This window comes from Saccharopolyspora hordei, from assembly GCF_013410345.1.
Taxonomy (GTDB): Bacteria; Actinomycetota; Actinomycetes; order Mycobacteriales; family Pseudonocardiaceae; genus Saccharopolyspora; species Saccharopolyspora hordei.
Window position 1 is genome coordinate 5402844 of record NZ_JACCFJ010000001.1, and the last position, 229244, is coordinate 5632087.

A 229244-nucleotide genomic window follows, 5' to 3' on the forward strand; every position below is an offset into this window, starting at 1 on the left:
GCGGTGCTGGTGGTGCGGCTGTTCAGCCGGATGGTCCGCTCCGGCGGACCGCGCACCGGCCTGGCCGCGCTCTCCTCCGGTGGCGGTCTCGGCGTGGCGACGATGTGGGAGCGAGTGGGTTGATCGAGTTCGAAGGTGTCGGGCACGACTACGACCAGCGCACCGTGCTGGACGGCGTGGACCTGCGGCTGGCCGAGCAGCGGGTGGCGTTCGTGGGGGCGAACGGGTCCGGCAAGTCCACGCTGGCCCGGATGATCAACGGCCTGGTGCACCCGACCCGCGGCCGGGTGCTGGTCGACGGCGTCGACCCGGCCCGGGACGGCCGCGCGGTGCGGCGCCGCGTCGGGTTCGTCTTCACCCACCCGGACAGCCAGATCGTGATGCCCACGGCCGGGGAGGACGTGGCGTTCTCGCTGCGCAAGCAGGGCCTGTCCAAGGCCGAGCGGCAGCGCCGGGCGGCCGAGGTGCTGGCCCAGCACGGCCTGGCGGGCTACGCCGAGCACCCCGCGCACCAGCTCTCCGGTGGGCAGAAGCAGCTGCTGGCGCTGTGCTCGATGCTGGTGCTGGACCCGGACGTGCTGGTCTGCGACGAGCCGACGACGCTGCTGGACCTGCGCAACAAGCGCCACTTCGCCGAGGTGCTCGCCGGGCTGCGCCAGCAGGTCGTGCTGGTCACCCACGACCTGGACCTGCTGGCGGACTTCGACCGCGTGGTGGTGCTGGAGGCCGGCAAGGTCGTCGCCGACGACGAACCGGGCCCGGCCGTCCGCTACTACCGGGAGCTGGCCGGATGAACCCGCTGGGCCTGTACGAACCGGGCACCAGCCCGGTGCACCGCGCGCCGGCGGGCGGGAAGCTCGTCGCGCTGCTGGTGTTCGCGGTGGTGACCTTCGTGCTGGGCTCCCCGGCGGTGCTCGGCGGCTGCGTGCTCGCCGTGGTCCTGCTCCACGGGATCGCGCGCGTCCCGGCCCGCCGCTGCTGGCAGATCGCGCGCGTGCTGGTCCCGCTGGTGCTGGTGGTGTTCCTGCTCCAGTGGTGGATGCTCGGCCTCGACAGCGCGGCCGTGGTCTGCCTGCGCCTGCTCGCCGCCCTCGCCGCGGCCAACCTGTTCACCCTGACCACGCGGGTGGACGACGTGGTCACCGCGGTGGAACGCGGCCTCGGCCCCACCCGCCGCCTGGGTGTCCGCCCGGAGCGGATCGGCCTGCTGGTGGGCCTGACGCTGCAGGCGGTCGCGGCCCTGTCCACGATCGCGACCCAGGTCCGCGAGGCCCAGCGCGCCCGCGACGCGGACCGCTCGCTGGCGGCCTTCGCGGTCCCGTTCCTCGTCCGCACCCTCCGCCACGCCGACGACCTCGGGGAAGCCCTGGCCGCCCGTGGTGTCGGCGACGACTGAGCGCCGACCTGCGGGAACAGGGACTTCCTACCCTGGTGCGAGCCGCGCTGACCTGGGCATGGTGGTGGTACCGGGAAAACCCGGCGACCGGCCCGAAGGTGCAGTGGCCTTGACGACCGAGAGGCCGCCAGAGACCTCGCGATCGAAAGATCGCACAACACCTTCGGGCTCGGCCTGTGTCTGGGGACGGTTCCCCCCACCTGCGCGGCGCACCACGCGCCCGGGTGGGGTTGCGAACGGACCGCGTTCACCCACTTCGGGGGTTCGGACGGCACAGCGCTGCCACGGAGGAAGGCCGATTCATGTTCGGGACCTCGATCCCGATGACGTCGCCGCGCTCGAGGAGGGGGCGGCACGGTCGGGCACCGCGCTGAACCGGCTCGCCGCCGATGTCGTGCACCGGCGAGCGCGCACGGCTCGTGGTACGCCGCGCTGATCTGGCGCCAGGTCTGACACCGCGGACGTCTGCAGTCGTCCCAGGACCTCACCGACCCGCTCGGACTGCCCCGCCGCCCGCCGTCAGCGCCACTGGGCGAGCACGGTGACCGTGCCCGGGTCGACCTCGGTGAAGCCGGCGTCGCGCACCACGGCCACGCGGGACTCGCGCCAGGCGCGCTCCGGGTCGTCGCGGGGGTGCAGGCGGGACCAGGTCTCGGCGTCCGCCGCGCGCACCGAGCAGCGGAAACCGGTCGCCGCCCACTCCGCCAGCTCGCGGTCCATGCCGTCGCCGTGCAGCAGCGCCGCCAGGATCATCGTCGCGTGGCCGACCTGGGCCGCCGACTTGCCCGCGCTCATCGGCGCGTCCGGGTTCAGCCACAGCACCGGCGCGTCCGGCAGCGCGGGGCCCGGCTCGTCGGGCTCCAGGTCGCTGCCGGAGATCTGCAGCCGGCTGAGCTCCTTGGGCATGTCCGCCACCCGCATCGGCAGGAAGGCGCGCACCTCGGCGCCGCCGACCTCGACGGTGCGGCCGGGCAGGTCCTGCACCGCCTCCCAGTGCGACCCGCGCGCCCGCCGCGCGACCTTGCGGATGCGGCCGGAGACCCAGGTGCTCATCGCCTCGTGCCACTCGCCGCCCGGCTTGCAGCGCTCGTCCAGGCACACCGCCAGCGCCGCCGACGCCGCCGCCTCCAGCAGGGCGGTGCGGGCCGGCGGGTCGCGCCGCTCGATCCGCAGCACCATCGGCATGAGCACCACGTTCTCCGGGTCCTCGTCCGAGGTGTCCGCGGTGGCCGCGCCGGGCAGGGCCAGCCAGGAGGCGTAGCGGGCGATCAGCGGGTCGAGCACGTCGACGACGGAGTCCAGCACGTCCCGGTCAACTGCTCCCGCAGCGCCGTTGTTCCCCGGCTCCATCACGAGTCCAGCGGCACCCGCCGCAGCACCCCGTCCTCGGCGTCCGCGGCCTCGATCTCGGCGCGGGTGACGCCCAGCACGAACAGCACGGTGTCCAGGAACGGGTGGGACAGGGCGGTGTCGGCGACCTCGCGCAGCGCCGGTTTCGCGTTGAACGCCACGCCCAGGCCGGCCGCGGAGAGCATGTCGATGTCGTTGGCCCCGTCGCCGACCGCCACGCACTGCGCGGCCGGGACGCCGAAGGACTCGGCGAACCGCCGCAGCGCCTTGGCCTTGCCCGGCCGGTCCACGATCTCGCCGATGACCCGGCCGGTCAGCTTGCCGTCGACGATCTCCAGCTCGTTGGCGGCGCTGAAGTCGAGCCCGAGCTCGTCCACCAGCTGGTCGATGATCTGGGTGAACCCACCGGAGACCACCCCGGTGTGGAAGCCCAGCCGCCGCAGGGTGCGGACCGTGGTCCGCGCACCCGGGGTGAGCTGCAGCTCCGCGGCGACCTCGTCGAGCACCGACGCCGGCAGCCCCTCCAGCACCGCGACCCGCTGCCGCAGCGACTCGGCGAAGTCCAGTTCGCCGCGCATCGCCCGCTCGGTGACCTCGCGCACCTGCTCCTCGCACCCGGCCCGCGCGGCCAGCATCTCGATGACCTCGCCCTGGATGAGCGTGGAGTCGACGTCGAAGACCACCAGCCGCTTCGCCCGCCGCGACAGCCCGGTGCGCTCCACCGCCAGGTCCACCCCGGCGCGGGCGGCGATGTCCGCCGTCGCCCGGGTCAGCTCCGTGTCGTCCTCCCACTCCGGCGCGCTGACCTGCAGCTCCAGCCCGGTCACCGGGTAGTCGGCGACCCGGCGGATGGAGTCGATGTTGATCCCGATCTCGGCCAGCCCGCGGGCCACCTCGCTGAAGTTCCGCGCGGTCATCGGCTGCCCGAGCACCACCACGACGTGGCTGGAGGCGAGCTTGCTCGCACCGCCGTCCTCAGCACCGATCGCCACCTCGACCGACATGCCGACGGTCGCCATCGCCTGCTCCACGGCCTCCTGGAGCTGCTCCGGGTCGTTCTCGGTGGCCACCAGGACGCCGAGCGTGAGCCGCCCCCGGATCACCACCTGCTCGACGTCGACGATGTCCACCCCGTGCCGGGTCAGCGCGGCGAACAGCACTGACGTGACGCCCGGCTTGTCCTTCCCGGTCACGGTGATCAGCACGGTGGTCCCATTCGCGGTGCTCACGACAGCGGTTCATCCTCTCCTCGTGTGAAGCGGCGCGGCCGCCCGTCCCGCTCGCCCCCGTCGAGGGGCCCGGCAAGCAGAAGAGCCCCGGCGAGCACAGCCCGCCGGGGCTCTTCGTCGAGCTGGCCCCACCCTGGCACAGTCGCGCCGTGCGGGGCTAGCGCGCAGATCACTTCTCCGTGGTGTCGTCCCTTTCGGACTCGTCCTTGGTGACCGGCTTCTGCTTGAGCGCCGTGGCGGTGCCACCGCCCTCGTGCTTGTGAGCCAGCGTCTTGCCGGTGAGGCTCAGGTGGGCCTCCAGCCGCATCCGCTCGGAGACGTGCGGGTAGTGCAGCTCGAACGCCGGGCGCTCGGAGCGGATCCGGGGCAGCTCGGTGAAGTTGTGCCGCGGCGGCGGGCACGAGGTGGCCCACTCCAGCGAGTTGCCGTAGCCCCACGGGTCGTCGACCTCGGCGACCTCACCGTAGCGGTAGCTGCGGAACACGTTGTAGAGGAACGGCAGCATCGAGGCGCCCAGGATGAACGCACCGATCGTGGAGATCGTGTTCAGCGTGGTGAAGCCGTCGCTGGCCAGGTAGTCGGCGTACCGGCGCGGCATGCCCTCGGCCCCCAGCCAGTGCTGCACCAGGAAGGTGCTGTGGAAGCCGATGAAGGTCAGCCAGAAGTGCAGCTTGGCCAGCCGCTCGTCCATCATCCGGCCGGTCATCTTCGGGAACCAGAAGTAGATGCCGGCGAAGGTGGCGAACACGATCGTGCCGTAGAGCACGTAGTGGAAGTGCGCGACCACGAAGTAGGTGTCCGACACGTGGAAGTCCACCGGCGGCATGGCCAGCAGGACACCGGTCAGACCACCGAAGAGGAAGGTGACCAGGAAGCCGACGCTGAACAGCATCGGGGACTCGAAGGTCAGCTGGCCCTTCCACATGGTGCCGATCCAGTTGAAGAACTTGACACCGGTCGGGACCGCGATGAGGAACGTGGTGAAGGCGAAGAACGGCAGCAGCACCGCGCCGGTGGCGTACATGTGGTGCGCCCACACCACGACCGACAGGGCCGCGATGCCCAGCGTCGCGTACACCAGGCCGGAGTAGCCGAACAGCGGCTTGCGGCTGAACACCGGGAAGATCTCGGACACGATGCCGAAGAACGGCAGCGCGACGATGTAGACCTCGGGGTGGCCGAAGAACCAGAACAGGTGCTGCCAGAGGATCACGCCACCGTTGGCCGGGTCGAAGACGTGCGCACCCAGGTGCCGGTCGGCCATCAGGCCCAGCAGCGCGGCGGTCAGGATCGGGAACGCCATCAGGATCAGCACGCTGGTGACCAGGATGTTCCAGGTGAAGATCGGCATCCGGAACATCGTCATGCCCGGCGCGCGCAGGCAGACCACCGTGGTGATCATGTTGACGGCACCGAGGATGGTGCCCAGACCACCGACGGCCAGACCGGCGAGCCACATGTCAGCGCCGTAGCCCGGCGAGTGCAGGGCGTCCGACAGCGGGGTGTAGGCGAACCAGCCGAAGTCGGCGGCACCGCCCGGCAGCAGGAAACCGCTGACCACCATCAGACCGCCGAACGAGTACAGCCAGTACCCGAAGGCGTTCAGCCGCGGGAACGCGACGTCCGGGGACCCGATCTGCAGCGGCAGGATGTAGTTGGCGAAGCCGAACAGGATCGGCGTCGCGTACAGCAGCAGCATCACCGTGCCGTGCATGGTGAACAGCTGGTTGTACTGCTCGTTGGACAGGAACTGCAGTCCTGGGACGGCGAGCTCACCGCGGATCAGCATCGCCATCAGGCCGCCGACGAGGAAGAACGCCATCGACGTGACCAGGTAGAGGATGCCGATTTGCTTGTGGTCCGTGGTGCGGAACATCCGCGCCATGAACGAACCCTTGACCGTTTTGCGCACCGGATAGGGGCGCGTGGCGATCGGCTGTGGCGCGACGGCCGTCACGGTGCCTCCTGCACTCCCTTGAAGCCTTCGTCAGACCCGGTTGGATCCGCCCCGGCCCGGGTGGGCCGGGTGACAGCACGCGACACCCCGCAGGGCGACTGCCGGACAGCAAGTCGCGATGCCTGCCGAGTGCGGATACTAGCCCTGACGTCACGACGTGGTTCGGCCGGGCCGTAGCCACCCTAGTCATCGGCCCGCGGTCGGTCACCCGGAGTGAGATGGATCAGACAGGGCGCGATCACCGCGGGCGGGTGATGATGTCGCCCGCAGGGTGCCCTGAGGCGCCGGTTAGCCTACGGGCAACAGGTCCGGCAGCCCACCTGCGATCAGTGCGACGGGCCGCCCTGGGACGACGTCCACCAGATTCCTGGAGGGGAAGCACGTGCGGAGGAGCACGATCATCGGCGCTGTGCTGATCGGCGGTCTCGCGCTGGCGGGCTGCACGCCCGCTGAGGGGCCGAGCGACCAGCCCCCGGCTCCCGGTACCCCGCCGCCGGCGACCGCGCAGCAGAGCGGTCAGGACGGGGTCGGTGAGCACAGCGAGACGGACCGCGAGTTCGCCGAGCAGCTGCTCGCCAACCGCCAGCAGGTGGTGCAGCTGGCGGAGCTGGCCCAGACCAACGCGCAGAACGAGGCGGTCAAGACCCTCGCCGGCGAGCTCCAGCAGGCGGCGCAGCTGCAGATCGGCCAGCTCAACGCGTTCCTGACCTCGGTGGCCGGCCAGCAGTCCGGCAGCGCCCCGGAGGACGCCACCGGCGACGCCCAGGGCGTCGACCAGCCGGCTGGGCCGCAGCTCGACCAGCTGCGGCAGGCGACCGGCCCGCAGTTCGACCAGCAGTGGAAGCAGGCGGTGCGGGCCCTGGAGGACAGCGCGGGCCAGCTGGCCCGCGCCGAGCAGGAGGAGGGCCAGGCGCCCGCCATGCGCTCGCTGGCCGAGGACTTCCTCAGCGCCCAGCAGGACGTGCTCACCAAGCTCAACGCCCTCTGACCCGAGGCCACCGGACGGGGCCGCAGGCGATCTGCCTGCGGCCCCGTCCTGCGTTCGGAACCGTGGGAGTCGCCCTCTTCCGCGCAGCCCCGGCGGAACCTACTATGAGTAGGCTACTGTCGAGTAGATAGGCTGACCGAGGGAGTGCTCATGCCGAACGTGTCCGGCAAGGTCGTGCTGATCACCGGCGCCGCGCGGGGGATCGGCGCGCAGACCGCCCGGGAGCTCGCCCGCCGCGGTGCCACGCTCGCCCTGGTCGGCCTGGAGCCCGAGCAGCTCGCGGCCGTCGCGGCCGAGCTCGGCGACCGCCACTTCTGGGCCGAGGCCGACGTCACCGACGGCGACTCGATCGCGGCCGCCGTGGACGCCGCCGCGGAGCAGCTCGGCGGCATCGACGTGGTCATCGCCAACGCCGGGATCGCGCCCATCGGCACGGTGCGCACGAGCGACCCGCGCGCCTTCACCAAGACCATCGACGTCAACCTCAACGGCGTCTTCCACACCGCCCGCGCCGCCCTGCCCCACCTCATCGAGCGCCGCGGCTACCTGCTCGTCGTCTCCTCGCTGTCGGCCTTCACGCCGATCGGCGGCATGGCCGCCTACACCGCGAGCAAGGCGGGCGCGGAGGCGTTCGCCAGCGCGCTGCGCAGCGAGGTGATGCACCTGGGCGTGGGCGTGGGCAGCGCGCACCCGTCGTGGATCGACACCGACATGGTCCGCGACGTGGCGCAGGACCTGCGCGCCTTCGAAGCGATGCGCAAGCGCCTGCCCTGGCCGATGCGCGCCACCACGAGCGTGCAGGACTGCGCCAAGGCGTTCGCCGACGGCGTCGAGCGGCGCGCCCGCCGGGTGTACGTGCCGCGCGCCATCGCGCTGGTGCACTGGCTGCGCAACCTGCCGTCGTCCCGGCTCGTCGAGACCCTGATGCGGCCGACCGTGCGCCGGCTCATCCCCAAGATGGAGCGGGAGGTCGAGGCCCTCGGGCGCTCGCTCAGCGAGCGCAACCAGACGCTCCAGCGCTGACTCGGTGGGGCCGGTGGCCGGGTGTCTGACGCGGCGCGCTGCCCGGCCACCGGGGTTCACCGCGAGCGCGACTCCGTGAGCACCCTGCGCTCCGCGAGCACTCGGCGCTCTGGGAGCACCCGGCGCGCTGGGAGCACCCGGCGCGCAGGCAGCACCCTGCGCTCCGCAAGCACTCGGCGCTCCTGGGGCGTCCTGCGCTCCTGCTCGACCTTGGCGATCAGCGCCCACACCGTGTGCTCGCTCCGGCCGGTGGCGCTGTGCTGCGGACGGCTGCCCAACCAGTGCGGCATCCGCGCCAGGATCCCGCCGACGGCCGCACCGAGGGTGTTGCACACGACGTCGTCGGTCGCGGCGACCCGGCCGGGGACGACGAGGAACTGGGTCAGTTCGATGGACACCGACAGCAGCAGCCCGGCGAACGCGACCTTGACCACACTGTCGAACCACGGCATCCGCTGCGGGACGAGCACCGCCAGCGGAACCAGCAGGAGCACGTTGCCGACCAGCTGCAGCCACGGCAGCAGGTCGCCGGGCCCGGCGGTCAGCGCCATCGACACGTCCCGGCCGAGATCGGTCCGCACGGGTTCCACGGCGGGCGGCTGCGGCATGAAGACGAGGAACCCGACGCACAGCAGCGAGCAGACCAGCGCTCCGTCGAGCACCGGCTCCCGCGGGTCACAGCCGCGACGCAGCACGGCCGAGCCGATCCCGACCGCCACCGAGATCGGGAGCAGGACGGTCACCACCGGGACGAATCCGTCGAATGCCACGAGAACCTGCTGCACGTGCGCCGCACTTCCTCTGGCCGCCATCGCCAGGAACACCCGAGCACCCCGGACAGATCCACAGTGGATCCGACCGGTGACCCGGAAACCGTTGGGAATCCAGCAATTTCCAGCGGTCGGCGTTGACCGGGGAACCGTTGAGCGTCAGGTCTCGGCAGCGGCCGGGCGGCGCCCGAAGGCCGCCACACCCCACCGCCGACGCGGGACGGCCGAGCGTTCCCGCAGGTGGGACGGTGCGCTGTCACCCCTCCAGGGCTCGCGGCACACCCACCTCCCGGCTCGACCCGCGTCACTCCTCGGGAGATCCGATACCGTTCAGGTCGCGCTCGAACATAACGAAGGGAGAACGGAACGGAAGCGCCCTGACCAAAACCCGCCAGGCGCTCTCGAATGTCCACTAGGGACGGTCAAGCGCATCGATCACCGGCCCACCAGTCGTTTTCACGCAGTGGACCACCGCGTGAGACATCCCGTTCACACGATTCACACCGGACGTGCAGAACCGGTGGTGTGAAGATCTGTGGAAAGAACGGTGAATTCCTCGCGTCGCGCCGATGTCCTCGCGTCGCGCCGACGCATCGGGTCCGCCGGCGCTCGACCCGAGCCGGGACGGCGCTGCTACGAGCGCGTACACCCGATCCCCTTCAGCGGCCGGCCGAGGCCTGTCCGGCGAAAGCTTCCGTACCGCCGCAGCAGGGGACGAGAGCCGCGGTTCGCGGGTGCGGCTAGCGACCGAAGAACGTGGCGGCTTCGTTGCGTGGGCCACAGCATCGTGCTGCTCCCACCGACCGAGCTCACGTTCGGCGATAGTGCGGCGAGATCGTGTCGGGTCAAGACAGCTAACGGTAGGTCACAGGACGGCAGTGGCGTCAGGTCAGGTGTTCTCCGGGGAGAGCCTTCCCGCTTCCAGAACCACCGCGTCCTGGACGCACCGCTCCACTGGCCGCGCCTGACGAGCTCAATCTGCTCTCGAACCTTTTTGCTCGGCGCGAGACGTGGGCGCGCCCCACCTCGCGGACGCTGCACAAGATCAGTTGGTGAATGCTTCCCGGCCTGGCCGCCGCACCGGCCGTCTCGGTCTCAGCCCCTGGAGCAGCAACACCGCTTCGCTGCTCCACTCGAGCGAACTTCTGTTGAACTCGATCAAGTGAACTGAAACCGGAGTCATCCGCTGGCACACTTACTGTGCGTGACGGGACTGACGCATCAGGTACGAGAGTGGCTGATTTCGCTCGACGAAGTTGAGCTGGGCACCGTTCTTACCGTGTGCGATCGACTGCGCTCCGCCGCGAAGCTGCCCCAAGCTCCCAAGCGGTCCTCAGCGACGTCGCGCGACCAAGCCGCATGCCGCGTCTGGGCGCGGCGAGCCTCCGGACCTGAGCTCGAGCACGTCGTCACCAGCACAGTGCCCGCTTTAGCCAAGTTGCTCACCGAGCACTACGGCTGGCCTCCTGAGGACGTCACAAACCCGGATCTCGAGCAGCTCACCGAGATGCTGACCACGCTGGGCCGCCCGATCGGCATGCTCGGTCTCTACGCCCTGCTGCTGGCGGACCAGCCAGCGAGCCAAATGGCCAGAGAACATCGCGGGACCTTGGAGAAGTCGCTGCAGACAGCGAGCGTGAAAGGGGTCCCCGAGGAGAAGAACGACTGCTCACAAGCACGAACTCCGCACCTCGTCGCGAACGACGGTGGATCATCTGCGGACTTCGTCCGAGCACGTTGCGAGTCGACCGAGCTCGATGAAGCAGCGCTCGACCACCTGACGGAGATCTTGGCCAACCTGCGAGAAGCTGCCGCGGTCTTAGCGAATCGTCTGCGTGCAACTGCTGTTGAAGTCGAAGCCGGAAACGCTGTTGATCCGGAACTAAACGCCTCGCTCTCCGAGTACGACGAATTACGTGCGAGCTTGGCGTCGAAACTGGTCAGATACGACCCCGCATGCACCACTACCAATTTCGACGACGTCGAGCAGCGGCTCGAAGTGTGGCGCTCCGACCTCACGAGCCGAAATCTCGAACGAAACGGAATCACCGAGAAGATCGACAGACTTCGAGAAACGATAGCCAACCTCGATCAACTGATCGCGAGCAACCCGGTGTCTGGACTACTGGACGCCCGGGCGCAGTACGAGAAGCAATTGGAACAGCTGGAGCGGTCCCGCGCAGGAGTCGCCAACTGCACCGACACCGTCGCCAAAGACAACCAGCCACTAGTAGACGGGAACGACGACACTCCGTCGCCAGCCGAGGAAAACAACCCTTCTACCGTCGAACGAGAGACTGCACCAGAACAGCGAGACGCGGCTGTCACCCCACGCCGGCCCGCCGGGCATGACCTCACAGTGGCGGAGCCGAAGCCGGAGGCGGGGCCCGAGGTCACTGGGATGACCGAAGATGCCGCCCCCTCGGCAGAATCACCGCTCAACTCCCCGTGGGAGGAAGGTACGCCACCTGTGGCCGTGGCGTTGGTGGAATCGGGTCGGCTCGCCGAAGCGTACTGGGTAACCGCGATGTCTGCCGAACCGGACCGCCGCAGCGACGTCCTGCGCTTCGCCACCGCTGCCTACGGGGCACACAGCAGCGAAGACGCAACCGCTGTACTGGGATCGATCACGCTGAACGCTCAGGAACTCAGCCGAGACACCGACGCTGCCGTCCTCGCCCTCACCGGCCTTCTACGCGCTGGCTTGGTCGCTGGTTGGGGTCCCCAGCTCCTCCCTCAACTCGAAACAGCACTCAGTGCGCTGTCCGTTCCTTGGCAGGAGCTGCTCAAGACTGCCATCCGCGCGACGCGGCACCAGTACAAGATCGAGCCTGGCGTGGGCCTGCGCGCGACTGCTGACACCGACGAAGTCCGCACCGAGTTGGGAAGACGCGCCGCGAGTCTCGCCGCCGACCTCCCGCATCGGAAGAACGCCTACCAAAGGGGCACGCGGGTACTGCAACGCTTGACCCGCGAAGGCCAGCCCTTGCACGAGGGTCTACAGGCGGTGATCTCCTGGTCCAATGGCACCGGGAGCAGTGAGCAACTCGCCTCCATGCTGGCAAAACTCACCGGAGAAGACGCGGCCGACGACCTGATCGATGAAGCCGACGCCGCAGTCCGCACACCGAAGCAAGCGAGGGAGCCCATCATCGCTGGGGCCCGGCGTGGGCTTCGACGGGCGATCGAAGAGGTTGCCACCCTCGTTCGGGAAGCACACGCCGTCAGCGTCCGGATCAACTCGTCGGGTCCTTCTGACAGGGACATCGACGCCGCACTCGCGAGTGCTCTTTCGCGTGTCCTGGATGAACCGGCTCCACCAAGCATGGCCGGTAGTGCGCTCAAACTGCTGCGGGAGTGGCTGACCGAACCCAACAGGGTGCCCGCCTCCCCGAGCCGTCAGATGGCAGCGACCGGCGACGACGGCACGGCTGAACCGACGACTGATGTCTTGCTCCCACTCACCGACCTGCCGTGGACCGCCGACGGTCGTCCTGATCACGATCATCCCGACACCTCTGCGGTGCTCGCTCGGCTGACCGAGCCGTTCGACATCGAAAAGGCTGTATCGGAGTATTGCGAGCGCGGCGACCTACCCAAAGCTAGACGCATACTCGAGCTCCACGGACTGAACTGCTGGGATGCGGAGATCGACGAGACGCGCCTGCGGCAAAAGATTGCAGCCGCCAAGCACGATTGGGCTGATCGTCACCGCAAGGAGATGACCGAGGCCCGTGACCTGTTCGCTCGCGTCCGCGCACAGAACCTGCTGACGCCAAGCGAGGACAGCACCGTCAGCGGGCGGATCGAAGCCCTCTCCGCAGTTCCGGACGACGATTACTGCGCAGCATCTCGCCAGCTCACCGACCTCGTCGGTGAGCTGACGAACCGACAGCAAGCCCGTATCGAGGAGATCGGCGCACAATTGCACGATCTGCAGGTGTCTGATGTGGATCGCGGTCGAATTCGCCGTCTGCTCGACGAGGGCGATACCGTCACCGCGACCGAGTTCCTTTCGTTCGTCCGGGAAGGCAAACCGCTGCCCGACCACTCCGATCCGGGCACTGACGACCTCAGCCAGTTCACGGAGTTCCTCGGAGAGGGGTTCCGGAGGAAGTTGGACGCTCCTCTCACGAGCGCGCACCGATGGGCCGAGCTGGCCACGCCGGACACACCACTGACCGACGCCGCTAGCAACGGGATCGACGCGTGGGACTTCCTAGCCGACCCGACTGGGCGTGGCAGGAACAGCCTTGCAGACGGCGTTCGGAGCATCCTCTACACACTCGGCCTGAACTGCACCTCTCGTCCTATCGCACTCACACCTCGAGCTCGACGTGGTTACCGTACGTTCCGTGCGTCAGCCACGCCGAACGACGGTTCCTACATCTCCGAACTCGGCTCCTCAGCGAACGAATACACGGTCACCGTCGTGCTCGACGAACGCCGAGGACGCTCGGTACTCAGTGTCCTCGACCCGGAAAACGCATCACGCACCAACATCATCTTGTACCCGCACGCGATGGATCTCACAGCTAGGCAAGCACTCGCCGCCCGTGCTGTGAACGACAAAACGAAGGCACTCGTCATAGATCCGGCGGCTTTCGGCTGGATCGCGGCGAGAACACCGAATTCGTGGCGTTCCACACAACGCATCACGCTACCCTGGACGATCTACGAGCCCTACAAGCCGTTCGTCGCGGGCCTGGTACCTCCCGAGTTGTTCGTGGGCCGAGCAACGGAGATGGCCCAAGTCATCGATCCCGATGGCGGCCTGTTCGTCTATGGCGGTCGTCAACTCGGCAAATCAGCGTTGTTGCGACGCGTCCAGGCAACGTTCGACAATGGCGACACCAAACACGCGATCTATCTCGACTTGAAGGCCAAGGGGATCGGTGAAGCGGAGCCGGCCTCACGGATCTGGCGGACACTGACGGTCGAACTTAAGAACCGCGGAGTGCTGGGCCCCAAGGTGTCCGACGAAGCGCCACCAGACACCGTGATTAACAACGTCAAGGCGTGGCTCTCCGAAGATCCGAGCCGTCGGGTGCTCATCTTGGCAGATGAGGCAGACGCGTTCCTCACCGCTGATTCCCGCGGGGAATCCACACCTGGCGGCGTCTCGCACTTCAGGAACGTGTTGGGCCTCAAAGAGCTCATGGAGTCCACCGAACGCCGGTTCAAGGTCGTCTTCGCCGGCCTGCACCAGGTCCAGCGCTTTGGCCACATCTCCAACGTCCCGCTCGTGCACGGCGGACCTGACATCCTCGTCGGTCCGCTCGAGCCACTGGACGCCCGCAAGTTGGTGGTGGAGCCGATGGCTGCACTCGGATACCGGTTCGAACGGCCGGAACTGGTGTGGCGACTGCTGTCGGCCACGAACTACCAGGCGGGTTTGATCCAGATCTTCTGTCAAGAGCTCGTTCGCTCGTTGCACAGCCGACGGGGACACAGCCAAACGGTGCCGGTCGCGGTCACCGAGGACGACGTGGAAGCGGTAGCCGCGAGCGATTCGGTACGCAGCAGGATCGCTGAGCGACTGCGCATCACGATCAACCTGGACGACCGCTACCGTGTGCTCACACTGGTGATCGCACTGCTCAGCCTGAACGATTCGTACGGCACCGATTACGGCCCCGAGGAACTGCTCGAAGAAGCCCGGAACCGCTGGCACGCCGGCTTCGCCGAGCTCACCGCCTCACAGCTGAGCATCTACCTCGACGAGATGGTCGGTCTGGGCCTGTTGAGCCGACTTCCGCACAAGAAGCGGTACGCCGTGCGGAGCCCCAACGTCATCAACATGCTCGGCACCAAAGCGGATCTGGAGCGGGAGCTGTCGGAGACCGACTTCGACCGCCCCTACGAGTACAACCCGCGGGAAGCACGTCGCTTGTTGTTGTGCGACGATCGAGGCCGCGAGTACCACAGCCCCCTCACCGACGGCCAACTCCACGACATCACTTCCACCTCAAGCATTTCAGTGATCACGGGGAGCTCGGCTCTGGGCATCGAACGCGTGCCGGACGCAATCCACAACTACGCCGAGATGCGAGGCACTCGGGTAGAGACCGTCAGTTCCACTCAAGACCTGAAGAAGACGGTGACCGACGCTGTGCGTCGACGGGGCTCCACGACGATCGTCATCGTGGATGCGGTGAAGATGCCTCCTGAAGAGATGAATCCAGCGATCGGCTGGATCGTCGACAGGTTTTCGAAGAAGACATCACCGCAGAACGTGACGGCCCTGCTCCTCGTCACGCCGGCGGTCGCTCAGGAAGCAGCAGCCAAGGTCGGCACAGAGCCCGTCCGGCTCGAGCGGTGGACCGCTAGAAGCATCCGGAGCTGGCCGGAATGCCCGTTCGACGTTCCCGAAGCGCGGGAGAGTTTGATCAAGGCAACCGGAGGTTGGCCCGACCTGGTCGAGCGAACGATATCGTGGGTCGTCAACGGGGGATCCACCTTGCCGAATGCGGTTCGCCGGGCGGAGGAAAAGCTGAATGAGCCGCAGGCCAGCCGAGCCCACCTGTCAGCTTGTGGCCTTGACGAGAACCTCGTTCAGCAGCTCGGGAACTGGGTGGAGTACTTCGAGCCAGGTGAGGTCGTTCCCCCAGAGGACGTGGAAGCCGCTCTCGAAACTGAACGAGAATCCAGCCGGGCGTTGCTACGGCATCTGTCCATGCTCAACGTGCTCGACGAGGACGGGGGTGGCGTGGCGTTGGACGTGGTTGTACACCGCTGTCTTCTTTCCCTCCGTGGTGCGTCGTGAGCGAGCCGTGGACCCTGTTGGGCCTTCCCGGCCCTGGTGGACACCTCGAATCGGTGAATGCTGACCTCGCCGAGGGCATGAGCTGTGTGTGGCTGTTGCCGGACGAGTTCGTCGACAACGGCTTCGCCGACGCGTTGGTGGACGAGGTCGCCAACAACCACGACAGCTTGCCCGTTCCTCCTCCAGAAGGAACGCCCTGCAGTGCGTGGGAAGAAGCGGTTCCCCCGCCCCGCGTTGGCCAGCCGACGAATGACCTCCCTCCATGGGCGCGGGATGCGTTCAGCGCGCTCGCCGACTTCGACGCACCGACGTCTCCCGTCGCCGTTGCTACGCTCCCACGGACGACGTCGGTAGCAGAGCGGATCGCTCAGCAACTCGACTTGGACGTCGACGGATGGTCGGACGAGATCCGCGCGATTGTCACCGAGCCACAGTTGCGAGGCAGAGTTCTCGTCGTTCGTGGGTGGCGCGAGTGGGACCGAGACTCGCTGGCGAGTGTGCTGGCACGTCTGACTTCGCAGGTAAAGGAAGAAGGGTTGCAACCTGCGGACCGACCGCGTCTACTGCTTGCTACCCGTGAGCGCGACCTCCCGCGGACGGCGTTGGACCGACTCGACCAGATGACCACTCGCGTCCGATGGTGGTGGGGAGTCGTGGGGAGGTTGGACACAGCAGTCGTGGTCGCGACCGCACGACCGGGATCGAGGAGAGCCACGTCCTCCACCCGCAAGGCCGCGCTCCGCGAAACGGTGGCCATCGAGGTGATCACCGAGGTCGCCGGCCCCGACCTGCGCTTGGCAGAACACCTGGCTACGACGTGGGACGGCCTGATCGCGTCACTCGATGACATCATCGAGGACTGGGCGAGTGCTCTTGGAGTCGACTGCCGACCAGTACCAACACTGCCACGCCCCACGACCAATCACCCACCACACGAACTGCGCCCCGCTTGGCGTCTCGGGATGGCCGACTTGTGGGAGCACCAGCTGCGGATCAGTCCCGCTGCAGTTCGTCCGGCACGTGGCGGCCTCGGGCTGGACAAGATGATCTGGCGCGGACAGAACAGGGCACTGATGCCCGTCGTCGACGAGTACCGCGAACTCCTCGAGAAGACCTTCCGCGAACGAGTCTCGAGGACCGTCCTCGACGACCTGACGCAACAGGAGCGAGCGCGCGGGACCGCCTCACTTCCCCGCAGGTCGGTCCTGGAACTCGGTGACATGGCTTGGGCCGTCCAGAACGGGAAGGTTCAGTTGCCGCGGCCCGAGAAGAAGCTGCTGTTCATCCTGCGGGAAGTACGCAACGCCCTCGCCCACCTCCAGCCGATAAGCGACGAGATGCTCGAACACCTGGCAAGAGCATTACCGCGAGACGGTTGAGCAATCGGGAGCTCAGTCCCGCTTGCGGCGGAAGAGGCGGAGGATCGGGTCGTAGCGGCGGTCCGCCACCCGCTCCTTCAGCGGGATCAGGGCGTTGTCGGTGATGCGGATGTTCTCCGGGCAGACGTCCGTGCAGCACTTCGTGATGTTGCAGAACCCGAGCCCGTGGTCGCCCCGGGCCTCCTCAGGCCGGTTCTCCGCCTGGTCGAGCGGGTGCATCTCCAGCTCCGCCACCCGCATCAGGTAGCGCGGCCCGGAGAAGGCCTCCTCGTTCTCGCTGTGGTCGCGGATGACGTGGCAGGTGTTCTGGCACAGGAAGCACTCGATGCACTTGCGGAACTCCTGCGAGCGCTGGACGTCCACCTGCTGCATCCGGTACTCGCCCGGCCCCAGCTCGGCCGGGGGCTTGAACGCCGGCACCTCGCGGGCCTTGGTGTAGTTGTAGGACACGTCGGTCACCAAGTCCTTGACCAGCGGGAAGGTCCGCATCGGGGTGACCGTGATCGTCTCGGCGCGGTCGAAGGTGGACATCCGGGTCATGCACATCAGCCGGGGGCGACCGTTGATCTCCGCCGAGCACGAGCCGCACTTGCCCGCCTTGCAGTTCCACCGCACCGCCATGTCCGGGCACTGGGTGGCCTGCAGCCGGTGGATGATGTCGAGGACGACCTCGCCCTCGTTGACCTCCACCGTGTAGTCCCGCAGCCCGCCGTCGTCGCCGCCGCGCCAGACCCGGAAGTGCGCCTGGTATCCCATCAGATCTCCCCAACCCGGACGTCTGCGAGCTCTTCCTCGGTGTAGTACTTGCGCAGCTCCTCGAGCTTGAACAGCTCCAGCAGGTCCGCGCGCATCGGCGGTTGCAGCTGCTCGGTCACCTCGACCCGGTCGGCCACCAGCTCGCACACCAGCAGCTTGCGGCGCCACCGGGCGTCCATCGCCGGGTGGTCGTCGCGCGTGTGGCCGCCGCGGCTCTCGGTGCGCAGCAGGGCCGCGCGCGCCACGCACTCGCTGACCAGCAGCATGTTCCGCAGGTCGAGGGCCAGGTGCCAGCCCGGGTTGAACTGGCGGTTGCCCTCCACCGCGAGGTGCTGCGCGCGGGCCTTGAGGTCGCGCAACCGCTCCAGGGCCTCCCGCATCTCCGCGCCGCGGCGGATGATGCCGACCAGGTCGTTCATCACCTGCTGCAGCTCGGCGTGCAGCGAGTACGGGTTCTCCCCCACCGGCTCGGCCGACGCGGTGAACGGGTCCTGCGCGCGCCGCGCGGCGTCATCCACATCGGACTCGGAGACGCTCGGCCGGATGCCCAGCCCGGACACGTAGTCGGCGGCGCCGTCGCCCGCCCGGCAGCCGAACACCAGCAGGTCGGACAGGGAGTTGCCGCCCAGGCGGTTGGAACCGTGCATGCCGCCGGCCACCTCGCCCGCCGCGAACAGGCCGGGCACTCGCGAGGCCGCGGTCTCCGGGTCGACCTCCACGCCGCCCATCACGTAGTGGCAGGTCGGGCCGACCTCCATCGCCTCGGCGGTGATGTCCACATCGGCCAGTTCCTTGAACTGGTGGTACATCGAGGGCAGCCGCTGGACGATCTTCTCCGCGGGCAGCCGCGTCGCCACGTCCAGGTACACGCCGCCGTGCTCGGACCCGCGGCCCTCCTTGACCTCGTTGTTGATGGCCCGTGCCACCTCGTCGCGGGGCAAGAGCTCGGGTGGTCGGCGGTTGTTGTCCGGGTCGTCGTACCAGCGGTCCGCCTCGGCCTCGTTGTCGGCGTAGTTGTCCTTGAAGACCTCGGGGATGTAGTCGAACATGAACCGGCGGCCCTCGGAGTTGCGCAGCACGCCGCCGTCGCCGCGCACCGACTCGGTGACCAGGATCCCCTTCACGCTGGGCGGCCACACCATGCCGGTCGGGTGGAACTGGACGAACTCCATGTTGATCAGCGAGGCGCCGACGCGCAGCGCGAGCGCGTGCCCGTCCCCGGTGTACTCCCAGGAGTTCGAGGTGACCTTGAACGACTTGCCGATGCCGCCGGTCGCCAGGATCACCGCGGGCGCCTCGAAGAGCACGAACCGCCCGGACTCGCGCCAGTACCCGAACGCGCCGGCGATCCGGCCGTCGTCCTTGAGCAGCTCGGTGACGGTGCACTCCTGGAACACCTTGAGCCGCGCCTCGTAGTCGCCGAACTCGGCGCGGTCCTCCTGCTGCAGCGAGACGACCTTCTGCTGCAGCGTGCGGATCAGCTCCAGCCCGGTGCGGTCACCGACGTGCGCCAGCCGCGGGTACTCGTGACCGCCGAAGTTGCGCTGGCTGATCCGGCCGTCCGGGGTGCGGTCGAACAGGGCGCCGTAGGTCTCCAGCTCCCACACCCGCTGCGGCGCTTCCTTGGCGTGCAGCTCCGCCATCCGCCAGTTGTTCAGGAACTTCCCGCCGCGCATGGTGTCGCGGAAGTGCACCTGCCAGTTGTCGCGGGAGTTGACGTTGCCCATCGAGGCGGCGATCCCGCCCTCGGCCATCACGGTGTGCGCCTTGCCGAACAACGACTTGCACACCACGGCGGTGCGCAGGCCCTTCGACCGGGTCTCGATCGCCGCGCGCAGACCCGCGCCACCGGCGCCGATCACGACCACGTCGTACTCGTGCCGTTCGATCTCCACGATTGACGTCCTTCTAGTTGAACAGCCTGGGGTCGGCGATCGCTCCGCTGGCGACCAGCATCACGTAGAGGTCCACGAGGGCCACCGAGACCAGCGAGGCCCACGCCAGCTGCATGTGCTTGCCGTTGAGCCAGGTGACCTTGGTCCAGAACCAGTAGCGCACCGGGTGCTTGGAGAAGTGGTTGATCCGCCCGCCGATGAGGTGCCGGCAGGAGTGGCAGGACAGCGTGTAGGCCCACAGCAGCACCACGTTGACCACCATGAGCAGGCTGCCGAGCCCGACGCCGAACCCGCCGTCGGCGCCGCGGAACGCGATCACCGTGTCGTAGGTGAGCACCGCCGCCACGACCATCGCCGCGTAGAAGAAGTAGCGGTGCACGTTCTGCATGACCAGCGGGAAGCGGGTCTCCCCGGTGTAGCGGCGGTGCGGCTCGCTCACCGCGCAGGCCGGTGGCGACGCCCAGAACGCCCGGTAGTAAGCCTTCCGGTAGTAGTAGCAGGTCAGCCGGAAGCCGAGGACGAACGGCAGGACGAAGATCGGTGGCGGCACCAGCGGCCCCAGGTCCGGGGCGGGCTGGCCCCAGTGGCTGGCGCCCGGCACGCACGCGGCGGACAGGCACGGCGAGTAGAACGGTGCCAGGTAGTGGTACTCGGGGACCCAGTACCACTGGTTCATGAAGGTCCGGATCACGCCGTAGACCACGAAGGCCAGCAGCGCGACGAAGGTGACCAGCGGGGGCAGCCACCACCGGTCGGTGCGCAGCGTGCGCACGGACATCCGTGCCCGGCCGGAGGTGGTGGGGGGAGCGGACATTCGAGACCTCGTTGTCGTGATGTGTCCGGCGGTGCTCTCCTTGAGGTCGCTCATTCTGGATCAGGGAGGCGGGGGCAGGTAGTCCCCGAACCGGTGCACCCGGCCGGTCCACCCGAACCGGCGAGCCCGGCCGGGTGAACTCCGGTGATCAGGAGCGGTGGCCGCCGAGCCCCTCGTCGTCGGCGTCGCGCCACAGCGAGGGGTCGTAGGGGGTGTCGGGAACGACCACGACGTCGCCGGCCACCTCGGTGCCGCGCCGCTGGGCGGGCAGCGCGCTGGCGAGCTCGGCGACGTCGATGTCCAGGCGTTCCACGTCGTTGTGCAGGCGCCGCACGGCCGGGGCGTCGCCGTAGCGGGCGCGGAGGACCCCGACGCTGCTGCGCAGTTGCCCCAGGACGCGCTGCAGCTCGGCCAGTTCGGTGGCGGTGGCCATCGGCGAACACCTCTTCCGCCTCGTGGTGGCTCGTTACCGCCTCGACTCTGCCCCGAACAGAGAGGTGTGACAAGTGCCACACTGACGATCTCGGCGAGTTTCCCCCGCGCGGGGTCGGCGCGCCTCGGCGACCGGGGGGTCAGGAGCCCGTCCCGGCCATCGCCGCGAGCCCGGCGAGCAACGGCCGCAGCCCCAGCTCGAACTGGTCGTCCAGGCTGAGCCCGCGGGTCTCGCGGGCGGCGGTGACCACGTGCGGGAACCGCTCCTCCGGGAGGCCCTCCAGCGGCGACACCGCGCCGTGCGGGGAGTCCTGCGCGACCTGGTCGACCTGGGCGAACCCGATCGCGTAGCTGAAGACCAGGCGGGCACCGCCGACGAGCGCCGGGCCGCGCAGACCCGCGTCGTGCAGCGCGGCCATGACCGCCTCCGGCACCCGCAGCGAGGCCGGGTCGCTGTACTCGCGGAGCGCGATCAACGGGGCGGCGTTGGGGTGGCGGACGACCAGCGACCGGACGCTGCCCGCCAGCTCGGTGATGCGGTCGCGCCACGGCAGCGCCGGGTCCGGCACGTCGAGACCGGCGAGCAGGCGCTCGATGACCAGCCGCTCCAGCTCGGCGCGGTCCGCCACGTGGTGGTACAGGCTCATCTTCCCGACGCCGAGCCGCTCGGCCACCGCGCGCATGGTCAGCCCGCCGTGCCCCGCCCCGTCGAGGACCTCCAGCGCCGCGCTGAGCACGGCGTCCCTGGTCAGCTTCGGCGGGCGGCCGCGTCGCCGCGGGGCGTTCGTCGTGGTCACGTCCCCAACCTAGACGACTCCGCTCGACGCCCCGGGACTCCGCTGCTACTTTTTCGTACCAAAGACGAAAAAGAAGGGGGTCACCATGCGCACCCAGTACGGGCTCGTCCTGTTCACCGACTCGTTCGGCGCAGCGGACAGCCGCGGGACCTTCGGGTGGGCGCTCGAGCACGCGCGCGAGGCCGAGCAGCACGGCTGGGACGAGCTGTGGACGACCGAGCACCACTTCCTCCCCCGGTTGCAGAACTCCTCCGCCCTGGCGATGGCGGCGTTCCTGCTCGGCCGCACGCCGCTGCGGGTCGGCACCGCCGTCGCCGTGCTGCCCCACCACCACCCGGTCGCGCTCGCCGAGCAGACCGCGGTGCTGCAGCACCTCTCCGGCGACCGGTTCACGCTGGGCGTCGGGCGCGGGCAGCCGTTGATCGACCAGGAGGTGTTCGGCACCGGGATGACCGGGTTCCGCGACATCGCCGAGCCGCTGGCGCTGCTCGAGCGGGCGCTGCGCCACGGGCGCGCGGCGGGCAGCGGCGAGCGGTACCGGTTCGACGAGGTGACCCTCTCCCCGGAACCGCCGGCCCGCCGCGCGCCGTTCGTGCTGGCCTCGTCGTCACCGGAGTCCGCGCGCCTGGCCGGGAGCCACGGCGTCCCGGTGCTGCTGGGCCCGTTCATCGACGTGCCGACCAAGCGCGCCGTGCTCGAGGCGCACGCGGCCGCGGCGGCCGAGCACGGCCACCAGGTGGACCCGCGCGACAACATCGACTCGGCGTACTTCGCCATCGCCGACGACACCCCGACCGCCGAGGAGCTGCTCACCGCCGGGATCGCCGAGGTCGAGCTGCAGGCGGCCCGGTTCGGCACACCACTGGTCGAGCGCCCGGCACCGACCCCCGAGGAGGCCCGCACCGGGGCCGCGAAGCTGGCCGACTGCCACATCGCGGGCGACGTCGCGGAGTGCCGGCGGCGCCTGGCCGACCGGGTGGCGGCGCTGGGCGTCGGGCGCGTCCTGCTCATGCCCGAGGGCGCCGGGTCGCACGAGGCGACGCTGCGCACGGTCCGCGAGGCGCAGCGGGTCTTCCACCCCTGACCGGACCACGGGGTGTCCGCTGCGGACGCGGCGGGGCGCTGCCGCTCCGCCGCGTCCCGCCCCCCCGAGCACGGTGGGCCGGCACGACCGGGCGGCCGGAAAGCCTTGTGGATCGGCATCCGCCGCAGCAGACTGACTGGTCGGTTCCCGACACTGAACAGTTCAGACTGCGAGGCAGCATTGAGCATTCTCGGCACCCGGGTCGAACGCCGCGAAGACCCACGACTCCTCACCGCCGGCGGGACCTACGTCGACGACCTGCGAGAGCCCGAGCTGACCGGGGCGCTGCACGTGACCTTCGTGCGCAGCCCGATGGCCCACGCGAGGATCACCGAGATCGACACCAGCGAGGCCGCGGACATGCCCGGGGTGCTCGGCGTGTTCACCGGCGCGGACGTCGACCTGCCGCCGTTCCCGCCGGACTCGGGCATCAGCGGGCCGCCACCAGCGGAGATGCAGCGCCCGCACCTCGCCCGGGACGTGGTGCGCTACGTCGGTGAACCGGTGGTCGCGGTGGTCACCGAGACCCGCGCGCAGGGCGAGGACGCCGCCGAGGCGGTGTCGGTCGACTACGAGCCGCTGGACGTCGTCGTGGACGTCGACGACGCCCTGCGCGGCGACGTCCTGCTCTTCCCCGGGGCCGGCACCAACGTCACCGGCACCAGCGGCGAGCTGGACGACTCGCTGTTCGACGACTGCGAGGTCGTGGTCACCAAGCAGATCGAGAACCAGCGGGTGGCCGCCGCTCCCCTGGAGGTCCGGGCCGCGGCCTGCACCTGGGACGGCGACAAGGTCACCTTCTGGCTGTCCAACCAGAACGCGCAGAGCTGCCGCGACGCCCTGATGGCCAACCTCGGCCTGCCCCGGGAGCAGGTCCGCGTGATCACCCCCGACGTCGGCGGCGGGTTCGGCGCCAAGATCGGCGTCGAGCAGGAGGCCGCGCTGCTGGCCTTCCTGTCCAAGCGGGTCGGGCGCCCGGTCAAGTGGGTGGAGAGCCGCAGCGAGAACCTGGTCGGCATGACCCACGGCCGCGCGCAGCGGCACGTGGTGAAGATCGGCGGCCGCCGGGACGGCACGGTGCTGGCCTACCAGCTCGACATCGTGCAGGACGTCGGCGCCTACCCGCGGATGGGCGCGTTCCTGCCGATGTTCACCCGGTTCATGGTCAGCGGCGTCTACGACATCCCGAAGGTGCAGTCGCGGGCCCGGGCGGTGGTCACCAACACCACCCCGATCGGCGCCTACCGCGGCGCGGGCCGGCCGGAGGCGACCGCGGCGATCGAGCGCGCGATGGACCTGTTCGCCGCGGAGATCGGCGTCGACCCGGCCGAGGTGCGGCGCCGCAACCTGGTGCGGCCCGAGCAGTTCCCGTACAAGACGCCGGGCGGGATGACCTACGACACCGGCGAGTACGTCAAGGGCCTGGACGCGGTGCTGGAGGCGGCCGACTACCGGGCGCTGCGCGAGGAGCAGGCCAAGCGCCGGGCCGAGGGCGCCACCCGCCAACTGGGCATCGGGCTGTCCAGCTACGTGGAGATCACCGCGCCGAACAACACCGAGGGCGAGACCGGGCACGTCGAGGTCCGCCCCGACGGCAGCGTCCTGGTGCTCACCGGCAGCTCCCCGCACGGGCAGGGTCACTGGACCTCCTACGCGATGCTGGTGTCCGACCAGCTGGGCATCGACCTGGACAAGATCGAGGTCGTGCACGGGGACACCGACCTGATCCCCGAGGGCGTGGGCACGATGGGCTCGCGGTCGCTGCAGCTGGGCGGGTCGGCGGTGCACCGGGCCGCGGTCGACGTCAAGGAGAAGGCCCGCAAGCTGGCGGCGGAGCTCATCGAGATCGACGAGGCGGACCTGGAGCTGGTCGAGGGCCGGTGGCAGGTGCGCGGCACGCCGAACGTCGGGCTGTCCTGGGCGGAACTCGCGGCGAAGGCCGAGGACGGGCTCGCCGCCGACGTGCACTTCACCGAGGACCGGCCGACCTTCCCGTTCGGGTCGCACCTCGCCGTGGTCGAAGTGGACACCGAGACCGGCAAGGTGGACTACCTGCGCCACGTGACCGTCGACGACGCGGGCGTGATCATCAACCCGGTGCTCACCGAGGGCCAGCGCCACGGCGGCATCGCCCAGGGCGCGGCGCAAGCGCTGCTGGAGGAGGTCTCCTACGACGCCGACGGCAACCCGCAGAACGCCACCCTGGCCGACTACGCCTTCATCACCGCGGCCGAGCTGCCCAGCTTCGAGCTGCTCACGATGGAGACCCCGACGACGCTCAACCCGCTGGGCGCGAAGGGCATCGGCGAGGCGGGCACCATCGGCGCCACCCCGGCGGTGCAGAACGCGGTGGTGGACGCGCTCTCCCACCTCGGCGTCCGGCACATCGACATGCCGACCACGCCGGAGCGGGTGTGGCGCGCCATCAACGAGGCGTGAGGACGTGCCCGCCGCGGTTCCCCGATCGCAGTGCGGGTGGCCGGCCGGTGTGCCTAGGCTGGGCCGTCCTCGCCGGGCGAACGAGGAGCCGCAGTGCCGGGCGCTCCGGCGTCCCACAGACCAAGACCGAGTTCCGTGACAGGTCCAGAGGAGTCCGTTCGTGCAAGTTTCGATCAACGTCAACGGCGAGCAGCGCAGCCATGAGGTCGAAGACCGCACCCTGCTCGTGCACTACCTGCGAGAAGAGTGCGGCTTGACCGGCACCAACATCGGTTGCGACACCACGTCCTGCGGGGCCTGCACGGTGCTCCTCGACGGTGAGTCGGTGAAGTCGTGCACGGTCCTCGCGGCGCAGGCCGACGGGCGCGAGGTCACCACCATCGAGGGCTTGGCCGACGGCGAGGAGCTGCACCCGGTGCAGCGCGCGTTCCAGCAGAAGCACGGCCTGCAGTGCGGGTTCTGCACCCCGGGCATGGTGATGGCCTCGGTGTCGCTGGTCGAGGAGAACCCGAACCTGACCGAGGCCGAGGTGCGCGCCGGGCTGGAGGGCAACCTCTGCCGCTGCACCGGGTACCACAACATCGTCGAAGCCGTGCTGACCGCGGCGAAGGAGAAGCAGGGGGCCGCCGAATGATCCCTGCCGCGTTCACCTACAAGAAGGCCGGATCCGTCGACGAAGCGCTGAGCCTGCTCGCCGAGCACGGTGACGACGCGAAGCTGCTGGCCGGCGGGCACTCGCTGCTGCCGCTGATGAAGCTGCGGCTGGCGGTGCCGGAGGTGCTCATCGACCTCGGTGGCCTGCGCGAGCTGTCCTACGTCCGTGAGGAGGGCGACGAGGTCCGCATCGGGGCGCTGACCCGGCACCACGACCTGGAACACTCGGAGCTGCTGCAGCAGCAGGTCCCGCTGCTGGCGCACGCGGCGGGCACCATCGGCGACCCGCAGGTCCGCCACCGCGGGACCATCGGCGGTTCGCTGGTGCACGGTGACCCGGCCTCGGACCTGCCCGCGGTGGCCCTGGCGCTGGACGCGGTCCTGGTCGCGCAGGGCCCGTCGGGCACGCGGGAGATCCCGGCGACGGAGTTCTTCACCGACTTCTTCGAGACCGCGCTCGGCGAGGACGAGCTGCTCGTCGAGGTCCGGGTGAAGAAGGCCCCGCAGCAGGGCTGGGACTTCCAGAAGTTCACCAAGCGCGCGATCGACTGGGCGGTGGTCGGCGTGGCCGTCGCCGGGCAGCGCGTGGCGCTGGTGAACATGGGTCCGACGCCGATGCGGGCCCGTGGTGTCGAGGAGGCCCTGGCGAGCGGCGCGAGCCCGGCCGAGGCCGCTGAGCGCGCCGCGGAGGACACCTCGCCGCCGGACCAGGCGGGCGCCAGCGCGGAGTACCGCGAGCACCTGGCGAAGGTGCTGGTCCGCAGGGCCCTGGAGAACGCAGCGAACCGGGGCGCATGACGGAGCGAGGGCACCCGTGACGCGGTCACGGGTGCCCTCGTCCATCCCCCGCACCCGGCGGCTCCGGTGCTCGCCTCCACTGCGGCACAGTGCTCGTGGTGCGTGAGCGCCACGCACTCTCCTCGCTCGCGATGTTCTGGTCGTCGCGCTCCGGGCTGCCGACGCACCGCTCAGTCTTCGCGCTCCGCGTGCCCGGAACACCAGCTGCGCGACGAGGAGGACCGGCTCACCGAGGACGAGCTGACCTCGGCGGCGTTCCTGGTGCTGTTCGCCGGGTACGAGAACACGGTGAACCTGCTGGGCAACGGTCTCGTCGCGCTGCTGACCGACCCGGCTGCGCTCGCCCGCGCCCGCAACGGGATCACACCGACCACTGTGGACGAACTGCTGCGCTTCGACCCGCCGCCGCAGCTGGCCATCCGCCGGTTCCCGAAGGAGGACGTGGTGATCGGCGGCGTGACCGTCCCGAAGGGCGAAACCGTCCTGCTGTCGCTGGTCTCCGCGCACCACGACCCCGACCGCTTCGCGGCCCCGGAGCGGCTGGACCTCGACCGGACGGACAACCCGCACCTGGCCTTCGGCCACGGCCCGCACTACTGCCTCGGCGCCTCGCTGGCCCGCGTGGAGGCCGAGATCGGGCTCGGCACGCTGCTCACCCGCTTCCCGAACGTGGCCCTGGCGGTCCCGGAGTCCGAGCTGCAGTGGCGCGGCTCCTTCCGCAACCGAGGGCTCCGCACCCTCCCGGTCACGCTCTGACGCCAGCGACGGCGCCACCTGCGTGGGTGAGGGGCGAAGCCGCGGTGCACGGCAGGATGGACGGAGGTGATCGCGGTCCGCCGTGGGTACTCCGGAGGGTGTGATGGCGACTGGCGGGAACCCGCACCGGATCCTGATCGGCACGTCCGGTTGGGTCTACAGCTCGTGGCACGGCCCGTTCTACCCGCGCGACCTGCGCCGCGGCGGCGAGCTCGAACACCTGTCCCGGCGCCTGGGCTCGGCGGAGATCAACGCGTCGTTCTACTCGCTGCAACGCCCGGAGCACTACCGCCGCTGGGTCGAGCAGACCCCGGACGACTTCGTGTTCGCGGTCAAGGGGAGCCGCTTCATCACGCACATGAAGAAGCTGCGCGACGCGGAGACCGCGCTGGCCAACTTCTTCGCCAGCGGCGTCCTGGCGCTCGGGCGGAAGATGGGCCCGCTGCTCTGGCAACTGCCGCCGTCGCTGCCGTTCGACGCCGACCGCCTCGAAGCGTTCTTCCGCCTCCTCCCGCGCAGCACGGCCGAGGCCGCCGAGCTGGCCGCCCGGCACGACGCACGCCTGGCCGGCCGGGCGCTCACCGAGACCGACGCCGACCGCCCCGTGCGGCACGCCCTGGAGGTCCGCCACCCGAGCTTCGCCGCCCGCGAGCCGGTGGAGCTGCTGCGCGCCCACGACATCGCCCTGGTGGTGGCCGACGCCGCGGGCGACTGGCCGCGCCTGGAGGACGTCACCAGCGACTTCGTCTACCTCCGCTTCCACGGTGCGGAGGAGCTCTACGCGAGCGGCTACACCGCGGAGGACCTGGACCGCTGGGCGGAGCTGGTCCGCGCCTGGCACGCCGGGCGGGCTCCCACGACCGAGCACACGGTCGCGCCGCCGGCCCCGAAGGCGACGGGCCGCGACGTCTACGCCTACTTCGACAACGACATCAAGGCCCACGCTCCGGAGGACGCCCTAGCCCTCGCCAAGCGCTGCGCTTGAGCTGCCGGGCAGTTCCTGCCGGTCGCCGAAGCGGTCGCGCACCTGCTGCGCCAGTTCGCGGTGGCCGTGGGCGGCCAGCACGTCGGCCATCCGGTGGCTGAGCGCGGCCCGCTCCTCGCCGTCGGCGAGGCGTTCGATGGCGGCGAAGACGTGGTGCTCCGCGCCGGCCTCGACGTCGTCGACGACGAAGGAGTGCACCGGGTGGATCCAGGTCGGCGCGTCGCTGTCCGGGTCCGGCACCCGCCGGTCGTGCGCGGCGGCGGTGAGCTTGCGCAGGTTGCTGATCTGCCGCACCGCCTCGTCGAGGTCGCTGTCCTCGCGCCGCGCGAGCCACCAGACCAGCGCGCTGCCCGGGGACTGGAGCACGTCGTCGGCGAAGTAGGCCCGCTTCTTGCGCTCGAGGGCGCGCCTGCGTTCCCAGACGTCGTCGTCCTTGCGCGCGGCCGCGAGCTCCCGCAGCCGTTCCGCGTCGTCGTCCGGCAGCGTGAGCCGGACGTCGGTGGCCCAGGCGACGACGTGCCCGGTCGCGTCCGTGCGCGGCGCGCCGAGCAGGGCGTTGAGCCGGTGCTGCGCCAGGTCCGCGTCCTCGGGCGAGGTCTCCTCGACGAGCTTGCCGGCCTGCTCCAGCACCAGGTCCACCGCGAGTCCCGCCGGGTTGGCGTGCGGCAGCCCCGGCGCGTCGGGCTTGGGGTACCAGAAGACGGTGGCGGAGAAGGAGAAGCGGTACTCGGGGTGCGCGGTGCGCAGCAGCGTCCCGGGCACCGGCAGCTCGCGGGGCTGCGGCGGCGCGGGCGGTTCCTCGACCGGGGTCTGTTGCGGTGGCGCGGGTTTCTGCCCCACCCGACCCAGCAGCCACCAGCTGACCACCCAGGGGCCGGCGATCGTCAGGACCACCAGCGCGATCCACAGCCAGGTGGGCCAGCCGAAGCGCAGCCCGAGCACGACCCAGATCAGCGCAGCGATCACCGACACGATCTTGACGGCGGTGCGTTGATCCTGATTCATACCGCTCCTCCACACACCGGTTCGATGCCACTCCCCTGACTACCGGGTGTCGGGAGCTCTGCGAACGGTCCGGGCGGTCCTTCGCTCGAACAGAGCACTAGAACGACAGGAACACCGCGGTGGCGTCGTCGTGGTGCTTGCCGCGGCGCGGTCCCGGGCCGGTGGCTTCCGCCGCCCGCACGCGGCGGAGGAGCTCGGTCGGGCCCCGGGTCTCCAGCAGGTCCAGCAGGTCGGTCCAGTCACCGAGGCCGAAGGCGTCGACGTAGCGGGAGGCCCCGTCGCTGAGCAGCGCGGCTCGGCGCACGCCGCTCCGGGTCCCGTGCAGGGCCTCGTGCGCGGCCTCCGGCTTCGTGCTGGCGACCCAGAACCCGCCGGGCTGGTTGCGGAGGTCGCGCACGGCTTCGACGGTGTGGCTGGGCAGGTGGTCCAGGCGGTCGTCGACGACCACGCCGTCGTCGAAGACGACCGGGCTGTCCGCGAGCACCAGGTACTCGACGTCCGCGCCGGCGCGCAGGACCGCCACCGTCGACGAGGGGCTGGCGGGGTTGCCCAGGTCGCAGGTGTCCGCGTGCGCCGCGCAGGTCGCGTCGATCGCCTCGGCCAGCAGGTCCGGCAGCCGCTGGTCGGACACGGCGAGGCGGCGGGCGAGTTCCGCCCCCAGGTGGTGCACCAGCCACGGGACGTCGTGCACGCAACCACTGTCCACACCGGACGGCGCGGTGGCCCCGTCCAGGACGAAGGCCCAGTCCGGGCCGACCACGTGGAAGTCCTCGTTGACCCGGCCCGGCGTGGGGAGCGTCGCCGAGGCGGCCCGCACGATCACGGGCTCGGGAGCTGGTGCAGCGCCGACACCAGCGGCGCGAGCTCCGGGACCTCGCAGGCTTCGGCGAGCGCCTTCTCCAGGACCGCGTCGTGGGTCGGCCGCGCCTCCTCCAGCAGCTCCCGGCCGCTGCTGGTGAGCTCGGTGTAGATGCCGCGCCGGTCGTCCTTGCACAACACCCGGGTGAGCAGGTCCCGGTCTTCCAGCCGGCTGACCAGCCGGGTCGTCGCGCTGTTGCTCAGCGCGGTGGCGCGGGCGAGCTGCTGCATCCGCATGTGCCAGCCGTCCTGGCGGCTGAGCGCGTCGAGCACGGTGTACTCGACGACCGACAAGCCGTGCTCGGCCTGCAGCGCCCTCTCCAGCGCCGTCTCGAGCCGCCCGTGCAGGGCCGCGAGCGTGCGCCACCCGCGTGCCCGGACCTCGACGGCGTCGTCGGCGATGCCCATCGGCCCACCTCCCACCCGGATGTTACCAGCACACGCAGCTAGCAGGCGTGCACAAGCATCGGGGCGGACACCCGCTACGCGCCCAGGCGGTGGAAGCCGGCGAGGTGCGGGGTGAACGTCACGTCGGCACCCAGACCTGCGCGAACTCGGTCGTCCGGGTCGCCGAAGACCTCGAAGTCTCGGACCACGCAGTGCTCCATCACACCCCGGATGTGGGGGTCGGCGAGCTCCCAGTGGCGCAGCACCGCGTCAGAGTCGGCGTAGAGCTGGAAGCTCGTGCACTCCATCCGCTCCTCGTCGAGGAAGACCTGCACCGCCAGCTGCGGCCCGTGCTCGGTGGCGAAGTCCACCGCCCTCCGGATCGCGGCTCGGTACTCCTCGAGGTGGCCGTCGGTGATCCGCATGGTGTTCCGGAACAGGATCGGCGCCTTCGTCTCAGCCATGAGGCGAGCATGAGACCTCCACCGTGCTGGAGGTCAACGGCGCGGGTCAGTGGTCGTCGCCGCGGAAGAACATCTCCTCGAGGTGGTCCGCTGTTTCGGCGACGAAGTTCAGCGGGTCGACGAACTCGTTGATGTCGAGGTTGAGCAGTGGCACCGAGTGGCGGAGCACGACGTGGTCGCCGATGATCACCGCGCCGCACACCACCGAGCACTGGCCCAGTTCCGTGAGCAGCTTCTGCAGGTCGACCTCGGCCGCGCGGCCGATCACCGAGACCACCTGCACCCAGTCCTCGCGGCCGTCGAGGACCTCGCGGCAGATGATGACGATCTGGCTGCGGTCGTCCTCGTACTCGACGAGCACCCGGATCTCGTCGTCGCTGTCCTCGATGATGCGGTACTCGGTCTCGGTCTCCACGTCCTCGGCCACCGCGTACTCGGCCTGGATGAACGCGGCGAGGTCTTCCCAGGTCGCCACGGAACCTCCCCAGTCACACAGCGCACTCGCGCGATCTCCGAACGCGATCGTGCCACGACAGCCCGCGTCGCGAAGCCATTTCCGCACAACCGGCAGGCAGCGCGTCGCACCCCCGACCGCGTCGGCCCCGCCGCACGTCAACCCCGATCTTTCCAATGACCATTGACACGATCGTCGATGTCAACGATGCTGGTCCTCGCGCGCACCACCCACCCACCGGGTGGGGACCGCCACCGTCGTCACCCCGCAGGGAGCGTCCCATGACCACCAGCACCACCAAGGGCGACGAGACGCCGCAGGCCACCGACCGCGAGGAGTTCGCGGACCGCTTGCTGCGCTCGTCGGAGATCCTGTCCTACGACCCGCTGCAGGAAGTGGACTGGGAGACACCGCTCGACACCGACTACCACGGCACCAGCCCCGAGTGGAGCACCCTGTACGGGACCGCGTACTGGGAGGAGATGACGCCGGAGCAGCAGCGCGAGCTCACGCGCCAGGAAGCCGCTTCGGTGGCCTGCACCGGCATCTGGTTCGAGATGATCCTGCAGCAGATGATCCTGCGGGACTTCTACGCCAAGGACCCGACGGACCCGGCCTTCCAGTGGGCGCTGACCGAGATCGCCGACGAGTGCCGGCACTCCATCATGTTCGCCCGCGGCGCTGCGAAGTTGCGCGCCCCCGCCTACCGGCCGCGCCGGCTGGCGGTCGAGCTGGGCCGGCTGTTCAAGACGCTCGCCTTCGGCGAGGCCGCCTACGCGGCGATCCTGGTGGCCGAAGAGGTCCTCGACGTGATGCAGCGCGACTGGATGCGCGACGAACGGGTGGTGCCGTTCGTGCGGACGGTGAACAACATCCACGTCGTGGAGGAGTCGCGGCACATGAAGTTCGCCCGCGAGGAGACCAAGGCGCGGCTGGCGAAGGCCGGGTGGCTGCGGCGGCAGGTCCAGGCCATCGTGGTCGCCGGGGCGGCCCACGTCATCGTCTCGAGCATGTGGAACAAGAAGGTCTACGAGCGGGCGGGGCTGGACGTCAAGCGCGCCGTGCGCGAGGCGAAGGCCAACGAGCACCACAAGTCCATGCTGCGCTCCAGCTGCGCGGGGCTGATGGAGTTCCTCAACTCGGCCGGCCTGCTCACCAAGGCCTCGCACTGGTTCTACAAGCGCGCGAACCTGCTCTGACCTCCCCCTCGCGTCGCGCGACCGGCCCGCAGCGACGTCACGGACCCTCAGGCGCCGTCCGGTGTCCCGACCTTCCCCGCCGGACGGCGCCTGAGCACTCCCCGCGCGGGCCGTGCGGCTCGGCCGCATCCCGGAAGGACTCCCCGACCCCATGCCGTACGCGATCACCCAGACCTGCTGCAACGACGCGACCTGCGTGAAGGTCTGCCCGGTCAACTGCATCCACCCGACGCCGGACGAACCGGACTTCGGCACCACCGAGATGCTCTACATCGACCCGGCCAGCTGCATCGACTGCGGTGCGTGCGCCGACGCCTGCCCGGTCGACGCGATCTTCCCGGTGGAGCGCCTGACCGCGCAGCTGCGGCCCTACGCCGAGGTCAACGCCGCCTACTACGCGGACCGCGTGACCGAGCCGGGCGACCCGTCGCCGAACTTCCACCGCTGGTCGCCGCCGGTGTTCCACCGCAACATCCCCAGCGACTTCGCACCGCTGGACATCGCGGTGGTGGGCACCGGCCCGGCGGGGATGTACGCGGTGGAGGACCTGCTGCTGCACACCAACTGCCGCATCACGCTCATCGACCGGCTGCCGGTGGCCGGCGGCCTGGTGCGCTACGGCGTCGCGCCCGACCACCCGTCGACGAAGAAGATCGGCGAGGCCTTCAGCCGCTTCCACACCCACCCGCGGCTGCGCATGCGCCTGGGCGTGGAGGTCGGCAGGGACATCACCGTCGACGAGCTCGCGGCCGAGCACGACGCGGTGATCTACGCCGTGGGCGCGTCCTCGGCGCGCAGCCTCGGCATCCCCGGCGAGGACCTGCCCGGCAGCGTCCCGGCCACCCGGGTGGTGGCCTGGTACAACGGCCACCCGGACGTCCCGGGCGACGCGGTCGACCTCTCCGCGGAACGGGTGGTCGTGGTCGGCACCGGCAACGTCGCGCTCGACGTGGCCCGCATCCTGACCACCGACCCGAACGCGCTCGCCGGCACCACGATCTCCCCGGCCGCGCTGGCCCGGCTGCGGTCCAGCCAGGTCCGCGAGGTGGTGCTGCTGGCCCGCCGCGGCCCGGACGCGGCCGCCTACACCTCCCCGGAACTGCTCGCCCTGCTCCAGCGGGGCGACGTCGAGCTGGTCGTGGACAGTCACGACCCGCAGATCGCCGCGACCATCGACGCCGCTGCCCCGGGCACGAAAGCGGCGCTGCTGCGGGACGTCCGGCGCGAGGCGGTCGACTGGTCCGCACCCCCGCGCCCCGGCAAGCGCCGCATCGTGCTCCGGTTCTGCTCCGCGCCGCAGGAAGTCCTCGGGGACTCCGAGGTCCGCGGGCTGCGGGTCAGCGGCGACGTGGAGATCGTCGCGGGGCGGGTGGTCCGCGCGGTCGGCTACCGGGGCACCGAGCTCCCCGGCCTGCCCTTCGACTCCGAGACCGGGACCGTCCCGCACGAGGCGGGCCGGGTCCGGCCGGGCACCTACGTGACCGGGTGGATCAAGCGCGGACCCTCCGGCGGCATCGGCGCCAACCGCACGTGCGCGCAGGAGACCGTCGGTTCCCTGCTGGAGGACGCGATCGCCGGTCGGCTGCGCAAGGCGGTCACGGGGTCGCTGCGGGCCAGGTGACCGCACCCCAGCCGTCGAGCCGCACGTCGGCCCGCTGCGCCGTGCCCTCCGCCCGGTGGACGGCGCGCTCGGTGACCATCCACGCCCGCAGGTGCTCCTCGGCGCCCTCGCCGTCGCGCGCCACGGCCCGCGCCAGGCGCACCTCGTCCGGCGCCTCGACCCACACCAGCAGCGTGCAGAGCTCGTCGAACCGCCGCGCCCCGGCACCGCAGCCCTCCACCACCAGGTAGGGCGCGCGCGGGACGTCGTGCCACTCCGCGTACGCCCCGGCGTGCCAGTCGTAGCGCTGGTAGCGGCCGTGCTGACCCGCGGCCATCGGCGCGAGCACCTGCTCGGCGAGCCGGTCCACGCCCGCGAGCAGCCCGTCCCAGCCCTCGTAGAGGTCGTCCATGTGCACGACCTGCGCGGGCAGCGCCTCGCCGAGCTGGGCGGCCAGCGTCGTCTTCCCCGACCCCGACGGCCCGTCGACGAGCACCAACCGGGTCGTCCCGAGCCGCGGCACGCCCTCGCGCACCCGCCGCACGAGCCCCGCCAGGACGTCCGCTCCCACGCTCACCGGCACCCCTCCCCACACCGGACCGACCCCCACCACCCCACCACGCCCGCGACGGACGCCCGGCACAGGGGGCGTCCTGCCGCGCCCCTGCTGCGCACCCGGCCGATTCCCCCGAAGAGGGCACGCCAGTTTTGCCTATGACTGACACCCCACACCCACGCTGGAAGGACGCCAGTTTTGCCTATGACTGGCGCCTCGGGCCGGTCCACGCCCGCGGCGAAGCCTCGGCACGGGGGGGCGTGCGCGGCCCTGCTGCGCGAGGGTGCTGAGCCGGGGTCCCCGGCGGGGCGCCGCCGCGGTCGCCGGCGGGTCTTCCCGTCCGCTCGGTTCGACGCCGGACGACGCCCCGGTCCCGGGGGTTCAGCACGTGACCTCACGGCGGAAGCCGGCGGGGACGACGAGGTCCTCGGGGACGAGCTCGCGGACCGAGGACTTGCCCAGGCCCAGCAGCGCCGAGTCGATACCGCTGCGCAGGATGTCGAGGACGTTCTGCACGCCGGCCTGCCCGTTGGCCGCCAGCCCCCACAGGTAGGCGCGACCGATCATGACCGCGTCGGCGCCCAGTGCCAGCGCCTTCACGACGTCGCTGCCCCGGCGGATCCCGCCGTCGAAGAGGATGTCGAGCTGGTCGCCGACGGCCTCGGCGATCGCGGGCAGCAACCGGATCGCGGCGGGCGTGGAGTCGAGGTTGTTGCCCCCGTGGTTCGACACCGAGATGGCGGTGGCCCCGACGTCGACCGCACGACGGGCGTCGTCCGGCCGCGTGACCCCCTTGATCGCGAAGGGCCCGTCCCACTGCTCGCGCAGCCACGCCACGTCCTCCCACGTCGGCGGCGGGGTCTGCATCCACTCGCCGTACGCGCCGAAGAACGTCGGCGCCGCTTCCCCCTCGAGCGCCATGTTGGGCGTCGTCAAGTCCGGCAACCCGTGCCGGAGGAAACCCCACAGCCAGCGCGGGCGGAGCAAGCCCTGTGGTGCGAAGCGCAGTTTCGCCCGGAGGTCCAGGGCCTGCGGGATCGGTGGGCTGCCCCAGTCCCGGGCGGTGGCGAAGGACCAGTCCAGGGTGATGATCAACCCCTTCGCCCCGGCGGCGCGGGCGCGCTCCAGGCGCGCCAGCAACCGATCGCGGTCTCCGGCCCAGTAGACCTGGAAGAAGGTCTTCGGGTTGGCCGCCACCACGTCTTCCACCGACCGGCTGGCGAAGGAGCTGAGTCCCATCGCCGTCCCGGCGGCGGCCGCGGCCCGCGCGACCGCCACCTCACCCTCCGGGTGCACGGCCTGGACCCCGGTGGGCGAGATGATCACGGGCAGGGAGATCTCCTGGCCGAGCACCGTGGTGGACAGGTCTCGCTTCGCAGGCAGGTCCGCGATGTGCGGCGCGAACCCGAGCTCGCCGAACGCGCTGATGTTGTCGTCGAGCGTCAGCCCCCGCTCGCTCCCCGCGACGAGTGCTTTGTAGACGGACTTCGGCAGCCTCTTGCGGGCGAGCCGATGTGCCTCGGCGACCGTTTCGAACCACTGCACCATCGCTGGTCCTCCTTCCTCTGGATCGTCATCGATCTCGTGCACCCGGCCGCCGCGCGAGGCGGGGCAGCAGCGGCGCGACCGCTCGGTGGCGAACCGCTCCCCACCACAGCCCGGCGCCGTAGCACAGGTCGTCCAGGCGACGCACGAGCACGTGCGCCACGGGGTGCAGCGAGCTGCCGCTGGTCCGGTGGTCCAGCAGGCCGTCCACGACCGCTGCCGCGACGAGGGCACGACGCGCCCGCCTGCTCACCAGTGCGGCGACGACGCTGATCGGCCAGTGGTGGCGCATCGCGGCGCGCACGAGCTGCCGGACTGTGCCGTGCACGCCGCCCAGCGCCAGCAACGTGGCCGCGCGGGCCGGCGCGTCGGCGTCCGGCATGCGGCGAGCCAGCCGCGCAGCGGCGAACGCCACCAGCACCACCGCCAACGGAGCCGAGCGGCGATCCACCAGCAGCGCCGCGGCCGCCAGCGACCACGGCGCCGCGTGCAGGGGCGGGACCTGACCGGGATGGCGGAGCGCGAGCGGCGCCGCAGAGGTCCCGTAGCACGCGCGTTGCGCCATCCACCTGCGCACATCGGTGCGGTGCTCGTGCGCCACGCGGGCGGTCGGGACGTAGCGCAGGCGCCATCCCGCTGCGTGCATCCGCAGGCACAGGTCGACGTCTTCGCCGACCCGCATGTCCGCCGCGAAGCCCTCGACGGCCTCCCGCCGCACCACGATGGCGGTCGAAGGCACGTAGGACAACCTGCTCAGTGGGGCGACGAGGCCCTCCTCCTGCCCCATGTCCAGCGGGGAGCAGGTCTCGTCGAACCTGGCCAGCCAGTTCCGCCCGGGTGGCCGCAGGGCCACGACGCGCGGTGCCGCGAGACCGACGGCGGGGTCCTGGAACTGCGCCAACAGCGGGCCGAGCCAGCCGGGCAGCGGGACGACGTCGGAGTCGACGAACGCCACGAACCGCGTGACGCACCCCCGCAGACCGGTGTTGCGCGCGGCGGCCGGGCCACGACTGCGCTCGTGCCGCAGGACTCGTGCGCCGAGCCGGCGAGCCACCGCCGAGAGCCGGAGCGGGTCCCGGGAGCCGTCGTCGACCACCACGACCGGCAGGTCCGCGGTCTGCCGGTCGTCGCGCAGCGCGGTCAGCAGCCGTTCGAGCATGTCGATCCGGTCGCGGACCGGGATCACCACAGTCGTCCCGGTCACCGGCACTCCGGCTGGGCGCGGGTTGGTGACCCCGGCGTCGAGGAGCCTGCGGGCGAGTTCGGCGGTTCCCGGCCCGGACACGGTGAACTCGCCGCGCGCCAGGAGGTGCGCCGCGCGTCGGCCCAGTCGCAGCAACCGCGGCGGCGAGCCGCCGAGCAGCAGTCGCCCGTCGCGCGAGCGGTGGACGTCGTCGGCGAGCCGGACGGTGAAACCGTCGGGAAGGCGGGTTCCGGACGGTCCGGTCGACCAGGCGGTGGTCATGCGCCGCCCCTCCCGTCGACCGAGACCGCTGCCGCCGAGGACAGCAGCCGACGCGCGAGGCGCGTCGGCGCACCGGTGCGCCCGCGGAGCGGTGCCGCGCGCAGCGTCATGGTGCGACCCCCACCCCGGCCCGCAGTCGTCCGGCGCTGTCGACCTGCCAGCGGCACACGGCGTCCGCGAGCGCGCTGGCCATGCCGGCGAGCAGTTCGGCACCTTCGGCAGCGGTGGCCCCCGCCGGATCACCGAGCACACCGTTCGGGCTCACGCCCCGCACGCCCACGGCCACGAGGCGGTCCAGCAGACCGTCGTCGGACGGCGAGGGGCCCGTGGCGATCCGGCCGCGACGAACGCTCTCCGGCCGCAGCGCGTGCATCAGGGACGTCTCCGACCGCCCGGCATGCGCGTTGGGTTCGCCGGTCCCGCACGCCCACCACGCGACGTCGCGGCCCTCGTCGCGCAGCCGGCGCACCGCGCCGACCAGGCTCTTCAGGTTCCCGCCGTGACCGTTGACCACGACCAGGCGGTCCGCCCAGCGGAGCACCGAACGCCCGAGCTCCACGACGAGGTGGTGCAGGGCGGCGTGCCCGATGGACGCGGTCCCCGGGAAGCTCTCGTGCTCGCCGCTGGCGCCGTAGTTCTGGGTGGGCGCGACCACCACGTCCACAGTGGACGTGAGCTGGGCGAGCGCGCGTTCCGCGACCGCGGTCGCCACCGCCGCGTCGGTGTCCAGTGGGAGGTGCGGACCGTGCTGCTCGCAGGACCCCAACGGCAGCAGCACGACCGGTCCGCGCCGGTCCAGCTCGGTCCACGTCAGCTCGGCCAGGAACTCGGCCACGACTCACCTCCAGCCCCGCCGCGAGCCGCCGGGACGCGGCGGGGCGGACAGATCCGCGAGCCTCCTCATGGCAGGTCCGCGAGCGGGCTCTCGTCGCACGGCCGCTGCGGCGCCCGCACGGCGGGCAACCCGAGCAGCACCCCGCGGCGGCCACCGCGCCGCGAGTGGTCCTGCGTGGCACGCGGAACCGAGTCCTGGTCCACGGTCGCCAACAGCTCCTGCCCCCGCCCCTTGACGCACTCCGGGTCCGGCCCGTCCAGGGGGAGGCCGGTGAAGAACTTGGCGGCCATGCACCCGCCCTGGCAGGCGTCGAAGGCCGGGCACGCGGTGCAGGCCCCACCGCTGGACGGCGTGCGGAGCTCGGCGAACAGGCTCGAACCCCGCCACACCGGGCCGAACCCGGCGGCGCGCACGTTGCCCGCTTTGAACACGTCGTGGATCGCGAACGGGCAGGCGTAGACGTCGCCCACCGGGTCGATGAGGCACACCACCCGGCCCGCGCCGCACAGGTTCAGCCCCGGCAGGGGACTGCTGCCCAGCGCGTTGAGGTGGAAGAACGAGTCCCCGGTCAGCACGTGGTCGCCGTGCTCGAGGAGCCAGTGGTAGATCCGCAGCTGCTGCTCGGCCGTCGGGTGCAGTTCGTCCCAGACGTCGGCTCCGCGCCCGGACGGGCGGAGCCGGGTGATCCGCAGCTGCGCGCCGTGGGAGTCGGCCATCGCCTTGAACTCGTCGAGCTGGTCGACGTTGTGGCGGGTCATCACCACGGAGATCTTGAACCCCTGCACGCCCGCGGCGGCGAGGTTGTCCATCGCCCGGCGCGCCATGTCGTAGGAACCGGGGCCGCGCACCGCATCGTTGACCTCGCGGGTGGCGCCGTCCAGCGAGATCTGGACGTCCACGTAGTCGGTGGCCGCGAGCCGGCGCGCTCGCTCCGGGGTGATCCGGAGGCCGTTGGTGGAGAACTTGACGCCCACGCGGCGGGACACCGCGTGGTCGAGCAGTTCCCAGAAGTCCGGGCGTACCGTGGGCTCCCCGCCGCCCACGTTGACGTAGAAGACCTGCATCCGCGCGAGCTCGTCGATCACCGACTTGATCTCCTCGGTGGTCAGCTCGTCCGGGTCACGCCTGCCCGAGGAGGACAGGCAGTGCTCGCAGGCGAGGTTGCACGCGTAGGTCCACTCCCAGGTCAGGCAGATCGGTGCGTCGAGGCCGTGCTTGAACTGCTCGACCAGCGGCGGCACCCGGTGCGGTCGTTCGGCAGTGGTCATCGGGACTCCTCCGCGGTTCGGTTCGGGCGCCGGGGGACGATCATGTCGGCCTGCGCGAGCGAGGCCAGGGCGCGCAGGTAGCTCGGGCGTTGCTGGTCGACGACCCGGCAGGCTCGGAGCGCCTCGTCCACCGAGCTGTGCTCGGCGAGCCGCTCGACGACGTCGACCAGCCGCCGGTCCTTCAGGAACGACAGCCGCCGGTTCCCGAAGTGGTAGGCCAGCGCGCCGAAGGGTTCCGGCCGCAGCGCCACCTGCGGGTTGCGCCGGTACGGGAGGTCGGGCCGGAACACCTGGCCGCCCATGTCCACCACCGTCCTCAGTAGACGCCGCACATGCCGTCGATGGACACCTCTTCCACCAGCAGGTCCTCGACCACGTCGAGGTGCGGGTCGTGCTCGGTGCCGTCGTGCTCGATCACGGTGTTCTGCTGTTCCACCACTGCTCTCCTCTCGCGGTTGTCCGGGAAGCGCCGCAGTCGCGTGCGGCAAGAGCACGCTACGAACGCGGCGGCCCGCGGCTCGCCCTGCGACCGGGCCCTTCCGTCCCCGTCCGATCGAACGGGGCGCGGCTCCCGCGTTCGCGCCGCCGGCGGGGGACCCGTCCGATCGAACAGGTCCGCCCCTCGCCGATCGTTCCGACACCGGTTCCGGAGGACGGGTCTTCGCGCTCGGAGGGTTATCCGGGGTGATGCAGCGCACTACTTTCCGGGCACGGCCGGGCTCGGTGCCGACACCGCCCGGCCCAGCCACAGCCGGTAGGCAACGCGCGCCGCGCGTGGAAAGGACTGCAGATGCAGGTCGACGAGCTGCTCAAACCGTTCCCCATCAAGGAGTTCCACCCGTTCCCCCGCGCTCTGCTGGGGCCGGGGTCGCACGAGCTCATCGGTCCGGAGGCCAAGAAGCTGGGCTTCCAGCGGACGCTGGTGATGACCTCGGGGCTGCGCGGCACGGACATCGTGCACAAGATCGTCGAGTCCATGAAGTACCACGGCCTGGAGGTCGTGCTGTACGACAAGGTCGAGTCCAATCCCAAGGACTACAACGTCATGGACGCCGTCCAGCTGTACCAGGAGCACTCCTGCGACTCGTTCGTCTCCATCGGCGGCGGCTCCTCCCACGACGCCTGCAAGGGAGCGCGGATCTCGATCGCGCACGACGGCCGCAACATCAACGAGTTCGAGGGGTTCAACCAGTCGGAGAACCCGAACAACCCACCGCACATCGCGGTGTCCACCACGGCGGGCACCGGGTCGGAGACCTCCTGGGCCTACGTCATCACCGACACCACGACCGACCCGGACAACCCGCACAAGTACGTGGCGTTCGACGACGCGTCGCTGACCACCCTGGCCATCGACGACCCGGTGCTGTACTACGACTGCCCGACCGACTTCACCGCGCAGTGCGGCTTCGACGTGCTGGCCCACGGCGCCGAGCCGTACGTCTCGCGGCTGAACTTCGAGCCGTCGATGGGCAACGCGCTGCACGCGATCAAGCTGACCGCGCAGCACCTGCGGCAGGCGGTGTGGAACGGCCAGGACCTCAAGGGCCGGGAAGGCATGATGTACGCCCAGTACATCGCGGCGCAGGCGTTCAACTCCGGCGGCCTCGGCATCATCCACTCGATCTCGCACGCGGTCAGCGCCTTCTACGACACCCACCACGGGCTGAACAACGCCATCGCGCTGCCCCGCGTGTGGGCGTTCAACATGCCGGTGGCCTACCAGCGGTTCGCCGACATCGCCGAGGCGATGGGCGTCGACACGCACGGCATGACCACCGTGCAGGCCGCGGACGCGGCGCTGGGCGCGGCGATCCGGCTGCTGCGCGACGTCGGCATCCCGGAGCGGTTCGTCGACATCCGCCCCGACAGCTACTCGAAGAACCGGCTCGGGCAGGGGCCGACGAAGTTCTACGAGCGGGCCAAGGAGATCAAGGGCGACGCCGCGGACATCGACCGGATCACCAACCACGTGCTCGGTGACGCCTGCACCCCGGGCAACGCCAAGGAGTGCACGTTCGACACGGTGCGGCCGGTGGTCGAGCACTGCATGACGGGCGACCTGGACGACCTGCTCAGCTGACCCGGCGAGCGGTGGTGCCGCGCCGAGCGTGCGGCACCACCGCTGCCCCCACCACCGGAGGTTCTCGTGCCCGACACCACACCGCAGCCGTCAGCCGGCGCGCCCTTCGCCTCGGTCGAGGAGGTGATCGCGAAGTTCGCCGAGTGCGGCTACATCGCCGACCGCCGCCTGGCCACCACCGTGCTGCTCCAGTCCAGGTTGGACAAACCGCTGCTGCTGGAGGGGCCGGCCGGGGTCGGCAAGACCGAACTGGCCAAGAAGCTCGCCGAGGTCACCGGCCGTCGGCTGCTGCGCCTCCAGTGCTACGAGGGGCAGGACGAGAGCAAGGCGCTCTACGAGTGGGACTACGGCAAGCAGCTGCTCTACACCCAGCTGTTGCGGGACAAGATCGGCGAGATCATCGCCGACGCACCGGACCTGGACGCGGCGGTGGCCCGCATCAGTGCCCAGGACAGCGTGTTCTTCTCCGACCGGTTCCTGGCACCCCGCCCCCTGCTGGAAGCGATCCGCGGTGCGCAACCGGCGGTGCTGCTCGTCGACGAGGTGGACCGGGCCGACGAGGCGCTGGAGGCGGTGCTGCTGGAATGCCTGGCGGAGTTCCAGGTGTCCATCCCCGAGATCGGCACCTTCACCGCGGCCACACCCCCGTACGTGGTGCTGACCTCGAACAACACCCGCGACCTGTCCGCGGCGCTGAAACGGCGGTGCCTGCACCTGTTCCTGGACTACCCCGACCACGAGCGGGAGCTGGAGATCGTCCGGTCCAAGCGCACCGGCCTGCCGGAGGAGCTGGCGCGGCAGCTGGTGGCCGTGGTCCGCCGGCTGCGCGAGCTCACACTGCGCAAAGCCCCGAGCATCTCCGAGACCGTCGACTGGGCGCGCACGTTGGCCGTGCTCGGCACCGACGAGCTCGACGAGCGGGTGCTGTCGGAAACCCTGAACGTGGTGGTGAAGTACGAGCGCGACCTGCACCGAGCGCTGGAGGCCCTCCCTCGCCTGGTAGACCCGGACCAGCAGGTCCCGGAGAGCGCGGAAGCTGCTCCCCCGCACCACGCCGGCGACGAGGTCGACGGCCGGGCGGTCCGGGCCGCGAAGGACCTGCCCGGACGCTTCGACGACGCCTACTACGGCGCCCGGGGCACCGCAGCCCGTCCGCCGCAGCGGGCGACCGGCCAGGGCCACCGCGCGTTCAGCGCCGTCACCCGGCGCCGCGCCTGAGCAACAGCAACCCGGACGCCGCCCCGCACCGGGGCTGTCGAGGAGGGTCCGTCATGGAATCCGCGGTGCACCGGTTCGTCCGCCTCCTCCGGCTGTGCGGCCTGCGCATCTCGGTGTCCGAAGCCACCGACGCGATGCGCTGCGCCGCCCAGCCCGGCATGCTCGGCAGCCGGGAGGCGCTGCACGACGCGCTCAGCGTCGCCCTCGTCAAGGACCGCCGTGACCAGGAGGTCTTCGACGAGGTGTTCGCCGCGTTCTTCTCCCTGCGCGCTGTCGGCACGGACCCGCAGCCCCCGCCGGAACCGGAGGCCCGCACCGGCCCCGGGGACCCGGGGTCCTTCGCGGCCGCCGAGGAAGCGGCGGACGCCCCGGAACTGGGCGGCTCCGGCACCGCCTCCACCGACATCGGCGACCACTTCGACCCCGACCACCGCACGCAGCGCAACGACCTGGACGAGGACAGTGCGGAGGTCAACCTCGCGTCGATGACCGACGAAGTCGTCTTCTCCACCGACGGCAGCGGTGCGGTGCTCGGGGCGATGCCCTCCTTCCAGCTGGAGACCGAGCGGCTGCCCGGGGCAGGAGTTCCGGGGCAGCTCGCCGAGCACACCGGCCGCCGGCTCGACGCCCAGCTGTCCGCCGCCGAGGAGCGAGCGCTGCTGGACTGGCTGGCCGGCGAGGAGGACGCCGACGAGACCGCGGCCGCGCGCGGCCAGCTCACCGGTGTCCTCGAGAACCTCCCCGACCTGCTCAAGCGCCACCTCGCCGAGGTCGCTGCGCTGGTCGCCGGGGAGATCAGCGGCCCGGTGGAGCACGTCGACGAGCAGGAACGCCGGCAGCTGGAGGAGTCGCTGCACCGCATCGCCCACAGCCTGCGCGGCGCACGGACCAGCCGGCACCGCACCACCCCCCGCGGCCGGGTGCACCCGGCCCGCACGATGCGGCGGAACATGCGCTACGACGGCGTCCCGTTCCGCCCGGTCACCACCACCCGCGCCGAGGACAAGCCGCGGCTCGTGGTGCTGACCGACGTCTCGCTGTCGGTGCGGTCGACCGCCCGGTTCACCCTCCACCTGGTGCACGGGCTCCAGTCGCTGTTCGGGCAGGTCCGCACGTTCGCCTTCGTCGACGAACCCGTCGAGATCACCGACCTGTTCGCCGACCACCCGCTGGAGCGCGCGCTCGGGCTCGTCTTCGACGGTCTGCCCCGCGGCGGGGTGCTCGACGTCGACGGCAACTCCGACTACGGGGCCACGTTCGGCACCTTCCTGGACGAGCACAGCGGCGCGCTGGACCGGCGCACCACCGTCCTGGTGCTCGGCGACGCGCGGGGCAACGGCAACCACCCGAACTCCGAAGCGTTCGCCGAGATCGCCAGACGGGTCCGGGAAACCATCTGGCTCACCCCCGAACCCCGGTACTCGTGGCCGCTCGGGAAGTGCGACCTCCCGCTGTACGAGGAGCACTGCGACCGAGTGCACGTCGTGCGTGACCTGTCCGGTCTGGAGCGCGCAGCGCGGGCGATGGCGGTGGAGGTGACCGGGCGGTGAGCGCTCCCGACCCGGTGCGGACCGCACGGCGCGCGATGGACCCGCTCGCCCCGCGCTCGGAACACCGCACCGACCCGCTGATCAGGGTGGTCCGGAGCCGCGGTGCACCGCCCGGCCGCGGTGCGCCGGTGACCCGGACCCGGCACTTCTGGCTGCACCGGCACGGCGACCGCGTCGAGGTCTTCCACCGGATCGGCCCCGAGCAGCTGGACAACGACCTCGCCGGCATCCTCGCCGAGGAGCTGTTCGCGCCCGGTTGGCTCAGCGGCGCGGAGACGTTCGAGGTCGTCTTCGCCGAGCTGGTCCGCTCCGTCATCGACGACCCGCTCCAGGCCTGGACGACCTTCTACGCCAACACCCTGGCCCGCATCGAGGAGTGCTGGGAGCGGCCTCCGGCGGGTCCCGCACCGTCGTCGACAGCCGACTTCGCCCCGGTCTACCGCCGGGCCGTGCGACTGGTGCCGCCAGGCCGGGTGCTGGACGTGGGGTCCTGCTTCGGGTTCCTGCCGCTCCTGCTGGTCGAGCGCGGTCGGCACTCGGTGATCGCCTCGGACCTGGCACCGGGCAGCATGCGGCTGCTCGGCGCCGTCGCCCGGGAACGCGGACAACGACTGCGCACGCTGGTGTGCGACGCCGCCCAGGTGCCGTTGCCCGACCGGTCGGTGGACGCGGTCACGGTGATCCACCTGTTGGAACACCTGGAACCGGCGCGGGGCGAGGCGGTGCTCGCCGAGGCGCTGCGGCTGGCCCGCCGCCGGGTCGTGGTCGCCGTGCCCTTCGAGGACGAGCCGACCGCCGCCTACGGGCACGTGCGCACGTTCACCCGCCGGGACCTGGTCGAGCTCGGGCGCGCCACGGGGTTCCCGTTCGAGGTCGACGAACACCACGGCGGCTGGCTGGTCGTCGACACCGGGGCCTGAGCCCAGGGACTCCGCTGGGCCGCTCGGACGCAGCGCGTCAGCGAGCGGTCAGATCAGCCCCCGCTTGCTCGCCTCGTACACGGCCTCGGCCCGGCTGGCCGCTGCGAGCTTGCGCATGATGTTGCGGACGTGGAACTTGACCGTGGTCTCCGAGATGAACAGCTTGCTCCCGATGTCGCGGTTGCTCAGCCCGCGCGCCAGCTCTCGGAGCACGTTGAGCTCCCGCTCGGTGAGGGACGGTCCGCTCGCCGGTGCGTTCATGGACTGGACCATCGCCGCCGCGGACCGCGAGTCGAACGAGCTCTCCCGCCGCGCCACCGCCCGGATCGAGCTGACCAGCTCCGTGGTGTCGACGTCCTTCACCACGTAACCGCGGGCGCCCCGGTGGATCGCGTCGACCACCAGACCGCCGTCCAGGAACGTCGTCAGCACCAGCACCCCGAGGTCCGGGTGCTGGCGGGTGAGCTCCTCGCACAGCACCAGCCCCTCGGTGTCGTCCCCGCTGGACAGCTTGAGGTCCAGCAGGACGATGTGCGGACGGGTCCGCGCCACGACCGCCAAGGCCTCGGCCGCGGTCGCCGCCTCCCCGACCACCTGCAGGTCGTCCTCGCGCTCCAGGATCGACCGCAGGCCGTGCCGGACGATCGCGTGGTCGTCGACCAGCACGATGCGCACGTGCTGCGAGGCGCCGGTCCGGTCGGCACGCCGCGCCGGGACTTCCTCGTCCACTTCGATCACTCGGTCACCTCCGAAGACGTCGGCGCGGGCAGCGGGACGCGCAGCTGCAAGGAGATCCCGCCCAGCCTGGAGCGCCGGATCGTCAGCGTTCCGCCCAGCTCGCGGGCCCGCGCCGCCATGTTGGCCAGCCCGCGGTGCCGTCCGGCCAGGTCCGCCGCCGAGGACAGCCGCAGCGATCGCCGCAGCGTCGCCGGATCGCCGATCCCGTCGTCGGACACCGTGAGTCGCAAGTGGTCGCTCCGGTAGACCAGGTGCACCAGCGACCGGGTCGCCTGGGCGTGCGCGACGGTGTTGAACAGCGCCTCTCCGGTCAGCCGGAGGATCGAGTTCTCGGCTTCCGGCGGCAGCGGCGCCGGCGCGCCGGCCACGCGCACCTCGACCTTCAGATCGCTGGGCAGGTGGACCGTGGACAGCTGCTTCAGCAGCACCGGCAGCGAACCCGGGGGTTCGTCGGAGCTGTGGTGCAACGCGTAGATCGCCGCGCGGAGCCGCTCGACGGCCTGCTGGGTGAGGTCCCGCGCCGGGGCCAGCCGTTCCGCGACGCTCCGGGCCTCGGGGCCCATCCGCTCCAGGTCGGACCGGCACACCTCGATGGTCATGCCGGCGCTGAGCACGTACTGGGTGACCGTGTCGTGCAGTTCCCGCGCGATGCGGTGCCGCTCGTCGTCGAGCGCTTGGCGCTGCATCGCCTCGACGAGGCGCCGCTGGGTCTCCTGGAGCTCGGCGTTGCGGGCGGCCAGGTCGCGCGCTTGCTTCGCGGCGGCCTCGGAGAGCTGCTCGGTGCGCCCGCGCAGCTGCGCGGCGGCGTGGAAGAGGAAGGAGTTGTGCAGCGCGACGGCGGCCTGGTTGGCCAGCACCCGGAGGATGGCGAGGTCGGTGTCCGCGACGGGCACCTCGCTGCCCGGCCAGCCCACGATCCCGCCGACCGGTTCGCCGTCCAGGGTCATCGGCGCGCGCACCCACCCGGGTCCGCGCGGCTCCCGCGCGACCTCCCACGGGCGCGACCGCACCGCGTCGAGCTGCTCGCCGACCACCGTCGGCAGCCTGTCCTCGTCGTCGATCAGTTCCCCGCCGCGCAGCAGCAGGAACCTGGGCCGCGCGGCGCGCAGCGCACCATCGGCGATCGCCAGCAGCAGCCAGTCCGCCTGCAGGTGCTCCGCGGCTGCCCGGACCACCGCCTCGACGAGAGTGCGCGGCCCCTCGACGGTGCGGACGAGCGCGCGGGAGATCCGGTCGAGCGCCTGCACCGCGTGTTCCAGCCGTTCGGCCGAGCGGACGTACTCCGGGTAGAACGAGCGCTTCCCCGAGCGCAACCCGGTGAGCGCGCCCAGGTCGGCCCGGGCCGGGGTGCTCCGCTCGTCGGACATCTCGACCTCGTTCCGCCCGCTTCCGCTCCGCTCGGGGTCCGGGGTCACAGCGCCGCCCGGAACAAGTCCTCGATGTCGGCTGCCGAAGCGTCTCGGGGGTTGGTCGTCAGGCAGGCGTCCTTCAAGGTGCCCCTGGTCAGCAGCGGTATGTCCACTTCGGTCACGCCCAGCGAGCGCAGCCCGCGCGGAACGCCGACGACGTCGGCGAGCACCCGGACGCGATCGGCCAGCGCGTACGCCACGTCGCGAGCCGGCACCCCCGTGGTCTCGATGCCGACCACCGCCGCCAGCGGCACGTAGCGCTCGGGGTTCGTCTCGGCGTTGAACCGGATCACGTGCGGCAGCAGCACGCCGTTGATCACGCCGTGCGGGGCGTCCAGCAGGCCGCCCACCTGGTGGCTCATCGCGTGCGTGGCGCCGAGGATCGCGTTGGTGAACGCCATCCCCGCTTCCAGCGCGCCCTGCGCCATCGCCACGCGCGGTTCCGCCTCGGTCGGCCGGAACATGGTGCGCGCGAGGTTGTTGGTGATCAAGTGCGCGGCGTGCAGGGAGTGCTGGTCGGTGAGCGTGTTGTGAGCGCGCGAGACGAAGGACTCGACGGCGTGCGTGAGCGCGTCCAGCCCGGTCGCGGCGTTCAGCCAATCCGGCATCGTGACCAGCAGCCGCGGGTCCACCACGGAGATGTCCGGGACGAGCGTCCTGCTGAGGATGGTGATCTTGGTGGCGGCGGCCGTGTCGGTGATGATCGCGAACTGCGACACGTCCGCACCGCTGCCGGAGGTGGACGGGGCCATCACCAGCGGCGGGATCGGGTGCACCACCTTGTCCACGCCCTCGTAGTCGAGGATCCGACCGCCGTTGCCGGACAGGATCGCCACGCCCTTGGCCGCGTCGATCACCGATCCCCCGCCGACGCCGATGATCACGTCGCTGCCGCTGTCCACGTAGCGCTCGTAGGCGGCCTCGACCTCGTGGTCCTTCGGGTTGGGCGTGACGGCGTCCCACACGACCGCGGACAGCCCCACCTGCCGGAGGTGACCGGCCGCTTCCGCCGCCCAGCGAGCTTCGGTGAGACCTGGATCGGTCACGAGGAACGGCCGCCGCGCGCCCAGCCGCCGGGCGCAGTGCCCGAGCTCGGCCAGGGCGCCGGGGCCGAAGACGATCTCCGGGACGTGGAACTTGGCGAGCCAGTCGGCGTGCTCCGCACGCCGCACCGGACGTTCCCCGGCGGCCTGCGGCCCCGGGAGCTCGGCCCCTGGGACCGAGTCGACCTGCGGACGGGGCACGCGGCTTCCCACGGTCATCGGGGCACCCTCCAAGCACCACGGCGGGGCGGGCCCGCACGGCTCAACGGCATGCGGTGTCCGGCGATCTCCCGTGCCCAGCCGATGGCCACGCTTCGTTGCCGGCCCCATGGTAGCCATCCCAGTGATGTAGGACACAGAGCCAGGTTAGGGCGCACGCCTGCCGGTACGACCGTCCGACGGGGCGGGGCGACCTGTCCGAACGGACAGGTCGAGCCGCTACGCACCGGCTCCGTCGAGCCCGAGCGGGCGCTTCGGACGCGCGGCCTGCCGGACGCTCCGGGATCGCCGGAGCTCGGGCGTCGCCGCCAGGGCCGGGTCGGCCACCCCGTGCCTCGCGGGCGGCCGCCCGGCCGGTCAGGTCGGGGAGGAGGGCGGCGCTGCTGGGCGAGCCTGGCGCGGTGCGCGTCATCTGCCGCCCTCCTCGTCACGAGATGGGGTGGATCACACACCAGCGTGCTCGAAGCGACGTTGCACCGGCGTTGCACCGCGAGGACGCGGTCGTCGCCGCGCGAGCCCGCGCAGGTCGGACACGCTCCGAGCACCTGACGCCCCGCAAGGGGCACCCGGGACGAGGTTCCGCTGCCGGTCAGTCGTCGTTGCTGGTCTTCAGGCCTTTGGAGATGAGGTCCATGACGCTGGAGTCGGCCAGCGTGGTGACGTCACCGATCTCGCGGTTCTCGGCGACGTCGCGGAGCAGGCGCCGCATGATCTTGCCGGAGCGGGTCTTGGGCAGCTCGGGCACGACCATGATCTGGCGCGGCTTGGCGATCGGGCCGATCTCGCGGGAGACGTGCTCGCGCAGCTCCTTGAGGGCGGCCTCGCCGGAAGCGGCGTCGTCGACGCCGCCGCGCAGGATCACGAACGCGACGATGCCCTGCCCGGTGGTGGGGTCGGAGGCGCCGACCACCGCGGCCTCGGCGACGTTGGGGTGCGACACCAGGGCGGACTCGACCTCGGTGGTGGAGATGCGGTGCCCGGAGACGTTCATGACGTCGTCGACCCGGCCCAGCAGCCAGATGTCGCCGTCGTCGTCGTACTTGGCGCCGTCACCGGCGAAGTAGTAGCCGAGGTCGGCGAACTTCGACCAGTAGGTCTCGCGGTAGCGGTCGTCGTCGCCCCAGATGCCGCGCAGCATCGACGGCCAGGGCTTGTCCAGCACCAGCAGCCCGCCGCTGCCGTGGGGCACCTGCTCGCCGGCCTCGTTGACGACCTTCGCCGAGATGCCCGGCAGCGGCCGCTGCGCCGAGCCCGGCTTGGTGGAGGTGACACCGGGCAGCGGCGAGATCATGATCGCGCCGGTCTCGGTCTGCCACCAGGTGTCGACGATCGGCGTGCGGTCGCCACCGATGTGCTTGCGGTACCAGATCCAGGCCTCGGGGTTGATCGGCTCACCCACGCTGCCCAGCACCCGCAGGCTGGACAGGTCGTAGCGGGCGGGGATCTCCGCACCCCACTTCATGAACGTGCGGATCGTGGTCGGCGCGGTGTAGTAGATCGTGACGCCGTACTTGGCCACGACCTCCCAGTGGCGGCCCTCGTGCGGGGTGTTCGGCGTGCCCTCGTAGATCACCTGCGTGGCGCCGTTGGCCAGCGGCCCGTAGACGATGTAGGTGTGGCCGGTCACCCAGCCGATGTCAGCGGTGCACCAGTAGACGTCGCTCTCGGGCTTGAGGTCGAACACGGTGCGGTGGGTGTAGGCGGCCTGGGTCAGGTACCCGCCGGAGGTGTGCAGGATGCCCTTGGGCTTGCCGGTGGTGCCCGAGGTGTAGAGGATGAACAGCGGGTGCTCGGAGTCGAAGGCCTCCGGCGTGTGCGTCTCCGGCTTGCCCTCCACCACGTCGTGCCACCACTTGTCGCGGGAGTCGTCCCAGGAGACCTCACCGCCGGTGCGGCGGACCACGATCACGTGCTCCACGCTCGGGGTCTCCTTGACCGCCTCGTCCACGTTGGCCTTCAGCGGCAGCGCCTTGCCGCGCCGGTACTGCCCGTCGGAGGTGATGACCACCTTGGCCTGGGCGTCGTTGACCCGGGAGCGCAGCGCCTCCGCGGAGAACCCGCCGAAGACGACGCTGTGCATCGCACCCAACCGGGCGCACGCCAGCATCGCGAACACCGCCTCCGGCAGCATCGGCAGGTAGATCGCCACCCGGTCACCCGCACCCACACCCAGCTCGGCCAGCGCGTTCGCGGTCCGGCACACCTCCCGCTGCAGCTCCGCGTAGGTGATGCGCCGCGAGTCCCCCGGCTCGCCCTCCCACAGGATCGCCACCCGATCACCATGACCGGCCTCGACATGCCGGTCCACACAGTTGTAGGCCACGTTCAACCGGCCGCCCACGAACCACTTCGCGAACGGCGCCCCGGACCAGTCCAGGACCTGGTCCCACCCGGTCTCCCAGTGCAACTGGGAGGCCTGCTCGGCCCAGAACGCCTCCCGATCGGCATCCGCCTTCTCGTACAACTCGGCAGACGCGTTCGCCTGCGCGGCGAACTCCTCCGAAGGCGGGAACGTCCTGCTCTCGTTCAGCAGGTTGCTGAGCTCGTTGTGCTCGTACTCGCCCACATCCGGCCCTTCTCGAACGTTCGTGGTGCTCCACTCCACATCCTTCCCAGCGCACGTTGCGACGCCGTTGCAGGCACCGGCCGGCCGACGAGGTCCTCCACGCCGGGTGATGGGGTGACCTGCCCGAACAGACGGTCTTCGGCATCTGAGCGGGCCGTGGTCTTGTCCCGGCCGGGTGTGGTGGTCATCATTTCCGCACGCGCCGTGTCCGGCGAAGGCGACGGATGTCATCACCAGGAGGCCCAGGGTGCCCCTCGACGAAGAGTGCGGGACCTCGCAACTGCTCGCCGACCCGATCGAGTACGCCTCGCTGCTGGAGCGGGTGTGGGACGCGGTGTTGCAGGGCGGGCGCGCGCCGATGCGCCCCAGACCGCTGGTCTCCGAGTCCTGGCACCGCTCGCTCGCCGCGCGGGTCGACCCGGACGCGCGGGAGGCGCCCGTGCTGTGGGACTCCGCCGAGGTGCGCGACATCCGTGCCGACCACCCGCTCGCGCCGGTCATCCCCGTGCTGCGGCACACCCTCCTCGACGTCGCCGACGAAGCGGTGCACGTCATGATCGTCACCGACCGGGACGGCCTGATCCTGTGGCGCGAGGGCAACGCGGACGTCGCCCGCCGGGCCGACCGGGTGCGGCTCGCCGAAGGCACCCGGTGGTCGGAGGACGCCATCGGCACCAACGCGATGGGCACGGCGCTCGCGGTGCGGAAGCCGGTGCAGATCTACTCGGCGGAGCACCTGGTCCGGACCTACCACGACTGGACCTGCGCGGCGAGCCCCATCCACGACCCGGACACCGGTGACCTGCTCGGCTCGGTGGACATCAGCGGCCCGCTGCGCACCGTCCACCCCGCGATGGTCTCGCTGGTCAGCGCCGCCGCCCAGCTCGCGGAGAGCCACCTCCGCGCCCAGCTCGCCGTCCGCGACGAGCGGTTGCGCGCCAAGAACCTGCCGCACCTGCGGAGCCTGCGCGGCGAGGAGGGCGCGCTGCTCACCCCGACCGGTCGCGTGCTGGCGACCGAGCCCGGGGCGCGCTCGTGCCTGCCGGACCGCATCGACGTGAGCACCGGCCGGGGCCGCGTGCTGCTCCCGGACGGCCGGGAAGCCGTGCTGGAACGCCTCGCCGAGGGGTACCTGCTGCGCCTGCCCGCGACCGCCCGGCGCCACCGGAGGCCGCGGCCGGCGCTCTCGCTGTCCTTCCTCGACCCCTCCGGACCGCGAGCGGTGCTGGACGGGCGGGAGGTGCCGCTCACCACGCGGCACGCCGAGATCCTCGCCCTGCTGGCGATGCGCCCCAACGGGCTCACCGCGGACCAGCTGGCCCTCCAGCTCTACGGCGAGCGCGGCAACCCGGTGACCGCCCGCGCGGAGATCCACCGGCTGCGCACCCACCTCGGCGAGCGCGTGATCAGCACTCGGCCCTACCGCCTCGAGGCCTCGGTCGACGCCGACTTCCTGTCCGCGCGGGCGGCGCTGCGCGCGGGAGACGTCGCGACCGCGGTCCGGCGCTACCGGGGACCGCTGCTGGGGTGCAGCGAAGCCCCGGCCATCCGCGACGAGCGGGCGGAGCTGTTCGCCGCGCTGCGCGGGGCGGCGCTGTCCCACCCCGACGTCGAGCCACTGTGGACGCTGTTCTGCCGCCAGCCCGAGGACGACCTGGAAGTGCTCGACCAGCTCGCGCGCCGGCTCCCCCAGCACGACCCGCGCAGGCACGACGTGACGGCCCGGATGCAGCGCATCCTCCTCGAGGAGGCACCGCTGGCCTGACCCCGCTGCGTCATCCCGTCGGCCGCAGCGCGTCCATGACGAGGTCGAGCAGCCGCTCGGTCTGCTCCTCGTCCTCGTCGACCGCGGCGCTGAGGCAGATCCCCAGCAGCATCACGGCGATGTCGATCGGCTCCACGTCGGCGCGCAGCGACCCGGACTCGACCCCGCGGGCCAGGATGGTGCCGATGGCGGTGGTGATGCGCTCCCGGGTGCCGGGTGTGGCGATCTGCCCGGAGGCCCAGCCGGCGCGGAGGGTCTCCGCCATGCCGCGCTTGGTGGCGACGAAGGCGGCGTAGCGCCGCATCCACGCCCGCAGCGCCTCGTCCGGTGGCAGCTCCTCGAGCAGGGCGGTCGCGCTGCCGGTGACGTCGTCGAGCTCGGCGGCGTAGACGGCCTCCACCAGGGCCTCCCGGGTCGGGAAGTGCCGGTACAGCGTGCCGATGCCGACGCCGGCGTCCCGCGCGATGCCCTCCAGCGAGACGGTGTCGGTGGCGGAGGCGAACGCGGCCCGCGCGGCCTGGAGGACCTTCTCGCGGTTGCGCAGCGCGTCGGCACGCGGGGCGCGCGCCTTCTTCCCGGGTTCGGACTTCAATGTGGAGGCACCTCCGGAACACTGCTACGCTCGAAGCGGAGGACACTCCGCTTCTTGTGTCGTCCCGTCTCGAAGGGTTCCCATGACCACGGACAGGGCGGTTTCGGGGGGTCGTTGCAACGCGGTTGATCAATTGGTTTGGGTCAGGAGTTTAGTCAGGCGCTCGGCTGGGGTGTCCCAGCCGAGCGTTTTGCGTGGTCGGCGGTTGAGTTGGGCGGCGACGGCGGCGAGGTCGTCGGGGGTGTGGACAGAGAGGTCGCTGCCTTTGGGGAAGTACTGGCGGAGCAGGCCGTTGGTGTTTTCGTTGCTGCCGCGTTGCCAGGGCGAGTGAGGGTCGCAGAAGTAGACCGGGATGTTGGTGGCGAGGGTGAACTCGTGGTGGCGGCTCATCTCAGCGCCTTGGTCCCAGGTCAGGGACCGTTTCAGGTGGGTGGGCAGTGTCTGGATGGTGGTGATGAGGCCGTCGCGGACGGTTTCGGCGTCGTGTCGTTCTGGCAGGTGGACCAGCAGCACGTAGCGGGTGGTGCGCTCGACCAGTGTGCCGATCGCGGATGCCCCGCCGGCACCGAGGATCAGGTCACCTTCCCAGTGGCCGGGCACGGCCCGGTCCGCGACCTCGGCCGGGCGGTCGCTGATCATCAGCATCGGTGCGGTGAAGCGGGACTGGCGTTGCTCGGTGGTCCGGCGGGGTCGGCGCACCGTACGGCCGGTGCGCAGCGCCCGGGCCAGTTCACGACGCAGTCCGCCGCGACCTTGGACATAAAGGGCCTGGTAGATCGTCTCGTGGGTCACGTGCAGCTCCGGGCGGTCGGGATGGTCCCGGCGCAGCCGATGGCTGATCTGCTCCGGGCTGTACCGGTCGTCGAGCATGCCCTGCACCCGTTCACGCAATTCGGGATGGGCGGCGATCTTGCCGGTCTTCGGCCGGGCGCGGCGCGCCTCGGCGCGAGCCTGAGCGGCATAGGGCCGGTAGTCACCGCTACCGGGATGACTGTTGCGCCGCAGCTCCCGGCTGATCGTGCCAGGATCACGCCCCAGCTCGCCTGCGATGGCCCGCACACCCAGGCCGGCCCGACGCAGGTCAGCGATCACCAGCCGCTCGTCCTGAGACAAAAACCGGGACGACACCTCGGGCCGGGCACGAGCCGGAGGTGACGGCGGGGCGCAAGAACACGTGGTCCCACGCCCCGCCCGTCGGCCGAATCGCCACCGATACCCGGTCGTGCGGCTGACCCCCACGATCCGGCATGCCTCAACCGTGCCCACACCCCGCGCCACAAGATCAAAATAGACCTCGCGCTCAGCAAGCAACTTCTTACACCCCTGAGGCGACCTGTCCTGACGGATCTCGAACACCGCAACCCCTGAACAAATCAGGCGTTGCAACCACCGCTAGAACCCGAGCAGCTCCCCCTCGACCTCGAACGGCACCCCGCGCGCCGGGGGCGCCGGGACGCTCGCCGACCGCACAGTCTCCCGCATCGGCTTCGGCGCGATGCAGCTGGAGCGCCTGCACACCGACCGTGACGCGGCGATCGGGCTGCTGCGCCGCGCGGTGGAGCTCGGCGTCGACCACGTCGACACCGCCCAGTTCTACGGCGGCGGCTTCGTCAACAGCGTGATCCGCGACGCGCTCACCCCGGAGGACGGTGTCGTGGTGGTCAGCAAGGTCGGCGCCGAACCGAACCCGGGCGGCCCGGTCCCGCTCCGCCCCGCCCAGCGGCCGGAGCAGCTGCGGGCGAGCGTCGACGCCAACCTCGCCGCCCTCGGTCTCGAGCAGGTCCCGGTGGTGAACCTCCGCCGCCTGGACACCGGACCGGGCCTGCGCGCCGAGGGCGACCAGGACGTCGACCTCGACGACCAGCTGGCGGTGATGACCGCGCTGCGGGACGAGGGCAAGATCGGCGCGATCGGCCTGAGCTCGGTCACCCTGGACGTGCTGCGCCGCGCGCTCCCCGCCGGGATCGCCTGCGTGCAGAACTCCTACAGCCTGGTCTCGCGCGCGGACGAGGAGCTGCTGCGGCTCTGCGTCGACGAGGGCATCGCCTGGGTCCCGTTCTTCCCGCTGGGTGGCGCCTTCCCCGGCCTGCCGAAGGTGACCGACGAACCGGCCGTCGTCGCGGCGGCGCAGGCGCTCGGCCGCACCCCCGCGCAGGTCGGTCTCGCCTGGTTGCTGCACCACGCGCCGAACGTGCTGCTCATCCCCGGCACGGCGGACCCCGCCCACCTCGAGGACAACGTCGCCGCCGGGTCGATCGCCCTGGACGCCGCGACGATGTCCACACTGGACGCCGTTCCGCCGCGGGGCGGTGACGTCGTCCTCGGCTGAACCGCGGTCAGTGGTGGTCGCCGGTGGTGGCCGCGCCCACGAAGGCCATCGAGCCGGGTCCCGGTCGCCGGACCCGCAGCCGGCGTTCCGGGTGACCGACCCGGCGCGGTGCCGGCGGCGTTCCGCTCCTGAGGGCCGGCACCCGGCTGGACGACCTCCTCGCCCGGCGCCCGGCCGCCGCCGAGTGGCGACCGTCCTGGCTCACTGGGACTGCTGCAGCTCCTGCATGATCGCGAGCTGGGCCTTCTGGCTGGACATCATGTCCTGGGCCATCTGGTTCAGCTCCTGGTCGCTGCCGTGCAGGATCACGTCCTGCAGCATCCGCACCGCGCCCTCGTGGTGCGGGATCATCAGGTCCAGGTACGTCCGGTCGAAGTCGGGCCCGGACAGCGTCGCGAGCTGGTCCATCTCCTCACGGGTGGCCATGCCCATCTGCTCGATCATCTCCGGCATGCCGAGCAGCTCCTCGTACGCCGCGGGGGCGTCGGTGACCGGCAGGCCGTTGCGTCCCTGCCAGCCCTGCAGCATCTTGATCTCCAAGCCCTGCTCGGTGCGGATGCGGTCCGCCAGGGACTGCAGCTCGGGGTCCGACGCGCGGTCCGGCGCCAGCTCGGACATGAGGATCGCCTGGTAGTGGTGCGGGACCATCATGGCGGCGAACTCGGCGTCGACGTCGTCCGACGTCTGCGCGACCGCGGTCCCCGCTCCGAACAGGCCTGCCAGCAGCAGCGCCACCAGCAGGGCGAGCTTCCGTGACATCGTTCGCCGTCCTTTCCGAACGGCCGAGCGCCGGGCCCGCGGGCCCGGCGCTCAGGCGGATCACTCGGGGTACGCGTACTGCGTCTGCGGGTTGAGGATGTCGAGCTTGACCTTGTCGGCCTCGTCCATGCCGGGCCCGGTCACCTTCATGACGTCCAGGCCGCGGGTGATGTCGCTGGAGTAGACGTAGCCGTTGTAGTAGTACGCCGACCACGACCCACCCAGGACCAGGTTCTCGTCCACCGGGCCGCGGTCGAAGTAGCCGATCTCGACCGGGGCCGTGGTGTCGGTGAAGTCGAAGATCGACACCCCGCCCTGGTACCAGGACTGCACGTAGACGTTGCGGCCCGGGATCGGGATCAGGTTCCCGTTGTGCGCCACGCAGTTCTCGGCGTCGGTCTGGTAGCGCGGGATCTTGAAGTAGCTCTGGAACTCGAGCCCGCGCTCGGCGCCGGAGCCGGTGATGGTGTAGATCGCGTCCGCACCGTGCGTCGGCCCGGTCTCCTCGTTGCAGGTCGGCGCGCCACCGCCGCCCAGCTCGTCGGTGAAGATCAGGCCCGTGCCGTCGTTGGTGAACGTCGCCGAGTGGTAGAAGGCGAAGTTCGGGTCCTGCACGGTGGCCAGCACCTTCGGCGCGACCCGGTCGGAGATGTCCAGCAGGACACCGTCACCCATGCACGCCCCGCCGGCGAGGTCGAGGTCCGGGTACACGGTGATGTCGTGGCAGCCCGCGGTGCCTTCCGCGCCGCCGTCCGGGAACAGCACCGGTTCCGCGACCACCTCCGCGGCGGCCGGGTCGCCGGCCGGAACGCCGATGATGGAGATGGAGTCGTGCGGCGGCTGGCAGTTCGGGAACGCCGGGTCCGGGTTGTAGGACGAGACGTAGACGAAGACCTCACCGGGGTTCTTGCCCGGCACCATGGTGTTGGTGTGCGAACCGCACGAGGTCTTGACCCCCTTGACGTAGCGCGGGTTCGCCACGTCGCTGATGTCGAAGATCCGCACGCCCTCCCAGGAGTTCGGGTCCTCGTAGGACCCCTCACCGCTCTGGCAGGTGTCGTCGGTGCGCGCGTAGTCCACCGACATGAACAGCAGCTTGCCGTCCGGGCTCACCGACACGTCGCCCTGCCCGCCCGGGCAGTGCGTCTGCGAGACGATCTTCGGGTCCTGCGGGTTGCGGATGTCGTAGATGGTGAACCCGTCGTAGGCGCCCTGGATCGCGTAGTCCTTGTAGAACGCGAGGTCGGTGTGGGTCGACTCGGCGAGCGGCCCCTGCCGCGGGACGTTCGCCACCGGCCGGACGTTGTCGCTGTGCTCCACGTCGTCCCCCGGCGGCTGCGCCCCGGCGGACGGCACCGCCAACGCCAGTCCCGCCACCGCAGCGGCCACGCCGAGCACGAGCGGCCTGCGCAACCGCCGCCGCCAACGCAACTCCGACATCCGTCAACCTCCCTGTACACACCGGGCGATCCCGGAAAGCGGGATTTCCGGCGAGAGCCTGTCACGCTGAAGGGTGATCCAACAGGGAGAGCCGTCCGGTTACGCACAACGCCCACCCACGACGAGCAACCGCCGCAACATCGGTTGCTCCGAACGGTCGCACGGCGGGTACGGGAGGGCCTGCGACGTCACTGCTCGGACGGCGCAGCGGTGGGAGACCGGACTCGCGCAACCCGGCACGGCTCGCGCGTCCCGTCGAGCGGGCGAGCGTCCGTGCCCAACGGACGATCACAGTGGACGGTCCACGGGAGCGCACCGTCTGCGCAGTGCTCGCTCCGCGACCTGGTCCGGCGTCTCCCGGGCTCGATGGTCCCGCCGGGGAGCTCCCCGCTCCACACGTCCGGGGTGGAGCGGTGCCACCAGCCAGGAGCACGCGCTCGCCGGTGTCGTCGAAGAGCACGGTCAGGCCGGGGCCGGGAACCAGTTGACGTGGTGCTCGGACCGTGCCCCGGCGGGCCGGGAGACCTCCGCCCGCCCGACGCGCACCCACTCGCTGTCGCGAGGGGAGCTCCCCGCGTGATGCTCGCGCTCGTCACCCCGGCTGAGGCCTCCGCGGCCGCGGGACTCGACCGGGCACCGGGCGATCGGATGACGACCTCCCAGACCGGACCGCCGCCGGCGCCGCCGAGGGTCGTGAGTGCGTGAACCGGCTGGAGCCGGTTGTCGTGTCTCAGGTCCTCATGGACGGTTGTGTCTCATGACGTCGTGGACAGTTGTGGTGTGAGTCGTTGGTAGCGGACGCTGCGGTTGAGGGTCAGCGTCCGTACGACCGTGTCGTTGATCATGATGCTGACGCGGTCGCCTTGCCAGTGCAGGGTAGCGGTGTGTCCGGCCCATCGGCGGCCGATGACGATGGAGCAGTTGGAGAAGGCGACCACGCCGGTGCTGGTGACCGGGCGTTGAGTGGTCCCGGCCGGTGGCCGGGCGGCTTTAGTGGGGGTGGCTTTGGGGGTGGCGTGGTAGCGCTGCTGGGGTGTGTGGCCACCGATGCCTTGGTGGCGGCGGTTGTTGTACATCGCCCGGTACTGCTCCAGCAGCTGTTGTAGCTGCTCAAGGGTGGCCGGTGGGGGTTGTTTGGCCAGCCATCGGCGCAGGGTTTGGTGGCTGCGTTCGTCCTTGCCGCAGGTCTGGGGGTGGTAGGGGGTGGAGGCGATGGCCTGCACCCCGGTGGCGGCCAGGCGGCGTTCCAGCTCGGCCATGCCGCCGCGGTGCCGGGATGAGAACGCCAGCCCGTTGTCGGTGAGGATCTTCACCGGCACCCCGTAGCCGGCGAAGGCCTGCTGCAGCGCCGCCCAGGTCTCCTCACCGTTTTCGCTGGTGGCGGCGTAGGTGCCCACATCCAGCCGGGAATGATCGTCCAGAATCTGCAGGATGCAGACCTTCTCGCCACCGGCGAGGTAGAACTCCATCCCGTCGATCTGCCACAGCCCGTTGGGCTCGGCGTATTCGAACCGGCGCCGACAGCGGGGGCGTTTACGCGGCTGCGGCACCACGTGGCCTTCAGCGACCAGGATGCGGTGGATCGTGGCCCGCGAGGGCACCGGCACCACCCCGAGCTCTTCCAGCCGCCACCCGATCGAGATCGCCCCGTTGTCCCGGCCCTCCTCGGCCAGCTGTTTGCGGGCCCGCACGATCGCCTCCCGCACCCGCGGCGGGGTCGTCGTCGGCCGCCGCCGCGGGGCCGACGACCGGCGCAGGAACCCCGCCGCCCCTTCCTTCCTGAACCGCGCGAGGTACTTGTAGAACACCGTCCGCGACACCCCGTGCTCGGCACAGAACCGCGAGATGTTCAGCTTCTCCCCGCCTGCCACCGCGGCCACCGCCGCGACCAGGTCCGGATCCATCGAAAACCCAGTTCCGCCCACCACTGATCATCATCAGCACCAGGCCAGCCAGTGTTCACGAGGTCCCGAAACACCAACTGTTCACGAGGTCCTGAGCAACAACAACCGGCTGCAGCCGGTCTGCGCACTCACGACCCGCAACGGGCTCGAAGCCGCGGCGCCGGACACGCGGACAGTCACTCAAGAACGGACCAGGGCCGACGCTCGTTCGCGTCGGCCCTGGTCATCCGGGTGGAGGTTGGAGGAGCTTATTACAACCCCGGGCTCCACGTGAAAGACCAGGTCGTGGCGCTAGAAGCACTGCGGCAGAAGCTGCCGGACCTGAATGCGCCCGCCCAACCGACACCCAAGCGGGCAAAGCCTGGCCGCGCCCGGCAGCTCGACAGCGACCAGGTGCGGCAACTGATCGCCGGCTACCAGTCCGGCGCCACCGTCTACGAGCTGGGGGGTCAGTTCGGCATCGAGCGCCGCACCGTGTCCGCGATCCTGCATCGCCACGGTGTCCCGATGCGCCGCCGCGGCCTGTCCGTCGAGCAGATCGACGACGCCGTCCGGCTCTACAACCAGGGGTGGTCGCTAGCCCGGATCGCCGCACGCATGAACGTTGCCGCCGGCACCGTCCGCCAACGCTTACACGAGCGTGGCGTCCCGATCCGCGACACCCAGGGAATGCCTCGGGCGGGTGACGCCCGATGACCGGCACGCCATCCACACCGAGCGCCGGCCCCGATCGATCGCTGCACCTGCAGTGCGCGTGCACCCTGTTAGTGGCCGTGGGGGCGGCCTACGTCTCCTACCGACACGGCCGCGCCTTCGCCCTGCGATTCGGCGCCGATGCCACCACCGCCACCCTCTGGCCACTCATCGTCGACGGGTTGTTGACGATGGCCACAATCGAGCTGTGGAAGGCTGGCCACCGTCATGGCGCCACCGGGCGGTGGAAGGCATGGCTGTCGTTCACTCTCGGCATCGGGCTCTCGCTATGCGCCAACATCGCCTCCGCACCCGAGCACAACGCCTTCTCCATCGCCGTCGCCGCCTGCCCACCCCTGGCACTACTGCTGTCCGTCGAACTCCTCAACCAAGCACTCAAACGCCACCGCGCGGAAACGGTACGGGACACGGTTCATGACTCCGGCGAGTCCGCACCCGAACAGACGCACCCGGGCCAGGCCAGCCCGACACCGGAGCCTCCCGAAGAGGCCAAGGAGATGCCAGTGCTGCGCACGGTGGTGAACAACGTGCCTGGTCAGCCCCCTGCCAGCACGGATACAGCCACAAATAACGGCCCCGGCTTCAACGACCCCTTACGGGACAAAGCGTTCCGGCTCGACGCCGAACATTGGCACCAACACCAACGCCCGATCTCCGCGGACACTCTTCGACGAAGGCTCGGCATCGGCTCGGCCCGAGCCCGCGCCCTCATCCACCAGATCCGACGACACCGCACTCCAGCACCGCAGCAACCCGCGCCCACACCCTAAACACACGGCCACGATGCCAACACAGGGTGTGTACTGCGTCACACAGAGACAGTTCGATCGTCTCACCCGGGCACGCCGCGCTCGCCTCTGCGGCGATTCCTCAGCACGACATCCCCTGTCCGCCTTGTCGGGAGAGATGCTCACTGGCTCGAGGTCGACCAACAGCGAATCGACCGGTTCGCCGAGGCCACGGGCGACCACCAGTGGATCCACGTCGACCCCGAACGCGCGCACAGCGGCCCGCACGGGTCCACCATCGCGCACGGATTCCTGACGCTGTCGCTCGTCGTTCCGCTCACCTCCGGAATGATCAAGCTGGTCCCGGCGACGATGAAGCTCAACTACGGCCTGGACAAGGTCCGCTTCGTCAACGCGGTCCCCTCCGGATCACGCGTGCGCGCCACCGCCGAGCTCCTCGCCGTCGAGCGGACCAAGGCGGGGATGCGGATCAAGCAGAACGTCGTCGTCGAGCTCGCAGGCAGCCCACGGCCCGCCTGCGTCGCCGAAACCCTTGGCGTGTTCGTGCTCGGCGAAGCGTGAACATCGCAGCGATTCTCCTCAACTACGAAGGTTTGGCCGAACATGAACATCGTCCTCCTGGTTAAGCAGGTGCCCGACACGTATTCCGAACGGAAGCTGTCTGCTGCGGATCACACGTTGGACCGCGAGTCGGCGGATGCCGTGTTGGATGAGATCAACGAGCGCGCCGTGGAGGAGGCGCTGTTGATCAAGGAGGCTCAGGGCGGCGAAGTGACCGTCGTGTGCATGGGCCCGGACCGCGCCACGGATGCCATCCGCAAGGCGCTGTCGATGGGTGCGGACAAGGCGGTGCACCTCGCCGACGAGGCGTTGCACGGCACGGACGCCCCCGCCACCGCCAAGGCGCTGGCGAAGGTCATCGGCACCGTCGAGGGTGTCGACCTGGTGATCGCGGGTAACGAGGCGACCGACGGTCGCTCGGGCGCGGTGCCGGCGATGGTCGCCGAGGTGCTCGGCTGGCCGCAGCTGACCTTCGCGCGCAAGGTCGAGACCGATGGTTCCGCGGTGAAGGTCGAGCGCGAGACCGACGCGGGCATCCTGACCGTCGAGGCCGGTCTGCCGGCCGTCGTGTCGGTCACCGAGAAGATCAACGAGCCGCGGTACCCGTCGTTCAAGGGCATCATGGCCGCGAAGAAGAAGCCGGTGACCGCGCTGTCGCTGGCCGATGCGGGCATCGACGCCTCCGAGGTGGGTCTGGCCAACGCCGGCTCCCAGGTGGTCGAGTCCGCTCCGAAGCCGCCGAAGTCCGGTGGTGTGAAGGTCACCGACGAGGGCGAAGGCGGCGTTCAGGTCGCCGAGTTCCTGGCCGGCGAGAAGCTGCTCTGAGTCGTTCACGATTTTCGAGGAGGCATTGATTCATGGCTGAGGTTCTGGTCCTCGTCGATCACGTGGACGGCGAGGTCAAGAAGGTCACGTACGAGCTGCTGACCGCGGCGCGTCGCATTGGCGAGCCGTCGGCGGTCGTCGTCGGCGAGCCGGGCACCGCGGGCAAGCTGTCCGAGGCGTTGGGCTCCTACGGTGCGGCGAAGGTCTACGCGGCCGAGTCCGCCGAGGCCGCCGAGTACCTGGTGACGCCGCAGGTCGACGTGCTGGCCGCGCTGGCCGGTTCGGCGAGCCCGGCGGCGGTGCTGGTGCCGGCGTCGGTCGACGGCAAGGAGATCGCCGGTCGTCTGGCGATCCGCCTGGGCTCGGGTCTGCTGTCGGAGGTCGTGGACGTCGACGCCGACGGCGTGGCGTCGCACTCGCTGTTCGGCGGCACCTACGACGCCAAGGCGAAGGTCACCCAGGGCACCCCGGTGATCACCGTGCTGCCCGGCAGCATCGAGGCCGAGCAGGCCACTGGTGCCGCGGCGGTCGAGCAGGTCGAGGTTCCGGCGGCGTCCGGTGCCAAGATCACCGGTCGGCAGCCGGCCGAGGCCGGCGACCGCCCCGAGCTCACCGAGGCCAGCATCGTGGTCTCCGGTGGTCGCGGTGTCGGTTCGGCCGAGCAGTTCGAGGTCGTGGAGAAGCTGGCCGACACGCTGGGCGCCGCTGTGGGTGCTTCGCGTGCCGCGGTGGACTCCGGCTACTACCCGCACCAGTTCCAGGTCGGCCAGACCGGTAAGACGGTCTCGCCGCAGCTCTACATCGCCCTGGGCATCTCCGGTGCGATCCAGCACCGGGCGGGCATGCAGACCTCCAAGACGATCGTCGCGGTGATCAAGGACCCGGAGGCGCCGATCTTCGAGATCGCCGACTACGGCGTCGTGGGTGAACTGTTCAAGGTCGCCCCGCAGCTCACCGACGAGGTCACCAAGCGCAAGGGCTGACCCCTGACGAGAAAAGCGGCCGCGCTCACCCGCAGGCCACATGAGACCACGCCCGCCAGGCCCGAGACCGTCCAGCGCATGCGCGCTAACCGCATCGCTGGCACGGCTCAGGCGTTGGGTGTCAGGGCGTAGCGCACGGTCTGGGCCTGGATGAGGCCGTCGCGGATGACGAAGGTGTCGACGCCGTGCGTGGCGTTGTTCTTCGACGATGTCGCTTCCCACTCCAGGAAGACGATGTCACCGGCGAGTTCGGTGGTCTTCATGTCCCACTGCGCCTGTGGCAAGTCGGTGAACAGTTGGACGAAGTTCTCGCGGGCTCCTTCCTTGCCGCGCTTCACACCGGCCGGGGTGATGATCACAGCATCATCGGCGAAGTTCGCAGTGAGTGCGTCGAGGTCTTCGGCTCCGAGCGCCTCGCCGTGGCTGGCGAAAACCTCGGCGGCTGTGCGTGCGTCCTTCATGTTCGGTCGCCTCTCCTTCGATTTGATCTCTGTTTTGGAGCAAGAAGATGCCGCTCATTGTGGAATGGTGACCAGCACGCGGCCTCCTCCCCCGGAGTCGACTCGTTCGTGGGAATCGGCGATCTGCTCCAGGGGGAAGCGCTGGGCGATGTCGACGCGCAGGGCACCGACGGCAGCGGCGGCGGTCAGGTCGCGGGCGGCCTGCCGCTTGGCGGTAACCGGGACGTCGTCGCTGCCGATCAGCCGCAGCGTGACGTTGGCGAACAGCAGTGGCCAGAAAGGGATTTCAGTGCGGTCTTGGCGGGTGGCGTAAGCGGCGATGACAGCATTGTTGGCCACGACCTCGACGTCGAGGTCGGCGTTGTCCGACATCGAGACTTCGACGATGCGGTTGACCCCGTCCGGTGCGAGGTCTCGAATGGCGCCGATCGCATCGTCGTCGAGCGCGACTGCGTGACTCACCGACAACGGGTCGACGCGCGGCAGGTCCGAACTCCTTCGGACCGTGCCGATCACGGTCGCACCCGCCCAGCGCGCGAGCTGCGCGGCCATTGACCCCACGCCGCCGAGCACGCCGTGCACCAGCACCACCGCTCCGTCGACGGGCCCGTCGACGAACACCGCGCGGTGAGCGGTGATCCCCGGAATCCCCACGCTCGCACCGAGATCGTCGGAGACGTGGTCCGGCAGCGGCACCGCCATGTACTCGGGAACCGCGGTAAACTGCGCAGCCGTACCGAAGGCGCGGTAAGACTGAGCGCCGTAGACCCAGACGCGCTCACCGATGCGGCCTTCGTCGACACCGTCGCCGACCGCGTCGATCACGCCCGCAGCGTCGCTGTGCGGGATGACCAGCGGGAACGGCATCGACGAACCCAGCCAGCCGCGCCGCTTCTTGGTGTCGCCCGGGTTCACCCCGGACACGGCCACCTGCACTCGCACCTCGCCTGGGCCCGGCTGCGGTTCCGGCAGTTCCCCTACCCGCAGGACATCGCCCGCCGGGCCTTGCGCGTCGTACCAGGCCGCCAGCATGATCCGCCCCTCTCGGCTATGCCTGTTCGCCATCGTCGAGGACTTCGCACAGCCACGCGCGCTCAGCACTGCTGGTGGCGCGCGCGATCCGCAGCATCCCCTGTCGGTAGCGGTCTGTCAGTTCGTCGCTGCGCAGAGGACGGTCCCCGTCGTAGAAGAAGCTCGCCGGTTGTTCCAGGAACTCCAGCCGCCGGCGCAGCACAGCACGCCGTTGCCGCTCGTCGGGCAGCAACGACAAAAACGCCAGGATCGCGAAGAACCGGCTGTTGTCGGTGATCTCGTGCTCGGCGGGCTCCCGCAACCGGTTGAGCAGCTCCTCGCGGCCAGCGTCGGTGAGGTGCAACACGTTGCGCTGCGCGGCGACAGCACCCGGTTCGACCGTGCGCTCCAGCAGTCCCCGCTTCACCAGCCTCTTGATCGCCGGGTAGAGGCTGCCGTCGCTGACCGGCCTGGTGTAGCCGGACAGCTGCGCGACCAGGCGCCGCAGCTCATAACCGTGCAACGGCCCGTCGGCGAGGAAACCGAGGATCTGCAGCTCGAGCATGCTGCTATTGTTCCACATCGAAACGATGTATGTCGTACCGATATATACCGAACCGAGGTGTCACCTCTCACTAGTGCTGATCGCGGCCAGAGACGTCCGCCCTCCCCGCCGCCTCCCTGGAAATGGATCATGGTTTCGCACGTCTCCCCCGCGCCTACGCAATTGCCACACTCCTCCATCGCGATCGCCGCGTTCTCGACGGTCGTCAAGTGGTACGACTTCACGCCCCACCTATTCATGACCACCGTTCTGTCGCGCGTGTTCTTCGGCGGCGGGGACGCCTCGGTGCTCACCGCGCTAGCCGTCTTCGCCATCGGCTACCTGCTGCGACCGCTGGAGGCGCTGGTGTTCGGCCACATCGGCGACCGCTACGGCCGACGGACGGTGCTGCTCGGGTCGATGGCAGTGATGGCACCGCGATGCTGGCCACCGCCCTGCTTCCGACCCGCGCCGCAATCGGCCCGGCCGCCGGGGCTCTGCTGCTGGGATTGCGTTGCGTGATGAGCTTCTCCGTGGGCGGCGAGTACACCGGCGTGCTGACCTACCGGGTCGAAGGTGCCGCGCCGCGACGTCGCGGGCTGGTGGCCTCGCTCGCCGCTGGCGCCCCTCGGCGAACCCGGAGCAGTTCACAACGGGCAGCCGCCTCAGCGGTCTGGCCGTGGGCACCGTCGCCACGAGCGTCTTCGGCGGGCTCACGCCCTACCTGTCGCAGTTCGTCGTCCACTCAACCGGCTGGACGACGGCTCCGGGTGCTCTGGTGGCGGCGGTCGCGCTCGCGGCGCTGCCGGTGCTGCTGCGGCTGCCTGAAACCGCACCGTCCAAGCTCGTGAACACCACGTCGTGAACCGAAATGCGTTGTCCGACAGGCAGGAAGGAAGGCAGATGACCGAGACCGCCGGTACCGTCCACCATGTCCCCTCCACGGACGGGACCAGGATCGGGATCACCAGCACCGGTAGCGGACGACCGATCGTCGTCGTGCACGGCTCGCTGAACACCGCACAGGACTGGCAGCCTCTCGCCGACCGGCTCGCGCCGCACGTGACCACCTGGGCGGTGGACCGGCGCGGGCGCGGGACCAGCGGCGACAACACCGAGCACAGCCTGAAGCAGGAGCAGGACGACATCGCGGCCGTGCTCGACCTCGTCGGCCCGGAGGCCATCCTGGTCGCGCACTCGTTCGGTGCGAGCGTCGCGCTCGACGCTGTGCTCGGCCGACCGCTGGCGGGCGTCGTGCTCTACGAGACCGGGATGCCCGGCGAGGACCACTTCCCCGAATCCACGATCGGGCCGTTCGAAGACGCGGCGCGGCGCGGAGAGCTGGACGTGGCCTTCGAGATGGGGCTGCGGAATGTCATGCGCCTGGACGATGCCGGGGTGGAGGCCTTCCGGTCGAGCCCGGTGTGGTCCGCGCGGGCTGTGCTGATGCCGACCTGGGGCCGAGAACTGCGGGCGCTCAACGACTTCGATCCCGATCTGGGGCGCTTCGCCGCCATCACCGCACCGGCTCTGGTCGTGGTAGGCGATCTCAGTCCCGGCTGGATCGTAGACAACTCCCGTCGGCTGCAGCGGAACCTGCCGAACTCGCGCCTGGTCGAACTCCCCGGCCAGGGGCACGAGGCGTACCTGACCGGGACCGAGCAGTTCGCCGAGGTGCTCCTCGGTTTCGTGCGCGAGATCGACTCCTGACAGCAGTGAGAGCGCCGCATCTGGGGGTGCGGCGCTCTCACGTCTTCAGGTATTCAGAGCCAGCGGCCGAGTTCCGGGAGGTCTCCGGAGTCCGCCTTGAGCCGGCCGGGCCCGCGCCCGGAGATCCAGCGAACGAGGTCCACGGCGCTACCGCGCACCACGTGTGGGGTCTGACCGTCGATGTCGACGCGGTGCTCGGCATCCCGGTCGTCCGGACGCAGGAGCAGGGCAGGGCCTTGACCCTTGCGTTGCCACAGGCCGGTGATGTCGGCCAGCAGCGCGTCGACGAACTCGGGCGGGAAGTCGATGAAGCTGCCGCCGTTGCCCAGGTCGACGGCGTGGATCCAGACCTCTCGGGCCCGCATCCACGGCGTCTCGCTGCAGGGCACGATCCGGCCTTGAGCCGTGCGCACCTCGTGCTGCCAGCGCTCGGCGGGCAAGTCCCGCCAGGAGACGTCGAGGTGGACCGCCGCGTGCTCGGCCAACGCGCGCAACGCCGAGACGCTCAACGTTGCTCCCTCCTCGATCTCCCGGGCCCGCGCCTCCGGCGAGGAGTACATCGGGTTCTCCACCCCGGTCGCGGCCCAGTCGACCAGCCTGGCGATCGCGCGAGCGTTGTAGCCCACGTGCGCCACCAGGTGCCGCCTCGACCACCCCGCCAGCGCGGTGGCCTCGTCGAACTCCGAGTCGCGGAGCTCGGCGAGTTTCCGGGCGAAGTACGCCGAACCCCGCCGAGCCCACTCCAACCGCTGCGCCAACTCCGTCACGACGGTTCCTTGGCGATGTTGACCAGCTCGCCGAGACCACCGATCCGGGTCACCATCTTGCTGCCGGCCTGCAGGTAGCGCGGGGGCTTGCGCGCGTGGCCGACGCCACCGGGGGTGCCGGTGGCGATGACGTCGCCCGGGTTAAGGGTGACGATCTCGGAGATGTAGGCGACCAGGTCGGCCGGGTCGAAGACCAGGTCCTTGACGTTGGAGGACTGCATGACCTCGCCGTCGACCTCGGTGACGATCTCCGCGTCCACCGCGAACTCGTCCGGGGTCACCAGGTACGGCCCGAACGGAGTGGTGGCCTCGAAGGTCTTGCCCTGCAACCACTGCTTCGTCCGGTACTGGTAGTCCCGCACGGTCACGTCGTTGAGCACCGAGTACCCCGCGATGGCCGCCTCGGCGGTGGCGCGGTCGGCGCTGCGGACCTTCGTGCCCACGACCACGGCGAGCTCGGCCTCCCAGTCGATGGCGTCGGAGACCTTCGGCAGCACGATGTCATCGGACGGGCCGATCAGCGCTTCCGGGTACTTCGCGAACAGCGTCGGGTACTCCGGAAGATCGCGACCCATCTCCAGGATGTGGTTGCGGTAGTTCAACCCGACGCACACGATCTTGCCCGGAGCCGGCACGACGGCATCCAGGTCCACTTCGGACAGCCGGTGCCGGGTTCCGTCCGAAGCCGCGGTCTCGCGCCAATCCGAACGGGCCAGCAGGGCGCCCACATCAGCGACCGGGAGCTCCACGGCCTCCTCGCCCTCGACGCGGGCAGCGGCGGTGCGACCGCCCGGCAGGCGCAGCGTGGCCAGCTTCATTCTTCACCTTCCTCGACGAACACTCGCGACTGGTTCAGCCGCTCGAAAATGGGCTGGTCCGAGAACCGGAACAGGTCGAACCCGTCGTCCGAGCGCAGCGACCACTTGGCCCACGACGGCACCACGAACAGATCGCCCTTGGCGATGCGCTGCTCGCGGCCGTCGATGACGACCTCGCCATCGCCCTCGAACACCTGCCACACCGAAGAACCGACCTCGCGGCGCGGACGGGTCCAGGCACCGGCGCGCAGCCGGTGGAACTCGGCGCGGATCGTGGACATGACATCCCCGCCGGTGGTCGGGTTGGTGTAGCGCACGGCCGCGTGGCCGGGCTCCACCGTGGCCGGCTGGCCTTCGTCCTCCAGCAGCAGCTGCTCGCGCAGCGCGGCGTCGGTGTGCTCCCACCGGTAGGCCGCGATGGGCGAGTTGGGCAGGTCGTCCAGGCCCGACAGCGGGCGCAGGCCCGGGTGCGCCCACAACCGCTCCGAACGCGAGATCCGCGGCGTGGCGGGGTCGGTAACCTGCTCGGACCCGAACTCGAAGAACGACGTGTCGGTGTAGTGCACGAACGGGATGTCCAGCCCGTCGATCCACGCCATCGGCTCGTCGGTCTCGTTGTGGTGGCCGTGGAAGTTCCAGCCCGGCGTCAGCAGGAAATCGCCTCGCCGCATCGCCACCGGGTCACCGTTGACGACGGTCCACACGCCCTCGCCCTCCACCACGAAGCGGAAGGCGTTCTGGCTGTGCCGGTGCTCGGGAGCGACCTCCTTCGGCCCCAGGTACTGGATCGCCGCCCACAGCGTCGGCGACGCGTACGGCGCACCGCCCAGGCCCGGGTTGGCCAGCGCGATCGCCCGGCGCTCGCCGCCGCGGCCCACCGGGACCAGGTCACCGGCGCGCTGCGCCAGCGGGTACAGCACGTCCCAGCGCCAGACGTGCGGCACCGCCTTGGGGTTGGGCTGCTGCGGCATCAGGTCGCCCAGCTGAGTCCACAGTGGGTTGAGGTGTTCGGTGGCGAAGTCGGTGTAGAGCTTCTGCAGCTCGACCTCTTCGGTGCTTTCGGTGGCGGTCATTGCATGCCTCCTCGAATCTTTCACGCACCCACCGCGTCAGCGGCGGATTGCTGGTGCTCATCGGCCAGGCGCCGGGCGACGTCGAGGCGGAGCTCCTTCTTGTCGATCTTGCCGACCTTGGTCGTGGTGATCGCGTCGACGATGATCAGCTTTTCCGGGAACTTGAACTTGGCGACACCCGCGTTCTCCATCACCTGGTGCACGTCGGACAACCCAACGTCGTAACCGGGCTTGGGCACGACGTAGAGGCAGACGCGTTCGCCGAGGTCCGGGTCGGGCATCGCGATGGCCGCGGCGAGGCTGACGCCGTCGACCTGGTAGGCGAAGTTCTCGATCTCCTCGGCGGAGATGTTCTCCCCGCCTCGGTTGATCATGTCCTTGTCGCGGCCCTCGACAACGAGATTGCCATCCGGGCGCAGCCGGACGATGTCGCCGGTGCGGTACCAGCCTTCGGGGGTGAAGGCGCGGGCGTTGTGCTCGGCGGCCTTGAAATAGCCGCGCGGCGTGTAGGGACCGCGGGTGAGCAGCACGCCGGGTTCACCGATGGGCAGTTCGTTGCCCGTCTCGTCGACGACGAGCAGTTCGTCGTCGGGGCACATCGGGCGTCCCTGAGTCGTGCAGACCACGTCGTCGGGGTCGTCGAGGCGCGTGTAGTTCAGCAGTCCCTCGGCCATGCCGAACACCTGCTGCAGGGTGCAGCCGAGCACCGGACGGACCCGGCGCGCGACCTCGTCGGCCAGCCTCGACCCGCCGACCTGCAGCAGTTTCAAGGAGCTCAGGTCAGCGGTGCTGTCCTCGGCGCGGTGGTCCAGCCAGCGTTGCGCCACCGCCGGCACGACCGCGGTGGCCGTCACGCCCTCGCGCTCGATCAGCGGGAATGCCTTGGCCGGGTCCGGCGAGCCCACGACCAGTCGGCCGCCGCACAGCAGCGCGCCGAGCAGGCCCGGGCAGGCCAGCGGGAAGTTGTGGCTCAGCGGCAGGGACGCGTAGTAGACGGTGTCGGAGTCGAAACCGCAGACCTCGGCGCTGCGCTTGGCGTTGTAGGCGTAGTCGTCGTGGGTGCGGGCGATGAGCTTGGGCAGCCCGGTGGTGCCACCGGAGAGCAGGAACACCGCCACCGCGCGGCTGTCCGGCCGGTGCCGGTTCAGCTCCGCGCGGTCCGGAGTGGACTCCGGCGCGGCGCACAACGCGCCCAGGTCGATGTTGCCCTCCGCGACCGACTCGCCCAGCACGAGCAGGTGGCGCACCGAGTCGGACTGCTCGGCGATCTCGCTCGCCATGGCCTGGTGGTCGAAGCCCTTGAGCACGTCGGGAACGGCGATGGCCACCGCCTCGGAGTGCTCGGCGAGGTAGGTCATCTCGTGCTTGCGGTGCCCCGGAAGCGCCATCACCGGGATGACGCCGATGCGCAGGCACGCGTAGGTGAGCACCACGAACTCGAGGACGTTGGGCAGCTGCACCAGCACGCGGTCGTCAGGCCGCAGGCCGAGTCCGAGCAGTCGCTCGGCGGTGGCGTCGGCCCGCTCGGTCAGCTCGCGGTGGGTGAGCCTGCGCTCGCCATCGACGAGCGCGAGCGCGTCGGGCACCTGGCTGGCGACCTCGGCGAGGTGATCGGCCAGGTCGCGTCCCTCCCAGTAGCCCTTCTCGACGTAGCGCTGGGCGAACTCGTCCGGCCACGGCACCACGTCGTGCCAGGTCGGTTCAGGCATTTCGGTCCTCCTCCGTGCGGACGACGACCGCGTCGAGCGCGACGAGGCCGTCCGTGGTCAGGCGGAGCGGGTTGATCTCGATCTCTGTCACCTCGGGGTGCGAGGTGAGCACCGCGGCCAGCGCGGCGACGACCTCGCCGAACTCATGCGGGTTCAGCTCGGGGCCACCGCGCCAGCCGCGCAGCAGCTCCTTGCCGAGCAGTTCACCGGGCATCTCGGCGGCTTCGTTGGCCGTGACCGGGGCGAGCCGGACCGCGACGTCGCCGAGCGCTTCAGCGGCCGTGCCGCCGAGGCCCACCAACACGACCGGTCCGAACACCGGGTCGCGGTGCGCGCCGACGACCAAGTCGACGCCGCCGGGTGCCATCGACTCCACCAAGTACCCGGTCGCTCCGGTCGCCGCATGGATGGCCTCCAGCGCGGCGTCCAGCTCATCCGGGGTGCGCACGCCTAGGTGCACTCCACCCACGTCGGTCTTGTGCAGCACGGTGGCGTCGAGCAGCTTGACCGCCACCGGGCCTCCCAGTTCGGTCAGCGCGCGCTGCGCTTCCTCCCGGCTCGCACATGCCCGCCGAGGTGGAGTGCGGATTCCCAGTTCTGCCAGGTAATTCTTGGCCGCGTGCTCGTCCAGGAGCCCGCCCGGCAAGGCCGGGGCCTGTCGCTCGGCGGCTGTGCCGGTGCGGAACCGCCGCCGGGAATCGGCGACGAGCGCGCGCAGGGCATTGGCCGCGGCCGTCGGTGTCGCGAAGGCAGGAACGCCGGTCTTGTGCAGCTGGATGCGCTGTTCGGCTGCCTCGTCATCCAGCCCGCCCAGCGCCACGACAGCGGGCACGTCGGCCGGCAGGTCGGCGTCCTGCAACGCGGTCACCAGGTCGACGCTGTCGGGTTCGGTGAGCGCGTAGACCACGACCGAGTCGATCGCGTCGTCGCCCGCCACGGCACCCAGCACGGCCGGGAAGCTCTTGTCCGGGCGGCCGGTGTCGACCGGGTTGCGCTGGAAGGTCAACGGCGGCAGCAGTTCCGAAAGCCGGGCCTGCGTCTCGGCGGCCAGCTCGGGCGTGGCGATCTCGTCGGCGCCCGCCCGGTCGGCTAGCAGCAAGCCGGGTCCGGCCTGCGCGGTGACGATGCCCAGCCCGGGGTCGGCCGCAGGGCGAAGCCGCACGCGCGAGAGCGCGGTCAGGGCGTCGACCAGCTCGCGCTCGTCGTCGACGACCACCGCTCCGGCCTGCGCGACCGCGGCCCGGGTGGTGCGCCACGAGGTCGCCAGCGCACCGGTGTGCGACTGGGCGAACTCCGCGACGTCGCTGCGCCCGACCACCAGCGCCACAACGGGTTTCACCTCGGTCAGCCGCCGCAGCGCCCGCACCAGGCGCGGGCCGTCGGGCACCGACTCCAGGTGCAGTGCCACAGCCGTGGTCTGCGGATCGTCAACCAGGTACTCCAGGACGTCGGCGGCGGTGACGTCGACACCGGCGCCGATGCCCACGCCCAGGCTCACGCCGTTGCCCGCGTTGGTCAGCTCGAACGACAGCGCGTGGTTGATGCCGCCGCTGGCCGCCACCACCGCCACTCCCCCAGCGGGCAACTGCCGGGCGCCGGGCACGAAACTGGCGGTCAGCCCGCGGTGCGGCACGAAGAACCCGGAGGTGTTGGGACCCAGCAGCCGAATGCCGGTCTCCTCGGCGACACGGCGCACCGCGTCCTCGTGCGCCTGACCCGCCTCGCCGGCTTCGCCGAACCCTCCGGCGCAGATCAACGCCGCTCGGCACCCAGCCGCAACCGCATCGGCGAGCGCGTCCGCGCACGCCGCAGCAGGCACGCACAGCACGGCGAGGTCCAGGCGCGTCGAGCTGTGCTCAGCGGCTTCGCGCACCGAGGCGTGCAGTCCCGATTCGGGGTCGGGGTTGCGGGAGTTGACCAGCGCAAGACCACCGGTGAAACCGGTCAGCGAGCGGCTCATGACTGCACCCAGCTTGGCGCTCTGCCGCGATGCGCCGACCACCACGATCCCAGATGGCGCGAAAAGCGGTGACAGGTCGGTCGTTTCGCTCATGACTTCGTCTCCGTCGTGGAACCGACCAGATCCGCTCGGCCGGAAAGCAGCAGGGTCTGCGCGCGGTCCTCGTCCAGCTCGTCCTCGACCACCAGCGCGGGCACCTGGTGGTGCAGCCGCGCCTGCTCGGCCAGCAGCGCACGGGTGAGCTTGCTCCCGGACCGCACGGCCACCAGGGACGGCGGCTGATCACCGCGCAGCGCCTCGGCAAGCTCGGTGAAGCGCTCCGGCAGTCCCTCTTCGGTCGCTGGAGCGCTCAGCCACAGAGCCCACTCGCCGTCGCCGGGCCGCGAGGGCAGCGACACCGAGCCGTCCGCCCCTTCGACCACGGGTCCGGTCGGAGTTTCGCGGATTTCGACGCGGCGACCACTGAAGGTCTGGTTCCCGACGCGCAGCGGGGTCACCATCGGGTCGGCGCCGTTGCGCTCACGCCAGTCGCGCTCGACGCGCTCGACGAACTCCGGGTCACGGCGAGCAAGCTTGTCGCGGCCAATGCTGCGGGAGAAGAAGTGGAAGCCGAACTGCGTCGGGTGGAACGCGTCGTGGTAACGGCCGAAGTGCTCCCACCAGGACAGGCTCGGGCGGGCCGCGCCCTGAATCTTCTCCACCGACGGCCTGCGCACCGATTCGTACTCGTCGAGCGCGGTCTCCAGATCGTCGGAGTACTCAGTGACGCTGCGGGCGAGCACGATGGCATCCTCCATGGCCATCTTGGTGCCCGAACCCACCGAGAAGTGCGCGGTGTGGGCGGCGTCGCCGAGCAGAACGACGTTGCCGGAGTGCCAGCGCCCGGTGCGCCAGGTGCGGAAGTTGCCCCAGCGCGAGTTGTTCACCAGCAGCCCATGCCCGTCGATCTGCTCTGCGAAGAGCTTCTCCAGGTATTCCCGGGTCTTCTCGTCGCTGGCACCGGGCGGCTGGCTGACGTCGAACTCGTCGAGGCCGGCCGCGCGCCAGGTCTGCTCGTCGGTCTCCACGATGAACGTGCTGATGTCCTCGCTGATCGGGTAGCCGTGCACCGCGAACGTCCCGTGCGGACCGTGCTCGTGGACGAAGGTCAGTCCGTCGAACATGTAGTCCGTGCCGAACCAGATGAACTTGGCCGTGGCCACGTCCACCTTCGGCGCGAAGGCGTCCTCCAAACCGGCCCGGAAGCGGGAGTTGGCGCCGTCGGCGGCGACGATGAGGTCGTAGTCCGCCAACTGCTCGGCGTCCGAGATCTCGGTGCTGAAGCGCAGGTCCACACCGACCTCGGTGGCGCGGTCGCGCAGCAGGGCGAGCAGCTTGCGGCGGTGGATGGCGGCCATGCCGTTGCCCCCGAAGGACATCCGCTCACCCTTGAGGCGCACCTCGATCTGATCCCAGTGCCTGCCGTGCTCTTCAAGCCCGTGGCGCAGCACCGGGTCGGCCTCGTGAATGCCCGCCAGCGTCGCGTCGGAGAAGACGACGCCGAACCCGAAGATGTCGTCGGGACGGTTCCGCTCGAACACGGTCACGTCGACGGTCGGGTCGGCCTGCTTGATCAGCGTCGCGAAGAACAGCCCGCCGGGGCCGCCTCCTACGCACGCGATCCGAGAAACCATGGAAACCTGCCTCCACCTTGAGGGCATCGATTGGCCACATTATGTGCCATTTGTTTCACGACCGTCAACACTGTGACACGTATTTTTCGGATGGCCGCGGCGCCAGCCCGCGCCCGCAGCGGGCCGGCGCCGGACTCATGCGGCCTGTTCGGCCCGTGTCCGCAATCCTGCCCCGGATGCGGCGCCACGGCTCGGCAGCAGCAGCACGACCAGCGCGCCCACGGCGGCGGGAATCGCGAAGGCGTAGAAGTTCCACGCGGCATTCACCCCGGAGGACATCAGGATGCCGCCGAACGTGGGGCCGATGATGGCTCCGATGCGACCGATTCCCAGCGTCCACCCGAGCGCGGTGGCGCGGACCTCCGCCGGGAAGTGCATGGCCACGTAGGCGTTGACCAGGATCTGCGTGCCGACGGTCCCGAACCCGGCCACGGCCACCAGCGCGTACATGACAGGTGCCGAACTCGGCACGCTGAGCAGGTAGATCGACACGGATGCCGCGAGGAACGCCGCCAGCGTCACCGGGCGCATGCCGATGCGGTCACCGATCGGCGCCACCAGGATCGTGCCCACGATCGCCCCGGCGTTGAGCACCACCAGGAACAGCAGCGAACTCGACAACGGGTACCCGGCGGACTTCATGATCTGCGGCAGCCACGTGTTGAGCCCGTAGACCAGCAGCAGCCCGAGGAAGCTGGTCAGCGCGAACAGGATCGCGGGCACCACGTACCGTCTGCCGAGCAGCGTGCGCACCCCGGAGCGCCCCGGCTCCCGCTGGCCACCAGCCTGCGGCAGCGCCACGCCCAGGCGCTCGGCGGTGCGCGCCGCCTCGGCGTCGCGCCCCTTGGCGACCAGGAACGCCAGGGACTCGGGCAGGGCGCGCATGAGTACCGGAACCAGCAGCAGCGGCACCGCGCCGATCCAGTACATCAGCCGGAAGCCATACGTGGGCATCAGGCTCAGCGCGAGCACGGCCGCCAGCACACCGCCGACCGAGTAACCGGAGAACATCAGGGCATTGTTCAGGCTCCGCCGGTGCGGAGCCGAGTACTCCGCGGTCAGCGCGATCGCGGTGGGCATCACGCCACCCAGGCCCAGACCGGCCAGCAGCCGGAACACGCCGAACAAGGTCGCGTCGGGAGCCAGGGCGCAGCCCACCATCGCCAACGAGAAACCGGTGACGCCGAACAGCAGCACCTTACGCCTGCCGACCAGGTCGGTGACCGCGCCCGCGATCAGCGCCCCGGCGAGCATGCCCACCAGGGCGTAGCTGCCGATCGCGCCCGCAGACGCGGGCGTGAGACCCCACGCGTCGTGCTGCAGCAGTGCCGGCAGCGTGGCGCCGTAGACGATGAGGTCGTAACCGTCGAAGACGATCACGGAGAAGCACAGGCACAGCACCGAGAGCTCGGTGCGACGGGTGCCCGGCGGGGATTGCGGCGTCATTGCCTTCTCCAACCTGTCGGGATTGTCCGGAGGGGATGGCGCCGAGTATGTTTCGCTTATCGCACGCCCGTCAATAAACTGGCACTAATGAATCGAATCCGGCTCGCTGCCCGCGCACCGCGCGCGAATCGAGGACGGTCGTACTGTGAGATAGTCGGCCCGCCGGGCTGACCAGCAGGAGGAGGAGCGGTGAGACCGAGGTCGATCGTGTTTGACCTGTTCGGCGACTACGTGCGCTACCGAGGCGGTGCCGCTCGTCTGCGGACGCTGAGCGAGCTCATGTCCTGCTTCGACGTCGGCGAGAGCACCGTGCGCGTGGTCCTGGCCCGGCTGCGCAAGGAGGGTTGGTTCGACTCCTGGCGCGAGGGCCGCGAAACCGTGTACGGGCTCAACGACAAGAGCCTGCACCTGCTCGACGAAGGGCGCTCGCGCATCTTCGACCGGGTCCGCAGCGAGTGGGACCGGCACTGGTACATGGTCATCTACTCGGTGCCGGAGTCCGACCGCGGCGTGCGCGACCGGGTCCGCAAGGAGCTGGCCTGGCTCGGATTCGGCCCGTTGGCCCCGTCGACCTACGTGTGCCCGCACGACCGCCTGCAGCAGGTGCGCGAAAGCCTCGCCGACGAGCCGGCGCTGCGGCTGGACACCTTGCGCTGCCAGTCCGGCGGACTGCCGGTCGACCGCGAGATGGCAGCCCGCTGCTGGGACCTCGATGAGCTCAACGAGGACTACCGGGAACTGCTGCGGACCTACCGCAAGCGCATGCCCGCCTACCGGGCGGGGCGACTCAGCCCGCAGGACGCATTGGTGGAACGCATGCAGTTGACCTATGACTACCGAAAGTTCCCCTTCCGCGACCCGGACCTGCCCACCGAGCTGCTGCCCGCCGGCTGGCTCGGGCGCGAGGCCCACGACCTGTTCCTGGAAGCCCACGACCTGCTGCGCGGGCCCGCCGAAAAGTTCTACGACTCCATCGCGGAAGCCCGCGCCGCTCAAGCTCGCGGAGCCTGACGCACCGTTTTCACCTGCGCCGCGGCGACCCCCGAACGGACGGTTCGCCGCGGCGCTTCTTCGCACGCGCAGCACGCCCCACGAGGTGACCGACCGCAGGGCCAGAGCTTCAACCCGATTGGGTACATCCTATCGACGACCGTGTGTGTATTGACACATCCACGGGCGGTCTGCATGCTTACAGCGCGTTCTACTTCCGAACCCCGCCGCACAGGCGTTCGGTCCGACCCGCCGCCTGGACTGCTGCCACGCGGAACCGCCACATCGGCGCCGCATCACCGCGGGGATTCCCCAAAGGTCAACACGCTTCGAACAAAGGAGTTCCTGATGAGTTCGACCGCCACACCGCGCGTGGGGCACCTGATCGGCGGCGAGACGTCCGCGGCCGACGTGCGCGCCGTGCACGACCCGGGCAAGCTCGACGAGGTCGTCGCCGAGGTCGCCGTGGGAACCGCCGACGACGTCGACCGCGCCGTCCGCACCGCGCACGCCGCGTTCGCCGGCTGGAGCGCCACCCCCGTCGCCGAGCGCGTGCAGAAGGTCTTCCAGGCCGCCGACGTGCTGGCCGCCAGCGCCGAAGAGCTGGCGCCGCAACTGGTCCGCGAGCACGGCGGCGTCCTCTGGGAAGCCCAGACCGACTTCGGCCTGGGCACCGGGATCCTCCAGCACACCGCCAGCCTCGCCGAGGAGTTCTTCACCCCGGTCACCTTCGACGACGAGCAGAGCACCATCAGCGTGGAGAAGGTGCCGCGCGGTGTGGCCGCGGCGATCGTGCCGTGGAACATGCCGGTCGTGCTGACCATGATGAAGCTGGCTCCGGCGCTGACCACTGGCAACACTCTCGTGCTCAAGCCCTCCCCGTTCGCTCCCGCCGCGCTGACCCTGGCGCTGCAGAAGATGGCCGAGGTGTTCCCGCCCGGTGTCATCAACGTGGTGCACGGCGAGGGCGACGTGGGCGCCGCGCTGTGCTCACACCCGCTGGTGCGCAAGGTCGGCTTCACCGGCGGCACCGAGACCGCGCAGAAGGTCATCGGCGCGACCGCGGACACCATCAAGAACGTCACGCTCGAGCTGGGCGGCAACGACCCGGCGATCGTGCTCGACGACGCCGACATCGACGCCACGCTCGACCGCATGCTCAAGGGCGTCTACACCCGCACCGGGCAGATCTGCTTCGCGGTCAAGCGAATCTACCTGCCCCGCTCGATCTACCAGCGCTTCGCCGACGCGATGTGCCAGCGAGTCGACGAATACGCCGTCGGCCACGGCCTCGACCCCGAGTCCAGTTTCGGGCCGCTCAACAACGAAGCCCAGTACAAGAAGGTCCTCGACCTGCTGGACAAGACCCGCAACTCCTCGGCCAACCTGGTCGAGCTGGGCCGCAAGGTCGATCCGTCCACGTGGGACAACGGCTACTACGTGCTTCCGCACGTCGTGCGCGACACCGAGCACACCGCACCGATCTCCTGCCAGGAGCAGTTCGGCCCGGTCGTGCCGCTGATCGCCTACGATGATGAGCAGCAGGTCGTCGACTGGGCCAACGACTCCGACTACGGCCTCGGCTCGTCGGTGTGGACCAGCAACCCCGACCGCGGCTTCGCGATGGCCCGCCGCATCCACGCGGGCAGCACCTTCATCAACACGCACTCCTTCGAATCGCTCGACCCGCGGATGCCCTTCGGCGGCATCAAGCAGAGCGGCATCGGCCGCGAGTTCGGCGCTGCGGGCATGACGGCCTACGTCGAGGAACACTCGATCCATCACCTGAAGTAGTCCCAGCCCGGTGCCGGGGGACGCCCAGCTCTCCCCCGGCACCGTCCCCATCGCGTCGGCACGAGGAACACATCATGACCACGATCACCGCTGCGGTCGCGCGCGAGCACGAAGCACCGCTGAGCATCGAAGAACTGCAACTGGATTCGCTCCGGGCCAACGAGGTCCGGGTCAAGATGGTCGCGACCGGCATCTGCCACACCGACGCGATCGTCCGCGACGGCGTCTACCCCACTCCCCTGCCCGCCGTGCTGGGGCACGAGGGCGCCGGCGTCGTGGAAGAGGTCGGCGAGGCCGTCACCACCGTGCGCCCGGGCGACCACGTGGTGCTCTCCGCCGCCTACTGCACGCACTGCAACGAGTGCCGCGCCGGGCGGATGGCCTACTGCGAGAACCTCTTCGCCGAGAACTTCGGCGGCCGTCGTCCCGACGGCACCACCGCGCTGACCGCGCCCGACGGCTCGGCGGTGTCCTCGCACTTCTTCGGGCAGTCTGCGTTCGGCGCCCGCGCCAACGTCGTGGAGAGCAGCGTGATCCGCGTCGATCCCGAAGCTCCGCTGGAAAAGCTGGCGCCGCTGGGCTGCGGCATGCAGACCGGTGCCGGTGCGATCCTCAACGAGCTGCGCCCGCCGGCCGGCTCGTCGGTGGCGGTGTGCGGAGCCGGCGCCGTCGGACTGGCCGCGATCATGGCCGCCCGCGTCGCCGGGTGCACCACCATCGTCGCGGTGGACGTGCACGACAACCGCCTGGAGCTGGCCACCGAGCTCGGCGCCACCCACACCATCAACAACCGCAACGGCGACCTGACCGAAATGCTGCTGACGGCCACCGGCAACAAGGGCCTCAACTACGTCCTGGACACCACCGCCATGCCCGCGGTGCTCGCCTCCGCCGCGAACGCGCTGTCGGTGCGCGGCACGCTCGCGCTGGTCGGCGCCGCCAAGCCGGGCACAGAGGTGCCGTTTGAGATCGGCGCCTCGCTGGTCAAGGGCTGGACGTTCAAGACCATCGTGCAGGGAAGCTCGGTGCCCCAGGTGTTCATCCCCAGGCTCGTGGAGCTGTGGGAGCAGGGCCGCTTCCCCTTCGACAAGCTCATCCGCACCTACAAGCTCGACGACATCAACACCGCGTTCGAGGACTCGGAATCCGGCAACACCGTCAAGCCCGTGGTCATCTACTGACCGCGCCCGATCCGACGGCCGTTCCCGCTCGGGGACGGCCGTCGCGGTGTTCCGGAATCAGCTGGAACGAGCGGATGTTCAGGTCGGAGAGGATCCCAATGGCCGCGTCCACATCGGACTCGAAGGAGTCGGCGTCCTGCTCGGTGCAGGTCGAAGGCGGGCTCGCCTGCCTCAGATTCAGCACGACTCCCCGGCCTCGTGCCGCGATGGCCAGTATGGCCGCGTCCGTCTGGCGTCCGCACGGGCACGCCTGCGGGCCGAGGGCCTCGCGGGCCAGGCAGGGGCGGCGCAGGTGCACCGGCACGTCGACGCCGTCCTCCGGCGTTCCGGCCAGCAACGCGGTGTGGACCTCGCCGGACGGCGTGGTGTAGTCGAGGGTGTCGAAGCGGCCGTAGGCGGTGGTCACCGACGAACGCCTGCCGCGCCGGAGTCCGGGAGCGCAGCGTCGGCGATAGGCCACGAGGTCACCGATCGACAGCAGCGCCAGGCCGTGCTCGGCGGCGAACAGCCCGGCCTCGTCCGGGCCGGAGATGCCCAGCGGGTCCTCGGCCGACACGAGTTCGCAGAAGGCGCCCGCAGGAGCCGAACCGGCCAGTTCGGCGAGGTCGGAGGTGGCCTGCACAGTGCTGTCGTCCAGCAGAACTCCGCCCTCGCGTGCCAGCACCGGGACCACGTGTCCGGGACGGGTGAACAGCTCGGGCGTGCTCGACGGGTCCGCCAGGGCGGCGATGGTGGCGGCCCGGTCGGCGGCGGAGATCCCGGTGCCGTGGCCGTCGAGATCCACCGTCACGCGGTGGATCTCGTCGCTGCCGTACATCGGAGGCAGATCCAGCCGGTCGCACGTCTCGGCGCGCAGGGCGACGCGGACGAAACCCGACGTGTGCCGGACGGTGAAGGCCAGCAGACTCGTGGTCGCGTGACCGGCCGCGAACGCCAGCACGCCGTGCCCGTCGCGATCGACGAGCACCACCGGTTCTCCCGCCGCCACCGCGGACAGCGCGGATTCAGCGCGTCCAGTGTCGGTTCCCATGTCGCCCACCGTCATCTCCTCCTGCTCGCAAGATCTCTCAGACCTCCGCCAAGCGGCGGAAGCGGCTGCCGTGGAACACCAACGGCGGGTTGTCAGGTGCGGCGCACAGCGCGTGGATCTCCAAGAGCGCGATCATGTGGTCGCCAGCAGGGACTTCCTCGTACAGCGAGCAGTCCAGCCAGGCACTGGCGTCGTGCACGAACAGCGCGCCGTCGGAGCTTGCCTCCCAGTGCAGGTCGGCGAAGCGGTCTCCGCCCTTGCTCGCCAGGCTTCGGCAGGCCGCGTCCTGGCTCTGCGCGAGCACGCTCAGCCCTAGTCGTGCGCGCGAGCGCAACCGCGGCCAGGTCGTCGAGGTGTTCTGCACGCACACCGAGACCAGCGGCGGTTCGACGGACACGGTGGTGAACGAGCTCGCAGCCATCCCGGCCGGGACGCCGTCGATGAGCGCGCACACAGCCGTCACACCCGACGGGTAGCATCCGAAAACGCCGCGCAGGTGCTCTCCACTGCTCACCGGCTGCAGGTCGATCATCCCGAGGCTCCTTTCGCTCCGAGAGCGGATTGGCTCGAATACGACGTTAAGAGCGTGTCTCACTTGGCTTGTTTGAGCTTCTTGAAGCAGGTCAGTGCGGCGGCGAGGGCGAGGAAGCCTTTGAAGGCATCGGCGCGGCGTTCGTAGCGGATGGTCAGGCGTCGGTAACCGGCCAGCCAGGCGATGCTGCGTTCGACGACCCAGCGGTGGCGGCCCAGTTTCTGGCTGGTCTCGATGCCGATGCGAGCCAGGCGGGGCGACAATTCCCCGTCGCTGCAACCAGACTCGGCGTTCGGCACTGTTGTATGCCTTGTCGCCGTGCAGCTTGCCGGGCTTGCGGCGGCGAGGTCCGCGGCGGGACCGGATCGCGGGGATGGCGTTGACCAAGGGCTTGACAGCGAACCCGTCCGGGGTGTTGGCCGCGGAAATGCCGGTGGCCAGGGGCAGTCCGCCCCGGTCGGTGAGCACATGCAGCTTCGAGCCCGGCTTGCCTCGGTCGACCGGATTCGGTCCGGTCATAGCGCCCCCCTTTTCGCCCGCACCGCGGCGGCATCCACCACGGCCCGGGACCAGTCGATCAGCCCTTGACTGCCCAGCTCGTCGAGCACCCCCCGGTGGATCCGGGCCCACAATCCGGCCTCGGTCCATCGCAGAAACCATCGATGCGCGGTGGGCACTTTCACCCCGAACGACGGCGGTAACCACCGCCAGGCACACCCGCTGGTGAGCACATACACGATCGCGGTGAACACCTTGCGTGCATCCGCCGGTGCCCGCCCACCACCCTGCGGGCGCTCTCCAGCCTGTGGAATCAGCGGCTCGACCAGCTCCCAGAGCTCGTCGGGAACCAACCGCTGTGACAACGCATCAACCACAGACGATGATCTTGCCCTGAACACCGATCAAGATCCAAACGAGACACGCTCTAAGCCCACCGAGCACTTCCCAGATGTTTTCAAAATCGGTCACTCCGATACCGGCGGCGAGACATCGCATTTCTCCTCACGCGAGCGCAATTATCCACCGCAACAATCGGTTTCGCGGCGGGAGAAAGCGTATTGCTTCAGCGCAGGCGGTATTCGCGCATCTTCCGGTACAACGAGGAACGGGAAATGCCCAGCTTCGCCGCGGCCGCCGCCTTGTTGCCATCGCATTCGCGCAGTGCCGCGGCGATGGCGTCGGCCTCCGCGGCCTGGATGGCCGTCAACCGCGCGCGGGCGGCTTCTTGCGACCAGCGGGGCGGCAGGTCCTTCACCCCAATCACCGGCCGGTTCTGCCGACTCAGCCACCTCCGGAACTCCTCGAGTTGGCGGTGGTTGCCAGGCCAGGGGTGACTCTTGGCCTGTTCGACCGCCTCGGCCGACAGGCTCGGCATCCCCGGGCCCTGGTCGACGACCCTGCGCAGCACGTCGGCCGGCCGCTTGCGCAGCGGCGGCACCTCGAACGGCTCGGAGGTGAACCGGTCCAGCAGCGCCCGGACGGCCGGTTCCACATCCGCATCCCCGCACGGCGTCCACGTCCCGGCCACCACGAGCCCGCTGCGGTCGCGCGGAATCCGGTCCAGCATGCCGCCGAGGGCACGGCACATCAAAGTGCCCAGAGCCTCCAGGTGCGACAGCAGCACCACGTCCTGCTCGCCGTCATCGTCGAGCAACGCCGATCGCGCCATCGCCAGCCACCGCTCCGCGCCGACCTCGTGCGCGGCCGCGCAGTCCAGCTCCTTCACCGATCCATCGAAAGCTTCACGCACGAGAGCCCGCTTGCCCACACCGACTTCGCCTGTGACCAGCACCCGGTCACTCCCAGCCGCATTGGTGCGCAGCAGCTCCGGCAGCTCCGACCACACCGGGGTCGTGCCGGAGTCGACCTCGGCAGCCGGCCGCCGCCCGGTGCGCTGCGGCTCGTCGGACTCGGCGACGATGACCAAGCCCATCACCGAATCGGCGTACCCGATCGTGCGCCACCGCACCTGCCCGGTCACCTGGGAGTCGTCCAACCGCACATCGGTGCCGTCCCGGCAACCGCTCTCCACCTGGTTCCACAGCGCGCGGTGGTCGATCGGCAGCTGCGCACCCGCCCGGTTGGCGATCACCACGTCCTCGTTGACCGCGATGACCGCGTTGCGGTTGCCACGCCGTTCGGCGAGGAAGTGCTGCAGGAGTTCGCGCTCGCGCAGCGTGCTGTCGCTGTAGAGCTGCTCCTCCACCTCACGAACGAGTTTGAGCAGGGTGGGCCCCATCAGCGGGCTGGCGTGCTCGACGAGGCTGGTCACGCTGAGCACTCCGGCGACCCGGCGGGTGACCGGATGCCTGATCGGCGCTCCGGCGCAGGTGAACGGATGCAGGGCCTCGCTGAAGTGCTCCTCGCCGTTGATCATGATGGGTTTGACGGTCTCCAGCGCCGTGCCGAGACCGTTGGTGCCCATGAACTCCTCGTTCCACCGGGTTCCGACCACGGCGGAGCGACGGTCCAGCAGCGCCTTGAGCCTGCTGTTCTCCGTCCAGCGCCACAGCATCGTGCCGTCGGGGGCGCTGAGCAGCAGACTCGTGTTCGCGCCGATCAGCACGTCGGCCATCGCGCTGAGCACCGGAATCGCGACTCGCGCGATCTTGCAGTCCCGGGTCGCCTCACCGGGCACGATCGTGACGTCATCGGGATTGACCCCGCTCATCTGAGAGCGGCGCCAGGACTCGACGATTTCCGGGCGGGCGATGCTCGCGCGCTCGCCTCCGCCCTCCAGCCATTCGCGATCCTCGTTGATCATGGAACTCGGCCTTCGTCCGGGGCCAGCTCGTGGGGACGCGGCGACGTCCCCACGGGCTCAGCCTAACTGCCAACCGCCTCGAAACCCACGGTTGAAACGCGGATCAGCTCGCGGCGACCCTCTCCTTGGCGTGCCGGTCGGTGGCCTCCTGGATGGCCGCACCGGAGCGCTTGTCCAGCTCGTCCCAGCGCGAGATGCCGTAGTCGCGCGCCGCTTCCAGCCGCCCGGTGGCGCGCTGGAACCGCGGTTTGACGTGGTTGGCGAACAGTTCGTAGCTCTTCATCGTTGCCTCGTGTCGCGCCCATTCGTGGTGGATGAGCAGGTAAGACCCGAACCCACCGGACTGTTTGACCAGGCGTTCGATCTGCGCGATCGCGTCGTCAACGGTGCCAATGACGCCCAGACCGCTCTCGTTCACCCACTCCACGCGCTCCTCGAACGTGGTGCCCGCGGCGCGGAAGTGCGGTGCGGCGAGCACGTGCTGGGTGTAGTCGCACCACGCGTCCAGGCCGTAGCGCACGTCCTCGATGGCCTGCTCGCGCGTCTCGGCGAGGTGCATCGGACCGCACAGCCGCCAGCCGGCGCGGCTGGGGGTGTGACCGAACTGCGGCGCCCGCTCCTCCATGACGTCCCAGTGCAGCGCGAGAGCGTCGAAACCTCCCTTGGCGGTGGCGCCCACCGACAGCAGGTCGATGCCGTTCTTCGCGGCGGTCCGCGGCCCCGTGGGCGAAGCGATCGCGGCGACGGCGACGTCGAAGTCGCTGTAGGGCTCGTACTGGGTGCGCGCGTCGACCAGGTTGTAGCGGTTGGTCTTGGCGTTGACGGTCTCGCCGCGCAGCAGCGCCATCAGGACGTCCACGTCCTCCTCGAGCGCGGTGCGCTGCTCCTCCGGCCCGATACCGATCATCGTCGCGTCGGTGGGCAGCGCACCCGGCCCGAGGCCCAGCATGAATCGGCCGCGCAGCAGCCGGTCGGCGAACAGCGCGCGGTCGGCCACCCACAGCGGATTGTGGTAGGGCAGCGACACGACGCCGGTACCGAGCTTGATGTGGCGGGTCTGCGGCGCGGCGTAGGTGATGAACATGAACGGGTCCGGGATCAGTTCGTGCCCGCACGAGTGGTGTTCGCCGATCCAGGCCTCGTCGAATCCCAGCTTGTCCATGTGCTTGATGACGTCGAGGTCCCGCTCGTACGCCGCGGTCGGGTCCTGCCCGACCGGGCAGTGGAACGGGGCCATGAACGTTCCGAACTTCAGCGTCATGTCAGCTCCCTTGCTGGTCATGCGGGGTTTTGTTGCGATGCGCTTGAGCGCTTGAGATCACTGTCACACGGGGTCGCGTTGGTCGGGTGTTCATTTCTGGGACACTCTGCTGACGGCCTTGACGTGCTGGAACTCGTGCATCCCCTCGAGGCCGCCGTCGCTGCCGTAGCCGCTGTCCTTGATGCCGCTCAGCGGGGTGTCGCGGTGCACGATCGTGCCGGTGTTGACGCCGATGGTTCCCGCCTCGACCGCCGACACCAGCCGCCGCGCCCTGTCTTCAGATCGGGTGAAGACGTACGCGGCGAGCCCCACCGGGAGCCGGTTGGCCTCGGCGATGGCGTTCTCGTCGGTGTCGTAGGGGTTGATGACCGCAACCGGACCGAAAGGTTCCTCATTCATCACCGCGGCCTCCGTCGGCGCACCCGTCAGCACGGTCGGCTCCACGAACCAACCCGGACCCGACTGTGCGCTGCCACCGGTGCGCAGCGTCGCGCCTGCGGCTACCGACCGTTCGACGATGTCCAGGAGCCCCGTTCGCCGTCGCTCCACGGCGAGCGGTCCCATGCGGCTGCCCGTGTCCAGTCCCGGCCCGACCGGCAGTTCGGTGGACAGGCGCGCGAAGTGGTCGACGAACTCCTCGTAGACGCTCCGCTGCACCAGGAATCGCGTCGGTGAGATGCACACTTGCCCGGAGTTGCGGTACTTCGTGGTCGCCAGCACCTGCGCTGCGGCGGCGACGTCGACGTCCTCGGTGACGATCACCGGCGCGTGCCCGCCGAGTTCCAGCGTGACGCGGGTGAGCGCCCCGGCGGCCAACCGCGCGATCTCGCGACCGACCGGCGTGGATCCGGTGAAGCTCACCGTCCGGATCGACGGGTGCTCGACGAGCTCGCGGGAGAGGCGCACCGGATCGCCGTTGACGACGTTGAGGACCCCGTCGGGCATGCCGGCCTCGGCCAGCGCTCGCGCGACGGCCAGGAAGGACGCCGGGGTCTCGGGTGGTGGCTTGACCACGGCGGTGCACCCAACCGCGAACGCCGCGGCGAGCTTGCGCGCCGCCAGCGACGCGGGGAAGTTCCACGGGGTCAGGATCGCCACCGGTCCGATGGCCACGCGCTCCACCGCCACGTCGCCACCGCTGACCGAGCCCGGCTCCATCCGGGCGGTGGGCCGCTCGGCCTGTTCGGCGTACCAGCGGAACAGCTCGATGATCGAGGTCATCTCGGCGCGCGATTCGGCGAGGGTCTTGCCGTGTTCGAGCGTCATCGTCCGCGCATCGGCCTCGATCGTGCGCTCCAACGAATCCGCTGCGCCCAGCAGCACCTCCGCCCGCTCTCGCGCGGGTTGTCGGGACCACTCGCCGAAGGTGCGCTGCGCAGCCGTGATGGCGGCTTCGACTTGTCGGTCGCTGGCTCCGGGCGCTCTGCCGATGCGGCCTCCGGTGGCGGGGTCGACCACGTCCGGATAGTTCTCGTCGTCGGCCTCCCCTGAAACCCACGACCCGTCGATGAGCAGCTTCGGCGGTGGGTACTCCGCGCCTGGCGTCGTTCCGGTGCGTGTCACTGGCTCCCTCTTTTCGTGCCCTCGTTGGGGTTTGAGGTTCCGGAGGGTATGCGCGGTGCGAGACACCGGTCCCGGTGAAGCCGCGAGTGTGTGTCAAGAACGAACACTTCGGGAGTTGCGGCCTGGGACACACTCCCCGGAGAGCACCCACCTCAACGATGAGCGGAGGAGCCCCATGAGCGATATCCAAGGGTCGACGGACTTGGTCACTGGTGCGGCGCAGGGAATCGGCAGGGCGATCGCGCTTCGACTCGCCTCGGACGGCGCGGACGTGGCGTTGGTGGACCTCAACGAGGACAAGCTCGGCGTAGTGGCCGATGAAGTCGCCGCGCTGGGGCGCAAGGCGATCTCGATCGGTGCCGATGTCAGCGACCGCGACCAGGTGCACGCCGCCGTCGAGCGGGCTGATCGCGACCTCGGGACGCTGCGCACCGTGGTCAACAACGCCGGGATCGTGCAGGTCAAACCGATCTCCGAAGCCACGCCAGCGGACTTGGATGCGATCGTCGGCGTCAACGTCGCCGGCGTGGTGTGGGGTATCCAGGCGGCGGCCAAGACGTTCGTGGAACACGGCACGAAGGGCGCGATCATCAACGCCTCGTCGATCGCCGGGCACGACGGGTTCGCCCTGTTGAGCTTGTACTCGGCGACGAAGTTCGCGGTCCGCGCGCTCACCCAGGCGGCGGCCAAGGAACTCGCACCTCACCACATCACCGTCAACGCTTACTGCCCGGGCGTGGTCGACACCGACATGTGGATCACGGTCGACCGGGAGATGGCCAAGCACACCGGAGCCGAGCCCGGCGCTACCTACGCGCAGTACGTCGACGGGATCGCTCTGGGACGCGCCGAGACCCCGCAGGACGTGGCCGGGTTCGTCTCCTACCTCGCCGGTCCCGATGCTCGGTACATGACCGGGCAGGCACCGCTGATCGACGGCGGGCTGGTGTACCGGTGACCGCCGGAGCGGGTCGGGTGCGCAACGTGCTGCATCCGGTCGCCGACGTCGCAGCCGCGACCGCCTTCTACGCCGACACTCTGGGTTTCGGTGCGAAGTTCACCGACGGCACGCGGTACGCGGCGCTCGACGCGGGCGACGTGACGCTGGCCCTGGCCGGCCCGGGTGAGGACATCACCGATGGGGTGGCCGCTGCCTCGGTCAAGGTCGCCGACGTCGAGGCCACCGTCGCCGTCTTCACCCGCGCGGGCGGGACGCTGGTGCGGCCGCCGGAACCAGGACCGCACGAAACCCGAGCGGTGCTGCGCGATCCGTGGGGCAACACCCTCATCGCCTACGCGCCGCGCTGACCAACCACGAGCCCCCAACACATTTCCGGCCCAGGAGGTAAGACATGCGCGCCGCTGTCTACTACGGCAACCAGGACCTGCGTCTTGAGGACGTTCCCGAGCCCGAACCAGGCCCGGGGCAGGTCAAGATCCGGGTCAGCCGCAACGGAATCTGTGGCACAGACCTGCACGAGTACTACGACGGACCCATCTTTATCCCCACTGAACCGCACCCGCTCACCGAGCGGAAGGCACCGATGGTGCTCGGCCATGAGTTTGCCGGTGTGGTCACCGCCGTGGGCAGCGGAGTCACCGATGTCGCCGAGGGTGACCAGGTCGCGGTCGAGCCAATCTACCGCTGCGGCCAGTGTCGACCTTGTACCACCGGGCGCTACAACCTGTGCCAGTCCATCGGTTTCCACGGGCTGATGGCCGATGGCGGGATGGCCGAGCACACCGTCGTGCCCAGCTTCCAGGTGCACAAGTTGCCCGACGGCGTCCCGCTGGAGCTGGGCGCACTGGTGGAACCGATGGCGGTCGCCCACCATGCAGCGGTGTTGGGAAACGTCGGCGACCAAGATCGGGCACTGATCTACGGAGCCGGCCCGATCGGCATCGGACTGTGGTTCGCGCTGCGCTCGATGGGACTGACCGAGATCGACGTCGTTGAGCCCTCGGAGACGCGCCGCAAGTCGATCGAGGCCCTCGGCGCCCGCACCCTGGACCCCACCAGCCAAGACGTCCCCGGCCTGATCGCCGAGCGCACCAAGGGCGACGGCGTCGACGCAGCCTTCGACGCCGCCGGTGTGGAACCCGCCGTCGAATCGGCTCTCAACTGCGTCGGCGAACGGCGGCCGCTGGTCAGCGTTGCGATCTACGACCGTCCGCTGTCCACTCCGCTGATCAACCTGGTGCTCCGCGAACGACGCATCCAGGGCACCATCTGCTACACCAGCGAGGACTACCGAGCGGTACTGGACCTCATGGCCCGCGACCATTACGACTTCACCGGCTGGGTCGACACCGTCCCCCTCAGCCAGGTCATCGACCAGGGCTTCGAGGAGCTGCGCGCCGGACGAAGGATGAAACTGCTGGTCGATCCCACCGCCTGAGGCAACCTGTGAGGTTGGTGTCCCACAATCCTTCTGCGGGACACCAACCTCACGCGCACGTGCGGCTCGGCGACGATCGCCCGTCATTCATGCCAGCTCGCGCTAGTCGCGCCCCGGTAGCAGCAGCACCTTGCCAGTGTTGCCACCTTGCAGATCGAGAGCCTCTTGGAACTGGGACAGCCCCATCTTGTGGGTTACAAGCATGTCCAAGTCCAACCTCCCTCGCGACACGAGAGAACTGAGCACGTCCCACGTCTGCCAGAGAGAGCGCCCGAAGCTACCTTTCAAGGTGAGACCTTGCTTGATCACGTACTGAGTGACGTCCAGCGTGAACGGCTGCTTCGGCACCCCGACGCAGACCGCGGTGGCCTCTCGCGGCGCAACGCCCTCAAGACGACCTCGAGCGCGCCCGGAGCCCCGGTGCAATCGAACCCCACGTCAAAACCGCCGCGATCTTCCGATTCACCCTGGCACCAGTCCGCCACGCTCTCATCAGGTTCGAACGCCACTGCCCCGAGCGATTCGGCGACATTCCGGCGGAACGCGTTCGGCTCGACCACGACGGTTCGCCGGGCGCCGGACAACTGCGAAAGCTGAACTAGAGCGAGCCCGATCGGTCCGCCTCCTGCGATCAGCACCGACCGTCCGGCGAGATTGACCTGGCTGCGCTGAACCGCGTGCACGGCGACCCCAGCCGATTCGAACAGAGCTCCCGTCTCAGTCGAAACGTTCTCCGGCAGGGGAAAGCAGGCATGCTCGGACACGACGAGCCGCTCAGCGAATCCACCGTCGACATGCAAACCCAACAGCTTTATGTTCAGGCAGTTGTGTCCCTCGCCGACGCGGCAGTGATAGCACCGCCGACAAGCGATGTGCGATTCGAGCGCGACTCGGTCGCCGCACCTCAGAGTGTCCACGCCCGGTCCGGTCTCGACGACCGTTCCAGCCACCTCGTGCCCGAGGACCACAGGGAATGCAAGGCCGAACGCCCTCGCCGCAGCGCTGTACGCGACGAGTTCCTTGTCGGTACCACACAACGATGCCGCGGCGACCGCGATGCGCACTTGCCCGAAGCCGACCGGCGGCTCCGGATGATCGGTGGCGTAGTTATATCCGTTCGCGGGTGTGGTTTTCACGACGGCTTTCACGGGTGCCCTCACAATTTCAGGTGCCGGGTTCAGACCTGCGCAACTCCTACGGTCAGTCCGCCGCAGACGTAGACGGTCTGCCCGGTGACGAAGCCTGCCCGCTCGTCGAGGAAGTATCCGGCTGAGTGGGCGATGTCGTCCGGCGTACCCATCCTTCGCACCGGTACGGCTTCCACGATCTGCCTGGTCCGCTCTTCGTCATTGGCCTTGGCGAACAGTTCAGTAGCGATCGGTCCAGGACCGATGGCGTTGACGGTGATGCCGAGCGGGCCGAGCTCGAGCGCCCACACCCGGGTCAGCCCGATCAGCCCCGCCTTCGACGCGGCATATGCGGTGCGCAGCTCCTTGCCGAGAGCGGCTCGCGAGGCCATGTTGACGATCCTGCCGAAACCGGCCTGCGTCATGCCCGGGAGCAGCGCCTGCGCGCACTGAACCGCGCACCGCAGGTTCAACTGGTATGCGGCGTCGACCTCGGCCAACGACTGCTCCTGCAGAGCCCCGGGGAACACTGCTCCCACGTTGTTGACCAGCCTGGTGATCGGCCCGGCAGCAAGCGCTTCTTCGAGTGCGGCCCTGGTCGAGTCCGCATCCGCGAGATCGGCCTTCACCCCGGTTCCCACCGGAGCTGCTTCGCGGTCGATCACCACCACGTCCCAGCCGCGCGCGAGGCCTTCCTCTGCAATGGCGCGCCCGATCCCGGAGGCACCGCCGGTCACGAGCATCCTCTGGTCCTCAGTCGGCACGTCACACCGTCGCAATCGGGGTCAGGGGCGACCCGGTTGCCCCGGGCAGCCGTAACGGAGGAGCGGTCAGCAGGAACCGTGAGCGCCCCCGTTTTCGCAAGTGTTCGGCCAGCTCCGACAACCACCACAGTTCGCCCAGGTGGACGCCGAGGCGGAACAGGCACAGTTCGTGCAGCGGCAGCGCCGGCTGTCCTTGTTCCTGCTGCACGGGTGGAAAGGCCTCGACCGCGTAGTTGTCGGCGGCGATCGCCGCCACACCGCTATCAGTGATCCACTTCTGCAATTCGAGGTCGGAGCCGTCCAGAACCGCCCCGACGTAGAGCTGCTCAGCCGTCGGCCGCGTATCGGCTTCCACCAACCCACGGGCGAAACCGGTGTGCAGCACCAGAATGTCCCCGGGCTCCACGACGATCCGGTCGGCCTGGAGCACCTGGGCGAACTCCTCGAACCCCACGATGGCTCGCTGCCCACCTAGATGTGCTTCGAGGTCGACGAGCACAGCGCGTCCCTGCACACCGTGCCGAGCCATGTGGCTGATGTCCACCGGTCCGGCGTCCGAGGTCGACGCCGCACCCTCGGACGCTCCCTCGACCCGCCCCAGACTGGAAATCCCCGCGGAATCCGGGCTTTCCGGGCCGACGACGTCGGTCCCAGCACGCCAACCGTTGTAGTAGACCTGCTCCGGCTCCCCATCGTCGTCGGCGTCGAACAGCGCACCGGCGTGCCCGAACGCATCCCACTGCGTCGAGTACTGGGTGTGCAGCACGACGAGGTCGTCGCTCATGACGTCCGAAGCACCGGGGATCGCCACGGACATCGAGCAGTTGAAGTTGACCTCGCCGGATCGCAGCGACGGCCGCACCACCGGCGGAAACCGGTTCGGGTTCAGCACCGTGCCGCCAGGACGGTCCAGCGGCAACGACAGGCTGAAGACACGGCCCTCCTCCACGGCGTCGATGCCCTTGCGGACCTGCTCGGCGCCGATCAGGTTGAGCCGCCCCAGCACGTCGTCGCCGCCGAAGTCGCCCCAGTTCGATCCGGGAGGGCGTTGCTGCCAGCGCGGCATCACCACGTCCTCCTCCACTCGGTCAGGACATGACTTCGTGGATCTCGATGACGTTGCCCGCCGGGTCGGTGAGGAAGATCTGGTCCCAATCCTTCACGGCCCACTCGCCGTAGTCGGAGAACGGGATGCCGGCCTCGGTGAGGTGCTTGCGCACCGCGTCGAGGTCGTCGGTTCGGAAGGCGAAGTGCCCGGTGAGCAGCGGATTGATGGCGTGCCCCATGCGCGCGCCCAGGTACGCCTGCCGCCGTCCGGCGTGGATCTGCAGCTCGTCCTTGCCGTCGGCGTTGAAGAAGGCGACGTTGGCCTTCCACTTGCCGTCGTCCTCGGACTCGGTGCGGTCGTTCTGGTGCCCCAGGTGCTCGATCATCGGGGGCAGCGGCGCCGTTTCCAACCCGAGGACGTCCCGGTAGAAGGAGTGCAGCTCCTCCATGTCGTCCGAAACGACGTTGACGTGGTGCAGGCGCAGCTTCATCGGTATCGGTCCTTCCGTGGTTCTCAACGGGCCTGATGCCCTCCTGTCCCCATGTTCGTCCGCCAGGCCTTACTATTCCAATACCAATCCCATAGGGACTGATATCGACCCGTTATAAATGGGGAGGATGTGGGCTGTGGACCTGCGCGACTTGGAAGCGTTCGTCGCCGTCGCCGAGGAGCTGCACTTCGGCCGTGCGGCAGCGCGCCTGCACATGGCGCAGCCACCGCTGAGCAACCGGATCAGACACCTGGAGAAGGAACTCCACCTCCCACTGTTCCAGCGCAGCACGCGCAGCGTCACCCTCACCGACGCCGGTAGCCGCCTGCTGCCACCGGCACGGCGCGCGCTCAACCAGGTCGCCGCCGTGCGCGACATCGCGACCTCCATCGCCTCAGGCGAGGAAGGCCGGGTGCGGATCGGCTTCGCCGGCGCTTCCAGCCAGCGCGCCCTGCCCTTGCTGACCAACGCGGTGCGGCGCACGCATCCCGGCATCGAACTGGTGCTGCAGTCCCAGACCTACGTCTACACCGCCTTCGACCAGCTGACCTCCGGCGATCTCGACCTCGCCTTCGTCCGCGTGCCCATCACACACCCAGAGCTCAGCCACCGGATCGTGCAGGTCGAGCAGGTCCTGTGCGCGCTACCCGAAGACCACCGGCTCGCCGACGCCGACGCCGTAAAGCTCGAGGACCTCTCCGACGACGGGTTCGTCAGCCTGCCCGAGGGAGCCCGGTCCATGCTGCGTGCGACGATGCACAGCATGTGCCTCTCGGCGGGCTTCCCGCCGAAGGTCGTGCAAGTCGCGCCGGATTCGGCGACCGTGCTGGCGCTGGTGGCCGCCGGTGCGGGCGTCACCATCACACTCAGCTCGGTGTGCCAGGCCCAGACCGTCGGCATCGTCTACAAACCGATCGAGGGCACCGGCCCCAGCCACCTGTTCGCTGCGCTGGGATGGCGATCGGACAACGACTCCCCCGCGCTGCAGCGGGTGCTCGAAGTCGGTGAATCCGCACTGCCCACCCCTGATCTATATGGTCTCGATATCACTGGTTCCTGATTCCGTGTTGGACAGGAAAGGATTCGCGTCGTTAGCTACTCCGCGAAGGCGGCGAGCACCGCAGCTCCGCCTCGAAGGAGTGAGGCCTGATGAACGATTCCCCTGCAGCCAGCGGATTCTCGGTCGCCGTGGTCGGGTTCGGCGCCATCGGAGCACCGATGGCGCAACGTCTGGCCGCCCACGGCCACACCGTGCGCGCGGTCGACCCAAACCCGGATGCCCGAGCCCGCGCGGCCGGCGCGGGACTGGCCGCTGTCGCCGAACTCGCCGCATTGCCGACGACTGACGTGGTGCTGGTCCTGGTGGCCACCGGCGAGCAGCTGCTGCAGACCGCCAAAGCCGCGTGCGAGCGGCGCCGAGACGGCGAAACCTGGATCATCTCCTCCACCACCGGTCCGCAGGCCGCGCGCGACGCCGCCGCACTGCTGGCCGAAGCCGGTGCCGTCGTCATCGACGCTCCCGTCACCGGAGGCGTCCCCGGCGCCGAACGCGGCCAGCTGCGCTTCCTCACCGCAGGACCAGATGGCGCCATCGACGACAAGGCAGCGATTTTCGCAGCCCTCGGCACCGTTGTGCGGGTCAGCGAACGACCCGGCGACGGACAGTCCACCAAGCTGGTCAACCAGCTGTGCAGCTCGGTGCACCTGGCCGCGGCTGCCGAAGCCGTCGCGCTGGCCTCCCGACTCGGCCTGGACCCGGCCAAGACCGTCGAGGTGATCAGCGGCGGCTCGGGCGCCTCCTGGTTCTTCGACGAGCGAGGTCCGCGCATGGCCCGCCCGGACGACCAGCACGACGTGCTCACCCGCCTGGCGATCCTGGCCAAGGACAACGGGCTGGTCGAGCAGGAGGCCGAGACCTGCCAAGCGCACGTCCCACTGCTCAAGGCGGCCAAGTCGCAGTACGCCCGCGCCGCCGAACTCGGCCTGTTGGAGCACGACGACAGCATGCTCGTGCGCACCTACCTGAGCTGACACGCCACATCCAGCCGGTACTTCCGGCGCTAGCACCACAGGACATCCACATGCGGATCATCGACGTCCGGGCAATCCCGTTCGCCATCCCCTACCGGAAGCCCCTGCACTTCGCCAGCGGCCACATCGAGGTCGCCGACAACGTGCTGGTCGAGGTCGAAACCGAGGACGGCATCGTCGGCGTTGCCGAGGCCCCGCCGCGGCCCTACACCTACGGCGAGACCCAAGCGTCCATCGTCGCGGTCATCGACTCGCTGTTCGCTCCGGCGATCCGCGGTGCGTCCATCCTCGACCGCGAGCCGGTGCGCGCGAAACTAGCTCGGACGGTGGGAAATCCTACCGCCAAGGCGGCCATCGACATGGCCATGTGGGACGCGTGGGGAAAGGCCGTCGGCCAGCCCGTGCACCGGCTGCTCGGCGGTTATGCGCAGCGCCTCCAGGTCAGCCACATGCTCGGCTTCGACGATCCCGCGGCCATGGCCGACGAGGCGATCCGGATGCGCGACGAATTCGGCATCGACTCCTTCAAGGTCAAGGTCGGCCGCCTCCCGATCGACCGGGACATCGCGGTGTGCCGAGCGATCCGGAACGCCGTCGGCGACGACGCCGAGCTCTACCTGGATGGCAACCGCGGCTGGCCCGCCTCCGAAGCCGCCCGCGCCGTCCGCGAACTGGCCGACCTTGGCCTCTCGCGGGTGGAGGAGCTGTGCCCGGCCGATGACGTGCTCGGCCGCCGCTGGCTCGTCGGCCAGTGCCCTGTGCCGTTCGTCGCCGACGAGTCCGCGCCCACGCCAGCCGACGTGACCCGCGAGCTGCTGGCAGGCGCAGCGAACGCGATCAGCATCAAGACCGCCCGCACCGGCTTCTCCGACTCGCTGCGCGTGGCCCACCTGGCCGAAGGCCTCGGCGCCGAGGTGGTCATCGGAAACCAGATCGACGGCCAGGTCGGCACCGCCTGCTCGCTGGCCTTCGGCGCCTCACAACGCACGACCGCGAACAAGGCCGCCGAGCTGTCGAACTACCTCGACATGGCCGACGACCTGCTCACCGAACCACTGCGCATCACCGACGGAGCCATGACGGTACTGCACGGTCCGGGACTGGGCATCGAAATCGACCGCAAAAAGCTGGACTACTACCGCACCGACCGCTAGCAGCACCGGTACCAGCTGAACACACTGCAAGGGAACGGATTCAATGGCGAATCACCTCGGCGCGAGCGCGCCGCCAGAAATCGAGAGACGGATCTACCGCAAGCTGCTGCTGCGGATCATGCCGATCATCATGATCGGGATGTTCATCTCCTACATCGACCGAGCGAACATCGGCGTGCTAGCCGAACCGATGTCGGAAGACCTAGGGCTCACCGCCTCGGCGTTCGGCCTGGCAGCAGGCCTGTTCTACATCGGATACTGCTTCATGGAGATCCCGTCGAACATGGCGCTGGCCAAGTTCGGCGCCCGGCGCTGGATCGCCCGAATCATGTTCTCCTGGGGCGCGGTCACGATGCTGATGGCGGCCGTGCAGAACGAATTCACGCTCTACGTCGTGCGCATCATGCTCGGCGTGGCCGAGGCAGGCTTCTCACCTGGCGCGCTGCTGTTCCTGGCGATGTGGTGCCCGCCGCGGATTCTGACCAAGGCCTACTCACTGATGAACCTCGCCGTGCCCTTCGCATTGGCGACCGGCTCGGTGCTCACCTCGGCACTGCTGTCGCTGGACGGCCTGCTGGGACTGGCGGGCTGGCGCTGGGCGTTCCTGCTCGAGGGCCTGCCCGCTCTGCTGCTGGCCGCCTACATCTGGTTCCGCCTGCCCAGCTCCCCCACCGAAGCCCACTGGTTGTCCACTGAGGAGAAGGCCTACCTGGCCGAAACCGGTGTCCAGGGCAACAACGCGTCCGCACACGAACCCCGACAGCTACTAGCGGTGCTGCGGCGTCCCGCCGCCTGGATGTTCACAGTGCTGTACTTCTGCATGACCATCGGCTACTGGTCGATCACCTACTTCCTCCCCACCATCGTCAAGGAGCGCTTCGAACTCGGCGCCGCCGCGGCGGGCCTGGTCTCCGCCCTGCCGTGGGTCTTCGCCGCCGTGGTGATGCTGGTAGTGGCCAGAACCGTCACGCGCACCGGCGAACGGACCTGGCACCTCACGTTCCTACAGCTCGCGGGGGCGGTGGGTTTGACGATCGCAGCGTCCACCGGCAGCGCGGTGCTCGCGCTGGTCGGCGTCAGCCTGGCCGGGGCAGGGTTCTTCGGGTCACTGTCGACCTTCCAGACCATGCAGGCCCAAGCGTTCGCGGGCGGACTCGCCGCGGTGGCGTTGGCGATGGTCAACGGACTGGCCAGCCTCAGCGGTCTGGCCGGCCCGTACGTGATGGGCGTGCTCAAGGACGCCACCGGTTCCACCGACCGTGGCCTGATGATCATGTCCACATTCTTCGTCGCGGCAGCGATCATGGTCAACTTCATGAGTCGCTGGACCGACCGTGTTACCGCCATCCTCTCGAACGAGCCAGCCGTCGAGCCGGCTACCGCAGCCGAGAAGTAACCAAGAGGACTTCGGACGTCGCCCTCCAGGGCGGCGCCCGTCTCTTTCCAGTCTTGGGTTGATCCGAAATTCGTACCGCCGTGCTCGATTGCTTACTAGCCAAGCGTTCCGACGGTGGCGCTGTCACGGCAACCACAAGGCGTTTTGCCGGAGACGAACTGTTCCGAACCACTGGTGCGATGTCGGTTTGCGGAACTTTTGGCTTGCCTCTCCCGCTCCTGATCTGCGCGGCGGGCGCAGTTGCCGGGCGGTGCGTCAGGCGGAACGCCGAGTAAGCGCACAACGTCGTCGAGCAGATCAAGCAGGCTCGCGCATACAGTGTTCGGCAGGTTGATCCACGCGTCCGTGGTGGTCGACGGTGGTTCTGGCTGCGTCCGAGACTGATTCGGAGTCCGTCACGTCGAGGGACACCGTGCTCGTGGGAGTCCCGTATGAGGCTGAGGAGATGCCAGCACTGCGCACGGTGGTGAACAACGTGCCTGGTCACGGAGCCAACAAGGCCGATGTTGACCCAGAGTCACCGCATGGTGAGTATGGTGATCCGCTATGTGAGGAGGCCCACCGACTCGACGCCGAGCACTGGAACCTGTACCGACGTCCGATTTCAGCCGACACGCTCCGCTGGAAGCTCCGCATCGGCTCGAAACGAGCCCGCGCCCTCACCCGTCAGATCCGCCAGCAACGCCGACCCGGAGCGGTGCTGGCAGCGGTGGAATGCGCAACGACCCCGCGGTACCGGCAGCATCCGCCAAGCGTCAACTCCTCCGTATTGAGCGGCGTAGTGCTCGGCCGTAGCCCAATAGGTGTCGGGTGCCGCTGCAGCCCGGGACGGTGTCCTCGAGGCCGCATCGGTGCCGCCGTGCTGGTTGACAGCGGGGATGCAGGGAGTTGGGCGGCCAGTTTCGTCAACTCCGCCCCGAAGTTCCGCAGCCGACATACCCCAGCATCGACCCGACCCCTGACACCACGCGATCAAGCACGTAGGAATGCCCCTGCCAACCCATGATGGTCGCCAGCTCGATCGTCACCGACTTCGCGTGACCGACCACCCGCAAGACGACTGGGGTCGCCCCGTCCGTGGGGCGACCCCAGTCTTGGCAAACGGGCTCAGGCGGCAAGCACCTCGGTGTCGGGCAGATCGAATTCCGCATTGCAGACGCCGGCGACAAACGCGGACCACTCGCCCGGCGTGTACGAGAGGATCTTGTCCGGGTTGCTGCGCGCGTGGAGGCTTGCTCCGCCATCGGCGCCGATCACGATCTTGATCACCGTGTTGGAGTCGACCGGTGCACGTCCAACGACTTCGTCCAGAAACCGTGCCCAGTGACCAGCGGGGACACTCAGAACCGGGCCGGCACCGCAGTCCTTGCTGTCGCGGATGTGGACGAGATCGGTGCCGAAGCAGACCTCGACGCACTCGTTGCCGTTCGGTTTGCTGCGCGAGCTTTTGAACCACGCCCCGGTAGGGCCGTCACGGCGAGCTGTGCTGGTGTTGTTGGAGGTCATCTCCGCTGCTGTCCTTCGTTGTGTTGCTGCTGGCTGGCGGTCATAGGGTGTCAGCAAGATCGAGCAGGATGCGGCGGGTCTGCTCGGGGCCAGACGCTGCAGCCTTCTGCTGGTCCCACAGCGTCAGGTACTGCGCCGTTCGCTTGCTGTCATCCACGTAAGTACCACCATCGTGTTGCTCCAGGTAAACGATACTGACTGGAGTCTTGGTGTCGTACTCGAAAATCGAGTAGTCGTGGCCCTGCCCCATGTAGTAGCCGACATTGAACGGGACGAGCTGAAGGTCGATGTTCGGGCGGTCGACGGCCTCGACAAGCCGCATGACCTGCTCTTTCATGACCTCCGTGCTGCCTGCGCTCCACCGGCGTAGTGCGGCTTCGTCGATGATGAACCAGAACTGCTGATCGGTGTTGTCGAGTACGCGCTGACGTGCCAGCCGGTCGGCGGTGTCCTGGTCGATCTGCTCCTGGCTCGGCGAGGGGCGCCACGCGCGGAACAAGGTGCGCATGTACTGCTCAGTCTGCAGCAGACCAGGGATGTTCATCGCACGATACGAGAAGATTCTCTGGCAGCTCGGCTCCATGTCGACCAGTAGCCGCATGTGCTGCCGGAACCGTGTACTGAACGCGCCGCGTTTGGTCCGGCGGTTGCTTTCGGCTTGGAGATCGCGGGCGTACGCCTTGTCGGCCTCGGTGGCTCCATAGCGCTCAAGCAGTGCATCCAGCTCCACTGGCCGGATACCGCTGCCGGACTCGATGTGGGCGATCTTCTGCTGGGTACAGCGCAAGACCTCCGCCGCGTCGTCCTGCTTCAGCCCGGCTTCGACACGTTGCCGAGCGAGCTCGTTGCCCAACACGATCTTCATCACCGCTGGCGGGAGCTGCTGAGCCAACGCCTACCTCCGATCGCAACCAGCCTGATCACGCATAGTACAGGCTAATTCACCGTTTGTACGTGTACTCAAGTTGAGTACACGAGTTACGGTTCGACATAAGAGCGTGTCTCGTTTGGATCTTGATCGGTGTTCAGGGCAAGATCATCGTCTGTGGTTGATGCGTTGTCACAGCGGTTGGTTCCCGACGAGCTCTGGGAGCTGGTCGAGCCGCTGATTCCACAGGCTGGAGAGCGCCCGCAGGGTGGTGGGCGGGCACCGGCGGATGCACGCAAGGTGTTCACCGCGATCGTGTATGTGCTCACCAGCGGGTGTGCCTGGCGGTGGTTACCGCCGTCGTTCGGGGTGAAAGTGCCCACCGCGCATCGATGGTTTCTGCGATGGACCGAGGCCGGATTGTGGGCCCGGATCCACCGGGGGGTGCTCGACGAGCTGGGCAGTCAAGGGCTGATCGACTGGTCCCGGGCCGTGGTGGATGCCGCCGCGGTGCGGGCGAAAAGGGGGGCGCTATGACCGGACCGAATCCGGTCGACCGAGGCAAGCCGGGCTCGAAGCTGCATGTGCTCACCGACCGGGGCGGACTGCCCCTGGCCACCGGCATTTCCGCGGCCAACACCCCGGACGGGTTCGCTGTCAAGCCCTTGGTCAACGCCATCCCCGCGATCCGGTCCCGCCGCGGACCTCGCCGCCGCAAGCCCGGCAAGCTGCACGGCGACAAGGCATACAACAGTGCCGAACGCCGAGTCTGGTTGCAGCGACGGGGAATTGTCGCCCCGCCTGGCTCGCATCGGCATCGAGACCAGCCAGAAACTGGGCCGCCACCGCTGGGTCGTCGAACGCAGCATCGCCTGGCTGGCCGGTTACCGACGCCTGACCATCCGCTACGAACGCCGCGCCGATGCCTTCAAAGGCTTCCTCGCCCTCGCCGCCGCACTGACCTGCTTCAAGAAGCTCAAACAAGCCAAGTGAGACACGCTCTTAGTCACGCATGAGCACGCCTCAGAAGCCCTCCACGGCTTCCCGTGGTCAATCTCTCGGCCAACGATGTGATCGACGCGCCACGGCGATCTGAGGGCGCAAAACCTGGCCCGTTGCCGGGTCTGTACGCGCCGTAGGAGCCCGTCAGGTCGTAGGGCGACTGATGGCCGAACGCTACCCATCAAGGGGCTCTACAGGGCCCCTGGGGGTGGGAGACTGGGGGAAGCAGGGGCGCTGCGATCCGCGTAGCCAGCGAAGCCGAGCAGAAAGGCCAACCACCCGTGACCGATGAGGCGTCCAAGTGGACCGTTCATGGTGAGCGCACCGTCTACGAAAGCGATTGGGTGCGCGTCGGCCTGGCCGACATCTCCCAGCCTTCCGGCGAGCGGTTCGAACACCACACGGTGTGGTTCCCGCCTCCAGCGATGACCGTGCTCATCGATGACAGCGGGCAGAACGTGCTGATGGCATGGCGGCACCGCTTCGCGCCCGATCTCTGGAACTGGGAGCTGCCCGGCGGGATCATCGACCCCGGCGAAGATCCGCAGCGGACCGCCGAACGGGAGCTGATCGAGGAGACCGGCTACCGCCCGCGGTCGCTTGAGCGGCTGATCACCTTCGAGCCTGCCGTCGGCATGCTGCGTAACCCGCATCACGTCTTCCTTGGACGCGGCGCGGAGCTGGTAGGCGACCCGATCGAGGTCAACGAAGGCAAGTTCGAATGGGTCCCGCTGGCACGTGTGCCCGAGTTGATCCGAGAAGGGAAGATCCAGAACTCCGGCACGCTCGTGGGGCTGCTCCACTACCTGGCGCTGGGCAAGGACGCGGACTAGTCCGCCAGCAGGTCGGCGATACGTGCGCGTTGACGAGCTGACCCCGTTCTACCCGCCAGTTCGGCAGCGCGTCGCGCATGCTCCTTTGAGCCTGCGATGTCCCCGCGGCTCCTGAGCGCCAAGGCGAGGTCCACGCGGAGACTCGACTCTGCCCGCTTCGACGACAGCGCCTGGTCACCGTCGAGCGCAGATGTCAGCTCGTCTACTGCCTCGCTCGCGCCGAGGCGAGCGAGGCAGTGACCACGCCAGCGCGCCAGGTGTGTCTGGTTGAGCATGAGATACGGCAGCTCGGGGTCGGTGTCACCCGACGGAAGCACTTCGACAGCTACATCGAGCAGGCGGCGCGCCTGGTCCCCCTGGCCTGCGGCAGCCAGGAACTCGGCTTCAGCAGCCGCGAGCCAGGCCCGAAGGCGCGGCGGAACCCGCTTCGCCGTTTCCGGGGTGTGCGCGTACTGGATCAGCTCGACCGCATCGGCAGCCCGACCCGCGTCGAGCAGTGCGTACGCCTGCTGTGCAGTGACGTGCGCGAGCGACGCCGCATCATCGCCTTGCCGTGCCGCGGTCTTTGCGATGTCGTGTAGGTCCCACGCCTTCTTGATGTCGCCAGCGTCGAGCGCCTGCCAACCCGCGAGGGCTGCTCCCTCCGCAAGGGCCACCGCAGCAGACGAGAAGTGCTTCCCTGGCAGTGCGTTCCGAAGTAACTGCTGCATGTGCTCCACGTGCGCAACCGTCTGCGGGATGATCGCCGCGCCGACCTTGCGATCCATCAGCCGGTAGTGGTTGGTCTGCTCTTCCAGCATCTCAACGAGTTCCGGGTCAATTCGAAACACGTCGAGCGCTGTCGGCAGCTCGATCGCGGGAGGCGGCGAAACCTCGACGAAGCCCAGCGCAGCGGGCGGGAGCTGGAACACCTCACACAGTTCCTCGCGCCAGTCGGTCGGATCGACCCGACCGTGCTCCCACTCGATGTACATGCGCTTCATGCTGGATTCCTTCGGCGGCAGGGCGTCGCGCTTCTGCCGAAGCTTCCGCAGTTGCGCGCACACCTGCCCCTGCGACATGCCAGCGGCGAGGCGCGCACGCTTCAGTGGCGTCATGTCCGCATCGTCCACCGAAGGGCCTCCCCCGTTGCGTCTTCCCTGGTAAGCGCCTGGTGAGCCGCGCGACTCACCATCGACTCACCACCGACTCATCTACTCATCTTGGCAAACACGCCCGATTCTTGAGGCATGACAGCGAAAACAGCCGAGACCAGCGAGTTCCTGCAGGTGTTCGCGGCTGTTGAGGCACAGGCCGAAGGAGTCAGCAATGGCAAAGAACTCGTTCCCGATGATGCAGTCCAGCAGCGGAGTCCTTTCGAAGGTGGTCAAGGTGGTGCTGGGGTTGGCTCTGGTGCTGCTCGTGGTGAACTACCCGAGCGACGCGGCCACCTGGGTGAAGGACGCGTTGTCGTGGCTAGGCACGGCCGCCCACGGGGTCGCGTCGTTCCTGCGGGAGGTCTTCAGCCGGTAGAGCGCATGCCGACGCTACTCGGCGGGCTTGCCCAGTCGGTCAGCAAGAGCACTGAGCCGCTGCTCAAGTTCGGCCAGCTCGGTGGAGACGTGCTGGACCTGCTCGCGGAGTTCGCCAAGTTCGGAACGCGCCTGGTTGAGTTCCGCGGCGACGTCGACGGCTTCCGATCGATCGCTCACCCGCGCACCAGCGTGCGGCCGGATCGTCACAGCTCCGGACTTCTGCAAGTGACGTACCGCCGCCATGGCGGTGTTGACCGCCACGCCGTAGTCCCCCGCGAGCTTGCGATACGTCGGCAGCGGATCACCCGGACGCAGGGCACCGGAGTCGATCAGCGCCAGTAGCTCGTCAGCGACACGGCGGCTAGCAGGGCGTTTGTCCTCTTGGGCTTCGTTCGCAACCACGCGATCAGCGTACCGAATCCGTCTTAAGACATGGGGTTGACAGGGCACCCCTCCACCCCTAATGTCTTCATACATCGGATATGTCTTACGACACCAGGAGGGAGTAGGGATGTACCAGGACATGGAGCCGTCAGCCGATGAGCTGGCGTTCTGCGAGGCGAACCTCGACGAGTGGGACCAGCTCCGGGTCCGCGACTACTGGGAAGCGGTCGTCACCGCCGAGTTGGGAGCCCCCATGGGGGTCGCCTCGGTCTACAGGTGGTCGGCCATGGGCCCCGGCGAGCACACCCGGATTCGCCGCCAGCAGCGGCGCACGGACAACCGCGTGCTGCGCCTGATCGCGACGACCGTCGACAACCGGGCCGCCGAGGCTCCCAACCTCGGGGAGGCCGCGTGATGGTCGGGTTGGAGTCGGCGGTGACGTTCGCGGTGGTGCTGCCGTCGTTGCTGGTGGCGCACAACGTGGCGGATCACTGGGTGCAGACCTCGCACCAGGCGGCGAACAAGGGGCGTCCGGACTGGACGGGCCGGTGGGCGTGCTTGCGACACGTCGCCAGCTACACGCTGGTGACCGCGCTCGCGGTCGGTCTGGTGTGGACGGTCTTGGGGCTGCCCATCACCGCCGCCGGGTTCCTGGCCGGGCAAGCGGTTTCCGCGGTGACGCACTACTGGGCCGACCGCCGCTTCACCCTCGCGCGGCTGGCCGCGATCAGCGGGAACGCCGGGTTCTACCGGCTTGGCGCTCCCCGCGACGGTCACGACGACAACCCGAACCTCGGGACCGGCGCGTACGTGCTGGACCAGTCCTGGCACTGGCTGTGGCTGTTCGTCACGGCCCTGATCACCGCGCTCTGAGCCAGAGGAGATGGCATGTGGTGCTTCAAGAAGCGGCAGCCGCCGCCGTTCCTGACCGGGGATAACAGTCCGGGAAGCTCGCGGCGTCGAGAGCTGTCCTGCCCGGGGCACAAGAAGGATTACGGCGAGCAGATCGACGGCATAACAGTGCGCTGGTACTGCAAGTGCGGCGCCTACCGAGACGAGATCGACGCTCCACCGCCGCACGGCGCGGACATGCCGACCGGGGACTACCTCGAGATGCAGCTGCGAGGCATGCAGGGCCAGAGCGGCCCTTGGCGCTCCCAGGTCACCGGTAAGCCGCTGCCGGTCCAGCGCGAGCCGAAACCCCCAACCACGTCCAACGCCGACAACACGCCCGCCAGCACGAACACGGGAGGTACCAGCATGGCCGGCATCGAGGAAGTCCAGGCCGCGGTCGCCAGCACCCGAGACAAGGGCCAGCAGATCTTGGCCGCACTGGCCCAAATCCAGGAGTGGGCCCGCGAGGTGACTGGGCAGCTCAACACCGCGATGGGAATGAGCCAGCAGCCCGAGGCCCAGCAGGCCATCGGAGCCTTCAACGAGCTCGCCGAGACCCGGGTCACCGAGCTGCACCAGCTCGTGGCCGGAGCCATCGACCAGGCCGAGCAGTACAGCTACCGGCTCTGAACACCGATGAGGGCCCAGCCCAGCAGCCAAGTCGCCAAACCATCTGCTGGGCCGGGTCCCCACTCAACCAGCTCTGCGCGCTGATCAGGAGGACTTCCGATGGTAGGGGAATGGTGGACCGACTACGACGAGGCGGTCCTGGACTCGATGGGGATCGACGGCACCGGCCTGGTGCGAGGCAGTGAGCCGAACGCCGGGGAGGTGTCGGCATGACCACGAACTTCGAAGTGCCTACCGATGAGGAGCTGGCCGCGGCGATGAACGAGGCCGGTCTCGGGCCGGTGTCGACTGTGCGCAGCTTCGACGAGGACGACGTGGTGGTCGTGCAGGTCTGGTTGGCCGACGCACCGATCAAGGCCCGTGTGTTGCACAAGTGGGTGACCGAGCAGGTCAAGCCGGTGCACGCCGTGCTCGGCAAGTACGACTCACAGGACCCGACGACGCGGCTGACGGTGCACGGCATGGACATCACGACCCCTGGACTGATGTTTGCGCTGATCACCCCGTTCCGCGACGCGGCCGAGCGCCGCGCGCTGGACCTACTGGACGAGAACATCGGCGTCATCAGCCCGGCGCGCTTGGTGGCTCGTCTGGCGCAGCTGGAAGCGGGGGTCCCGGCATGAATTCGACGGACTACGTGCGGGACTACACCGCGCCGCGCGCGCTGCTGGTCGGGGCGATGTTCGTGCTGGCGGTTGCGCTGCGGATGCCGGCGGTGCTGCTGGCGATCGCGGTGCACGTGCTGGACCGCTGCTCGGACCGGCTCATGACCTGGATCGACCGCATCCCGCCCGCCCCGACCCGCGTGGTCGCGGCAGCGACGGCTCGGAGGTACCAGCGATGACCACGTTCTACGACCACAAAGCCGAGCGAGTGGCCGCAGCCGCCCAGGCGGAGGAAGCGCGAGCGAACGCCGCGATCAAGCACGCGCAGGCGCAGGCAAAGCTGATGGCCGCGCAGAGCGAGCAGAAGCGCCTCAACGCGAAGGCTCGGGGAGAAGCGCTGGCCGCGGCGGCCGGGTGGCTGCGCGGGCACGTGGTGGAGCTGGCGTTGAGCGTGATCGTGGTCGTGCCGGCTGTGATGGCGTGGTCGGCAATGGCGGCCTACGGCTACGAGGTCTACGGTCCGGTCGGGTGGGGATTGCCGCTGTTCTCCGAGGCGGCGATGTGGGCGTTCGCATTCGCCTCACACGCCGCCCGCAAGAGCGGCAAGCCGACCGGGTGGCTGCAGGCCGGTGTCTGGACTTTCGCCGCTGTCGCCGCGGCGCTGAACTTCCTGCACGGCGCGACGATGCGGGGCGGCGGCGTCGCTGACGGCGTGGTGATGGCGCTGGTGTCGGTCGGCGGCGTGGTGGCCCACCAGCTGATCACCGCCGCCCCGATGCGATCGCGTCGCACCCATGCCGAGCGTCGGGCGGCGCGCACCGAGCGGATCGCGGCCCGCCGGGTGACCCGGATGGAACGCGCGGCGGTGCGACGCGCGGTCGGCGAGCTCGACGCCGACGGCACCGTGCGGCTGCTCTACGCCCCCGGCGTGGTGACCCTGCGCCGCAGCTGGACCGGACGCCTCCGCCTCGACTCGACCACGCTGCCGGGAGCCGGAGACGACGGCCCCACAACGGAGCTCGACGGGATCGACGCCGAGTTGCGTGCCCTGCTGGCGGACGAGGCCGACGCCGGGTCGGTCGAGGCTCGACCGCAGCCCGACTCAACCACCCCGGATTCGGCGGTTGACCTGCAGGAGTCGAGGGACGGTCGAGGCTCGATCCCGGAGCCTGCGCGGCGCTCGTTCGACCAGCTGCGAGCCGAGCTGCGCAGGGCGGTCGAGGCAGGCGTGGTCGACCCGACCTCGGCGGAGTCGATCCGCAAGACCCTGCGCTGCGCGGCCCGCACGGCCCGGCAGCTGCGCGACGACTGGAACGACGGCGCCGCGCCGGCGGTCGCCGCCTAACCCCGATAGGGATGCGGCCCCGCCTGGCGGGGCGGGGCCGCACATACCCCTCAACTCGCTTGCTCTCAGGCCGAGAGGTGATCCCCATGATGCCCGAGAAGGAGACCACGTTGGGAGACCTGATCCGGTTCCCTCGCGGCCACCAGCCCGATCTGACCGATGGCACCGCGGTGCGCGCGGTCGCCGAGCGCACTGACACCTCCGAGCACGGCCCCCAGTCCGCCGAGGCCGGCGAGTCTGGTGCGCAGCTGGAGGTGCGGGCCGACACGCTGCCGGTCAAGTGGGAGCGCGTGCCCGCGGTGCTGGCCGGCACGACCAAGAAGGCCGCCGAGGTGGCCGACGTGGCGTGGCCGGTGGTGAAAACCGCTGGTAAAGCCACGGTTCGACACGGCTACTACCTCGCGGCCGGGGCGTTCGACACGCTGTCGGCCCTCTACGGGCGGTGGACCGGTCGGGACATCGATGCCCAGATCGCGGCGGCGCAGGCCGCAGGTGAGCACGGGATCGCCGCGGACCTGATGCGGCAGCGCATCGAGAGCCGCAAGCTCCTGCTGGAGCGCATCCAGGTGTGGGGGAAGTTCCTGGTCAGGCTGCCTGCTGTTATCGCCGGACTAGCCGGTGTCGTCCTGGCCATCACGCTGGTGACCGCGGTCGTGGCGCAGATTCGACCTGGTGGCGCGGGATTCGCCGAGGTCTGGGACGGCCTGTTCTCCGCGCTGGAGACCGGGTTCGAGTTCGTGGCGTGGGCCGCGTCGTGGGCTCCGTGGGCCGCGCTGACGGTGGCGGTGGGCGTGCTGCTCAAGGGCTACAACGCGCGCCGGCGCCGCACCGATGCCCCGGAGTGGATGCTGGCCGACCGCGATTCCGCTGGTCACGGCCAGGAGGTGGTGGTCACCGCCGACGGCATCGTGCGCGCACTGAAGGGGCTGGGCATCCCCGCGCTCAACCGAGCGTTCAAGGACGGATGGGTGCCGCAGTTCGACCTCTCGCCCACCCGAGAGGGACAGGGGCTGTTCAAGGGCTACCGGGCGCGGTTCAGCCTGCCCGACGGGGTCCCGGCCAGCATGGTCGCCGACAAGCGTGCGGTACTGGCCCACAACCTGCACCGCGCTGAGATCGAGGTGTGGCCGACCGACTACGGCAAGGTCAAGGGCGGTCGCCGCGGGTTCATCGACCTCTACGTGGCAGACGCCGGAGTCATGGAGCAGCCGACCCCGCAGTACCCGTTGCTGCACGACGGGCTGGCCGACGTCTTCTCCGGCGTCCCAGTCGGGATCAACCAGCGCGGTGAGGAACTGACGTTCCCGCTGGTCGGAGCCAACGTCGGCGTCGGCGGCCAGCCCGGCCAGGGCAAGTCGAACATGATGCGCGTCATCTTCCTCGGTGCGGCCCTCGACCCGCTGGCAGAGCTGCGCATCCACGTCTTCGCAGGTAACGGTGACTTCGACCAGTACTCCCCGCGCCTGTCGCTCTACGACAAGGGCGCCGACAGTGGGCACGTCGAGCGCGCGGTCGAGCACCTGCGCGAGCTCTACGCCGAGATCGAGCGGCGCGAGGCCCGCCTGGCCGGGCTCGGCGCGAAGAAGCTGACCCGTCAGCTGGCCGAGCAGCACGCAGACCTGCGGCCGCTGATCGTCGGGTTCTCCGAGTGCCACGAGATGTTCTCCTCGGACGCCGCCTCGGAGGAGGTGGATCTGGAGGGCAACGTGGTCCGCGGCCCGAAGCTGGGCAAGGAGGCTGCTGAGCTGGCCGTTCAGATCGTCAAGCGGGGCCGCAAGACCGGCATCGTCACCCTGTACGACACCCAGTCCTCGCGGGCGAAAGCGATCCCGTCCGAGCTCGTCGAGCAGTTGGGCATCAACGCCTGCTTCTACGTCAAGAGCTGGAGAAACAACGACGGCTTCCTCGGCGACGGGTCGTTCGCTGCCGGGATTCGGGCCACCGACCTGCGGTTCAACATCGACCGCGGCACCTGCGTGGTCACCGGCATCTCCGAAGAACTCTTCGAAATGCTGCGCACGTACTACATCGAGGTCGACGACGACCGCGGCTGGGACGCCGCCACCGACGTCATCGCCCGCGCCATGCACGCCGTCGACCCCCGCACGCCCGTCAACGGCGACCGACCCACCGCCGAACCGGAACAGCGCGACCTGCTGGCAGACCTCGACACCGTCCTCGGTGCCGAACCCGTCAGCGCCGCCAAGGCCGCCAAGGCGCTGGTCGCCCAGTACGGCAGCGCCTACCACCGCGACGGCAAGCCCCTCACCGGCACACAGCTGGTCGACGAGCTCGCCGAACGCGGCGTGACGGTGCCCTCCACCGGCAACAAGTACCCCGTCGATCCCGTCACTGTCCGTAACAAACTGGCGGCGCAGGGAGCCTGCCACGACACCGCGACCACCGACGACACCACCGAGGCGAGTTAGGCCGGCAACGACCACGGACAGGTCCGATTTCCGGGCCTCCAAAGCCCTCGACAGCGCCCGGCCTAACTGCCTAACTCGCCTAACTTCCGCAGGCCAGAGCCCATAACCACCCGAAGTTAGAAACCTAACCCACAACCGCCGATCTAACTCACCACCTCACCCGCCGGCGCCGCTTCGCCCGAAAACCGGCGCCCGGTCCGACACAACCCGAGTTGACCACTGAGAGTAGTCGTCTGTCCGCCGTCGACTCGTCAGTGGCCCGAAGGAGGCACGCAATGAACGACGAGCACAGCATGTCCCGCTCTGACCGGCTCAGCTGCTGGTTTACCGAGCACCCGGAGGCCTCGGCGTGCCGACACTGCGGCTCGCCGATCCGCCCGCACCGCGTCCCGCGGGTGTGGGAGCACGTCACGACCGGGCTGGTGCGGTGCGTGGGCACCGACCGGATCGCCGTGGCGCACCCCGTCGAGGGCCAGGTGCCGCTGTTCCCCGCGATCGTCGAGGAGGTGGCGTGAGCATGCGCGCACGGATCACCGAGCCCGCCGCTCTGGCGGAGGCGGCCACGTGCGTGGCACGGAACCTCCGGCTACGGGCCACCGAGCCGATCTACGGCGGCGTCCTGCTGGCCGCCGTCTCGCCCAGCGCGGTGCTGGAGGGGTTCGACACCACCACGGCCACCCGGGTCCAGGTCCCGGCCGAGGTGACCGAGCCGGGGAGGGTGCTGGTGTCGGCGCGGCTGCTGGCCGAGATCACACGGCTGTTGCCGCACCAAGCGGTCGAACTGCACGCCGACGGCATGGCGCTGACGGTGGCCTGCGGCGGCAGCCGGGCGCGGTTGCCGCTGATGCCGGTCGAGGAGTACCCGGCCCGCCCGGTCGCCCCGGCGGTGTCGTGGTGGTGCCCCGCCAAGGCACTGATCTCGGCGGTGGCGCGGGTGGCCCCGGCGGCGGCCTCCCTCGCCGCGAGCAAGACGACCTCCGCCGGCGCGGACAAGATCGACCTGACGTGCATGGCGCTGGACCTGCCCGGCGAGACGCCGTCGGTGCGGCTGTACGCCACGGACTCCGCCAGCCTGGCCGCCGCCCAGGTGCCCGCCGAGCCCGCCGGGGCCTCGACGTCCTCAGTGAAGCGGGTGCTGGTGCCGGCCGCGGCGCTGGAGCCGGCCGCGCGGGCCCTGGCCGGTGATCCCGACGGGCGCATCGGCATCGGTGTCGGCGACTCGCTGCTGGCGCTGGAGACCGCAGCCCGGCGGATCACCCTGGCCACCGTCGATGCCCCCGGTCGCGGCTACGAGCGCATCCTGACCGCCGCGGCGGGCGAGGACGTCGTGGTGACCCGCGCCGAGGTCGAGGCCGCGCTCAAGCGCGTGAGCGTGCACAAAGACGCGCCGAAGGCCCGAATCGACGTCTCCGACAACGAAATCCGCATCGCGGTCCGGGGACAGCACGGCACCACCCAGGAGGCGCTCGCGGTCGACTACACCGGGCCGGCGCTGACGGTCGGGATGTTCACCCACCGGCTGGCCACCGCGCTGCACCACCTCGGCGGCGACCTCGTGCACGTCACCGTCCCCGCCTCGCCATCGCGGCCGTGGCTGCTGCGCCCGGTCACCGACGACGGCCGCCCCGACGACACCTACCGGCACATGGTCAGCCCCGCCCAGCTCGACGACGAGGAGGCCGCATGACCACACCCCACCTCGACCCGGCGCCCGACTACGACGTTGTGCGGGGCTTCCTCGGCTGCCTGATGGCCAGCACCGCCGCCACCGCCCGGGACCTGCTGGCCGGACTGCGGCCGGCGGATGCCGGGCCCGGCATCCGCGGCGTGGTCCTGGAGCTCATCGTCGGCGTGGTCGCCGCCGGGGCCGCTCCCGACCCCCGGGTGCTGCTGGCCGAGGCCCAGCGGCGCGGCCTACTGGAGACCGAGCACGCCCACCAGCAGGTCGCGCTGTGGCTGTTCGAGACCTACCAGCACGCCCCGTTCCCCGAGGCCGGGCCCTACCTGCGCGGCGCGGTCCTCGAGACCGCGGTCCGCCGCCGGGTCCGCGAGCACGCCCAGCGACTCCTCGACGCCGCCGACCGGGCCGAGGTGACCGAGCTGCAGGCGATGACCGAGCTCGACGACGACCTGGTCGACCTCTGGCAGCGCCTGGACGCCGAACTCACCGCACAAAACCGCGATGCGGCGGCGGTGCAGCACCGACCGGGCATCAGGAGGGTCGCATGAGGATCGGCAGCCTGTTTTCCGGCTACGGCGGACTCGACCTGGCCGTTCAGCGCGTGCTGGGTGGCCGGGTGGCCTGGCACGCCGACAACGACCCCGCCGCCACCGCCGTGCTCGCCCACCACTGGCCCGACGTGCCCAACCACGGCGACGTCACCGGTATCGACTGGACCGGTGTGGAGCCGGTCGAGGTGCTCACCGCGGGTTTCCCCTGCCAGGACGTCAGCCTCGCCGGCCGCCGCGCCGGACTCGCCCCCGGCACCCGCTCCGGGCTGTGGACCCACACCGCCCATGCCATCCACACGCTCCGACCCCGACTGGTGGTGATCGAGAATGTCCGAGGACTGCTTTCCGCCCCTGCAGCCACTCGCGAGATGGAACCCTGCCCGTGGTGTGTGGGAGACCGGCCAGGGCCTGTTCTGCGGGCACTCGGAGCCATTCTTGGCGACCTGGCCGACCTCGGGTATGACGCGCGGTGGTGCGGCCTACGCGCTGCCGACACCGGCGCACCCCACGCCCGATTCCGGGTCTTCGTTCTCGCCCGAGCCCGCACCGCTGCTGCCGACCCCCACCACCTCGGACGCCCACGGCCCCGGGACCCACGGCAGCGGTGGAGCCGACCCGCGGACCACGATCGCGCTACTGCCAACACCGAAGGCCAGCGACGGCACCAAGGGAGGCCCGAACCAGCGCGGCAGCAGCGGCGACCTGACGCTGCCCTCGGCGGTGGTCTCGATTGGGGTCCCTACGCCGCCGCCATCGCCCGCTGGGAACGCCGACTCGGCCGGCCCGCCCCCACCCCCACCCAGCCCGGCAGACGCGGCGGACGCCGACTCGCACCCCGTTTCGTCGAGTGGCTGATGGGCCTGCCCGAGGGCCACGTCACCGACGTGCCCGGCCTGACCCGCGCCGACCAACTACGGCTGCTCGGCAACGGCGTCGTCCCCCAGCAAGCCGCCTCGGCCTTGTGTCTCATGCAGCCGGAGCGGACCAGCGAGGAGGTAGCGGCGTGAGCTCCGACTACCCGCAGCCCCAGCGCGGGAACTGGGTCACCTTCCACCGCGACCCGATCTACACCGCGTACTGCCACCACCGGTGCCACACCTCGAGTGGGCACCAGGGATACCCGTGGGTGGGCCAGGTCGAAGGCCGCCACCACGAGCCCGTCTACGGCCGCCCCGCCTACCGAATCCGCTACTGGCACGAGACCAAACGCGGCGACCTCGAAGCCCTGACGACCGTCCTGTCCGCGGACCGCCTGATCGCGATCGTCCCCCACCCGCACGGCATGCCGGCCCTGCTGGACCCACCGATCGAGTGGGAGGCAGAAGCGGCATGAGCCACCCGACACAGCATCGGAGGTAGCACCGTGACGCCACCCCCTGCCGCCCGTCAGGGCGCGGCCCTGCTCGACGAGCTGCACGCAGCGCTCACCCGCTACGTGATCCTGCCCAGCCCGCAGGCCACCGACGCGGTGGTGCTCTGGATCGCCGCAACCCACGCCCAGCCCGCTTGGGCGCACGCCCCGCGGCTGGTCATCCGCGCCCCGGAGAAGCGCTGCGGCAAGTCGAGGCTCCTCGACGTGATCGAGGCGACCTGCCACGAGCCGTTCATCTCGGCCAACGCGTCCCCGGCCGCGGTGTACCGGTCGATCACCGAGGACCCGCCGACCATGCTCGTCGACGAGGCCGACACCATCTTCGGCCCCAACGCTGACGGCAACGAAGACTTGCGCGGGTTGCTCAACGCCGGACACCAGAGGAACAGGCCCGCCAAGCGCTACGACGCCGCCACCAACCGCGTCGAGTCCATCCCCACCTTCGCCATGGCCGCCCTCGCCGGGATCGGCGCCATGCCCGACACCATCGAGGACCGCGCCGTCGTCATCCGCATGCGCCGCCGCGCACCCGGCGAAGCAGTCTCGCCCTACCGCTACCGGCGGGACCGCCCCGTGCTGGTGAGCATCGGCGACCGCCTCCAGCGCTGGCTGCGCACCGACATCGCCGCGCTCGAAGCCGCCGAGCCAGCCATGCCGGTCGAGGACCGCGCCGCCGACACCTGGGAGCCCCTGATCATCGTCGCCGACCACGCCGGAGGCGACTGGCCCGACCGCGCCCGGCAGGCCGCCGTCGACCTGCTGGCCGAAGCCGCCGGCGCCAACCAAGGCTCGCTCCGCACCCGACTGCTCATCGACTGCCGCACCGCGTTCGGCGACCAGCCCGCCATCTCCACCACCGAGCTGCTGCGCCAGCTCAACGCCGACCCGGAAGCCCCCTGGCCCAACTACGGCAAGGCCGGACTCAACGCCGCCAAGCTCGCCAAGCTCTTGGCAGAGTTCGAGATCCGCTCCGGCAACGTCCGATTCCCCGACGGCACCCAGGCCAAGGGCTACCGCCGCAGCGACTTCCACGACGCCTGGACCCGCTACTGCCCGACCGAGGGGGTTCCGTCCCAGCCGTCCCAAGCGTCCCCGCCCAGGTCAGAGCGGGACGGCTTGACCCTCTGGGACGGCTCGGGCCGTCCCACCGACCACGCCAACCCGGACGCCTGGGACGGCAAGAGCCGTCCCACCGCCTCCAGCCGTCCCGCGCTGACCTGCATTGGGACGGATGGGACGGCTGGGACGGCTACCCCGCCCACTGCTGACACGAAGGGGGCTGCATGACCGCCGCGCACTTCACGCCGGACGAGATTCCGAGGCGACTGCTGTACCCGATCCCCGAAGCGATGGTCCTGCTCTCCATGAGCCGGTCGACGATCTACGAGCAGATCCGTCGCGGTCGGCTGCGGTCGGTGACCCAGGGCGCTTCGCGGTTCATCCCGGCGTCCGCGCTCACCGAGTACGTGGAACTGCTTGAGAAGGAGGCGAAGGAGGCCAGCAGTGGCGAAGCGGCGTAGCAGAGGCGACGGCGGCCTGCACTGGGACGAGAGGCGGCAGCGCTGGATCGCTACCGCCAGCCTCGGTTACGACGGCCGCGGCAAGCGCATCGTCAAGCGGGCGAGCGGGAAGACCAAGACCGAGGCCAAGGACAAGCTCAAGGAGATCCTGCGGGACCACGAGGACGGCCTTCCGTCCGGTTCCGCGACCTACACCGTCGAGGACGCGCTGGAGGACTGGCTGAAGCACGGCCTTGCCGGGCGCTCGAAGTCCACTGTCGACAACGCCCGGCACCTGATCAACGTCCACATCGTTCCGCACCTGGGCAAGTGGAAGCTCCGGGAGTTGACTGCCGATGACGTTGACGAGTGGCTCGCCGACCGAGCAGGCGAGGTCAGCACGCGAACCGTTCGACTGCTGCACTCGATCCTGAACCGGGCGATCAAGCGCGCGCAGGTCCGGGACAAGGTGAAGCGGAACGTCGTGGCGCTGTGCGAGATCCCCACCGGGCAAGAAGGGCGGCCGTCGAAGTCGCTCAACTTCGAGCAGGCGGAAAGAATCCTGGCAGCGTCCGAATCCTCGCCACTGCACGCGTACATCGTGCTGTCGCTCCTGATTGGTGCGCGCACCGAGGAGCTGCGTGCTCTCACCTGGGATCACGTCGACCTCTACGGCGACCTGAACGCGGAGCCTCCGAGGCCACCCTCGATCTCGGTGTGGCGGTCGGTCCGGGAGGGGGGCGACACGAAGACGAAGAAGTCGCGCCGCACGCTGGCGCTTCCGCGGCGCTGCGTGATCGCCTTGCGACTGCACCGGCTCCGTCAGCGCGCGGCGAAGCTCGCGGCTGGTCCCCGGTGGCAGGAGAACGGCCTGGTGTTCCCCAGCACGGTCGGCACGGAGCAGGACGCGCACAACGTACGCCGCGAGTTCCGCAAGGTCGTCAAGTCGGCCGAGCTGAACCCGAAGGAATGGACGCCCCGTGAGCTACGGCACAGCTTCGTCTCGCTGATGTCCGACGCGGGTGTCCCGCTCGAAGACATCGCGCGCCTCGTCGGCCACAGCGGCAGCAGGGTGACCGAGCTGGTCTATCGGCACCAGCTCCGCCCGGTGCTCGTCGACGACCGGGGCACCATGGATCGGCTCTTCTCGGAACAGCGCGGGGAGCGGTAGTCACTCAGTTAGTCACTCAACGAAGCAGCGGGGCCGATGCTCTCGCGAACATCGGCCCCGCTACCTGCTAGTTTGGTGTGGAGCTGACGGGATTCGAACCCGTGACCCCTTGACTGCCAGTCAAGTGCGCTACCAACTGCGCTACAGCCCCTCGTTCTGTTGTCCGAGCCTCCCGGTCCGTTCCCGGCCCCGTTCATCTCGTGTGCCAATACAGTACAACAGCCCTCCGGAGCCGTTTTCAGGGGGGTACCCCTAGTTGGATCTACCCCTGCTGACCTGCAGCTGGTACACCGAGGGTCGTGGCGACAGCACAGGGGGTAAGTCCTCCGCTGGTGGCCCCGGAAGCCGAGGGAGCCGCCCCGGAGCGACGTCGCGAGGTGCAGGAGCAACGGCTGCGCCGGTTGGTGGACCGGTTGCTGGGGGCCGGCGGGGTGCAGGCCGCGCGGTTGCGGGACTGCGGGGTGGAGCGGGGTGACGACGTCTCGCTCGACCAGCTGCACCTGCTGCCGATGGTGTCGAAGGAGGACTTCTGGGACGCCTACCCGTTCGGGCTGCGCACGGCGGCGGCCGAGGACATCGTCTGCGTGCACGGGTCGTCGGGCACCCAGGGGCAGTCGACGCTGGTGGGCTACACCGCGCACGACGTGGACGTGTGGGCGCACGTGATGGCGCGTGCGCTGGGTGGTGCGGGTGTGACGCGGCGCAGCTTCGTGCACTGCTCCTACGGGTACGGGATGTTCACCGGGGGGCTCGGGGTGCACCACGGGGCGACCCGGCTCGGGGCCACCGTGCTGCCGGTGTCCAGCGGCGCCACCGACCGGCAGCTGCGGCTGCTGCTGGACCTCAAGCCCGACGTGCTGTGCTGCACGCCCTCGTACGCCCTCTACCTCGGGGAGGCGTTCGCCTCGACCGGCATCACCGCCGAGCAGCTCTCGCTGCGGGTCGGGTTGTTCGGGGCGGAGCCCTGGACCGAGGAGATGCGGCAGAGCATCGAGGCCCTGCTGGGGCTGCGGGCGCTCAACATCTACGGGCTGACCGAGATCATCGGGCCCGGGGTCGCGTGCGAGTCGCTGGACTCCGGCGGGTTGCTCAACATCGCCGAGGACCACTTCTACCCCGAGATCGTCGGGCCGGACGGGCAGCCGCTGGCCGACGGGCAGCCCGGCGAGCTCGTCTTCACCACGCTCACCAAGACCGGGACGCCGCTGCTGCGCTACCGCACCGGTGACGTCGCCGCGCTGCACGGCCCGGTCCCCGGGTCGGCGCGGACGCTGCGGCGGATGAGCCGGGTGATCGGGCGCACCGACGACATGCTGGTCATCCGCGGGGTCAACGTGTTCCCGTCGGAGGTGGAGGCCGTGGTGCTCTCCGACCCGCGGGTCGCGCCGCACTACCTCATCGTCGAGGACCGCCGCGACCGGTCGCGGCCCGAGCTGCGCGTCGCGGTCGAACCGCGCGATGCGCACGACGACGCGGCGGCGATCGAGCGCGACCTCGTCGCGGCGCTGCACGCCCGGCTCGGCATCAGCTGCGTCGTGCGGGTGCTGCCGCACAACCACCTCCCCCGGGCCGAGACCGGCAAGGCCCGGCGGCTGCTGCGCTGGGACCACGGCGTCGCGCCGCTCCCCGGCCTGGAGTGACCGGCCCGCGGGGCGGGGCCGCCCGGCTCATCCGGCCGCGACGCCGCCGTGCGGCCGCGGCAGCCCACGGGTGTTGGCGGCCTTGATGAACTCGGCGCGCGGGTCGTGCAGCTCGCCGAGCGCCACGACCTGGCGGCGGAACGGCAGCTCCAGCAGCCAGTCGCCGAGGATGCGGGCCTTGTGCGACGCCGTGGGCATCCGCGCCAGGTGGTAGACGCGGTGCAGCAGCCAGGCCGGGAAGCCCTTGAGCTTCACCCCGTACACCTCGGCCGCGCCTTGGAACAGGCCCAGCCCGGCGACCGACCCGGCGTAGCGGTGCTTGTAGTTGACCAGCGGCTGGCCGCGCAGCAGCGCCGCGATGTTGTCCGCGAGGACCTTGGCCTGGCGCACCGCGTGCTGCGCGGACGGGCTGCACAGGGCGTCCGGGTCGCTGCTGGTCAGGTCCGGCACCGCCGCGCAGTCCCCGGCCGCGAACACCGTGTGCGTGCCGCGGACCTGCAGCTTCGCCGTGCACTCCACCCGGCCCTTGGCGTCCCGCGGGAGGTCGCTGTCCTCGAGCATCGGGTGCGGTTTGACGCCCGCGGTCCACACCACGGTGTCGGCGTCGAACTCGTCGCCGTCCGAGAGCACCACGTGCCCGTCGGTGAAGGACTTGGCCGTGGTGTTCAGCTTCACCTCGATGCCGCGCTCCTCCAGGCGCTGCCTGGTGTACTCGCCCATCGGCGGGCTGACCTCGGGCATGATCCGGTCCATCGCCTCGACCAGCACCCAGCGCATCTCCTCCGGCGCGATCGGCGGGTAGCTGCGGATCGCGTCGCGGGCCATGCTCTCCAGCTCGGCCATCGCCTCGATGCCCGCGTAACCGCCGCCGACGAACACGAACGTCAGCAGCCGGCGCCGCAGCTCCTCGTCGTGCGTGCTGGCCGCGATGTCCAACCTGGACAGCACGTGGTTGCGCAGGTAGATCGCTTCGCCGATGGTCTTGAACCCGACGCCGTGCTCGGCCAGGCCCGGGATGGGCAGCGCGCGGGAGATCGACCCGGGGACCACGACCAGGACGTCGTAGCCGACGTGCTCGACCTTGCCGTCGCCGAGCATCACCGTCAGCTCCTGGTGGGCGTTGTCGATGCTCGTCACCTGCGCGGTGAGCACCTGGCACCGGCGCAGCGCCTCGCGCAGCGGCACCACGACGTGCCGGGGCTCCACCGAGCCGGCCGCCGCCTCCGGCAGGAACGGCTGGTAGGTCATGTGCGGCTGGGTGTCGATGACGGTGACCGTCGCCTCGTCGGGGCGCAGCTTGCGCTGCAACCGCAGCGCCAGGGTCAGCCCGACGTGACCGCCACCGATGATCACGATGCGCGGCTCAGGCATGCTGCGGCTCCCCCCGCGCCCCGGCGCGGGTGCGCCGCGGGTCGACCGCCCGCTCGGGGTGCCGTCGCAAGTACTCCTGCTCCAGCTCGAAGGTGCGTGCGGTGTGCTCCCGCAGCGCGTCCGGTGAGCCGTGCAGGAAGGTCTCGTGGCGGGTCCGGTGCAGGTGGCGCAGCTCCTGCAGGAGCAGTTCCTCGGTCAACTCGTGTCCGGGGATCCCGGTCGTCGTGCTCATGTCGTCCTCCCGGCAGGCAGGCGAACCGGCGCATCGTGGGGATCACGACGTCAACGCCGGGGTACCCAGCGTCCGGCGATCGAACACCTGCCGGGCGACGCCCCAGGTCAGGAGGCCGACCCGCCGGCCGGGCGGGTCTCCGGGGCGCCCGCCCAGGCCAGCAGGCCGAGCACCGCGGTCAGCCCGGTGACGGCGAAGGCCACCTGGTAGGAGATCGCGTCGACGAGCACGCCCGCGATGAGCGGGCCGAGGATCGCGCCGAAGTCGGCGGACATCTGGAACGACGCCAGCACCGGCCCGCCCCGGCCCTTCGAGCCGATGATGTCGGCGACCGCGGCGTTCTGGGCGGGGTTGAGGATGCCCGCGCCCATGCCGGCCACCAGCGAGGCGACGAGGAACCACGGCACGGAGTCGGTGAAGCCCAGCGCCGCGGTGGCCAGGCCGGACACCGCCAGCCCGGCGAGCACCAGCGGCTTGCGGCCGCGCTGGTCGGCGACCCGGCCGGACACCAGCAGCACCGCGGCGTTGCCGACCGCGAACACCGACAGCGCCACCCCCGCCATGGACTGGCTGGAGCGCAGGGCCTCGACCACGAACAGCGGGACCAGGGCGATCCGCACGCCGAACACGGTCCAGCCGTTGCTGAAGTTGGACAGCAGCGCGGCGCGGTAGGTGCGGTGGCCCAGCGCCTGCCGCACCGTCATCGACTGGACTCCGCCGTCGTCCTTCGGCTGCGGCGCCGCCAGTGCCGACCGGCGCAGCATCAGCCAGCCGATGCCGGCGGCCAGGAACAGCGCGATGCCGTAGGTGACGAACGGCAACCGCAGCGAGTAGCCGACCACGAGACCGCCGATGATGGGCCCGGACACGTTGCCCAGCAGGAAGCTCGTCGCCCACACCCCGGAAGCCCGTCCGCGCAGGTGCGGCGGCGAGAGCCGGACCAGCAGCGCCACCGCCGAGACGGTGAACATGGTCGAGCCGGTGCCGCCGAGCGCGCGGAACACCAGCAGCTGCCAGTAGGACTGGGCGAACGCGCAGGCGGCGGTGCTCAGCCCGACGATCGTGATGCCCGCGACGTAGATCGAGCGCTCACCGAACATCGACACCAGCCGCCCGCTGACCGGCGCGAAGGCCAGCCGCATCAGGGCGAAGGCGCTGATCACGAAGGACGCCGCGGTGACGCCGACGTCGAAGCTGGTGGCGAAGGTCGGCAGCGCGGGCGCCACGATGCCCATGCCCACCGCGACGATGAAGCTGCCGGTGACCAGGACCCAGATCTCCCTCGGCAGGGCGCCGATGCCGGTGCCCTCGGTGGTCTGCCCCGCCGTTGCCGAGCTGCTCGACACCACTGCCCCTCTCACCCAGTCCGACCGAACCACGTGGAGCGCCCGGCACCCGCCCGGGACGGCCCGGCTAGCCGAACCCGCAGCGCACGCGGTTTATTCCAGCGAAGATCGACGCCCCTCAGAGCAGGTCGTCGATGCGGCGGGCGTAGGCCGTCACGCCGTAGACCACCTCGAAGCCGCAGGCCTCGGCGAAGCGCTCGGCCGTGCCGCCCTCCTCGCTGTGCGAGGCGACCAGCAGCGCCCCGTGGTCGCGCAGCGCGTCGACGACGTCGGTGACCAGCTCGCGGCCGAGGCCGCGGCGCCGCCGACCGGGCCGCACGACCACCTGCTCCACCAGGCCGACGCCGCGCTCGACGAACCCCTGGGCGAAGCCCGCGACCCGGTCGGCCTCCGGGTCGTCCACGACGCGCAGCACGCTGCGCGGCTCGTCGATCCGGTGCCCGAGGTTGCGCAGCAGCCGCCGCTCGCCCTCGCTGGAGAGCCCGGCGTCGTCGCCGACCAGGTCGACGATCTCGGGCAGGTCGCGGTCCTCGGCCGGCCGTGCCCAGCCGTGGACGGGCTGCGGCACCCGGTGCAGCAGCGCCACGAGCTCCTCCACCGCGCGCCACCCGGCGTCGTCGGCGATGCCCTCGATCTCGGCGACGGTGGTCGGCGAGGCGTACACGACGGCCTCCGACCGCCCCGCCTCGGCGAAGACCTCCTCCAGCTGCAGCAGCGTCCCGGCGACCTCGGCGCCCGTCCCCCACAGCGCGCACGCGTGGTTGGCGGCGGGCAGCGGGTTGTCCTGGTTGAGCACCACGGTGGCCGCGCCGACCGTGGTGCGCAGGCCGTAGCGCACGACGGCGGACGCCAGCCGCGCGGTCTCGACCAGCCCGGCCAGGTCGCGGGCCTGCCGCGGGTCGAGCAGTGCCTCGTCGTCCGGGTCGTGCAGTGGGTCCACGCCGCCATTGTCCCCGCCCGGCCGACGCGGTCCGCAGCGCGCTGTCACGGGGTTGCGGCAACATGGCCGGTGTGAACACTCCCACAGAACTCGCCGACGAGCTGCTGGGCGTCATGTTCGACGCGGACCCGGTCGCCGCCTCCCTGTACGGCTTCCACGAGCACGACGACCGGCTGCCCGACCCCTCCCTCGCGGCCGAACTGGCGCTGCGCGAGCACGCCGAGGACGTCCGGGTGCGCGCAATGGCGGTGGACACCACGCACGCCGACCTCGAGCAGCGGCTGACCATCGCGGTGGTGGTGCAGCACGCGCAGGCCACGGTCGCCCAGCTCGACGCCCGCGCCCCCGAGTACACGGTGATCGGCAACGTGTTCGCCCCGGTGGCCGGGCTGCTGTTCCACCTCGGTCAGGTGCCGGTCGCCGACGCCGAGCAGGGCGCTGCGTTCCTGCAGCGCCTGCGGCAGCTCCCGGCGTTCACCGCGGCCGTGGCGCAGCGGCACCGGGAGGGCGCCGCGGCCGGGCGGGTCCCGGTGCGGGTGCTCGTCGACGACGCCGTCCACCACCTCGACGACTACCTGGCCGCGCCGGACCGCGACCCGCTGCGGACCCCGGACCTGCACGACCCGGGGTTGGAGCGGGAACGCGAGCGGGTGCTGGCCGACGAGGTGCACCCGGCGCTGCGCGAGTACCGGGACGTGCTCGCCACCGAGATCGCCCCGGTCTCCCGGCCCGACGACCGGCCGGGGCTGTGCTGGATCCCGTGCTGCCACGAGATCTACCAGCGGCTCGTGCACGCGCACACCAGCACCGACCACACCCCGCAGGAGCTGCACGACACCGGGCTGGCGCGGATCGCGGCGCTGCGCGAGGAGGTGGCGGAGCTGGGCGGCCGGCTGTGGGACGAGCGCGACCCGGAGGCGGTGCTGGCGCGGCTGCGCACCGACCCGGCGCTGCGCTGGCGCGACGGCGAGGAGATGCTGGAGTCCGCGCGCAGCGCGATCGCGCGGGCCGAGACCGCCGCGCCACGGTGGTTCGGGACGCTGCCCGACCAGCCCTGCGAGGTGCGGCCGGTGCCAGGCGCCGCCGCGGAGAGCACCCCGCTCGGCTTCTACCTGTCGCCCGCGCTGGACGGCTCGCGCCCGGGCGTCTACTTCGCCAACACCGAGCACGCCGAGCGGCGCCCCCGCTACAACTCCGAGGTGATCGCCTTCCACGAGGTGGTGCCGGGGCACCACCTGCAGCTCAGCCTGGCCCAACGGCGCACCGAGCTGCCCATGCTGCGCAGGCTGATCAGCATCAACGCCTACACCGAGGGCTGGGGCCTCTACACCGAGCGGCTGGCCGACGAGATGGGCTTGTACTCCGACGACCTGGTCCGGCTGGGCATGGTGGCGCAGGAGATGCTGCGCGCCGGGCGGCTGGTGGTCGACACCGGGTTGCACGAGTTCGGCTGGAGCCGCGACCGCGCCCTGGAGTACCTGCGCACCAACACCACGCTGCCGGAGCTGGAGATCACCGCGGAGGTCGACCGCTACATCTCCTACCCGGCGCAGGCGCTGTCGTACTTGGTGGGCAAGCTGGAGATCGACCGGGTCCGGGCCATCGCCCAGCAGCGGCTGGGCGCGGACTTCGACATCCGCCGGTTCCACGACACGCTCCTCCGCCACGGCGCCCTGCCGGTGTCCACACTGGACCCCCTGGTCCACGAGGAGCTGGGTCTCCCCCGCTGATCGCCGAAACCCCTGCGACATCCAGGTGATCCGTCGCGACGACGCTCGAAGAGCGCGGTGAGCGCACTACTGTCGACATCGGGCGTGGTCGGCTCCGCGGCCGGCGACGCTCCGCCAGACAGGAGGGCTCGCCGTGACCGGGACTTCCCACCACCGCCAGGAGAGGCTCCGCCGCGAAGCCGAGGCGGAGCTGCGCGACCGGCAGCTGCCGAGCTGGAAGGGGCGGGTGCTGCAGCGGATCGCGGTGGAGCACGGCAACGGCTGGTACCCGCTGCTCAACGAGTCCACCCCGAACACCGCGGCCGACCGCCCGGACGCGGTGGTGGTGGGCCCGCTGGGCGTGCTGGTCGTGCTGCTCCGCGACGCCGAACCGGACTGGGAGGACACCCGGAGGGCGTTCGTCTGGACCGCGGAGCTGCTGGCCGGGGCGACCACCGACGCGGGCGCGGTGACCGAGGCGGTGGCCCGCGTGGTGGTGGTGCACCCGGCCGACCACCGCGGCCGCACGGGGCACACCGGCGAGCACCTGGCCATCACCGAGGCCGAGCTGGACCGCGTCCTCGTGCGCGGCGAACGGCTGCTGGAACCTGCGGAGGCCTGGGACATCGCCCGCCACCTGGACGCCAGGACCCGCGATCTGACGCCGATCATGTGGAACCCGCGGACCGTCCCGCAGCAGCGCGGACCGCGGCGGGCCGGCGGCTCCGGCCTGTTCGAGGTGCGCGACCTGCGCCGGGAGCGGGTCGAGCGGGCGCTGCAGCGCCCCTTCCGGGACTGGCGGGTCTTCCTGGACGACACCCAGCTGGGCGCGGTGCGGCGCAGCTACTCCGGCCCGGCGCGCATCACCGGCCCGGCAGGCACCGGCAAGACCGTCCTGGCGCTGCACCGGTTGGCCCACCTCGCCCGCCGCACCCCCGGGAAGCTGCTGTTCACCACGCACGCGCGGAGCCTGCCGCGGATCGCCGCCGAGCAGTTCCGCTCGCTGGCCCCGCACCTGGTGCAGCGCGTCGAGTTCACCCACCTGCACGCCTGGGCGCGGAACTTCCTCACCGAGCGCGGGCAGCCCGCCGACGTCGACGAGCAGCAGGTCGAGGCGGCCTTCGAGGCGGCGTGGTGTTCGGAGCTGAGCGCACCGCTGCGCGCGTTCCGGTCTTCCCGCTACTACTGGAAGGACGAGATCGACCGCGTGATCAAGGGGCGCGGGATCGGCTCGTTGGAGACCTACCGGACGGTGGCGCGCAAGGGCCGGGGTCGGCCGCTGCCGTCCGAGCTGCGCGCGCAGGTCTGGCGGTTCTACTGCGCCTACGAGCGGGAGTTGTCCGCCCGCGACGCCCTCGACCACAACGACGTGCTCACGCGCGCGCTGACGGAGCTGGACCACCGGCCGCTGCCCGAGCAGTACGCGGCGGTGGTCGTCGACGAGGTCCAGGACCTGACGCTGGTCGGGCTGCGACTGGTGCACGCGATCAGCGGGGACGGCCGCGACCAGCTGCTGCTCGTCGGCGACGGCCAGCAGCAGGTGTACCCCGGTGGCTGGCTCCTCTCCGAGGCCGGGATCTCGGTGCAGGGCAGGGGCGAGGTGCTGCGCCGCAACTACCGGAACCGGGCGGCCGTGTTGCAGGAGGCCGCGGAGCTCAACGCCGTCAACCGGTTCGACGACCTCGACGGCGGACCGACGGTCGCGCTGCGCTCCGCGCTGCCGGTGCTGCGCGGCGGCCGCGTGGTGCGCTGGGCGGGCACGGACCAGGAAGCGGCACTGGTCGCGGCACTGCGCGAGCTCGACGACCACGCGGACACCGCGGTGCTCACCCGCACCAACGCCGCAGCCCAGCGCTGGGAGGAGGTGCTGCGCGCCGCGGGCTTCACCGTCCGCCCCCTGGACCGGTGGGACGGCCGCACGCCCGGCCCGGTCCACGTCGGCACGGTGCACCGGGCCAAGGGCACCGAGTTCCGCGCGGTGTTCCTCCCCGACGACCACGTGCCGTCCACCGCGCACCGGGACGAGGTGGAGGCGGCGGACCGCCACCGGCTGGTGGCCCGGACCCGAGCGCGCGACCACCTCTGGATCGGCACGCTCACCGGGTGATCTCCGCGGTGCGGGCCCGCTCGAAGCCGACGAGCATCGCCTCCAGCGCGAAGTCGAAGCGCGACCGGGCCCCCGCGCGGCTCCCCGCCCGGGACGCGGCCTCGGCGAGCAGCGGGAACTCGGCGGGGTCCACATCGGACAGCTGGCGGACCTGCTCGGTGGCCTCCGCCTGACCCCCGCCGGCCGCGGTCACGACGTCACCGACCACGAAGCCGGCCAGCGAGAACAGCACGTCCAGCCCGACCTCCAGTGAGAACCCCGAGGCGCGGAGCACCTCCAGCACGCCCTCCATGACCGCCAGGTTCCGCGAGGTCACCGCGGGCCGGGACACGATCAGCGGGACGGCGTTCGGGTGCGCCAGCAGCGTCTCCCGCAGCGCGTGCGCGTAGGTGCGCAGAGCGTCCTGCCACGAGTCGCCCCCGGTCTGCGGCGGGCCGGCTTCGGCGAGCAGCTGCTCGACCACGCCGTCCAGCAGGGCCTCCTTGTTGGCCACGTAGTGGTAGAGGGTCATCGCCTCCACCCCGAGCTCGGCACCGAGCCGACGCATCGACAGCACCGCCAGGCCCTCGCGGTCGACGAGCCGCAAGGCGGCGGCGAGCACGTCCTGCCGGGTCAGGCCCGCGCGCTGACCGCGGGTGCGACTGGTGGGCATGGCCGCTCCTCCTCGTTTGCGATTCTTACACCGTAAGCTTACGGTGGATGTGCAAACTTACACCGTAAGACGAAGGAGGGGGAGCCATGTCCGCTCCCGCGAAGCCCCAGGACGGGACCGTCCGCGCCCTGTACCTCGGGCTGGCGCTGAGCGTGGTCAGCGCGCTGGTGCCGCTGGTCGACGTGGCCACCGTGGACAGCCTCGGCGACCACGTGCGCGACGCCTACCCGACCTGGCCCGAGGACCTGGTCGCCGCCGACCGCGGCGCGATCGCCGGGTCGCTGGCGGTCATCGGCGTGCTCGGCGCCGCGGGCTGGCTGTGGACGATCGTGGGGGTCCGCAAGCACGCCCGGTGGGTGCGCGCGGTCAGCACGACCCTGTTCGCCCTGGGCGCCTGCGCCGCCCTGCTCACCGCGACGCTCTCCGGAGGCGCGTACACCCAGGTCGTCCCGCCGCTGTACAGCACGCTCACCGCGCTCCCGGTCCTGGTGGGCCTGGCCGCCGTCGTCCAGCTCTGGCGCACGGGCAGGCGCACGACGGCACCCGCCGCGTGACCGCACCCCGACCGGGTCGTGAGTGCCAAGACCGGCTCCAACCGGCTCCAGCACTCACGACCCCCGAGCCGACACGGCACGAGGCACCCGCTCACCCCCACCACGGGTCGTGAGTGGGAGAACCGGCTCCAGCCGGTTCGAGCACTCACGACCCCGTGCGGGAGCGGGCGGTCGCGCGCACCCCTGTCCGCAGTGGACGTGGTGCGTCCGGGTGATCTCCAGAGGCCGTTCCCCACGGGAGAAGCCGCAGGTGGAGGGCTGTCGCGCGAGCACGACCGCTGATCACGGTCGCTTGCCGGGCGCTCACGGACGGTGGATGGTGGGCGACGAGACGTGACCAGGCGAGGGGTGCGGCATGGCGGACGGCCACGAGTACATCGTGAGCGACCGGGAGTTCGAGGAGAAGCGGCTCCTGCAGCAGAGCGAGGTCCTCGACCCGCTGACCCGCCGGCTGTTCGAGACCGCCGGCCTGGCCCCCGGGATGCGGGTCCTCGACCTGGGCAGCGGGGCGGGGAACGTGGCGCGGCTCGTCGCCGACCTCGTCGGGCCGGAGGGCAGCGTCATCGGGATCGAGCGCGACCCGGACGCGGTGCGGCGCGCGCAGCGCCGCACGGACGCGGCCGGCTACACCAACGTCGAGTTCCGCGAGGGCGACGCACAGAAGGCCGACGTCGTCGACGGCGAGTTCGACGCCGTGGTGGCCTGCTGTTCCTCCCCGACCCGGTGGAGGCGCTGCGTCGCGGCTACGCGCTGCTGCGCCCCGGCGGCGTGCTGTGCGTGCAGGAACCGGACATGGGCTACGACTGGACGAGCGTCGAGTCCGCGCTCTGGCAGCAAGCCCGCAGCTGGGTGCTCGAGACGCTCACCGCGATCGGCGCCAACCCGCGGATGGGCCTGTCGCTGTTCGCGGCCTTCCGCGAGGCAGGCCTCCCCGACCCGGAGATGTACGTGGAGGCGGGCGCCGGCGGCGGCGCGAAGGCACCGGTCTTCGGCTGGTCGAACGTCGTCGAGGGCATGGTCCCGCTGATGGAACGCCTCGGCATCGCCACCGCCGCCGAGGTGGAGCCGGCGACGCTCCAGGACCGCCTCCGCGCCGAGGTCGAGCGGCAGAACGGCACGGTGGTGAGCCCCTGCCTCTACGCCGCCTGGACGAGGAAGTGACCACCCCGGCCGTCCCCCGAACGAGAGACGGCGAGCGCTCTGGTCGAGCGCTCGCCGTCGTGCGGTGGAGGTGCCGGGAATCGAACCCGGGTCCTCCGTCGCCTCACTGAGGCTTCTCCGTGCGCAGTTCGCTATGCCTCTACTCGGCTCCACCGGTCACGCGAACAAGCCGGTGTGACGAGCCCAGTCGCTGTGCGGTGTCCCACCAGGTCCCGCGACCGGACCTGGTGGTGGAGCCTCCTCGCTGATGCCGGATCCCGGGTCGGAGGCTGTCCCGGTCCGACAGAGTCGCTCCTCGCTCAGGCGGCGAGGGCGAACTCGCGCTGACTCTTGTCGGCGCTTGTTGGTGTGCAGCGACGCTTTCGGTGGTCTCCTGCCTGCACCGGCACGCTTCCCTCAGATCGACTGACGGAGTCGAAACCGTTCACCCCCCTTCGCTCCGGCTCGGCCTTCGAACCGGTGTACCCAGCATAACGTGTGGGAGCCGGACGATCATTCCAGTATCCCTGGATCGATCAGGTGCCCAGCAGCTTCGCCGGGGTGTCGTGCAGCACCGCGCGCAGGAACCCCGGCCCCAGCCGGTCGTCCTCGGCCGCCCACCCCGCGATCGCCGCCAGCTGCTCGGCGTACGGGTACGGGATGTTCGGGAAGTCGGTCCCCAGCACGACCCGGTCGGCGTGCTCGGCGAGCCGGGCGGGCCAGTCCGCGGGCAGCGGCCCGAAGTGGTCGCTGAAGGCCACCCCGACCATGGTCGTGTCGACGTGCACGCCCGGGTACCTCTCCACCAGGTCCAACGCGGCGCCGTGCTCCGGCATGCCGGCGTGCGCCAGCACCGCGACGAGCGCGGGGTGGCGGCGCAGCACCCCCTCGAACACGTCCAGCCCGGTGTGCGCGCCCGGCCGCGGCCCGTGGCCGCAGTGCACCACGACCGGCACCCCGGCCTCCGCGAGCAGCCCCCACGCCGGGTCCAGCAGGTCGTCGGTCGGGTCGAAGGCACCGACCTGGACGTGCACCTTCACGCACCGCGCCCCGGCCTCCAGCGCCTTCGCGAGGTAGGTGGTGACCTCGGGCTCCGGGAAGATCGTCGCCGTGGGCACCGCGCCCGGCGTGCGGTGGCCGAAGTCCAGCGCCCACTCCGTCAGCCACGCGGCCATGCCCGGCTTGTGCGCGTAGACCAGCGGCGCGAACGTCGTCACGCCGAGGTCGCGCAGCACGCGCAGGCGGGTCTCCTCGGAGTGCCGGTAGTGGATCGGCCACGCCACGCCGTAGTGCTGCTCCGCCTGGTCGAAGTACGCCCAGACCTTGGACAGCACGCGCTCCGGCAGGAAGTGCGTGTGGATGTCGACCAGGCCGGGCAGCCCCAGCTCCGCCACCCAGGCCGGGACCTCGGCGTCGCTGCGCGGCCCCGTCACCGCCGCATGCCCTTGCGCGCGCGGCCGATGGCGCGCTGCATCTCCCGCTGGGCGTCGCGCCGCGCCAGGTCCTGCCGCTTGTCGTAGGCCTTCTTGCCGCGCGCGAGCGCGAGCTCGACCTTCGCCCGACCGTCCTTGAAGTACAGCGACATCGGGACCAGGCTCAGCCCGCTCTCCTTGAGCTTGCCGACCAGCCGGAGGATCTCGCGCTTGTGCAGCAGCAGCTTGCGGGAACGACGCGGCTCGTGGTTGGTCCACGTCCCCTCGGTGTACTCGGGGATGTGCACGTTGCGCAGCCACACCTCGCCGTCGTCGACCGTGGCGAACCCGTCGGCCAGCTGGGCCTTGCCCTGGCGGAGGCTCTTCACCTCGGTGCCGGTCAGCGCGATGCCGGCCTCGTAGGTGTCCAGCACCGCCCAGTCGTGCCGCGCCCGGCGGTTCTGCGCGATGACCTTGTGGCCGCGTTCCTTCACCATGCGCACAACTCTAACGGTCGTGTCACCCGCACCTCCCGGACCGCGGCCGCGTCACGACCGCGGTCCGGCCCACCTCACAGGCGGACGTAGAGGCGGAGCGTGACGTACCCGGTTCCTGCGGAGACCACCGCGGCCACCAGCAGCAGGATCGGCGAGATCACCGCCACGTCGCCCCAGTCGATGGTGGGCACGATGCCGCCGAACGACGACAGCACGCGGTCGAGGAACAGCGCCTTGATCGTGGACAGGCCGAGGATGCCCAGCACCGCACCGATCAGACCGGAGACCACCGCCTCCAGCAAGAACGGCAGCTGGGTGTACCAGCGGGTGGCGCCGACCAGGCGCATGATGCCGGTCTCGGTGCGCCGGGTGAACGCCGACAGCTGGATGGTGTTGGAGATCAGCAGCAGCGCCGCGAGCGCCTGCACCAGCGCGGTGAAGAACGCGATGTTGCGGATGTTGTTGAGGATGCCGAAGAGGCGGTCGAGGTAGTCGGCCTGGTTGACCACGTTGTCCACGCCGGGGCGCCCGGTGAACTCCTGCTGGACCGCGGCGAAGCGCTCCGGGTCGCTCAGCTTGACGCGCAACGAGGAGGGCATCGCCTCGACGCGGGCGACGTCACGCAGCTCCGGCTGCGACTCGAAGACCCGGTTGAAGCTCTCGAAGGCCTCCTGCCGGTTCTCGTAGTCCACCGACTCCACGCCCGGCACCCGCTTGAGGTCGGACATGATCTTCTTGCATGGCTGCTGGGAGCAGTCGTCGTCGTTGGCGCTCACGTCGTCGGTCATGAACACCACGACCTCGACGCGGTCCTGGTAGGTCTCCTGCATCTTGTCGATCATCCGGACCACGAGGAGACCGCCGCCGAGCAGACCGACCGAAATGGCGGTCGTCAGGATCATCGCGATGGTCATCGTCACGTTGCGCCGAAGGCCGTTGACGACCTCGCTGAATACGAAGCTCGCGCGCATCTTGTGTCAGCTTTCCCAGTCGGTCGGGGGTGGAGTGCTCAGGGCCGCGCGGGTCGGGGCTAGCGGCCGACGCCGTAGACGCCGCGCGCGTCGTCGCGGATCACGCGTCCGAGGCTGAGCTCGACCACGCGGCGCCGCATCGAGTCGACGATCGAGTGGTCGTGGGTGGCCATGATGACGGTGGTGCCGGTGCGGTTGATGCGCTCCAGCAGCAGCATGATGTCCTGGCTGGTGTCCGGGTCGAGGTTCCCGGTCGGCTCGTCGCAGAGCAGCACCAGCGGACGGTTGACGAAGGCACGGGCGATCGCGACGCGCTGCTGCTCACCACCGGAGAGCTCGTGCGGCATCCGGTCGGCCTTGCTGTCCAAGCCGACCAGCTGCAGCACCTGGGGCACCACCCGCCGGATGTCGTTGCGCGGCTTGCCGATCACTTCCAGCGCGAACGCGACGTTCTCCGCGACGGTCTTGTTGTTCAGCAGCCGGAAGTCCTGGAAGACGCAGCCGATGCGCTGGCGCAGCCGCGGGACGCGGCGGCGCGGCAGCTTGGCGACGTTCCAGTCGGCCACGAAGACCCGGCCGCGGCTGGGCACGTCCTCGCGCAGCAGCAGACGCATGAACGTCGACTTGCCGGACCCGGACGGCCCGATCAGGAAGACGAACTCGCCCCGGTCGATGTTCACCGAGACATCGTCGAGAGCGGGCCTGGTCGACGTCTTGTACGTCTTGGACACGTGCTCAAGGCGGATCACGGGCCGTGAGTTTACCTGCGTCCATCAGGGGGACCGTGACTCACCCGGATCGGCGGTGGCAGGGGTGATCACCTGCGTGATCGCCCTCCGGCGGGAGCGGATCGAGTCACTCGACAGACCCGCGAGGCGCAGGCGCTGGGCACCGGCGCGCGAACAGCGTTCCGAGCGGGCCGCGGTCCTCGCGCGCCCGGCTCGGCGTGGTCGTCAGGCCACGTCCTGCTGTTGCTGCTGGCGGCGCCAGCGGATGCCCGCTTCCAGGAACCCGTCGATCTCGCCGTCGAGCACCGCATCGGGGTTGCCGACCTCGTACTCGGTGCGCAGGTCCTTGACCATCTGGTACGGGTGCAGGACGTAGGAGCGCATCTGGTTGCCCCAGCTGGAGCCGCTGTCCTTGAGGGCGTCCAGCTCGGCGCGCTCCTCCTCCTTCTTGCGGGCCAGCAGCTTGGCCTGCAGCACGCGCATCGCGGCGGCCTTGTTCTGCAGCTGCGACTTCTCGTTCTGGCAGGACACCACGATGCCGGTCGGGATGTGCGTGATGCGCACCGCCGAGTCGGTGGTGTTCACGCTCTGCCCGCCGGGGCCGGAGGACCGGAAGACGTCGACCCGGATGTCCTTCTCCGGGACCTCGACGTGGTCGGTCTCCTCCACCACCGGCAGCACCTCGACGCCGACGAAGGAGGTCTGGCGGCGCCCCTGGTTGTCGAACGGCGAGATGCGCACGAGGCGGTGCGTGCCCTGCTCGACCGAGAGGGTGCCGTAGGCGTAGGGGGCGTCGATCCGGAAGGTCGCGGACTTCAGCCCGGCCTCCTCGGCGTAGGAGGTGTCGTAGACCTCGGCCGGGTAACCGTGGCGCTCGGCCCACCGCAGGTACATGCGCATGAGCATCTCGGCGAAGTCGGCGGCGTCCACCCCACCGGCCTCGGCGCGGATGGTGACCATCGCGCCGCGCGGGTCGTACTCGCCGTTGAGCAGGGTGCGCACCTCGAGCGCCTCGAGGTCCTTCTTGAGGGCTTCGCGCTCCTCGTCAGCCTCGGCCAGCCCGGAGCTGTCGCCCTCGTCCTCGCTGAGCTCGTAGAGCACCTCGAGGTCCTCGAGGCGCTGGCGGAGCTCGGTGATCTTGCGCAGCTCGGCCTGCCGGTGCACGAGTTGGCTGCTGACGCGCTGCGCGTGTTCGACGTCGTCCCAGAGGTCCGGCTTGGCGGCCTCGGCCTCGAGCTCGGCGATGTTCGCACGCAGAGCGTCCAGGTCCATCACGCTCTCGATGCCCTCGAGGGTGTGGGACAGTTCCTTGAGCGAAGCGGCGACGTCGGGATTCACAGTGCTCAGCGTACTTCACGGGGCACGGGCCGCCCACGAGGACGGCCCGTTCGACCCGTTCGACCCCGCCTGCCCGCACCGCGGAGGGGTGCCGGGCAGGCGCTCGGTGCTCATTCCGGGATGGCGTCGAGGAGCTTGATGATCGCCCGGTTGTAGGCCACCGTGAAGTCCGCGGCCGCCTTCTCGTAGGGGTCCGACGCGGCCTTGGCGGCGGCCCTCGCCTCGTCCAGCTTCTCCGCGTACTGCTCCCGGGCCGACCCGACCAGGTTGGCGCGCTGCTTGGGCGTCAGCGTGCCGGAGTAGACCAGCCGCAGGATCAGCGGGCTGCGGACGTTGTCCGGCCCCGGCTCGGTGTTCAGCCACGCCTTGAAGGCCCGCTTGCCGGCCGCGGTGATCGCGTACTGCTGGCTGGAGCGCGGCCCCTGCTTGCCGAGGCGGAGCAGGCCGGCGTCGGTCAGCGCGGGCAGCTCGCGGTAGACCTGGCTGCGGGTGACGCTGAAGAACCCTCCGAAGCGCTCGGTGGCGGCAGCCACCAGCTGGCCACCGGTCTTCGGACCTTCGTGCAGTAGTCCCAACAGGGCAGCGGATGTCGCATTCAGCTCGGTCACACTGCCACGGTGCCACGCTCGCGCGACGCTGTCCACAATGGTCGCCAACTCTGTCCACTGTGGTTGCAGCGCGCTGGTCCAAGTGGACGAACGGTTGCGCCATCGGCGCAGGGGCCGGACCGCTGCCACCCGGCGGAACCGGGCACACCGCGCAGCCGTTCCGCCGCACTGCGCCTGCACGGACTGCGACGAGCATGACGTGCATTCGCCTGGATGGGGGTTCTTGGCGACGCGATGAGGTGTTATCACGTTCTGGAGCTGTCCAGCTACGTCGGGTCACCTAGAAGGTAACCGTGGGCCGACCAGCCGGCGGCCGGCAGCGACCGAGCAGGAGGTGCGGGACAGTGCATCGCAGTTGGTTGCGAACCAAGGTCAACGAGAGCAGGACGAAGGTGACCAACAAGGTCGCGGAGCGGGCCCGGGCGCTGGTGACCAAGCCGCTGGGCGGCGAGCTGGACTCCTGCATGGTCTGCGGCCGAGCGATGCGCCCGATGGGCATGGCCCGGAGCGAGGGACGCGTCTGCTCCCCCGCCTGCGCCCGCCAGTGGGCCCAAGGCCTGTAGGAGGGCTCCGCTCGGACGCACGCGAGCGCGGGGCCGGCCCCGCGCGCCGACCGCTGGCGCGCAGCCGGACCGGAACGCGGAAGAGCCCCCGGCGGGTGCCGGGGGCTCTTCAAGCAGTAGCGGGGACAGGATTCGAACCTGCGACCTCTGGGTTATGAGCCCAGCGAGCTACCGAGCTGCTCCACCCCGCGTCAGCAACCTCATCGGGCTGCGTTCTCTGTTGTGGCCCCAACTCTACACCCCCACGAGCACCGCCTGTCACGGGGGGTGGGTCACCGCGCTGCGGCGCCCCTGACCAGCGCGGACACCACGCGGGAGCCGGTCACGCGCGAGCCGCGGCCGCACCGGCGCCCGGACCGGGAACCGGGAACGCGCGGTTCGCGATGGCGGACCCGCGGATGTCGGGACACGGAAAAGGCCCCCGGCAGTGCCGAGGGCCTTTCCCACTCAGTAGCGGGGACAGGATTCGAACCTGCGACCTCTGGGTTATGAGCCCAGCGAGCTACCGAACTGCTCCACCCCGCGTCGGTGACATCGACTTTACGGGCCGAAGAAGCTTAGTGCAAATCCATGGGCGGCAAAAGTGACGCAGCCCATTCGCCACCCGTTCGGGGGCCTGGGAAGAACGGTGGGGCGAGGACCGCGATCGGTCCTCGCCCCACCAGCGGAGTCGCTGGTCAGCCGCCCTGCGCCTGCTCGAACCGCCGGACCGCGTCGTCGAGCTCCTGGTAGGCCGCACCCAGGTCCGCGAAGTCCCCGGACCGCTGGGCTCGGCGGACGTGGTCCAGGGCGGCCCGGATGTCGCCGACGGCCTTGTTCATCTCCGGGTTCGCGTTGTCCTGCGCCGGCGGGCGCTGCTGGTCCGACGGCGGACGCTGCGGCTGCGGCTCACCGGTGTCGGTGCCCTGGCCCGCGCCGGAGCCGAACACCTGGTCCAGCGCGCCCTTCAGGGTCTCGGAGAACCCGACCTTGCCGCCGAAGGACACCAGCACCCGCGCCAGCTGCGGGTAGGACTCCTGCTCGGTGCGCTGGATGTAGATCGGCTCGATGTAGAGCAGACCACCCGCCACCGGCAGGGTCAGCAGGTTGCCGAAGATCGCGTTCACGTTCGGGTTGTTGAACAAGGTGCGGTTCTCGGTGACCTCGGGGGTCGACTCCATCTGGTTCTGCACCTGGTTCGGGCCCGGCGTGAGCGTGTTGGTCGGCAGCCGCAGCACCCGGAGCTTGCCGTAGTCCTGCGGGTCCGAGGACGCCGAGATCCACGCCGACAGGTTCTGCCGCCGCAGCGCGGTGAGCGCGCTGGTCAGCTGGAACGTCGGTTGCTGCTGGTCACCGACCTTCGCCACCACGTAGTACGGCGGCTGCTGCCCCTCGGCGCCGCCGACGTTGCCACGGCTGGTCGGGTCGGACGGCACCTCCCAGAACGTCTGGGTGGAGAAGAAGTCACCGGGGTTGTCGACGTGGTACTCGGTGAGCAGCTTGCGCTGCACCTTGAAGATGTCCTCCGGGTACCGGAAGTGCTCGCGCAGCTGCGGGCTGATCTCGCTGGACGGCTTGACCACGCCCGGGAAGACGCCCTCCCAGGCCTTCAGGACCGGGTCCTGGTCGTCCACCGAGTACAGGTCGACGGTGCCGTCGTAGGCGTCGACGGTCGCCTTGACCGAGTTGCGGATGTAGTTGATCTGCTGGTTCGGCTGGCGCTCGACGCCGCTGAGGGTGTCGTTGGTCGCCTCGCCCAGCTCGGTCAGCTGCGAGTACGGGTAGTTGTTCAGCGTGGTGTAGCCGTCGACGATCCACTTGATGCGGCCGTCCACCACCGCCGGGTACGGGTCGCCGTCGAGCTTGAGCCACGGCGCGACCTTCTGCACGCGGTCCCGCGGGTTGCGCTCGTAGATGATCTTCGACTCGCTGCCGATCACGCCGCTGAACAGGAAGTTCCGCTCACCGTAGTAGGCGGCGAAGACCAGCCGCTTGAACAGGTTCCCGATCGGGACCCCGCCCTTGCCGGTGTAGGTGTACTGCTGCGTGTCGGTGTCGTACTCGCGCGGCGGCTCGCCCGGGTTGCCGCCGACGATGACGTAGTCGTTGCGGCCCACCAGCTCGCCGTAGTAGACGCGCGGCTGGTCGACCGGGATGGCGCCCTGGCCGTTGTTGGCCACGTCGCTGATCTGGAACACCGGGTAGCCGCCCTGGGTGGCGCCCTCGCGGAAGGTCGAGTCGACCCGGTCGGCCGGCGCGGCGACGAAGCCGTTGCCGTGCGTGTAGACGGTGTGCCGGTTGATCCAGTTCTGCTGGTTGACCGCCAGCCCGTCGGTGTTCAGCTCGCGCAGCGCCACCAGGTAGTCCTGGAGGTTGCCGTCGGCGTCCCGGTACCGGTCGACGTCCAGCTTGTCGGTGAAGCCGTAGAAGTTGTACTGCTGGGTCAGCTGGGTGAACGTCGGCGCCAGCACGCTCGGGTCCAGCAGCCGGATGTTGGGGATGGTGCCCTCGTCCTCGGCCACCTCGCGGGGCTGCAGCTGGGTGCGCCCCGGGTAGTCGGTGATCTCGACCTTGTCCGGGCCGATGCCGAAGGCGTGCTTGGTGGCCGCCAGGTTGCGCTCGATGGACTGCGCCTCGCGCTGGTTGGCGTTCGGGCGGACCGAGAACTGCTCCAGCAGCGCCGGCCACACCGCACCGACCACCACGCTGGACAGCACCAGCAGCACCGCGGCCAGCGCCGGGATCTGCAGGTTCTTCAGGAAGATCACCGCGAAGAACGCCAGCGCGCAGAACACCGCGATGCACATCAGGATCAGCTTGGCCGGCATCACGGCGTTGAGGTCGGTGTAGCTGGCACCGGTGAACAGGGAGTTGCGCTGCGACAGCAGCAGGTCGTAGCGGTCCAGGAAGTAGTCGACCGCCTTGAACAGCACGAACAGCCCGGCCAGCACCGCGAGCTGCACCCGGGCGGGCATGGACAGCTGCCCGGAGCGGCCGGCGAGCCGGATGCCGCCGAAGATGTAGTGCGTGACCAGCGCGCCGACGAACGACACGGTGACCGTGATGAACGCCCACGCCAGCACCAGCCGCCAGAACGGCAGCTCGAAGGTGTAGAAGCTGATGTCGTGGCCGAACTCCGGGTCGACCTGCCCGAACGGCACGCTGTGCAGGAACAGCTGGAGGGTCTGCCAGTCGGCCTGCGCGGCCAGGCCGCCGATCACGCCGACCACGATGGGCACGCCCAGCCCGAACAGCCGCGACCGCTCGGTGACCACCGTGCGGTACCGGGCCAGCGGGTCGTCCGGTCCGCTGACCGGCACGAACACCGGCCGGTTGCGGTAGGCCAGCCACAGGTTCAGGCCCAGCACGGCGCCGAGGAAGACCGCAGCGGCCACCCCGAGCCCGGCGCGGGAGAACAGCTGGGTGGTGAAGACCCCCCGGTAGCCGACCTCCCCGTACCAGAGCCAGTCCACGTAGGTGCCCAGCAACCGCGATCCGGCGATGAGGGCGACCAGCACGATGCCGCCCAGGATCAGCAACATCCGGCTTCGCCGGGACAGTTTCGGCATTCCGACCGGGGGCCGCATGGCCACAGCGCACGCTCCTGGTGACGATCAGCAGGCAGGTCAGACGGCGGCGGTGTTCCAGGTCACCGACACCCTCGTGATGTTCAACTCTACGACCCCGGTGTGAAGTTCCTGGAAGGGGCTTCGCGAAATGGACCAATCCGGCATCTCCCCCGGTCGGGGTGCGGCGTCCCGGCCACCTCGGCGGTGCGACGATGGCGGCATGCCGCAGACCCCCGAGCAGGACCTGACCGCCGCACTGCCCTCGGCCACCCGGGAGATCGAGGAGTTCGTCGCCGCCGCCGGGTGGGACCAGCCCACCCAGGTGTTCGCCCTGGTGCCCACCGAGCGCCTGCTGGCCGCCGAACCGGGCCTGGCCGACCAGCTCGACCCCGCGTCGGCGCTGACCCCGATCGCCCAGGACGCCCTGCCCGCCGAGGACCTGGCCGAGGCCCTCGGCCGCATCGAGTGGCCCGAGCAGGTGGCCGGGTGCGCGCTCGTCCAGGAGATCGTCGTGCTGCCGCCGGAGGCGGAGGCCGGGCTGCCGAGCGACGCGGAGGCGGCGCGGCAGGCGGCCGCGGAGCACCCGGACCGCCGCGAGGCGCGGCTGGTCGCGGCGGTGCTGCGCGACGGCGGCGAGGCGTGCGTGATGCGGCTGCGCGCCGAGGACGGCGCGGACAGCGAGCTCATCGAGGACCGCACGCTGGCCCCCAACCTCATCACCGCGCTGCACGCCACCTTCGCGGAGTGACGGGCGCGGCCCCCGGTCAGCAGCCGGCCGGGGCCCTGCCCTCGCGGAGGGCGTCGAGCGCGCTGGTGGCGTCCTGGAGGGTGGCCACCCGGGCCAGCTGCAGGCCCTCCGGGGCCTGCGCCTTCGCCTCCGCGCAGTTGTCCGCGGGCACCAGGAAGGTGGTCGCCCCGGCCTCCCGGGCCTTGACCATCTTGAACGGGATGCCGCCGATGGGGCCGACCTTGCCGTCCGGGGTGATCTCGCCGGTCCCGGCCACGAACTGGCCGCCGTTGAGCTCGCCGGGCGTGAGCTTGTCGATGATCGCCAGGGTGAACATCAACCCGGCCGACGGGCCGCCCACGTCCGCCAGGCTGATCTTGATGTCGAAGTCGACGTCCGGCCGCTCGACGGCCGCCACCCCGAGGAAGCCCTGCGTCTGCTGGTCGCCGGGCCCGGGCGCGAGCTGCACGTCGGCGACCCGCTCCGGCTCGTCGCCGTGCTGGAACCGGATCTGCACCCGGTCCCCGGGCTTGGTGTCGGACAGGGCCGTCCGCAGCGACTGCGGGTCGGTCACCGGTCGGCCGTTGGCCTCCAGCAGCCGGTCGCCCGGCGCCAGGACACCGTCCGCCGGGCTGCCCTTGACGACCTGGCCGACCAGCACCTTCATCGGGTAGCCGAGGTAGCGCAGGGCCGCGGTCTCCGCGGTGGTCTGCGAGTCGTTGAACGCCTCGGCGTTCTCCTGCTCGATCTGCTGCTCGGTCTTGTCCGGCGGGAAGTAGAGGTCGCGCGGCGCCAACGCGTAGCGCCCGCTCACCCACAACCCGAGCGCGCCGAACATGGACAGCTGGTCGGTCACCGACACCGTGGTCATGTTCAGGTGACCACCGGTGGGGAAGGTCTGCTGGCCCTCGATGCTGATGACCGGCGTCTCGCCGTCGAGGCCCAGGGTGTCGTACGTCGGTCCCGGGCCGAGCGCCACGTAGGGCACCCGGACGAACGCACCGAGCAGCCCGAAGGCGACGACCAGCACGACGCTCGTGAGCAGCGTCCAGGTACGGCGGTTCACGAGCCGACAGCGTACGTGTTCGCTGTTGGCGATGTGTGCGGTGTTCGGCTCCCCGCGGGCCCCGGACGGCTTCTGCCTGGCGGCTCAGGCCGCGTACCGTGGAACTATGACCAACTTGCCGTTCGGGTTCGGATCGCAGGGCCCCGACGACCCCGACGAGGGCGACTCGTCCCAAGGCCGCTCCGAGGGCGGTGCCGGGAACCAGGGGGACAACCCCTTCGGTTTCGTCGGCATGCCCGGTCCGGGCGGCATGCCCCAGTTCGACATCGGCCAGCTCGGCCAGATGCTGACCCAGCTCGGCCAGGCGCTGAGCCACTCCGGCAGCGGCGGCAGCGGGCCGGTGAACTACGACCTCGCCAAGCAGCTCGCGGTGCAGCAGCTGCACAACACCCAACGCACCGAACGGCCCAGCCAGGAACAGGTCAAGGCGGTCGACGACGCGGTGCGGCTGGCCGAGCTGTGGCTCGACGCCGCGACCGCGCTGCCCGCCGGCGTGCGCACGGTGCAGACCTGGTCGTCCGTCGACTGGGTGGAGAAGACGCTGCCCACCTGGCAGCGGCTGTGCGACCCGGTGGCGCAGCGGATGTCCACCGCGTGGCTGGAGGCGCTGCCGGAGGAGGCCAAGCAGGCCGCCGGACCGCTGCTGTCCATGCTCGGGCAGATGGGCGGCATGACCTTCGGCTCGCAGCTCGGCAACGGCCTGGCCCAGCTCGGCGGCGAGGTGCTGACCTCGACCGACGTCGGCCTCCCGCTGGGCCCGACGGGCACCGCCGCGCTGCTGCCGGCCAACGTCACGCGCTTCGTGGAGGGCCTGGACCGGCCGGTCAGCGAGGCGACCGTGTTCCTGGCCGCCCGGGAGGCCGCGCACCACCGCCTGTTCGCCCACGTGCCGTGGCTGGCGCAGCGGCTGCTGGCGACCGTCGAGGAGTTCGCGCGCGGCATCCACATCGACACCTCGGCGCTCGAGGACCTGGCCTCGAAGATCGACCCGAGCAACCCGGCCTCGATGCAGGAGCTCATGGGCTCCGGGATGCTCGAGCCCAAGACCACCCCGGAGCAGGAGGCCGCGCTGAAGCGGCTGGAGACGCTGCTCGCGCTGGTCGAGGGCTGGGTCGACGTGGTCGTCTCGGACGCGGTCGGCGAACGGCTGCCGGGCGCCGACGCGCTGAGCGAGATGGTGCGCCGCCGCCGGGCGACCGGGGGTCCTGCCGAGCAGACCTTCGCCACGCTGATCGGGCTCGAACTGCGGCCGCGCCGGATGCGCGACGCGGCGAACCTGTGGCGGTTGATGACCGAGCGGCACGGCGCCGAGAACCGGGACCGGGTGTGGGACCACCCCGACCTGCTGCCGGACAGCTCGGACCTGGACGAGCCGCTGGACTTCGCCGACCGCTGGGGCGGCGGGCACGCCGACCTGGACGACCCGATCGCCGCGATCCGCCGCGCCGAGGCCGACGAGGCCGCGAAGTCCGGCGAGGAGGACTCCGGGGACGACGACAGCGGTGAGGACGGGTCGAAGCGGGACGACGACCAGCCCTGACCGTGCTGGCGGCGGCGCTGCCTCAGCCGTCCTCGTCGTCGCCGTCGAGGCTCAGGCCGAGCTGCGCGGCGGCGGACAGCCCCTCGAGGTAGCCGATCGCGCGCTCGGTCTTCGGGTAGCGCCGCACCCACGTCCAGAAGTCCGGGCCGTGCCCGGGCTCGAGCAGGTGCGCCAGCTCGTGGACGAGCACGTAATCCAGCACCCATCCGGGTACATCTCGGAGGCGTCGACTCACCCGGATGGTGGCCTCGCTCGGCGTGCAGGAGGCCCAGCGGGTCCGCATCGGGCGGACCCACCGCACCCCCTTCGGTTCGGCCCGGCCGTCCAGGTACCGCGCGGACAGCTCCCGGCACCGCGCGACCAACGCTTCGTCCGACTCGCGCGCCGGCGAGCGCCGGCGCGTCTCGCTCCGCTGGAGGCGGCTGAGCATGTCCGCCACCCAGCGCTTTTCCTCCGCGCGCGTCATCCGCGCGGGGAGCAGCACCACGATCTTGTCACCGTCGCGATACGCGCTCACCGTCTGCCGGCGGCGCTTGCTGCGGCGCACCTCGACCTGGGGTTCAGCCACGGAACTGGACCCTAGCGAGAAGAGCCGACAATCGGATCCCCCGGTGAGCCGCACCACAACGATCACGCACCGTGACCTCTTGGGGGATTACTCAATTAAGTCGAACATGCGATGCTCTTCTTGGATGCATGTTGAATAGCCCACATGTACCGTTCCCCCAGCCGCCCGGAGCAGGGCAGCAGACGATCCGGCCAGCGAGCTGGGTCACGACAGAAGGAGGGGAGCCGTGGCCGAGACGTACAACGGCTACTGCGTCAAATGTCGGGAGAAGCGTGACTTCCCTGGCGAAGTCTCGGAGACCAACGGTCGCCGGATGGCCAAGGGCACGTGCCCGGTCTGCGGCACCAAGATGACCCGCATCCTCGGCAAGGCCTGACCGGGCCCGGGTGGGCCGCCGCTGGCCCACCCGCCAGGCCCCCGGCGCTCGCCGGGCCCCGCAGCGGCCCCGCGGCCGGTGCGTCGGGGGGACGATCGCGCTTCCCGGCCGCCGCGGCCCGCCCCGGGCGCCCAGCGCGCCCCGCGGCCGGCCGCCCGCCGAGCGCGCTCCAGCCGTTTTCGGCCATTCCACCGACTGCGCCCGAAACGCCGAATCCGCCGCTTTCGACGGATCAGCGGAGCAGTCGAATGCGCCTCGCGACGCAATGTCGGCGAAGAACATGGGCGACGCCGCCCAAGGCACGCGCACAAACCTCTAGCATGTGACTGGGTTCCTCGATTTCGAATCGCACCTGGAGGGTGCCTTCGAACCTCGAGAGGGGTTTTCCTGCGCGCACCAAGGAGAATTCGTGGCCGACATCCCGCGCCGAGCAGCGCACCGCACCGCGAAGCTCGCCAGCCTGCCACTCGGCGTCGCTGGCCGCTTGGCGGCCGGCTGGGGCAAGCGGCTCGCCGGCCAGGACGCGGCCCAGATCAGCGCCGAGACGTCAGCCAAGACCGCTGAGCAGCTGTTCTCCGTGCTCGGCCAGCTCAAGGGCGGCGCCATGAAGTTCGGCCAGGCGCTGAGCGTCTTCGAGGCCGCCGTGCCGGACGAGATGGCCGGGCCGTACCGCGAGGCGCTCACCAAGTTGCAGGCCGCGGCCCCGCCGATGGCCGCAGGCAGCGTGCACCGGGTGCTCGACGAGCAGCTCGGCAGCGGCTGGCGCAAGCGGTTCAGCGAGTTCGACGACACCCCGGCCGCCGCGGCCAGCATCGGGCAGGTGCACCGGGCGGTCTGGCACGACGGGCGCGAGGTCGCGGTGAAGGTGCAGTACCCCGGAGCGGACGAGGCGCTGCGCTCCGACCTGCGCCAGCTCACGCGGTTCTCCCGGCTGTTCCAGTCACTGGCCCCGGGCGCGGAGGTCAAGCCGCTGCTGGCCGAGCTGCAGGACCGGATGGTCGAGGAGCTGGACTACCGCACCGAGGCCGACTACCAGCGCGCCTTCGCCAAGGTCTTCAAGAACGCCGAGGACGTGCGGGTGCCCGCCGTGGTGGCCAGCTCGCCGAAGGTGGTCGTCACGGAGTGGGTCACCGGCACCCCGTACTCGAAGATCATCGCCGACGGCGACCGTGAGCAGCGCGACCTCGCTGGCCGGCTGCTCGCCGAGTTCCACTACTCGTCTCCCGCGCGGGTCGGCCTGCTGCACGCCGACCCGCACCCGGGCAACTTCATGCTGCTGCCGGACGGACGCCTCGCCGTGATCGACTTCGGGGCGGTCGCCCGGCTGCCCCACGGCCTGCCCGCCACCTTCGGCCGCATGATCCGGCTGGCCCTGGACGGCACGCCCGACGAGCTGCTCGAACTGCTGCGTGCCGAGCGGTTCGTGCAGCCCGGCCACGAGCTGGCGGCCGAGGACGTCATGGCCTACCTGGCGCCGTTCGTCGACCCCGTCCGCACCACGACGTTCCACTTCACCCGGCGCTGGTTGCAGCGGCAGGCCGAGCGGGTCGGCGACCTGCGCAGCCCCGACTTCCGCACCGGCCGCTGGCTGAACCTGCCCCCGGACTACCTGCTCATCCACCGGGTGACGCTGGGCGCGATCGGGATCTTGTGCCAGCTCGACGCGGAGGTCGACGTCCTCGACATCATCGAGCGGTGGCAGCCGGGCTTCACCGACTGACCGGCTTGCCGACCACCCGGCCCGTCCGACGACGCGGCGGTGGCCGTGCCGGGCCCGACCTCCGCAGCGTGCGCCACGGGGACGTCGGCCGGGCTCGCTCCGGCTACGCCGGGTCGCCCGCGGACTCCCGCACGCCCACGTGGACCGTGTGCGTGGCCAGGAAGTAGACGTCGTCCCGGTTCCCGACGTAGTGCTCGCCGCCCTCGTCCAGCAGCTCGTCGAGCGTTCGCAGGTCGTCCTGGTCCACGAACTCCTCGGCGTGCCTGCGCAGCAGCTGCAGGCGCCGCAGCACCGCGCTGCGCCCGAGCGCGTCCAGCGGGGCCGGGCGGTCGACCAGGTAGCTCCACGAGCGCACGCCGGTCAGGCCCGCCTCCGCCAGCGCGGTGCCCCAGCCCACCGGCATCCGGACCGAGCCGTCCATCTCGGCGCGCATCCGCCGGAACCACTGGTCGTGCGCGGAGATGAGCCGTGCCTCGAGGCCCGGCTCGCCGATGCCGAGGTCGTCGGGCAGCACCCTCGTCGGCAGCCCGAACTCGACGATCGCCAGCTGCCCGCCCGGGCGCACCAGCTGCGCGAGGCGGCGCAGCCCAGCGAGCTGGTCCGGCAGGTGGTGCACGACGAACGCGGCGAAGACCAGGTCGGCCTGCGTGGGCGCGCCGGTCTGCGCGACCGCCTCGGCCAGCCCGTCCGCTGCGGCGTCCGCCTGGACCACGTGCACGGCGACCCGGTCCGACACCGAGCCCGCCCGCTCGGCGGCAGCCGCGAGCAGCTCCGGCGCGGTGTCCACCACGACCACCTCGCCGCCGGTGTCGCCCAGCGCGGCGGCGAACGCCGCGGCCGTGCCGCCTGCCCCGGCGCCGATCTCCAGCACGGTGCGGTCGTCCGCCCGCAGCAGCCGGGCGACCAGCTCGGCGGTCTCGGGCGCGTTGAGCTCGTCCGCCTCCCGCAACCGCTGCAGGTGCGCGTCCCAGTCGATGTTGTCGTGCGAATGCGTGGCCACGGACGACCAGCTTAGGGGCGCGCCACGCCCGCCGCGACGGTTTTGCCGTCACGGTCGCCGCCGGTCTCTCCCGACGGCGACCGCACGACCCGCAGCACGCCCGCTCAGCGCTGTCGCGACGCGCACTCGGCCCGCCGCTCCGCGTAGGCGGCCAGCCGCCGCCACCAGCGACCGGCGGTCATCCTGCGGGCCCGTCGATGGCGTTGCGCCTCCTCTCGCAACTCGTCCATGCGCACGTGGATGATCTGTTCCGGGCTCATCACATCTCCCCAGTCGTCACGTTCCCCAGTCGTCACGTACCCCAGTCGTCCCGGCCGGTGCCGCAGCACCGCACCCGGTGTCACGCCGCCTGCCCCTGGCGGCCCGGCGCGGTCGGCTCGTCCGCGGGCCGCGGGTGCTTCCGCGGGCGGCCGCGCGGGCGCTTGCGGGCCACCACCGCACCGCGCTCGAAGATCTCGCCTCCCCAGACGCCCCACGGCTCGCCGCGGGACAGCGCGCCGGCCAGGCACTGGGGCCGGATCGGGCAGTCGGCGCACAAGGCCTTGGCCTGGTCCAGGTCCCGTGGGTTCTCGGCGAACCACAGGTCCGGGTCCCGGCGGCACGGCAACGAGTCGTCCAGGCCGGCGGTGTCCAACAGCCCGGCGACGGTGTCGACAGCTGGCTGCACGTCGGTGTCCGAGTTCCCTATCGGCACACCCGCGGTCAACATGCGACGTCCTCCTGTGATCGATCGATGACAAGTCGTGGATGACAAGTCGTGGTTGTGGAAGGAAGTGGTTTTTCCGGCAACGCCAAGAAGGCCGCGGACCCGTTCACCGGTCCGCGGCCTTCGACAAGCCTGTGCAGGCGCTCCTAGATCACAAGATCGAGGTTTCGCCCACGTGCGGACCGACGCGGGGCCACCGCGCTCACCGGGAGCGCGCGGAACCAACGCGGCTGGAACTCTCCGCCATGCGCGGCGTCCACCTGAGCAGCGGACATGTCAGCGGCGAATGGCGCAGGAGAAACACGGAAACGCGCGATGGCCCCGGCCACACGGTTGCTCGGGGTGGCGTTGATGGAGAACGTCTTCACGATTGCCACCCCTTCCAGGACTCAGGATCGTGGTCCGGCCGACCACGACTCGCGCTCTTGCAGGCTATGGGGACCGCTGTCCCCGCCGCAACGCATTTTTCGAGAAAACCCCTCGATCGCTTGAAATGGTCCTGTGACCAGCGGTTTCACCGCATGTCGGGCCGCTCGCCCTGGACCAGTGCGAGGACGTCGGAGCCGAACTTCTGCACCTTCGACGCCCCGATCCCGGAGATGCCCACCAACGCGCTCTCGTCGGTCGGGCGCTGCTCGGCGATGGCGGTCAGCGTCGCGTCGGTGAACACCACGTAGGCGGGCACCTTCAGCTGGCGCGCCCGCTCGCTGCGCCACGCCTTCAGCTGGGTCAGCAGGTCTTCGTCCACATCGGACGGGCAGTCCGCGCAACGCCCCAGCTTGACGTCCATCGTGTTCACCAGCGGCGCGCCGCAGATGCGGCAGCGCGGCTTGACCGGCTTGGACGGCCGCGGCAGCTGCTCGCGCTGCTTCGCCCGGCTCGGCAGCGCGGCGGGGTGGTCGTCCGGGACCAGCCCGTGCAAGAACCGGCTGCGCCTGCGGAAGCGCCGGCTGCCGGCGCGCGACAACGCCCACGACAGGCGCAGGTGCTCGCGGGCCCGGGTGACGCCGACGTAGAGCAGGCGGCGCTCCTCCTCGATGGCCGCGTCGGTGTCGGCGTGCTGGATCGGCAGCGTCCCCTCCACCAGGCCGACCAGGAACACCGCGTCCCACTCCAGGCCCTTCGCCGCGTGCAGCGAGGCCAGGGTGACGCCCTCGACCGTCGGCGGGTGCTGGGAGTCGGCCCGCGCGTCCAGCTCCGCGACGTAGCGGGCCAGGTCCGCCTCGGGCACCGTCTCCACCAGCTCCTCGGCGAGCTCCACCAGCGCGATGAGCGACTCCCAGCGCTCGCGGGCGGCCCCACCGGACGGCGGCTCGTCGGTCAGCCCGACCTCGCGCAGCACGTCGCGGACGGTCGCCGGCAGGTCCTGCGCACCGTCGTCGCGGGCGACGGCCGTCCGCAGCGCGGCCATCGCCTGCCGCACCTCGGCCCGCGCGAAGAAGCGCTCCCCGCCGCGCACCTGGTACGGGATCTCGGCGTCGGCCAGCGCCTTCTCGTAGACCTCCGACTGCGCGTTGACCCGGAACAGCACCGCGATCTCCGACAGCGGCACACCCCGCTTGGCCAGCTGTGCGATGCCGCGGGCGACCGCCTCGGCCTCCTGGGTCTCGTCCTCGTGCTCGGCGAAGTCCGGCTGCGGGCCGTCCGGGCGCTGGCCGACCAGCTTCAGCCGGGTGCCTGCCGGGCGTTCCCGGGCCGCGCCGATGACCTGGTTCGCCAGCGCCACCACCTGCGGGGTGCTGCGGTAGTCCCGCTCCAGCCGGACCACGGTGGCCTCCGGGAACCGGCGGGGGAACCCGATCAGCCACTTCGGGGAGGCGCCCGCGAAGGAGTAGATCGTCTGGTTCGCGTCGCCCACCACCGTGAGGTCGTCGCGGTTGCCCAGCCACGCGTCGAGCACGCGCTGCTGCAGCGGGTTGACGTCCTGGTACTCGTCCACCACGAAGGACCGGTAGCGGCTGCGGAACTCCTCGGCGACGTCCGGCTGGTCCTCCAGGATGGCCGCGATGTGCAGCAGCAGGTCGTCGAAGTCGAGGGCCTGCGCGCGGTTCTTCAGCTGCTCGTAGGCGGCGAAGGCCTTGCTCAGCTGCTCGGGCGGCACCGGGACGTCCCGCCCGGCGGCCGCGGCCGCGGCCGGGTACTGCTCCGGGCCGACGAGCGAGGCCTTGGCCCACTCGATCTCGCCGGCGAGGTCCCGGACGTCCTCCTTCTCGGTGGACAGCCCGACCTTGTTCGCCGCCTGCACGACCAGCCGGAACTTGTTGTCCGTGAGCTGCCACATCGGCGTGTCGTGCACCCGCGGCCAGAAGTAGCGCAGCTGCCGGAACGCCGCGGCGTGGAAGGTCTGGGCCTGCACGCCCGCCGCCCCCAGCGCGCGCAGCCGGGAGCGCATCTCCCCCGCGGCGCGGGCGGTGAAGGTGACCGCCAGCACCTGCTGCGGCGCGACGAGGCCGCGCTGCACGAGGTAGGCGATGCGGTGGGTGATGGTGCGGGTCTTGCCGGTGCCCGCGCCGGCCAGCACGCACACGGGTCCGCGTGGTGCGATGACCGCCTGCCGCTGCTCCGGGTCGAGACCTTCCAGGAGTCGCGGTTGATCGGCCATGCCCGGCATCTTCGCAGACCCGGTCCCCCGATCAGGGTCACACCCCGGGGGACCGGGCGGCGTGTCGCGGCTCGGGGCCGGCCGGGCGTCCCGGCCGGCCCCGGGCTCAGCCCTGCCAGGTCGCCCAGCCGCGGATCATGCGGTGGGCGATGGAGACGCTCGGGGGCATCCGGAGGCCGCCGACCGCCTTGCCGCCCGACTCCAGCGCGGCCAGCACCTCCTCGCGGTGCACCCAGCGCGCGTCCTCGATCTCGCCGTCCGCCGGGACCAGCGGCGCCGAGCGGTCCGCGATCGCGGCGAAGCCCAGCATCAGCGACCGGGGGAACGGCCACGGCTGGCTGCCCAGGTAGCGGACGTGGCTGACCTCCACGCCGACCTCCTCCGCCACCTCGCGCGCCACGCACGCCTCCAGCGACTCACCGACCTCGACGAACCCGGCCAGCACCGAGTACCGCCCCGGCGGCCAGGTGGGCTGGCGGGCCAGCAGCACGTGGTCCGCGCCGTCGTGCACCAGGCAGATCACCGCGGGGTCGGTCCGCGGGTACTCCTCGCGGTCGCACCCGGTGCAGCGCCGCGCCCAGCCCGCGCGCACCTGCGTCGTGGCCGCCCCGCACACCGCGCAGTAGCGGGCGTGGTCGTGCCAGCTCAACAGGCCGACGGCGGTGGTGAACAGCCCCGCGTCGGTGTCGTTGAGCAGCGCGCCGCCGCTGCGCAGGTCGCGCCAGCCCTCCTGGGCGCCGTCGTGGCTGCTGCGCAGCGCCCAGTAGCTGGTCCCGGACTCGACGCCGAGCAGCACCGCCCCGGGCGCCGGCCGCTCACCGAAGTCGGCGGTCGGGTGGGTCACCAGCCCGGCGTCGACGTCGATGGGGGTCCGGCCCCGGGAGTCGACCAGCACCACCCGGCCCTTCGCCCACAGCTCGGCGCCCCCGTCGGGGACGTCCCGCAGCTGCTCCCGCCGGTCCACCGTGGACCGGGACAGCAGCGGAGCGGCGTCCAGCTGGAAACCGGGTCCCGCGCACGCGTTGGAGGTCATTCGCCCGCCTCACCGGAAGTCTCGATCACGGCAGCACCACACCACCCAGCAGCTGCATCTGGCCGGCCAGCTGGTCCGCGTCACCGACGACGACACCGGTGAACGAGGTCGGGGCGAACCACTTCGCCGCCTCGGCCACCTGCTCGACCGTCACCTCGCGCAGCCGCTCCGGGTGCTCCACCAGCCAGTCCTGCGCCAGCCCGGCCACCGCCAGCGACAGCAGCGTCGAGGCCATGCCGGACTGCGACGCGGTGGAGGTGAGCAGGCCGCCGATGGCGTACTGGCGGGCCGACTCGACCTCGGCCTCGGTCGGCGGCACCAGGGCCAGCCGGGCCAGCTCGTAGCGGGTCTCCAGCAGCGCGGCGGCGGTCACCTCGCTCGCGGTGTCGGCGTCCACCAGCAGCGTGCCGTTGCCGGGGGTGAACTCGAACGAGGAGTGCGCGCCGTAGGTGTAGCCCTTGTCCTCGCGGATGTTCTCCACCAGCCGCGAGGAGAAGTACCCGCCGAAGGTCAGGTTCGCGATCTGCAGCGCCGGGTACCGCGGGTCGGTGCGCGGCAGCGCCTGCGCCGAGAACCGCAGCTGCGACTGCACCGCGCCCGGCCGGTGCACCAGCTTCACGTCGCCGCCCCGCACCTCCGGCAGCGCCGGCAGCTCCTGGGCGCTCCTCTCGGACTCCCAGCTGCCCAGGACGCGCTCGACCGAGGCCACCGCCTGCTGCGGGTCGATGTCGCCGACGAGCACCAGCACCGAACCGCGCGGCAGGACCGCCTCCGGGTGCAGGGCCCGGACCTCCTCCGCGGTGACCGCGGCGACCTCCTCGGCCTGCGGCACCTCGCGGACGAACGGGTGGTCGCCGTAGCGGTGCCGCTGCAGCTCCTCCCGCGCGATCACGCGCGGCTGCGAACGCGCCACGGCGATGCGCTCGACCAGCCGGGCGCGCTCGCCGGTGATCTCCTCGTCGCGGTAGGCGGCGCCGGTCAGCGCGTCGCCGAGCACGTCGAGCAGCGTGTCCAGGCCGGAGGCCAGGGCGTTGCCGGTGACGCTGAGCCGCTCCGGGTCGACGAAGGCGTGCAGGTCACCGCCGACCGCGGCCAGGTCGGTGTCCATCTGCACGCGGCTGCGCCGCTCGGTGCCGGTGAGCAGCGTCTCGGCCAGCAGCTCGGCGCGCGCCGGGTGCTCCGGGGCCTCGCCGGCGAACGGGATCCGCAGCCGCAGCTCGACCATCGGCACCACGCCGTGCCGGGCCGCGATCACGCGCAGCCCGTTGCCCAGCACGGTGTCCACGGTCTCCGGCGGCTGACCGGTGCGGGGTTCGCCGAGCGGCGGCAGCGGCCGCGGCCCCAGCTCGGTGCGGCCGATCTCCTCGGCGCTGCGGTGCGTTGCGCGGGTCATGCCGCACCTCCGTTCTCGTCACCAGCGGGTTCGATCTCCAGCACCGCGCGCGCGTCGGCGCGCAGCGCCTTGGCGGCCGCCGCGACGCCCTCGGCGGTGACCTCGCCGATCCGCTCCGGCAGCTCGGAGATCAGCTCCGCGCGGCCGTGCAGCAGCTCGGCGCTGCCCAGGTCGAGCGTCCGGGAAATCACCCGATCGTGCTCGCGGTGGAGGCTGGCGGCCCAGCGGGCGGTGACGCGCGCCAGCTCGTCGGCGCTCGGGCCCTCCGAGGCGAGCGCGTCGAGCTCCTCGTCGATGGCGGCGACCACCCGGTCCAGCCCCACCTCGGGGGTGTGGATCGCGGTGATGGTGAAGGTGTCCGGGTCACGGGCGTCCAGCGGCGCCCCCATCAGGCCGCACCCGGCGTGCACGTCGACCGCGAGCGACTCCCGGTGCAGCAGGCGCTGCTGGAGGCGCGAGGCGTCGCCGTCGCTGAGGATGGCGGCCAGCACCACGTCGGCCAGGTAGGCGTCCAGCTCGCCGACCGGGTCGGGCAGCCGGTAGCCGAGGGCGACCGCGGGCAGCGGCGCGTGCGCGTCCTGGTGCGTGCCGCGCTGCTCGCTGGCCGGGAACGGCTCGGCGAACGACGGGCGCGGCGGGACCTCGCGGGCCGGGACGTCACCGAAGTGCTTCTCGACCAGGTCGATGGTGCGCTCGACGTCGATGTCGCCGGCCACCGTGAGCACCGCGTTGCCCGGCGCGTAGTAGGTGTCGAAGAAGGCGGCGCAGTCGTCGACCGTCGCCTGCTCCAGGTCGGTGAAGTCGCCGTAGCCGTTGTGCGCGTTGGCGAAGGTCGAGTACAGCACCGGGGGCAGCAGGATCCAGGGGAACCCGCCGTAGGGGCGGTTGAGGACGTTGAGCCGGATCTCCTCCTTGACCACGTCCACCTGGTTGCGCAGGTTCTCCTCGGTGATCTTCGGCGCCCGCATCCGGTCCGCCTCGAGGAACAGCGCCCGCTCCAACGCGGCCGACGGCAGCACCTGGTAGTAGTCGGTGTAGTCCTGGTGCGTCGAACCGTTGAAGGTGCCGCCGGATCCCTGCACGTGGCGGAAGTGCGCCAGCTTCTCCAGGCTCTCACTGCCCTGGAACATCAGGTGTTCGAAGAGGTGCGCGAAACCGGTGCGCCCCTCCGGCTCGGAACGGAAGCCCACGTCGTAGTGCACGCTGACACCGACCACAGGAGCCCGCCCTGACGATTGGCCCACTGCCGGGTCCGGTGCCAGCACCACGCGCAGCCCGTTGGGCAACGTAACGCGATGCAGCTGGGGTTCGACCATGCCATGCAGCCTACGTGCGGTGGCCGCAGCTGTGCGTGCCCCCTTCATCACGCTTCGGAATCGCCCGTGCGCGCAGCGCACGGGCACGAGCCCTCACCGCACCTGGGCCACCAGCCGGTCGATCTCCGCGCCGATCGTGCGGGCGTCGGCGGGGGTGAGCATGTAGATCTGCTCCCCGGTGCTGCCACGCGTGTTGTGGTCGAGGTAGCGGCCGTCCGGCTCGACGTTGTCGAACCACTTGACCACCGACGAGCGCTTGGTCCGCCCGTACTGGTCGCGGAGGTTGGCCGCGATCTGGCCCAACCGTACGTGCTGGGTGCGGCCGATCGCCTGGTACAGCTCGTACTCGCGATCACCGCTGCTCCCGCGCGTCGGCATCGCGGTCTGCATGAAGCTGCCCGGCTCGTCCTCCTCGGACTGCTCGGTGCGGAACGAACTGGCGGGGACCCGGACCGGGCCGCGGTTGCCCGGAGGCGCGGGCGGCAGCGTCGGCAGCAGCACCTGTGGCAGCGGGACGTTCTCGTGCACCTCGACGGTCAGCATCCCGCCGTAGGCGGGGTCGTCGCTGGGGGCCTGCACCCCGAGCACGATCCGGTTGCCCTCGGTCACCGCCGCGACCGTGCGCCAGCAGTGGTCGTCCCCGGCCTTCGGGAACCAGATCGAGTCCACCCACAGGTAGGGGTGTCCCAGCAGCTTGAGCGCCTCGGCGAGGTGCGGCTCGATCTCGTCGTTGACGAGGATCCCCGCGGCGACCATGCGTTCCGTCTCCGCCCGGGCGATCAGACCGAGCTGCTCGGTGGTGCGCCCGACGGAGCGGACGTTGAGCGGGAGCGTCAGCGCGTCGATCTCCAAGTACTTGCAGACGACGTCGAGATGTACTGGCAGCAACTGCCAGCGACCCAACACGCTCACCGTTGTCGTTCCTCCTGGTTGGCGTGTTCTGGTGAGGGCTCGGCCGAGCCCTCACCAGAACGCATCGAAGTACTGCTACTCGCCGAGGACCGGGGGCGCGGTCTTGGGCATGTCGTTCATCCAGATGTCGTCCTGCTCCTCGAGCCACGACGGGCGCTCGTGCTCTTCGTCCTCGCCGCCCTTGCCGCCGCGCGCACCGGCGCCCATGCCACCCATCATGCCGCGGGCGCCACCGGCACCACGTGCACCAGCGGCACCGGCAGCACCGGTCGCCCCCGCGCCGGTTCCGCCCCCAGCACCGAGCCCGCCGGCTCCGGCCCGGCCACCAGCGGCCATGCCGCCGGCGCCCGCAGCACCCCGCCCGAGCCCGGCGGCACCCGCACCACCGGCGCCGAGGCCACCGACCATCGCCGCAGCTCCTCCACCCGAGCCGATGCTTCCAGCACCGCCACCCGGGCCACCGGGCCCGAACGTACCGGGACCTGGGAGCTTCGTCGGGTCGTCGCTGGCCCACTGGCTACCGGTCTGGGACGGCGGCGTGTAACCACCACCGCCACCGCTGCCGTAGCCTCCGCCGTGACCGCCGGGACCACCCGAGCCGACGCCGCTGTAGCCGCCGGGGCCACCTCCGGTGCCGCCGGGGCCGCCCCCGCCCGTGACGCTGCCGTTGCTGAGGCCACCGGGATCGCCCATGCCGCGGCCCCAGTCGGTGGGCGGCGGCGGTGGCACGGGCGGCGGGCAGACCGTCCTGCCTTCCGGCGTCTGGTACTTGGGCATCTGGGCGTCGACGTTGGTGAACGTCGGGCTGTAGACGCGCGCCATGGTTTCCTGCGCGGCCTTCTCGGCCTCCTCGCGCTCCTTCATCTGCGCGAGCGCGTCACCACCGGCGCCGAACGGCCCAGCTGCGATCGTCGCTACAGCGGTCCGCCCCCAGCTGTGCCCTTCCGGTTCCGGGACCGTCGCCTTGACCTGCCCGGCAGCGGAGCTGACGGTCTTCAGGTTGTTGCCGGTCATCTCGAAGGCAGCACCGCTGCCTTCCATCCACTTCCTGACGGGTTCGCCGAGGGTTTTGGCCTGCTCCGCGGCTTCACCCTGCCAACCGCCGCTGATGATCTCCTTGAGCTTGGTGTCGAACTTCTCACCCCGCTCGCGAAGGGCCTTGCCGAACTTCACCCAGGCGTCGCCGACTTCGTTCGCCTGCGCTTCCTTGATCGTGTCCTGGTTCGTGCGGTAGATCTCCGCGTGGCTGAAGCTCGACCAGTTCACGCACTGGGAGATGCCGGGCGGGTCGAACCCGTAGACCTCGTCCTGCAGCGCCTGGTTGCGCTGGTCCAGCTGGTCCCGTTCCCGCTCACCAGCTTTCGACGCCTTCTCGGCGCGTTCCTTGGCCTCCTTCTCGGCCATGGTGTCGTACCCGAGGACGGTGGCACCGGCGTCGTGCACGGCGGTCTTGACGTCGTTGATCCGATCCCCGACCCAATCCCCAAAACCCATGACTCCCCCTAGCTCCCATCACTCAGGAAGTCTCGAAGCCGTTTGGCTGGCGATCTTCTCGACCTCGGCGCAGGCGTCGACGGAATCCCGCTTGTAGCCGTCGACGCCGTAGATGACGACGCCACCGCCCGCGTCGACCAGGGCGTTGCAGCCCCCCATGCCAGTACCGCCCGCCGTGATCGCGATGGCGCCGTTCCGGCCGCCCAGCGACCGCTGCTCGTACTTGTCCCAGTTCGAGCGGGCGTAGGACTCGACCGTCTCCGTGACGTTCTTCTGCAGCGTCACGCCCATGTTCTCGCCCTCCCACTGGCACCCGGGCTCGAAGTCCACCGGCGAGAACTCCTCAGACGTCATCGACACCCCCCACGACGTCAACTCGTCAGGCTTGAAGAAGCCGCACGGGTCGAACTGCGCCAGGCCGGACCCGGCAGCCGCCGACGTGGGAGGCTGTTCCTCCGAGCCGCTCTGCCCCTCGCTGCCTCCGGAGCACGCTGCGAGGCCGAGGAGGCTCAGCCCAGCGGTGACGGCGACGACGGACCGGGGAAAAGTGCTCACTTCATACCTCGCTGGATGTCTTGGGCGTGCTGTTCGTCGATGGCACGGTAGTCCTTGGCCGCTGCCCGGTAGGCGTCCGCCATCTTCTGCAGCTCGTCCTGCATCTGTCGGACGAGCGTGAGGGCGCCTGCCGTGGGATCGGTGGCCTTGTCCTCGAACCGCTTCGCCAACTGCTGACCGTCCGGGTAGTCCCCCAAGCCCGTCACACGGTTGATGGCTTGCGCTTCTCGGAAGAGCTGCTGCAGCTCGCGGATCTCGTCCTCGCAGTGCTTGGCGGCCTTCTCCGCCGCTTCCGGCTCCAGGGAGAGCATCCCGGCGCCGACCTGCTGGTTGACCCACTGCGTCTGCGCAGCAACCGCCTTGATGCCCTCTGCCGCCCCAGCGAACCCCGCACTCTCCGCGCTTGTCATCCCAGACCCCTCTGGTTCTGCGATCCCCCATGAAGTGTCGTCACTCTAGCGTGACGCAAGCGGGTTCGGAACGGTTCCCACCAGCGAAGAAGCGGGTCAACATCACCTGTTCGGCGGCAGCATCACGAGATCGTCACGAAATGCGCTGTGGTGTAACGTTCTTCGGCTCGCCTGGGATTGAACATGCTGGTCAGCGCTTCAGCGCCGCGTTCAGCCGCTCGACGAGCACCGGGAAGGCGCGGCGGAAGCCCTGCAGGTCCGCCGCCTCACCGAGGGCCGAGTACCAGTACAGGCCCGGAGTGCCGTCCGCGGCCGGGTCGAGGCCGGCGAACTCCGCCAGCCAGCGGTTGGTCTCGCCGAGGACCACCGCGTACGGCAGGGAGCGGGAGAACACCAGCTCGCGGTCCGCGGGCGGCAGGGAGTCCACCGTGACCTCGTGCAGGTAGCCGCGCAGACCGCGGACCTGCATGACCAGCGCGCTGCCGCGCTGCGTCCGGGCGGGCATGAGGCGGGCGCTGGCCATCATCGCCACGCCGCCGAGCACCACGCCGAGCCCCACCAGGGCGGCGGAGGTCGTCAGCGCCAGGACCGCGGTGAACGCCGCACCCCCGACCACGACGGCGATCCCGGCCCACCAGAACAGGTTCCGGTCCGCGTCCGGGCGGCGGGCGAACCAGTCCTTCTCCACGACGTCGGCGTACAGCGCGTCGCGCACCCGGCTGAGGTCCAGGCCGCGCAGCTGGGACAGGCGGACCTCCGCGGACGTCCCGACCAGCAGGTCGTACACCGCGCGCTCGAACGGGCGCAGCGCGTCGTCCGCGGGGTTGAGCCGGACGAAGCGCCAGTCCTGGTCGGGCAGTTCCTCGACGAGCAGGTAGTTGCGGACCGCGAGGTCGATGACGGTCGCCGTGACGTCCACCGGGTCGACGCGCTCGTCGACGACGGTGCCGATCTGGCCCGGCAGCACGCCGTCCGGGGACGCGAAGGTGACGGTGCCGCGCGAGTCCGTCATGAGCACGTCGACCCGGCCCACGTCCTCGGCGAACGCCCGCACGTCGCGACCGCGGGCGTACCAGACCAGGCCGAGACCGCCGATCACGACCAGCCCGATCGCGGCCAGCCCCACACCGGTCCCGGGAGTCAGCGAGAACGCCTTCGCCAGGCTGAAGTACTCCTCGGTCATCGCCGTCGCCGGGACCGTGCCCGCCGGCAGCGCGAAGGTGATGTCCACCCGGTCGCCGGGCGCGAGACCGCTCGTCACCGCCCGCATCTCCTGGGTGTGGGTGATCTCGAACTCGTCGCAGCGGTCCGTGCTGCCGATCGGCCCGGCCAGGCACAGGATCGCCTGCGGCACCTTCGGCGCCAGCATCGACACCTCGACGCGCTCCACCGGCACCTCCCAGCCGCCGGTCGCCTGCCAGCGCACCTCCTGCACGTCGCCGGCGTCCGCGACGGCACCGCGCACCTGGTACCGCAGCGTCGAGGTCCCGGGTCGCAGCGACACGTGCACCTCGTCGTCGTCGACCCGCACCTCGCCACCGCCGTCCACCGAGGCGTCGTGGACGGTGAAGACCCGGTCCTCGCCCGGGCCGACCGGCTGGCGCAGCGGCACGGTGCGGGTCACGGGCCCGCCCGGGGGGACGGTGACCTGCTCGGTGACCGACACGACGCCGTCGCGCTCCAGCTTGAGGTGCACCTCACTGGACACCGCGCCGGGCGGCGCGTCGACCGGCTGCTCCTGCGCAGCGGCCGGAACGGGCGCGCCGAGCAGCAGCCCGGCCAGCACGGTCAGCAGTCCCCGTTTGGTCAACACGGCCCGAACCATAGCGGCCCGACGTTAAGCTTCGGTCCGCGAACGGAGAGATCGACACGAAAACCACTGCCGGGAGCGGACGCCCGGTGGCGGACCGCTGAGCCGCACTCCACCGTCCACATCAGACACACCGCGAGGAAGACCGGATGACCCAGCAGCCGCCTCGACCGCCGCACCGGCCGCAACCGCCGCAGCAGCCGTGGCCGCCGCAGCAGCCTCGCGGTGCCCGCCCGCAGCCACCGCCCCCGCACGGCGCTCCCCCGCCGCCGGGCCCGGGTCCGTGGCCGCAGCGTCCCCCGTTGCCGCCGCCCGGCGTCCGCCCGGTCCCGCCGCCGCAGGCCGGCCGTCCGGCGCCGCCGTGGGGCGGCGCTCCGCCCGGACCGCCGCTCCCGCCCGGACGGCCGCCGGGACGCAAGAGCAACGCCGGGATCATCGTCGCGCTGGTGCTGGTCGGCGTGACGATGTTCGGCATCACCATGATCGGCGCGGTGGCGTCGGCGATCACCTCCGACCGCGCGTCGGACTACGACACCAGCCCCACCACGAGCAGCAGCGAGACCACCACGAGCGACGACTGGACCACCACGACGTCGAGCTCCAGCGAGGAGTCGACCAGCTCCGAGACCACCTCCGTGACCAGCGAGGACGAGCACGTCGACGAGGCCCGCCCGGTGGCCAGGCTCGGCGACCACCCGATCAACGTCCCGGGCAACGGCGCGGTGACCACCCCGTGCGACCTGCCCCCCTTCGGCACCGACGTCGCCTCGCAGGACCGCTTCTACCACGCCGCGCTGCCGTGCCTGATGGCCGCGTGGCGGCCGATGCTGGAGGACGCCGGTCTGCCGGTCCGCACGCCGGACGTGGTCACCACCGGCAGCGACGTCGAGACCCCGTGCGGCACGCGGAAGTGGAACCAGACCGCGATGTACTGCCCGGGCACGCACACGATCTACATGACCGCCCGGTACTACGCCGAGCAGGAGCAGCTCGTCGAGCCGGGCGCGTACCTCGGGCAGTTCGCGCACGAGTTCGGCCACGCCGTGCAGGGCATGTCCGGCATCAGCGCCGCCTTCGGCGACGCCGCCTACGACGCGGGCGGCCGGGACACCCCGGCGGGGCTGGAGCTGACCCGCCGCTCGGAGCTGCAGGCGACGTGCTTCGAGGGGATGACGCTGGCCGCGCTGCAGAACGGCGGCGTCAGCAACGACTACATCTTCCCGGCGCTGGACGACTCGCGCGGTCGCGGCGACGAGCACTCCACCGTGCGCGACCACGGCACCACCGCGAACAACAGCGCCTGGGTCGACCAGGGCTTCTACAAGAACGAGATCACCGAGTGCAACACCTGGCTGGCCGATGCCTCCTACGTCAGCTGAGCCGACGCCGGCCCAGCATGAGGGCGTAGCCGCCGCCCGCGACGCAGGCGAGGGCGAGCAGGGTCCAGGTGGCCCGGTCGGCCAGCTGGTCGAGCTTCGAGTCGTCCGCGGTGGCCGGGCGCACCACGAGCTCGCCGGCCGGGGCGACCGGGACCAGCACCTGCAGCCGCTGGCCGGGGCTGTGCCCGCAGCCGTCGAACGACGCGCGGCGCACCTCGCCGTCGATCTCGACCTCGACCAGGTCCCCTTCCGCCCGGGTGCTGCCGCACGGGCGCGGCTCGACGACGGTCGCCGTCGCCGGGCGCATCGCGCGCTCCCGGTCCGCGGCCGCCCACAGCGGCCACACCGCCACCCCGGCCAGCACGATGCCGAGGAGCACCAGGACAAGCAGGATCGGCGCGACCGACGCCGAACCTCGTTGCCTACCCACGACACAGATGGTGCCAGCATCCCGGCGGTGCACGGCGAGCAGTCGCGGAACCACCGCGCGTCGCGGGGATCAGGGCTCGGCCGGGGTCACCTTCTTCACGTACAGCAGGCGGTCGCCGGCCTCGATCGCGTCCGCCTCCGGCGCGTCGACCCGGTACAGCTGCCCCTCGCGCACCACGCCGAGCACGATGTCGGGCAGGTGCCGCGGGGAGCCGCCGACCTCCTGCTGCTCGACCTCGCGCTCGGCGATCGCCAGCCCCGCGTCCGGGGTGAGCAGGTCCTCGAACATCTCCACCACGGACGGCGTGGTGGTCGCCATGCCGAGCAGGCGCCCCGCGGTCTCGCTGGACACCACCACCGAGTCGGCCCCGGACTGCCGCAGCAGGTGCACGTTCTCGGCCTCCCGCACCGCCGCCACGATCTGCGCCCTCGGCGCCAGCTCGCGGGCGGTCAGGGTGACCAGGACCGCGGTGTCGTCGCGGGCCGGGGCCACCACGATGGCCCGGGCGCGGGTGACGCCGGCCACCCGCAGCACGTCGGAGCGGGTGCCGGAGCCGTTGACCGTGACCAGGCCCTGCGCGGACGCCGCCTCCAGCGCGGTGTGGTCGGTGTCGACCACCACGATGCGGCCGGGCTCGTGCTCCTCGCCGAGCAGTGCGGTGACCGCTGACCGGCCCTTGGTTCCGTACCCGATGACGACCACGTGGTCGCGCACCTTGGACCTCCAGCGCTGGATCTTGAACGCTTGTCGAGAGCGCTCGGTGAGCACTTCCAGTGTGGTACCGACCAGCACGATCAGGAACAGCACCCGCAGCGGCGTGATGACCAGCACGTTCGTCAGCCGCGCCAGGTCGCTGACCGGCGTGATGTCGCCGTAGCCGGTGGTGGACAGCGAGACCGACGCGTAGTAGACGCAGTCGAGCAGGCTGAGCTCGCCGCCCGCGCTGTCCCGGTAGCCGTCGCGGCCGATGTAGACCAGCACCACCGTGGCGGCCAGCGCGAGGGTCGCGCCGATGATGCGCCGGATGATGGACCGGACCGGGCTGCTCGTGGTGCCGGGCATCCTGATCACGCCGACCAGGGCGTGGTCCGGCAGGTTGGTCAGCGCTTCCTCGTCGGCGCGCCCGCGCATCAGGGGGTGCGCCAACGCCCTGGCCCTGCGCCGCATCATCACCACGTCTCCCCGACTCCGCGACCGCTCACGGCGCAGACAGTAGCCCCCGGCGCGGCGCCCGGCGCGAGGCGGCACCCCGGGCTCGGACCAGGGGTTCTCCTGCAGGGCGGAAGACCTGGCCCCGACGCGCCGCGGCGGCGTTCTACGATGCCCCAGTGCAGCAGCTTCAGCACGCGGCCCGCGCCCTGGGGTGGCACGGCCACCTGATCCCGGACGTGGAGGTCCTCGGCGCGAAGTTCACCGCTGTGGTGCGCATCCGCCAGGACGTCCACCGGTGGCGCAGTCACCACGGTTGGGGCCCTGAGCTCAATCCGTCCTGGTTCCGCTCGTGGGCCGAGCCCTCCGAGCACGACCACGTGCCGGTACCCGCGGTGGACCTGCTCGGCGCGCTGGTCCCGGTGGCGCACCCGCGCTTCGCCCTGCGCGCGTGCGGCACCCTGCTGACCCTGGCGCCGTGCGCGGTGGTCCTGCCGTCGCAGCAGCCGTACCGGCCGCTGCGCATGCTCGAGCTGGACTACTACGGCGTGGGGGCGGTCAACGTGGCGGAGAACGGCCTCGCGGAGCTGGTGATCGCGCCGGAGGACCGCACCGCCGAGTTCGGGTCGTCGCTCTTCGGCCGCTGGCTCCTGGAGGTCCTCTACTCCCGCCTCCTCGAGCACCCGCAGCTCACCGAGAACGCCTGACACCCCGCCGCGCGGGGGCGCGTCACGCCACGACGTACTCGTGCCAGTTGAGCCCCTCGGGGTTCCAGCGCATGCCGCGACCGTCCTTGAGCATGCGCAGCGCCTGCATGGTGTGCGGCCAGCGGCGGATCACGTTGGCGAGGGCGACCGGGGTCATCAGGTCGGCGGTGCGGCGGTGGTCGCCAGGCCCGAGGAGGGCGGTCCCGCCGGGCGTGGAGATGATGTCGGTGAGCGCGACCTGGCCGGACAGCGCGGCCTGCTCGACGCTGACGATGGTGTGCGGCTGCAGCTCCTGCGGCCAGCTGCGGCGGTCGATGTCCGAGGCCACCGGCTGCTCGCAGGACCCGCACTCGCAGGCGAACTCGCTGGCCCAGCCGTGCTGCTTCCACGACCACACGGCCGCGGCACCGGCGCCCAGGTCGGACAGCGCGGCGACGTGCGGCCAGGCACCGAGGACCGCGCTGAGCACCGTCTTCTTGGACGGGCGCGGGGTCTGCCCGGGGCCGTCGAAGGACCAGGTCCCGGCTTCGTCGCGGTGCACCCGCACCAGCGGCGCGCGCATGGCGAGCACGTCGGTGTCCACGTGCACTTCGAGGTCCGGTGGGGCGCTGAGCTTCCAGTGCGTGTTCATCGCGGGCATACTCGTCCGCCGCGCCACGCCGGCTCAAGCTCCGCCACTCGAAGGTGTTACGACCCCGCTTCGGGGACCGACGTGATGAGCTCGCGGAGGCCGTCGGCGTCGAGCAGGTCCACCGGGCGCAGGGTGTGGTCGTGGCGGACGTAGTGGAACACCGCGCGCACCTTCTCCAGCGGTGTGCGGGAGAGTTCCGCCCACGCCAGGCGGTAGACCGCCAGCTGCACCGACAGCGCGGGCAGCCGGTCGGCACCGGGCACCGCGCCGGTCTTCCAGTCCACCACCGTCCAGCCGCCGTCGGGGTCGCGGAACACCGCGTCCATCCGGCCGCGCAGGACGATCCCCTCGACCTGCGTCTCGAACGGCACCTCCACCCGGTGCGGGGTGCGGTCCGCCCACGATCCGGCGAGGAACGCCTGCTGCAGCTCTTCCAGGTCCTCCTGCAGCGGCGCGGACTCGTCGGCGGCGCCGGGCAGTTCGTCGACGTCCAGCAGCGCGGAGGAGGTGAACCGGTGCTCCAGCCAGGCGTGGAACGCGGTGCCGCGCCGGGTCATCGGGTTCGGCGGGAAGGGCAGCGGGCGGCGCAACCGCCGCGCCAGGCCGTCGGTGTCCGCAGCGAGCTCCACGAGCTGGCTGACCGACAGGTGCTCGGGCAGCCGGACCTGCTCGCGGCGCTGCGCGGCCGCGGCGCGCTCGGCGAGCAGCACGTCGACGTCGCGGGCCCAGCCCTCCTCGTCGTCCTCGTCCGGCTCCGCGGAGTCCACTTCGGACATCGCCGCGCGCACCATCTCCGCGCCCTCGGCCACGGCCGCGCGCCGCGGGCCCAGCGGGTCGACCGGCCACTCCGCGCTGCGCACCGCTTCGGCCAGCGGGTTCGGCTCGTCCTCGGCGGGTTCCGGGGCCACGCGGTCGAGCACGCCCGCCCCGGAGTCCTGCAGCACCTCGGCCAGTTCCCGGAGGAACGCCGACGGGCCCTTCGGCTTGTCGCCGTTCTCGCCCCACCAGTGCCCGGAGAGCAGCAGCGTCCGCTCCGCGCGCGTGACCGCCACGTAGAGCAGCCGGCGCTCCTCGGCGATGCGCCGCTCCTCGAACTCCTCGTCGTGCAGGTGCAGCGCCTCGCTGATCTCCTTGCGGTCCATGCCGGACAGCCGGTCGAGGTCGAGCCGCGGGAGGTCCTCGGCGTCGCCGCGCAGCTCGGCGGGCAGCTGGGTCACCGAGCGCAGCCAGGACGACGACTTGCGCTTGCCGGGGAAGACGTCCCGGACCAGGTGCGGCACCGCCACCACCTGCCACTCCAGCCCCTTGGCCGCGTGCACGGTCAGCACCTGCACGCGGTCCTCGGCCACCTCGACCTCGCCGGGTTCCAGCCCGTCCTCGGCGCGTTCGGCGGCCGACAGGTAGTCCAGCAGCGCGGGCAGGGTCGCCGAGGGGCTGGTCGTGGCGAAGCTGGTGACCACGTCAGCGAAGGCGTCCAGGTGGATCCGGCCCGGCCCCACCGACCGCGCGATGCTCTCGATGTCCAGCAGCAGGGTGCGCTCGACGTCAGCGACCAGCTCGGGCAGCGGCTGGTCGAGGCGCCGCCGCAGGTTGGCCAGTTCCGTGCCGAGCTTGCGGATGCGCTCGTACCCGGCGGCGGAGTAGCGCGACGGGTCACCGGGGTCGTCGAGGGCGTCGGCCAGCCCGGCCTGCTCGGCGTTCTCGCCCGGCAGCGCCGCGGTGACCACGGCGGACGGGTCGTCGGAGCCGGGTTCTGCGACCGCCTGCGCGCCGAGCTCGCGCGCCCGGTCCCACAGCGCGGCGATGTCCGCGGCACCCAGGCGCCAGCGGGAGCCGGTGAGCAGCCGCATCGCGGCGGTGCCGGCGAGCGGGTCGACCAGCAGGCGCAGCGCGCTGACCAGGTCGCGCACCTCGGCTTCGTCGAGCAGCCCGCCGAGGCCGACGACCTCCACCGGGAGCCCGCGTTCGCGCAGCACGGCGGCGATGTCGGCCATGTCCGCGCGGCGCCGCACCAGCACGGCGGCCGTCGGGGGCGTGCCGGTCTCGTCGAGCGCGGCCTGCCACTGGGTGGCGATCTGGTCGGCGACCCACTCGAGCTCCTCGCGGACGTCCCCGGCCAGGGCCAGCCGGATGTCGCCCGGCGGGGCGTCGTCCCGGGCGCGCAGCTCGTCGACCTCGAGACCGGTGCGGCGCAGCGGCTCGGACACCGCGTTGGCGACCCGCAGCACCTCCGGTGGGTTGCGGAAGCTGGTCAGCAGCCCGTAGCGGCGGGCGGGCCGGCCGTCCTCGCGCGGGAAGTCGGTGGTGAAGCGCGGCAGGTTCGCCGCGCTCGCGCCGCGCCAGCCGTAGATCGCCTGCGCCGGGTCGCCGACCGCCGTGACCGGCAGCGGGTCGCCCTGGCCGAACAGCGACCGCAGCAGCACCCGCTGCGCGTGCCCGGTGTCCTGGTACTCGTCGAGCAGCACGGCGCCGTAGCGGGCCCGCTCGCCCGCGACCACCTCGGGGTGCTCGGCGGCCAGCAGCGCGGCGAGCGACATCTGGTCGGCGAAGTCCATCGCGCCTTCCCGCCGCTTGCTCTGCGCGTACTCCTCGACCAGCGGCAGCAGTGCGACCCGCAGCTGCTGCGTGGCGACGACCTTCACCAGCTCCTGCGGCAGGTTCGCGCGCTGTCCCTTGGCGCGGGGCGCGTTCTCGATGACCTGGCACAGCCGCTCGGCGTGGTCGCGCAGGTCGCTCGGGTCCACGAGGTGCTCGGCGAGCTCCCCGGCCAGGTGCAGCACGTAGCTGGTCACCGTGGACGGCACCTTGTCGGTGTCGAGGTCCTCGGTCCAGGTCCCGACCACGCGGTGCGCGAGCTGCCACGACGCCGTCTCGCTCAGCAGCCGCGCGCCCGGCTCGACCGGCACCCGCAGCCCGTGCTCGCCGACGATCCGCCCGGCGTAGGCGTGGTAGGTCAGCACGGTCGGCTCTTCGGTGAGGACCGTGGAGCGCAGCTGCCCGCTCGGGTCGACCTCGTCGAGCAGGCCCGACCCGGCGAGCCGGCGCAGTCGAGCGCGGACCCGGTCGGCGAGCTGCCGCGCGGCCTTGCGGGTGAAGGTGAGGCCGAGGACGCGCTCCGGCGTGACCAGCTGGTTGGCGACGAGCCAGACCACGCGCGCGGCCATGGTCTCGGTCTTGCCCGCACCCGCGCCCGCGACGACGAGCGCTGGTTCGGCGGGCGCGGCGATGACCGCGGCCTGCTCCGGCGTCGGCGGGTGCAGGCCCAGCGCCTGCGCGATCCGCTGCGGACTGACCTTCGCCTCGCTCACCAGCACACCTCCCCTCTCCGGCGTCGCCGTGCTCCCGGCGCAACTCCGATGGGGGTCCCAGCCCCGACGTCGGTGGGACTCGCGGCCCCCCGACGCGCCGCCCCCCAGCTCACCGGGACACCGCGCACCGGGACACAGCGCGACGAGGCCCGGCCCACGGGTCCTCGGCGCGCGGGCGGCCGGGGACCACGGAGCGCGACTCCCGTGGACGTCGCGGGGGCCACGGCACCGGTCGGCTCGGGCTCGGTCACCGGGGGACCTGCCTTCCGGCCGGGTGGACCGGGCAGCAGGTGCGGGCCGGGCAGCGAGGGCAGTCGGAGTTCTCCGCGGCCACGTAGACCGGGCCGAGGCTGTCGGCGGCGGCCTTGTGCACCACGTCCAGCCACACCGCGATCCGCTCGTCGTCCAGCGCCTGCTGGGCGCGCTCGGTGGCCGCCCCCGTGCGGTCGGCCTTCGCCACGTACAGCAGCCGGGCCCCGCCCGGGCCGTCGTGCTCGCCGAACGCACCGAGGGCGGCGGCGAGCTGGTAGACCGCCAGCTGCGGGTGCTCCTCGGCGTCGCCCTTGCTGACCGGGTTCTTGCCCGTCTTGACGTCGACCACGACGGGTCGGCCCTCGCCGTCGACCTCCAGCCGGTCGACCCGCCCGCGCAGCCGCAGCCACGGGCCGCCCTCTCGGGCGGGCACCGTGACGTCGAGGTCCTGCTCCACACCGACCTGGGTGAGCTCGGACCGCGACTGCGCCAGCCAGGTCACGAACGCGTCGAGCATCCCCTCCACGCGCTGGCGCTCCTTGCGGGAGAACCAGGGGGCACCGGCGTCCACCGACTCCCAGGCGTCGTCGAGGGCCTTGCGCAGCTGCGCCGCGTCCGCGCCGTCCGCGGCCGCCTGCACGAGCGCGTGCACCAGGGTCCCGGTGATCGAGGCGAGCTCGGCGGTGTCCTGACCGCCGTGCCGCTCCACCAGCCAGCGCAGCGGGCACTTCGCCAGTACGTCCACAGTGGAGGGTGAAACGCGCACCGGCTCGTCACCGGTCACCAGCGGCCGCTCCGTGGAGGGCTCCGGCAGCCCGTACCAGGTGTCCGGGCTGGCGCCCGGGACGCCCGCCGCCGCCAGCCGCGCCAGCTGCTTCGCCGCGCGCCGGCGCCGTCGCGGCTCGGCTTCGGCGTCGCACACCACCCGGCGCAGCTCGCCGACCAGGTCGGCCAGCGCCAGACCGCGCTCCGGGCGGGCGATCGGCCGCTCCACCACGTCGGGGTCGCTGTCCACGCCCTCCAGCTCGTCGAGGAACCGCGAGGGCTGGGCGTCCTCCCCGCGCACCGCGCTGACCAGCAGGTTCCGCCGCGCCCGGCTGGCCGCGACGCGCAGCAGCCGGCGTTCTTCGGCCAGCAGCGGGGCGGTGGCCGACACCCGCTCGGCGTCCATCCCGGACAGCACGTCCACCAGCCGCTCCACGCCGAGCAGCGAGCCGCGCAGCCGCAGGTCGGGCCAGACGCCCTCCTGGACGCCGGGGATCGCCACGACCTCCCACTCCTGGCCGCTCGCGGCGTGCGCGGTGAGCACCTGGACGGCGTTGTCGCGGGGCGCGGTCGGGGCCAGCGAGCTGCCCGCGATCTGCTGGCTGGTCAGGTAGTCGGCGAAGCCGGCGGCGTCCGCGCCGGGCAGCCGGTCGACGAACTGGGCGGCCGCGTCGAACAGCGAGACCACGGCGTCCAGGTCCCGGTCGGCCTGCGCGCCGACGGCGCCGCCCCGCTCGGTCTGCGCCAGCCAGCGCTTCTCCAGACCGCTGGCCTTCCAGACCCGCCACAGGGTCTCCTCGACGCTGTGCCCGGCCCGCACCGACTCGGTGGCCGTGCGCAGCAACGCCGCGACCCGGCGGGCGGGTTCGGCGGCGGAGTCCTCCAGCGCTGCGAGGCGGTCGTCGTCCTGCAGCACCTCCACCAGCAGTTCCCCGCTGCCGCGGTCGCCGCCCGCGGCGAGTTCGAGGCGGCGGAGCCCGCGGCGCAGCCGGCGCAGCGCCAGCGGGTCGGCGCCGCCGAGCGGCGAGGCGAGCAGTTCGGCGGCGGCCTCCGGGTCGAGCTCGTGCGGCCGCGCGGCGCACCGCAGGAGTGTCAACAGTGGACGGACCGCGGTGCGCTGCGCCAGCGGGACGTCGTCGACCGGCAGCGCGATCGGCACGCCCGCGGCGAGCAGCGCGCGGCGCAGCACCGGCAGCGACAGACCGGTGGAGCGCACCACGACCGCCATCTCCGACCACGGGACCTCGTCGAGCAGGTGCGCCCGGCGCAGCTGGTCGGCGACCCAGTGCGCCTCCTGCGCTTCGGTGGCGAACAGCCGCACCTGCACCGCCCCGTCGGGACTGTCCTCGGGCTCGACCAGCCTGCGCTGCGGGCCCGAGCCCGGCAGCCGCTCGGCCAACCGCTGCACCGCTTCGCGGACCGCCTTGGACATGCGGTGGTCGATGGTGAGCACCTCGGTGCTGTCGCCGTCCGGGTCGGAGTCCACCAGGCAGCGCGGGTCGGCGCCGCGGAAGGAGTACACGGCCTGGTCCGGGTCGCCGACGAGCACGAACTCGGTGGCGGTGTCACCGAGCCGCCTGATCAGCCAGTACTGCTGCGGGTCCAGGTGCTGCGCGTCGTCGACGAACACGTAGCGCACCCGGTCCTGCTCGGCGGCGAGCAGCCCGGGATCGGTGTCGAAGGCCAGCAGCGCCGAGCCGACCAGCTCGGCGGCGTCCAGCGCGGGCGCCTGCGCGCCTCCGGCGCCGCGCAGCAGGGTGACCTGCTCGTACTGCCGGGCGAACGTGCCTGCGGCGACCCACTCGGGCCGGTCGTGCTGGCGGCCGAGCGCCACCAGCCGCTCCGGGCCCACGCCGCGCTCGGCGGCGCGCAGCAGGAGGTCGCGCAGCTCCTCGGCGAAGCCGGGGACGGACAGCGCCGGGCGCAGCGGCTCCGGCCAGTCACGGGCCCCTTCCTCCACGTCACCGGCCAGCAGCTCGCGCACCAGCGCGTCCTGGTCCGGGCCGTTGAGCAGCTGGGGCGGCGGCAGCTCGTCGCGCACGGCCTGCAGCCGCAGCACCGCGAAGGCGTAGGAGTGCACGGTCCGCACCAGGGGTTCGGGCGCGGTGCGCAGCTCGGAGGAGGTGCCGGTGAGCAGCCGGGTGATCTCGGTGCGCATCCACGCCGCGGCGCGCCGGCTCGCGGTGAGCACCAGGACGTTCTCCGGCGAGACCCCGCGGTGGCGGATCCGGTCCGCGGCCAGCTCGGCGATGAGCGTGCTCTTGCCGGTCCCGGGGCCGCCGAGCACGCGGAGGAAGCCGAAGGAGTGCTCCAGCACCCGCCGGCCGGCCGCGTCCCAGGTGGTGCGCCGCCGCGCGCGGTCGGCGCGGCGCACGAGGACGGGCGCGGTCGGGGAAGCCACGCACCGATGGAACCACGCGGCGACGACGAGATCGCGATGGGCTCGCGGACGGCCCCGTGATCTCGCCCGCAGGCGGCGCGCCTCCCGAACGCCGTTCGGCGCCTGCGGTTTTCCCGCTCGCTCAGCGCACCTCACTGTGAAATCAAGTCCGACTTTTGGTGGTACAGACCTTTTTGCGCCTCTGGCAGTGTTCCGGATCACCACGGGCTCCCCCGCCCGTGACCTGCGAAAGCAGGCCCCGAACGCCCCGAAGGAGGAAACCGTGAGCAAGGTCCGGAAGAGCCTGCTTGCCTGTGCCGCGGCGACGGCCGCGCTCGCCCTCGGCGCTGTCCCCGCGCTGAGCGCCGAGGCGCCCGACGCCCCCGCCGCCGCCTCTCCGTCCGCGGCCGCGCCCTACCTCTACAACGGCTGGGGCAACCCGCCGGCGGTCAGCGAGGTGATGAGCGCCACCGGCATCAAGGACTTCACGCTGGCGTTCATCCTCTCCGACGGCACCTGCAACCCGGCCTGGGACGGCACCCGGCCGCTGGACGGCCCGGACAAGGCCACGATCGACGAGGTCCGCGCCGGCGGCGGCGACGTCATCCCGTCCATCGGCGGCTGGTCCGGCAACAAGCTCGGCGAGGTCTGCCAGGACGCGCAGTCGCTGGCCGGGGCGTACCAGAAGGTCATCGACGCCTACGGGCTCAAGGCCATCGACATCGACATCGAGGCGTCGGAGTTCGAGACCCCCGAGGTGCAGGACCGGGTCCTCGAGGCGCTCAAGGCGGTCAAGGAGGCCAACCCCGGCCTGCAGACCGTGATCACCATGGGCACCACGACCGCCGGGCCGAACGAGCACGGCCAGCGGCTGATCACCAAGGCCGCGGAGATCGGCGCGGACATCGACGTGTGGACGCAGATGCCGTTCAACTTCGGCGGCACGGACATGGCGGCCGACACCATCAGCGCCACCGAGGGGCTCAAGGAGCAGCTCAAGAGCGCCTTCGGCTACAGCGACGCGGAGGCGTACGCGCACGCCGGCATCTCCTCGATGAACGGCAACACCGACAGCGGTGAGGTCGTCACCCCGGCCGACTTCCAGGAGATGGCCGACTACGCCAAGGAGAAGGGCCTCGGCCGGTTCACCTTCTGGTCGGTGAACCGGGACCGCCCGTGCGACGGTGGCGGCGCGGACTCCTGCAGCGGCATCGACCAGCAGCCGTGGGAGTTCACCTCGATCGTCGCCGGCTTCCAGGGCTGAGCACGCACCGCGGACGGCCCGCCCCGCTGCCCGGGCGGGTCGTCCGCCGCGGCTGACCGGCGGTAGCGTCGGTGCCGTGGACGAGGAGACGGTGGAGCAGGTGCGGGCGGTCGTGGCGTCGATCCCGCCCGGGTCGGTGCTCTCCTACGGCGACGTGGCCGAGCTCGCCGGGCTGCGCTCGGCGCGGCTCGTGGGGCGCGTCCTCGCCGAGGACGGCGCCGACCTGCCGTGGCACCGGGTCCTGCGCGCCGACGGCACGGTCGCCGACCACCTCCGGCACCGCCAGCTGGAGCTGCTGCGCGCCGAGGGCGTGCTCGCCGACGGCGCCCGCGTCGACGGCGAGCACGCCACCGCTGGGGTTCCTGACGTCCACTGCGGACGGTCAGCGCGCCGCGAACGCCGGGAGCTCGTCGGCCACCAGGCGCACCAGGTTCGCGGTGCGCGAGCGCTCCGGCGTGACGTGCGGCAGTCCCGCCGCCGCGAGCGGGGCCGCGGTGACCGGCCCGACGCAGGCGACGAGGACGTCGTCGCGCAGCACCTCCCGCAGCCGCTCGCCGCGCCCGGTGCGGTCCGCCCGGGCGAGGAAGTTCGTGGCCGCGGGCGCGCTGGTGAACGTCAGCGCGTCCACCTCCCCGCGCAGCGTCGCGTCGAGCAGCTCGTCCAGCGGGCCCAGGTCCACCGGGTCCGTCCAGCGGTAGACGGTCACCGGGACCACCTCCGCCCCCGCGTCGCGCAACGCCCCGCGGAAGGCGAGCATCGGGTCGCCGTGCACCTGGAGCACCACGCGCTTGCCCGCCAGGTCCTGCTCCAGCAGGTGCGCCAGCACCTCGGCGGACTCCTCCGACGGCGAGGTGAAGGACTCCACCAGACCGGCACCGCGCACCGCGCCGCGCGCCTTCGCGCCGCGCGCCACCACCTCGGCGGACCGCAGGTGCTCCCGCAGCCGCTCGCCGACACCGGTCTGGTCGGCGGCCTCGAACCAGCCGCGGAACCCGACCCCGGTGATCGCCACGACGTGGTCGACCGGCGCGGCCAGCACCTCCTGGGTCGCCGCGGCGAGCTCGCCGTCCTCCGGCAGCGGCACCGTGTGCATCGCCGCCCCGAACACCACGCGAGCACCCCGCCGGGCGAGCAGCGCCCCGATCTCCTCGGCCTTGCGCTCGGCCGTCACGCCCACCGTGAAGCCGCGCAGCGGCTGGTCCTCCTCCACGGCCCCATCCTCACACCCGGTGGCGGCGGTGGTGAAGCGGACCGCGGCCTAGAGCACTTCGAGGACCATCTGGGAAGCGCGTTCCAGACCGGTCAGGGTCTGCGCCGTCGCGCGCGGGTGCAGGGCGTGCACCGCCAGCCGGAACAGCAGCGCCCGCAGCAGCGCCTGCGGCCAGTCGGCCAGGTGCGACCAGCGTTCCACGATCGCCGCGTCCGCGCCGCCCCACGCCAGCGCGTCGATCACCACGACCGCGGCCGCCCACTCCGCGGGCCGCCAGTACGGGTTGAAGTCGATGATGCCGGGCGGGGCGTCGTCGGCGAACAACACGTTGCCGAACAGGTCGCCGTGCACCACCTGCGGTCCCAACTGGACCTCGCGCCGCGAGCCGGCGAGCACGTCGTAGAGCCGCCCGCCCTTCTCCTCCGGCAGCGCGTACTCCTCCTCGCCCCAGGCCATCCGGTCGGCGAGCGCGTAGATGTCCTGGCGGGTCTGGAGGAACCGCGGCCGGGCGAGGAACCGGCTCGCCGAGTGCAGGCGCAGCGACATCGCCACCACGTCGTCGTGCCGAGGTTCGGCGCGACCGGCGATGTTCCGGCTGGCCGACCACCCGGACACCACCCAGCGGCCGTCGGTGGAGCGGACCGGGCGGGACACCCGCACCTCGTCCGGCTCCAGCAGGTCGAGGGTCTGCGCGACCCACGCGGCCTCGGCGGTGTTGGCGGCGGGCTTGAGCACGATGTCCCCGCACCGCCAGGCGACCGCGCCCTCGAGCGGTTCCGGGTCCTCGACGCGCGCACCGAATGCCGCGCGCACGTGCGGCGGTGGCGGCTCCGGCGTAAGACTCACGCGCCTGACGCTACCGCGATGATCGCCGAATCCACAGCAGGCACTCCGAAGCCCGCGCACTTCACGCCGAACGGCGGCGGGCCGGCGGGTGCCACCGCACCCGCCGGCCCGCTGCCGCGTCGTGACGCGCGCCACCGTCCCCCCTGGGACGGACGCGCTCAGTACGTCGGGAGGCTCGGGTCGACCTCCTTGGCCCAGCCGAGGACACCGCCACCGACGTGCACCGCGTCCGAGAAGCCGGCCTTGTGCAGGGCGGCCAGCGCCTCCGCCGAACGGCCACCGGACTTGCAGTGCAGGACGATCTTGCGGTCCTGCGGCAGCTCCGCCAGCGCCTCGCCGGAGAGGATGCGGTCCTTCGGGATCAGCTTCGAGCCCTCGATCTTGACGATCTCGTACTCGTGCGGCTCCCGGACGTCGATCAGCTCGAACTTCTCGCCCCGGTCGAACATCTCCTTGAGCTCGGTCGGGGTGATGGTGCTGCCCGCCGCGGCCTGCTGCGCGTCGGCGGAGACCACACCGCAGAACGCCTCGTAGTCGATCAGCTCGGTGATCGGCTTCGCGTCCGGGTCCTTGCGGATCTTGACGGTGCGGTAGCTCATCTCGAGCGCGTCGTAGATCATCAGCCGGCCGAGCAGCGTCTCGCCGATGCCGGTGATCAGCTTGATCGCCTCGTTGACCATGATCGAGCCGATGGAGGCGCACAGCACGCCGAGGACACCGCCCTCGGCGCACGAGGGCACCATGCCGGGCGGCGGCGGCTCGGGGTAGAGGTCGCGGTAGTTCGGGCCGTACTGGTCCCAGAACACGCTGGCCTGGCCCTCGAAGCGGAAGATCGAGCCCCAGACGTACGGCTTGCCGAGCAGCACGGCCGCGTCGTTGACCAGGTACCGGGTGGCGAAGTTGTCCGTGCCGTCCAGGATCAGGTCGTAGTCGCGGAAGATGTCGAGCGCGTTCTCCGACGTCAGGTGCGTCTGGTGCAGGTTCACCTTGACGAACGGGTTGACCTCGGCGATCGAGTCGCGCGCCGACTCGGCCTTCGGCCGCCCGAGGTCGGACTGCCCGTGGATGACCTGGCGGTGCAGGTTGGACTCGTCGACCTCGTCGAACTCCACGATGCCCAGGGTGCCCACGCCGGCCGCTGCCAGGTACAGCAGCGCCGGGCTGCCCAAGCCGCCGGCGCCGACCACCAGCACCTTGGCGTTCTTCAGCCGCTTCTGCCCGTCCATCCCGACGTCCGGGATGATCAGGTGGCGGCTGTAGCGCGCGACCTCTTCCTTGGTCAGCTCAGCCGCCGGTTCGACCAGCGGCGGCAGCGACGTTGCGCCGGACATTCCCAGCTCCTCCTCCATGGTGGGCGCCACCCACGTGCGAGCACGTCGACGGCACCTCGAGCGTCCCCGGAGCGCCCGAACGCGGGCCTCACGGAATCTGCAACGCAAGACTCCCCGATGGTCTTCCGCAACCCCAAACCGCTCCCACACTCCGGGACGCCCGCGCGGGCGTCACCCGAGGGGGAACGGCCAGGGGTTCGGCTTGCAGACGAAACCGTCCGCGGGGATCTTCGTGCCCTGGTCAGCGATCTTGTTGAGCTCGTGCAGCTCGTTGTTCGAGACGCTGAAGGTCTGCTGCATCATCACCGGCGCCAGCCCGCCCTGCGTGGGGCAGCCCACGTGCTTGTTGCCGAAGACGTGGCCGACCTCGTGGTTGACCGCGTACCGGCGGTAGCTGCCGAGGTCGCCCTGGTACGCCACCGCACCGCGCACCCAGCGGGCCGCGCTGAGGTAGACGATCTCGCCCTTGCGGCACGAGCTGTCGTAGGGCACGCCGTTGCTGTAGTCGCACGCCTCGCGCGCGGTCTGCTGGCTGACCAGGATCACCCGGAAGTCCGGGCTCGGGCCGTCGGCGTCCACCCGCTGCAGCGAGATCGGCCCGGAGCTGGTGCCGCCCTGCGGGTTGGTCCAGCTGCGCGGGTCGGACAGCGTCGCCTGCACCACGCTGCCGAACTCGGCCTCGGGGTCGCCCAGCTCCACCCCGACCTCGATCTCGACGGTGTAGCGGTACAGCCGCCCGTCGCCGACCCTCTCGGACGTGCCGGGCAGCACCCGGAACGTGCGCGCGCCGGTCTCCGGGATCGGGCCGCCGGGGGGCAGGTCGGCGGAGAACATGTCCGAGCTGAACTTCTGCCCCGGTGCCGCTTCGGTGACGACCGGCTCGTCCGGGGCGTCCGCCCCGATCGCGGCCTGGCTCTCGGTCTCGGTGCTGGCGTCGCCGTCGCCGGGCCGGACGGTCTGGAACACGGCGAGCGCGCTGATCACCACCAGCAGCGGGACCGCGTAGACCCGCCAGCCGTACCGGGACAGCACGCCCTCGCGCCGGGGCGCCGCCTCGTCGAGGTCCTCGTCGGGCTCGGGGTCCCAGGACGCCGCGAGCGGCTCGCCCGCCTGTGCTCGAGGAGTGCCACGACCGGCCGGGCGGCGGTCGCCTGAGGTGTCACGAGATCGTTGCGGCGGGCGGGTCACGCACCATAGCGTGCCACAACCCGTTCCGCACCCTGTGTCACACCAGCCACTCCTCGTGGCGACCACGTCGAGGTGGCTGGCGGACCGGACGTGACCGGGGCGTCACCAGTCCTCGGACTCCACCAGGCCGAGGACCGCCCGCGCCACCACCGTGGGCCGCTCCACCTGCGCGACGTGCCCGGTCCGCGGCAGCACGAGGAGCCTGCCGCGCGGGAGCAGCCGCGCGGTGCGCGGCGCCCGGCGCACCGACACCACCCGGTCCGCCGCGCCCCACACCACCAGCGCCGGGGCGCTGACCTGCGACAGCAGTCGCCACAGCGACTTCGTGGGCGGCACCAGCCAGGACCGCACCAACTCCACGGTGGTGCGCCCCAGCGCGTGGCCCGCCCACGGCAGGCCGTCGCGCTCGGCGAACTCCTCGACCGCCTCGGCGAAGCGGTGCGGCGGCACCACGGACGGGTCGGCGAAGCACAGCCGGATGAGCTGCGCGGCCCGCTCGGCCGGGGTCGTGGTGGCCAGCCGGCGGCGCGTCCGGGCGCCCAGCACCGGCACCATGGCCAGCGCGATCCGCGGGTCGGACATCCGCCGCGGGTCCAGCCGCAGGTCGGGCACGGCCGGGGAGACCAGCGTCAGCGTGCTCACCAGGTCGGGGCGCCGCGCGGCGACCTCGACCGCCACCGCCGCGCCGAAGGAGTTGCCGGTCAGGTGCACCGGCCCCGGCAGCTGCGCCAGGAGCTCGATCACCACGTCCGCGTTGGCCTGGCGGGTGAAGGGGAACGCCCGCGGCGGTTCGGTGCGGCCGAAACCGGGCAGGTCCACCGCGATGCTGCGCAGCCGGCCGGCCAGCACCGCGGCGAGGTCGGTCCAGTTCGTCGCGGACCCGGCCAGCCCGTGCAGGTGCACCGCGGTCTCCGCGGTCGCCGACGGGCCGGGCGTCTCCCGCACGTGCAGCCGCACCGGCCCCCAGCTGGTGGCGAGGTCGACGTGCCGACCAGGTGACGGCTTCGCGGTGAGGTCGAGCGGCGCAAGGCCGTCGACCGCCAGCGGCACCCGAGTCAGCTCCCGTCGGCCCAGCCGGGCGGCGGCAGACGTCGTCGTGGTCACAGCTCCAGGATGACCACCCCGCCGACCACCGGATTTCGCGGCCCACCACTACCGGCGAGTAGAGTCGGTGCCCACCGGTGTGTCCGCGAGGCCACCGGGTGTTCAACTGTGATCGGGTGGAGGCGAGGATGACCGAGACCGCGCAGCCGAGCCGAGGTGTCCGGTTGCCCCGCGACGAGCGTCGGGCGCAGCTGCTCGACGCCGCCCAGCACGTGTTCGTGCACAACGGCTACCACGCGGCGGCCATGGACGACATCGCAGAGCGCGCGGGGGTCAGCAAGCCCGTCCTCTACCAGCACTTCCCGGGCAAGCTGGAGCTCTACCTGGCGCTGCTGGAAACGCACGGCAACGAGCTGGTGCGCCGCGTGCGCGAGGCCATCGAGTCCACGACCGACAACAAGCTCCGGGTGCGGGCGGCGATCGGCGCGCTCTACGAGTTCGTCGCGGGCGAGGGCCAGGCGTTCCGGCTGGTGTTCGAGTCCGACCTGCGCGGCGAGCCGGCGGTGGAGCGGGCCGTGGAGAACGCGCTGAACGGCTGCCGGGACGCGATCACCGAGGCGGTGACGGCGGACGCGGGGCTGGACGCCGAGCGCGCCCGCCTGCTGGCGGTGGGCCTGGTCGGGCTCAGCCAGGTGACCGCGCGCTACTGGCTGGAGGAGCGCGGGACGATCTCCCGCGACGAGGCGGTCGGCCTGATGTCCACCCTGGCGTGGAAGGGGCTCGCGGGCTTCCCGCTGCAGAACCCCTGACGGGGTCGTGAGCGCGCAGCGAGGTGCGCGCTCACGACCGACGGGTCAGCGGGCGGCCCGCTCGATGAGGCCGGCGATGCGGCCGGTGACCTCGGCGGTCCGCTCCAGCGGCAGCATGTGCCCCGCTCCCGCGTAGACCAGCAGCTCGGCGTCCGGCAGCGCGTCGGCGATGCGCCGCGCGTGGGCGTGCGGGGTGAGCCGGTCGGCCGTCCCGGAGAGCACGACGGTCGGCACCGACCGCAGCGCGGCCAGCGCGGCGATCCGGTCGTGCACGGCCAGGGATTCGCGGTAGCCGGCCATGTTCGCCGGGTGGCAGGCCGCGACCCACTCCGCGGTGGCCGCCACGTCGGCGGGGTCCGCCCCGGTGCCGAACAGCAGCCAGCGCAGGCCCGGCCGCAGCAGGGACGGCCGGGAGCTCAGCCGCCTGCCGCGCGCCGCCGCGAGCCGCTTGCGCACCGCGCGCTCCCCCTTGTTGACCAGCGACGCCAGCGCCGCGGGCAGCCGGTAGCCCGGCTCCGCGAGGTCGCCGCCCGAGGACGCCACCAGGGCCACCCCGGCGACGCGCTGCGCGACGAGCTCCGGGTGCCGCTCGGCCAGCGCCATGATCGTCATGCCGCCCATCGAGTGCCCGGCCAGCACCACCGGCCCGCTCGGGACCAGCGCGGCGAGCAGCTCGGCGAGGTCGTCGGCGCAGCGCTCGATGGTCGCCGCGCCCGGTCCCGCCGGGTCGCTGTCGCCGTGGCCGCGCAGGTCGTAGCGCAGCGTCCGCACCTCGGTCCCGGCCGCCTTCGGCAGCCCGGCGGCCACCCGGTCCCAGGTGTGCTTGGTGAGCGTCCAGCCGTGCACGAACACCACGGTGACCGGCGCGTCGACCGGTCCCTCCTCGACGACGCGCAACCGGGCGCCGTCGCTGGTGGTGAACTCCTCCGCGGTGGTCTGCGAGATCGTTGTTGTCATCGGATCAGGTGAGCCTTCCTCCACCAGTGCATTCCCGGCCTGCCGACCAGCCCGACTTCCCGCAGGAACGACATGATCTTCTCGCCGCCCCAGTGCAGGGTGTCGTGCCAGTGGGGGTTCCGCCAGGCCGCTTCCATCCCCTCACGCGGGCGGATGCCCACCGCCGCGTACACGTGCGGGTTGACCAGGCTGAAGCAGATGCAGTACGCCACCAGCGCGGTCCAGAACTGGTGGTGGGCGCGCTGCGCGGGGCCGCACTCGGCCATCCGGCGCACCAGCTCCTCGCGCGCGAAGGTGACGTGCCGGGCCTCCTCCAGCACGTGGATCCGGTTGATCATGCGCACCAGCGGCTGGACGCCCTCGTCGTTCATCTGGTCCCGCTGGAAGCGGTCCAGCAGCTCCTCGGCGACCAGGATCGAGGCGTACGCGGACGGACCGCGCAGCGTCGCCGGCAGGATCCGGCCGCCGAGCTTGAGCAGCGGCAGCGGCCCGTAGGCGGGCGCGCCGACCCGGTCGACGGCCTTGGCGAACATCGTGGAGTGGCGGCACTCGTCGCCCACCTCGGTGAGCGCGTACTGCGCGTGCTTGGTGCGGGGGTCGGAGTCGTAGACCTCCTTGAGCAGCATCTGCATCAGCAGCACCTCGAACCACAGGCCGTTGGAGGCGATGCTGGCGAACTCGTGCTTGGTGAGCTCGATGCGCTGCTCGTGGCTGAGCCGGTCCCAGAGCTCGGTGCCGTAGAGCGAGCTGCGGTGGAACGGGATGAACGGCTTGCCCTCCTCCAGCGGCGCGTCCCAGTCCAGGTCGACCTCGGGGTCGTAGCTGTTCCTGGCCGACGAGCCGAGCAGTCTGGCGGCGGTCTTCTCCCGGTCCTTGACCTGCGAGGTCCTGCTCATGGGTCACCTACCCGCGCCGTTGCGTGTTACTTCAGGTAACAGTTACCTTGGGTAGCGTGAGCCGCATCTCCCGGCCTGTCAAGGTCGTCCCGCCTGACGGCGCACGCGGTGACGCGCGCCGGGACCGCTGGCGGGCGCACCGCCAGGCCAGGCGCGCCGAGCTGGTGGAGGCCACCGTGCGGGCGATCGGCAAGCACGGCGCCGAGGTCGGCATGGACGAGATCGCCGCGGAGGCCGGGATCAGCAAGCCGGTGCTCTACCGGCACTTCCACGACAAGAGCGACCTCTACGTCGCGGTCGGCGAGTGGGGCGCGGAGCTGCTCATGGAGCGCCTGCGGCCGCTGTTCCACGAGGGCGGCAGCCCCAACCAGCGGATCCGCCGCCTGCTCGACGCCTACCTCGGCACGATCGAGCAGTACCCGGAGCTGTACCGGTTCGTCGTGCAGCGCCGGTTCGCCGACCGACCGGTGGACACCGACCCGGTGTCCACCGAGAAGACGCTCATCGCCAACTCGCTGTCCCGGGTCCTCGGCGAGTACGTGCGGGCGCTGGGCCTGGACTCCGGCGGGGTGGAGGTCTGGAGCCACGGCCTGGTCGGGATGGTGCAGGCCAGCGGCGACTGGTGGCTGGAACGGCAGTCGATGAGCCGCAGCGACCTGACCGACTACCTGGCGCAGGTCATCTGGCACGCCATCGACGGCGTGCTGCGCGCCGCCGGGCTGGTCATCGACCCCGACGAGCCGTTGGAGATCGACGACCACGGGCTGCGCGTGGTCGACGGAGGCGAGGACGAGGAGGCCGACCGTGGATGACGAGGACGACTACCGCGGACCGGCGACGCTGCACGCCGAGGACCGCGAGATCGCGGTCGAGGTGGTGCTGCGCGGCCACTTCCAGCCGATCGACGGCCGGTTCCACTGGTACGGGCGGGTGGCCGCGCACGACGAGGTCGCCGAGCTCGCCGCGCACCGCGCGACGTCGGTGCTGCTGCGCACGCCGGGGGGCGAGGCCCGCGGCACGCTGTCCGACCCCGACCCGTGGGGCCGCTACCGGATCACCGGCACCGGGCGCCCGCCGTTCCCGACCGACCTCACCGACCACGCGACCGCGTGAGAGCGCGGAGGGCACCTCCCACCCGCTCCACGGCGGACGGGAGGTGCCCTCCGGCTCGTCCTGGTCCTGCGGCGAACGGCTCAGCCGACGCCGAAGCCGACGCGCGGCATGTCCGCTGGGCCGATCTCCACGTAGGCGATCTTCGTCGACGGGATGATGATGCGCCGCCCCTTCTCGTCGGTCAGCGCCAGCACGCCTTCAGCGTTCTTCAGCGCGTCGGCGACCAGCGACTCGACCTCTTCGGGGGACTGTCCGCTGGCGACCGTCAGCTCGCGCGGGCTGTCCACGACGCCGATCTTGACCTCCACGCCGAACCTCCGTTGGGCACTCGAATCCGATGGGTTGCGGCCAGGCTATCCCAGCCCGCGCCGACTGCGGGCGGCGAAGGCGCCGCGCCGCGGGTCCCGGCGTGTCAGCCGAGGCCGAGGCGCTCCATGCGCTTGGCGTGGTTGTTCTGCAGCCGGCGGAACAGCGCGCCGATGCCGGTCAGGTCACCGGAGCCCTTGATGATGAGCTCGGCCAGCGCGTCGCGCTCGGCGACCACCCGCTGGGCCTGCATGATCGCCTCGCCCAGCAGGCGGCGGCCCCACAGCGTCAGCTTGTCCCGCAGCGTGCGGTCCGCGGCGCAGGCCGCCTGCACCTCGCGCTCGGCGAAGGCGGAGTGCCCGGTGTCGGCCAGGACCGCGAGCACCAGCCGGCGCGTCGTCGGGTCCAGCCACTCGGCCACCTCGCGGTAGAAGTCGGCCGCGAGCCCGTCCCCCACGTAGGCCTTGACCAGCGACTCCAGCCACGAGTGCGGCGCGGTGGAGGCGTTGAACGCCTCGAACGGCTCGACGAAGGGCTGCATCAGCTCGCCGATGTCCGCCCCGCGCTCGGCCAGGTGCTCCTCGAGCAGCTTGTAGTGCCCCATCTCCGCTGCGGCCATGCTGGCCAGCGCCGCGCGCCCGGTCAGCGTCGGTGCGGTGCGCGCGTCCTCGGCGAGGCGGTCGAAGGCGGTCAGCTCGCCGTAGGCCAACGCCGCGAGCAGGTCCACGACGCCTTCGGAGTAACGCTCGTCACTTTCCCAGGCCGGCGCCGCGCTCTGGTCAGCCTCACTCATGGCTGAGAGCCTAACGGGCGGCACGCCCGAGTTGTGCGCACCACGGCGAGAGGGAGGGGCGAGCAGGTATCCTCGGGATCGGAGGAGCTTCGGCGTCCAGCGGGCGGCGCACCGGTCAGGCCGGTCGAACACCGCGGGGCTGGCTCCCCGAACGTCACGATCCGGGCTCGCAGGCCCGAGCGGGACGGCCCCCGGACCACAGCCGGCGTGAACGCGGCCCACGTGAGATCGCTCGTCGGCTTTGGCGCACGCGACGCCGAGAGGAACGAACCGCAGCGGTCCCACCCGCTGAGCGAACAGAGGCGCGCATCATCACGTCGGTGACCACGAGCACAGCGAGCGGCTGGCAGCACGCCGCGGTGCCGGGAGGACGTCGCCACGGATCGGCCCGAACCGGGACGCGAGCGCGCAGGTACCGAGAGAGGCGATCATCCTGACGTTCACCAACAGCCAGGCCGTTGACGGCCGCGAAGATCCCAACGGGGGCGCCACGCCCGACACCGACCAGCCGGGCACTGCGAGCGCCCCCGTCGCGAACCCGGAGGCCCCGACGTTCGCCGAACTGGACGTCCACCCGGACATCGTCCGGGCGTTGCGCGAGTCGGGCATCGAGCGCACCTTCGCCATCCAGGAGCTGACCCTGCCGCTGGCGATGCGCGGCGAGGACCTGATCGGTCAGGCCCGCACCGGCACCGGCAAGACGCTGGGCTTCGGCGTCCCGCTGCTGCACCGGTTGCAGCTGCCCGGTGACGGCACCCCGCAGGCGCTCGTCGTGGTCCCCACCCGCGAGCTGTGCCTGCAGGTCACCCGGGACCTCACCGACGCGGGCAAGCACCTGGGGGTGCGCACCCTCGCCGTCTACGGCGGACGCCCCTACGAGGAGCAGATCTCGGCGCTGGAGAAGGGCGTCGACCTGGTGGTCGGCACCCCGGGCCGCCTGCTCGACCTGGCCGAGCAGCGCAAGCTGGTGCTCGGCAAGGTCCGCGGGCTGGTGCTCGACGAGGCCGACGAGATGCTCGACCTGGGCTTCCTGCCGGACATCGAGCGCATCCTGCGCATGGTCCCCGAGCAGCGGCAGACCATGCTGTTCTCGGCCACCATGCCGGGCCCGATCCTGACGCTGGCCCGCACCTTCATGACCCGGCCGACGCACATCCGCGCGGAGCACGCCGACGAGAGCGCGATCCACGAGCGCACCCGGCAGCTCATCTACCGGGCGCACGCGATGGACAAGACCGAGCTCATCGCCAAGGCCCTGCAGGCCCAGGGCCGCGGGCTGACGATGATCTTCAGCCGGACCAAGCGGCAGGCGCAGAAGCTGGCCGACGAGCTCACCGAGCGCGGCTTCGCGGCCGGCGCGGTGCACGGCGACCTCGGCCAGGGCGCCCGCGAGAAGGCGCTGCGCGCCTTCCGGTCGGGCAAGGTCGACATCCTGGTGGCCACCGACGTGGCCGCCCGCGGCATCGACGTCGCCGGGGTCACGCACGTGATCAACCTGCAGTGCCCGGACGACGAGAAGACCTACGTGCACCGCATCGGCCGCACCGGCCGGGCGGGCCGCGAGGGCGTGGCGATCACGCTGGTCGACTGGGACGAAGAGCCCCGGTGGAAGCTGATCAGCGACGCGCTGGGGCTGGACAAGCCGCAGCCGGTGGAGACCTACTCCACCTCGCCGCACCTGTTCACCGACCTCGACATCCCGCCGGACGTCACCGGTCGGCTGCCGCTGTCCAAGCGCACCCGCGCGGGCCTGGACGCCGAGCCCGAGGTGCAGGGCGAGACCAAGCGCCCGCGGCGCAACCGGCGCCGCACCCGCGGCGGCAAGAAGGAGGCGCACGGCGAGGCCGAGGCGGGCGCCCGGCAGGACAGCGACGCCGAGACCCGGCCCGCGCGCACCCGGCAGCGCCGCCGCACCCGCGGTGGCGTCGAGACCGGCGCGTCGACGTCGGAAGCGCCCGCGGCCAGCGGTGACGCGGACGCCGGCGAGCGGCCCCGGCGCCGGCGCCGCAGGCGTCGGTCCGGCTCGTCGAGCGGGCAGGCCGGCGAGGCGGGTGGTTCCGCCCGCAGCGGCGGTGCCGAGGGCGGCGCCGCGTAACGCGCTCGCCCGCAGCACTTCCCCGACAGCCCCGGCACGCACTCGCGCGTCGGGGCTGTCCCGCGCAGCGGGCCCGTCGGCCACCACGGTCGACCGGCCCGCCTCTAAGCTCTCCCCCGAGGAGAGCTCAGCTGCTGAGGAGTGATGGTGGTCCGGCCGGAGCGGCGAACGCGAACCGACCTCGTCGTGGCGGCGCTGATCGCGGTCGCCGTGCTCGTCGCCGGCACCGTGCTGTGGCTCCGCAGCGACGCCCGGGCCACCGTCTCCGAGGTCGCCGCGCAGCCGCTGCCGGAACCCGCGGCGGTCGGTGAGGTCCCCGCGACGTTGACCGAGGCGTGGCGGGCACCGAGCCCCGCGACCCCGGTCCCGGTGGTGGCCGGTCCCGCGGTGGTGACCGGGGAGGGCAGCGACGTCCTCGGCCGCGAACCGGAGACCGGCCGCGTCGCCTGGCGCTACTCCCGCGACATCCCGCTGTGCACGGTCGGCGCGGAGTGGGACCGGGCGATCGCGGTGTACCGCAAGTCCTTGAACTGCAGCGAGGTCACCTCGCTGCGCGGGCCGACCGGTGTCCGCGGCCCCCAGCGCAACGGCGACTCCGAGCCGGGCACCCAGCTGCTCTCCGACGGCACCTACGTGACCGCCACCGGGCAGCGCACCTTCGAGTCGTGGCGCTCCGACCTGGTGCGCACCCAGCAGTTCGGCATCCCGCCCGCCATCAAGAACCCGGACAACGGCATGAAGCGCCCGGACTGCACGTACTCCTCCCTCGCGGTCGGCGACGAGCGGACCGCGATGGTGGAGCGGTGTCCCCGGGAGCTGGGCCGGGTCACCGTCGTCAAGACCAAGCCGGAGGACGACGAGAAGCCCGAGGAGGTCTTCAGCGTCGGGCTCGGCAGCGCCGCCGCGTCGGTCGTCGCGGTCACCCGGCAGCACGTCGCGGTGGTCGAGCGGGACAGCTCCACGCTGGTCGTCTTCGACAGCGGCGGCCGCGAGGTGGGGCGCTACCCGGTCCGCGTGGGCGAGCCGGGCTTCCGGGCCAACGTGCAGGTGGAGGCGACCACCGTCGCGGACCGCGTCTACTGGCACACCGGCGCCGACACCGTCGCCCTCGACCCGGCCACGCTCGCTCCGGTGTGGACGCTCCCGGACACCCTCGGCCCGGGCACCACCTTCGGCGGGAAGCTGCTGGTGCCGGTGCCGGAGGGCATCGCCGTGCTGGACCCCGCCAGCGGTCACCGCGAGCGGGTGATCCCGGTGGACCGCGCGGGCCACACCGGTCCGGTGCAGCTCGCCGCGGTGGGCCGGGTCGTGCTCGAGCAGCGCGGCGACACCCTCGTCGCCCTCCGCTGACCCGCGCGTCCCCTCAGGCCCACCACCAGAACCACAGCGAGCCGAGCACCAGCACGATCACGCCGAGCGTCGCGAACGCACCGGTCCGGTCGCGGCGGCGGTCGGCGACCGCCTGCAGCCCCACGGCCACCAGCGAGGTCACCAGCTGGGAGATCACCGCGGCCAGCCCCGGTCCCTGCATCCCCTGCCCGGTCGCCCAGAGCTGCACGCCGACCAGGAACAGCGCGAGCACGACGGAACCGGACGCGAGCGCACCGCTCAGCCCGCGGCCCGCGCCCCGGGACCGGCTGGGCGGTCGGCGCGCGTGCCGTCGCCGGCCGCCGTCGACGGGGAGCGGCCGGGTGCCGTGCTGGCGCGGTTCCGGGCCGCGCGGCCAGGTCTCCGGTCTCCTGCTCATCCGACTTCCAGCGAGGACCAGGACGTCACGTCGGGCGCCGCCTGCTTGCCCTCGGCGCAGTGCGCCCGGAAGTCGCACCACGAGCAGTGCGTGCCGGTGCGCACCGGGAACAGCGCCACCGGGTCGCCGCCGAGCTCCAGCTCGTCCGCGGCGCTCTGGAACTCCGCGGCCAGCTGCTCGGCCCGGTCCCGCAGCGCCGCCAGTGATTCCGGGGTGTGCTCCCAGCTCGCGACCGTGCCGGAGGGCAGGTGGTGCAGCTCGACCCGGCGGCAGGTCCGGTGGAACTGCCGCCGCACGGCGAGCGCGTAGAGGACCAGCGCCAGCGAGTCCCGCGCGTCGCTCACGCGCAGCCCGTGGCGGCCGGTCTTGTAGTCGACGACCACGAGTTCCCCGTCGCGCTCGTCGATGCGGTCCACCCGGCCCTCGGCGATGATCGACCCGACCGGCGCGGACACCCACCGCTCCACCGCGACCGGGGTCTCGTCCGGGGGCAGGCCGGCCACGTACCCGGCGACCCACTCCTGCGCGCGCTCCCGGTACTCGGCGGCCTGCTCCGGACCGGCGAACCCGTCGGACTTCCAGTGCTCGCGCACCAGAGCGGCGGCCCGCTCCGGCGACCGCTGGTCCACGCGCAGCTCGAAGTGGGCCCGCAGCGCGTTGTGCACCACCGCGCCGAGCGTGGCGCCCGCGCGCGCACCGGCACGGGACGGCGTGGGCCGGTCCAGGTAGGCCATGCGGTACTTGCGCGGGCACTGCTGCCAGGTCGCCAGGCGGGCCGGTGTCACCCGCACCAGCTTGCTGGGGATGCCTTCGAGACCGAGCTGACCTTGCACGCGCCCCACCGTACGCAGATCCGCGGCTGCTCCTCGACCGGCCCCGCTCAGCTGATCACCTTGCTGCCGGTGGCCCGCTCGACCAGCCGCTCCAGCGAGTCGGGCGGCGTGGTCTCCTGGCCGATCCGGATCGTCTTGTTGGTGCCGTGGTAGTCGCTGCTGCCGGTGGGGACGAGGTCCAGCTCGTCGGCCAGGTCCCGCAGCCGCTGCCGCGTCGCGGCGTCGTGGTCGGGGTGGTCGACCTCGACGCCGGCCAGTCCGCGCTCGGCCAGCTCCGCGATCACCTCCGGCGTCACCACCGGTCCGCGCGCGGTGGCGAAGGGGTGCGCCAGCACGGTCACCCCACCGGCCTCGGTGATCATGTCGATCGCGCGGTGCACCGGGGTGTCGGTGCGCGGCAGGTAGTACCGCCCACCGCCGCCGAGGTAGCGGGCGAACGCCTCGTCCACGCTGGCCACCGTCCCCGCCTCGACCAGCGCCCGCGCCAGGTGCGGCCGGCCGCCCGGCGAGTCCGGGGGCAGCCCGGCCATCAGCGCGTCCGGGTCGATGGGGAAGCCGTCGGCGGCCATGTGCCGCGCCATCTGCAGCAGGCGTTCCCGCCGCTCGGCGCGCAACCGCGACTGCTCCTCGACGAGCGCGGCGGAGTCCGGGGCGAACAGGTAGGCCAGCAGGTGCACGGTGATCGTCCGGCCGGTGCCGTCCGGGCAGGAGCAGGACAGCTCCGCCCCCGGCACGAGCCGGAAGCCCGGCCTCCCCAGCTCGCGCACCGCGCGCTCGGCCTCGGCCCAGCCCGCGGTGGTGTCGTGGTCAGTGATCGCGATGGCGTCGAGCCCGGCCGCGACGGCGGTCGCCACCAGCTCGGCCGGGGTGTCGGTGCCGTCGGACTCGGTGGAGTGCGTGTGCAGGTCGATGAGCACACACCCCAGTGTGACCGATGCCCCCGGAACCGCTCCCACCGCTGCCCGGACAGCGATCGGCCCGGCGGGCCGTGCACCCGCCGGGCCGGTCGTCGTCTCAGAGCTTGGCCGCCCTGCGCTTGCCGACCGCGGCGCGGCGCGCCTTGAGCATCGAGAAGCGGTCCTGCTGCTGGCCCTTCTTGTCCCCGAAGACCAGCCCGGAGATCGCGTCCTCGACCTCGTTCGGGTTCGGCACGTACTCGATGCGGTTGAGCGCCTGGATCTGACCGGCGGACTCCACGATGAGGGTGCCGTACCCGAAGATCCGGCCCATCAGGGAGCGGTAGAAGGTCAGGTCGGTCACCTTGGTGATCGGCATCATCGCCACGTTGGTGGTGAAGATGCCGGAGGTGATGAGGAACCGCTTGTCCGTGACGACGATGCGCTCCACGTACCAGTCCAGCACCTGGTAGGTGAACCGCACCAGGACCAGCAGACCGGCGTACCAGAGGACGTTCTGGACCAGCAAGGCGTTCTGCTCGGGGAACAGGTACGAAACCATGATCAGGCCGACGAGCAGCCCGATCGCTTCGAAGAGGTCCCACAGCAGGCACGCCCAGTGCCGGCGCACGCGGATCACCCGGCGTTCGGTGTCCAGCAGGTACTCGTCGGGATCCCTCGGAGCGAACAAGGCACCCGCCTCCTGCGGTTCGCGCTTACTGGGTCTGCCCCGTCCCGACCGGCACCGCCGCGCGACGAGGCCGGGTCATCACTGGACGAAGAGGTTCTGCATGAAGGTGATCACGGCCTCCGCTGCGCCCCTGAGGCTCTCCAGGATGCCGTTCACCACGTTGCTGGCTTGCGCCGGCGCGGCGAACAAGAAGTAGAGGAGGAAAGCAACCCCGGCCCACGTGAGGATCTTCTTCATGTTCACTGTCACGCACCCCGTCCGAAAATGCCCTTGAGTAGCGCAGGCGTTTGCTGATCCGTTGTACCGCACTTCGCCGCCCAACGGCAGCCAAGTACCGCACTTGGGTCAGTCGTTCCCGAGCCGGCTCGAACCAACTACCCTCCGTGGCGATGATCGTATCGGAGAAGCCCGTGATCCGCTGCGTCGGAGCGGTGATCCACGACTCACACGGCCGGTTGCTGCTCGTCAAACGCGCACATGAGCCGGGTGCGGGGAAGTGGTCGCTGCCGGGCGGCCGGGTGGAGCAGGGCGAAACCGACCGTTCGGCGGTACACCGCGAGGTCCGCGAGGAAACGGGACTCTCCGTCACCGTCGGCGAGCTCGTGGGCCGCGTCCTCCGGCCCGCCCCGAAGGGCACCTACGAGATCCACGACTACGCCTGCCGGACCGATCAGCAGACCCTTTCCCCTGGTGATGACGCCGCCGACGCGATCTGGGCGGACAGTGCGACTTTCGCCACACTTGACGAGGGCGGGGCGCTGACCGAGGGCCTGGCGGACTGCCTGCGGTCCTGGGGCTGCCTGCCGCGCGACGCCTGACCACCGCGCGCACCCGGGGCGGACCGCCTCCCCTTCCCGCGGCATCCGCCCAGATAGGCACGATTCACCCGTTCTGCCCCGAGGGCCGGACGCGCCCTGTGACGTTCCGCGAGAGCGGTTGTCGCGGCGCCGCCCGGACGGAGTATGGTGGCGCGTTGGCTGACGTGGGGACCACCGGTTCGGTGGATGGCTGGAGGAGGTGAGGGATCGTGGGCAACAGCGCCGACAGCGCTCTTCCGTGCAGTACCAACCGCATCCCCGCCGGGAAGGTCGTCCGCTAGCCCCTGCGGGCCTCGCGCCTGTTCCCCAGGCCCGGCCGGGATGCGCGTCACAGCGAGATTCCGCTCAGCGCCCCGCAGCGCGCCGTTCCCCGGCCGTCCGCCGGGTGGACCGCGCCCGGACCCCTGGAGGCAGCCGTGCCCAACCTCCCCTCGCTCGGACTGCGCAACCGCAACGGCCGCGCGCCGCGCACCGCACCCCGTCCCGCCCCGCCGACGTCCGACTACGTCGTCGACTGCGCGATCTACGTCGACGGGCACCGGCTCGACGGCACCTGGAGCCACTCCGACGCCATCGCCGAAGTCCGGCGCCGCGGCACCGGTTTCGTCTGGATCGGGCTGCACGAACCCACCGAGGACCAGATCAACGGGCTCGCCGAGACCTTCGGGCTGCACGAGCTGGCGGTCGAGGACGCCGTGCACGCCCACCAGCGACCGAAGCTGGAGCGCTACGACACCACGCTGTTCATGGTGCTCAAGACGGTCCGCTACCTGTCGTCGGAGCGCCGCTCGGCGACCAGCGAGATCGTCGACACCGGTGAGCTGATGGTGTTCCTCGGCAAGGACTTCGTCATCACCGTGCGGCACGGCAAGCACGCCGGGCTCGCCGAGGTGCGCCGCCAGCTGGAAGCCGACCCGGAGCAGCTGGCGCTCGGGCCGTCCGCGGTGCTGCACGGCGTCGCCGACCACGTGGTGGACACCTACCTGGAGGTCACCGAGGCCATCCAGGACGACATCGACGAGATCGAGGCCGAGGTCTTCGAGCCGCGCACCAAGATCGACGCCGAGCAGATCTACCTGATGAAGCGCGAAGTGCTGGAGCTGCGCCGCGCGGTGCTGCCGCTGACCAAGCCGTTGCAGCGGCTGGCCGAGGGCTACATGCCGATGGTCGCCGACGACGTGCGGTCGTACTTCCGCAACGTCGAGGACCACCTGGCGAAGGTCTCTGAGATGGTGGGCTCCTTCGACGAGCTGCTGACCACGCTGGTGGACGCCACGCTGGCCAAGATCACGCTCCAGCAGAACACCGACATGCGCAAGATCTCCGCCTGGGTCGCGATCATCTCCACGCCGACGATGATCGCCGGGATCTACGGCATGAACTTCACCAACATGCCCGAGACCGAGTGGACCTACGGCTATCCCGTGGTCCTCGTGGTGATGCTCATCGCCTGCGTGGTGCTGTTCAAGATCTTCCGGCGGAACAAGTGGTTGTGAGGGCACTCGGTAACGAAGTGCGGATCTCGGGCGATACCCTGGGTGGGTGGGGGTCGTTCGCGCCCGGTGCTCTCCGTGGCGCGCCAGCTGATGTTCTCCTGCCGCCCGCTGCGTCCGGGCGGTCGTCGCGCGTGAGGGAGGTTGTCATGCACCTGCTGCTGAAGCGTCGAAGGCCGGCCGGGCATCGGCACCTCGCTCCGTCGCAGCTGCGTCGGAGTCCGGTGACGCGCCGGCAGATCGCGGAGCAGCTGTTCCAGCACACGTCGTGGGTGCAGCGAAAACCCGGCGCGATGTGGGACGCGGTTCCCGCCGCGCCGCGCGCCGCCGTGCGCTGACGCCGGCCGGGAACGACCGCGGGCCCGCATCGTGATGACGGATCTCGTGCAGGTCTTCGTTGTTCACGTCGGGAGGCACCGCCATGACTCGCTTGATGACCAACAAGCTCACCATCCTGCTGGCCCTCATCATGGGCTGGATCTTCACCGTCTTCCTGCTGATCGCCAACCAGGCTTGATCAACCGTCCACTGTGGCTTGAATCCGCAGCCACGACCGGTAACCGGACTCAGCGACGTGACCGCGCAACCGCCCCGGCGCGCGGTCACACTTCCCCCCGGGCAAGGCTCTCCAACACCGGGGGTGGTCGCGGATGTCGGCATTGCGCTCAACGGCCGCGGTCCTGGCGCTGCTCAGCGCCGGACCGCTGCTCCTGGCGGCGGGCACGCCGTCGGTCGAACACCGGCTGCTCGACCTGACCAACGACGCCCGGGCAGACGCCGGGTGTCCGCCGCTGCGGCTCAACGCCGACCTCACCGAGGCGGCGACCGCGCACAGCGCGGACATGGCGCACCGGGACTTCTTCGACCACACCGGCAGCGACGGCAGCGAGCCGTCGACCCGCACCCAGGCCGCGGGCTACCCCGGTGACTACATCGGGGAGAACATCGCCGCGGGCTACGACTCGGTCGAGGTCGTCTTCCGGAAGTGGATGGAGAAGGCCACGCACCGCGGCAACATCCTGAACTGCAGGTTCACCGACCTCGGCGTGGGCCACGTCGACGTGCCGGGCAGCCGGTACGAGCACTACTGGACCCAGGACCTCGGTCGTCCACCGGGGCGCTGACGAGCGGAGGGCACCTCCGCCGGGCGAACCCGGCCGGGGTGCCCTCCGACCCGTCGTCGCCGTCAGATGAGGCTGCGGCCGGTGCTCGGGTCGAACAGGTGGATCTTGTCCGGGTCGAACCACACCTCGAGCTGCGCGTTCTCGCGGGCCTGGGACTCCACCGCCAGGCGGGTGACGACCTGGCCCTCGGCGGTCGGGACCTCGGTGCTGCCGCTGTCGGCGGCCAGCTCCTCGAGCTCGGAAGTGCTCGCCCGTCCACCCTGGAGGGTGAAGTAGACGTACTTGTCGGAGCCCATCTCCTCCACCACGTCCACCTCGCCGCGGAACGTCGTCCCCGCGGAGCGGGTCGCGTCGTCGAGCAGCGCGGCGTCCTCGAAGTGCTCCGGGCGGATGCCGAGGACCAGCTCGCGCGGCGCGTCGGCGGACTCCAGCTCGCGGCGGACGCGGTCGCGCAGCGGGACGTCGCCGAGCGGGGTGCGCAGCACGCCGTCCTCGACCTCCACCGGCACGAAGTTCATCGCCGGCGAGCCGATGAAGCCCGCGACGAACAGGTTCGCCGGGTGCTCGTAGAGGTGCTGCGGCGGACCCACCTGCTGCACCACGCCGCCGCGCAGGACCACCACGCGGTCGCCCAGGGTCATCGCCTCGGTCTGGTCGTGCGTGACGTAGACCGTCGTGGTGCCCAGCCGCTTCTGCAGCTTCGACACCGAGGTGCGCATCTGCACCCGCAGCTTGGCGTCCAAGTTGGACAGCGGCTCGTCCATGAGGAACGCCTTGGGGTTGCGCACGATCGCGCGCCCCATCGCGACCCGCTGGCGCTGACCGCCGGAGAGGTTGGCCGGCTTGCGCTCCAGGTGCTGGGTCAGGTCGAGGATCTTGGCGGCCTCCTCGACCTTCTGCCGCACCGTCGTCGAGTCGACCTTGGCCAGCCGCAGCGGGAAGGCCATGTTCTCGAACACCGTCATGTGCGGGTAGAGCGCGTAGGACTGGAACACCATGGCGATGTCGCGGTCCTTCGGCGCGCGCTCGTTCATGCGCTCCCCGCCGATGCGCAGCTCGCCCGCGCTGATGTCCTCCAGCCCCGCGATCATGTTCAGCGTGGTCGACTTCCCGCAGCCGGACGGGCCGACCAGGATCACGAACTCGCCGTCCGCGATCTCCAGGTTCACCTCGTTGACCGCCAGCGCCCCGTCCGGGTAGCGCTTGGTCACCTTGTCCAGAACGATGTCGGCCACTTGGTTACCCCTTCACTGCGCCGGAGGTCAGTCCGGACACGATGCGTCGCTGGAACAACAGCACGAACACGATGATCGGGATGGTGATCACCACCGCTGCGGCGGAGATCGACCCGGTCGGGTCCTCGAACTGCGAGCTGCCGGTGAAGAACTGCAACGCCACCGGCACCGTCCGGGAGTTCTCCGTCGAGGTCAGCGAGATCGCGAACAGGAAGTCGTTCCAGCAGAAGATGAACACCAGGATCGCGGTGGTGAACACGCCCGGCGCGGCCAGCGGCGCGATCACCTTGGCGAACGCCTGCCCCGGCGTCGCGCCGTCCATCTTGGCCGCCTTCTCCAGCTCCCAGGGGATCTCCCGGAAGAACGCCGACAGCGTGTAGATCGCCAGCGGCAGCGAGAAGGTGATGTAGGGCAGGATCAGGCCCGGCCAGGTGTCGAACAGGCCCAGCACCCGCTCGATCTCGAACAGCGGCGAGACCAGCGACACCTGCGGGAACATCGCGATCAGCAGCGACACCCCGACCAGCAGCCGCTTGCCGGGGAAGTCCAGCCGGGCGATCGCGTAGGCGGCCATGGTGCCCAGCACCACGGCGATCAGGGTGGCGATCAGCGCGATGCCGATCGAGTTCACCAGCGCGCGGGTGAACTCGGAGGTGCTGAAGATCGCCGCGTAGTTCTCCAGCGTCCACTCGCGCGGGATCAGGTTGCCGTCCGCCAGCGTCTCGGGCGTCTTGAACGACAGCGACAGGATCCACAGCACCGGCAGCAGCGCGTAGACCACGACGATGATGTTGAGCACCGTCCACTTGGCCTTCCGCGCGGGGGTCTCGGCCCCGCCCACGCCTGCCATCAGCGCCTCCCCTCGTCGTCACTACCGGGTGCGGCCGTGCCGAAGAGCTTGACGAAGACCCACGCGATGAGCGCGACCGCGAGGAAGATCAGCACCGACATGGTGGAGCCGATCCCCAGGTTGAGTCCTTTGATCAGGTTGTTGTAGGCGAGCACCGACACCGACGAGGTGTCCTGCGCGCCCGACGTGAGCACCACGATGTTGTCGAACACGCGGAACGCGTCGAGGGTGCGGAACAGCAGCGCGACCAGGATGGCCGGCTTCATCACCGGCAGCATGACCTTGACGAACCGCTGCCACGCCCCGGCGCCGTCCATCGCCGCCGCCTTGAGCAGGTCGTCGGGCACCAGCGCCAGGCCCGCCATGAGCAGCAGCGCCATGAACGGGGTGGTCTTCCAGACCTCGGCGAGGACCACGATGGCCAGCGCGCTGACGTGCTCGGTCAGCGGGGCGCCGTCCGGGGTGATCGCGTTGGCCAGGTAGCCGGTGTCCGGCGTCCACGCGTACCGCCAGCTGAAGGCCGCCACCACGGTGACGATCCCGTACGGGATGAGGGTGACGGTGCGGACCAGGCCGCGTCCCACCAGCGCCCGGTGCATGATCAGCGCCAGGCCCATGCCGAGCACGAACTCGATGACCACGGACACCGCGGTGACCACCACGGTCACCCAGAACGCGGTCCACCAGTACCCGTTGCTCAGCACCGTGACGTAGTTGTCCAGTCCGACGAACTCGCGCTGGTCCGGGTACTTCAGGTCGAAGCGCTGGAACGACAGCCACAGCGCGTAGAGGATCGGGTAGCCGGTGACGGCGAGCATCACCAGCGCCGCCGGGGCGCACAGCAGCCACCCCAGCTTGCGCTCGGCCTTCTTGCCCTCGCTGATCGCCTTCGCCACCGGGAGCGTGTCCTGCTTCTCCACCATCAGGGCATCACTCCCTTGGACTCCAGAGCGTTCTGGACCTCGGTGCGCATCCGCTCCGCGGTCGCCTGCGGGTCGATCTCCCCGATCGGCGAGAGGAGCTTGGACAGCACCGTGGAGACGTTCTGGGCGGCCGGGGTCACCGGGCGCACGCCCGGGTCCTTGAGGGCTTCCAGGATGGTGTCGCGCATCGGGTACTCGGCGGCGATCTCCGGGTCCGCGTAGACCGACTCGATCGTCGGCGGCACGCCGTCGTTGAGCGCGGAGAACTTCTGGCTCTCCGGGTTGCGCAGGCACTTGATCGCCTCGAACGACAGCTCGGGCTTGGTGGAGTAGCTGCTCACCGCGTAGTTGGCGCCGCCGATGGTGGACTTGCTCGGCACGCCGGGCTGCAGGCTCGGCAACCGCGCCCAGCCGACCTTGGCCGCCAGCTCCGGCGCCTTCTCCTGCATCGAGGCGTAGACGAACGGCCAGTTGAGCTCGAACGCCGCTTGCCCGGTCTCGAACTCCTGCCGGGCGTCGTCCTCCTTGGCGTTGTTCATCGACGGGCTGGTCACGCCCGCGGTGCCGAAGTCGCGCAGCGCCTGCAGCGCGCGCACCGCGCCCTCGTCGACCACGGCGGTGCGGCCGTCGTCGGAGATCACGTGCCCGCCGACCGACTGGACCAGGGTGTTGAAGTGCACGTAGACGCCCTCGTACTGGGCGCCGGTGAAGGAGATCCAGTGCGGCTTGCCCTCCGCCTTGAGGCGCTGGGCGTCCGCGATCATCTCGTCCCAGGTCTGCGGCGGCTCGGGCACCAGGTCCTTGCGGTACCAGAGCAGCTGCACGTTGGTGTTCTTCGGCGCCGCGTAGAGCTTGCCGTTCCAGGTCGCGGTCTCCAGCGGGCCCTGCAGCGTGCCCCGCTCCACGTCGGCCCGGTCCTGGCCGGTCCACTCCCGGATCCACCCGGCCTCAGCGAACTCCCCGGTCCAGGTGACGTCCAGGTTGAGCACGTCCATGCCGCTGTCCCCGGCGGCGAGCCGGCGCACCATCTGCTCGCGCTGCCCGTCCGCGTCCCGGGGCAGCTTGTGGTACACGATGTTGTACCGCCCGCCCGACTCCGCGTTGCAGCGGTCCACGTTCTGCTGCAGGTTCTCCTCGGGCGCGCTGTAGAGGTTGACGGTGTTCGCGCCGGAAGCCGGGGCGCAGGCGGTCAACGCCGACGCGCAGGCCAGCGTGGCTCCCAACGCGGCCGCTCGGCGTGTACGGCGAAGTCTCACGATCGGTCCTCCCAGGTGCTGGTCGCAGCCGACCAAGCATCGGGGTGCCCACGCTTCGTCGCCTGCCACCACCGGCGGTGAGCCGGTGGTGGAAAGCTAGGCCTCTTGATCAGTCAAGGCAAGCCCGGTGTGACGCTTGTTGCCAACACGTGAACGTCGGGCAGAACGGACCCAACGGGAGGCGCAACCGCGCCACCCGGGACGGCCTGGTCAGGTCACTGGGCGGGCGGTGGTTTCATCGCGAGCTTGGCGAGGAGGTCCCGCCCCTGTTCGGCGTAGCGGGGTTGGGACAGGACGTCGTAACGGCCCGCGACCAGTTGGCTCGCCGAGGAGAAGTCGCGGCGGCCCCGGGTGGAGGCGTAGCCGACCGCGGCGAAGACCAGGCCGAACAGCACGCCCGCGCCGAGGCCGGCCAGCACCGGGCCGAACCAGCTGCCCTGCGGGGTGAACATGCCCATGATCAGCCCGACCAGCAGCCCGAACCACGCGCCGGAGGCGGCACCGCCGCCCAGCACCCGACCCCAGGTCAGCCGGCCGGTCACGCGCTCGACGAGCATGAGGTCCACGCCGACGATGGTCACCTCCTGCACCGGGAAGTCGCTGTCCGCGAGGTAGTCGACCGCGCGCTGCGCCTCCTCGTAGGTGCTGTAGGAGCCGATCGGCCAGCCCGTCGGCGGGGTGGGGAGATTCGGTGTGCCCGGCGTCGGCCGGCTCGCGCCGGTGAATGGGTTGGACACCGCTGACACCTCCGTGGAACGTGCTGCCAAGGTCAGGGCCGGCGAGGCCGGGCGAGCCCGATTCCGCCGCAATGTCCCTTCCACCATCAGGCTACCCTGCGGCGACCTCCCGGAGATCATGTCGGTCCAGCGCTCGGCCCGCATCCCCGATCAGGTCCCCGCCTCCCGGCGGACCACGGTGAGCGTCAGCGCCGCGCAGCCCAGGGCGGCCAGCGCCAGCAGCACGAAACCCCAGGTGTAGTGCCCGGCGGTGCCGTAGATCGCGCCCATCACCAGCGGGGGGAAGAAGCCGCCGAGACCGCCCGCGGCCCCGACCAGCCCGGTCACCGCCCCCACGTGGTCCTTCGGGGCCAGCTCGGCGACGAGCGCGAACACCGCTCCCGAGCCGGCGCCCAGCACCGCGGCCAGCCCGAGGAAGGCGATCGTGCCGACCGGCACCAGCGGCGGTTCGACGGCGGCGAGCGCGGCGAGCAAGGCCGCCAGCGAGCACAGTCCGCCGAGGACGGTGGTCGGGTGCACCCGGTCGCACAGCCAACCACCGACGGGGCGGGCGATCACAGCCAGCACCACGAACCCGGCGGTGCGCGTCGAGGCGTCCTCCACCGTGAGGTCGTAGCTGGTCTTCAGGTAGGTGGGCAGGTAGACGCTGAAGGCCACGAAGCCGCCGAAGGTCAGCGCGTAGAGCACCGACAGCTGCCAGGTCACGCCGAGCCGCAGGGCCTCGACGGTCCGACTGGAGGTCGACCCCGAAGGCGGCGTCCGGTCAGCTGGGTCGCGCAGCAGCGCCCAGGACAGCGCCGCCGCCACGACCAGCGCCGCCGCCACGACCAGGAACGGGGCGAGCTCGCCGGACGCGCTGGCCAGCGGCAGCGTCGTGAAGGTCGCGATGGCGGTGCCGCCGGTGCCGACGCCGAACACGCCGAGCGCCATGCCGCGCTGGGCCGACGGGAACCAGCCGCTGACCGCCGGGACCCCGACCGCGAAGGTCGTCCCGCCGAGGCCGAGCAGCACCCCGCCGAGCAGCAGCACCGGCAGCGAGTCCGGGAACAGCCCGACCAGCAGCACAGGGATGGTCGTCAGCAGGCTCAGCGCCGTGAACATCGACCGCGCGCCCCAGCGGTCGGTCAGCGAGCCGACCGGGATGCGGCCGATCGAACCGATGATCACCGGCAGCGCCACCAGCACCGACTGGGTGAACGGGGCCAGGCCGAGCCGCTGTCCGATGCCGGGCGCGAGCGGGGCGAGCAACGCCCACGCCCAGAAGTTGACCGTGAACGCGATCGTGCAGACCGCCAGCACGACCCACTTGCGTGCGTTCGCCGCTGCGCGGCGGAGGTGGATGGGCGCGGGATGACTGACCACAACGACCACCTCGACTTCGGCGTGCGCGTCGGGCGATGACACGCGAACCGCGGCTCGGCGAGCACGGGTGGTGGCGGTTCCGCGCGGAGCCGCTGCGGCGCCGGCCCGAGTTGCGGGTCGCGCTGGTCTGCCCAATCGTCGAGTGTGCAGGCCACGGTCGCGCGCGGCGAATCGGAGCACGGGAACAGCGGTCACTGCCCGGCGACTCACCAAGGAGCCCGGCTCATGGCGAAACGAGCAGACGCGGGACTCGACGGCCCGGTCGCCGAGCTCCTGCTGCGCACCCGCAAGCTGCTGACCCCGGACCAGGTCTCGGCCGACCTGCGCAGCCTCGAGCTGGCCGGCGGCCGCGAGGGCGACGCCTTCTACCGGGACCGCTGGAGCCACGACAAGGTCGTGCGCTCCACGCACGGCGTGAACTGCACCGGCTCCTGCTCGTGGCAGGTCTACGTCAAGGACGGCGTGATCACCTGGGAGGTCCAGCAGACCGACTACCCGTCGGTGGGGCCGGATTCCCCGGAGTACGAACCGCGCGGCTGCCCGCGCGGGGCCGCGTTCTCCTGGTACACCTACTCGCCCACCCGGTTGCGCTACCCGTACGCGCGCGGGGTGCTCGTCGAGATGTACCGCCGCGCGAAGGCCGCCACCGGTGACCCGGTGCGCGCCTGGGCGTCCATCGTGGACGACCCGGGATCGCGGCGGCGCTACCAGCGGGCGCGCGGCAAGGGCGGGCTCGTGCGGGTCTCCTGGGACGAGGCGCTGGAGATGGTCGCCGCCGCCCACGTGCACACCATCAAGCGGTACGGGCCGGACCGGATCGCCGGGTTCTCCCCCATCCCGGCGATGTCGATGGTCTCGCACGCCGTGGGCTCCCGGTTCCTGTCGTTGATCGGCGGCACCATGCTGTCCTTCTACGACTGGTACGCCGACCTGCCGGTGGCCTCACCGCAGGTGTTCGGCGACCAGACCGACGTGCCCGAGTCCGCCGACTGGTGGAACGCCGCCTACCTCGTGATGTGGGGCTCCAACGTCCCCGTCACCCGCACCCCGGACGCGCACTTCATGGCCGAGGCCCGCTACCGCGGGCAGAAGGTCGTGGTGGTCTCCCCCGACTACGCCGACAACGTCAAGTTCGCCGACACCTGGCTGTCGCCGCACCCGGGCACCGACGGCGCGCTGGCGATGGCGATGGGGCACGTGATCCTGCGGGACTGCTACGTGCAGCGGCAGTCCCCGCGCTTCGCCGACTACGCCCGCCGCTACACCGACCTGCCGTTCCTGGTCGCGCTGCGCGACACCGGCCACGGGCTGGTGCCGGACAAGTTCGTCACCGCCGCCGACCTCGGCGCGCCCGGCGCGCACGACCGCTTCAAACCGGTCCTGGTGGACGAGCACACCGGTCGTGCGCACGTGCCGAACGGAAGCCTGGGCTTCCGCTTCGACCCGGCGGGCGATGGGCGGTGGAACCTCGACCTCGGAGAGGTCCGGCCGCAGCTGAGCTTGCTGGACCACGCCGCCGCCCAGGCCGTCACCGTGGAGCTCCCGCGGTTCGACGTGCCCGACGACCGCCGCGCCCGGCTGCGCCGGGGCGTGCCGGCGATCCGGCTCGGTGGCCGACTGGTGACCACGGTGTTCGACCTGGTGCTGGCGAACTACGGCGTGGGGCGGCCGGGGCTGCCCGGTGAGTGGCCGCGCGGCCTGGACGACCCGCGACCGCACACCCCGGCCTGGCAGGAGGAGATCACCGGGGTGCCCGCCGCGCAGGCCATCCGGGTGGCCCGCGAGTTCGCCCGCAACGCCGAGGAGTCCGGCGGACGGTCGATGATCCTGATGGGCGCGGGCACCAACCACTGGTTCCACTCCGACACGATCTACCGCGCGTTCCTGGCGTTGGTGACGTTGACCGGGTGCCAGGGCGTCAACGGTGGCGGCTGGGCGCACTACGTCGGGCAGGAGAAGTGCCGCCCGGTCACCGGTTGGGCGCAGCTGGCCGGAGCGCTGGACTGGTCGCGCCCGCCGCGCCAGATGATCGGCACCGCGTTCTGGTACCTGGCCACCGACCAGTGGCGCTACGACGCGCTCGGCGCCGAGGAGCTGGTCCACCCGCTCGGCCCGGGGACGCTGCGGGGCATGACGATGGCCGACTGCATCGCGCAGTCGGCGCGACTGGGTTGGATGCCCTCGTACCCGACGTTCGACCGCAATCCGCTCGACCTGGTCGACGAAGCCCGCTCGGCCGGGGTGGACCCGGCCGAGCACGTCATCACCGAGCTCCGCGCCGGGCGGCTGCGGTTCGCCTGCACCGACCCGGACGACGAGGCGAACTGGCCGCGGATCGTCACCACGTGGCGGACGAACCTGCTGGGTTCCTCAGCGAAGGGCAACGAGTACTTCCTGAAGCACCTGCTGGGCACCGATTCGGCCGTGCGGGCCGAGGAGGCCCCGCCCGAGCAGCGCCCGCGCGACGTGCACTGGCACCCGCGCGCCCCGGAGGGCAAGCTGGACCTGCTGTTGTCGCTGGACTTCCGCATGACCAGCACGGGCCTGTTCAGTGACGTGCTGCTGCCCGCCGCGACCTGGTACGAGAAGCACGACCTGTCGTCCACCGACATGCACCCGTTCGTGCACGCCTTCACCCCGGCCATCGCGCCACCGTGGGAGACCCGCAGCGACTTCGACGCCTTCCACGCGATCGCCCGGAAGTTCTCCGAACTCGCCGCGACGCACCTCGGAGTGCGCGAGGACCTGGTCGCTGCACCCCTGCTGCACGACACGCCGGACGAGCTCGCCACCCCGGGCGGTGTGGTGCGCGACTGGGCCCGCGACGAGGTCGAGCCGGTGCCGGGCGTGACGATGCCGAAGCTGGTGGTCGTCGAGCGGGACTACCCGGCGGTGGCGGCGAAGATGGCGGCACTGGGCCCGTTGGTGGAGCAGCTGGGCGTCGGTGTCAAGGGGTGGCACGTCGTCCCGGACCAGGAGGTCGAGCGGCTGAGGCGCCAGAACGGAGTGCTGCGCGGTGGAGTGGCGGACGGCCGCCCGTCACTGGCGCGGGACGTGCACGCCTGCGAGGCGGTCCTCGCGCTGTCAGGCACCACCAACGGCCGGATCGCGGTGGCGGGGTTCCGGGACCTCGAGCAGCGCACCGGGGTGCGGTTGGCCGACCTGGCGCAGGACGCCGAGGGCAGGACGATCACCTTCGCCGACACCCAAGCCCGCCCGGTCCCGGTGATCACCTCGCCGGAGTGGAGCGGCAGCGAGCACGGCGGGCGGCGCTACAGCGCCTTCGTGGTCAACGTCGAACGCCTCAAGCCCTGGCACACCCTGACCGGCCGCCAGCACTTCTACCTCGACCACGACTGGGTGGCCGACCTCGGCGAGGGCTTGCCCGTCTACCGGCCGCCGCTGAACATCCACCGGCTGTTCGGCGAGCCGGAAGACCCCGGCGGCGCGGCGGTGTCGGTGCGCTACCTGACCCCGCACTCGAAGTGGTCGATCCACTCCGAGTACCAGGACAACCTGCTGATGCTGTCGCTCTCGCGCGGCGGCCCGGACCTGTGGCTGAGCCCGGCCGACGCGGAGCGGATCGGCGTGCGCGACAACGACTGGGTGGAGGCGGTCAACCGCAACGGCGTGGTGGTGGCGCGAGCGGTGGTGTCGCAGAAGATGCCGCCCGGCACGGTCTACGTGCACCACGCCAAGGACCGCGTGGTGGACGTGCCGAAGTCGGAGGTCTCCGGGCTGCGCGGCGGGGTCCACAACTCGCTGACCCGGCTGTTGATCAAGCCCACCCACCTCGTCGGCGGCTACGCCCAGCTGTCGTTCGCCTTCAACTACCTGGGCCCGACCGGGAACCAGCGCGACGAGATCACCGTGGTCCGCCGCCGCAGCCAGGAGGTCGAGTACTGATGCGCGTGATGGCCCAGCTCGCCATGGTGATGAACCTGGACAAGTGCATCGGCTGCCACACCTGCTCGGTCACCTGCAAGCAGGCGTGGACCAACCGCGCCGGCGTCGAGTACGTGTGGTTCAACAACGTGGAGACCCGCCCGGGGCAGGGGTACCCGCGCACCTACGAGGACCAGGAGAAGTGGCGCGGTGGGTGGCGGCTGCGCGGTGGCCGGTTGACGTTGCGGGCCGGAGGCCGGTTCAAGCGGCTCCTGTCGTTGTTCGCGAACCCGAAGCTGCCCGCCATCCAGGACTACTACGAGCCCTGGACCTACGACTACGACGACCTGATCTCCGCACCCGCGGGTGACCACGTCCCGGTGGCCCGGCCGAGGTCGCTGATCTCCGGTGAGCCGACGCGGATCTCCTGGAGCGCGAACTGGGACGACAGCCTGGCGGGCGCGCCCGAGCTCACCCAGCAGGACCCGGTGCTGCAGCGGGTGTCCGACGAGGTCCGGCAGTCCTTCGAAGAAACGTTCATGTTCTTCCTGCCGCGGATCTGCGAACACTGCCTGAACCCGTCCTGCGTCGCCTCCTGTCCCTCGGGTGCGATGTACAAGCGCACCGAGGACGGGATCGTGCTGGTCGACCAGGACCAGTGCCGCGGCTGGCGGATGTGCGTCACCGGGTGCCCGTACAAGAAGGTCTACTTCAACCACCGCACCGGCAAGGCCGAGAAGTGCACGCTGTGCTACCCGCGGATGGAGGTCGGGTTGCCGACGGTGTGCTCGGAGACCTGCGTCGGGCGGCTGCGCTACCTCGGCGTGGTGCTCTACGACGCCGACCGCGTGCTCCCGGCGGCCTCGGTGCCCGACGAGCGCGACCTGTACCCGGCGCAGCTGGACGTGCTGCTCGACCCGGACGATCCGGAGGTGGTGGCCGCCGCACGGCGTGCCGGCATCCCCGCGGACTGGATCGAGGCCGCGCAGCGCTCCCCGGTCCACGCGCTGATCAAGGACTTCCGGATCGCCCTCCCGCTGCACCCGGAGTTCCGCACGCTACCGATGGTCTGGTACGTCCCGCCGTTGTCACCGGTGGTGGACAAGCTGGTCGAGACCGGGCACGACGGCGAGGACGTGGGCAACTTGTTCGGCGCCATCGACGCGCTGCGCATCCCGGTGGAGTACCTGGCCGAACTGTTCACCGCGGGGGACCCCCGGCCGGTCGTCACATCGCTGCGCAAGCTCGGCGCGATGCGCGCCTACATGCGCGACATCAACCTCGGGCGACCACCGGACCCGGCCGTCCCGGAGGCTGCCGGGCTGGACGTGCCGCAGGTGGAGCGGATGTACCGGCTGCTGGCGCTGGCGAAGTACGAGGAGCGCTACGTCATCCCGCAGGCGCACGCCGAACTCGCCGGGCAGCTGGACGAACCCGGCTGCTCGTTGGACTACGAGGGCGGACCGGGCATGTACGAGTCCGGGCCGTTCGGCGAGACCTCCGGGGCGCCCGTGCCGGTGGCCGTGGAGAACTTCCACCTGCTCCGGCAGCGGCAGAACGCGGTGCACTTCATCGCGCCGGACGGCTCGCGTCGGGTGAACCTGCTCAACTGGGACGGCCGTGGCACTCCCGAGGGCCTGTTCCCGCGGGACGACGAGGCCGACTGATGTCCTTCGACCGAGCCCGCGCGCTCACCCACCGGATCGCCGCGTTCCTGCTGGCCTACCCCGACGAGGAGTTGCTCGGCCGGCTGCCGCTGCTGCGCACCGGGTGCGCAGCGCTCCCGGCTCCGCAACGGGACCCGCTGCTGGAGCTGGTGCACCACCTGGAGACGGTGCCGTTGCTGGCCGCGCAGCAGCACTACGTCGAGACCTTCGACCTGCGCCGCCGCTGCTGCCAGTACCTGAGCTACTGGACGACCGGCGACACCCGCAACCGCGGCCGGGCGATCGTGGACTTCAAGCGGATCTACCGGTCGGCGGGCGTGCTGCCGCCGGAGGACGAGCTGCCGGACCACCTCACCGTCGTGCTGGAGTTCGCCGCCACCACAGACCAGGAGCGCGGCACCGCCCTGCTCCTCGACCACCACGCCGGGCTCACCCTGCTCGCCGAGGCCCTGCGCGACCAGGGCTCGGTGTACGCGCGCGGCGTCGAGGCGGTGCTGACGACGCTGCCCGCGCCGACCCCGGAAGCCCTGCGCGCGGCCAAGCGCCTCGCCGCGACCGGCCCACCGCAGGAGTTCGTGGGGATGACTGGTCCGCTGCGACCGTTCGGAGGTCCGCGATGAGCACCTGGGACGTGCTGCTGTGGGGGGCCGCGCCGTACGTGACGATCGCGGTGCTGGTGGTCGGTTCGCTGTGGCGCTGGCGCTACGACCGGTTCGGCTGGACCACCCGCTCGTCGCAGCTGTACGAGTCGCGGCTGCTGCGGCTGGCCAGCCCGCTGTTCCACTTCGGACTGCTGGTGGTGATCGTCGGGCACGTCGTGGGACTGCTGGTCCCGGCGTCGTGGACCGACGCGCTGGGGGTGTCCGAGCAGCTCTACCACCTGGTCGCGGTCGGGTTGGGCGCGCTGGCCGGGGTGTGCACGCTGGTCGGCGTGGCGCTGCTGGTCTACCGGCGTCGCCGCACCGGACCGGTGTTCTCCGCGACCACGGTGAACGACAAGGCGATGTACCTGGTGCTGGTCGGCGCGATCCTGCTCGGGCTGCTGACGACCGTGCTGGCCAACGGCGTGGCCGGGGGCTACGACTACCGGGCCACCGTCTCCCCCTGGTTCCGCAGCGTCTTCGTGCTGCAGCCGGACGTGGCGCTGATGGTGGACGTGCCGTGGTCGTTCAAGGCGCACGTGCTGGTCGGGATGCTGCTGTTCGCCCTGTTCCCCTTCACCCGGCTGGTGCACGCGTTGAGCGGGTTCGCGGCGGTGCGGTACCTGTTCCGCCCGTACGTCGTCTACCGCAGTCGCCCCGCCACCCGCACCCGACGCGGCTGGGAACCGGTGGACGTGCCGGTGGAGCGCAGGGGCGCGCGCGGCACGTCGCGCCCCGCGCGCAGGCGGAGGAGCAGGGCTGCCTGACTCCGCGTGAGCCCGGCGTGACCGAACGCGTTCCACGCTGTCCCCCGAGCAGCAGGGGTTCCCGTGCGAGCACCAGGTGTGGGCGTTGACCACCCACGGCAGCGTCCGGTCGGTGCCCCTCCCACGTGGACCGCGTCGTCCCGTGCTCGTGGCGGTGCGGCTCCGGTTCGTGTTGCGGCGGAGACGGCGCCCCGGTGCGGCGGTAGCGGATGGCAGCCGACCGACTCAACTCGGCCCGAGCTCGCGATCCGGCAGGATCGTGTCGTTCGGCTAGGGTCGCGGGGGTGAGCTGCGTGGGGCGGGAGCGCATCGAGCGCGCGGTCCGGTTCGGGGAGGCCGGGCTGGTGCCCGACCCGCACCGGGAGGCGGGGTGGACCGTCGTCGTCGACGGCGTCTCCCAGTCCTTCGTGGACCTCGACGACCCCACCTACCTGAAGTTCCCCTACGTCGCCTGGATCGGGCAGGCGATCGACCGGCACTGGCCGGCCGGGGCCGCCGTCTCGGCGACCTACCTCGGCGGCGCCGGGTGCACGCTGCCCCGCTACGTCGCCGCCACCCGCCCCGGCTCCCGGCAGGTCGTCTTCGAGCTCGACGCGCCCCTGGTGGAGCTGGTGCGCGAGCACCTGGCGCTGGACGCGGTGCCGGGGCTGGAGGTGCGCGTGCAGGACGGGCGCGCGGGCGTGCGAGCGGCCCCGGACGGCTCCACCGACCTGCTGGTGCTCGACGTCTTCCGCGCCGGGAGCGTGGCCACCGAGCTGGCCACCGTCGAGTTCCTCACCGACGTCGCGCGCGTGCTGCGCCCCGGCGGCCTGTTCGCGGCCAACGCCTGGGACGGCGGGGAGCTGGCGTTCGCGCGGCGCGCGATCGCCTCGGTCGGCGCGGTGTTCCCGCACGTCCTGGTCCTCGCCGAGCCCGGGGTGCTGCTCCGCACCCGCGCGGGCAACGTCGTGGTCGTCGCCTCCACCCGCGCGCTGCCGAAGGCTGACCTCGAGGCGTGGGGCGCCGCCGCGGCGAACCGGATGTCCTGCCTCACCCCGCGGCAGGCCGCCGCCGTCGTCGGGGCGGCGGAGCCGATCACCGAGGCCGCCCCGCACACCGCACCGGTACCGCAGGTCCGGCGCGAAGGCGAACCCCGCTAGCGGACGCTCCGGGGACGCGGGGCCAGGACGTCGACGGTGCCCAGCAGGGCCATGTGCGCGTACGCGGCGAGCACCGCCGCCAGCAGGATCCAGCCGCCGCCGCTCGTGACGTCCGGTTCGGACAGCCACAGCACCGCGCCGAACACCAGCGCCGTCAGCGCGACCGCGGCGAACCGCGCGCTGGTCCGGTAGGCGATCGTCGCGGGCCAGGTCAGCAGCGCCGCGGCGATCCCCAAGCCCAGCGGGCCGAGCCGGAACCCGGTGCCGAGCAGCCAGAACTCGGCGACGACCACCACCGCCGCCACCGCCAGCGCGGGCAGCCAGCGCGCCAGGCCGCGGCCGAGGCGGCGCGTGACCCGGCCGGCCCACCACACCGCGAACACCACCACCAGCAGCAGCGCCACCACCGCGGCGGGGACGGTGGAGCTGCCCGAGAAGTCCGCGACCGCCGACCAGTCACCGCGCACCGGGGTGTGGGCGAACCAGCCGAAGTCCGGCCCGGGGAGGGCACCGGACGCGGGTGGGCTGACCGCGATCGCGGTCAGCGGGGCCTGGCCGTCCGGCCCGACCGGCTGCGGACCCGGCCCGGTGAACGCCACCGCGGTGGCCGCCAGCAGGCCCAGCAGCGCGGCCCGGCGCGGCGCGGCGACGGCGTAGGCGAGCAGCATCGCCAGCGGTTTGGCCACCGTCATCGCCCGGCGGAGCAGCCACCGCAGCGCGCCCCGTCCCGAGGGGCGGGCGGCGCGGTAGGCGAGCATGCCGAACCGGGTGGCCAGCGACAGCGCCCGCCGCTCCCCCAGGTCGGGGAACCGCTGGCGGCCGACGTCGTAGCGCTCGACCTCGCTGACCAGCTGCTCCGGGCTGGGCGTGGGCGGCCGGCCCCCGCCGCGCTGGTCCGCCCCCGGGGCCACCGTCGCCACGTACGGGACCTCCTCCGCCGCGATCGTCCACTGGAGACGTTCGGTGAGCAGGGTGCGGGTCTCGGTGAGCGGGTGCTCGTCCTCGGGCCGCGCGAACAGCGCGTCGAGCTCGGCGCGCACCTCCCCCGCGTACCGCGCCCACACCTCGGCCAGGAACCCGCGCCACTGCGCGGCCCGCTCCTCGTCGAGCTCGCCGAGCTCGGCCTCCGTCGGGGTGCTGACGATCTCCCGCAGCGCCTCGGCCAGCGCCTCCGCGCTGCCGTGCCGCCGCAGCCGGCCCGGGTCGGTGAGCAGCCCGACCAGCGCGGCGGCGGCGTCCATGCGGCCCCACATCCAGTCGTTGGCGCGCCACTTCGCGGACAGGAAGGCGCCGAAGTTGCCGATGTCCAGCCCGCGGATCTTGTCCGCGATGCGCAGCGGCACGCCCTCCCCGCGCCGCAGCGCGTCGAACGGCAGCGGGCTCTGCTCGTCGCTGACCACCCGCAGCAGGTTGATCCGCGTCCCCGGCACCCGGCCGACGTCCAGCGGGGCGGTCAGCACCACCAACCGCTGGAGCACCTCGGCCCGCTGGTCGCTGCGCTCCAGCAGCGAGTAGCCGATCTGCTCGGGCTCGTCGCACCGGGTGCGCGGCGGAGCCAGGGCGGCCAGCTGGTCGGCGACGCGGTGCAGCAGCTTGCGCGCCTCCGCCACCGCGTCCACCCCGGTGGCCTCCGGCACCGCGTCCGCTCCCGAGGACTCCACGATGGACTGCAGCTCGGCGGCGAACTCGGCCAGCACCCGCTGGAAGTCGTCCGTGCCGTCCTCCACCGCGCTCAGCACCTCGCCGAGCAGCGGCGCGATCGGCGTGGGCAGCGCGTGCTGCAGCCGGTCCCGGCGGCGCAGCACCCGCTGCACCCACTCGTCGAGCTCGGAGGTCTCGACGATCGGCTCCAGCTTCGCGCCGTTGATCCAGTACCGGTCGGCGTGGCCCTCCAGCACCTCGGCGAAGGCCCGCAACCGGTAGAGCGTCCACTTGCAGTGCCCGATCTCCCGGCTCTGCGGCGACCAGCGCTCGATGTCCCACGCCCAGCCGAGGCACTCCTGGACCGCGGTGAGCAGGCTGCGCGCGTCGGAGAAGACCCGCGTCGTCGCCTCCCGCGCGAGCCCGTCGGACAGGCGCCGCGCGAGCTGGTTGCGGGCCTGGGCCGACCAGTCCGCGAGCGGGTCGCCGACCACCGGCGGCAGCAGCGTGCCGTCCTCGGTGCCCGCCGGTTCGGTGAGCAGCCGGTACGCCGCCTGCGCGTCGAGCTCCGCGCGCACCACGGCGTGGTCGGTGGCGACGGCGGCGACCTGGCGCTCCAGCACGGCGAGCCGCTGCGCGTCGGGCGCGGAGTGGAGCGGGGCGAACAGCGCCTTGCGGCGCAGCGCGGTCCGCTCGACGACGAGGTTGTGCTCCTCCAGCGCGTCGAGGTCGGCCAGCAGCGACTCCTGGGTCATGCGGGCGCGCAGCGCGCTCAGCGTGACCGGCACCGCGCGCCCGGCCTCGCGGCGCTGCTCGCGCGCGGCGACGGGGTCCGGGTTGAGGTAGAGCAGCCAGCGCTGCGTCGGCCGGTCCGCGGGTGCTTCGGTGATCGCGCGGATCGCCGCCGACACCGGGATGTTGTCCAGCACGCCGCCGTCGATCACCCGGAACGGCGTGGGGCCGCCGTCGTCGGTGGTCTCGGAGAACAACCCGACCATGTTCGGCTCCCCCGCCGGGGGTTCGCCGCGCGAGGAGTGCACCCGGGCGGGCTCGAAGGCGAAGGGGAACGCCGAGGTGGCGCGGGCGGCGTGGGCCAGCCGCAGGACCGTGGCGTCGAAGTCCTCGCCCGTGCCGAAGTCCGACAGCGGGTCGCCCGCCCGGCCCCGGTGCCGGAACTCGAACGAGGCGGTGCGCCGCTCCTGCAGCATCACCCCGGACCGGTTGTCGAGGTGCTGCTCCAGGACCGGGTCCAGCAGGGTCGCGGTGAGCAGCAGGTCGGCGCTGCCGCCGGGCAGCTGGGCGTCGGCGGGGACGTTGCGGGTGATGACCTTGACCAGCTCGGCGCGGAAGTAGTCGTCGCCCTCCATCAGCGACGGCGGGCCCGGCTGCCAGAACTTCGGCACCGGCCGGGCCATCGCCTCCGCGTCACCCAACCGGACCCAGACCTCACGCATCCGGTCGAAGGGCATGCCGTAGACCAGGGTGGTGGCCAGCAGGGTGGCGTTGAGCCCGCCGGCCGAGGCCCCGGCCAGGACGTCGACGACGACGGAGTCGTAGCCGGACAGCGCCGCGAGCGCCGCCCACGGGTGCGGTCGGTCCCCGGTGCGGAGCAGCGCGGTGCGCAGGCGGTTGATCTCGGCGACGGCGCCCCCGATCCACACCGCCATGCTCGCGCCGCCACGCATCGCCAGCGCCAAGCGCAGTTCCTGCTCGTTCTCCGCCCCAGCCGCGGTGGACACCCCGGAACCCGCCCCCTCGCTCGTCACCTGCGGACCATCCGAAACCTACCGTGAGAACGCAGGGCGGAGGCCGCCAACGGACGCACTCTCCCCCGTTGCTCCCAACCCCAAGACTGGCGGGACGGCGCCGGGAGCGCGCCCCCACGACGGGAGCCGGTGCGGGGGCGCGCTGCGGCCGTCACTCCTCCGGTGGGGTCCAGCGGTCGGTGCGGGTCATCCCCGCGGCCCGCCCCTTGCCCGCGATGACCAGGGCCATCTTCCGGGAGGCCTCGTCGATCATCTCGTCGCCGAGCATCGCCGCGCCGCGCGCGCCGCCGGCCGCGGAGGTGTACCACTCGTAGGCGTCCAGGATGTTCTCGGCGTGGTCGTAGTCCTCCTGGCGCGGGGAGAACAGCTCGTTGACCGCGTCCACCTGCGCCGGGTGCAGCACCCACTTGCCGTCGAACCCGAGCGCCGCGGTGCGGCCCCCGACCTGCCGCAGCCCGTCCACGTCCTTGATCTGCAGGTACGGGCCGTCGATCGCCTGCACGCCGGCGGCGCGGGCGGCGATGAGGATGCGCATGAGCGTGTAGTGGTAGGCGTCGCCGACGTCGTAGCCGGGCGGCTGGTGGCCCACCACCAGGGAGCGCATGTTGATCGAGGCCATGAAGTCCGCCGGCCCGTAGACGAGCGCCTCCACCCGCGGCGAGGCGGTGGCGATCGCGTCGACGTCGACCAGGCCGGCGGCGTCCTCGATCTGCGGCTCGATGCCGATCCGGCCGACCTCCAGGCCCATCGCCCGCTCGACCTGGGACAGCGTCAGGTCCAGCCACCGCACGTGCTCGGCACTGCTCACCTTGGGCAGGATGATCGTGTCGAGCTCGGCGCCCGCGCCCTCCACGACGGTCACCACGTCGCGGTAGGTCCACTCGGTGTCCAGCGCGTTGACCCGGACCGAGCGGACCTTGCCGTCCCAGCCGCCCTCGTTGAGCGCGCCGACGACCCGCTCCCGCGCCTCGGCCTTGGCCAGCGGCGCCACCGCGTCCTCGAGGTCCAGGAAGAACTGGTCGACCGCCAGGCCGCGCGCCTTGTCGATCATCTTCGCACTGGAACCGGGCACCGCCAGGCAGCTGCGCCGAGCACGTCGACCGTCCACGTTGTCCTCCTCAGCGTCGAGATCTGCTGCGTGTGTACCACGCTGCCGACCCGGCCAGGGCGTGCCGAAGGTCACCCGGACTCGCCGACCAGCGGACCGCGCGCGGAGTGCCTAACCTGATCGCGTGGTTGCCGCGACCAGGGTCTTCGCGGCTCGGGCGGCCGGACTGCCGGTGTTCGGGCCGGATGGCGAATCGATCGGTCGAGTGCGCGACGTGGTGGCCGGACTCAGCATCGGGCGGCGGCCGCCGCGCGTCCTCGGACTGGTCGTCGAGCTGCCCACGCACCGCCGCATCTTCGTGCCGATGCTGCGGGTGACCCGGATCGAACCCACCGCGGTGACGCTGGCGACCGGATCGGTGAACCTGCGGCGGTTCCACCAGCGCCCGAACGAACTGCTCGTGCTCGGCCAGCTCCTCGGCGCCCGGGTGGCGGTCGAGCGCACCGGTGCCGCCGCCGCGCTGGTCGACGTCGCGATGGAGCCGACCCGCACCCGCGACTGGCAGCTGACCAAGCTGGCCGTCCGCGAGCGCACCGGGCGGCTCGGCCGCCGCGGCCCCACCCGGGTGCTGGACTGGGACGAGGTGACCGGGCTGGAGTTCGCCGAGGTCACCGGCCGCCCGCAGGGCGTCAAGCAGCTGCTGGCGATGTTCGACACGATGCGCGCCGTCGACGTCGCCAGCACCCTGCACGACCTGCCGCCGCAGCGCCGCTACGAGGTGGCCCTGGCGCTGGACGACGACCGGCTCGCCGACGTGGTCGAGGAGCTGCCGGAGGAGGACCAGAAGGACCTGCTGCAGCACCTCGACGAGGCGCGCGCCGCCGACGTGCTGGGCGCGATGAGCCCGGACGACGCCGCCGACCTGCTCGCCGAGCTGTCCGAAGTGGACAAGGACCGGCTGCTGGACCTGATGGCCCCGGAGGAGTCCGCCCCGGTGAAGCGGCTGCTGGAGTACTCCTCCGACACCGCGGGCGGGCTGATGACGACCGAGCCGGTGGTCGTCGGACCGGACGCGACCATCGCCGAGGCGCTGGCCGTGGTGCGCAGTCCCGGCCTGCCGGTGGCGCTGGCCAGCCTGGTGTTCGTCTGCCGCCCGCCGTCGGCCACCCCGACCGGCCACTACCTGGGGTGCGTGCACATCCAGCGGCTGCTCCGCGAGCCACCGTCCACCTTGGTCGCCGGGGCGCTGGACACCGACCTGGCCAGCCTGTCCGCGGACGCGCCGCTGACCGAGGTGACCCGCTACTTCGCCGCCTACAACCTGGTGTGCGGGCCGGTGCTCGACGACGAGGGGCACCTCATCGGCGCGGTCACCGTCGACGACGTGCTGGACCACCTGCTGCCGGAGGGCTGGCGGGAGAGCGGGCTCCCCGAGGCCGAACCGGCGCAGCCGACGAACCGGGAGGCGCGCTGATGCCCGAGCTGCTGACCCACCACCGACTCGACCAGCCCCGGACGCTGCGCCGGCTGTCCGTCCCCTTCGACCGGGAGATGTTCGGCCGGGCCTCCGAGCGCATCGCCCGCTTCCTGGGCACCGGCACCTTCCTCTTCTGGATGACCGTCGTGGTGGTCTGCTGGATCGGGCTGAACCTGTTCGCGGTCGGCCTGCGGTGGGACCCGTACCCGTTCATCCTGCTCAACCTGGCCTTCTCCACCCAGGCCTCGTACGCCGCGCCGCTGATCCTGCTGGCGCAGAACCGCCAGGACGACCGGGACCGCATCGCCCTGGAGGAGGACCGGGCGCGCGCCGAGCAGACCAAGGCCGACACCGACTTCCTGGCCCGCGAGCTGGCGGCGCTGCGCCTGGCGATCGGCGAAGTGGCCACCCGCGACTACCTGCGCGGCGAGCTGGAGCGCCTCCGCGAGGAGCTGCACCCGCCGGCGGGCGACAAGCGCCGCCCCCGCACCCCGGCGCGGACCGACGAGCCCTGACCGCGGGTCAGGCCGGGTCGAGGTCGGCGTAGAGGGCGACGATCGCCGGGGCCGTGACCGGGCGGGCGAGGTACTCCTCGCGGGTCATCCACGCCAGCTCGGCGATCTCCGCCGCCGGCTGGGGCTCCCCGTCGAGCTCGCCGGAGTAGCAGCTCAACGACACCTGCACGCCGTCGCCCTGGCCGACCGCGTCGGTCTCGTAGCGGCGGAAGAAGCGCGCGCCCACCAGCCCGACGCCCAGCTCCTCGCGGACCTCCCGGTGCAGGGCCTGCTGCTCGGTCTCCCCCGGGTCGATCTTGCCGCCGGGCAGGTAGAACGCCTCCTGGCGGTCGGCGCGGACCAGCAGCAGCCGGCGGTCGGCGAACCGCACCAGACCGACCGCGCGGATCACCTCGGGCGTCGGGGACGTCGTTCCGGGCATGCCGTCATGCTTGCGCACGCGGCCCCGGGGGCGAGGGCACACCCCCGTCGGCCAGCCGCTCGCAGGTGCGCACCAGGGCGTCCAGCTCGCCGTCCGTCGCCGACACGAAGTACCGCGCGACGCCGCTGCGGTGCGTCGCGGCCGCCGTGCGCAGCCGTTCCTCACCACGTTCGGTGATCACCGCCTGCACCCCGCGGCCGTCGGAGTCCACCCGGACCCGCTGCACCAGCCCGAGCCGTTCGAGGCGGTCCACCAGCCTGGTCACGCCGGAGCGGGACAGCAGCACCACTTCGGCCAGCTCGGTCATCCGCAACCGGCCGCCGGGCGCCTCGGCCAGCGCTTCGAGCACGTCGAAGGCGGCCAGGGTGAGCCGTTGCTCGGCGATCAGGTCGCCCTCCAGGCAGCGCGTGACGCGGGCGTGCGCGCGCAGGAAGCTGCGGTACGCGAGCAGTTCGCTTCGAGTAGGGGTTCGATCGGGAGCCGTCTCGGCCACGAAGATTCATATTACTGTCCGCGTTCACTCGACTGCGCAGCGCCCCGGTCGTGGGGTGACCCGTCACCCGGTGTAGCGCCACGGCTGCCCGTCACCCCTGTTCCGGGCGGGCTACCGGTCCGTAGCATTGGAACCGACCCCGACGGGGCGATGTGAGAGCCTGGAACTCTCCGCGACGTTTCCCAACTGCTTGCCGAGGTAACCGTGACCAGTACGCAGTCCACGCCCACCGAGGACGCCGTCCGCAAGGCGCTCGCCGAGGTCGAGGACCCGGAGATCCGGCGGCCGATCACCGACCTGGGCATGGTGAAGAGCGTGTCCGTCGGCTCTGACGGCGCCGTCACGGTCGAGGTGTACTTGACGGTCAAGGGCTGCCCGATGCGCGAGACCATCACCCAGCGCGTCACCGCTGCGGTCTCCGCGGTCGAGGGCGTCAGCTCCGTCCAGGTCGAGCTGGACGTGATGAGCGACGAGCAGCGCACCGAGCTGCGCAAGATGCTGCGCGGCGACGCCGCCGAACCGCGCATCCCGTTCGCCGAGCCGGGCTCGATGACCCGGGTGTACTGCGTGGCCTCGGGCAAGGGCGGTGTCGGCAAGTCCAGCGTCACGGTCAACCTCGCCGCCGCGATGGCCGAGCGCGGGCTGTCGGTGGGCGTGGTCGACGCCGACATCTACGGCCACTCGGTGCCGCGGATGCTGGGCGCGGGCGGCAAGCCCACCCAGGTGGAAAAGATGATCATGCCGCCGCAGGCGCACGGCGTGAAGGTCATCTCGATCGGCATGTTCACCCCGGGCAACACCCCGGTGGTCTGGCGCGGCCCGATGCTGCACCGCGCGCTGCAGCAGTTCCTCGCCGACGTGTTCTGGGGCGACCTCGACGTGCTGCTGCTGGACCTGCCTCCCGGCACCGGTGACGTGGCGCTGTCCACCGCCCAGCTCATCCCGAACGCCGAGATCCTGGTGGTCACCACCCCGCAGCAGGCGGCCGCCGAGGTCGCCGAGCGCGCCGGGGCGATCGCCATGCAGACCCGCCAGCGGCTGGCCGGCGTGGTGGAGAACATGTCGTGGATGGAGCTGCCCGACGGCCAGCGCATGGAGGTCTTCGGCTCCGGCGGTGGCCAGCTGGTCGCGGAGTCGCTGTCCCGCTCGATCGGCACGGACGTCCCGCTGCTCGGCCAGGTCCCGCTCGACCCGCGGCTGCGCGAGGCGGGCGACAGCGGCACCCCGCTGGTGCTGGAGGACCCGGAGTCCCCGGCGGCGGTCGTGCTCAACGACATCGCCAAGCGCCTGTCCACCCGCGCCCGCGGCCTCGCGGGCAAGTTGCTGTCGGTCTCCCCGGCGTAGCCCGGCCGGTCAGCCGCGCTTGGTGATGGCGAGCAGGCCCGGGCCGGTCGGGAGGGTCACCGGGACCAGGTCCTCGTCGGCCTGGACCTCGCGGATCAGCTCGCGCAGGGCCTGGGCCATCGCGCTGCGGGTGTCCGGGCCCGCCAGCTGGGTCCCGGCGAACACGATCACGCCGCCCGGGCGCAGCAGGCGCAGCCCGAGCTCCAGGTACTGCGAGTGCTCGGTGGTGGCGATGTTGACCGTCACCAGGTCGTAGCCGCCCTCGGTGAGCCGGGGCATGAGGTCGATCGCGCGACCGGCGATGAGCCGGGTGCGACCGGCCGGGACGCCCGCTTCGCGCAGCGTCTCGCGGGCCTCGCGGTGCACCGACGCGTCCGGGTCGATCGAGGTCACGACACCGTCGGGCACCATGCCCCGGAGCAGCCACAGGGCTGTTTCCCCCGATCCGGTGCCGACCTCCACGACGGCTTTCGCCCGCAGCGCCGCGGCCAGGAAGCGCAGCACGTGCAGCGGCGACGCCCCGACCGACGTGCCCTGCGGGCCGTCGGGCATGCGCAGCGGTGTCTGCTCGGGGCCCGCAGGCCCGGCACCGACCGGCGTCTCGGGAATCACAACGCGAAAGGTTATCGATGTTGTGCGCTTCCGTGACCCGCGCCGTCGACATCGTTAGTGGGCCGTTTCCGGACCGCGCCCGGGGCGGAGTGCTCCGGACGGAGTTCTCAGGCTGCTCTCAGGCGCCTATCACGTCCACCTCACCAGGGCAGACGAGAGTAGTAGCGTCAGGACTCGCACCCCTCGGCGTCTCACCGGCGGGGAACCGGGAACAACGCACCCGGTTCGTTCGTTCTGGTGGATGCACAGCACAGGAGGTGGCTTTTCGCCCGATGGCACATCAGCCGATGAGTGTGGCCCCCGTTGTCCACCCGAGCACCGGTACCCAGCCGGGCACGGTCTCGCCCGCCGACGAGGTCGCCTGGACCCCACCGTCCTGGGACGAGGTCGTGCGGCAACACGCCGACCGGGTGTACCGACTGGCCTATCGCCTCACCGGTAACCAGCACGACGCCGAGGACCTCACCCAAGAGACCTTCATCCGGGTGTTCCGCTCGCTGGCGTCCTACAAGCCCGGGACGTTCGAGGGCTGGCTGCACCGGATCACCACGAACCTCTTCCTCGACATGGCCCGCCGCAGGTCGCGCCTGCGGATGGAGGGCCTGCCCGAGGACACCGACCGGCTGCCCGGCGGCGGACCGAGCCCGGAGCAGGTGTTCTCCGACACCCACCTCGACCCCGACCTGCAGGCGGCACTGGACGCCCTGCCCCCGGAGTTCCGGGCCGCAGTGGTCCTCTGCGACGTCGAAGGCCTCTCCTACGAGGAGATCGGGACGACCTTGGGTGTGAAGCTCGGCATGGTGCGCAGCAGGATCCACCGCGGTCGACAGATGCTGAAAGCTGCCCTGGAATCTCGTCGCGAACAAGCCCGGGAGGTTTGACGGATGACGGTGATGCGTGGGTGGGGGCTGCCTGAGCAGCACCTCGCGCTGGACGCGATCGTCGCTTTCGTGGACGGGGAGCTGAGCCCGAACGCCCATGACCGCGCCGCCGCCCACCTGGCCCGGTGCCCCGCGTGCACCGCGGACGCCGCCGCGCAGCGCCAGGCGCGCGCCGCGGTCAAGGCCGCCGGGACCCCGTCGATCTCGCCGTCGCTCCTGCAGGCCCTGCAGGCCATCCCCGCCAACGCCGAGCTGCCCGGTCAGCCCGACAACCTCGCGCTGACCGAGGACGGCCAGCTGGTCACCGTGTCCCGCACCGACAGCTCCAGCCGGTTCGGCACCGGCCCGGTCCTGGGCTCGTCCACCCCGTTGGGGGGTGGGCAACCGCTGGGCAGCGCCCCTTTCGGCGGTGAGCCGGGGACCGGTCGCCGGGTGGGCCGGCGCACCAAGCAGGGGGCCGGGGTGGCGCTCTCCGGCCTGGTGCTCGGCGCGCTCGCGCTGATGAACCTGCCCGCCGACGAGGACGGGCACCCGGTCCCCGGGGTGCCCGCGCCACTGCCGGGCGACGGGCTGGCCGTGGTGCCGGCCTCCGCCCGCGACTCGCTGCCGCCCGAGCCGACCAGCAGCGCGCCGCCCGAGCCGCTGGTCGCCGCGGTCGTGCCCTCCCCCGGCCAGGCACCGACGACCACCACGAGCGCCGCACCGCAGAACTGACCCGCGCTCGCGATCTCCCTCCCCGCTCCCACACGAACTTCACCGCTCCCACGGCAGAATGAGGGCACCGGTGCGGCCCCGGTGCCGGTGGCACGGGGCACGCGCCCGTGTGATCCACTCGAGGGGACGAGTCCGACCGCATGCCCGGGGAGCGATGACCGACCAGCCAGGAACGCCCGCGCAGGGCCCGGACCACCAGGGACGACGCCACGACGGTCCCCGCGCGAGCCAGACGGACCACGACGGACGGCCCGCGCAGCCGGTGCACCCGTGGCAGGGCGCGTCCACCACGGCGCGCGGGGTGCCTGCCACGGTGAACGGCTCCGCGGAACCTCCTCGCCTGGCGCCGAAGCCGCTGCACCGTCCTCCGGTCGACCCCGCGCAGAGCGCGTCGTTCCGCCGCCCGCCGGGCGTGACCGGCAGCTTCGACCCGAACCGCCCCGCCCTGCCGGTGCGCGGCATCGAGGGCACCGCTCCCCCGGCGGCACCGCTGGCCGGGGCCTTCGGCCGTCCCGCGGACAGCACCGAGCAGCTCCAGCGGGCTCCTGGCGAGCGGCCCATGACCCCCGAACCGGACGAGGAGCCGGTGCTGTGGGGTTCCGACGAGCGCGACCCGTGGCGCAACCCGGCCGCGGGCGCTGTGCTCGGCCCGCCCGCCGCCTCCGCCGACCAGGACGAGGGCTCGGGGCCCACCGAGACCGGGCCGCTGCTCAGCGCCCGCGAGGTCCTCTTCGGCCGCCGGGTGCACCCCCGCGCGCTCGCGGTCCTCGGCGTGGTCGCCCTGCTCATCGGCCTCGCCGGGGGGTTCATCGGCCGGATCACCGCGGAGGAGGGCAACCCGCTGCTCAACCCGTCGGTGACGCTGGCGGAGGTGGAGACCGGCAACCCGGACCGCCCGAAGGGCACGGTGGCCTCCGTCGCCAAGCGCGTGGTGCCCGCCGTGGTCTCGGTCGAGGTGCGCGTCGGCGCGCAGGGCGGCAGCGGCTCCGGCGTGGTGATCGACGGCGACGGCTACGTGGTGACCAACAACCACGTGGTCTCGATGGCCGCCGACACCCCGAACGCGCAGGTCTCCGCGGTGTTCCACGACGGCACGCGGGCCCCGGCGCGGATCGTCGGCCGCGACGTCAAGACCGACCTCGCGGTGATCAAGGTCGAGGTCGCCAACCCGACCGTGGCGCAGCTCGGTGACTCCGACAGCCTCGCGGTCGGCGACGACGTCATCGCCATCGGCTCCCCGCTGGGCCTGGCGGGCACCGTGACCACCGGCATCGTCAGCTCGGTGCACCGCCCGATGCGGCTGGCCGGGGAGGGCACCGACACCAACGCGGTGATCGACGCGATCCAGACCGACGCCGCGATCAACCCCGGCAACTCCGGTGGCGCGCTGGTGGACGGCAACGGCGCGGTGGTCGGCATCAACAGCGCCATCCGCACCCTCGGCGCCGGCGGCATGGGCGGGTCCATCGGGCTGGGCTTCGCGATCCCGATCGACGACGTGCGGCGCATCGCCCAGGAGCTCATCCGCACCGGCCACGTGCAGCACGCCGACCTGGGGGTCAACGCCAAGTCGGTGAGCGACGGCCTGGCCGACGGCGCGCAGGTGCAGAACGTGCAGGACGGCAGCGCCGCGGCGGCGGCCGGGATCGCCGAGGGCGACGTGATCATCAAGGTCGGCGAGCGCAAGGTCGGCAGCGCCGACGAGCTCGTGGTGGCGGTGGACCGGCACCAGGTCGGTGAGCAGGTCCCGGTCACGGTGGTGCGGCAGGGCCGCGAACTGGTCCTGGACGTGACCCTCCGCTGATCGGGGGGCGCCTCCCGGTTGCGCGTTCGGCCACTTCCCCTCTCCAACCGGGCTCCCCCGGTCGGTACGCTGGGGGCGTTGACGGCTCGCGCGGGTGGGCGGGCGGCGCAGGACCCGGAGGTAGGCGAGAGGTGTTCGATAGCATCGGCTGGCCCGAGCTCCTCGTGCTCATCGTGGTCGGCCTGTTCGTGCTCGGACCGGAGCGCTTGCCGCAGGGCGCGGCCTGGCTCGGCCGGACCATCCGCCAGGTCAAGGAGTACGCGACCGGCGCCCGCGACCAGATCAAGTCCGAGCTGGGGCCGGAGTTCGACGAGCTGCGCAAACCACTGGAGGACCTGCGCGGCATCCGCAACTTCAACCCCAGGACCGCGGTGCAGAAGCACCTCTTCGACGGGGAGAACCCGCTCGACCTCAACTCGAACGGGAACGGCCACTCGCCGCAGCCGACGCCGCAGCAGCGTCCGCTGCAGCCGGGGGAGCGCCCGCCGTTCGACTCCGACGCGACCTGATCCGGGTGACCCACACCACCACCGCAGCCGCTGCCAACCAGCAGCACAGCAGCACCGTCATGCCGGACCAGCCCCACGCCCCGTAGGACGCGCCGCCCACCACGCCGCCGACGCTGCTCCCGCCGTAGTAGGCCAGCTGGTACAGCGCGGACGCCTGGCTGCGGGCCTGCGGTGAGGCCTGGACGCCGACCCAGCCGCTGGCCACCGAGTGCGCGGCGAAGAACCCGCCGGTGAAGACGACCAGGCCGAGCACGATCACCGCCAAGTTCCCGGCCAGCATCAGCAGCAGTCCCAGTGCGGTGACCGCGAGCCCGCTGAGCAGGACCGTGGTGCGGCCGTAGCGGTCGGCGGCGCGCCCGGCGAGCGTCGAGGTCACCGTGCCCGCCGCGTAGGCGAGGAAGGCGAGCGCGGCCAGCGCCGGAGGCACCAGCAGCGGCGGCGCCGTCAGGCGGAAGCCGAGGACGTTGTAGACCGTGACGAACGAGCCCATGCCCAGCACGGCGACCAGGTACGGCGCGTGGAGCACGGGGTCGCGCAGCGCCGCGCGCAGCCCGCCGAACAGCGGTCCCAGCGACAGCGGCGTGCGCTGGTGGTGCCGCTCGGCGGGCAGCAGCACCACGAACAGCGCGGTGCAGACCGCCGCGAGCAGGGCCACCGCGAGCACGCCGCCGTGCCACCCGGCGAAGTCGCCGACCACGCCGCCGAGCAGCCGGCCGGTCATCCCGCCGATGGTGGTGCCCGCGACGTAGAGGCCCATGGTGGCGCCCAGGTTGCGGCCACCGACCTCCTCCGCGAGGTACGCCGTGGCGACCGCGGCGAGGCCGGCGACCGCCACGCCCTGGACCAGGCGGAGGACGACGAGCACGCCGAACACCGGGACCCACGGCAGCAGCAGCCCCAGCACCTCGGCCACCAGCAGCGCCCCGATCATGACGCGGCGGCGGCCGACGACCTCGGCGAGCGCGCCGAGCGGGATGGCCGCCACCGCCAGGCCCAGCGTCGCGGCCGACACCAGCAGCGCCACCGTGCCGGGTGCCAGCCCGAACTCCTGGGCGAACTGCGGCAGCACCGGCTGCGGCGCGTAGAGCAGGGCGAACAGCGCCAGCGCGCCGAGCAGCAGGGCGATGCGGATGCGGGTGGTGCGTGCCTGGTCGTCCACGCTCCTGATGGTGAGCAGTCCTAAATGATGCGTCCAATACGTCGTTGCGACATGATCGATGCGATGGTGGATCAATCGCAGCCGGTCGACGACCCGTCCCAGCTCGCGGCGCACCTGGCGCCCACCCTGGCGGTGCTGCGGGCGGTCGCCGCCGAGGGGCACGTCACACGGGCCGCGGAGGTCCTCGGCGTCCCGCAGCCGACGGTCAGCCGCACGCTCGCCAAGCTGGGCGCGCGGCTCGGCGCCCCGGTCACCGCCCGGCAGGGGCGGGGCATCCTGCTGACCCGCGCGGGCACCCTGCTGGCCAGGGCCGCCGAGGACGCGATGCAGCGGTTGGAGGCCGGGTGCCGGGCGGTGGTCGAGGAGCTCGACCCGGACCGCGGCCGGGTGACGTTCGGGTTCCAGCACACGATGGGCAGCACGCTGGTGCCGCCGCTGCTGCGCGGGTTCCGCGACCAGCACCCGCAGGTGCGGTTCGAACTGGTGCAGGGCTCGCGCGACACCATGCTCGCGCGCACCTGGGCGGGCGAGGTGGACCTGTGCCTCGTCGCCCCGCTGCCCGTGGGCGACCCGCGCTGGGAGTGCGCCACGGTCCAGGAGGAGCCGCTGGTGGCGGTCCTGCACGTCCACCACCGGCTGGCGCGGCGGGCGGCGCTGCGGCTGGCCGACCTGGCCGCGGAGGACTTCGTCGCGATGCGCCCGGGCTACGGGATGCGGCAGATCTTCATGCGGCTGGCCGAGTCCGCCGGGTTCGAGCCGCGGCTGGCGTACGAGAGCGAGGAGGTCGACACGGTCCGCGGGTTGGTCGCGGCCGGGCTCGGCGTCGCGGTGCTCCCGCCGGCCGGCACCGCTCCGGCGCCGGACACCGTGGAGATCCCGCTCACCCCACCGGCCTACCGCACGATCGGCCTCGCGTGGCCCGCGAACCGCCCCCAACCCCCGGCGGTGCGCACCTTCCGCGACCACGCCCTCACCACCCGGTCCGGGTGAAGCGTGCAGGGCCCCTCTCACCGACCGGGTCGGCGGGAGGGGCCCTTCACCTCGACTCGACCGGGTGAGCGGCTCGGGTCAGGAGTCGGCGAGGGTGGCGGCGAGCTCGACGAGGCTGCGGGCCGCGAAGCCGGTGCCGCCCGCGACCACCTCGTCGTGGTCCTTCTCCGCCCGCGCCGGACCGGCGATGTCCAGGTGCGCCCACGGCAGGTCGCCGGTGAACTCCCGCAGGAACAGCGCTGCCGTGATGCCGCCCGGCCCGCTCGGGGTCTGCTTGACGTCGGCCAGCTCGCCCTTGACCGCCTCCGCGTGGTCCTCGACCAGCGGCATCCGCCACCAGGCCTCGCCGACCCGCGCACCGGCCGCGCGGACCTTCTCGGCCAGCTCGTCGTCGGAGGCGAACAGCCCGCCCGTGCGCAGCCCCAGGGCGACCTTCATCGCGCCGGTCAGGGTCGCGACGTCCACCAGCAGGTCGGGCTCGAGCCGGTCGACGGCGTAGGCGATGGCGTCGGCCAGCACCATCCGGCCCTCGGCGTCGGTGTTGCCGACCTCGGTCGTCTTCCCGCCGTAGTGCCGGACGACGTCACCGGGCCGGTAGGCGCTGCCGGAGACGTGGTTCTCCGCGGACGGCACCAGACCGGTCACCCGCACCGGCAGGCCGAGGCGCGCGATGGTCAGCAGCGCGGCGATCACCGCACCGCCACCGGACATGTCGGTGCGCATCAGGTGCATGCCCTCGGCGGGCTTGATCGAGATCCCACCGGTGTCGAAGGTGATGCCCTTGCCCACCAGCACCAGGTGCGGTCCCGTCGCGCCCTTCGGGCGGTAGGCGAGCTCCAGCAGCCGAGGCGGGCGCGACGATCCGCCGCCGACGGCGAGGATGCCGCCGAAACCGCGCTCGGCGAGCCACTTCTCGTCGCGCACGGTGGCGGTCAGGTCCGGCAGGTCCCCGGCCAGCTCCGCTCCGGTTCCGGTGAGCCAGGCCGGGTCCTTGACGTTCGACGGGGTGTTCGCGAGGTCGCGGGCCAGGGCCGTGGCCGCCGCCAGCTCACGGGCGCGCCGGGCCTGTGCACCCAGCGCCGCCACGTCGGCACCCTCCGGCGCGACGAGCAGGACCTTGCGCAGCCGCGGCGGCACCGGCCGGCGCGACACCCGGAACCGGTACCCGCCGAGCGCCAGGCCCAGCACCAACGCCGTGACGGTCTCGCCGTCGACGTCCGCGGGCAGCTTCACCTGGAGGTAGTCGGCGTCGGAGGCCTCACCGAGGTCGCCGGGCTCCTCGTCGGACTCAGCCGCCTCACCGAGCCGTTCGCGCACCGCGCGCGCCAGCGCGCCACCCGCGCTGCGCCACTGCGCCGCGCCGCCGGACCCGACCCCGACGGCCCAGCCGACCCCGCCGTCGCGCAGCGGGAGCGCGCGGGCCGTCCCCGCCGACGCCGAGGCCCCGACGGCCTCCAGCACGGCGGCGTCCACATCGAACTGTTCGGCCGCGTCGGCCAGCCCGGGTCCCGACTCACCGTCGAACACCGGGACCGCACCGGGCACGCCGTCCCGCCACTGCCGCACGACGTCCACTTCGACCAGAGCGGTCGGGATCGCGGGCAGCGCGGGGTCCACGTCGCGGACCGGTTGGGCGGAGCGGAACACTGAGGCACCGGACACGTGAAGACCTTCCTGCACGGACGGGCCGCGCACTCTCGAGAACTACCGTCGTCACCCGCGCGGTCACGATCCGCACTCGACCGCGGGGGCCTGCCTGGTCGACGACGGCCCCGGCGCCGTCCTCGGCACCGGGGCCCGGTCGCGGCGAAGAGTGCTCGCCACTCGTCGTCGGCGCTGCGCTGTCGCCTCGGCGCGGGAAGCACCGCGGCGGTCCTCCCCGCGGCACCCCCGGGATCGCCGGCTGGCGGCCTCAGCCGGTGGCGGACTCCAGGGCATCGCCCAGGTTCTTTGCCTCCTCGACCGACATCTCGACGACGAGCCGCCCACCACCCTCAAGCGGAACGCGCATCACGATGCCGCGTCCCTCCTTAGTCACCTCGAGGGGACCGTCACCGGTCCGGGGCTTCATGGCCGCCATAGCGTGCTCCCTCCGTGAACTCTTACCCCGCTGATCGCCACAACCAGCTCGGGTCTGTCCCCCATTCTCCCCCATCCCGAGGCTGGGACGAAACCGAACCGATCAACTCGTGTCGGCCGTGCGCTGGTCGAATGCCCGCGAGGGCTGGCAGACTCACCGCTCGCGCGGGTTGTTCCCGGGTCGCCGGCGACGGGCCGGGGCAGCCGACGCGCCGCAGGGCGCCGCGGCCGGCGGACCACCACCGCAGGACCTCGACTACCTGCGACAACACTGTCCACCTGGGACATCGCGCGCCCCGTGGCGTCCACTGTGGAACACGGTGCGCCGTCCCGGCCGAGGAGCGGCAGCGGACCGCGAGGCAAGGAGCTCGAAAGTGACCGACGTACTGCTGACCGAGGACACCGCCGGTGTGCGCCTGCTCACGTTGAACCGCCCCGATTCGTTCAACTCCCTCAACGTCGAGCTGAAGCAGGCCCTGCTCGGCGCGCTGCGCGACGCGGCCGCGGACGACTCGGTGCGCGCCGTGGTGATCACCGGTGCGGGCCGGGCGTTCTGCGCCGGGCAGGACCTCAAGGAGCACGTCGCACTGCTGGAGGCCGGCGACCCGAGCCCGCTCAAGACGGTCGAGGAGCACTACAACCCGATCATCCGGGCCGTGACGAGCATGCCGAAGCCGGTGATCGCCGCGGTCAACGGCACCGCCGCCGGGGCGGGCGCGTCCCTGGCCTACGCCTGCGACCTGCGGGTGGCGTCGTCGAACGCGAAGTTCCTCATGGCCTTCGCCAACGTCGGCCTGTCCACCGACTCCGGCGCGTCCTGGACGCTGCCCCGGCTGATCGGCTACGGCCGCGCCATGGAGATGCTGCTGCTCGCCGAGCCGGTGGCGGCCGAGGAGGCGCTGCGCATCGGCATGGTGAACCGGGTCGTCGGCGAGGGCGAGGCGCGCGACGCGGCCATGGAGCTGGCGACCCGCATGGCGGCCGGCCCGACGTTCGCCTACGCCCGGATCAAGGAGACCGCGCTGGCGGCGGCGGCCGAGGGCCTCGCCGAGACCCTGGCGGTCGAGGCCGGCGCCCAGGCCGAGGCCGGGGCCACGGCCGACCACCGCGAAGCGGTCGACGCCTTCGTCAACAAGCGCACCCCCGACTTCACCGGCCGCTGAGGCCGAGCCGGCACCGAGCGGGGGCTCGGGCACCCACGACGCACCGGAGTGCAGGGCACCTCTCGCCAACGGGGTCGGTGAGGGGTGCCCTGCACCTCCCTCCACGCACCCGGCGGTGAGCCGGGACCGCGTCACCCAGCCCGCCAGCAGTCGGCCAGGTGGTCGTCGACCATGCCGGTGGCCTGCATGAGGGCGTAGCAGGTCGTGGGCCCGACGAAGACGAAGCCGCGGCGCTTGAGCTCCTCGGCCATCGCCGTCGACTCCGGGGTGGTCGCCGGGACGTCCGCCGTCGTCGCCGGGCGGCGCGCCCGGCGCTCCGGGGCGAACGACCAGAGCAGCTCGTCCAGCGGCCGGTCCAGCTCCAGCACCGCCCGCGCGTTGCGGATCGCGGCGTCGACCTTCGCCCGGTTGCGGACGATGCCCGCGTCGCCGAGCAACCGCTCCCGGTCGGCGTCGTCGAAGGCCGCCACCTTCTCCGGCTCGAACCCGGCGAACGCGCTGCGGAACGCCTCCCGCTTGCGCAGGATCGTCAGCCACGACAACCCGGACTGGAACGCCTCCAGGGTCAGCCGCTCGAACAGCGCTGCGACGCCGCGCAGCGGCACGCCCCACTCGCGGTCGTGGTACTCGGTGTAGTCCGGCGGTCCCGCGCCCCACGGGCACCGGGCCTTGCCGTCCGCGCCGAGCACGGCGCCGGATCCGCTCACCCGCTCCTCCTGTCGTACCGGCGGCAGAACTCCGCGAACGCGTCCAGCGACCGCCGCAGGCCCCAGCTGAACGCGGGCCGGACCACGGGCCAGACCAGTCCGGCACCCGCCGGCAGGGTCAGCCGCTCCCACCAGACGAAGGTCGACGCCGCGTTGCCGCACCGGACCACGTCGAACCCGCCGGAACCGACGACGAGCGCGCCGACGTGGCGCACCCGGCAGCTCCGCGGTGGCCGCCACTCCACGATCTCCATCCTGTCGACGACCCCGACACCGGCGAACCCGGTCACCGCGAGCAGCTGCCCGCCGGGCCCGTCGGCGGCACCGACCGGGTGCACCTCGGTGCCCAGCATCCACTCGCCCTGCCGAGCCCAGTCGGTCGCCGCGGCCCACACCACCTCCGGCGGGGCCTGGACCGGGACGCTGCACCTCAGCTCGACCGGGCCCACCGCTCAGTCCTCCTGGGCGTCGGCGCGCGCAGCGCGGACCTCCTGCAGCTGCTGCCCGGCGACCTCGAGCTGGCGCTCGAGCACCGCGATGCGGCCGTGCAGCTCGTCGATCTGCCCGGCGAGCCGCTCCAGCGCCCAGTCCACCTCGGAGGCCTTGTAACCGCGCAGGACCTGCTGGAACCGCAGCGCGCGCACGTCGGAGCCCTCGATGTCGGCGGGAGGCAGACGGGTCGGGGTCGCGCCGGGCGGCAGCGGGGACAGCTCCTCACCGCGCCCGAACACGAGCGTCGCGAGCAGGTACACCACCGCGGCGACGGCGAGCACCGCGAAGAGGTAGATGAGCGCACTAGCCACGGTCGTCCATCGTGGCACGGACGGCGCCCCGCCGCGGCCACGGTCAGGTCTTGGCCGGGGTCGCGTCGAGGACGCCTTCGATGGCGGTGGTGAACTCGCGCCACGCCCGCCGCTCTGCCTGCAGGGTCTGCGCACCGGCCTGGGTCAACCGGTAGGTGCGGCGCTGTCTGCCGCCGACGGTGCTCCACGTGCTCTGCACGTACCCGGCGCGCTCCAACCGCCGCAGCGCCGGGTAGACGGTTCCGGTGGGGAGGTCCAGAGCACCACCGCTGCGTTCCTGCAGCGCCTCGATGATCGCGTAGCCGTGCAATGCCCTGCCGTCGAGCGTGGCCAGCAGAAGGGCATCCAAGTGGCCGCGGAGCGCATCAGCCTTCACAGGTAGCGACTCTACGGTCATTTGCGACCACTGTCACCGCCCTCGCACAAGAGGACCTAAGTCCTTTCGCGATCCGGGGGGACGATGATCCCGATCACAGCTGCGCCGTTCGGGTGGCGTCCGGCGGGAACGGCGTCTGGTCCGGGCGGACCCGCGCACACTGCGGAACCGGCAGGAGTCCCGCGATCGACCAGGAGGCCTTCGCCGTGCCCGAGGACAGCGCCACGACGTCCGGAGCCTCGCGGTTGGACGCCGCGACCACCTACGCGCCGCAGGGAGAGGCCCGCGAGCAGCTCCGCACGTACCTCGCGCAGCTGGTCGACGTGATCGCCCAGCACCCGGAGCCGGTGATGGCCCGGGACGAGGCGCACTGGCGGCTGGAGGAGCTGGTGGAGGAGCTGGACCGCGAGCCGCTCAGCCCGCGCCGGGTGCGGTCGCGGTGGCTGCGCCTGGAGCCGGTGCTGCGCGAGGTCCGCCCGGACATCCCGTTCCCGGCCCTGGCCGAGCTCCTGGACCGCGCCCTCGGCACGCCCTGACCGCTCAGGCGAGGGCACGCAGGACCCGGTGCGGGGGACGGGTCCCGGCGATGGCCGCGACCATGTCCACCACCCGGCGCGTCTCGCGGACGTGGTGGGCGCGGAACACCCTCGCCCCGCCCCACGCCGCGACCGCCGTCGCCGCGAGGGTGCCCTCCAGCCGCTGGTCGACGGCCGCGTCCAGGGTCTCGCCGATGAAGTCCTTGTTCGACAGCGCCATGAGCACCGGCCACCCGGTCGCCACCAGCTGGTCCACCCGGCGCAGCAGCGCCAGCCCGTGCCAGGTGTTCTTGCCGAAGTCGTGCGTCGGGTCGATCAGCACGCCCGGCCGGGGCACGCCGATGCGCACCATCCGCTCCGCCCGCTCGACCAGCTCGGCGGTCACCTCGGCGACCACGTCGGTGTAGCGCGACCGGTACGGGTCGGTGCGCGGCGGCAGCCCGCCGGTGTGCGAGCACACCACGCCGGCGCCGTACTCCGCGGCCACCTCGGCCAGCTGCGGGTCGGCCCCGGCCCAGGTGTCGTTGAGCAGGTCGGCGCCGGCCTCGCAGACCTGCCGGGCCACGTCGTGCCGCCAGGTGTCCACGCTGATCACCAGGTCCGGGTGCCGCTCGCGCACCGCGGCCACGAACGGCACCACCCGGCGCGCCTCCTCCGCGGCGTCCACGGTCTCGCCCTGGGCCCCGGCGCGGACCCCGCCGATGTCCACGATGTCCGCGCCGTCGGCCACCGCCCGGTCGACCGCCTCGGCGGCGGCGTCGACCTCGAAGGTGCGGCCGCGGTCGAAGAACGAGTCGCGGGTGCGGTTGACGATCGCCATCACCAGGGGGCGGTCCTGGGCCACGTCCTTGTCGCGGAACCGGAGGGGCTGCACACCGGGAGATCCTGGCACGCCGCGGGGGCGCTGCGGGAGCGTCACGGGTCGCAGGCGTCGAGCGCCGCCTCGACGGTGGCGACGACGTCGAGCACGTCCATCGAGTGCTGCTTGGCGAACCCGCGGTCGACCAGCCCCTGCAACCAGTCCAGCAGCCCCCGGTAGTGGCCGTCCGGGTCGAGCAGCACGATCGGCTTGTCGTGCATGCCGATGTAGCGGGCGGTCCAGACCTCGAACAGCTCCTCGCAGGTGCCGATGCCGCCGGGCAGCGCGAGGAACGCGGTGGCGTGCGCGTCCATCAGGCCCTTGCGCTCCCGCATGGTCTCCACGACCAGCAGCTCGTCCGCCTCGGTGTCGGCGACCTCCTTCTCCACCAGCGCGTTCGGGATGACCCCGACGGTGCGGCCGCCGTGGGCGCGGGCCGCCCGGGCGACCTCGCCCATCATCGAGACGCGGCCGCCGCCGGAGACGAGCGTCCAGCCACGCTTGGCGATCCCGCGCCCCACCTCGGCGGCCAGGTCGAGGTGCTGCTGGTCGACCGGCCCGGACGCGCAGTAGACGCAGACCGAGACGTCGGCGGGTGCGGAACTGGTCAATGCGTGGCCTCCCATGCTTCGTACGCTTCCTGGACGATCCCGACCGCGTCACCGACGTCGTCGGTGAGGTGCAGCAGCGCGAGGTCCTTCTCGCCGATCTTGCCGGACCCGAGCATGCTGTCCCGGATCCAGTCGTACAGGCCCTGCCAGTAGGACTTGCCGAACAGCACCACCGGGAACTTGGTGACCTTCTTGGTCTGCACCAGCGTCAGCGACTCGAACAGCTCGTCCATGGTGCCGAACCCGCCGGGCAGGCACACGAAGGCCTGGGCGTACTTGATGAACATCGTCTTGCGGACGAAGAAGTACCGGAAGTTCACGCCCAGGTCGACCCACGGGTTGAGGCCCTGCTCGAAGGGCAGCTCGATGCCGAGCCCGATGGACAGCCCGCCGGCCTCCGACGCGCCCCGGTTGACCGCCTCCATCGTGCCCGGGCCGCCGCCGGTGATCACCGCGCAGCCGATCCCGGCCAGCGCCGCACCCAGCTCGACGCCCACGGCGTACTCCGGGTGCTCCCGCGGTGTGCGGGCCGAACCGAACACGGTGACCGCGCGCGGGACCTCGGCCAGGGCCCCGAAGCCCTCCACGAACTCGGCCTGGATGCGCAGCACCCGCCACGGGTCGGTGTGCACCCAGTCCGAGGGGCCGCGGGAGTCCAGCAAGCGCTGGTCGGTGGTGGTGGGTTCGGTCAACCGGGACCGGCGCAGCACCACGGGGCCGCGTTGCTTCTCCTGGGGCCGCTCGGCGCCGTTCGGCTCGCCCCACTGGCCTTCGATCGTCATGGTGAGAGCCTACGCAGCACCGACCCGTTCCCGACGGGAGGGGACGGGCCGAAATGCCTGTTCACGGGGGATTCACGCCCGCGCGTGCGGGCGTACGATGGGGATACAACGATCGAGTGGTGCCGACGGCCCGGCCGGGATCACCACGCGCGTCCATCGGCGGAGCAGCCGGGTCGCGGGCACGACCGGAACCGCGCCCGGGAGTCAGCCATGCTCATCGACCTGCTGATCGTGATCCTCGTGCTCGGCGTCCTCTACCTCGCCGCCAGCGTCAAGGTCGTCAAGCAGTACGAACGCGGCGTGGTGTTCCGCTTCGGGCGGGTGCAGGAGCTGACCCGCGGCCCCGGCCTCACCATGATCGTCCCCGTGGTGGACCGGATGCGGAAGGTCAACCTGCAGATCGTCACCATGCCGGTGCCCGCCCAGGAAGGCATCACCCGCGACAACGTGACCGTCCGGGTGGACGCGGTGGTGTACTTCCGCGTCGACGAGCCGGTCCGCGCCATCATCAACGTCGAGGACTACCTGTTCGCCGTCGGCCAGGTCGCGCAGACCTCGCTGCGCTCGATCATCGGCAAGAGCGACCTGGACGACCTGCTGTCCAACCGCGAACGGCTCAACCAGGGCCTGGAGCTGATGCTGGACAGCCCGGCGCTGGGCTGGGGCGTGCACATCGACCGGGTCGAGATCAAGGACGTCTCGCTGCCGGAGTCGATGAAGCGGTCCATCGCCCGCCAGGCCGAGGCCGAGCGGGAGCGGCGCTCGCGGGTCATCTCCGCCGACGGCGAGTACCAGGCCTCCCGGCGCCTCTCCGACGCGGCCCGCGTCATGTCCGACACCCCGGCGGCGCTGCAGCTGCGCCTGCTGGAGACGGTCGTGGAGGTGGCGGCGGAGAAGAACTCCACCCTCGTGCTGCCGTTCCCGGTCGAACTGCTGCAGTTCGTCGAGCACGTGCGGCGCGGGTCCACCGGCGAGGCGGAGGAGCCCGCGGCGACGCCGGAGACGACGGAGACCGACGGGCAGGCGCTCGCGGAGGCCGAACGCGCGGCGAGCAGCGGAGCGGAGCTGACCAGCCAGGAGCCCGGGACCGCCACGCCCGCACGAGCGGAGCCGGAGCTGCCGCGCCAGCGCGACGCGGAGACCGAGGAGGAGCAGGCGGTGCTCGGCATCGCCTGACCGGAGCGCGAGGCGCCTGTCACCGG

Annotated in this window: 216 protein-coding genes, 3 tRNA genes, 1 other RNA gene and 5 pseudogenes (1 of these 225 only partly in view); 98 read left to right on the forward strand and 127 right to left on the reverse strand. The window is 71.3% G+C overall.

Annotation, left to right across the window (positions count from 1 at the left end):
* The 3 genes in view from HNR68_RS24640 to HNR68_RS24650 are tightly spaced (each overlapping or abutting the next) and all read left to right on the forward strand, a layout consistent with a single transcriptional unit that may run on beyond the window.
* On the forward strand, positions 1-123 hold the final stretch of the coding sequence (locus tag HNR68_RS24640) for an acetyl-CoA C-acyltransferase (protein WP_179724104.1). The gene continues 999 nt to the left of window position 1, outside the view; 123 of the gene's 1122 nt are visible here — the last part of the coding sequence; its start codon lies beyond the left edge, outside the window; the stop codon is at positions 121-123.
* A complete protein-coding gene (locus tag HNR68_RS24645; protein WP_179724105.1) occupies positions 120-794 on the forward strand; it encodes an energy-coupling factor ABC transporter ATP-binding protein in 675 nt (224 codons plus the stop codon). The genes HNR68_RS24640 and HNR68_RS24645 overlap by 4 nt, the downstream gene beginning before the upstream one ends.
* Positions 791-1396, forward strand: coding sequence for an energy-coupling factor transporter transmembrane component T family protein (locus HNR68_RS24650; RefSeq protein ID WP_179724106.1), 606 nt, complete (start codon positions 791-793; stop codon positions 1394-1396). The genes HNR68_RS24645 and HNR68_RS24650 overlap by 4 nt, the downstream gene beginning before the upstream one ends.
* 519 nt (positions 1397-1915) lie before the next feature.
* On the opposite strand, the gene HNR68_RS24655 is transcribed toward HNR68_RS24650, so the two are convergent.
* From HNR68_RS24655 to ctaD, 3 genes are all read right to left on the reverse strand, one after another.
* A complete protein-coding gene (locus tag HNR68_RS24655) occupies positions 1916-2746 on the reverse strand; it encodes an aminoacyl-tRNA hydrolase (protein ID WP_179724107.1) in 831 nt (276 codons plus the stop codon).
* Positions 2746-3975, reverse strand: coding sequence for a phosphoserine phosphatase SerB (gene serB / locus HNR68_RS24660; RefSeq protein WP_179724108.1), 1230 nt, complete (start codon positions 3973-3975; stop codon positions 2746-2748). The genes HNR68_RS24655 and serB overlap by 1 nt, the downstream gene beginning before the upstream one ends.
* Before the next feature lie 169 nt (positions 3976-4144).
* Positions 4145-5932 (reverse strand): aa3-type cytochrome oxidase subunit I, encoded by a 1788-nt coding sequence (ctaD, locus tag HNR68_RS24665; protein ID WP_343050391.1) that lies wholly within the window; start codon positions 5930-5932, stop codon positions 4145-4147.
* A gap of 382 nt (positions 5933-6314) precedes the next feature.
* Here ctaD and HNR68_RS24670 point away from each other — a divergent pair, with 382 nt between their 5' ends.
* Together HNR68_RS24670 and HNR68_RS24675 are read left to right on the forward strand one after the other, a co-directional pair.
* The gene (locus HNR68_RS24670) at positions 6315-6920 is read left to right on the forward strand and encodes a DUF305 domain-containing protein (protein ID WP_179724109.1); all 606 of its coding nucleotides are present in this window, start codon (positions 6315-6317) and stop codon (positions 6918-6920) included.
* Between the two features lie 150 nt (positions 6921-7070).
* Positions 7071-7943, forward strand: coding sequence for an SDR family oxidoreductase (locus HNR68_RS24675; RefSeq protein ID WP_179724110.1), 873 nt, complete (start codon positions 7071-7073; stop codon positions 7941-7943).
* Between the two features lie 56 nt (positions 7944-7999).
* On the opposite strand, the gene HNR68_RS24680 is transcribed toward HNR68_RS24675, so the two are convergent.
* Positions 8000-8713 (reverse strand): VanZ family protein, encoded by a 714-nt coding sequence (locus tag HNR68_RS24680; protein ID WP_343050392.1) that lies wholly within the window; start codon positions 8711-8713, stop codon positions 8000-8002.
* A gap of 1204 nt (positions 8714-9917) precedes the next feature.
* Between HNR68_RS24680 and HNR68_RS24685 the strand changes: the two genes are divergently transcribed.
* Both HNR68_RS24685 and HNR68_RS24690 read left to right on the forward strand, forming a co-directional pair.
* Positions 9918-15479, forward strand: coding sequence for a coiled-coil domain-containing protein (locus HNR68_RS24685; RefSeq protein WP_179724112.1), 5562 nt, complete (start codon positions 9918-9920; stop codon positions 15477-15479).
* A complete protein-coding gene (locus HNR68_RS24690) occupies positions 15476-16858 on the forward strand; it encodes a hypothetical protein (protein ID WP_179724113.1) in 1383 nt (460 codons plus the stop codon). Before HNR68_RS24685 ends, HNR68_RS24690 begins: the two co-directional genes overlap by 4 nt.
* A gap of 12 nt (positions 16859-16870) precedes the next feature.
* On the opposite strand, the gene HNR68_RS24695 is transcribed toward HNR68_RS24690, so the two are convergent.
* From HNR68_RS24695 to HNR68_RS24715, 5 genes are all read right to left on the reverse strand, one after another.
* Positions 16871-17614 (reverse strand): succinate dehydrogenase/fumarate reductase iron-sulfur subunit, encoded by a 744-nt coding sequence (locus tag HNR68_RS24695; protein WP_179724114.1) that lies wholly within the window; start codon positions 17612-17614, stop codon positions 16871-16873.
* Entirely contained in the window at positions 17614-19512 is a 1899-nt protein-coding gene (locus tag HNR68_RS24700) for a fumarate reductase/succinate dehydrogenase flavoprotein subunit (RefSeq protein ID WP_179725460.1), read from the reverse strand. Before HNR68_RS24700 ends, HNR68_RS24695 begins: the two co-directional genes overlap by 1 nt.
* 10 nt (positions 19513-19522) lie before the next feature.
* The gene (locus HNR68_RS24705) at positions 19523-20323 is read right to left on the reverse strand and encodes a hypothetical protein (RefSeq protein ID WP_179724115.1); all 801 of its coding nucleotides are present in this window, start codon (positions 20321-20323) and stop codon (positions 19523-19525) included.
* Positions 20324-20471: 148 nt separating this feature from the next.
* Positions 20472-20756, reverse strand: coding sequence for a hypothetical protein (locus HNR68_RS24710; RefSeq protein WP_179724116.1), 285 nt, complete (start codon positions 20754-20756; stop codon positions 20472-20474).
* A 139-nt stretch (positions 20757-20895) separates the two neighbouring features.
* Positions 20896-21552 carry a TetR/AcrR family transcriptional regulator C-terminal domain-containing protein gene (locus HNR68_RS24715; protein ID WP_179724117.1) on the reverse strand — a complete coding sequence of 219 codons (657 nt, stop codon included), beginning with the start codon at positions 21550-21552 and terminating at the stop codon, positions 20896-20898.
* A gap of 85 nt (positions 21553-21637) precedes the next feature.
* On the opposite strand from HNR68_RS24715, the gene HNR68_RS24720 reads away from it, so the two are divergent.
* The 6 genes from HNR68_RS24720 to HNR68_RS24745 all read left to right on the forward strand — a co-directional run bounded on the left by HNR68_RS24720 (position 21638) and on the right by HNR68_RS24745 (position 28268).
* Positions 21638-22636, forward strand: a complete 999-nt coding sequence (locus tag HNR68_RS24720) for an LLM class flavin-dependent oxidoreductase (protein WP_179724118.1) — start codon at positions 21638-21640, stop codon at positions 22634-22636.
* Between the two features lie 180 nt (positions 22637-22816).
* Complete coding sequence (locus tag HNR68_RS24725) at positions 22817-25075, forward strand: xanthine dehydrogenase family protein molybdopterin-binding subunit (protein WP_179724119.1); 2259 nt, start codon at positions 22817-22819, stop codon at positions 25073-25075.
* Positions 25076-25235: 160 nt separating this feature from the next.
* The gene (locus HNR68_RS24730; protein ID WP_179724120.1) at positions 25236-25709 is read left to right on the forward strand and encodes a 2Fe-2S iron-sulfur cluster-binding protein; all 474 of its coding nucleotides are present in this window, start codon (positions 25236-25238) and stop codon (positions 25707-25709) included.
* On the forward strand, positions 25706-26527 hold the full coding sequence (locus tag HNR68_RS24735; RefSeq protein WP_179724121.1) for an FAD binding domain-containing protein: 822 nt from the start codon (positions 25706-25708) through the stop codon (positions 26525-26527). The genes HNR68_RS24730 and HNR68_RS24735 overlap by 4 nt, the downstream gene beginning before the upstream one ends.
* Positions 26528-26629: 102 nt before the next feature.
* Entirely contained in the window at positions 26630-27283 is a 654-nt protein-coding gene (locus tag HNR68_RS24740) for a cytochrome P450 (protein WP_343050393.1), read from the forward strand.
* Between the two features lie 103 nt (positions 27284-27386).
* Positions 27387-28268, forward strand: coding sequence for a DUF72 domain-containing protein (locus HNR68_RS24745; protein WP_179724122.1), 882 nt, complete (start codon positions 27387-27389; stop codon positions 28266-28268).
* On the opposite strand, the gene HNR68_RS24750 is transcribed toward HNR68_RS24745, so the two are convergent.
* The 5 genes from HNR68_RS24750 to HNR68_RS24770 form a co-directional block, all read right to left on the reverse strand.
* On the reverse strand, positions 28242-29273 hold the full coding sequence (locus HNR68_RS24750; RefSeq protein WP_179724123.1) for a hypothetical protein: 1032 nt from the start codon (positions 29271-29273) through the stop codon (positions 28242-28244). The genes HNR68_RS24745 and HNR68_RS24750 overlap by 27 nt on opposite strands.
* 97 nt (positions 29274-29370) lie before the next feature.
* On the reverse strand, positions 29371-30096 hold the full coding sequence (locus tag HNR68_RS24755) for a protein phosphatase 2C domain-containing protein (protein ID WP_343050394.1): 726 nt from the start codon (positions 30094-30096) through the stop codon (positions 29371-29373).
* The gene (locus tag HNR68_RS24760) at positions 30093-30539 is read right to left on the reverse strand and encodes a MarR family winged helix-turn-helix transcriptional regulator (protein ID WP_179724124.1); all 447 of its coding nucleotides are present in this window, start codon (positions 30537-30539) and stop codon (positions 30093-30095) included. The genes HNR68_RS24755 and HNR68_RS24760 overlap by 4 nt, the downstream gene beginning before the upstream one ends.
* A gap of 74 nt (positions 30540-30613) precedes the next feature.
* Positions 30614-30982: a hypothetical protein gene (locus HNR68_RS24765; RefSeq protein WP_179724125.1), complete on the reverse strand. Its 369-nt coding sequence runs from the start codon at positions 30980-30982 to the stop codon at positions 30614-30616.
* Between the two features lie 46 nt (positions 30983-31028).
* Positions 31029-31457 carry a hypothetical protein gene (locus HNR68_RS24770; protein ID WP_380573591.1) on the reverse strand — a complete coding sequence of 143 codons (429 nt, stop codon included), beginning with the start codon at positions 31455-31457 and terminating at the stop codon, positions 31029-31031.
* Between the two features lie 260 nt (positions 31458-31717).
* Between HNR68_RS24770 and HNR68_RS24775 the strand changes: the two genes are divergently transcribed.
* Complete coding sequence (locus HNR68_RS24775; RefSeq protein ID WP_179724126.1) at positions 31718-32635, forward strand: AurF N-oxygenase family protein; 918 nt, start codon at positions 31718-31720, stop codon at positions 32633-32635.
* Positions 32636-32786: 151 nt separating this feature from the next.
* Entirely contained in the window at positions 32787-34256 is a 1470-nt protein-coding gene (locus tag HNR68_RS24780) for an FAD-dependent oxidoreductase (RefSeq protein ID WP_179724127.1), read from the forward strand.
* Here HNR68_RS24780 and HNR68_RS24785 read toward each other — a convergent pair.
* The 7 genes from HNR68_RS24785 to mftA all read right to left on the reverse strand — a co-directional run bounded on the left by HNR68_RS24785 (position 34231) and on the right by mftA (position 40340).
* The gene (locus tag HNR68_RS24785) at positions 34231-34812 is read right to left on the reverse strand and encodes an AAA family ATPase (RefSeq protein ID WP_179724128.1); all 582 of its coding nucleotides are present in this window, start codon (positions 34810-34812) and stop codon (positions 34231-34233) included. The genes HNR68_RS24780 and HNR68_RS24785 overlap by 26 nt on opposite strands.
* Before the next feature lie 360 nt (positions 34813-35172).
* Complete coding sequence (gene mftD, locus HNR68_RS24790) at positions 35173-36339, reverse strand: pre-mycofactocin synthase MftD (protein ID WP_179724129.1); 1167 nt, start codon at positions 36337-36339, stop codon at positions 35173-35175.
* A gap of 25 nt (positions 36340-36364) precedes the next feature.
* The gene (gene mftF, locus HNR68_RS24795; protein ID WP_179724130.1) at positions 36365-37801 is read right to left on the reverse strand and encodes a mycofactocin biosynthesis glycosyltransferase MftF; all 1437 of its coding nucleotides are present in this window, start codon (positions 37799-37801) and stop codon (positions 36365-36367) included.
* 106 nt (positions 37802-37907) lie between these two features.
* Entirely contained in the window at positions 37908-38636 is a 729-nt protein-coding gene (gene mftE / locus HNR68_RS24800; protein ID WP_179724131.1) for a mycofactocin biosynthesis peptidyl-dipeptidase MftE, read from the reverse strand.
* Between the two features lie 65 nt (positions 38637-38701).
* Positions 38702-39904, reverse strand: coding sequence for a mycofactocin radical SAM maturase (mftC, locus tag HNR68_RS24805; protein WP_179724132.1), 1203 nt, complete (start codon positions 39902-39904; stop codon positions 38702-38704).
* Positions 39901-40206 carry a mycofactocin biosynthesis chaperone MftB gene (mftB, locus tag HNR68_RS24810; RefSeq protein WP_179724133.1) on the reverse strand — a complete coding sequence of 102 codons (306 nt, stop codon included), beginning with the start codon at positions 40204-40206 and terminating at the stop codon, positions 39901-39903. Before mftB ends, mftC begins: the two co-directional genes overlap by 4 nt.
* A gap of 14 nt (positions 40207-40220) precedes the next feature.
* Positions 40221-40340, reverse strand: a complete 120-nt coding sequence (mftA, locus tag HNR68_RS27515; RefSeq protein WP_380573586.1) for a mycofactocin precursor MftA — start codon at positions 40338-40340, stop codon at positions 40221-40223.
* Positions 40341-40694: 354 nt separating this feature from the next.
* On the opposite strand from mftA, the gene mdo reads away from it, so the two are divergent.
* From mdo to mftM, 4 genes are all read left to right on the forward strand, one after another.
* Positions 40695-41987 carry an NDMA-dependent methanol dehydrogenase gene (mdo, locus tag HNR68_RS24820; RefSeq protein ID WP_179724134.1) on the forward strand — a complete coding sequence of 431 codons (1293 nt, stop codon included), beginning with the start codon at positions 40695-40697 and terminating at the stop codon, positions 41985-41987.
* A gap of 66 nt (positions 41988-42053) precedes the next feature.
* Positions 42054-43205, forward strand: a complete 1152-nt coding sequence (locus tag HNR68_RS24825; RefSeq protein ID WP_179724135.1) for an AAA family ATPase — start codon at positions 42054-42056, stop codon at positions 43203-43205.
* A 53-nt stretch (positions 43206-43258) separates the two neighbouring features.
* Positions 43259-44755: a VWA domain-containing protein gene (locus HNR68_RS24830; protein ID WP_179724136.1), complete on the forward strand. Its 1497-nt coding sequence runs from the start codon at positions 43259-43261 to the stop codon at positions 44753-44755.
* Positions 44752-45675, forward strand: a complete 924-nt coding sequence (gene mftM / locus HNR68_RS24835; RefSeq protein WP_343050396.1) for a mycofactocin oligosaccharide methyltransferase MftM — start codon at positions 44752-44754, stop codon at positions 45673-45675. Before HNR68_RS24830 ends, mftM begins: the two co-directional genes overlap by 4 nt.
* A gap of 48 nt (positions 45676-45723) precedes the next feature.
* Here mftM and HNR68_RS24840 read toward each other — a convergent pair whose 3' ends face one another.
* The 4 genes from HNR68_RS24840 to acs form a co-directional block, all read right to left on the reverse strand.
* Positions 45724-46410: a MadR family response regulator transcription factor gene (locus tag HNR68_RS24840; RefSeq protein ID WP_380573622.1), complete on the reverse strand. Its 687-nt coding sequence runs from the start codon at positions 46408-46410 to the stop codon at positions 45724-45726.
* Positions 46410-47780 carry a MadS family sensor histidine kinase gene (locus tag HNR68_RS24845; protein ID WP_179724137.1) on the reverse strand — a complete coding sequence of 457 codons (1371 nt, stop codon included), beginning with the start codon at positions 47778-47780 and terminating at the stop codon, positions 46410-46412. The genes HNR68_RS24840 and HNR68_RS24845 overlap by 1 nt, the downstream gene beginning before the upstream one ends.
* A 44-nt stretch (positions 47781-47824) precedes the next feature.
* Positions 47825-49084, reverse strand: a complete 1260-nt coding sequence (locus HNR68_RS24850; RefSeq protein WP_179724138.1) for an iron-containing alcohol dehydrogenase — start codon at positions 49082-49084, stop codon at positions 47825-47827.
* A 589-nt stretch (positions 49085-49673) separates the two neighbouring features.
* Positions 49674-51650 (reverse strand): acetate--CoA ligase, encoded by a 1977-nt coding sequence (gene acs, locus HNR68_RS24855; RefSeq protein ID WP_179724139.1) that lies wholly within the window; start codon positions 51648-51650, stop codon positions 49674-49676.
* A 247-nt stretch (positions 51651-51897) separates the two neighbouring features.
* Here acs and HNR68_RS24860 point away from each other — a divergent pair, with 247 nt between their 5' ends.
* Positions 51898-53415 (forward strand): GAF domain-containing protein, encoded by a 1518-nt coding sequence (locus HNR68_RS24860; RefSeq protein WP_343050397.1) that lies wholly within the window; start codon positions 51898-51900, stop codon positions 53413-53415.
* 10 nt (positions 53416-53425) lie between these two features.
* On the opposite strand, the gene HNR68_RS24865 is transcribed toward HNR68_RS24860, so the two are convergent.
* Positions 53426-54007 carry a TetR/AcrR family transcriptional regulator gene (locus HNR68_RS24865; RefSeq protein WP_179724140.1) on the reverse strand — a complete coding sequence of 194 codons (582 nt, stop codon included), beginning with the start codon at positions 54005-54007 and terminating at the stop codon, positions 53426-53428.
* A gap of 129 nt (positions 54008-54136) precedes the next feature.
* Positions 54137-55363, reverse strand: coding sequence for an IS30 family transposase (locus HNR68_RS24870; RefSeq protein WP_425502848.1), 1227 nt, complete (start codon positions 55361-55363; stop codon positions 54137-54139).
* Positions 55364-55487: 124 nt separating this feature from the next.
* On the opposite strand from HNR68_RS24870, the gene HNR68_RS24875 reads away from it, so the two are divergent.
* On the forward strand, positions 55488-56336 hold the full coding sequence (locus tag HNR68_RS24875) for an aldo/keto reductase (RefSeq protein WP_179725473.1): 849 nt from the start codon (positions 55488-55490) through the stop codon (positions 56334-56336).
* Between the two features lie 201 nt (positions 56337-56537).
* Here HNR68_RS24875 and HNR68_RS24880 read toward each other — a convergent pair whose 3' ends face one another.
* The 3 genes from HNR68_RS24880 to HNR68_RS24890 form a co-directional block, all read right to left on the reverse strand.
* Positions 56538-57095, reverse strand: a complete 558-nt coding sequence (locus tag HNR68_RS24880; RefSeq protein WP_179724141.1) for a DUF305 domain-containing protein — start codon at positions 57093-57095, stop codon at positions 56538-56540.
* A 60-nt stretch (positions 57096-57155) separates the two neighbouring features.
* On the reverse strand, positions 57156-58535 hold the full coding sequence (locus tag HNR68_RS24885) for an LVIVD repeat-containing protein (RefSeq protein ID WP_179724142.1): 1380 nt from the start codon (positions 58533-58535) through the stop codon (positions 57156-57158).
* A gap of 755 nt (positions 58536-59290) precedes the next feature.
* Positions 59291-60439: an IS481 family transposase gene (locus HNR68_RS24890; RefSeq protein ID WP_179724143.1), complete on the reverse strand. Its 1149-nt coding sequence runs from the start codon at positions 60437-60439 to the stop codon at positions 59291-59293.
* A 270-nt stretch (positions 60440-60709) separates the two neighbouring features.
* Here HNR68_RS24890 and HNR68_RS24895 point away from each other — a divergent pair, with 270 nt between their 5' ends.
* The 5 genes from HNR68_RS24895 to HNR68_RS24915 all read left to right on the forward strand — a co-directional run bounded on the left by HNR68_RS24895 (position 60710) and on the right by HNR68_RS24915 (position 64271).
* The gene (locus HNR68_RS24895; RefSeq protein ID WP_343050398.1) at positions 60710-61135 is read left to right on the forward strand and encodes a helix-turn-helix domain-containing protein; all 426 of its coding nucleotides are present in this window, start codon (positions 60710-60712) and stop codon (positions 61133-61135) included.
* Positions 61132-61923 carry a DUF2637 domain-containing protein gene (locus tag HNR68_RS24900; RefSeq protein WP_179724145.1) on the forward strand — a complete coding sequence of 264 codons (792 nt, stop codon included), beginning with the start codon at positions 61132-61134 and terminating at the stop codon, positions 61921-61923. The genes HNR68_RS24895 and HNR68_RS24900 overlap by 4 nt, the downstream gene beginning before the upstream one ends.
* A gap of 87 nt (positions 61924-62010) precedes the next feature.
* Positions 62011-62463 carry a MaoC family dehydratase gene (locus HNR68_RS24905; RefSeq protein ID WP_179725475.1) on the forward strand — a complete coding sequence of 151 codons (453 nt, stop codon included), beginning with the start codon at positions 62011-62013 and terminating at the stop codon, positions 62461-62463.
* 42 nt (positions 62464-62505) lie between these two features.
* Positions 62506-63288 (forward strand): electron transfer flavoprotein subunit beta/FixA family protein, encoded by a 783-nt coding sequence (locus HNR68_RS24910; RefSeq protein WP_179724146.1) that lies wholly within the window; start codon positions 62506-62508, stop codon positions 63286-63288.
* Between the two features lie 32 nt (positions 63289-63320).
* Positions 63321-64271 (forward strand): electron transfer flavoprotein subunit alpha/FixB family protein, encoded by a 951-nt coding sequence (locus tag HNR68_RS24915; RefSeq protein ID WP_179724147.1) that lies wholly within the window; start codon positions 63321-63323, stop codon positions 64269-64271.
* Between the two features lie 107 nt (positions 64272-64378).
* Here the strand turns inward: HNR68_RS24915 and HNR68_RS24920 are convergent, their stop codons facing one another.
* The 3 genes from HNR68_RS24920 to HNR68_RS24930 are packed head-to-tail and all read right to left on the reverse strand — an operon-like array spanning position 64379 to position 66308.
* Positions 64379-64732 carry a nuclear transport factor 2 family protein gene (locus HNR68_RS24920; protein ID WP_179724148.1) on the reverse strand — a complete coding sequence of 118 codons (354 nt, stop codon included), beginning with the start codon at positions 64730-64732 and terminating at the stop codon, positions 64379-64381.
* Positions 64733-64786: 54 nt separating this feature from the next.
* A complete protein-coding gene (locus HNR68_RS24925; RefSeq protein ID WP_179724149.1) occupies positions 64787-65764 on the reverse strand; it encodes an NADPH:quinone reductase in 978 nt (325 codons plus the stop codon).
* Positions 65765-65780: 16 nt separating this feature from the next.
* Positions 65781-66308 carry a PadR family transcriptional regulator gene (locus HNR68_RS24930; protein ID WP_179724150.1) on the reverse strand — a complete coding sequence of 176 codons (528 nt, stop codon included), beginning with the start codon at positions 66306-66308 and terminating at the stop codon, positions 65781-65783.
* Between the two features lie 129 nt (positions 66309-66437).
* Between HNR68_RS24930 and HNR68_RS26540 the strand changes: the two genes are divergently transcribed.
* The 3 genes from HNR68_RS26540 to HNR68_RS24940 all read left to right on the forward strand — a co-directional run bounded on the left by HNR68_RS26540 (position 66438) and on the right by HNR68_RS24940 (position 67997).
* Positions 66438-66809, forward strand: coding sequence for a hypothetical protein (locus HNR68_RS26540; protein ID WP_218888418.1), 372 nt, complete (start codon positions 66438-66440; stop codon positions 66807-66809).
* Positions 66810-66966: 157 nt separating this feature from the next.
* Complete coding sequence (locus tag HNR68_RS26545; RefSeq protein ID WP_218888419.1) at positions 66967-67152, forward strand: hypothetical protein; 186 nt, start codon at positions 66967-66969, stop codon at positions 67150-67152.
* Positions 67153-67190: 38 nt separating this feature from the next.
* The gene (locus tag HNR68_RS24940) at positions 67191-67997 is read left to right on the forward strand and encodes an alpha/beta fold hydrolase (protein ID WP_179724151.1); all 807 of its coding nucleotides are present in this window, start codon (positions 67191-67193) and stop codon (positions 67995-67997) included.
* Between the two features lie 53 nt (positions 67998-68050).
* Here the strand turns inward: HNR68_RS24940 and HNR68_RS24945 are convergent, their stop codons facing one another.
* From HNR68_RS24945 to HNR68_RS24975, 7 genes are all read right to left on the reverse strand, one after another.
* Positions 68051-68764, reverse strand: a complete 714-nt coding sequence (locus HNR68_RS24945; RefSeq protein WP_179724152.1) for a maleylpyruvate isomerase family mycothiol-dependent enzyme — start codon at positions 68762-68764, stop codon at positions 68051-68053.
* Positions 68761-69582 carry a fumarylacetoacetate hydrolase family protein gene (locus tag HNR68_RS24950; RefSeq protein WP_179724153.1) on the reverse strand — a complete coding sequence of 274 codons (822 nt, stop codon included), beginning with the start codon at positions 69580-69582 and terminating at the stop codon, positions 68761-68763. Before HNR68_RS24950 ends, HNR68_RS24945 begins: the two co-directional genes overlap by 4 nt.
* Positions 69579-70655 carry a cupin domain-containing protein gene (locus HNR68_RS24955; protein ID WP_179724154.1) on the reverse strand — a complete coding sequence of 359 codons (1077 nt, stop codon included), beginning with the start codon at positions 70653-70655 and terminating at the stop codon, positions 69579-69581. Before HNR68_RS24955 ends, HNR68_RS24950 begins: the two co-directional genes overlap by 4 nt.
* A 20-nt stretch (positions 70656-70675) precedes the next feature.
* A complete protein-coding gene (locus HNR68_RS24960) occupies positions 70676-72364 on the reverse strand; it encodes a (2,3-dihydroxybenzoyl)adenylate synthase (protein ID WP_179724155.1) in 1689 nt (562 codons plus the stop codon).
* The gene (locus HNR68_RS24965; RefSeq protein WP_179724156.1) at positions 72357-74417 is read right to left on the reverse strand and encodes an acetate--CoA ligase family protein; all 2061 of its coding nucleotides are present in this window, start codon (positions 74415-74417) and stop codon (positions 72357-72359) included. Before HNR68_RS24965 ends, HNR68_RS24960 begins: the two co-directional genes overlap by 8 nt.
* Complete coding sequence (locus HNR68_RS24970) at positions 74414-75997, reverse strand: FAD-dependent monooxygenase (RefSeq protein WP_179724157.1); 1584 nt, start codon at positions 75995-75997, stop codon at positions 74414-74416. Before HNR68_RS24970 ends, HNR68_RS24965 begins: the two co-directional genes overlap by 4 nt.
* 135 nt (positions 75998-76132) lie before the next feature.
* Positions 76133-77443: an MFS transporter gene (locus tag HNR68_RS24975; protein WP_179724158.1), complete on the reverse strand. Its 1311-nt coding sequence runs from the start codon at positions 77441-77443 to the stop codon at positions 76133-76135.
* Positions 77444-77632: 189 nt separating this feature from the next.
* Between HNR68_RS24975 and HNR68_RS27520 the strand changes: the two genes are divergently transcribed.
* The 3 genes from HNR68_RS27520 (at position 77633) to HNR68_RS24990 (ending at position 81408) form a co-directional block, all read left to right on the forward strand.
* On the forward strand, positions 77633-78454 hold the full coding sequence (locus HNR68_RS27520) for a PaaX family transcriptional regulator C-terminal domain-containing protein (RefSeq protein WP_179724159.1): 822 nt from the start codon (positions 77633-77635) through the stop codon (positions 78452-78454).
* A gap of 327 nt (positions 78455-78781) precedes the next feature.
* Positions 78782-80227, forward strand: a complete 1446-nt coding sequence (locus HNR68_RS24985; RefSeq protein WP_179724160.1) for an aldehyde dehydrogenase family protein — start codon at positions 78782-78784, stop codon at positions 80225-80227.
* A gap of 74 nt (positions 80228-80301) precedes the next feature.
* Positions 80302-81408 (forward strand): NAD(P)-dependent alcohol dehydrogenase, encoded by a 1107-nt coding sequence (locus tag HNR68_RS24990; RefSeq protein WP_179724161.1) that lies wholly within the window; start codon positions 80302-80304, stop codon positions 81406-81408.
* Here the strand turns inward: HNR68_RS24990 and HNR68_RS24995 are convergent.
* The 8 genes and pseudogenes from HNR68_RS24995 to HNR68_RS25020 all read right to left on the reverse strand — a co-directional run bounded on the left by HNR68_RS24995 (position 81398) and on the right by HNR68_RS25020 (position 88624).
* Positions 81398-82438 (reverse strand): 3,4-dihydroxy-2-butanone-4-phosphate synthase, encoded by a 1041-nt coding sequence (locus tag HNR68_RS24995; RefSeq protein WP_179724162.1) that lies wholly within the window; start codon positions 82436-82438, stop codon positions 81398-81400. The genes HNR68_RS24990 and HNR68_RS24995 overlap by 11 nt on opposite strands.
* 37 nt (positions 82439-82475) lie before the next feature.
* Positions 82476-82970 carry a flavin reductase family protein gene (locus HNR68_RS25000; RefSeq protein ID WP_179724163.1) on the reverse strand — a complete coding sequence of 165 codons (495 nt, stop codon included), beginning with the start codon at positions 82968-82970 and terminating at the stop codon, positions 82476-82478.
* A 59-nt stretch (positions 82971-83029) separates the two neighbouring features.
* Entirely contained in the window at positions 83030-83233 is a 204-nt protein-coding gene (locus tag HNR68_RS27720; RefSeq protein ID WP_425502925.1) for a transposase, read from the reverse strand.
* Positions 83151-83489 (reverse strand): annotated as a pseudogene (locus HNR68_RS27725) (transposase); the annotation flags it as partial. The pseudogene HNR68_RS27725 and the gene HNR68_RS27720, both read right to left, overlap by 83 nt.
* Positions 83486-83845 (reverse strand): transposase, encoded by a 360-nt coding sequence (locus HNR68_RS27730; protein WP_029723004.1) that lies wholly within the window; start codon positions 83843-83845, stop codon positions 83486-83488. The pseudogene HNR68_RS27725 and the gene HNR68_RS27730, both read right to left, overlap by 4 nt.
* Positions 83846-84033: 188 nt before the next feature.
* Complete coding sequence (locus HNR68_RS25010; RefSeq protein WP_179724164.1) at positions 84034-85734, reverse strand: sigma-54-dependent Fis family transcriptional regulator; 1701 nt, start codon at positions 85732-85734, stop codon at positions 84034-84036.
* A 103-nt stretch (positions 85735-85837) separates the two neighbouring features.
* Positions 85838-87016 carry an LLM class flavin-dependent oxidoreductase gene (locus tag HNR68_RS25015; protein WP_218888420.1) on the reverse strand — a complete coding sequence of 393 codons (1179 nt, stop codon included), beginning with the start codon at positions 87014-87016 and terminating at the stop codon, positions 85838-85840.
* Positions 87017-87085: 69 nt separating this feature from the next.
* The gene (locus HNR68_RS25020; RefSeq protein ID WP_218888421.1) at positions 87086-88624 is read right to left on the reverse strand and encodes an NAD-dependent succinate-semialdehyde dehydrogenase; all 1539 of its coding nucleotides are present in this window, start codon (positions 88622-88624) and stop codon (positions 87086-87088) included.
* A 109-nt stretch (positions 88625-88733) separates the two neighbouring features.
* Between HNR68_RS25020 and HNR68_RS25025 the strand changes: the two genes are divergently transcribed.
* From HNR68_RS25025 to HNR68_RS25035, 3 genes are read left to right on the forward strand one after another with little or no spacing between them, the layout of a single operon-like run.
* Entirely contained in the window at positions 88734-89516 is a 783-nt protein-coding gene (locus tag HNR68_RS25025) for an acetoin reductase (RefSeq protein WP_179724167.1), read from the forward strand.
* Positions 89513-89866 (forward strand): VOC family protein, encoded by a 354-nt coding sequence (locus HNR68_RS25030; protein WP_343050399.1) that lies wholly within the window; start codon positions 89513-89515, stop codon positions 89864-89866. Before HNR68_RS25025 ends, HNR68_RS25030 begins: the two co-directional genes overlap by 4 nt.
* A 44-nt stretch (positions 89867-89910) precedes the next feature.
* Complete coding sequence (locus tag HNR68_RS25035) at positions 89911-90957, forward strand: 2,3-butanediol dehydrogenase (RefSeq protein ID WP_179724168.1); 1047 nt, start codon at positions 89911-89913, stop codon at positions 90955-90957.
* 305 nt (positions 90958-91262) lie between these two features.
* Here HNR68_RS25035 and HNR68_RS25040 read toward each other — a convergent pair whose 3' ends face one another.
* Genes HNR68_RS25040 through HNR68_RS25055 form a run of 4 tightly spaced genes read right to left on the reverse strand, consistent with a single transcriptional unit; the run spans position 91263 to position 94386 of the window.
* The gene (locus HNR68_RS25040; RefSeq protein ID WP_218888422.1) at positions 91263-92105 is read right to left on the reverse strand and encodes an alcohol dehydrogenase catalytic domain-containing protein; all 843 of its coding nucleotides are present in this window, start codon (positions 92103-92105) and stop codon (positions 91263-91265) included.
* Between the two features lie 29 nt (positions 92106-92134).
* Positions 92135-92827, reverse strand: a complete 693-nt coding sequence (locus tag HNR68_RS25045; RefSeq protein WP_179724169.1) for an SDR family oxidoreductase — start codon at positions 92825-92827, stop codon at positions 92135-92137.
* Between the two features lie 22 nt (positions 92828-92849).
* Positions 92850-93932, reverse strand: coding sequence for a cyclase family protein (locus HNR68_RS25050; RefSeq protein WP_343050401.1), 1083 nt, complete (start codon positions 93930-93932; stop codon positions 92850-92852).
* Positions 93933-93936: 4 nt separating this feature from the next.
* A complete protein-coding gene (locus HNR68_RS25055; RefSeq protein ID WP_179724170.1) occupies positions 93937-94386 on the reverse strand; it encodes a VOC family protein in 450 nt (149 codons plus the stop codon).
* 136 nt (positions 94387-94522) lie between these two features.
* Between HNR68_RS25055 and HNR68_RS25060 the strand changes: the two genes are divergently transcribed.
* From HNR68_RS25060 to HNR68_RS25075, 4 genes are all read left to right on the forward strand, one after another.
* Positions 94523-95446: a LysR substrate-binding domain-containing protein gene (locus tag HNR68_RS25060; RefSeq protein ID WP_179724171.1), complete on the forward strand. Its 924-nt coding sequence runs from the start codon at positions 94523-94525 to the stop codon at positions 95444-95446.
* Positions 95447-95535: 89 nt separating this feature from the next.
* Complete coding sequence (locus HNR68_RS25065) at positions 95536-96417, forward strand: NAD(P)-dependent oxidoreductase (protein WP_179724172.1); 882 nt, start codon at positions 95536-95538, stop codon at positions 96415-96417.
* 50 nt (positions 96418-96467) lie between these two features.
* Complete coding sequence (locus HNR68_RS25070; protein ID WP_179724173.1) at positions 96468-97571, forward strand: mandelate racemase/muconate lactonizing enzyme family protein; 1104 nt, start codon at positions 96468-96470, stop codon at positions 97569-97571.
* 43 nt (positions 97572-97614) lie between these two features.
* Complete coding sequence (locus HNR68_RS25075; protein WP_179724174.1) at positions 97615-98967, forward strand: MFS transporter; 1353 nt, start codon at positions 97615-97617, stop codon at positions 98965-98967.
* 1107 nt (positions 98968-100074) lie between these two features.
* Here the strand turns inward: HNR68_RS25075 and HNR68_RS25080 are convergent.
* Together HNR68_RS25080 and HNR68_RS25085 are read right to left on the reverse strand one after the other, a co-directional pair.
* Complete coding sequence (locus tag HNR68_RS25080; RefSeq protein WP_179724175.1) at positions 100075-100473, reverse strand: DUF397 domain-containing protein; 399 nt, start codon at positions 100471-100473, stop codon at positions 100075-100077.
* A gap of 40 nt (positions 100474-100513) precedes the next feature.
* On the reverse strand, positions 100514-101365 hold the full coding sequence (locus HNR68_RS25085; RefSeq protein ID WP_246330527.1) for a helix-turn-helix domain-containing protein: 852 nt from the start codon (positions 101363-101365) through the stop codon (positions 100514-100516).
* A 153-nt stretch (positions 101366-101518) separates the two neighbouring features.
* Here HNR68_RS25085 and HNR68_RS27735 point away from each other — a divergent pair, with 153 nt between their 5' ends.
* The 3 genes and pseudogenes from HNR68_RS27735 to HNR68_RS25095 all read left to right on the forward strand — a co-directional run bounded on the left by HNR68_RS27735 (position 101519) and on the right by HNR68_RS25095 (position 103176).
* A complete protein-coding gene (locus tag HNR68_RS27735) occupies positions 101519-101878 on the forward strand; it encodes a transposase (RefSeq protein WP_029723004.1) in 360 nt (119 codons plus the stop codon).
* Positions 101875-102334, forward strand: a pseudogene (locus HNR68_RS27740) (IS5 family transposase). Before HNR68_RS27735 ends, HNR68_RS27740 begins: the two are co-directional and overlap by 4 nt.
* A 290-nt stretch (positions 102335-102624) precedes the next feature.
* Positions 102625-103176 (forward strand): NUDIX domain-containing protein, encoded by a 552-nt coding sequence (locus HNR68_RS25095; protein WP_179724177.1) that lies wholly within the window; start codon positions 102625-102627, stop codon positions 103174-103176.
* Here the strand turns inward: HNR68_RS25095 and HNR68_RS25100 are convergent.
* Positions 103173-104288 carry an NsdA family TPR-like regulatory protein gene (locus tag HNR68_RS25100; protein WP_343050402.1) on the reverse strand — a complete coding sequence of 372 codons (1116 nt, stop codon included), beginning with the start codon at positions 104286-104288 and terminating at the stop codon, positions 103173-103175. The genes HNR68_RS25095 and HNR68_RS25100 overlap by 4 nt on opposite strands.
* A gap of 196 nt (positions 104289-104484) precedes the next feature.
* On the opposite strand from HNR68_RS25100, the gene HNR68_RS25105 reads away from it, so the two are divergent.
* Entirely contained in the window at positions 104485-104688 is a 204-nt protein-coding gene (locus HNR68_RS25105) for a hypothetical protein (RefSeq protein ID WP_179724178.1), read from the forward strand.
* A 14-nt stretch (positions 104689-104702) separates the two neighbouring features.
* Here the strand turns inward: HNR68_RS25105 and HNR68_RS25110 are convergent, their stop codons facing one another.
* Positions 104703-105092, reverse strand: a complete 390-nt coding sequence (locus tag HNR68_RS25110) for a GntR family transcriptional regulator (protein WP_179724179.1) — start codon at positions 105090-105092, stop codon at positions 104703-104705.
* Between the two features lie 109 nt (positions 105093-105201).
* Here HNR68_RS25110 and HNR68_RS25115 point away from each other — a divergent pair, with 109 nt between their 5' ends.
* The 15 genes and pseudogenes from HNR68_RS25115 to HNR68_RS25185 all read left to right on the forward strand — a co-directional run bounded on the left by HNR68_RS25115 (position 105202) and on the right by HNR68_RS25185 (position 117251).
* On the forward strand, positions 105202-105489 hold the full coding sequence (locus tag HNR68_RS25115; protein ID WP_179724180.1) for a hypothetical protein: 288 nt from the start codon (positions 105202-105204) through the stop codon (positions 105487-105489).
* Positions 105489-105947 carry a DUF3307 domain-containing protein gene (locus HNR68_RS25120; RefSeq protein WP_179725483.1) on the forward strand — a complete coding sequence of 153 codons (459 nt, stop codon included), beginning with the start codon at positions 105489-105491 and terminating at the stop codon, positions 105945-105947. The genes HNR68_RS25115 and HNR68_RS25120 overlap by 1 nt, the downstream gene beginning before the upstream one ends.
* Positions 105948-105962: 15 nt before the next feature.
* Complete coding sequence (locus tag HNR68_RS25125) at positions 105963-106598, forward strand: hypothetical protein (protein WP_179724181.1); 636 nt, start codon at positions 105963-105965, stop codon at positions 106596-106598.
* A gap of 209 nt (positions 106599-106807) precedes the next feature.
* The gene (locus HNR68_RS25130) at positions 106808-107221 is read left to right on the forward strand and encodes a hypothetical protein (protein WP_179724182.1); all 414 of its coding nucleotides are present in this window, start codon (positions 106808-106810) and stop codon (positions 107219-107221) included.
* Positions 107218-107442: a hypothetical protein gene (locus HNR68_RS25135; protein ID WP_179724183.1), complete on the forward strand. Its 225-nt coding sequence runs from the start codon at positions 107218-107220 to the stop codon at positions 107440-107442. The genes HNR68_RS25130 and HNR68_RS25135 overlap by 4 nt, the downstream gene beginning before the upstream one ends.
* Positions 107439-108548 (forward strand): DUF2637 domain-containing protein, encoded by a 1110-nt coding sequence (locus HNR68_RS25140; protein WP_179724184.1) that lies wholly within the window; start codon positions 107439-107441, stop codon positions 108546-108548. The genes HNR68_RS25135 and HNR68_RS25140 overlap by 4 nt, the downstream gene beginning before the upstream one ends.
* Positions 108549-108634: 86 nt before the next feature.
* Positions 108635-110977 carry a hypothetical protein gene (locus tag HNR68_RS25145; protein WP_179724185.1) on the forward strand — a complete coding sequence of 781 codons (2343 nt, stop codon included), beginning with the start codon at positions 108635-108637 and terminating at the stop codon, positions 110975-110977.
* A 275-nt stretch (positions 110978-111252) separates the two neighbouring features.
* On the forward strand, positions 111253-111492 hold the full coding sequence (locus HNR68_RS25150; RefSeq protein WP_179724186.1) for a hypothetical protein: 240 nt from the start codon (positions 111253-111255) through the stop codon (positions 111490-111492).
* Positions 111459-112664: pseudogene (locus HNR68_RS25155) on the forward strand (hypothetical protein); the annotation flags it as partial. The gene HNR68_RS25150 and the pseudogene HNR68_RS25155, both read left to right, overlap by 34 nt.
* Complete coding sequence (locus tag HNR68_RS25160; RefSeq protein ID WP_179724188.1) at positions 112661-113206, forward strand: hypothetical protein; 546 nt, start codon at positions 112661-112663, stop codon at positions 113204-113206. The pseudogene HNR68_RS25155 and the gene HNR68_RS25160, both read left to right, overlap by 4 nt.
* Entirely contained in the window at positions 113203-114216 is a 1014-nt protein-coding gene (locus tag HNR68_RS25165; protein WP_179724189.1) for a DNA cytosine methyltransferase, read from the forward strand. The genes HNR68_RS25160 and HNR68_RS25165 overlap by 4 nt, the downstream gene beginning before the upstream one ends.
* Entirely contained in the window at positions 114213-114542 is a 330-nt protein-coding gene (locus HNR68_RS25170) for a hypothetical protein (RefSeq protein ID WP_179724190.1), read from the forward strand. Before HNR68_RS25165 ends, HNR68_RS25170 begins: the two co-directional genes overlap by 4 nt.
* A 30-nt stretch (positions 114543-114572) precedes the next feature.
* The gene (locus HNR68_RS25175; RefSeq protein ID WP_179724191.1) at positions 114573-115868 is read left to right on the forward strand and encodes a DUF3631 domain-containing protein; all 1296 of its coding nucleotides are present in this window, start codon (positions 114573-114575) and stop codon (positions 115866-115868) included.
* Positions 115865-116101, forward strand: a complete 237-nt coding sequence (locus tag HNR68_RS25180) for a helix-turn-helix domain-containing protein (RefSeq protein WP_179724192.1) — start codon at positions 115865-115867, stop codon at positions 116099-116101. The genes HNR68_RS25175 and HNR68_RS25180 overlap by 4 nt, the downstream gene beginning before the upstream one ends.
* Positions 116085-117251: a tyrosine-type recombinase/integrase gene (locus tag HNR68_RS25185; protein WP_179724193.1), complete on the forward strand. Its 1167-nt coding sequence runs from the start codon at positions 116085-116087 to the stop codon at positions 117249-117251. Before HNR68_RS25180 ends, HNR68_RS25185 begins: the two co-directional genes overlap by 17 nt.
* A 78-nt stretch (positions 117252-117329) precedes the next feature.
* On the opposite strand, the gene HNR68_RS25190 is transcribed toward HNR68_RS25185, so the two are convergent.
* Positions 117330-117402: transfer RNA gene (locus HNR68_RS25190), tRNA-Ala, on the reverse strand.
* A gap of 148 nt (positions 117403-117550) precedes the next feature.
* Between HNR68_RS25190 and HNR68_RS25195 the strand changes: the two genes are divergently transcribed.
* Positions 117551-118891, forward strand: coding sequence for an AMP-binding protein (locus tag HNR68_RS25195; RefSeq protein WP_179724194.1), 1341 nt, complete (start codon positions 117551-117553; stop codon positions 118889-118891).
* Positions 118892-118918: 27 nt separating this feature from the next.
* On the opposite strand, the gene HNR68_RS25200 is transcribed toward HNR68_RS25195, so the two are convergent.
* The 4 genes from HNR68_RS25200 to HNR68_RS25215 form a co-directional block, all read right to left on the reverse strand.
* Complete coding sequence (locus HNR68_RS25200) at positions 118919-120262, reverse strand: NAD(P)/FAD-dependent oxidoreductase (RefSeq protein WP_179724195.1); 1344 nt, start codon at positions 120260-120262, stop codon at positions 118919-118921.
* Complete coding sequence (locus tag HNR68_RS25205; protein ID WP_179724196.1) at positions 120255-120494, reverse strand: DUF6158 family protein; 240 nt, start codon at positions 120492-120494, stop codon at positions 120255-120257. Before HNR68_RS25205 ends, HNR68_RS25200 begins: the two co-directional genes overlap by 8 nt.
* Before the next feature lie 107 nt (positions 120495-120601).
* Positions 120602-121840 carry an MFS transporter gene (locus HNR68_RS25210; RefSeq protein WP_179724197.1) on the reverse strand — a complete coding sequence of 413 codons (1239 nt, stop codon included), beginning with the start codon at positions 121838-121840 and terminating at the stop codon, positions 120602-120604.
* Between the two features lie 118 nt (positions 121841-121958).
* Complete coding sequence (locus tag HNR68_RS25215; RefSeq protein WP_179724198.1) at positions 121959-122780, reverse strand: GNAT family N-acetyltransferase; 822 nt, start codon at positions 122778-122780, stop codon at positions 121959-121961.
* A gap of 62 nt (positions 122781-122842) precedes the next feature.
* Between HNR68_RS25215 and HNR68_RS25220 the strand changes: the two genes are divergently transcribed.
* Both HNR68_RS25220 and HNR68_RS25225 read left to right on the forward strand, forming a co-directional pair.
* Complete coding sequence (locus HNR68_RS25220; protein WP_179724199.1) at positions 122843-124510, forward strand: DUF885 domain-containing protein; 1668 nt, start codon at positions 122843-122845, stop codon at positions 124508-124510.
* 133 nt (positions 124511-124643) lie between these two features.
* Entirely contained in the window at positions 124644-126596 is a 1953-nt protein-coding gene (locus HNR68_RS25225) for a UvrD-helicase domain-containing protein (RefSeq protein WP_179724200.1), read from the forward strand.
* Here the strand turns inward: HNR68_RS25225 and HNR68_RS25230 are convergent.
* Positions 126586-127248: a TetR/AcrR family transcriptional regulator C-terminal domain-containing protein gene (locus HNR68_RS25230; protein ID WP_179724201.1), complete on the reverse strand. Its 663-nt coding sequence runs from the start codon at positions 127246-127248 to the stop codon at positions 126586-126588. The two genes, HNR68_RS25225 and HNR68_RS25230, sit on opposite strands and share 11 nt — an antisense overlap.
* An 86-nt stretch (positions 127249-127334) precedes the next feature.
* Between HNR68_RS25230 and HNR68_RS25235 the strand changes: the two genes are divergently transcribed.
* From HNR68_RS25235 to HNR68_RS27030, 3 genes and pseudogenes are all read left to right on the forward strand, one after another.
* A complete protein-coding gene (locus tag HNR68_RS25235; RefSeq protein WP_179724202.1) occupies positions 127335-127802 on the forward strand; it encodes a hypothetical protein in 468 nt (155 codons plus the stop codon).
* 355 nt (positions 127803-128157) lie between these two features.
* Positions 128158-128502: pseudogene (locus tag HNR68_RS27745) on the forward strand (methyltransferase domain-containing protein); the annotation flags it as partial.
* Between the two features lie 23 nt (positions 128503-128525).
* A complete protein-coding gene (locus HNR68_RS27030) occupies positions 128526-128963 on the forward strand; it encodes a hypothetical protein (RefSeq protein WP_246330529.1) in 438 nt (145 codons plus the stop codon).
* 62 nt (positions 128964-129025) lie between these two features.
* Here the strand turns inward: HNR68_RS27030 and ssrA are convergent.
* From ssrA to HNR68_RS25275, 7 genes are all read right to left on the reverse strand, one after another.
* Positions 129026-129395: a transfer-messenger RNA gene (gene ssrA, locus HNR68_RS25245) on the reverse strand.
* A gap of 83 nt (positions 129396-129478) precedes the next feature.
* On the reverse strand, positions 129479-130375 hold the full coding sequence (locus HNR68_RS25250) for an amidohydrolase family protein (RefSeq protein WP_179724204.1): 897 nt from the start codon (positions 130373-130375) through the stop codon (positions 129479-129481).
* Positions 130372-130851, reverse strand: a complete 480-nt coding sequence (gene smpB / locus HNR68_RS25255) for an SsrA-binding protein SmpB (protein ID WP_179724205.1) — start codon at positions 130849-130851, stop codon at positions 130372-130374. Before smpB ends, HNR68_RS25250 begins: the two co-directional genes overlap by 4 nt.
* Before the next feature lie 74 nt (positions 130852-130925).
* Positions 130926-131822: a permease-like cell division protein FtsX gene (gene ftsX / locus HNR68_RS25260; protein WP_179724206.1), complete on the reverse strand. Its 897-nt coding sequence runs from the start codon at positions 131820-131822 to the stop codon at positions 130926-130928.
* Between the two features lie 59 nt (positions 131823-131881).
* Complete coding sequence (ftsE, locus tag HNR68_RS25265) at positions 131882-132571, reverse strand: cell division ATP-binding protein FtsE (RefSeq protein ID WP_179724207.1); 690 nt, start codon at positions 132569-132571, stop codon at positions 131882-131884.
* 204 nt (positions 132572-132775) lie between these two features.
* Entirely contained in the window at positions 132776-133888 is a 1113-nt protein-coding gene (gene prfB, locus HNR68_RS25270; RefSeq protein WP_179724208.1) for a peptide chain release factor 2, read from the reverse strand.
* A 110-nt stretch (positions 133889-133998) separates the two neighbouring features.
* Positions 133999-134496 (reverse strand): helix-turn-helix transcriptional regulator, encoded by a 498-nt coding sequence (locus tag HNR68_RS25275; protein WP_179724209.1) that lies wholly within the window; start codon positions 134494-134496, stop codon positions 133999-134001.
* A gap of 392 nt (positions 134497-134888) precedes the next feature.
* Here HNR68_RS25275 and HNR68_RS25280 point away from each other — a divergent pair, with 392 nt between their 5' ends.
* Complete coding sequence (locus HNR68_RS25280) at positions 134889-135059, forward strand: hypothetical protein (RefSeq protein WP_246330531.1); 171 nt, start codon at positions 134889-134891, stop codon at positions 135057-135059.
* Positions 135060-135176: 117 nt separating this feature from the next.
* On the opposite strand, the gene HNR68_RS25285 is transcribed toward HNR68_RS25280, so the two are convergent.
* The 3 genes from HNR68_RS25285 to HNR68_RS25295 form a co-directional block, all read right to left on the reverse strand.
* A tRNA-Met gene (locus HNR68_RS25285) sits at positions 135177-135250 on the reverse strand.
* A 260-nt stretch (positions 135251-135510) separates the two neighbouring features.
* Positions 135511-135584 (reverse strand) — tRNA-Met (locus HNR68_RS25290).
* A gap of 152 nt (positions 135585-135736) precedes the next feature.
* A complete protein-coding gene (locus HNR68_RS25295; RefSeq protein WP_179725485.1) occupies positions 135737-138625 on the reverse strand; it encodes a UPF0182 family protein in 2889 nt (962 codons plus the stop codon).
* A gap of 202 nt (positions 138626-138827) precedes the next feature.
* Here HNR68_RS25295 and HNR68_RS25300 point away from each other — a divergent pair, with 202 nt between their 5' ends.
* Positions 138828-139355 (forward strand): PPA1309 family protein, encoded by a 528-nt coding sequence (locus HNR68_RS25300; protein ID WP_179724211.1) that lies wholly within the window; start codon positions 138828-138830, stop codon positions 139353-139355.
* Positions 139356-139371: 16 nt separating this feature from the next.
* Here the strand turns inward: HNR68_RS25300 and HNR68_RS25305 are convergent, their stop codons facing one another.
* The gene (locus HNR68_RS25305; protein ID WP_179724212.1) at positions 139372-140400 is read right to left on the reverse strand and encodes a PDZ domain-containing protein; all 1029 of its coding nucleotides are present in this window, start codon (positions 140398-140400) and stop codon (positions 139372-139374) included.
* A 106-nt stretch (positions 140401-140506) separates the two neighbouring features.
* Between HNR68_RS25305 and HNR68_RS25310 the strand changes: the two genes are divergently transcribed.
* Positions 140507-141940, forward strand: a complete 1434-nt coding sequence (locus HNR68_RS25310) for a zinc-dependent metalloprotease (protein WP_179724213.1) — start codon at positions 140507-140509, stop codon at positions 141938-141940.
* 22 nt (positions 141941-141962) lie between these two features.
* Here the strand turns inward: HNR68_RS25310 and HNR68_RS25315 are convergent, their stop codons facing one another.
* Complete coding sequence (locus HNR68_RS25315) at positions 141963-142508, reverse strand: YgjP-like metallopeptidase domain-containing protein (RefSeq protein ID WP_179724214.1); 546 nt, start codon at positions 142506-142508, stop codon at positions 141963-141965.
* Positions 142509-142734: 226 nt separating this feature from the next.
* On the opposite strand from HNR68_RS25315, the gene HNR68_RS25320 reads away from it, so the two are divergent.
* Together HNR68_RS25320 and HNR68_RS25325 are read left to right on the forward strand one after the other, a co-directional pair.
* Positions 142735-142884, forward strand: coding sequence for a DUF5679 domain-containing protein (locus tag HNR68_RS25320; protein ID WP_179724215.1), 150 nt, complete (start codon positions 142735-142737; stop codon positions 142882-142884).
* Between the two features lie 409 nt (positions 142885-143293).
* Entirely contained in the window at positions 143294-144604 is a 1311-nt protein-coding gene (locus HNR68_RS25325) for an AarF/UbiB family protein (RefSeq protein WP_179724216.1), read from the forward strand.
* A 103-nt stretch (positions 144605-144707) separates the two neighbouring features.
* On the opposite strand, the gene HNR68_RS25330 is transcribed toward HNR68_RS25325, so the two are convergent.
* The 13 genes from HNR68_RS25330 to HNR68_RS25390 all read right to left on the reverse strand — a co-directional run bounded on the left by HNR68_RS25330 (position 144708) and on the right by HNR68_RS25390 (position 157838).
* Positions 144708-145604, reverse strand: a complete 897-nt coding sequence (locus HNR68_RS25330) for a methyltransferase (protein WP_179724217.1) — start codon at positions 145602-145604, stop codon at positions 144708-144710.
* Between the two features lie 104 nt (positions 145605-145708).
* A complete protein-coding gene (locus HNR68_RS25335) occupies positions 145709-145864 on the reverse strand; it encodes a hypothetical protein (protein ID WP_179716385.1) in 156 nt (51 codons plus the stop codon).
* Between the two features lie 80 nt (positions 145865-145944).
* On the reverse strand, positions 145945-146313 hold the full coding sequence (locus tag HNR68_RS25340; protein WP_179724218.1) for a WhiB family transcriptional regulator: 369 nt from the start codon (positions 146311-146313) through the stop codon (positions 145945-145947).
* Between the two features lie 143 nt (positions 146314-146456).
* On the reverse strand, positions 146457-146678 hold the full coding sequence (locus HNR68_RS25345) for a hypothetical protein (RefSeq protein ID WP_179724219.1): 222 nt from the start codon (positions 146676-146678) through the stop codon (positions 146457-146459).
* 146 nt (positions 146679-146824) lie between these two features.
* The gene (locus HNR68_RS25350; RefSeq protein WP_179724220.1) at positions 146825-148912 is read right to left on the reverse strand and encodes an ATP-dependent DNA helicase UvrD2; all 2088 of its coding nucleotides are present in this window, start codon (positions 148910-148912) and stop codon (positions 146825-146827) included.
* A 106-nt stretch (positions 148913-149018) separates the two neighbouring features.
* Positions 149019-149945, reverse strand: a complete 927-nt coding sequence (nudC, locus tag HNR68_RS25355) for an NAD(+) diphosphatase (RefSeq protein WP_179724221.1) — start codon at positions 149943-149945, stop codon at positions 149019-149021.
* 25 nt (positions 149946-149970) lie between these two features.
* A complete protein-coding gene (locus HNR68_RS25360) occupies positions 149971-151338 on the reverse strand; it encodes a M16 family metallopeptidase (protein ID WP_179724222.1) in 1368 nt (455 codons plus the stop codon).
* A complete protein-coding gene (locus HNR68_RS25365; RefSeq protein ID WP_179724223.1) occupies positions 151335-152654 on the reverse strand; it encodes a M16 family metallopeptidase in 1320 nt (439 codons plus the stop codon). Before HNR68_RS25365 ends, HNR68_RS25360 begins: the two co-directional genes overlap by 4 nt.
* A gap of 93 nt (positions 152655-152747) precedes the next feature.
* Positions 152748-153566: an ESX secretion-associated protein EspG gene (locus tag HNR68_RS25370; RefSeq protein ID WP_179724224.1), complete on the reverse strand. Its 819-nt coding sequence runs from the start codon at positions 153564-153566 to the stop codon at positions 152748-152750.
* A 75-nt stretch (positions 153567-153641) separates the two neighbouring features.
* Positions 153642-155060, reverse strand: coding sequence for a PPE domain-containing protein (locus HNR68_RS25375; RefSeq protein WP_179724225.1), 1419 nt, complete (start codon positions 155058-155060; stop codon positions 153642-153644).
* 18 nt (positions 155061-155078) lie between these two features.
* The gene (locus HNR68_RS25380; RefSeq protein ID WP_179724226.1) at positions 155079-155615 is read right to left on the reverse strand and encodes a DUF3558 family protein; all 537 of its coding nucleotides are present in this window, start codon (positions 155613-155615) and stop codon (positions 155079-155081) included.
* Complete coding sequence (locus HNR68_RS25385; protein WP_179724227.1) at positions 155612-156025, reverse strand: hypothetical protein; 414 nt, start codon at positions 156023-156025, stop codon at positions 155612-155614. The genes HNR68_RS25380 and HNR68_RS25385 overlap by 4 nt, the downstream gene beginning before the upstream one ends.
* A gap of 190 nt (positions 156026-156215) precedes the next feature.
* On the reverse strand, positions 156216-157838 hold the full coding sequence (locus tag HNR68_RS25390) for a DUF2207 domain-containing protein (RefSeq protein WP_343050403.1): 1623 nt from the start codon (positions 157836-157838) through the stop codon (positions 156216-156218).
* 146 nt (positions 157839-157984) lie between these two features.
* Here HNR68_RS25390 and HNR68_RS25395 point away from each other — a divergent pair, with 146 nt between their 5' ends.
* Positions 157985-159214: a neutral zinc metallopeptidase gene (locus HNR68_RS25395; RefSeq protein ID WP_179724229.1), complete on the forward strand. Its 1230-nt coding sequence runs from the start codon at positions 157985-157987 to the stop codon at positions 159212-159214.
* On the opposite strand, the gene HNR68_RS25400 is transcribed toward HNR68_RS25395, so the two are convergent.
* Together HNR68_RS25400 and HNR68_RS25405 are read right to left on the reverse strand one after the other, a co-directional pair.
* The gene (locus HNR68_RS25400; protein ID WP_179724230.1) at positions 159207-159644 is read right to left on the reverse strand and encodes a hypothetical protein; all 438 of its coding nucleotides are present in this window, start codon (positions 159642-159644) and stop codon (positions 159207-159209) included. The genes HNR68_RS25395 and HNR68_RS25400 overlap by 8 nt on opposite strands.
* A gap of 69 nt (positions 159645-159713) precedes the next feature.
* The gene (locus HNR68_RS25405) at positions 159714-160775 is read right to left on the reverse strand and encodes a potassium channel family protein (RefSeq protein WP_246331396.1); all 1062 of its coding nucleotides are present in this window, start codon (positions 160773-160775) and stop codon (positions 159714-159716) included.
* Between the two features lie 197 nt (positions 160776-160972).
* Between HNR68_RS25405 and HNR68_RS25410 the strand changes: the two genes are divergently transcribed.
* The gene (locus tag HNR68_RS25410; RefSeq protein WP_179724232.1) at positions 160973-161500 is read left to right on the forward strand and encodes a hypothetical protein; all 528 of its coding nucleotides are present in this window, start codon (positions 160973-160975) and stop codon (positions 161498-161500) included.
* Positions 161501-161522: 22 nt separating this feature from the next.
* On the opposite strand, the gene HNR68_RS25415 is transcribed toward HNR68_RS25410, so the two are convergent.
* The 3 genes from HNR68_RS25415 to HNR68_RS25425 all read right to left on the reverse strand — a co-directional run bounded on the left by HNR68_RS25415 (position 161523) and on the right by HNR68_RS25425 (position 168857).
* Positions 161523-162131 carry a hypothetical protein gene (locus tag HNR68_RS25415; protein WP_246330533.1) on the reverse strand — a complete coding sequence of 203 codons (609 nt, stop codon included), beginning with the start codon at positions 162129-162131 and terminating at the stop codon, positions 161523-161525.
* A gap of 56 nt (positions 162132-162187) precedes the next feature.
* Entirely contained in the window at positions 162188-165442 is a 3255-nt protein-coding gene (locus tag HNR68_RS25420) for an ATP-dependent helicase (protein WP_218889762.1), read from the reverse strand.
* 244 nt (positions 165443-165686) lie between these two features.
* Positions 165687-168857 (reverse strand): PD-(D/E)XK nuclease family protein, encoded by a 3171-nt coding sequence (locus tag HNR68_RS25425; protein ID WP_179724235.1) that lies wholly within the window; start codon positions 168855-168857, stop codon positions 165687-165689.
* Positions 168858-169119: 262 nt separating this feature from the next.
* Between HNR68_RS25425 and HNR68_RS25430 the strand changes: the two genes are divergently transcribed.
* Together HNR68_RS25430 and HNR68_RS25435 are read left to right on the forward strand one after the other, a co-directional pair.
* Complete coding sequence (locus HNR68_RS25430) at positions 169120-170100, forward strand: glycoside hydrolase family 18 protein (RefSeq protein ID WP_179724236.1); 981 nt, start codon at positions 169120-169122, stop codon at positions 170098-170100.
* Between the two features lie 76 nt (positions 170101-170176).
* Positions 170177-170466: pseudogene (locus HNR68_RS25435) on the forward strand (MGMT family protein).
* Positions 170467-170482: 16 nt separating this feature from the next.
* On the opposite strand, the gene HNR68_RS25440 reads toward HNR68_RS25435, so the two are convergent.
* From HNR68_RS25440 to HNR68_RS25460, 5 genes are all read right to left on the reverse strand, one after another.
* The gene (locus tag HNR68_RS25440; protein WP_179724237.1) at positions 170483-171310 is read right to left on the reverse strand and encodes a uroporphyrinogen-III synthase; all 828 of its coding nucleotides are present in this window, start codon (positions 171308-171310) and stop codon (positions 170483-170485) included.
* 48 nt (positions 171311-171358) lie between these two features.
* On the reverse strand, positions 171359-172156 hold the full coding sequence (locus HNR68_RS25445) for a TIGR02569 family protein (protein ID WP_179724238.1): 798 nt from the start codon (positions 172154-172156) through the stop codon (positions 171359-171361).
* A 158-nt stretch (positions 172157-172314) separates the two neighbouring features.
* Complete coding sequence (gene moeZ / locus HNR68_RS25450) at positions 172315-173487, reverse strand: adenylyltransferase/sulfurtransferase MoeZ (protein ID WP_179724239.1); 1173 nt, start codon at positions 173485-173487, stop codon at positions 172315-172317.
* A gap of 171 nt (positions 173488-173658) precedes the next feature.
* Positions 173659-174675: a DUF3152 domain-containing protein gene (locus HNR68_RS25455; protein ID WP_179724240.1), complete on the reverse strand. Its 1017-nt coding sequence runs from the start codon at positions 174673-174675 to the stop codon at positions 173659-173661.
* Positions 174676-174777: 102 nt separating this feature from the next.
* Positions 174778-175779 carry an alpha/beta fold hydrolase gene (locus HNR68_RS25460; RefSeq protein WP_343050404.1) on the reverse strand — a complete coding sequence of 334 codons (1002 nt, stop codon included), beginning with the start codon at positions 175777-175779 and terminating at the stop codon, positions 174778-174780.
* Positions 175780-175907: 128 nt separating this feature from the next.
* On the opposite strand from HNR68_RS25460, the gene HNR68_RS25465 reads away from it, so the two are divergent.
* Entirely contained in the window at positions 175908-176528 is a 621-nt protein-coding gene (locus HNR68_RS25465) for a TetR/AcrR family transcriptional regulator (protein WP_179724241.1), read from the forward strand.
* A gap of 45 nt (positions 176529-176573) precedes the next feature.
* Here HNR68_RS25465 and HNR68_RS25470 read toward each other — a convergent pair whose 3' ends face one another.
* The gene (locus HNR68_RS25470) at positions 176574-177485 is read right to left on the reverse strand and encodes an alpha/beta fold hydrolase (protein ID WP_179724242.1); all 912 of its coding nucleotides are present in this window, start codon (positions 177483-177485) and stop codon (positions 176574-176576) included.
* Complete coding sequence (locus HNR68_RS25475) at positions 177482-178381, reverse strand: AurF N-oxygenase family protein (protein ID WP_179724243.1); 900 nt, start codon at positions 178379-178381, stop codon at positions 177482-177484. Before HNR68_RS25475 ends, HNR68_RS25470 begins: the two co-directional genes overlap by 4 nt.
* Positions 178382-178437: 56 nt before the next feature.
* Here HNR68_RS25475 and HNR68_RS25480 point away from each other — a divergent pair, with 56 nt between their 5' ends.
* Together HNR68_RS25480 and HNR68_RS25485 are read left to right on the forward strand one after the other, a co-directional pair.
* On the forward strand, positions 178438-179193 hold the full coding sequence (locus tag HNR68_RS25480; protein WP_179724244.1) for a TetR family transcriptional regulator: 756 nt from the start codon (positions 178438-178440) through the stop codon (positions 179191-179193).
* Complete coding sequence (locus HNR68_RS25485) at positions 179186-179494, forward strand: DUF4873 domain-containing protein (RefSeq protein ID WP_179724245.1); 309 nt, start codon at positions 179186-179188, stop codon at positions 179492-179494. Before HNR68_RS25480 ends, HNR68_RS25485 begins: the two co-directional genes overlap by 8 nt.
* 80 nt (positions 179495-179574) lie before the next feature.
* Here HNR68_RS25485 and HNR68_RS25490 read toward each other — a convergent pair whose 3' ends face one another.
* On the reverse strand, positions 179575-179802 hold the full coding sequence (locus HNR68_RS25490; protein WP_179724246.1) for a DUF3107 family protein: 228 nt from the start codon (positions 179800-179802) through the stop codon (positions 179575-179577).
* A gap of 104 nt (positions 179803-179906) precedes the next feature.
* On the reverse strand, positions 179907-180593 hold the full coding sequence (locus HNR68_RS25495) for a ferritin-like fold-containing protein (protein WP_179724247.1): 687 nt from the start codon (positions 180591-180593) through the stop codon (positions 179907-179909).
* Between the two features lie 433 nt (positions 180594-181026).
* Between HNR68_RS25495 and HNR68_RS25500 the strand changes: the two genes are divergently transcribed.
* Positions 181027-182688 carry a DEAD/DEAH box helicase gene (locus HNR68_RS25500; protein ID WP_218889771.1) on the forward strand — a complete coding sequence of 554 codons (1662 nt, stop codon included), beginning with the start codon at positions 181027-181029 and terminating at the stop codon, positions 182686-182688.
* Between the two features lie 144 nt (positions 182689-182832).
* Positions 182833-184038 (forward strand): Rv3212 family protein, encoded by a 1206-nt coding sequence (locus HNR68_RS25505; RefSeq protein WP_218888427.1) that lies wholly within the window; start codon positions 182833-182835, stop codon positions 184036-184038.
* 13 nt (positions 184039-184051) lie between these two features.
* On the opposite strand, the gene HNR68_RS25510 is transcribed toward HNR68_RS25505, so the two are convergent.
* From HNR68_RS25510 to HNR68_RS25530, 5 genes are all read right to left on the reverse strand, one after another.
* Entirely contained in the window at positions 184052-184435 is a 384-nt protein-coding gene (locus HNR68_RS25510; RefSeq protein WP_179724248.1) for a cation diffusion facilitator family transporter, read from the reverse strand.
* Positions 184432-185268, reverse strand: coding sequence for a PD-(D/E)XK nuclease family protein (locus HNR68_RS25515; protein ID WP_179724249.1), 837 nt, complete (start codon positions 185266-185268; stop codon positions 184432-184434). The genes HNR68_RS25510 and HNR68_RS25515 overlap by 4 nt, the downstream gene beginning before the upstream one ends.
* Before the next feature lie 47 nt (positions 185269-185315).
* The gene (locus tag HNR68_RS25520) at positions 185316-186185 is read right to left on the reverse strand and encodes a PHP domain-containing protein (protein ID WP_380573785.1); all 870 of its coding nucleotides are present in this window, start codon (positions 186183-186185) and stop codon (positions 185316-185318) included.
* A gap of 97 nt (positions 186186-186282) precedes the next feature.
* Complete coding sequence (locus tag HNR68_RS25525) at positions 186283-186855, reverse strand: PH domain-containing protein (protein WP_179724250.1); 573 nt, start codon at positions 186853-186855, stop codon at positions 186283-186285.
* 78 nt (positions 186856-186933) lie between these two features.
* Entirely contained in the window at positions 186934-187098 is a 165-nt protein-coding gene (locus HNR68_RS25530; RefSeq protein ID WP_179724251.1) for a hypothetical protein, read from the reverse strand.
* A 146-nt stretch (positions 187099-187244) separates the two neighbouring features.
* On the opposite strand from HNR68_RS25530, the gene HNR68_RS25535 reads away from it, so the two are divergent.
* The 4 genes from HNR68_RS25535 (at position 187245) to HNR68_RS25550 (ending at position 190290) form a co-directional block, all read left to right on the forward strand.
* Entirely contained in the window at positions 187245-187673 is a 429-nt protein-coding gene (locus HNR68_RS25535; RefSeq protein ID WP_179724252.1) for an NUDIX hydrolase, read from the forward strand.
* A gap of 416 nt (positions 187674-188089) precedes the next feature.
* A complete protein-coding gene (corA, locus tag HNR68_RS25540; RefSeq protein ID WP_179724253.1) occupies positions 188090-189169 on the forward strand; it encodes a magnesium/cobalt transporter CorA in 1080 nt (359 codons plus the stop codon).
* A gap of 146 nt (positions 189170-189315) precedes the next feature.
* The gene (locus HNR68_RS25545) at positions 189316-189504 is read left to right on the forward strand and encodes a hypothetical protein (RefSeq protein ID WP_179724254.1); all 189 of its coding nucleotides are present in this window, start codon (positions 189316-189318) and stop codon (positions 189502-189504) included.
* Positions 189505-189816: 312 nt separating this feature from the next.
* Entirely contained in the window at positions 189817-190290 is a 474-nt protein-coding gene (locus HNR68_RS25550) for a CAP domain-containing protein (RefSeq protein ID WP_179724255.1), read from the forward strand.
* A 62-nt stretch (positions 190291-190352) separates the two neighbouring features.
* On the opposite strand, the gene HNR68_RS25555 is transcribed toward HNR68_RS25550, so the two are convergent.
* The 6 genes from HNR68_RS25555 to HNR68_RS25580 all read right to left on the reverse strand — a co-directional run bounded on the left by HNR68_RS25555 (position 190353) and on the right by HNR68_RS25580 (position 196695).
* Positions 190353-191525 (reverse strand): sn-glycerol-3-phosphate ABC transporter ATP-binding protein UgpC, encoded by a 1173-nt coding sequence (locus tag HNR68_RS25555; protein WP_179724256.1) that lies wholly within the window; start codon positions 191523-191525, stop codon positions 190353-190355.
* Between the two features lie 4 nt (positions 191526-191529).
* On the reverse strand, positions 191530-192375 hold the full coding sequence (locus HNR68_RS25560) for a carbohydrate ABC transporter permease (protein ID WP_179724257.1): 846 nt from the start codon (positions 192373-192375) through the stop codon (positions 191530-191532).
* Positions 192375-193298 (reverse strand): carbohydrate ABC transporter permease, encoded by a 924-nt coding sequence (locus HNR68_RS25565; protein ID WP_179724258.1) that lies wholly within the window; start codon positions 193296-193298, stop codon positions 192375-192377. The genes HNR68_RS25560 and HNR68_RS25565 overlap by 1 nt, the downstream gene beginning before the upstream one ends.
* Complete coding sequence (locus HNR68_RS25570; protein ID WP_380573790.1) at positions 193298-194554, reverse strand: ABC transporter substrate-binding protein; 1257 nt, start codon at positions 194552-194554, stop codon at positions 193298-193300. The genes HNR68_RS25565 and HNR68_RS25570 overlap by 1 nt, the downstream gene beginning before the upstream one ends.
* A gap of 215 nt (positions 194555-194769) precedes the next feature.
* Positions 194770-195291 carry a general stress protein gene (locus tag HNR68_RS25575; RefSeq protein WP_179724259.1) on the reverse strand — a complete coding sequence of 174 codons (522 nt, stop codon included), beginning with the start codon at positions 195289-195291 and terminating at the stop codon, positions 194770-194772.
* A 150-nt stretch (positions 195292-195441) separates the two neighbouring features.
* Positions 195442-196695 (reverse strand): MFS transporter, encoded by a 1254-nt coding sequence (locus HNR68_RS25580; protein ID WP_343050405.1) that lies wholly within the window; start codon positions 196693-196695, stop codon positions 195442-195444.
* A 183-nt stretch (positions 196696-196878) separates the two neighbouring features.
* Here HNR68_RS25580 and HNR68_RS25585 point away from each other — a divergent pair, with 183 nt between their 5' ends.
* From HNR68_RS25585 to HNR68_RS25605, 5 genes are all read left to right on the forward strand, one after another.
* A complete protein-coding gene (locus HNR68_RS25585) occupies positions 196879-200559 on the forward strand; it encodes a nitrate reductase subunit alpha (RefSeq protein WP_179724261.1) in 3681 nt (1226 codons plus the stop codon).
* On the forward strand, positions 200559-202205 hold the full coding sequence (gene narH, locus HNR68_RS25590; protein WP_179724262.1) for a nitrate reductase subunit beta: 1647 nt from the start codon (positions 200559-200561) through the stop codon (positions 202203-202205). Before HNR68_RS25585 ends, narH begins: the two co-directional genes overlap by 1 nt.
* Complete coding sequence (narJ, locus tag HNR68_RS25595) at positions 202205-202825, forward strand: nitrate reductase molybdenum cofactor assembly chaperone (protein WP_179724263.1); 621 nt, start codon at positions 202205-202207, stop codon at positions 202823-202825. Before narH ends, narJ begins: the two co-directional genes overlap by 1 nt.
* Positions 202822-203613 (forward strand): respiratory nitrate reductase subunit gamma, encoded by a 792-nt coding sequence (narI, locus tag HNR68_RS25600; RefSeq protein WP_179724264.1) that lies wholly within the window; start codon positions 202822-202824, stop codon positions 203611-203613. The genes narJ and narI overlap by 4 nt, the downstream gene beginning before the upstream one ends.
* A 284-nt stretch (positions 203614-203897) precedes the next feature.
* Positions 203898-204752 (forward strand): spermidine synthase, encoded by an 855-nt coding sequence (locus HNR68_RS25605; protein WP_343050406.1) that lies wholly within the window; start codon positions 203898-203900, stop codon positions 204750-204752.
* Here HNR68_RS25605 and HNR68_RS25610 read toward each other — a convergent pair.
* A complete protein-coding gene (locus HNR68_RS25610; RefSeq protein WP_343050407.1) occupies positions 204749-208159 on the reverse strand; it encodes a patatin-like protein in 3411 nt (1136 codons plus the stop codon). The two genes, HNR68_RS25605 and HNR68_RS25610, sit on opposite strands and share 4 nt — an antisense overlap.
* A 151-nt stretch (positions 208160-208310) precedes the next feature.
* Entirely contained in the window at positions 208311-209267 is a 957-nt protein-coding gene (locus tag HNR68_RS25615; protein ID WP_179724266.1) for an aldolase/citrate lyase family protein, read from the reverse strand.
* Between the two features lie 124 nt (positions 209268-209391).
* On the opposite strand from HNR68_RS25615, the gene HNR68_RS25620 reads away from it, so the two are divergent.
* The gene (locus HNR68_RS25620; protein WP_179724267.1) at positions 209392-210681 is read left to right on the forward strand and encodes a magnesium transporter MgtE N-terminal domain-containing protein; all 1290 of its coding nucleotides are present in this window, start codon (positions 209392-209394) and stop codon (positions 210679-210681) included.
* Entirely contained in the window at positions 210681-211199 is a 519-nt protein-coding gene (locus HNR68_RS25625; RefSeq protein ID WP_179724268.1) for a DUF1003 domain-containing protein, read from the forward strand. Before HNR68_RS25620 ends, HNR68_RS25625 begins: the two co-directional genes overlap by 1 nt.
* Positions 211200-211206: 7 nt before the next feature.
* Here the strand turns inward: HNR68_RS25625 and HNR68_RS25630 are convergent, their stop codons facing one another.
* Together HNR68_RS25630 and HNR68_RS25635 are read right to left on the reverse strand one after the other, a co-directional pair.
* Positions 211207-211620, reverse strand: a complete 414-nt coding sequence (locus HNR68_RS25630) for an NUDIX hydrolase (protein ID WP_179724269.1) — start codon at positions 211618-211620, stop codon at positions 211207-211209.
* A 4-nt stretch (positions 211621-211624) separates the two neighbouring features.
* On the reverse strand, positions 211625-212113 hold the full coding sequence (locus HNR68_RS25635) for a MarR family transcriptional regulator (protein ID WP_179724270.1): 489 nt from the start codon (positions 212111-212113) through the stop codon (positions 211625-211627).
* 204 nt (positions 212114-212317) lie between these two features.
* On the opposite strand from HNR68_RS25635, the gene HNR68_RS25640 reads away from it, so the two are divergent.
* A complete protein-coding gene (locus tag HNR68_RS25640; protein WP_179724271.1) occupies positions 212318-213457 on the forward strand; it encodes a P-loop NTPase in 1140 nt (379 codons plus the stop codon).
* Positions 213458-213466: 9 nt separating this feature from the next.
* Here the strand turns inward: HNR68_RS25640 and HNR68_RS25645 are convergent, their stop codons facing one another.
* Complete coding sequence (locus tag HNR68_RS25645) at positions 213467-214069, reverse strand: class I SAM-dependent methyltransferase (RefSeq protein WP_179724272.1); 603 nt, start codon at positions 214067-214069, stop codon at positions 213467-213469.
* Between the two features lie 287 nt (positions 214070-214356).
* Here HNR68_RS25645 and sigE point away from each other — a divergent pair, with 287 nt between their 5' ends.
* From sigE to tatB, 4 genes are all read left to right on the forward strand, one after another.
* Positions 214357-214950: an RNA polymerase sigma factor SigE gene (gene sigE, locus HNR68_RS25650; protein WP_179724273.1), complete on the forward strand. Its 594-nt coding sequence runs from the start codon at positions 214357-214359 to the stop codon at positions 214948-214950.
* 3 nt (positions 214951-214953) lie between these two features.
* Positions 214954-215664 carry a zf-HC2 domain-containing protein gene (locus HNR68_RS25655; RefSeq protein WP_179724274.1) on the forward strand — a complete coding sequence of 237 codons (711 nt, stop codon included), beginning with the start codon at positions 214954-214956 and terminating at the stop codon, positions 215662-215664.
* A 154-nt stretch (positions 215665-215818) separates the two neighbouring features.
* Complete coding sequence (locus tag HNR68_RS25660) at positions 215819-217468, forward strand: S1C family serine protease (protein ID WP_179724275.1); 1650 nt, start codon at positions 215819-215821, stop codon at positions 217466-217468.
* A gap of 131 nt (positions 217469-217599) precedes the next feature.
* Positions 217600-217977 carry a Sec-independent protein translocase protein TatB gene (gene tatB / locus HNR68_RS27035; protein WP_179724276.1) on the forward strand — a complete coding sequence of 126 codons (378 nt, stop codon included), beginning with the start codon at positions 217600-217602 and terminating at the stop codon, positions 217975-217977.
* On the opposite strand, the gene HNR68_RS25670 is transcribed toward tatB, so the two are convergent.
* Positions 217880-219136, reverse strand: coding sequence for an MFS transporter (locus HNR68_RS25670; protein WP_179724277.1), 1257 nt, complete (start codon positions 219134-219136; stop codon positions 217880-217882). The two genes, tatB and HNR68_RS25670, sit on opposite strands and share 98 nt — an antisense overlap.
* 63 nt (positions 219137-219199) lie before the next feature.
* Between HNR68_RS25670 and HNR68_RS25675 the strand changes: the two genes are divergently transcribed.
* Entirely contained in the window at positions 219200-220126 is a 927-nt protein-coding gene (locus tag HNR68_RS25675) for a LysR substrate-binding domain-containing protein (protein WP_246330534.1), read from the forward strand.
* Between the two features lie 78 nt (positions 220127-220204).
* On the opposite strand, the gene HNR68_RS25680 is transcribed toward HNR68_RS25675, so the two are convergent.
* Together HNR68_RS25680 and HNR68_RS25685 are read right to left on the reverse strand one after the other, a co-directional pair.
* Positions 220205-221743, reverse strand: a complete 1539-nt coding sequence (locus HNR68_RS25680) for a leucyl aminopeptidase (RefSeq protein ID WP_425502926.1) — start codon at positions 221741-221743, stop codon at positions 220205-220207.
* A 295-nt stretch (positions 221744-222038) separates the two neighbouring features.
* Positions 222039-222206, reverse strand: a complete 168-nt coding sequence (locus HNR68_RS25685) for a DUF3117 domain-containing protein (protein WP_009949794.1) — start codon at positions 222204-222206, stop codon at positions 222039-222041.
* A 373-nt stretch (positions 222207-222579) separates the two neighbouring features.
* Between HNR68_RS25685 and HNR68_RS25690 the strand changes: the two genes are divergently transcribed.
* Positions 222580-223368: an enoyl-CoA hydratase-related protein gene (locus tag HNR68_RS25690; protein ID WP_179724279.1), complete on the forward strand. Its 789-nt coding sequence runs from the start codon at positions 222580-222582 to the stop codon at positions 223366-223368.
* A 131-nt stretch (positions 223369-223499) separates the two neighbouring features.
* Here HNR68_RS25690 and HNR68_RS25695 read toward each other — a convergent pair whose 3' ends face one another.
* From HNR68_RS25695 to HNR68_RS25710, 4 genes are read right to left on the reverse strand one after another with little or no spacing between them, the layout of a single operon-like run.
* Positions 223500-224075 carry a DNA-3-methyladenine glycosylase I gene (locus HNR68_RS25695; protein ID WP_343050409.1) on the reverse strand — a complete coding sequence of 192 codons (576 nt, stop codon included), beginning with the start codon at positions 224073-224075 and terminating at the stop codon, positions 223500-223502.
* Positions 224072-224524 carry an SRPBCC family protein gene (locus HNR68_RS25700; RefSeq protein ID WP_179724280.1) on the reverse strand — a complete coding sequence of 151 codons (453 nt, stop codon included), beginning with the start codon at positions 224522-224524 and terminating at the stop codon, positions 224072-224074. The genes HNR68_RS25695 and HNR68_RS25700 overlap by 4 nt, the downstream gene beginning before the upstream one ends.
* 3 nt (positions 224525-224527) lie before the next feature.
* Positions 224528-224878, reverse strand: coding sequence for a DivIVA domain-containing protein (locus tag HNR68_RS25705; protein WP_179724281.1), 351 nt, complete (start codon positions 224876-224878; stop codon positions 224528-224530).
* Positions 224879-224921: 43 nt separating this feature from the next.
* Entirely contained in the window at positions 224922-225254 is a 333-nt protein-coding gene (locus HNR68_RS25710) for a helix-turn-helix transcriptional regulator (protein WP_179724282.1), read from the reverse strand.
* A gap of 206 nt (positions 225255-225460) precedes the next feature.
* Here HNR68_RS25710 and HNR68_RS25715 point away from each other — a divergent pair, with 206 nt between their 5' ends.
* Positions 225461-225790 (forward strand): hypothetical protein, encoded by a 330-nt coding sequence (locus tag HNR68_RS25715; RefSeq protein ID WP_179724283.1) that lies wholly within the window; start codon positions 225461-225463, stop codon positions 225788-225790.
* Between the two features lie 4 nt (positions 225791-225794).
* Here HNR68_RS25715 and folP read toward each other — a convergent pair whose 3' ends face one another.
* The 3 genes from folP to HNR68_RS25730 form a co-directional block, all read right to left on the reverse strand.
* Positions 225795-226610, reverse strand: a complete 816-nt coding sequence (folP, locus tag HNR68_RS25720; RefSeq protein WP_218889790.1) for a dihydropteroate synthase — start codon at positions 226608-226610, stop codon at positions 225795-225797.
* A 95-nt stretch (positions 226611-226705) separates the two neighbouring features.
* On the reverse strand, positions 226706-227260 hold the full coding sequence (locus tag HNR68_RS25725) for an LOG family protein (protein ID WP_246330535.1): 555 nt from the start codon (positions 227258-227260) through the stop codon (positions 226706-226708).
* Entirely contained in the window at positions 227257-228042 is a 786-nt protein-coding gene (locus tag HNR68_RS25730; protein ID WP_179724286.1) for an LOG family protein, read from the reverse strand. The genes HNR68_RS25725 and HNR68_RS25730 overlap by 4 nt, the downstream gene beginning before the upstream one ends.
* A 210-nt stretch (positions 228043-228252) precedes the next feature.
* Here HNR68_RS25730 and HNR68_RS25735 point away from each other — a divergent pair, with 210 nt between their 5' ends.
* Entirely contained in the window at positions 228253-229218 is a 966-nt protein-coding gene (locus tag HNR68_RS25735) for a slipin family protein (RefSeq protein ID WP_179724287.1), read from the forward strand.
* Positions 229219-229244: the final 26 nt, after the last annotated feature.

Bases quoted from the DNA above. Each gene is read 5' to 3' on its own strand.
- HNR68_RS25230 (WP_179724201.1), bottom strand. From the start codon at position 127,248: ATGCCCACCAGTCGCACCCGCGGTCAGCGCGCGGGCCTGACCCGGCAG.
- HNR68_RS25130 (WP_179724182.1), top strand. From the start codon at position 106,808: ATGACCACGAACTTCGAAGTGCCTACCGATGAGGAGCTGGCCGCGGCG.
- narI (WP_179724264.1), top strand. From the start codon at position 202,822: ATGAGCACCTGGGACGTGCTGCTGTGGGGGGCCGCGCCGTACGTGACG.
- HNR68_RS24975 (WP_179724158.1), bottom strand. From the start codon at position 77,443: ATGACGCCGCAATCCCCGCCGGGCACCCGTCGCACCGAGCTCTCGGTG.
- HNR68_RS25140 (WP_179724184.1), top strand. From the start codon at position 107,439: ATGACCACGTTCTACGACCACAAAGCCGAGCGAGTGGCCGCAGCCGCC.
- mftC (WP_179724132.1), bottom strand. From the start codon at position 39,904: ATGACCACTGCCGAACGACCGCACCGGGTGCCGCCGCTGGTCGAGCAG.
- HNR68_RS25360 (WP_179724222.1), bottom strand. From the start codon at position 151,338: ATGACCCGCGCAACGCACCGCAGCGCCGAGGAGATCGGCCGCACCGAG.
- HNR68_RS25205 (WP_179724196.1), bottom strand. From the start codon at position 120,494: ATGAGCACGACGACCGGGATCCCCGGACACGAGTTGACCGAGGAACTG.
- HNR68_RS24650 (WP_179724106.1), top strand. From the start codon at position 791: ATGAACCCGCTGGGCCTGTACGAACCGGGCACCAGCCCGGTGCACCGC.
- HNR68_RS25655 (WP_179724274.1), top strand. From the start codon at position 214,954: ATGACGGTGATGCGTGGGTGGGGGCTGCCTGAGCAGCACCTCGCGCTG.
- mftD (WP_179724129.1), bottom strand. From the start codon at position 36,339: ATGGTGCAGTGGTTCGAAACGGTCGCCGAGGCACATCGGCTCGCCCGC.
- HNR68_RS24995 (WP_179724162.1), bottom strand. From the start codon at position 82,438: ATGGGAACCGACACTGGACGCGCTGAATCCGCGCTGTCCGCGGTGGCG.
- HNR68_RS24830 (WP_179724136.1), top strand. From the start codon at position 43,259: ATGGAATCCGCGGTGCACCGGTTCGTCCGCCTCCTCCGGCTGTGCGGC.
- HNR68_RS25295 (WP_179725485.1), bottom strand. From the start codon at position 138,625: ATGCGGCCCCCGGTCGGAATGCCGAAACTGTCCCGGCGAAGCCGGATG.
- HNR68_RS25510 (WP_179724248.1), bottom strand. From the start codon at position 184,435: ATGAGCAGGAGACCGGAGACCTGGCCGCGCGGCCCGGAACCGCGCCAG.
- HNR68_RS24900 (WP_179724145.1), top strand. From the start codon at position 61,132: ATGACCGGCACGCCATCCACACCGAGCGCCGGCCCCGATCGATCGCTG.
- HNR68_RS25375 (WP_179724225.1), bottom strand. From the start codon at position 155,060: ATGGGTTTTGGGGATTGGGTCGGGGATCGGATCAACGACGTCAAGACC.
- HNR68_RS25165 (WP_179724189.1), top strand. From the start codon at position 113,203: ATGAGGATCGGCAGCCTGTTTTCCGGCTACGGCGGACTCGACCTGGCC.
- HNR68_RS24675 (WP_179724110.1), top strand. From the start codon at position 7,071: ATGCCGAACGTGTCCGGCAAGGTCGTGCTGATCACCGGCGCCGCGCGG.
- HNR68_RS25675 (WP_246330534.1), top strand. From the start codon at position 219,200: ATGGTGGATCAATCGCAGCCGGTCGACGACCCGTCCCAGCTCGCGGCG.
- HNR68_RS25415 (WP_246330533.1), bottom strand. From the start codon at position 162,131: ATGAACACGCACTGGAAGCTCAGCGCCCCACCGGACCTCGAAGTGCAC.
- HNR68_RS25350 (WP_179724220.1), bottom strand. From the start codon at position 148,912: ATGGCCGATCAACCGCGACTCCTGGAAGGTCTCGACCCGGAGCAGCGG.
- HNR68_RS25625 (WP_179724268.1), top strand. From the start codon at position 210,681: ATGCCCGAGCTGCTGACCCACCACCGACTCGACCAGCCCCGGACGCTG.
- HNR68_RS25365 (WP_179724223.1), bottom strand. From the start codon at position 152,654: ATGGTCGAACCCCAGCTGCATCGCGTTACGTTGCCCAACGGGCTGCGC.
- HNR68_RS25010 (WP_179724164.1), bottom strand. From the start codon at position 85,734: ATGATCAACGAGGATCGCGAATGGCTGGAGGGCGGAGGCGAGCGCGCG.
- ftsX (WP_179724206.1), bottom strand. From the start codon at position 131,822: ATGCGCGCGAGCTTCGTATTCAGCGAGGTCGTCAACGGCCTTCGGCGC.
- mftB (WP_179724133.1), bottom strand. From the start codon at position 40,206: ATGGGCGGCCAGGTGTTCCGGCCCGACCTCCCGTACCGGCGCAACCCG.
- HNR68_RS25075 (WP_179724174.1), top strand. From the start codon at position 97,615: ATGGCGAATCACCTCGGCGCGAGCGCGCCGCCAGAAATCGAGAGACGG.
- HNR68_RS25000 (WP_179724163.1), bottom strand. From the start codon at position 82,970: ATGATCGACCTGCAGCCGGTGAGCAGTGGAGAGCACCTGCGCGGCGTT.
- nudC (WP_179724221.1), bottom strand. From the start codon at position 149,945: ATGACCTCCAACGCGTGCGCGGGACCCGGTTTCCAGCTGGACGCCGCT.
- smpB (WP_179724205.1), bottom strand. From the start codon at position 130,851: ATGGTGAAGGAACGCGGCCACAAGGTCATCGCGCAGAACCGCCGGGCG.
- HNR68_RS25125 (WP_179724181.1), top strand. From the start codon at position 105,963: ATGTGGTGCTTCAAGAAGCGGCAGCCGCCGCCGTTCCTGACCGGGGAT.
- HNR68_RS25385 (WP_179724227.1), bottom strand. From the start codon at position 156,025: ATGACAAGCGCGGAGAGTGCGGGGTTCGCTGGGGCGGCAGAGGGCATC.
- HNR68_RS24655 (WP_179724107.1), bottom strand. From the start codon at position 2,746: ATGGAGCCGGGGAACAACGGCGCTGCGGGAGCAGTTGACCGGGACGTG.
- HNR68_RS24955 (WP_179724154.1), bottom strand. From the start codon at position 70,655: ATGACCGCCACCGAAAGCACCGAAGAGGTCGAGCTGCAGAAGCTCTAC.
- HNR68_RS25055 (WP_179724170.1), bottom strand. From the start codon at position 94,386: ATGAAGCTGCGCCTGCACCACGTCAACGTCGTTTCGGACGACATGGAG.
- HNR68_RS24845 (WP_179724137.1), bottom strand. From the start codon at position 47,780: ATGTCCGACGAGCGGAGCACCCCGGCCCGGGCCGACCTGGGCGCGCTC.
- HNR68_RS25660 (WP_179724275.1), top strand. From the start codon at position 215,819: ATGACCGACCAGCCAGGAACGCCCGCGCAGGGCCCGGACCACCAGGGA.
- mftF (WP_179724130.1), bottom strand. From the start codon at position 37,801: ATGACCACCGCCTGGTCGACCGGACCGTCCGGAACCCGCCTTCCCGAC.
- HNR68_RS24890 (WP_179724143.1), bottom strand. From the start codon at position 60,439: ATGGATCCGGACCTGGTCGCGGCGGTGGCCGCGGTGGCAGGCGGGGAG.
- HNR68_RS24735 (WP_179724121.1), top strand. From the start codon at position 25,706: ATGATCCCTGCCGCGTTCACCTACAAGAAGGCCGGATCCGTCGACGAA.
- sigE (WP_179724273.1), top strand. From the start codon at position 214,357: ATGAGTGTGGCCCCCGTTGTCCACCCGAGCACCGGTACCCAGCCGGGC.
- HNR68_RS24920 (WP_179724148.1), bottom strand. From the start codon at position 64,732: ATGAAGGACGCACGCACAGCCGCCGAGGTTTTCGCCAGCCACGGCGAG.
- narH (WP_179724262.1), top strand. From the start codon at position 200,559: ATGCGCGTGATGGCCCAGCTCGCCATGGTGATGAACCTGGACAAGTGC.
- HNR68_RS24930 (WP_179724150.1), bottom strand. From the start codon at position 66,308: ATGCTCGAGCTGCAGATCCTCGGTTTCCTCGCCGACGGGCCGTTGCAC.
- HNR68_RS25015 (WP_218888420.1), bottom strand. From the start codon at position 87,016: ATGACCAGCAAGGGAGCTGACATGACGCTGAAGTTCGGAACGTTCATG.
- HNR68_RS25220 (WP_179724199.1), top strand. From the start codon at position 122,843: ATGGCCGGTGTGAACACTCCCACAGAACTCGCCGACGAGCTGCTGGGC.
- HNR68_RS25465 (WP_179724241.1), top strand. From the start codon at position 175,908: ATGACCGAGACCGCGCAGCCGAGCCGAGGTGTCCGGTTGCCCCGCGAC.
- HNR68_RS24720 (WP_179724118.1), top strand. From the start codon at position 21,638: ATGCGCACCCAGTACGGGCTCGTCCTGTTCACCGACTCGTTCGGCGCA.
- HNR68_RS25235 (WP_179724202.1), top strand. From the start codon at position 127,335: ATGTCCGCTCCCGCGAAGCCCCAGGACGGGACCGTCCGCGCCCTGTAC.
- HNR68_RS25200 (WP_179724195.1), bottom strand. From the start codon at position 120,262: ATGCCTGAGCCGCGCATCGTGATCATCGGTGGCGGTCACGTCGGGCTG.
- HNR68_RS25560 (WP_179724257.1), bottom strand. From the start codon at position 192,375: ATGGCAGGCGTGGGCGGGGCCGAGACCCCCGCGCGGAAGGCCAAGTGG.
- HNR68_RS25735 (WP_179724287.1), top strand. From the start codon at position 228,253: ATGCTCATCGACCTGCTGATCGTGATCCTCGTGCTCGGCGTCCTCTAC.
- mdo (WP_179724134.1), top strand. From the start codon at position 40,695: ATGCAGGTCGACGAGCTGCTCAAACCGTTCCCCATCAAGGAGTTCCAC.
- HNR68_RS24850 (WP_179724138.1), bottom strand. From the start codon at position 49,084: ATGACCGTGGGAAGCCGCGTGCCCCGTCCGCAGGTCGACTCGGTCCCA.
- HNR68_RS25145 (WP_179724185.1), top strand. From the start codon at position 108,635: ATGATGCCCGAGAAGGAGACCACGTTGGGAGACCTGATCCGGTTCCCT.
- HNR68_RS25535 (WP_179724252.1), top strand. From the start codon at position 187,245: ATGATCGTATCGGAGAAGCCCGTGATCCGCTGCGTCGGAGCGGTGATC.
- HNR68_RS25180 (WP_179724192.1), top strand. From the start codon at position 115,865: ATGACCGCCGCGCACTTCACGCCGGACGAGATTCCGAGGCGACTGCTG.
- HNR68_RS24745 (WP_179724122.1), top strand. From the start codon at position 27,387: ATGGCGACTGGCGGGAACCCGCACCGGATCCTGATCGGCACGTCCGGT.
- narJ (WP_179724263.1), top strand. From the start codon at position 202,205: ATGTCCTTCGACCGAGCCCGCGCGCTCACCCACCGGATCGCCGCGTTC.
- HNR68_RS25065 (WP_179724172.1), top strand. From the start codon at position 95,536: ATGAACGATTCCCCTGCAGCCAGCGGATTCTCGGTCGCCGTGGTCGGG.
- HNR68_RS24880 (WP_179724141.1), bottom strand. From the start codon at position 57,095: ATGTCACGGAAGCTCGCCCTGCTGGTGGCGCTGCTGCTGGCAGGCCTG.
- HNR68_RS24960 (WP_179724155.1), bottom strand. From the start codon at position 72,364: ATGCCTGAACCGACCTGGCACGACGTGGTGCCGTGGCCGGACGAGTTC.
- HNR68_RS25310 (WP_179724213.1), top strand. From the start codon at position 140,507: ATGACCAACTTGCCGTTCGGGTTCGGATCGCAGGGCCCCGACGACCCC.
- HNR68_RS24940 (WP_179724151.1), top strand. From the start codon at position 67,191: ATGACCGAGACCGCCGGTACCGTCCACCATGTCCCCTCCACGGACGGG.
- HNR68_RS24780 (WP_179724127.1), top strand. From the start codon at position 32,787: ATGCCGTACGCGATCACCCAGACCTGCTGCAACGACGCGACCTGCGTG.
- HNR68_RS24695 (WP_179724114.1), bottom strand. From the start codon at position 17,614: ATGGGATACCAGGCGCACTTCCGGGTCTGGCGCGGCGGCGACGACGGC.
- HNR68_RS25035 (WP_179724168.1), top strand. From the start codon at position 89,911: ATGCGCGCCGCTGTCTACTACGGCAACCAGGACCTGCGTCTTGAGGAC.
- HNR68_RS25405 (WP_246331396.1), bottom strand. From the start codon at position 160,775: ATGCGCGGGCGCGCCGACGAGGAAGCGCTGACCAACCTGCCGGACCAC.
- HNR68_RS25080 (WP_179724175.1), bottom strand. From the start codon at position 100,473: ATGACCTCCAACAACACCAGCACAGCTCGCCGTGACGGCCCTACCGGG.
- HNR68_RS25045 (WP_179724169.1), bottom strand. From the start codon at position 92,827: ATGCTCGTGACCGGCGGTGCCTCCGGGATCGGGCGCGCCATTGCAGAG.
- HNR68_RS25730 (WP_179724286.1), bottom strand. From the start codon at position 228,042: ATGACGATCGAAGGCCAGTGGGGCGAGCCGAACGGCGCCGAGCGGCCC.
- HNR68_RS24775 (WP_179724126.1), top strand. From the start codon at position 31,718: ATGACCACCAGCACCACCAAGGGCGACGAGACGCCGCAGGCCACCGAC.
- HNR68_RS25475 (WP_179724243.1), bottom strand. From the start codon at position 178,381: ATGAGCAGGACCTCGCAGGTCAAGGACCGGGAGAAGACCGCCGCCAGA.
- HNR68_RS24950 (WP_179724153.1), bottom strand. From the start codon at position 69,582: ATGAAGCTGGCCACGCTGCGCCTGCCGGGCGGTCGCACCGCCGCTGCC.
- folP (WP_218889790.1), bottom strand. From the start codon at position 226,610: ATGGCGATCGTCAACCGCACCCGCGACTCGTTCTTCGACCGCGGCCGC.
- HNR68_RS24710 (WP_179724116.1), bottom strand. From the start codon at position 20,756: ATGGCCACCGCCACCGAACTGGCCGAGCTGCAGCGCGTCCTGGGGCAA.
- moeZ (WP_179724239.1), bottom strand. From the start codon at position 173,487: ATGTCCGGCGCAACGTCGCTGCCGCCGCTGGTCGAACCGGCGGCTGAG.
- HNR68_RS25685 (WP_009949794.1), bottom strand. From the start codon at position 222,206: ATGGCGGCCATGAAGCCCCGGACCGGTGACGGTCCCCTCGAGGTGACT.
- HNR68_RS26540 (WP_218888418.1), top strand. From the start codon at position 66,438: ATGGTTTCGCACGTCTCCCCCGCGCCTACGCAATTGCCACACTCCTCC.
- HNR68_RS25115 (WP_179724180.1), top strand. From the start codon at position 105,202: ATGTACCAGGACATGGAGCCGTCAGCCGATGAGCTGGCGTTCTGCGAG.
- HNR68_RS24705 (WP_179724115.1), bottom strand. From the start codon at position 20,323: ATGTCCGCTCCCCCCACCACCTCCGGCCGGGCACGGATGTCCGTGCGC.
- HNR68_RS24765 (WP_179724125.1), bottom strand. From the start codon at position 30,982: ATGGCTGAGACGAAGGCGCCGATCCTGTTCCGGAACACCATGCGGATC.
- HNR68_RS25335 (WP_179716385.1), bottom strand. From the start codon at position 145,864: ATGAGCCCGGAACAGATCATCCACGTGCGCATGGACGAGTTGCGAGAG.
- HNR68_RS25585 (WP_179724261.1), top strand. From the start codon at position 196,879: ATGGCGAAACGAGCAGACGCGGGACTCGACGGCCCGGTCGCCGAGCTC.
- HNR68_RS25160 (WP_179724188.1), top strand. From the start codon at position 112,661: ATGACCACACCCCACCTCGACCCGGCGCCCGACTACGACGTTGTGCGG.
- HNR68_RS25340 (WP_179724218.1), bottom strand. From the start codon at position 146,313: ATGTTGACCGCGGGTGTGCCGATAGGGAACTCGGACACCGACGTGCAG.
- HNR68_RS25505 (WP_218888427.1), top strand. From the start codon at position 182,833: ATGGTGGTCCGGCCGGAGCGGCGAACGCGAACCGACCTCGTCGTGGCG.
- HNR68_RS25135 (WP_179724183.1), top strand. From the start codon at position 107,218: ATGAATTCGACGGACTACGTGCGGGACTACACCGCGCCGCGCGCGCTG.
- HNR68_RS25470 (WP_179724242.1), bottom strand. From the start codon at position 177,485: ATGACAACAACGATCTCGCAGACCACCGCGGAGGAGTTCACCACCAGC.
- HNR68_RS24760 (WP_179724124.1), bottom strand. From the start codon at position 30,539: ATGGGCATCGCCGACGACGCCGTCGAGGTCCGGGCACGCGGGTGGCGC.
- HNR68_RS25300 (WP_179724211.1), top strand. From the start codon at position 138,828: ATGCCGCAGACCCCCGAGCAGGACCTGACCGCCGCACTGCCCTCGGCC.
- HNR68_RS24965 (WP_179724156.1), bottom strand. From the start codon at position 74,417: ATGAGCGAAACGACCGACCTGTCACCGCTTTTCGCGCCATCTGGGATC.
- HNR68_RS25495 (WP_179724247.1), bottom strand. From the start codon at position 180,593: ATGAGTGAGGCTGACCAGAGCGCGGCGCCGGCCTGGGAAAGTGACGAG.
- HNR68_RS25545 (WP_179724254.1), top strand. From the start codon at position 189,316: ATGCACCTGCTGCTGAAGCGTCGAAGGCCGGCCGGGCATCGGCACCTC.
- HNR68_RS24910 (WP_179724146.1), top strand. From the start codon at position 62,506: ATGAACATCGTCCTCCTGGTTAAGCAGGTGCCCGACACGTATTCCGAA.
- HNR68_RS24985 (WP_179724160.1), top strand. From the start codon at position 78,782: ATGAGTTCGACCGCCACACCGCGCGTGGGGCACCTGATCGGCGGCGAG.
- HNR68_RS25120 (WP_179725483.1), top strand. From the start codon at position 105,489: ATGGTCGGGTTGGAGTCGGCGGTGACGTTCGCGGTGGTGCTGCCGTCG.
- HNR68_RS25395 (WP_179724229.1), top strand. From the start codon at position 157,985: ATGACCCAGCAGCCGCCTCGACCGCCGCACCGGCCGCAACCGCCGCAG.
- HNR68_RS25105 (WP_179724178.1), top strand. From the start codon at position 104,485: ATGGCAAAGAACTCGTTCCCGATGATGCAGTCCAGCAGCGGAGTCCTT.
- HNR68_RS24970 (WP_179724157.1), bottom strand. From the start codon at position 75,997: ATGGTTTCTCGGATCGCGTGCGTAGGAGGCGGCCCCGGCGGGCTGTTC.
- HNR68_RS25565 (WP_179724258.1), bottom strand. From the start codon at position 193,298: ATGGTGGAGAAGCAGGACACGCTCCCGGTGGCGAAGGCGATCAGCGAG.
- HNR68_RS24990 (WP_179724161.1), top strand. From the start codon at position 80,302: ATGACCACGATCACCGCTGCGGTCGCGCGCGAGCACGAAGCACCGCTG.
- HNR68_RS24915 (WP_179724147.1), top strand. From the start codon at position 63,321: ATGGCTGAGGTTCTGGTCCTCGTCGATCACGTGGACGGCGAGGTCAAG.
- HNR68_RS25630 (WP_179724269.1), bottom strand. From the start codon at position 211,620: ATGCCCGGAACGACGTCCCCGACGCCCGAGGTGATCCGCGCGGTCGGT.
- HNR68_RS24925 (WP_179724149.1), bottom strand. From the start codon at position 65,764: ATGCTGGCGGCCTGGTACGACGCGCAAGGCCCGGCGGGCGATGTCCTG.
- HNR68_RS25070 (WP_179724173.1), top strand. From the start codon at position 96,468: ATGCGGATCATCGACGTCCGGGCAATCCCGTTCGCCATCCCCTACCGG.
- HNR68_RS25025 (WP_179724167.1), top strand. From the start codon at position 88,734: ATGAGCGATATCCAAGGGTCGACGGACTTGGTCACTGGTGCGGCGCAG.
- HNR68_RS25150 (WP_179724186.1), top strand. From the start codon at position 111,253: ATGAACGACGAGCACAGCATGTCCCGCTCTGACCGGCTCAGCTGCTGG.
- HNR68_RS24885 (WP_179724142.1), bottom strand. From the start codon at position 58,535: ATGTCGGAGTTGCGTTGGCGGCGGCGGTTGCGCAGGCCGCTCGTGCTC.
- HNR68_RS25550 (WP_179724255.1), top strand. From the start codon at position 189,817: ATGTCGGCATTGCGCTCAACGGCCGCGGTCCTGGCGCTGCTCAGCGCC.
- HNR68_RS24750 (WP_179724123.1), bottom strand. From the start codon at position 29,273: ATGAATCAGGATCAACGCACCGCCGTCAAGATCGTGTCGGTGATCGCT.